Genomic DNA, 223,883 nt, shown 5'->3' on the forward strand with positions numbered 1-223,883 from the left:
CCCTCCCTGAGGTACGCCATGCCCGCATACTACGTCCTGGCCACGTCCGAGGCGTCCACCAACCTCGCAAGGTACGTCGGCATGAGGTACGGCAGGCAGGACGGAGACCTGTCCCTGAAGTTCGACGACTGCTTCTCCGGCGTGCGTTCCAAATACTTCGGCGACGAGGCGAAGAGGAGGATCCTCTTAGGTACGTTCACCAGGATGGCCGGGTACAGCGACAGGTACTACTCCAAGGCCAGGCAGGTCAGGCAGGTCGTCATAGACGACTACAAGAGGGTTCTGAAGGACCACGACGCGGTCCTCGCGCCCACCATGCCGTTCACAGCCCCCAGGTTCGACGACATCTCGAAGATGTCCGCACTCGACAGCTACAAGGCGGACTATCTGACGGTCCCCGCCAACATAGCGGGAACCCCCCACATGTCGGTCCCCTGCGGATACGGATCCGACGGCATGCCCATAGGCATGCAGTTCGTCGCCGACCACTGGGACGAGGACGTCCTCTTCTCCATGGCCGAGGCCTGGGAGAGGGAGTTCGATATCAGGAGACCGGAGGTGGCCCAATGAAGATAGGTCTGGAGATACACGTTCAGCTGCCGACCAAGACGAAGATGTTCTGCTCCTGCCCGGCCACGGACGCCCCGGGGCCGAACACCCACGTGTGCCCCACATGCCTCGGTATGCCCGGGTCCAGGCCCGTCCTGAACAGGAAGGTGCTCGAGTACGGGATCATGCTCGCCAAGCTCCTCGGATGCAAGGTCGCCGACACGACCTGGTTCTCCAGGAAGACGTACTTCTACCCGGACATGTCGAAGAGCGTGCAGATCACGCAGTACGACAACCCCATCGGGGAGGGTGGCGTCTACTACCTCAACGGCAAGAAACCGATCAGGATCACGAGGATCCACGTGGAGGAGGACCCTGGGAAGACCAAGAGGGTCGGGGACCTGTCCTCCCTCGTGGACTACAACCGCTCGGGCATCCCCCTGGCGGAGATCGTCACTGAGCCGGACATATCCACCCCCGCCGAGGCCAGGGAGTTCCTCGGACAGCTGATCCAGGACATCAGGTGCGTCATCGACATCCCTGGCGACGGGGAGAGGAGCATCCGCTGCGACTGCAACATCTCCGTCGGCAAGGAGAGGGTCGAGGTCAAGAACGTCACCGGGCTGAAGAACGTCGAGAGGGCCCTGACCTTCGAGGTCGTCCGCCAGACGAAGATCCTCAAGGCCGGCGGGAAGATCGACAGGGAGACCAGGCGCTTCGACGAGGAGCGCGGGGTCACCATCAGCGTCAGGAAGAAGGAGTTCGAAGCCGACTACGGCTACATCGACGAGCCCGACCTCGGGGTCTACCACATCAGGGAGATGGCCGAGTCCATCAAAATCAGGGAGAGCCCTCAGAAGATGACGGTCAGGCTGTCCCAGCAGTACGGCATCGACCAGAAGATGGCCAAGCAGCTCGTCAACACGTCCGTGACCCTGGCGGAGCTGTTCGAGGAGGTCGCCGCGAAGCACGGGACCCAGAACGCCGTGAAGTGGGTTGCCGGACCCGTCAGCTCCAACTGGAAGTCCCTGGAGACCAGCGGCGCCGACGTCCACGACGTCATCGGCATCGTGGACAGGTTCACCGCGGGCGAGATCACCGACACCGAGTGCGGAATCGAGATCAAGTGCCTGATGACGGGCGAGGACCTCGAGTCCGTCAAGGGCGCGTCGGGAGACCTGGACAAGATCGTCAACGACTACCTGGACCAGAACCCCGGCATCATCGAGGACTACAGGAAGAACGACAAGGCGGCCAACAAGGCCATCGGGTTCGTCATGAAGAACTCGGGCGGGAGCTACTCCTCCGCCGAAGTCGTCGAGGCCGTAAAGAGGCTCATCGAGTCCAGGCTCTGAGAAACCAAAGGCGGCCGGGCCCGTCCCGGTCGTCATTTCTTTCCACCTCCGCATCCGAATCGGACTGCACCCTGGCGCACGTGTTTTGCCGGAATCATCCACATAATCGCATCTCTACCATACCCCCACGCGGTATCTGGCTATGATCAATCCGCAGAACACAGCGACCAGTTGGAAGCTACGTCCATCATACACGAACAACGGGTTTTTATAGAACGAATCTAGTTGTCACTATCATCCAACTGGAAGGTTGATAAAGTGAACACGAAACAGATTGCGGTCATCGCGGCCGTCATCGTCATCATCGTCGCCGCTGCGGCGGTTGCCCTCATGCCGAGGGACGGTGGCGAGAAGAAAGGTGGCCTGTACACGCTCGACGCGGACGTCGTCGAGGTCACGATGGGCGGGATCACGGCCAGCCCCAAGATCGTTGATTCCATCGAGAGCCTGTACTCCGACATCTACGGGGACCTGGTCGACGACACCCTCACCATCGAGGATGCGATGGCCGACACCGCGTTCTGGGATAAGTACTGCACGTACGAGCCCATGATCACCGACAACGGCGACGGCACGTTCACAGTGGTCTCCACTGACGGCAAGAACCCCGTCGAGATCGAGCTCGGGGTCATGGACAAGATGATCTCCACCAGCACGATCTACCTCACCACGATATACTACCTGGTCTGCATGAAGTACGGGGAGACACCGTACTCCGAGGAGGCCCTCGCCAACGAGGCCCTTGTGGCGGAGTACCAGAGGGTCGTCGCAGGCGGCACCACCCTGGACTACATCCGCACGAACACCGAGCTCAGGGACTACTTCGACGCCGACAAGTACATCGACGGAGGCGCCAACACCCTCAGCAACTACGAGACCGAGACCCTCGCCCAGAACATAAAGGACGCCGGTTCCGACGGCTCCAATGTGGTCCTCATCGCATCCGGGGGGATGCGCGCGTCCAGCGTGAACCTCCCGCTCGTCGACGAGACCGTGAGGGCGGCAGGCGGACAGGCAGGGATATTCCTGAGCGTCACCGACATCCCGGAGGCCTTCGCATCCATCGAGCTGCTCGGATACCTGTTCGGCTACGGCGACTACGTGGAGCCCATGATCCAGGATCTCCAGGAGAGGCTGTACAAGATCTACTACTCCCTGCAGAACACGGAAGAGACCCACAAGATCTACTGGGAGACCTACGACGGCACGTCGGTCAGGCTCTCCGGCATGTCCGGGGAGATCGTGGACTTCTTCGGCTGGGACGACTCCCTCGTCACCGGAGGGGAGGTCGACACCGAGACCATCCTGATGGAGAAGCCGGACATACTCATATTCTACACCAACGACCAGCGCTCCGACGATGAGAAGATGAGAGCCTGACCGTTCAACCGAGGGGGCGACCCCTCACCTTTACCAGGACAGGACGGAAATGAGCGAGATCACGGACTACGACGGGATCCAGGAGTTCAGGAGGAGGTCACGGCGCAGGGCGGCGGTGGCCATAGGAGCCACTGCGCTGTTCTTCGTCGCCGCCTTCCTGCTGTGCATGTGCCTCGGGAACTACACCATGTCCCCCAGCGAGGTCTTCAACGGGATCTTCGGCATCGGGGACGCAGGCTCGGTCCAGATAGCCCGCGACGTCCGTCTCCCCAGGGTCATATGCGCCGTGCTTGTAGGCGCCGCGCTCTCCGTGGCCGGCCTGACCATGCAGAGCCTTTTCAAGAACCCCATGGCCTCGCCGACGGTTCTGGGAATCTCCCACGGAGCGTCCTTCGGCGCCTCCATGGCCATCTCGTTCGGTATAGGTGCGGGCGTCTTCGGGACGTACAGCACGTCCGTGATGGCCTTCGTGTTCTGCTTCGTCACGATGGCTCTCGTCTACGCGATCGCCCGCACGAGGTACGGCATCTCGACCGTGACCCTGCTGCTGTCGGGGGTGGCGGTGGGAGCGTTCTTCAACGGGCTCGTCTCACTGATCCAGTACGTCGCGGACGAGGACACCCTGCAGGAGATTGTCTTCTGGACCATGGGCAGCTTCAACAAGTGCAACTGGGACTCCGTGCCCGTGGCGCTCATACCGATACTCATCGGGATCGTCATGACCGTCCTCATCAACAGGGAGCTCAACATGATCTCGGCCGGCGAGGAGCAGGCCGCCAACATGGGAGTGAACGTGCGCAACGTCCGCATCATCGCCATTGTGGCCACCTCCCTGTGCGTGGCCGGATCGGTCGCGGTGTCCGGGACCATAGGGTTCGTGGGTCTGATCATACCCCATGTGTTCAGGATGCTGGTCGGACCCAACCACAAGCTCCTGATCCCTCTCTGCATCTTCGGCGGTGCGGCGTTCCTGATGATTATGGACACCGTGGCCAAGGCCGGGTTCGAGATGTCGTTCCCGGTGGGCGTGCTCACCTCGCTCCTGGGCGCGCCCTTCTTCATATACATACTAAAAACACGCAAGAAGGAGGTGTGGGAGTAACATGGTTGAGCTGGACATAGAGGATGTGTGCTTCTCTTACCCTTCCAGGGACATCCTTAAGGACATCGAGTTCAAGGCAGAGCAGGGCGAGATCCTCGGGATCATAGGACAGAACGGCTGCGGGAAGACCACGCTGCTGAAATGCATAAACTCTACCCTCTCGCCGAAGAAGGGGATCGTGACCGTCGACGGCAAGGCCGTGGAGTCGATGACGAAGAAGGAGATAGCCCGCAGCATGGGGTTCGTCATGCAGACGACCAGCACCACGTTCCCGTTCACAGTCTACGAGACCGTCATGATGGGGCGCTACTCCCGCAAGGACGCCCTCGACTCCGAGAAGGAGGAGGACACGCGGATAGTGTACCAGGCGCTGAAGGACACCGGGACCCTGAAGTTCGCCGACCGCGACATAGACGAGCTCAGCGGGGGCGAGAGGCGCAGGGTGATGATAGCCAGGGCGCTGGTCCAGGAGCCCGACATCCTGCTGCTGGACGAACCCACGCTCCACCTCGACATCAACCACCAGTTCGACCTGATGGACCTCATCACCAAGCTCTCCAGGGAGAAGAGCATGCTCGTCGTGATCGTCACCCACGACCTCGTCCTGGCGGCGAGATACTGCGACAGGGTGATAGCGATAGAGCACGGCGAGATCGCCGCCATGGGCAGGACGAGGGACGTCCTGACCACGGACAACATGCGCAGGATATTCGACATCGAGGCGGAGGTCAACGAGGATCCGCGTGTGGGCCTGAACGTCACGATCCTGGGGAAATCCAAGACCGATCCCGAGGACTGCCGATATCGCACCGCGTCCTGAGGGCATCCTGGGTCACACCAGGAACCTCTCCACCTCCGCCGAGAGCGCATACCTGTTTTTGAGCGACGAAATCGCCGCCATGTTGTCCGAACGGGAGTGGGCGTCCAGAGCGGATTCGTCCTCCCAATGCTCTACGAGCAGCACATGTCCCGGGTCTTCCATGGATGCGAAATACTCGTATCCCAGGCAGCCTCCCTCTGCACGTACCCTCTCCAGGACACCTTCGGATACCATGTCCTCTACGAAACGACGCGCACTGTCACCGTCCCCTCTGTAGTGTACGTTGATTACCACTTTCATCGGACCACGCGACGAGATGCCGTTCCGCCCATATGATGGCTGCACTCAGTTGCCCTTCTTCGTGCCCTTGGTTCCCTTGATGTTCCTGATTCCCATAATCATGCATGACCCTCTAGATGGATGTTGGCCGGACCGCTGTACTCGTACGGTCCGGCCGTGCCGGAGCCGCCGGCACAATGTCACTGCATCCTACAACAACGCCTCCGTATTTATTTTTTAGGAATTCCTAAACAATTGTTCTCACATACATTACAAAGATTACAGTATAATGTTATTATATTTCAAAAGCATCTGGAACATGTCAACATGATTGACAGGAAATGAAGATGGATAGAACGATCAACGTCGCCGGAAGGTCAATGTACAAAGCACCTGCCGATCTGACACGTGTGACCTTGGACATCGAAGGCACCAACAGGACCTACGAAGGCGCGATAAGGGCATGTGCCGACAACGGTCGCGAGATCAAGGACAGGCTGGAATCCATCGGTCTGAGACGGGAGTCTCTTAAGACGGTATCGCAGACCGTGAAACCGCATTACAAGGAGATTTCCTACAGAGACGTCGACGGTGACAAGACATACAAAAGGGTCAAGGACGGTTTCGAGTTCAGCAACGTGCTGAGGTTCGAGTTCCCAAACGATAACGAGATCCTAGCAAAGGCGATGGGGTCGATGATGGCTGCGACATGCCAACCGGACGTACGCATTTCGTTCCTCAACAGCGATCCCGTGCGCTGCAGGGAAGCGGCGATAGCCGATGCCGCCAAGGATGCCAGACGCAAAGCGGAGATCCTCGCGGAGGCGATGGGATGCAGGTTGGGACCTCTGATGGACGTGTCATATGGCACCCAGATGAGCCGTGACCGCTACGAGAACGACGGTTTCGCCCTGTGCTGCGCCTCTGCCACAGAGGACCTGGACCTCGATATCGACCCGGAGGACGTCACGTTCAACGAGACCGTCGATGCTGTATGGGGGATAGTGGACTGAGAACGATGGAAATGGAAGGGGGTGACCCCTTCCGGTTTCGGATCACTCCTCTGACAGGTCCTCGACATCGCTGAAGTCGATGTCGCCCGCCAGGGAGATGATCTGGAGCTCCTCGAGCTTGGAGTCGTCGACCTTCTCAGGGGAGCCGTCCAGCAGGGACACGGCCCTCTTGTTCTTGGGGAATGCGATGACCTCCCTGATGGTGTCCTTGTTCAGGAGGATGGCGCAGAGCCTGTCGACTCCGATGGCGATTCCACCGTGCGGAGGAGCACCGTAGCTGAGGGCCTCCACGAAGAATCCGAAGTTCTCCTCGATCCTCTCGTCGTCCAGACCGAGCTTGTGGAACACCGCCTTCTGGAGGTCGGCGTTGTGGATACGAAGGGATCCCGAACCCAGCTCGTTGCCGTTCAGGCACAGGTCGAAGCATGCTCCTCCGACATACTCGTCATCGAGGTCGTTCTGGGGCAGGACGAACGGGTGGTGGAACGCGTCGTACTTACCGGAGACGGGGTCGATCTCGAACATGGGGCACTCGTCCATCCAGAAGAACTGGAACTGGTTCTCGGGGATCAGTCCGAGGTCCTCGGCGATCTTCTTCCTGACGAAACCTCCGCCCTCGTAGGTGGCCTTCCAGGGTCCGGCGATGAGGAACAGCACGTCGCCCTCCTCGGCGTTCATGGTGGTCTTGATGTTCTCGAGGATCTCGGGTGTGAAGTACTTCGTGATGTTGGACTCGAGCTTGCCGTTCTCGACCCACATCCATGTAAGTCCTCCGAGACCGACCTTCTTGGCGTAGTGGATGTACCTGTCCCTGTCGTTCCTTCCGATCTTGTCCCCGGCGATGTCCTTCTTCAGGTTCATTCCGGCGACGATGCCTCCCTCGGCGATGACGTTCTGGAAGATCTTGTAGGGAGCATCCCTCACGACGTCGGTCAGCTTGACGTACTCGAGACCGTACCTCATGTCGGGCTTGTCGGATCCGAACCTCTCCATGGCGTCGCGGTAGGCGATGTGGGGGAACGGGATCTTCAGCTCCTCGTTGTAGAGGCCCTTCCAGATGTAGGACATCATGCCCTCGATCATGTCCTGGATGTCCTTCATGTCCACGAACGACATCTCCATGTCCAGCTGGGTGAACTCGGGCTGCCTGTCCTTCCTTGAGTCCTCGTCGCGGAAGCACCTGGCCACCTGGTAGTAGCGGTCCATGCTGGCGACCATGAGCATCTGCTTGAACAGCTGAGGGGACTGGGGCAGGGCGTAGAACGTACCGGGGTGGACCCTGGACGGAACGATGTAGTCCCTGGCTCCCTCGGGTGTGGACCTTCCGAGCATGGGCGTCTCGATCTCGAGGAACCCGTTCTGCTCCAGATACTGCCTGGCGAGGTGGACGAGCTTGCTCCTGAAGACCATGGACTGGATCATCTCGGTCCTCCTGAGGTCCAGGTACCTGTATTTCATCCTGATGTCCTCGTCGGGGAGGACGCCCTCCTTCTGGTCTCCGAGCTCGAACGGAGGCAGAGCGGACCTGTTCAGGAGCTCGGCGTCCGTGATGAGGACCTCGATCTCGCCGGTGGGGTTCCTGGCGTCCTCGGTGCCCTCGACCCTCTTCCTGACGATTCCGTTGATCTGCACGCAGGACTCGCGGGTGAACGTCTTCATGACCGCATCCAGCTTCGCGGCGTCGGCCCCCTGGGGGAGGTCCTCTGGGTCGAAGACGACCTGTGTAATGCCGTATCTGTCCGCGAGGTCGATGAACGCGACTCCGCCGTGGTCCCTGGAAAATCTGACCCAACCCTGGAGGCATACCTCCTTCCCGAGGTCGGAGGACCTCAGCTCACCGCAGGTGTTTGTTCTTCTCATGGAAGTTCCTCTCTAATGAGGTTGCGATTATGCGTTCCCTATATAAGGGGTGCGCACGCACGGGCGCGATGCGCGACGGCATGACTCGAACCCAGGGGGCCCGTTGAACTTCCGAACGATCCGTACGAACGTGAACGTCCTCGGAGCCGGAATCGGATGTCGCACTCCTTGTGCCAGACGGATGCAGGAGGCGCCATGCGGGGCCAGTCCGTCGACGGAGAATCATCAGAGGACGAGCCTTAGAAGACGTTCGTCTGATCGGGATGCGGACCGATCGGACCTGGGTGCCTGCTGAAGACAGCGGCATGGGCGGTTCCTGCCCAGGCACACTGCCCCGAAGACAGGGGGGGTTCATATGCGTCCGGAGCACAGAGCCACAGGTGCCAGAGCACCCATCGGCAGCGACCCTCATCTCTCGCCGAGGATCGGCGGGATGTAGGAGAACGGATCCTTCTTGATGTTCAGGATCACCGACGTGTTGGTCTTGTGGACATCGGGTATCTTGTTGATCTCCTTCACGACGTCGGAGAACTCGTCCCTGTCGAGGCAGGCGATCCACGCCACGCAGTCGCTTTCCCCGGTCACGTCGAAAACCGAGATGACCTGCGGGATCTTTATGATCTCGTCCTGTACCGTCGTCACGTTGTCCGCGTAGATGCTGACCAGGCCCATGTACTCGAAGCCCAGCCTCATGTAGTCCACACTGGCACGGTACCCCTGGATGACGCCCTTGGCCTCCAGGTTCTTCACCCTCTGGATGAGTGTGGTGGGGTGGACGTCCAACTGCTTCGCGAGCTGCCTGTAGGAGCCCTGACTGGACCTGCAAAGAAGTTCGATTATACGTTTGTCCAGTTCGTCGTAGTCGGAGAGCGACATTTGAATCCCTTTCCCTACAAATTCCTAAAGACATTTATTAAGGTTCTGAATAACTGGAGGGGTCGGACGATACCATGACGGACGAGATATTCAGACACGACGGATATGTCTTCGAGTTCGAGGCCAACGTCGTCTCCGTTAACGGGGACGAGGTCATCCTGGACAGCACTGCGTTCTACCCCGGGGGAGGGGGGCAGGTCTGCGACACCGGAGCCATTCGCGGAATACCCGTCACGGGGGCATTCTACAACAAGAACGGGGACATCGTCCACAGAGCGCCCGGGAACGACCTGCAGCCCGGCGAGAGGGTGTGGTGTAGCGTCGACTGGGACAGGCGCTACGGCCTGATGCAGGGGCACACGGGGGAGCACCTCCTGTTCTGCTCCCTGAAGAGGCAGTGCCCTGACCTGACCATAACGAAGATCATGATCTCCCCCGAGAGCAAGTACGTCATCGTGAACCACGACCTGACCTGGGAGCAGATAAGGGACGCCCAGAGGTTCGCCAACCAGGCCATCGTCGACAACCTCGCCGTGACCAAGAGCATCATGGACAGGGACGACCCGGACCTGGAGAAGGTCAGGATCAAACTCGACAGGATTCCCGAGGATGAGGAGATCTCCGTCGTCGCTATCGGCGACATAGACCTGTCCGCTTGCAGCGGGGTGCACGTGATGGAGACCTCCGAGCTGGAGATGCTCATCGTCGACAGGAAGGTCTCCGCCGGCAAGGACGGCATCGCGATCCACTTCAAGGTCGGACAGGAGGCCAAGGACGCCGCCGCGGACCTGGCCAACATCGCACTGGAGATCGTCGACGGAATCGGATGCAAGACGGAGGACTCTGTCAGGGCTGTGGCCAACATGAGGCACGACCTGGACCTGGAGGGGAGGCTGCTGCGCAGGGCCGCCAAGGAGCTCGCGGCGTCCATCGTGCCGGAGGACGTCTGCGGCACGAAGGTGCTCTGCGCCGTGCTCCCGGGCACCGACCGCGCGGTCCTGACCGACGCCGCGGAATCGGTCAAATCCGATGGAGGCGTGGCGCTCATCGTGGGCGTCACCGACACCTTGGCGGTCATCATGGCCTCCGGAAACCCCGCGGTAGACTGCAGGAAGCTGCTCCCGGAGGTGCTCAGGCAGTTCAACGGAAGGGGAGGAGGCAAGCCAGACTTCGCACAGGGAGGGGTGACCGACCCGGCTCTGGCAGACGAGGTCCTAAAGGCCATGAGGTCCGCGGTGGAGAAATCGCTTTCTTCAAGTAGTTAAAGGGGGATGGCGAGGATATGCCTGGAATGAGGATGAACGACCGTCAGATGAAACAGGCCATGAAGAAGATGGGCATCAAACAGAGCTCCATCGACAACGTGACCGAGGTCATCATCAGGACGAACGAGAAGGAGATCGTCATCAGGAACGCCGAGGTGATCTGCGTCGAGATGGGAGGCTCCAAGAGCTACCAGGTCTCGGGAATCGAAGAGGAGCGCATGCTCGGATCGGCACCCGAGGGGGAGGCCAAGGTCTCGTTCCCCCAGGAGGACGTCGAGCTCGTCATGTCCCAGACCGGATGCGACGCTCAGAAGGCTGTGGCGGCCCTGGAGGCCGTGGACGGACAGCCCGCAGAGGCGATCATCAAGATAATGTCGGAGTGATCGAGATGTGTCTAGCAGTTCCCGGAAAGATTGTCAGCATCGAGGGCGACATGGGCGATGTGGACTTCGGCGGGGTCACCAGGAAGGCGAACCTCTCCATGGTCGACGCCAACGTCGGCGACTGGGCCGTCGTCCACGCGGGATTCGCGATCCAGATCATGGACGAGGAGGACGCCCAGGAGACCCTCAGGCTCTGGAACGAGGTCCTCGACAGCGACGTCGTCACATATAACTGATCCGACCGGGCCCCGAGGGGCCCGGCCTTCTTATCCCATCACTTCTTCTTCTGGATCTTCCCATCCTTCTTCTGCCTGACCACGGTTGTCCCCTGGTTGGCCGCGACCTGCTTGGCGTAGGCCTCCGCCTCAGCCTTGGTCTTGAACTTCTTGAGGGCCTTCTGGGCGTTGGCCTTCTTCACCTGCCAGCCCCCGTCCGGATGCGGCGACACGAAGTATGCTCCGTTCTTCTGCTTCACCGCCTGCTCGTCCATGGATTCCTCGGATTTCGCGGTCTCCCCTTCTGTCTTCTTCTTGAGAATCGGCATGTGTATCCCGGTTTCGTATCGTCCTGGCCGATTTATAATTGGGTCGCCGAAGCGACTCTGACCGCGCTTGATCGTATGGCTTTGGTTCCTCTGGGAACGATATCCCTGTGACGACGGAATCGTGTGTATAGAAAGTATTATATACTATTCGGTTATCCCATGTTTCGGTATGACGGCCAAAGCGGCGGGGTCACACCCGGTCCCATTCCGAACCCGGCAGTAAAGTCCGCCCGCGTATCTGTCTGTACTGTAGTGCGCAAGCCTACGGGAACTCAGACACGCTGTCAACCACTTTTCCTCTCCTATCTTGTGGCCGAGAGGCCGTTCTCCATTCCGCTCAATCATAATATACATTAACCCTCATGCTCCAACGATGATACTGATCAAACTTGGCGGGAGCGTCATCACCGACAAGTCCCAGTTCAAGAAGTTCGACCGCGAGCAGGCGTCCAGGCTGTGCGGCGAGATCGCCGAGTCGGGCAAGGACGTCATCGTCGTCCACGGTGCCGGGTCCTTCGGCCATGTCCTGGCTAAGAAGTACTCCATACAGAACGGCCTGGTCGACGAGGGGCAGATACCCGCCGCAGCCCAGGTTCACCACGACGCCATGGAGCTGGGCCTCCTGATGACCCAGACGCTCATCGACAGCGGCATCCCCGCGGCATCCGTCGCACCCGGGAGCTGCTTCGTCATGGACGACGGCAGGATCGTACCCGACAACCTGGAGGCCATCAGAGCCCTTCAGGACATGGGCATCATGCCGGTGACGTTCGGCGATGTGGTCATGGACCGCTCGAAGGGGTTCGGCATAGTCTCCGGCGACCAGATGATGGAGGTCATGGCCGACCTGTACAAGCCGGAACGCGTCGTGTTCGTCTCGGACATAGACGGACTCTACACCGCCAACCCCAAGACGGACCCTGACGCGGAGCTCATCCCCGAGTTCGACGCCGGGACACTAGACCGCATCTCCTCCGAGTCCGACGTCGACGACGTCACCGGCGGAGTGCGCAACAAGATGGAGGCAATGCTCCGCATGTGCGACGGGGACAGGGACTGCGTCCTCGTCAACGGCACCGTCCCCGGAAGGCTTCTCTCCCTGCTCAGGGGCGAGAAGGTCACCTGCACGGTCGCCAGGATGTGATTTTCATGACACAGATCAGAGAGAGGAAGGCGGACCACATCGACATCTGCGTGAACGAAAGGACCGCCCCCGGATACTGCTACTGGGACGACGTGAGGTTCGTCCACAACGCGCTCCCCGAGATAGACGCCGACGACATCGACACCACGTGCTGGCTGTTCGGCAAGAAGCTGGAGTTCCCGCTCATCGTGACCGCCATCACCGGCGGGTTCAAGGGCGCCGAGAAGATCAACTCGAACATCGCGGAGGCCTGCGCAGAACTCGGCATCGGCATGGGTGTCGGGAGCGAGAGGGCGGGGGTCACGGGCACCTGCCCCGAGAGCTACTCCGTCATCAAGGAGTTCGACGTCCCCCTGGTCATAGGCAACGTGGGGGCGCCGCAGCTGGTCCCGCAGAAGAGCAAGGACCTGTTCAGCGCCGAGATGGTCGGACAGGCCAAGGACCTCATCGACGCCGATGTGGTCGCCATACACCTGAACTACCTCCAGGAGGTCGTGCAGCCCGAAGGCGACACCAACGCCAAAGGCGTCCGCGATGCCATAAGGTCCCTGGCCAGGGAGTACCCCATAATGGTCAAGGAGACCGGCGCCGGGATCTCCCGCGACGTCGCCGACAGGCTGAAGGGCATAGGGATCCTGGGGATGGACATCGCGGGGATGGGCGGGACGAGCTTCTCGGCCGTGGAGCTGTACAGGGCCATGAAGGTCGAGGACGACGTCAGGACCAGCATGGGCGAGACGTTCTTCGATTGGGGGATCCCCTCCCCGGTCTCGCTGCACGAGTGCCGCGGCTGCGGACTCCCGCTGATCGCATCCGGCGGGATCCTCGACGGCATTCATGTGGCGGCATCCGTCGCGATGGGCGCAACCTGCGCCGGCGTCGCGAACGCCGTGCTCAGGGAGGCCACCGAGTCCGCCCAGGCGGTCATCGACAAACTCACGATTATCAAGGAGGAGCTGAGGGCGGCGATGCTCCTCACCGGGTCCGCGGACCTGGCAGCCCTCTCCAAGGCAAGACACGTGGTCCTAGGTGAGACCAGACAATGGATTGATGCACTATGATAGACGCCAAAGAGTACCTGAAGAAGATGTCCGCCGAACTCGACGGACCGATCAAGAGCTACATCGGAGACGAGGAGCCCAAGAAGCTCATGGACGCCTCCAAGCAGTACCCGTACGCCGGAGGGAAGAGGATGCGCCCGGCGATGGCCGTCGCGTGCTGCGGCGCCGTCGGAGGCGACAAAAGCAAAGCGGTCCCCCTCGCGGTCGCCGTGGAGTACATCCACAACTTCACCCTGATACACGACGACCTCATGGACGGTGACGAGGTCCGCAGGGGCATGCCCACAATCCACGTCGGATACGGCGCCCCCACAGCCATCCTGGCCGGAGACGCCCTGTTCGCCAAGGCGTTCCAGATCATCTGCGACCTCGATGTCCCCGCCGAGAGGATGAGGGACGCCCTGAGGTACATCAGCCAGGCGGTCTGGGACCTCGCCCGCGGACAGCAGATGGACGTCAACAACGAGGGGCAGCTGGTCACGGAGGAGGTCTACCTCGAGACCATCAGGCTGAAGACCAGCGTCCTCTTCGCGGCCGCGGCGGCCGGAGGCGCGATCGTCGGAGGCGCAGACGAGAAGACCGTCAGGGCAATCAACGAGTACGCCATCGAGCTTGGGCTCGGGTTCCAGATGTTCGACGACTACCTCGGAGTCGCCGGTGACCCCGCCAAGACCGGGAAGTCCGTGGGCAACGACATCCGCAAGGGCAAGTGCACATGCATGGTCATCCACGCCCTGAACAACATCAAGGACCCCGAGGAGCTCGAGGAGTTCAAGTCCGTCCTCGGAAACCTTGAGGCGACAGACGAGCAGTGCGTCCGCGCCAAGGACATCATGGAGAGGGCCGGGTCCATCGAGTACGGCCTCAACCTCGCCAGGCAGAAGGTGGACATCGCGAAGTCCAAGATCGCCTTCCTCCCCGACACCGAGGAGAAGGAGTTCATGCTCGCGCTGGCAGACTACTCCATAAACAGAGAGGTCTGAGGGCCTCGAACCCCCGGGCCGATACAATGGCCCGGGATCCCATTCTTCATCGTACGACGGATGCGGGACGTCTGACCTCAGACATCCTCTATGCCCGTCTCGGTGATCCTGTACTGGGCCTTCCTTCCCTCCGGAAGGCTCCTGTGCTTCATTATGACCGCCTCGCGCCTGCCGTCGAAACGCTTGTCCAACCTGATGATCGTCTTGGCGTTGTGATGCAGGGCGTGTCCTCCGAGGAACTCGACGCCGCCTGTGTTCAGGTTCGAGTACACCTGCGACGTCACCAGTATCGCGATCTCGTGCTGGCGCGCGGTGTTGAGAAGGACCTCCGTCTGCCTGATGAACTCGTTCCTCGTGCGGGAATCATCGTGATTGAGACGGTAGAACATCGTGAGAGAGTCGATCACCACGAGCGATATCGATCCGGCCGCGGCGAGCTTCTCGATCTTGTCTATGCGGTCGGACTGCTCCTCGAAGCTGTGGACCTGGAAAATCAGGAGGTTCTTGATGTTCTCCTCCTGGCCTACGAACACCTGGCTCAGCCTGTCGGATGATAGGCCCTCGGTGTCTATGTACGCGACCTTCTCACCCTTGGACGCTATGTTGCGGGCGATCTGGAGACAGACGTTGGTCTTCCCTGCACCTGCCTCCCCGTAAAGCAGCGTAACGCTGCCGGTCTCTATCCCGCCGCCCAGAAGACGGTCGAACTGGGAGCAACCCAGCGGTATCCTGTCCACGATGGGTTAAACGCGCGGGGCGATAAATCAGTTCGCGTGGAACGGGCATTCGTCACCCTTGCACTGGGGATTCATGGAAGAGAAGCCGCAGACCGGGTCCCCCACGGGGATGTCCACACCGAGTGTCTCCCCGATGTAGGCGGATGCCGCGATGAGTGCCGCATACGAATCCCTCTTGCAGCACCTCGGACCTCCCAGGGATCCGATGGCCTCCAGGCACCTGGACGTCATGATGTTGCATCTTCCCCACGACTCTCCCGACAGCGGGGTGGAACCGGTGATTATGCTGTACGCCATCCCGCAGCTCACCGCGGCGCCGCAGTTGCCCCACAGACCGCAGACTCCTCCCGGCAGCTGCCTCCCGCGCCCTGCCATCTCTTCGAGAGCGGACTCCAGGTCGATGTCCCCTCCGCAGTTGCGGTACGTTGTGAGAAGTGCGGAGCCGACAGCCACATGGTGCTCCGGACCGTGCATGTGCATCCCGGGAAGACGCATCAGACGGGTCACCAGCTCAACCGGGTCCCTCGACTCGGATGCAAGGCAGACCTCGGGGATCATGGACAGCCCGTCGGAGTGGCAGGAGTCGCATACGAAATGGCCGTTCACGCACTCCGTGTTACTCATGAAACTCCCTCCGCAGACGGAGCATTCCATGCTCCTGCGCTTCTCATGATACTCCAGGGGAGCACCGCATATCACACAACCGGAAACGAACCCCGACATGACAACCGCATGAAGGGGGTTTGGGAAATAGTTTTCATTGGAGCGCCTCAGCGCTCCTCGTCCTTGGAGTCCTTGCCCTTGACGGGCTCGACGTCGTCGAGACTGTAGTCGACACCCTCCTGGTACTGCTCGCCCTTGTAGGCGTACATCGGCAGGGCCATCAGAGCCATGGCGATGTACCCTATCACAATCAGGGCGACCGCCACGACGGCTATGATCGCGACTATGGTCACCAGCGACTCCAGCACTCCCGGCTGCATCAGGGCGTACGCTATCGCCGCGACGATGACGATGATCATCAGGACGATGACCGCTATCCCCACCGCGGACTTCCCGGTCCCGGCTTTCCTCTGATTAGTTACCTGTGGCTTGTCCATAATGATCACCTCAGCTGCTCTGCTGCGGCAGATACGGGATGAGGGACTCTGCCAGGTCCCCGAGGGTCATGGACTGGATGACGATCTTCCCCGGCCCGGTCAGCGTGGTCACGAACAGACCTTCGCCACTGAACAGGGCAGTCTTGATCCCTCCGACTGCGGAGATGTCGTAGGAAACCGTGTCCTCCCATGCCACGGCGTTGGCGGTGGAGACCTTGTACTGCTCACCCGGCGCCAGGTCGACCACGTTAAGGTCCCCGCAGGCGTGGATGAACGCACGTCCGGTGCCGGAGAGCCTCTGGAGGATCAGTCCCTCCCCTCCGAACATCATGGAGCCCAGCCTCTTCTGCAGAGCCATGTCGAGGTTCACCGTGATCTCGGAACCGAGGTACCCGGTCTTCTGGACGATCCAGGATCCGAGCCCCACATCGATGTCCAGGACCTTCCCCGGCGCCTTCCCGGCGAGACCCACAGTGCCCACTCCGCCCTGAGGGGCGTACCTCAGGAGGAACAGTGAAGCACCGGACAGGGAGCGCTTGAGGCCCGCCATGAGGCCGCCCTCCATCTTCGACTCCATCCTCATGTTCCCGCTCATGTATGCCATCGCGCCGGCCACGGAGTTGAACTCCTCGCCCGGCTGCAGCTCGACGTTGACGAACTGCAGGTTGTCTCCTGTGATGGTGTACTTCATCGTAAAACCCAGATGCACATCGCGCTCTGACGATTTAACCGATTCCCACCGGGAACCACACGTATCTATACTGGACGGGGGATTCTCGGACCATGTCCCATGACGGTTCCGAATGCGCGCAGGGCGCCGAAGCGGTGATCACCGAGACCGAGTACCTCGGTCGCGACGCCGTCGTCAAGTACAGGCCCCCGAAGACCTACAGGCTCCCAGAGCTGGACGCCCACATCAGATCTTCCCGCACAAGGAACGAGGCACGCATCATGCACGAGGCGAGGGACGCCGGCGTCAGGACCCCCTGCGTCTACGACATAGACCTGAAGCAGTGCTCCATCACCATGGAGCGCATCCGCGGGGAGATGGTCAAGGACCACCTGGACACGCACCCGGAGGATGCCGAGAGGGTCTGCAGGATGGTGGGTGAGTGCATCGCGAAGCTCCACACCGCCCACATATGCCACGGGGACCTGACGACGTCCAACATGATCCTGACAGATGACGGGCACATCTGCCTCATCGACCTGTCCATGGGCTGCACCAGGGCGGAGACGGAGGACATCGGCGTGGACCTGAGGCTCCTCGAGAGGGCCTTCACATCCGCACATATCGACCTTATGCCGGCCTACGACGCCATGATGGAGACATACTACTCGATCGTCCCAGAGCCCAAGGCGATCATGAGGAAGGTCGAGGACATCAAGAACAGGGGGAGATACACATGAAGCTGAAGGTCATCACATCGAATCCGGGCAAGGTCGCGGAGTACCAGAAGGAGCTCTCCGGTTACGGGATCGAGATGGAGCATGTCAGGCTCCCCTACGACGAGGTCCAGACGTCGGACCTGGAGGAGGTCGTGAACAAGGGCATGGACGCGATCATCGCCAAGGGCGTCAGAGACTTCATCATCGACGACTCCGGGCTGTTCGTGGACGCCCTGAAGGGATTCCCCGGCGTATGGTCCGCCTACGCCCAGAAGACGATCGGGAACCCCGGGATCCTGAGGCTCATGGAGGGCGTCGCGGACAGGGGCGCCGAGTTCAGGTGCTGCATCGGATGCGACGTGAACGGCGAGAGGATCGTCGTCACCGGCAGATGCAGAGGCGTCATCACCGAGAGCGAGCAGGGCGACGGAGGGTTCGGATTCGACCCCGTGTTCTCCCATGACGGCGTGAGGACGTTCGCCGAGATACCCATGGACGAGAAGAACTCGGTCTCGCACAGGGGGAACGCGGTGAGACTCCTCATCGATGCACTGAAGTCGAAGGGCCTGATCTGACCGCGTCGAACGACTGCGACGCGTCGGTCCTGAACACCGATGAGGGGATGTCCGACAGAAACATCGATGCCGTAGAGGATTCTGAAGAAGGAAGGGTATTTGGGAAAGGCGTTTCACAGGATGCTCGCGAAGGGCTCGTTGATGAACAGGATGCAGATTCCCAGAGCGAGCATCAGGAACAGCAGGTAGTTCCCGAGCATCGACTTCATCTCGAGCATGTCGACCCTGAACTTCAGGGCTCCGAGGATCTTTGTGAGCAGAGCGCACACGACGAACGATATGATCGTGGCGAGCCACCACCAGCCGGTGTGGTTGCAGATGACCGCACCGACGATTCCCACGATGATGGCGAGGACCGCGATGACCATGAAGACCTTCGTCATGTAGATGTCCTTGAGGATGAACTCCCTCTCGTTGAACTCGGTCGGGGTGAACTCGTACTCCTCCTGGGGCTCCTCCACCAACCGTCTCTTCTTCTTTGCCATCGGAACCGCATCCTGATACCACTTAAAAAGGTTGCTCCGGAATGTCTCCGGACTCTCATTCCTCCATGAACTCCTTCCTGGAGTACTTCAGAGCCTCGACCACGGGCAACGGCTCGCCGAGCAGGAACGTCTCGAGGGCGCCTCCTCCGGTGCTCACGTAGGAGAACCTGTCGGCCAGGTCGAACCTCTCCGCGGCCCCTCCGGTGTGTCCGCCTCCGATGACGGACTGGCCCCCGCTGTCGACCATGGCGGTCATGATGATCCTGGTTCCGATCTCGAAGCCGTCCTTCTCGATCATGCCGGCGGGACCGGACATGAAGCATGTCTTGGACGAGGCGACGACCTTGCGGAACTTCTCCGCGGAAGCGTCCCCTATGTCGAGCGCCGGCTCGGCGGTGGGCATGTCCCCGATGTTGACGGAGACCCTCTGGCCGTCCCTCTCGACAGCGACGTCCACCGGCAGAAGGACCCTCTGGCCGTACTTGGCCAGGATGTCCTTGGCCGCCTGGAGGTTCTCCGGGGTGAGCTCCTCGGACAGCACCTTCATGCTGGCCTCTCCGATGTCGACGCCCCTGGCGTACAGGTACGCGTTGCCCGCCAGACCGACCAGGATGACGGTGTCGGCCATGCCGTTGCCGAGGACGCGGTCGATCATCTCGGACGCGTCGCCGAACTTGGCCCCTCCGAGGATGAACACGCAGGGCCTGCGGGGGTTCCCGAAGATGGCGTTGAGCGCGAACAGCTCCTTGGCCATGAGCCTGCCTGATGCGGACGGGACCTTGAGGGGGAACCCGACCAGGGAGCACTGCGACCTGTGCGCCGCTCCGAAGGCGTCGCAGACGTAGTAGTCCACCAGCGGGGCGAGCCTCTCGACGATCTCGCCCTCCGCCTGCTTGAACATGTCGCCCTTTGCGGTCTCGCTGTCAAGCGACCTGACGTTGCCCAGCAGGAGAACCTCTCCCGATCCGAGGGATCCGATCGCGTCGACGGCACTGTCGCCGATGACGTCGTCGACGTACCTCACGGGCATGCCCAGATGCTTGGACAGATGCTCCGCGTGCTGCTCGAGCGGGATGAAGTCCCAGCTCCCCTTGCGGCTCTGATGGGCGAGGATGACGACCTTGGCCCTCTTCCCGACGAGCTCCCTGATGGTGGGAACCACCCTCCTGATCCTGGCGTCGTTGACGATCTGCAGGGTCTTCTTGTCCAGGGGGCAGTTGATGTCCACTCTCAGGAGGACCGTCTTGTCCCTGAAGTTGAAGTCCTCGAGGGTGTTGAAGTCCTTGGCCATCGGACCGCCTCACTCCTTGTTGGGGATCCCGAGGGCGTCGTTCGTCTTCCTGACGGATGCGGCGGGGTCCTGCTCCATCTTGCACATGGACCTGATGCAGTCGATGTTCTCGGGGATGACGTCGGACTCCTGGTGGACCGCCTGGTAGTAGTACAGCGTGTTGCCGACGACCTTGATCCCGTCCTCCCAGACGACGATCTCGTACATGTCGGAGCGGTCACGGCCGATGTCCCTGGCCATCTCCATGATCTGGGCCGTCGTCTTGATGCCGTCCTTGCTGCTGACAAGCCTGACACGGGGCGCCTTCCTGAGCACGTCGATGACGTCGGCCGTGGTGACCTCGGATCCGAGCTCGGCGACGACCGTGTGCACGTGCATGAGCGTGGTGGACGCCTTGACCGCCATCGTGCTGATGTCGAGCCAGGGCATGATGCTCTGGACGTCGGGGCCGTGGTGCGTGGGCAGCTTGACGGAGGGCTCGAGTCCGTTGATGGGCCCGTTCTTGCTGTCGCCGGGATCGGCGGCACGGCGGACGATGGTGACGAAGGCCTTCTTGACCTTGAACTCCCTGTCGATGGGGTTAAGGGTCCTCAGCAGTCCGGTCGTGTTGCAGGAGACGACGCGGGAGAGCTGCGCCCCCCAGGACTCCGAGTAGTTGGCGGTCGAGTTGAAGGAGATGCCTGTGAGACTGTGGTCCTCCCCTCCCTGGAATATGGCCTTGACGCCGGCGGCCTTGTACTGGTCCCTGTACATCTCGCCGACGTTCCCGGGAGTGCAGTCGACGACGATGTCGACCTTCCCGTACATGTCCTTCAGGGTTCCGGCTATGGGGACTCCTGCGGCGTTGAACGCCTCGACGCTCTCGTCGGGGACGTATATGTCGTATCCCTTGGCCAGTGCGGCCTGGGCCTCGAAGTTCGGTCTCGTCTTGGTGACTCCGACGAGCTCCATGTCGTCCTGTTTGGCGACCGCGGACGCCACTCTCTTTCCGATGGTCCCGTATCCGTTGACTGCAACCCTGACTTTTGCCATGTTGTCTACCTGGTGGAACGGATTGCCTGCGCTTCTTTAATATTTATGGCGCGGGGGCTGGGACCGAAGACGTTGGATGCCGCAAGGTTCGGTTTGACTCCATAACGGAGGTTTAATATTGTGGGACGATGATGGGATTGCGATTCAAGTGTCACATAATTGTAACGGAATCGGTGCGTGAACATGGACAGTATGCTCATCGTTTACGCTTGTATCATTGTTGTATTGGTGGTCTGCTCGGCGTTCTTCTCGCTGACCGAGACCGCGTTCACCGGTGCGAACCGTGTGAGGCTGAAGAAGCTCGCCAACGACGGCGACAGGAAGGCCGCGAAGGCCCTGGACATGCTCGAGGACTACGACAAGTTCCTCACGACGAACCTGATCGGGGTCAATGTCGTCAACATCGCGTCCAGCACCATCGCGACGGTCATGTTCGTCGCGATATTCGCCGACCTGGGGAGCATAGTGAACATCGTCGTGATGACCCTCGTCTCACTGACGTTCTGCGAGATCATCCCCAAGTCCGTCGCCAAGAAGAACCCCGTGAAGTGGTGCATCAAGACGGTCAACGTCTTCGCGGTCCTCATCAAGATCCTCTCCCCCGTCTCCTGGCTGTTCACCAAGCTGACCAAGGCCATCGGGGAGACCGACGACGAGACCATGAGCGACGAGGAGCTCGAGGTCCTCATCGACGAGTGCGAGGAGGGCGGATCCCTGGACACCGACGCCAGCGAGCTGATCAAGTCCGCCATAAGGTTCGACGACATAGAGGTCGGGACCCTCTGCGTCCCCAGGATGGACGTCACGGCGGTCAGCCAGGACGCGTCCGCCAAGGAGCTCTCCGACATCCTGGCCGAGTCCGGTTTCTCCAGGATCCCCGTTTACAGGGGCACGATCGACGACATCGTCGGGGTGGTCTACTCCAAGGACTACTTCACCAGGGCCCACAAGGGCCTCCCGTGCGACATCGCCTCGATCATGAAGCCCGTCAAGTACGTGCCTGAGAGCATGACGGCGTCCGACCTGCTCAGCGACTTCCAGAAGACCAAGGTCCACATGGCCGTGGTCCTGGACTCCTACGGCGGCACCATCGGCATCATCACCATGGAGGACGTCCTCGAGGCGCTCGTCGGCGAGATATGGGACGAGAGTGACGAGGTCTCGGAGGACATCGTCACCAACGTGGACGGCTCCCTGACGGTCAAGGGGTCCACCGACGTGTACGACATCATGGACGCCATCGGCAGGGACTTCGACCTCCAGGGCTACGAGGAGCACACCGTCAACGGGCTCCTGATGCACATCCTGGGCCGCACCCCCGTCGGAGGCGACGAGGTCAACACCGACGACGTCTCCATCAGGGTCGTCAGCATGGACGGCCGCAGGGCGAAGGAGTGCAGGGTCATAGACCACCGCGCCCCTCCCGCCTGACGGCACCCCCGGCCGAAGGGCCGGGCCCCAAACACCCTTCCACCACTTACATCCCTTCATATCGCGGCCGTCTGGGTCAATTCTTTTATGGTGTACGGAGTTCCACCGTCAGAGGTTTCGACATGAGAGGGACCAAGGCACTGCTGAGCATGCTTGAGAAGAAGGGCGTCGACACCGTCTTCGGATATCCCGGGGGCAGCGTCATATCCGTCTACGACGAGCTTGTGGACTCGTCCATCAGGCACGTGCTAGTAAGGCACGAGCAGTGCGCCGCCCACATGGCCGACGGGTACGCCCGCGCCAAGAACCAGCCGGGCGTCTGCATCGCCACCAGCGGACCGGGCGCCACCAACCTCGTCACCGGGATCGCCACCGCGTACGCGGACTCGTCCCCGATCATCGCCCTCACGGGGCAGGTCGCCGCCGGGTCTCTGGGACAGGGCGCGTTCCAGGAGGTCGACGCGTACAGCCTGCTCATGCCGATCACCAAGCACAGCTACAGGGTCCTGGACGTCAACAGGCTCCCCCATGCGGTGAGCGAGGCCTGGGAGATATGCCAGATGGGAAGGAAGGGGCCGGTCCACATCGACCTGCCCATCGACCAGATGAACGCGGACATAGACGAGTCGCTCCTCGACGGGAGGTTCGGCGTCAAGCCGCTGACGGAGGACCTGTCCGGACTGCACGAGGCCGTCCAGTGGATCCGCGAGTCCCAGCGCCCCCTGATCCTCGTGGGCGGAGGCGCGATCGACGCCTCCGAGGAGGTCATGGAGCTCGCCCGCATCATGAGAGCGCCGGTCGTCAGCACCCTCATGGGAATGGGCGTCGTCCCGTCGTCCTACGATCTCAACATGGGGCCGCTGGGCCTCCACGGCAGGCTGTCCGCGCTGGAGATGTCCACCGAGGCCGACCTCATCATATCCGTGGGCAGCAGGTTCTCCGACAGGACGTACAGCCCCCACGACCGCATGAGGGACCCGCTGGGAAGGGTCATCCACATCGACATCGACGCCACGGAGTTCAGCAAGCACAGGCATCAGTGCGTCAACCTGCAGGCGGATGCCAGGAAGGCGCTGAGGTCACTCATATGCGCCATGGGTTCGACGCCTGTCCAGCGGCCGGGATGGACGGAGCGCGCCCTGCAGGTCAAGGCGAGCCACGTCCGCGACGACGACAGGGACTGCGTCCCCATAGCCCCCCAGAGGGTCATGCGCGAGATCAACAGGCTGATCGACGACGATGTGATCATCACCACCGACGTGGGCCAGAACCAGATGTGGGCCATGCACTACCTGGACATCGAGCACCCCAGACAGTTCCTCACCTCCGGGACGTTCGGGACCATGGGGTTCGGACTGCCGGCGGCGATAGGCGCCAAGGCTGCCCTGCCGGAGAAGAAGGTCATGACGGTCACCGGCGACGGAGGGCTCCAGATGGTCATCCAGGAGCTCGCCACCTCGGTCGCGGAGGACCTGCCCGTCACGGTCGTCCTCCTGAACAACGGCTGCCTGGGCATGATAAAGCAGATGCAGAAGTACTACTGGAACGGCCGCTACTCCGCCATGGAGCTCGGGGACGACCCGGACTTCGTCACGGTCGCGAAGGGATTCAGGTGCAACGGCATCCGCGTGGAGAGGCCGGAGGAGATCGGCGACGCGCTGAAACAGGCGATGGAGTCCGACGTCACCACGATCGTCGAGATCATGGTGGATCCAGAGGCGGACATCCTCCCCATGCTGCCCATGAATCCGAACATACCCATCATCAAGGGCGACTGCCGGTTCTGATGCGAGGGGGCACACCCCCTCGCGATTCGTTTAATTAAAATGGCGGGATACGAGCCTCGAAGGCATGCACATGAAAGGCACGAAGGCACTGGTAACAATGCTCGAGAGGAAGGGCGTCGACACGCTCTTCGGATACCCCGGCGGAAGCGTCATCCCCATCTACGATGAGCTATACGACGCGAACCTGAGGCACATCCTCGTAAGGCACGAGCAGTGCGCCGCGCACATGGCGGACGGATACGCCAGGGCCTCCGGAAGACCCGGGGTGTGCCTGGCGACCAGCGGCCCCGGGGCCACCAACCTGGTCACCGGCGTCGCCACGGCATTCGCCGACTCCGTCCCGATGCTGGCGTTCACCGGCCAGGTGGGGACAGGCTCCCTCGGCCTGGGCGCCTTCCAGGAGGTCGACGCGTACAGCGTCATGATGCCCATCACCAAGCACAACTTCAGGGTCCTGGACGTGAACAGGCTCCCCCATGCGGTGAGCGAGGCCTGGGAGATATGCCAGACCGGACGCCCCGGCCCGGTCCACATCGACCTGCCCGTGGACCAGATGAACTCCCAGGTGGATGAGTCCGTCCTCGACGAGGAGTACGGCATCAAGCCCCTGTGCGAGGACCTCTCCGGATTCGAGGAGGCAGTCCAGTGGATCAGGGCCGCGAACCGCCCGATAATCCTTGTCGGTGGCGGCGCCGTGAACGCGTACAGGGAGGTCATGGAGCTCTCGGAACTCCTACAGGCTCCGGTGGACACGACCCTCATGAGCATGGGCGTGGTCCCGTCCACGTACGACCTCTGCATGGGCCCGCTGGGGATGCACGGCAGGATGTCGGCCCTCCACGCCATGAACGAGGCCGACCTGATCATATCCGTGGGCAGCAGGTTCTCCGACAGGACGTACAGCCAGAAGAGCCGCATGAGGAGCCCGGACGGCAGGGTCGTCCACATAGACCTGGACGCCACGGAGTTCGGCAAGCACAGGCACCCCGCGGTGAACCTCCAGTGCGACTCCGCCAAGGCGGTGCGCATGCTCATCGAGGCGCTGAGGCCCTCGTACACCCCCAGCATGGACTGGGCGGACAGGGCCAGACTGTTCAAGAAGCACTGTGCCTGTGACCCGGACTTCGGGTGCACGCCCATCGTCCCCCAGAAGGTCATGCACGAGATCAACAGGTTCATCGGAGACGACACCATCGTCACCACCGACGTGGGCCAGAACCAGATGTGGGCCATGCACTTCCTCGACATCGAGAAGCCGCGCAGGTTCCTTTCCTCGGGCACGTTCGGAACCATGGGCTACGGACTGCCGGCGGCGATCGGGGCCAAGGCCGCGAAGCCGGACATGGACGTCATGGCGATCACGGGCGACGGCGGACTGCAGATGGTCATGCAGGAGCTGGCGACATCCCTCGCCGAGGACCTGCCCGTCACCGTGGTGCTCCTGAACAACGGGACCCTGGGCATGGTCAGGCAGTGGCAGAAGCTGTTCTGGAACGAGCGCTACTCCGCCACCACCCTGAGGTGCGACCCGGACTTCGTGAAGCTGGCCGAATCCTTCGGCGCCAAGGGCATCAGGGTCGAGAGGCCCGGCGAGATCGCCGACGCGCTGAAGGAGGCCCGCGACTGCGGAAGGACCTGCATCGTCGACATCACCGTGGACCCGGACGAGCACGTGCTCCCCATGATACCCGCCGACCCCAAGGAGGACATCGTCATGGGCCGTTGCGGGTTCAGGATCTGAGCACGGGGGCGGACCACGCCCCCGCAAACAATCTTTCATCACCATTATATCGTTCCCCGATGTTCGCCGACGCATGGACCTCGAACAGAGCGTGCTGGAAAGGATAGTACCCTCCCCCGACGTCGTCGCCTCCATCCAGGAGCGCGCGGACCGCCTGAAGAGCATCGTGGAGGAGTACATCGCATCCCACGGCATCGAGGTCGAGGCCAGGTTCGCCGGGTCCTTCTCCAAGGGGACGTTCCTGTCCGATCCGGACCTGGACCTGTTCCTGATGTTCCCGGACACGGTGTCCGAGCAGGAGATGAGGCTCATCGGCCTGCAGGCCGGGGAGGACATACTCCACGGGACCCGCATGTTCTCCGACCATCCGTACACCAGGGGGAACTTCGAGGGGCTGGACGTGGACATGGTGCCGTGCTTCAGGATCGACAGCACGGCCCACCTCAAGAGCGCGGTCGACCGCACGCCGTTCCACACGGAGTTCATCAACTCGCACCTGGACGACGGCGGCAGGGACCAGGTCCGTCTGCTGAAGAAATTCATGAAGGGGATAGGGACCTATGGCGCGGAACAGGACTCCAGGGGGTTCTCGGGATACCTGTGCGAGCTCCTCGTCGTGAGGTTCGGATCGTTCCGCGGCGTGCTGGAGGCGGCATCCCACTGGAGGGACGGGACCGTCATCTCCGTCAAGGGCAGCGGACCTGAGATCGTGGCGCCGCTGGTCGTCTACGACCCCGTGGACCCGAAGAGGAACGTGGCATCCGCGGTACACCTGGACACCCTGTCCCTGCTCATCGTGGCCGCCAGGGCGTACCTCTCCGAGCCGAGATTGGAGTTCTTCTTCCCCAACCGCAGAGCTCCCATGACCGCCGGAGCGCTTCGCGACACCGTCGCCGGACACGGCAGCAGACTCGTCTCCGCGACGTTCGACAGGCCCGACGCCATAGAGGACAACCTCCACTCCCAGCTCTGGAAGACGCAGACCGCCTTCGCGAAGAAGCTTGACGACTTCGGCTTCGGGGTGATCCGCGCGGTGCACAGGATGGACGGGGACGGGATGACAGTGGTGTTCGAGATCGAGCGCGACGTCCTTCCGAAGACGTTCAGGCACGAGGGTCCGCCCGCATGGGTGAACTCCGACTCGTTCATGGCCAAGTGGAGGGGCAGTCCCTTCGGCGACCCGTTCATAGAGGACGGAAGGTGGAGGGTCGTGTCAGAGCGCCAGTACACCGTCGCCGCCGACATGCTCAGGAACGAGGCGCCGATGGCCGGGATAGGGAAGGAACTGGACCTCGGCACAATGCATGTGATGGATCACGAGGGGACCCTCTCGGGGATCGACCCGCTGCTCCTGACGGAGCTGCTGGACCCCAAGATGCCCTGGGAGGTCTGAGGTCCTTCCGAACCCATCAAAAAGAACTTTAACTCCCGGAGGATACGCCTCCTCCAGTGGGCCTGTGGGTTAGCTTGGTATACTTGCGGCTTTGGGAGCCGTTGACCCCGGTTCAAATCCGGGCTGGCCCACCATCTACTTTATCCGATGTGTTTTTGGATTCCTGCGGATGGATGTACGTTCCGATGCTTCGAATCCAGACCGACTACACAGTACCCTTCCATCGGTCAGGAGCATTCGGGATGGAACAACACTCTGCATCATGTTCCAAGACTCTTTGCATGTTTTTCGGACCCATACGGAAAGTGCCAGACATCCGATGCGATGCCTGGATGTTCGGCCATCTCCCCCTGCAACGCTCTTAAAATCGACCTGGAATCGGTCCAATATGAGCGCATCCGAAACCGAGATAATGGACACCATCGAGAGATCCGTGGCGGAACTGGACCTGGCCCTCGGGAGGAGGGTGTCGGCGACCGTGATCTCAGGTCGCACCATCCCGCCCCGGCGCGGGGTCAGGACACAGGAGAGCCCCCAGTTCCTCACCTCCAGAGCGCTCGTGGTCCCGATGGCCCGCACTCTTGGATATAGCGACATTACCCTGTCATACGGGATGCTCGAGCGCGCCCCCGGACTGGTCATCTCGATAACCGCGGCAAACCATCCTCTCAGAGAGGCCTCCGAGAACCTCGTCAGGACAATGAAGTCCGAGGGAGCGGCCCTCGGCATGGCCACGGACGGGATCAGATGGATCATGGCCGAGAGGTACGGCAGATGGCCCAAGGTCGTGTGCATGTCCGACCTCAGGCCGTACTACCTGGAGGCCCTGGACCGTGACAGGTTCAGGACCGCCGTCCAGGAGGACAGGCGCAACCTTCGCCTGTTCTCCAGCCTCTTCTCCAAGAGGACTCAGGACGAGGGCTGTCCGCAGGGCGGGTCGTCCGGGGACCCGACGGCGATGTCAGCCACCACCGAGGAGTAAAGACGGAACCCTCCCGCGAGATGGCTGCACTCGTATCCGCTCTGGGACAGCATCCTCGCCGCGATGTAGCTGCGGAGGGCGCTGTGACATATCAGGCGGATGCTCCTGTCCCTGGGGATCTCCGCCATCCTCTCCCTCATCTCGTCCACCGGTATGTTCACGGAGCCCTCTATGTGCCCACGGGCGAACTCCTCGGGGGTGCGGACGTCCACGAACAGGTTGGACGGGTCCTCCCTAAGCGAGGAGACGTCGTCCCAGAAGAACTGCCTGACCCTGCCTGACACCACGTTGTCTATCACGAATCCCGCCATGTTCACGGGATCCTTCGCGGACGAGTACGGGGGAGCGTATGCCAGATCGAGCTCCTCCAGGAGCCTGTAGTCCCCTCCCGCGCGTATCGCGGTGGCGATGACGTCGATCCTCTTGTCGGTCCCCTCGTAGCCGACGATCTGCGCTCCCAGGATCCTCCCGGTGCCCCTCTCGAACAGCGTCTTCACGGACATGTTCCGGGCTCCTGGATAGTAGGTAGCATGGGATGCTGAGTAGGTGTAGACCTTGTCGTAGTCGATGCCTGCGGCCTTCGCGGTCTTCTCGTTGAGTCCCGTAGTGGCGACGGTCATGTCGAACACCTTAATCACCGACGAACCCTGGGAACCCCTGTACTCGCTGGGAATCCCGCAGATGTTGTCCGCCGCTATCCTGCCCTGCCTGTTCGCGGGCCCGGCGAGCGAGATGACAGCGTCCGTCCCGGAGACGAACTCCCTGACCTGCACCGCATCTCCGACGGCGTAGATGCTCGGGTCGGAGGTGCGCATGTGCGTGTCCGTGACGACAGCCCCCTTGATACCTGTCTCCAGGCCGGCGTCTGACGCCAGATGGGACTCCGGCACCACGCCCAGGGCGACCACGGCCATGTCCGCGTCCAGCGTGCGCCCGCTCCTCAGGTTCACCCTCAGGGGGCCGTCGGTGACGAACCCTGTGACCGCCTCGGACAGCAGGAGCCTGATCCCGTTGGCCCTGAGGCAGTGGTGCACGTCGGCGGCCATGTCCCTGTCCAGTGGCGGCAGGACGTGGTCGGGGCGCTGGACGAGCGTGACCTCCACGCCCATCCCGGCGAGGTTCTCGGCGACCTCCAGACCTATGTATCCTCCTCCGGCCACCACCGCGCTGCGCGGTCTGTTGGCGATGACGAAGTCGCGCATGGCCAGCGTGTCCTCCACCGTGCGCATGGTCATCACCCTCGGATCGTCCGTCCCCGACATATCCGGCATCAGGGGCTTCGCACCGGGAGACAGGATCAGGACATCGTACGGCTCATCGTACTCGGAGCCGTCGTCCAGCCTCCTGACCCTGACCGTCTTGGAATCCCTGTCGATAGACAGGGCCTCGTTGCGGACCCTGACGTCGATGCCGAAGCGCCTCCGGAACGACTCCGGGGTCTGCAGGGTCAGCTTGCCCCTCTCGGTGATCACCCCTCCGACGTAGTACGGGAGTCCGCAGTTGGCGTAAGACACGTACCCTGTGCGCTCCAGGATCACGATCTCCGCATCCTCGTCCAGCCTCCTGAGCCTCGCGGCCGCGGATGCCCCGCCGGCCACCCCACCGATGATCAGAACCTTCATGTGAATCGGAGAAGTAAACGCCGATAAGATATTTTAACACTGTGAATTGTCTGTTTCCGACCACAGTCTGGCACATCTGACCGCACGGTTCCAGCCGTTGATGTGCTCCTGCCGCTCTGCCTCGTCCATCTGCGGCACGAACCTCCTGTCCAGGGACCAGTTATCCCTGAGATCGTCCTCGCCGTCCCAGAAGCCGACCGTCAGCCCGGCCATGTACGCAGCGCCGAGCGCGGTGGACTCTATGCAACGGGGGCGCTCTACCTCCATGCCTGTGATGTCCGCGAGGAACTGGCACAGGAAGTTGTTCGCGCTCGCACCGCCGTCGACCTTCACTGAGTGGATACGGGTCCCGGAATCGGCCTCCATCGCCCTTATGACGTCGTTGGCCTGGAAGGCTATCGACTCCAGCGATGCACGGGCGATGTGGCAGCGGTTGGTGCCCCTGGTCAGACCCATGATGATCCCCCTGGCGTTCTGGTCCCAGTGCGGCGCACCGAGGCCGACGAACGCAGGGACCACGTAGCATCCGCAGGTGTCCTCGACGCTCTCGGCCATCCTCTCGGTCTCGGCGGACTCCTCGACGATCTGGAGCTCGTCCCTCAGCCATTGCACTGCCGCACCCGCGATGTATATGGATCCTTCTAGCGCGTACTCCGTGGCTCCCCCTGTGTTCCAGGCGACGGTCGTCAGGAGGCCCCTGCTCGTGATCCTGGGATCCCCGCCGATGTTCATCAGCAGGAACCCGCCTGTGCCGAAGGTTATCTTCACATCGCCGCGGTCGAAGCAGGTCTGACCGAAAAGAGCCGCCTGCTGGTCCCCGAGGGCCGAGGCTATCGGCACCGACACCCCGATGACGGAGGGATCGGTGATGCCGAACACATGTCCCGGCGGGCACGACGTCGGCAGCATGGCCTCCGGGATCCCGAGGATCTCCAGGAGTTCGAAGTCCCATGCGAGGTCGGTTATGTTGAACATCATCGTGCGGGCCGCGTTGGAATAGTCGGTCGCATGGACCTTTCCCCCGGTGAGGCACCACATCAGCCACGACTCCACGGTCCCGAAGAGGACGTCGCCACTCTCCGCCCCGTCCCGGGCGCCTGGCACGTTCTCGAGGATCCATCTCAACTTGGTCCCGGAGAAGTAGGCATCCACCTGGAGTCCCGTCTTGGACAGGACGGTCTCCCCGAGACCGCGGTCCCTGAGCTCCTGGCAGAAGGCGTGGGTCCTGCGGTCCTGCCATACGATCGCGTTGCACAGAGGCTCCCCCGTGCGCGCATCCCAGACGACGGTGGTCTCCCTCTGGTTGGTTATGCCCATGGCGACGCACTCGCCGGGATCTATGCCCGGCCTAGACAGGCAGTCGCGTATGACGCCCACGCAGGAATCCCTGATCTCGGCCGGGTCGTGCTCCACCATCCCCAGACCCGGGTAGATCTGCCTCAGAGCCCTCTGGGACACCGCGAGGACCTCTCCCCGACGGCCGAACAGCATGCAGCGGACGCTCGTTGTCCCGGCGTCCAGGGCGAGGACGAATCCGGTCATGCGATCATCCGCGGTAGATGTCGTCCAGGCTGAGAAGGAGGACGTTCACGCTCCCCTTGGCGTAGTCGGTCAGGTCGCTGTCGAAACCCGCCCCGGAGAACATGACGAACATCTTGTTCGACCCCTCGATCTTCCTGGAGCGGTCCATCAGCTCGTCCAGGTCCTTCCTGGAGAAGGGCGCTCCGTGGAGCCTGCACCTGGCGGTCATGATCCTCCTGACGTCGTTCGCGTTGACGGACGCCACGAAGTCGATTATGGAGTCGCTGGTGTCGTCCTTCTTGCGGAGCTTCCCTATGAAGGAGTACTCGTACGTGTGGGTCACGTAGTCCATGCACACGGACTTGAACCCGCGCTCCACGTAGGCGTCGATGTCGTCCCTGGCAAGCTCGAACGAGTCCGTGGGGGACTCGAACTCCACATGATGGGTGTACCTGTAGACGACCTCGTAGAAGAAGCGTATGATGTTGCTGCCGATCGTGTACACCGCCCTGCGGGACATCCCGGAAGACACCTCCTTCTGGACGAGCCCCTTGTGCTCCATGTCCTCCAGCATCTTCGAGCAGTACGACGCGCTTATGTCGGCCCTGTCGGCGATGTCCCTCACGTTCTGAGCTCCCGACGCCATGGCAGACAGCACCTTGACGCAGGCGGAGCTGACCTCCGTCTCCGCGGCCACGAGACCCTCCGCCTCCAGCGAGTAGACGGACATGTGGTCGAAGAACTGGTCGCGGATCACCTCCTCTGGCTTCCCCACGAACAGCCTCTGGTACGCGGGCGTCCCCCCGACGATGCTGTACGCGGTCAGATGCTCCAGCGGCGTGTAGTCGGGATGGAAGCCCTTGCACTCCAGATACGTCATGGGCTTCAGGTCCAGGGTGTAGTAGAACCTGCCGAAGATGGAGCTGTCGTTGTCGCAGACCATGAGCATCATCTTGGTTCCCGGCAACTCGCGGTTCATGAAGGTGCGGAGGTACGAGTTGAACTCCGGGAAGTTGTAGACCAGGTCGCTGTAGCGGTCGATGATGACCACGACCCTCCTCTTCCCGCAGAGGCTCTTCAGAGCCGGGAAGAGGTCCATGATGTCCTCGAAGTGGACGTCCCTGCCTGCGAACCTCGAGATGTTGCGGCACATCTCCTCGATGTTGTCCGACTTCAGGCCCGGCACGCCGGTCAAATACACGTGCGGTTTGTCCGCGCAGAACGCGCGCAACAGCGTGGTCTTCCCCAGATGGCGGCGACCGCATATGGCGCACGCTACAGGCACCTTCTCATACACACCCTCCAGGTACTTCAGCTCCTCAGAGCGACCCACGCATCCATCCATAGTCCCGTATTCCATTGGAACATAATTAAAGAACACGTTTTGGACCTCGGACCTTCACCCGGAGACAGGGCTGGCATGCCTCTCGGACATCGGGTCGGAATCCTTCGGATACGAACGAAACTTCGTCGATGTCTGAATGATATCTGAAGTTTCATTTATATACCACGACCTTCGGGAAATCAGGTGTCGGCTCATGAATGATATCCTGTTCATGATGGTCGTACCGTTCATCGCGGCATGCCTACTCCTGGTCGTCAGGAACGACAGGGCCAGGGCGGCGATTGCCGAGGTCGCGGCGGCGATCATCATCCTGTCATCGGTCTGGGTGGCGTACAGCTACTTGGGTGAGCCCCAGACGTTCGGGTTCCACAGCGAGACGATAGGCACCCTCATGTTCGTCGTCGAGGTCATCCTGGGACTCGTCATAATCTATCTGGGAATAAAGCACAAGAAATACGCGGCATCGGCCCTGGGACTGGTGCAGCTCTGCATGTCATTGTACTTCGAGTTCGCCCTGAAGGAGGGCATCGAGGTCGAGAAAGCACTGTACATAGACGACCTGTCCATCATAATGGTGCTGATCATCGGAATAATCGGCAGCCTGATCTGCGTATATGCGGTCGGCTACATGAGGGACTTCCAGGAGCACCACAAGGACGAGAAGGACCGCAGGCCGTGGTTCTTCTTCCTGCTGTACACTTTCCTTAGCGCGATGTACGGCATCGTCCTGTCCAATGACCTCGTCTGGATGTTCTTCTTCTGGGAGATCACCACACTGTGCTCCTTCGCCCTCATCGGCTACACGAAGACGGAGGAGGCGGTCAACAACTCGTTCAGACAGCTGATATTCAACCTCGTGGGCGGGATCTGTTTCCTCGCGGCCCTCATGGTGCTCGCGTCCGAGTACGGTTACCTCGACATGGAGTCACTCCTCGCCGGCGACAGCGGCGAGCAGTGGCTGCTCCTGGTCGTTGGCCTGCTCTGCGTGGCAGGGATGGTCAAGGCGGCCCAGATGCCCGTGCACACGTGGCTCCTCGGCGCCATGGTCGCGCCCACCCCCACATCCGCTCTCCTGCACTCGTCCACCATGGTCAAGGCGGGAGTGTTCATGGTCCTGAAGCTCTCCCCGCTGATGATGACCGACGGCGATCCCAACCTGGTCGGCTACATGGTGATGTCCGTCGGAGGCCTCACGTTCCTCCTGGCGTCCATGGCGGCGATCTCGCAGTCCAATGCCAAGAGGGTCCTCGCGTACTCCACCATCGCCAACCTCGGTCTGATCGTGGCGTGCGCCGGTGTCGGAACGCCCGAGGCGGTCTGGGCCGGAATCATGCTGATGGTGTTCCACGCGATAACCAAGTCCATGATGTTCCTCTGCGTCGGTACGGCCGAGCACCACATAGGCAGCAGGGACATAGAGGACATGGACGGACTGTTCGTCAGGATGCCGAAGCTGGCCATCATGATGATGATCGGAATCGCCGGCATGTTCCTCGCCCCGTTCGGTATGCTCATATCCAAGTGGGCGGCGATGACGTCATTCGTCGACAGCGAGTACATCGTCCTCATCGCCTGCATCGTGTTCGGAAGCGCGGTCACATCGTTCTACTGGACCAAGTGGCTGGGCAAGCTCGCGTGCACCGCATCCAATGCGGAGAACTGCGAGGAGACCGTCCGCAAGCAGGAGTGGTTCGTGCTCGGATGCCTCGCCATCCTCACCATCGCGGTCTGTGTCCTCTATCCGGTCATGTCATCGGAGGCCATCGTTCCCTACCTCGAGGGTGTGTTCGATGTCGGATCCGGCGCACTGGTGCCGCTGCTGGAGTCCAACAACATGTACATCGTCATCCTCATGGTCATCGTGCTCGTCCTCCTGCCCCTGCCCTTCTTCGGCAGGACCAAGAAGAAGATCGTGCCCAACTACATGGCAGGAGTGGGGATCGACGACCAGTCCTACGTCGGATCGATGGGGGCGACGGTCGATGTCAGCCTCAGGAACTGGTACATGAACCCCTGGTTCGGCGAGAGCCGTGTCGGGAGGATAGGCGAGGTCGTGACGGCGGTTGTCATCGTCATCGTCATTCTCGCCATCATCGGAGGTGTTTCCATATGAGTGACTGGATTTGGATCGTTGCGGGGATCTTGTTCATCGTCATCGGACCCCTCATAGGATGCATCCTCGCGGGAATAGACAGGAAGATCGCCGCCAGGATGCAGAGCCGCAAGGGGCCGCCTGTGCTCCAGCCGTGGTACGATGTGAAGAAGTTCCTCGCCAAGGAGCAGGTCACGCCCAACAAGGTGCAGGACTTCTACGTCATGGTGTTCCTGCTGTTCACGATAGTCACTGGAGTCCTGTTCTTCACCGGGCAGGACCTGCTGCTGATCATCTTCACCCTGACGCTGTCCGAAACTTTCCTGGTCCTGGCCGCGTACTCCTCGGGTTCCGTCTACGCCCAGATCGGGGCACAGAGGGAGCTGTACGTCGCCATGGCCTACGAGCCGATCATCCTGCTGATGGCCATCTGCTACTACCTGGAGACGGGCAGCTTCAATGTGGCTGACATCGCGGAGAGCGGGTCGATGGCGTTCGTCCCGCTGCTCGGTGTGTTCCTGGCGTTCCTGTTCGGACTGACGATGAAGCTCAGGAAGTCCCCGTTCGACCTCAGCCTCTCCCACCACGCCCACCAGGACATCGTGAGGGGAATGGCGACCGAGTTCAGCGGAAGGACCTACGCGTCCCTCGAGATCGCCCACTGGTACGAGTCGATCATGCTCCTGGGCATGATGGCCCTGTTCTTCGCGGACGGCACATGGGTCGGAGCGGTTGTCGGAATAATCATCGCCCTGCTGGCATGGATCCTGGAGACCTGGATAGACAACGGTTTCGCCAGGATGAAGTGGCAGACCGCACTGAAGAGCGGATGGGTGATCGGACTGATACTCGGAGTCGGCAACGTGGCCGTGCTCCTTCTGATATGAGGCGATCTGTATGTCTGGAACAACGAAATCACCATGGATAATGCACTACGACGCCTCGAGCTGCAACGGATGCGACATCGAGGTGCTCGCCTGCCTCACCCCCGTCTACGACGTGGAGAGGTTCGGCGTGATCAACACCGGCGATCCCAAGCAGGCGGACATATTCCTGATCACGGGTGCCGTGAACGACCAGAACAAGGAGGTCGTGAAACAGCTCTACGACCAGATGCCCGAGCCCAAGGTCGTCGTCGCGGTCGGCATCTGCGCCTGCTCCGGCGGGATCTTCAGGGACTGCTACAACATAATCGGAGGGGTCGACAAGATCATCCCGGTGGATGTCTACGTCCCCGGGTGCGCCGCCAGGCCCGAAGCGATCATAGACGGGGTCGTCAAGGGACTCGACGTCCTCGAGAAGAAACGCCTTAAGCTCCGCGAGAAGGAGGGGAAGAAATGACCGAAGAAACCAAACAGACGTTCGAGACGGTCTCCCCCGAGGACATCCCGGGGATGGCTGAGAATCTGAAGTCCGAGGGATACAGACTGGTGCAGCTCTGCGGAGTGACCAAGGAGGGCCACACGGAGATCCTGTACAGCTTCGACAAGGATTTCGCCATCAGGAACCTGAAGGTTGCCGTCCCGTTCGGACAGACCGTTGGAAGCATCACGCCCTGGTACTGGGCCGCGTTCGTATACGAGAACGAGGTCCACGACCTCTTCGACGTCGAGTTCACCGACAGCAAGCTGGACTACAAGGGCAACTTCTTCCGCATGAGCTGCAAGGCTCCGTGGAAGGGGCCCGAGGCCGCACCGAAGGAGGGATCCTGATGGGAAAGAGAACGATCGTCCCGTTCGGCCCTCAGCACCCCGCACTCCCCGAACCGGTCCACCTGGACCTGGAGCTCGAGGATGAGACCGTCGTGCGCGCCATCCCCTCGATAGGGTACGTGCACCGCGGACTCGAGAAGCTGGCTGAGAAGAGGGACTACAACGACATGATCTACGTCATGGAGAGGGTCTGCGGGATCTGCAGCTTCGGCCACGGCTGGGGCTACGCCGGAGCCGTGGAGGGCCTGATGAGCGTCCAGATCCCGGACAGGGCCGAATGCCTGAGGATCATGTTCCATGAGCTGTCCAGGGTCCACAGCCATCTGCTGTGGCTGGGACTCCTGGCCGACGGACTCGGGTTCGACAGCCTGTTCATGCACTGCTGGAGAATCAGGGAGAGGGTCCTGGACGTCTTCGAGGCAATCACCGGCGGAAGGGTGGTCATGTCCTTCTGCAAGGTCGGCGGGGTCAGGAAGGACCTCACACCGGAGATGCTCAAGATGGTCAAGGACACCTGCGACATGATCGAGGACGAGATGAGGAAAACCGGCCTGGTGTTCATGAAGGACACATCAGTCAGGAACAGGCTGTGTGGAACCGGCGTCCTGAGCCGCGAGGACATCATAGACCTGAGCGCCGTCGGTCCCGTCGCCAGAGGATCCGGCGTCAACAACGACGTCAGGTCCGCCAACCCCATGTACAGGGACCTGGGATTCTCCCCTGTCCTGTACGACGACGGCGACTGCTGGTCCAGGTGCATGGTCAGGGTGGACGAGATCATGCAGTCCCTCGACATGATCAGGAACGCTGTCAGAGACCTGCCCGACGGCGATGTGTCCGTTCCCGTCAAGGGCAACGCGCCCGTGGGAGACTATGTCTTCCGCGTGGAGCAGCCCCGCGGGGAGGGATTCTACTACGTGCAGGGCAACGGATCCAAGTTCCTGAGCCGTGCGAGGGTCAGAACACCCACGAACATCAACATCCCCGCCATGACGAGGATGCTGCAGGGATGCAACCTCCAGGACGTGTCCATGCTGGTCATCACCATAGATCCCTGCATCAGCTGCACGGAGCGCTGATAGCATGGCCGTGATGAAGTTCGGCGGCAGGCTGATCCGCAACCTGTTCTCCAAGCCGGAGACCAGGTTGTACCCGTCGGTTCCCAGGGAGTATCCCGAGAGGAGCAGGGGGCACATCGAGTTCGACCCCTCCAACTGCATAACGTGCAACATCTGCGGGAAGAAGTGCCCCACCGATGCGATCAAGGTCGATAAGGGGGCCAGGACACTGACGATAGACAGGATGAGCTGCATACAGTGCGGTTACTGCGTCGAGTCCTGTCCGAAGAAGTGCCTGAGCATCCTTCCGGGATACACGGCCCCCAGTGCCGAGAAGGTCATCGAGACGTTCCCAATCCCGGAGAAACCGAAGGAAGAAAACCAGTGAACAAACAGGGGGTCCGCGAGGACCTCCTTTCCACACTATATCTTGGTCCATGCGATTTGGTTCCAAACCACGAGTTTTGTCCGCAAACCCTCAGAACTCTGCTTCATTTTAGAATAGGTGTATTTTCAATAGAGATTGTTATCACTATAGGTGTAACGTTCATTGATAAAATTTTTAAAATAGGTGTTGTTATTTAACAACTAAATATCATGGCGGCATTCAGAAGGAAGATATACACAAAAATGCTGGATTGGAAAGACAGATACAGCAACAAATATGCGCTACTCATCGAAGGCGCTCGTCGCGTCGGTAAAACAACGATAGTCGAGGAGTTTGCAAAAAAAGAGTATGAGAGCTACCTCCTGATTGACTTCACCACAGCCACTGATGAGACCAAACAGTGGTTCAAAGACTATTCAGACGACCTTGACACCCTGTTCCGCCAGCTTCAATTCAGATACAGCACAGCGTTGAAAAAAGGAAAGAGCGTCGTCATATTCGATGAGGTACAGGCATTCCCACCCGCCAGACAGCTCATCAAGCACCTTGTCAAGGATGGACGTTACAGCTACATTGAGACAGGTTCTCTCATATCGTTTAAACAGAACGTAGAAGGAATCCTCATCCCATCTGAAGAGATGCGCATACAGATGCATCCGTTGGACTTTGAAGAATTCCTGTGGGCTCAGGGAGACGTCACGACGGTAGACCTCCTTAGAGAATCGTTCATGTCCCTCACTCCTCTGGGGAACTCGGTACACAAACATCTGATGAGGAAGTACACCACGTACATGTTGGTCGGAGGCATGCCTCAGGCGGTAGAGGCGTTCGTTGAAAGCAACAATTTCGATGAAGTCGAAACCGTGAAAAGGACGATCATTGACCTGTACAGGGATGATACTGTCAAATTCAAATCGGACAAAGGCTCTAAAGCAAGACGCATTTTGGACCGTATACCCGCACTTCTGTCCAAGCATGACAAACGCTTCTCACCATCGCAATTGAAAAAGGGCTCCAGAACCCGCGAATACTTCGACTCAGTGGTATGGCTCGGAGAATCAAAGATGGTGAACGTCTGCCATGACGTGTCCGATCCAGGACCGGCCATGGGACTGAGCATCAATGATCACTCCTTCAAGCTGTACATGCTTGATACGGGGCTTCTGATCTCTGCATCATTTCTGTCTAACGTAGACACCTACTCAGAACTCTACGACATGATGTTGAGAGGAAAGCTGAATGTCAACAAAGGGATGCTGCTGGAAAACATGGTTGCACAGGAACTCGTGGCAAAGAACTACGAACTTCTATTCTGCAGATTCCTGGTGGAGGAGACAAACAACCCACAGGAGGTAGATTTCCTTCTTGTGAAGGATGGCAAAGTCCTGCCGGTAGAGGTCAAATCTGGGGCAAGCTCGACAAGCCACATATCCCTGGACAGATTCCTCACCAAATACAAGTCTGTCGCAGACCATGCCTATGTGATTCACACCAAAGACCTCCGTGTCGACGGGAACATCACATATCTACCAGCATACATGACCATGTTCATCTAATTATTAGGTATTCCTAAACTATAAATACTCAGTTTAGGTTATCCTAAATTATGTCGAACGTAGCAGTCGTCTATTGGAGCGACACCGGGAACACCGAAGCCATGGCCAAATTCGTGGCCGAGGGAATCCAGTCGGCCGGTGGCAGTGCAGAGATCATCACCGCGGACAACTTCGGACCCGACAGGGTGTCCGCCTACGACGCGATAGCGTTCGGGTGCCCCGCTATGGGCGACGAGATCCTCGAGGAGGACATCTTCGAACCCATGTTCACAGCTGTGGAGGGACTGCTCTTCGGCAAGAAGGTCGGGATCTTCGGATCCTATGACTGGGGCGACGGACAGTGGATGAGGGACTGGGCGGACAGATGCAGGGCCGCCGGCGCGGACCTCGCGAACGACGGCGTCATCGCCAACCTCTATCCGAACGATACGGAAGCCGAGGACTGCAGAAAGCTCGGAGCCATGATGTGCTCATGACACTAGACATTCGCCAGCTGGCGAGAGGAAAGGGGATGTCGGCGGACTACGACATGCCCGAGGATGGGAAGAACGAGGAACTGAGGGAGGTGGACATAAGGAGACTGTGAAACAAGCAAGCCGATACTCACATCACTCGCACCCGGCCACAATCATTGCCGTTACCTAGTATCACCCGGCCGGGTGCAACACCTGATGTCCCCCAAACCTCATCTGAAGTAGATCTCCGGACGCCTTTTGTCCAGGAAGTACACATCCTTCATAGACACGTACCCCTCCGCCCTGATTACCTCCAGCGGCTCCGGATCGAGATCCGCGGTCACGATGCACTCGCCGGAGAAGTCCTCCGCGAGCTTGTTGCCCCTGGCGTCGTAGATGATGGCTCCTCCACCCAGTTCCGTGCCGGACCCCGTGGGGCCGTATCCGTTGCACGCCCCCACATAGACCGTGTTGTCGTAGGCCCTCGCGGGCAGGATCCTGTCCCATGACGACCTCCTGCGCTCGCCTCCGAGATTGGACGCGAAGGGCATGAGGATTATGTCCGCTCCCTTCAGCGCGTATGTGCATGAGATCTCCGGAAAATGCGCCTCCCAGCAGATCTGCACTCCCAGAACCGCCTTCGACGTGCGGATGACATCGAGTCTGTCTCCCGAGACCATGACTCCTGCCTCCCTCTCTCCGAGATGGGTCTTGCGGTACACGCCCAGGACCCTTCCGCCCTCGACGACCGCCTGAGCTATGCTGGGCCCATGGTCCACGAACCCGAAGCAGATGCAGACGCCTGACTCACGGGATTTGTCCACCACCGCTCCGACCGCGGGGGAATCGATAGACATGACCGCATCGGCGCTGCCTGGCATGGAGTATCCGGATAGGCAGAGTTCCGGGAAGCAGACGATGTCGGCACCCCCGGACACGGCGGAGTCGCATAGTGCCAACATCCTCGAGAGGTTGCCCTCGGCATCCCCAAGGGCCGAGTTCATCGACACCATGGAGAGGCGCACAGGCTCCATCATACCGCCCCTATGCTCCTGGCGGGGACACCGACGTATGTCTCCCCGGCCGGAACGTCCTTCGTCACCACCGCGCCGGCGCCGATGATGGCGCCTTCACCGATGGTGACTCCTGGGAGGACTATTGCGCCGGCACCGATCCAGACGTCATCCCCTATCACGATCTTCTCGGCACGTGTGACTATGTTCCGCCTCATATCCGGAGAGAACTTGTGACTCGGGGTTACTATGCAGACCTTTGGACCTATCAGGACATGGTCCCCGATGACGACCTCGGCGCTGTCCAGGATGACGCAGTCGAAGTTGATCAGGACGCCCCTGCCGAAGGTTATGTTCCTGCCGACGTCGCACCTGAACGTCGGATACACGGCGACATCGTCCAGCTCCTGCCCGAACAGCTCCTCCAGTATCTCCTTCCTCCTGTCGGAGGGGGTCTGGGGGGTGTTGAACATCTCGCACAAGGTGTGAGCCCTGTTCACGGCCTCCATGAAGACACCGATGTCCTCGTCGGTCTTGCTCGTGACCATGCCGCGACGGCTGCGTTCCAGAAAATCCATGAGGATGTGAAAGGGGTTTGGATAGAAAATGGGAAGGGTCACCCCTCCCGGTTTCCGTGGGGATCACTCCTCACCGCTCTCGATCTTGTGCTTGACCGCCTCGAACTCGGGATCCTCCTCCGGCTTCTGGGCCTTGAAGAAGATTCCGACGATCACGAGGATCAGGATAATGCATCCTCCGGCGAGGAAGGAGAAGTCGACACTGTTGCTGAACGCCGACAGGATCTGCGGCGCGTACTGGGGATACGAGACGATGGCCTCGAGGACACCAGTGTCGTGGGGGATGCTGTTGAAGACCTCCTCGGGAAGGTAGTCGGGAACGAAGTTCATCAGCTCCCCACTGATGCGTCCGTTGATGATCATGGTGAAGATCGCGGTACCCATGGTCGTTCCGATCGACCTGATGAGGTTGACGGACGATGTCGTCATTCCCATCTCGGTGGGCTTGGAGCTGTTCTGGACTGCGGACATCACGACGGACATCATGCATCCCAGACCGAGTCCGAGGATGAAGGTTCCGATGAGGTATCTGGTCATGTACAGCTCCTGGAGGTAGTCCGCGTTACCGGCCATCTGCAGGACCATGTCGGGATCGACGGTCATGCCCGAGAGGTAGAACAGTCCCAGGAAGCACAGTATGGGTCCGACGATGAGCCAGGGCTTGTACCCGGTCCTCTCGACGAGGGCTCCGGAGGAGATGGATGTGATCATCATTCCGGCGACCATGGCCAGGGACCATATTCCGGCTTCGAGCGTGGTCAGTCCGAAGACACCCACTGCGAGCATGTTCGTGAACATCATGGCGCCTATCATTCCGATTCCGAAGATCGCCATGAAGATGGCCGCCATGATGACTGTCTTGTTGTGTATCAGATGGGGTGCGAGGATGGGGTCGATGGCCTTGTGCTCGACCTTCACGAACACGACGACGAGGACGATGGCGATGATGACCATAGCGGCCGTCTCGATGCTCGCCCACTCGAACTCCTTTCCTCCGAACTCGATCAGGAGCAGGACGTCCAGGAGCAGCAGCGAGAGGAAGGCGATTCCCTTGACGTCGATGTGCTTCTCACCGTCGTTGACAGGTGTGGGGAACTTCTTGATGGTGAGGATGAACGCGATGAGCGCGAGAGGGATGTTGATGTAGAAGCACCAGTGCCAGCTTATGGCACCCTCGATGTACCCTCCGATGAGGGGTCCGATTCCGCTTCCGACACCGAATATGGCACCGAGAATACCCTGCATCCTGGCCCTCTCACGGGGGGAGTACAGGTCCGCGACGGCAGCCGTGGCGACGGGGATCAGGATACCTCCGCCGACTCCCTGGACGGCACGGCAGACGATGAACATCTCCATGTTGGAGGACAGACCGGCGCACACAGAACCGACAGCGAAGAGCCCGAGACCGATGAGGAACAGGGGCTTCCTACCGTAGATATCAGAAAGCTTTCCCGCGATGGGGATCATGATCGTCTCGCAGAGGAGGTACGCCGTGGTCATCCAGGCATACAGGCTGAGACCGCCCAGGTCCTCCGCCAGTTTGGTTCCGATGGTACCGACGATCGTACCGTCGAAACACGCCCCGAGCATGGCTACGCACAGACCAATCATGATGGTGTTGCGCACCTTCGGGTCGATGTTCTTGTATGTGATTTGTTCGGCTGCTATAGGAATCCCTCCCAGGATTCTTGACAGAAATACCCTTGAGCAAGATGTTGTATAAGTACGTTTTGAATTGTGAAATCAACTAAAATGATGATGCACGTCCGTACAATGGGTTTGATTTTCACGGTTTTTTGTGAAATGTATATAATTGGTTTGAAAACAAGACGATGTTTGTCCTGTTTGTAAAAATAGTTGTATTGTCAACTACAGTCCTTATCCCTTGGTCAGACTCTCCATTATGCGGTCCGCCCTGTCGTCGAGCTTCCTCATGATCTCGGCGAGAACCTCCTTCTCCTCGTCCGTCAGAACGTCGAACAGGTTCCTGTCCAGGAGTTCGAACATCATGCGGCTCATCGCGAATATGTCACGGCCCTGGTCGGTGAGATGGAGACTGTGGAGCTTCCCGGAGCTGTCGTTGTACACCAGGCCGAGGTCTATGAGGTCATGGACCATCGTGGAGATGTACGACTTGTCGTACGGGACCTCGTCGATGAGCTCCTTCTGTGACAGTCCGTCCCTCTTCCCTATATGGAAGATGAGGATGAGGTATGGGGGTTTGATGCGTGTGTCCCTCAGGTACTTGTCCGCATAGCCCTTCATGCACAGGTTCATCTTCTTCGGGAAGGACACGACCAGACGGATCGCGTCGTCCCCTCTGTCATCCGTATCCATTCGAGATCACCTCAGATAGTGTATATTCCGAAATAGTCGAGAAGGCCCGTCACCAGTATGATGGCCATGAACAGCGGGCAGACGACCATGATGAGTGCGTTGTAGATGGGCTTCAGCCTGAACCGTCCGGACGACTCGATCTCCTCCGTCACGAACTTCGTCTTGACGAAGTAACCGATGATGATGCAGGTCACTATCGCCGCTATCGGCATCAGCACGGAGTTCGTGATGAAGTCGAAGAACTCCAGGAACGTCATGCCCAAGATGGTGATGCCGCTGAGCGGGCCGAATCCCAGACAGGACAGTATCCCAAGACCGAGTATGAGCACCAGACATGCGATGCAGGCCATGGAACGCCGCCACTTCCATCTGTCCCTGAAGATGGAGACTGCCGTCTCGGACAGCGATATCGAAGACGTCCATGCGGCGAACATCGCCAACAGGAAGAAGACGGCGCCGACGATGTGCCCTGCGGGCATGGTCTCGAACACGAGGGGCATGGTCTCGAACATCAGACCGAACCCGTCCCCCATCCCGGGGCCTATGAACACGACGACCGCGGGGACGATCATCAGACCGGAGAGGAACGCCACGCAGGTGTCCATCAGGCATATCGTGTAAGCCGACTTCTCGATGTCCACGTTCTTCCTCATGTACGAACCGTATGTGATCATTATTCCCATCGCCAGAGACAGGGAATAGAACAGCTGCCCCATCGCACCGAGGACAGTCTTCATGGAGAAGTCGTCGAAGTTGGGGACGATGTAATACGAGAGCCCCTCGGTGATGCCATCAACCGTCAGCATGTACAGGCAGATCCCCACGAGGAGCACCAGCAGCCCGGGGAGGAGGATCTTGCTCATCCTCTCCACGCCCTTCTGAACCCCGAAGGCGACGACCGCCACGGTCAGGACCGCGTAGATCGCGAACCACGTGACGGGGCTGTCGAAGACCCCGGTCATGGATGCGGACATGAAATCGCCGAAGAATGACCCGTTGGCCAGTTCTGATCCCATCCCCGCCATGTACTCCACGAAGTACTTGGTGACCCATCCGCCGATGACGCAGTAATAGGGGACGATGATCAGCGGGATGATGGCGATTATCCATCCGACGACCTTGTACTTCTCGCCGAGATCCAGGAAGGCGTCGATGCAGGACTTTCCGGTACGACGACCGATTGCGATCTCGGTGATCATCAGAGCGACGCCGAAGGTCACCACGAGGATGATGTACGTTACAAGGAAGGCACCGCCTCCGTAGTGTTCGGCAAGATACGGGAAGCGCCACAGGTTCCCGAGACCAACCGCCGACCCGGCGGCAGCCAGGATGAAACCCAGCCTCCCCGAGAAGCTGCCGCGCGATGCAGCATGCTCCATATCTCCGTCCAAGTGTTGGAGATTATAATAATTTCGGCTCTTCGAAGGAACGGCGACAGGCCTGGGAGATGGGATTCGACCGCATCAGATGGTGTAGATGCCCATGCCTCCGAGCACTCCCACGACGAGGATTATCACTAGGATCACAGGGCACACGTACTTGATCATGTACGGATAGATCGTCTTGATCCTGAACTCGCATCCAGACGACTCCACCTCGTCGATGACGTACCTGGACTTCACGACGTATCCGATCAGGATGCACGTTATCAGCGCGACTATCGGCATCATCACGGAGTTGGTGATGAAATCGAAGAACTCGAGGAAGCTCATACCGAACGGCGCCACGGCGCTGAGCGGTCCGAATCCCAGGCACGACAGCAGCCCCAGGATCAGTATCCCTATGGACACTATCACGCATGCACGGAAGCGGGTCATGTGCCAATGGTCCCTGAGGACGGACACCACCGCCTCCATGAGGGCGATGGACGACGTGAGTGCGGCGAACATGGCGAGCAGGAAGAACGCGATTCCCACGACCTCCCCTCCCGGCATGGTGCCGAAAACCTGAGGCATGGTGGTGAAGAGGAGCCCGAAGCCGCTTGTCATGTCGGTGCTCCCGGAGAACAGGACGAATGCGGGGACGATCATGAGACCGGACAGGAACGCCACCGTGGTGTCTGTGAGGGCCACGGTGTAGGCGGACTTCTCTATGTTGTCCTGCTTGCGCATGTACGACCCGTAGGCGATGGTTATGCCCATGGCGATGGACAGGGAATAGAACAGCTGGCTGACCGCTCCCGCGAGAGTGGAGAAGGACAGCTTGTCGAAGTCGGGGACGAGGTAGTACTTCAGCCCCTCGGAGATCCCGTCGATGGTCAACATGTACACGCAGATGGCGATCAGCAGGACGAAGAGGGCGGGCATGAGGATCTTGCTCATCCTCTCGATGCCCTTCTCCACGCCGAACACGACGACCACGATGGTCAGGAACGCGTAGATCAGGAACCAGGGGAGCGGGCTGTCGAAGACCCCTCCGAGGTCCATGGAGATGAACTGGTCGAAGAATCCGGCTCCGGCGAGGTCCGACCCGGCACCGACGGCGTAGTCGGCGAAGTACTTGGTGACCCATCCGCCGATGACGCAGTAGTACGGGACTATGATCATCGGCACCAGCATGGCGATCCACCCGATGATCGGGTACTTGTCGCAGAGGTCCATGAGGGCGTCGAAACAGGACTTGCCGGTGCGCCTGCCTATGGCCAGCTCGGTGATGACCATGACCACGCCGAACGTTACCACTAGTATGAGGTAGACTAGGAGGAATATCCCTCCGCCGTACTGTTCGGCCAGATATGGGAAGCGCCACAGGTTCCCGAGTCCTACGGCGGCTCCGGCAGTGGCCAGGATAAAACCCAGCCTGCCCGAGAACCCGCCACGCTTTTCGACGGTCTCCATCGCGGTCACGACGACTCATGCGATATTTGATGTTTTGCGACACGGAGGAGACTGTCCAGCGTTCCGGGCCTTGACTGTACAAGCATCTACGCGTCGGCGGATGCCGTAAACAAGGTATAAATCGGATGTCAGAGTACGCACCCACAGGTGTGAAAACCATGCAGCTTTATCACGATAAAGATGCGGACCTGAAAGTCCTCGACGGCAAGAAAGTCGCCGTCCTGGGATACGGGTCCCAGGGAAGGGCCCAGGCTCTGTGCTTCAACGACTCCGGGATCGATGTGACGATCGGAGTCAGGAAGGACGGAAAGTCCTGGAACAAGGCCAAGGAGGACGGCCTCAAGGTCGCGGAGTTCGCTGACGCCGTCAAGGACGCAGATGTCGTCATGATGCTCCTGCCTGACGAGGTCCAGCCCGACATCTACAAGGAGTACGTCGAGCCCAACTTGAAGAAGGGCGCCGCACTCGAGTTCGCACACGGCTTCGCCATCACCTACAAGCTGATCCAGCCCCCGGCGGATGTCGACGTTATCATGATGGCGCCCAAGGCCCCCGGAGACATGGAGAGGCTCGTCTTCACCGAGGGATTCGGAGTCCCCGCCCTCATATGCATCCACCAGGATGTCACCGGCAACGCCAAGAAGATCGCCCTTGCACTCGCGAAGGGACTCGGATCCACCCGCGCCGGAGTCTTCGAGACCACCTTCGACAACGAGACGTACACCGACCTCTTCGGAGAGCAGTCCGTCCTCTGCGGAGGACTCACGGCCCTGATCAGGCAGGGATTCAAGACCCTGACTGATGCGGGATATCCTCCCGAGATGGCCTACTTCGAGGTCCTCCACGAGACCAAGCTCATCGACGACCTCATCATCAAGGGCGGCTTCGAGCTCATGTGGAACGTCGTCTCCAACACCGCCGAGTACGGCGGAATGACCAGGAGGGACAGGGTCATCACCGAGCAGTCCGCCGAGGGCATGAAATCCATCCTCGAGGAGATCGAGAACGGCAAGTTCAAGGACGAGTGGAGGGCCGAGTGGGCCGCAGGACTCGTCAACCTCAAGAAGATGGAAGAGGACGAGAAGAAGCTGCAGCTCGAGATCACCGGAAAGGAGATCCGCCAGCTCTTCGAGAGGAAGAACTGAAACCCTACAGGCCAGGTGGCGAGATGAGCAGGATGATCGTCAGGACGAGAAACGGGGACTTCCTCGGGGACCTGGACGGGTCGGACATCTCAAACGCCATCTGGCTCTCACTCCCGCTCAGCATGGACATCAACATGCTGGGCGGGATGATCTACTGCGAATGCCCCCTCTACGCGATCCAGCCCAAGGAGGGGCGCACCACGCAGCTCGAGGTCGGGGACATCGCCTACTGGCCCGGCCCCGGCGCGTTCTGCATTTTCTACGGGCCGACCCCTCTGAGCGGCGAGGATGGGAAGCCGGTCGCACCCTACCCGGTCATCAAGATCGGCAGGATGGTCGGCGACTGCTCCGGACTGGAAGCCGCCGGTGACAGGCAGAAGCTCACACTGGTCCCGCCCTACTGATTTATTGATGCATCATCGTGCTCGGCTCCGTCTGGATGCAGACTGATGTGTACCGGATCCTCGGCCCTTCTTAACCAGAGGTCTCCCGTCGGCATCCAGGAGGGGTGTTAGCCCACCCCCGTTGCCGCTCCAGAGCCAGAGATAGCACACTCCCGTCTCCCTGTCCCTCAGGACCATCCTTATCCCGGCATCCGCCAGGGCACCGCCCTCACGGTGGATGACCTCGAACCTGTCCTCGGTCATGTCACCGCCTCAGGCATGCCTGATCCCCGCGTTCTCGGAGATCTCCGAGCTCACGGTGCACAGGTCGTCGAGGGACAGCTCGGAGATGTCACCGTGACCGGACGCCCTCAGGAACGCCCTGAGCTCGTCCGCCAGGGCGCGGAGGTAGTTGCCGACGCGCACGGCTCCTGCCTCCTGGTCCAGCCTGGACTCCAGCTCGGGATCCTGCGTGGCTATCCCCATGGGGCACTTCCCGGTGTTGCATGCCCTGTACCTCTGGCATCCCAGCGCCATGAGCGGGGCGGACGCCATGGCGACGGCGTCGGCGCCCATCGCGAGGGCCTTGATGCAGTCCCCGCTTGTGCGGAACCCGCCGGTGATGACCAGCTCCTGCCCCATGCCGTGCTCGTCCATATACCTCCTGGCCCTGGACAGGGCGTAGACGGTGGGCACGGATGTGGCATCCTTGAGGAACTTCGGGGACGAGCCGGTAGCGCCTCCCCTGCCGTCTATCGTGATGAAGTCGCATCCGGATTGGGATATGAACTCGAGGTCCTCCTCGATGCGGCCCGCCGCGATCTTCACGCCTATGGGAAGCCCGCCGGACCTGCTGCGGAGCATGTCGACCATCGCCTTCAGGTCCTCCGGGGTGTCGATGCCGGGGAACTTCGACGGACTGAGTATGTCCTCGCCACGGCGCTTGCCCCTCATCGTGGCTATGACCTCCGTGACCTTCTCCCCGGGCAGATGACCGCCCATCCCGGGCTTGGTGCCCTGGCCGATCTTGATCTCGATCGCGTCGCAGTGCTCCAGCGTCATGTCGTTGAAGCTGTACTGGTTGGGGATGTACTCGAAGATGTACCTGTGCGCGGCGATCATCTCGTCCCACAGGGCGCCCCCCTCCCCGCTGCACATGGCGGTCCCTGCTATCGCGCTACCTTTGGACAGGGCGACCTTCGCCCTCCCCGACAACGCTCCGAAGCTCATGTGACTGATGTAAACTGGCATCTCGAGCTCCATCGGCCTCTTCGATCCCTTGCCTATGACAGTGCGGATGGAGACCTCCTCCCATTTGTCCTTGGGTGCCCTGGCGAGCTGGGCGCCCAGGAACAGGATGTCGTCGAAATTCGGAACCGGGATCGTGGTGTCCATCGCACTGTCGATGCTCCTCCCTGTGAGAGCCATCTCATGGATGTCGTCCATGACTCCGCCGTCGTGTCTCTTCAGGTTCTGGGGAACGTCGATTCCGCCCTCCGGGACAGGTTCCGACGGTTTCTCGGGAGTCTCAGGAACCGGGGATCCCCCGTCATCGTCCATGAGCACGAAAGCGGATTTGGGGGAATGGCAGAGAGGGCACACCCAGTCATCGGGCAGGTCCTCGAACCTCACACCCTCATCCTCTTCATCGTAAATCTCGCCGCAAACGGAGCATCTGTAGCGTGCCATAGTGCACATATCGGGACACGGCGTTATAACGGTCTGGGTCGTCCTCACGGACCCAACGCAGTTATGGGTACGACATATACACCATCTTCACGCTGGTACGCGTACGATGACATGCCTACCAACACGCACAGGAACGATGGTGGCCTGCGACTGCTGCTCCTGAACCTCTCGCTGAGATTCAGCAACTTCTCGGATGCCTCATCCACCTGGTTCATCCCGAGTTTGATTTCGAATGCTCCCCAACGACCATCACCCAGCTCTACAACCGCATCCATCTCGTTACCAGCACTGTCCCTATAGTGCTTCACGGTGCCACCATGGGTCGCGGCGTATACCGCCAGATCCCGTTCGCACATCCCTTCGAAAAGAAAACCGTAGGTGTTCAGATCATTGAGAAGACCATCCACAGAGGCGTTCATCGATGCGGCAGACAGAGATGGATCCGTAAGATGCCGCTTTGGACTTTTACCCACCCTGTATGATGACCTCAGCCCTGGATTGAAGGCATACTGGTACTCTGTGAGGAACATGCGATCCAGAATCCCCAGATAGTCAGCCACGGTATCCGGATCCATTTTATCGTCATCGTATTCCTCAATGTCTTTCAATATGGTCCTGTTTGAGACAACGGTGCTTTCGTTACGTCCTAGAGAGGTGATGACTCTTCTCACCCTCTCTGCATCGCGCTTTTTCCCGTCTATCTTGACGAAATCCTCATCGCGAATCGACTGAAGGTAGTTCCTACTCAGGATTGTTACCTTGTCAATATCCACTCCTATGGATTGTGGCCAACCTCCACGGAGGGTCAAATAAATGAGTTTGCGCAATGTGACGTCGTCTATTGTCCTTGTCTTCATTTTGCTCTCGAAAAGATCGGATACAGACACGGCCCCGGACGAGTCACCGGATTCGAATAGAGACATCGTACGCATGCGCACCGTTGCTATACGCCCCGCACCACTGTGCATTATTCCTTTGCGTACAGGAGTCGATGATCCTGTTAACACAAATGCCCCCTTAAGACTGTCAGAGGATACGGTCGTACGAACTGCGTCCCAGACCTTGGGCACATCCTGCCACTCATCGATCATGCGGGGCCTTGCTCCGTTGAGCGCTTCATACACATCGACCTCGGCCAGTTTTTTGTTGGCGAAATCGTTCTTGGAATCGGACAGATCGATAACACTCTCGGAGTGATTCAGCCCCGTCCATGTTTTTCCGCACCACTTCGGCCCCTCTATGCATACTGCCCCCATCGTTTCAAGTGTAAGGGAGATGTTCCTATCCACGAGTCTCGCACGGTACCCGTTCTTGGTCAGAACCATGATATGATGACAATTTGATAATTTATTATGTTTTCGATTCCGTGGTTTTCAAAGGTTTCATTCCGTGGTTTTCAAAGGTTTCATTCCGTGGTTTTCAAAGGTTTCATTCCGTGGTTTTCAAAGGTTTCATTCCGTGGTTTTCAAAAATGATAAAAGGTTTGGAACGGGGCCGGTCAGTTTCCGACCAGCTCCGTCCTGGAGAAACTCATGGTCGGTACAGTGACGACACCCATCTGACAGAGGTCGTTGCCTATCAGCTCCACGTTCCTGACCGCCTCCAGCATGTTGCCCATCAGGAGGGCGTTGTTGATCGTGTCCACGATCTCCCCGTTCCTGATGATGTAGCCGCATCTGACGTTCAGTCCGAACCTGCCCGTCATCTCGTCGGCCTCCGGCCACGCGAACCTCTCGACGAAGATTCCACGGTCCGTCTGCTCGATTATCTGCTCAGGTGTGTACCTGCCGGGCTTCGCGGTGACGTTCAGAGCCTTGATGACGGGGGTGCGCTCGTACGCGCCCTGGGCCTCTACGCTAGATCTGCGCATCCCGTTGCCGGTGCTGTCCCCGCAGAACGAGTCCCTGAGGAACGACCTGAGTACGCCGTCCTCGATGACGACCCTCCTCTCCGTCGGTGTCCCCTCGTCGTCGAACACGCAAGACAGCGGCGCGGATACCGTCGGGTCGTCCACGACCGTGAACTGCTCCGAGGCCACCTGCTGTCCGAGGGAGTCCTTCCACATGCTCCTGCCGTACTTCACGTTCTCCCCGTTGACCGCCGCGACGACGGACGAGTTCATCATGTCGCCCAGCTGACCGGGCGGCAGTATCATGCTCAGCCTCTCGGAGCCCCTGAACTCGTGGCTGGCCGCGGCATTGTTGGCCTGGCGGGCGAGGGATTCGCCGATGGCGGGCAGGTCGATGTCGAGGTGCGTCCCGTGGAACGTCTCCATCCCCTCGCCGGGATGCTCCTTCGTAGTCATGGATGTGAAGTGTCCGTAGACGAGCGTGCTCCTGTGTGCGCAGTCCACCCCGTTGCCATTCATGACCCTGCAGTCGTTGGTCGAGACCCTGATCTGCGCCCTCGGGATGTTGACGGGACAGCTGTCGATGAGCAACTTGGCCATCTCCCTGAGGTCGTCGGGAGTCACGTCCTCGACCTTCCTGTCCCACACGTCCGGAAGGGCGATCCTCGCCTGCCCGGGCTGGGCGTACCCTTTGAACTCGGTGCTCTCCGGGGAGTACCTGAGGACGGACTCGGCCATCGACATGCACTCGCGGACCGACTGCTCGCCGTTGAGGGTGACTGATGCCTTCCCCTGCCTGCCTCCGTCCGCAACGCGGACCATCAGGCCCGCGTCGAGCTTGGTCTCGATGTTGCTGATCTTGGAATCGTCGATGTAAACCGTGTTTATGACGGCCTCGGAGACGTATACCTCCGACTGCCCGTACCCCCTGGCGGCCTCCATCGCCTTCTCCGCGTAGTATCCGATGTCGCTCACTGTCCTCCCCCCACGATCATCCTGGCGCGCATGTACGGGCCTCCCGACGAGACCCTGACCCAGTCCTCGATTCCCTTGCCGCACATCCCGCCGTCCAGGACTACCTCCTTCGACAGGGCGTCCGCCGAGGACAGGATGTCCACGGACCTGCCGGTGAGGGTGAACGACTGAAGGGGCTTGACGATCTCACCGTTCCTGATGAGGAAGCCCCTGAGGCACTTGGCCTCGAAGCATCCGCCCACGGGGTCCTCCATTCCGTTGACCATCTTGTCGCACAGGATCCCGTCCCTGGTGTCGGCGATGATCTCGTCGCGGTCCCACTCGCCGGGTCCGAAGTAGGTGTTGGTCATCCTGACCCAGACCCTCTTCCCGTAGTTCTCCGCCCTGCCGTTCCCGGTGGGCCTGACACCCAGTTGGGATGCTGTCTCCAGACTGTGCATGTACCCCTGGTATACACCGTGGTCGATTATGGTGGTGCATGACGACGGGGTCCCCTCGTCGTCGAACGGGACCGATCCGTGGGCTCCACGCACCGTGCCGTTGTCGTACATGGAGATTATGTCCGATGCGACCTTCCTTCCCACCGCGCCCGTGAGGAAGGACCTCCTCTTGGTGATCTCGTCGCCCTCCGACGCGTGGCCCATGGCCTCATGTGCCAGCAGACCGGAGACCATGGGGTCGGATATGACAGTCAGATTGCCCGACGGGGCCCTGTCTGCCTTGAGAGTCTCGATTGCCTCCCTCGCCGTGACCCTTCCGAGCTCCTCCAGATCGGCGTCCCTCACGACCTCGTACCCGAGCGTGCTGTCGGGCCCGTCGTAGTAGCGCTCCATCCTCTGGCCGTCCGCCGCGACAGACATGGCCCTGCACAGTGTGCGGACCTCCTCCCAGCTCAGGTCAGAACCGGCGGAGTTCACCAGCGCGTTGGTCTTGACCTCCTCGGAGTAGGAGCCGACGCGGTTGATGATGCGGTCATCGACGGCCTGGGCCCTGTCCAGGTCCTGGGCGGCGGCGATCTTCTCCGACAGGTCCACAGAATCGGGATGGATGCGTACGTCCGCCCTCCTGTGCTCCCTGACCGTGGCGGGCTCCAGCATCAGGTCCGATTTCCTCTCCCCCGATGCGTTCCGGACCGCCTGCTCCGCGGCCCTCATCACATCCTCGCGGTCGAATGACGTGGCGGTGCCGTAGCCCCACCTCCCGCCGGCCCATGCCCTGAGACACACCCCTCCGGTGCTCTTCTGAACCAGCTGGCGGATGTCCCCGTTCATCGAGCTCACTCCGGTGACCCTCACCGTCTGGGACCTCGCGTCCGAGAACTCCGCGCCGAGGTCCTGCATCCTGTCCACCGCCTTGTGCAGGATGTCCTGGGCCTGCTCGGCCTTCATGATGACCGCCTGCATCATACCACCGTGAAGGAGTGGTCGAAGGAGGTCAGGACCTCGCACCCGTCCTCGGTTATGAGACAGGTGTCCTCGATCCTGATTCCGCCCACGCCGGGTATGTAGATGCCGGGCTCCGCGGAGACCACGTTGCCCGCGCGGAGGATCTGATCCGACTTGGAGTAGATGGAGATGTCCTGATGGACGTCCATGCCTATGCCGTGGCCGAACGTATGGATGAACTTCCCCTTGAACTCGGACTCGTCGATGATCCTCCTGGCTGCGATGTCGGCCACGCTGGCGCTGGCACCGTCGCGGTACTCCGCGATGCCCGCCCTCTGCGCCTCCAGGACGACCTCGTAGGCCCTCTCCAGGATCTCGGGGGGCTTCCCGAAGAAGACGGTGCGCGTCATGTCGGAGCAGTAGCGGTCGTACTTCGTTCCGAAATCGAACAGCGCCGTGTCACCCTTCCTGAGCCTGTAGTCGCAGGGCATGTGATGGGGCTGTGAGGAGTATGCTCCGAATGCCGCGATGGTGTCGAACGCGTTGCCCGTCCCGCCGAGCTCCCTCATGCGCGCGTCCATCCTGGCCGCGACCTCCTTCTCGGAGACGCCCTCCGACAGCATGTCCGGGATCTCCCCCGCTACGACGGAGGATATCCTGCAGGCCTCCCTGGTCGCTGCTATCTCCTTCTCGTCCTTGACGGAGACCGTCGCGGAGATGGCCTTGCCGGCGTTGACCACCTCTATGCCCTCGGCGACCTTCTTCACATACTCCACCGCGGCATAGGTGGCTGAGTTGACGTTGAACCCGACCTTCGTGCAGCCCTTCAGCGCGTCCCTGATGAACGCCTCGCGCTCGGCACGGTCGTGGTAGACGCAAATGTTCCCGGCCCCCTCGCGGGCGCCCTCCTCCTCCAGGATGCTCACCAGGACGTCCATGGAACCGTCGGACTTCACGATGGCGAAAGACCCCTCGAAGGTGCCGGAGTTCTGCTCCGTGAGGTACCAGAACGTGGAATCGAGGAACGGCTCGCCGTCGTTGGCTATGACTACGGCGTCCATACCCTCTGCATTGGAAATGAGCCTCTCGGCCCTTGTTTTAGGCATGCCTGTGTATCATACAGATTCTATTTTGGGTTTTGTCTCGCAAGAGATGGAAAGTCGGGAGGAGGGGTTGCCCCCGCCCCCTCAGATACCGATCCACTCGTTCCTGACGATCCTCTTCAGGGCTGAGATCGCGGACATCGCGGCGAGATAGGACGTCTTGGGATTGTCCGGGGACGGCACGTTGTAGGTGTGGCAGGTCATCTGCCCGAACTCGCCCTTGACCCTGAGCTCGTGGGAGTTGCTGTGTATGGACGGGTCCACGACGATCGTTACCTTCGTCTTGTCGAATCCCACCCCCAGGAGGGATACGGTGGCTGCGACGTTGATGTTCTTGGGGAACAGCTTGACCGCGTCCCTGGCGGTGCCCGAGAACACGGTCGTGGGTTCCGTGAGCGTGTCGACGTCGATCCCGTGGTCCTCAATCCAGTCGACGCCCTCCAGGCTCTTGGGTCCCTTGGTGGTAATCAGCTCCACCTCGTCCAGCTCGCCCACGGCGGACGAGCGGAGGCCGTCGGTACCGCAGACCGCTCCGGACGGGATGAAGATCTTGGCCTCGGACTGGATGGCCTTCTCCTTCACCATCTCCCTGAACTCGTCGTCCACCAGGGCTCCGACGGACATGATCATTATGTCCACGCCTCTGGCGACCACCTTGGGGACGATGGCCGTGGCGGCCTTCTGGGAGGCGGCCTCTATGACCAGGTCGGTGTGGTAGAGCTCCTCCTCCACATCGTTGATGACGATGGCCTTGTTCAGGGCCTCCGCGAGTTTCTCCGCCCTGGGATGGTCCTCGTCCATGAGGTAGATCCTCTTGACCTCTGCCATCTCGTCGGCGGCCTTCGCGAGCTTGGATCCGATGGATCCGCACCCCACTATTGTTATGCGCATGAAGGGGCGTACCAAAATCCGCTGTATATTAGACTTGGTGACAATTCTGATGGAAAATTCCTGTTTTTCTACGTATTCCGCAATTATTCTGCGTTAATCGTAGAAAGGCGGGTGAGACCCGCCTGTGTTTGACCTCAGTCCCTCCCGAGCATCGCATCCATGTCGGCGTCGACGTCCGAGATCGGATGGATGTCGTAGTTGTCCACCAGGACCTTCAGCACACCCGGGGATACGAACGCCGGCAGGGAGGGGCCGAGGTAGATGCCCCTCACACCGAGGTACAGTAGGGTCAGCAGGATGCAGACGGCCTTCTGCTCGTACCAGGAGAGCACCATGGAGAGCGGCAGGTCGTTGACACCGCACCCGAACGCGTCGGCAAGGGCCAGAGCGACTTTGATGGCGCCATAGGCGTCGTTGCACTGCCCCATGTCCAGGAGCCTGGGTATGCCGCCGATGTCCCCGAGGTCCAGGTCGTTGAAGCGGAACTTGCCGCATGCGAGCATGAGCACCACGGAGTCCGAGGGCGTCTTCTCCACGAACTCCCTGAAGTAGCTCCTCCCGGGCTTCGCCCCGTCGCATCCGCCCACCAGGAAGAAGTGGCTGATGGCGCCGGACCTGACGCCTTCCACGATGGCCTCCGCGTTGGACAGGACGGCCTCCCTCCCGAATCCCGTGGTGTACTCCACTGTGCCGGCACGGTCCTCCGAGAACCCTCCGAGGGACAACGCCCTGTCGATCAGCGGAGTGAAGTCCCCGTCGTCTATGTGGACCGTCCCGGGGTAGCGGACGGGGCCCGAGGTGAAAACATTGCCCTTGTAGCCGTCCTTCGGAGGCATGAGGCAGTTGGTCGTGAAGAGCACGGGAACGTCGATCCCGTCGAACTCGGACCTCTGGTTCTGCCAGGCGGTGCCGTAATGCCCTTTGAGATGGCCGAACTTGGACAGCTAGGGGTAGGCATGGGCCGGCAGCATCTCACCGTGTGTGTAGATGGAGATCCCCTTGCCCTCGGTCTGCTCGAGGAGGGCCTTCAGGTCCCCGAGGTCGTGGCCCGTGACTATGATCGCCGGACCCTTCCCGATGTCGGTGGAGACCTTCACGGGCGACGGCACACCGAACGCCTCGCGGTTGGCCTCGTCCAGCATCTCCATGCATCTCAGGTTGGACTTCCCGACCTCCAGGACCATAGCCAGAAGCTCGTCCGACCCCGCGTCGGACCCGACGGCCCTCAGCCCACGGTACATCGTGTCGACGACCTCTCCGTCCGTCCTGCCCAGGACCGCCGCGTGGTATGCGTATGCCGCCATACCGCGTATCCCGAACAGGATCAGCGACTTCAGCGAACGGACGTCCTCCTGCGCATTCCAGACGGATCCCATGTCGTACGCGGGAACTCCGCCCGAGAGGGCGACGATCTCTGAGATCTGGTCTCTGATGTCTTCGGCGTCGAAGTCGACATTGGTCAATGTGGCGAACAGCGCCTTCATGACGGCGAAGTCGGCATCCCCGCCGAGCCCTTCGAGAGCCGGCGACGACGCGAGTCCCACGAGAGCGCCCGTGAGCTCGTCCTGGAGCGCCGCGACCTCGCTGGTCTTGCCGCAGACTCCGCTCCTCCCCTTGCAGCCGGCGCCTCCCGCCGTCTGCTCGCACTGGAAACAGAACATAGGTATCTCGGATTCCATGAGTTCAACTCCACGAATCATCGTGTGCTTCCTCATCTGAATGTTATAAATATAATCAAAACGTTGTTTTTACAACTGATATCATGAGAGGCAGGAGTCAGATCCTCAGGAACACGGGGCTGTTCGAGGGAATAGAGGACGGTGAGATGGAGACCATGCTGAAGTGCCTCGGCGCGTTCACCCGCAGATACGCCAAGGACGAGTTCCTATTCCGTCGCGGGGACCGCACAGAATGCCTCGGCGTGGTACTCGCAGGGAACGTGAGAGTCGTACGCGAGGACTGGTGGGGGAACAGGACGGTTCTCGGCGATGTAGGCGCGGGGATGCCGATCTGCACCGAGTACGCCTGCACCTCCGACCCTCTGGACGTCAGCATCGTCGCGAGCGAGCCCACAGAGGTCATGTTCCTCGATGTGGGAAGGGCGGCGAACGTCTGCAACTCCTCGTGCGAGTTCCACAACCGCCTGGTCAAGAACCTGATGAGGAACCTCGCCGGGACGTCCATGGTGATGAACCGCCGCCTGGACCAGCTGGCTAAGAGGTCCACCAGGGAGAAGATCTGCGCATTCCTATCGGATCAGGCTAGAGCGGCCGGATCCAGCGACTTCATGATCGGCATGAACCGCCAGGAGATGGCCGACTACCTGGGTGTCGACAGGAGCGCCATGTCCACCGAACTGGGGAAGATGCAGCGCGAGGGCATCATAGAGTTCCAGAAGAACCACTTCGTGCTGAAATGATCACCTGGAACCATCCCATTCGGCCATGAACTCGTCCAGGAACCCGACCATGTACTCATGGCGGGCAGTGGCCATGCGCTTCGCCGCCCCGGTGTTAATGGAATCCTTAAGCAGGAGCAGCTTCTCGTAGAAGTGGTTGACCGTGGTGCCCCTGTTGGCATGGTACTGCTCCGCGTCCATACCCGTCCTGGGCTCCTCGCCCGGAACGTGCATGGCGCGTCCGCGGCTGCCCCCGTAGGCGAACGCCCTGGCGATGCCGATCGCCCCGATGGCGTCCATCCTGTCCGCGTCCTGGACTATCCTGCCCTCGAGTGTGTCGGGGACGACGGAATCGGTGCCCCTGAACGAGATCTGCGAGATGATGCGGATGACCTCGTCCTGCGTCTCCGCCGGGATCCCCTCGGATTCCATGAAGCGGCGGGCGTTGGCGTAACCGTTGTCGCCGAACAGCTTCCTGTCGTCGGCGTCGTGCAGTAGCGCGGCCAGCCTCACGACGCCCATGTCGCCTCCCTCCTCACGGCAGATCGCCACCGCCATGTCATGCACGCGAATGGTGTGCCAGATGTCGTGGCCGCCGCTGTCGCCCTCGAAGAGGGACTCCAGGAAGCCGCGTGCGTTCGCGAATACGGACTCGTCCATGCACCCTCATGTGTGTCCCTGACTTCAACCCGCCCCTGCGGCATTGGTCGCATTCATAAGCGGGAACGCCTTAACCGTGCCCATGGAACGCTACGTCCTCGTGGACCACACGGCAGACATGATGGTCAGGGCATTCGGAGAGACCCTGGAGGAATGCTTCGCCAACGCCGGCTACGCCCTCTTCGACCAGACGGTGGACCTCTCCGGCATCGGGACATCCGAGGAGACGGACATCAGGGTCAGCGGCATCGACGACGAGGACCGCCTGTACTCGTTCCTGTCCGAGCTCCTCTTCATAGAGGACTGCGACAACCTGATCCTGAAGGAGTTCGACGTGCGCTTCGAGGGCGACGACGTGGTCTGCCACGCCAGGGGCGAGACCCTGGACAGGACCCGCCACAGGGTCAGGTCGGAGGTGAAGGCTGTGACCTACCACATGATGGAGATCGACCGCGACACGCCGTCGGTCACCGTCCTGTTCGACGTCCGATGACGCACAATTCAATTATTATAGAGGACATTCCGCGGGACATGCTCAGACTAGGCTGGTTCTCCACCGGAAGGGGCCCCGGATCCCGCAATCTCCTGAAAGCCGTCATGGACAAGAAGGAGCAGGGCGAGCTCGACATCGAGATCTCGTTCGTGTTCTGCAACTGGGACAACGACGAGGAGGACAACCCCAAGAGGGAGCAGAGGCAGATCTTCTTCGACATGGTGAAAGGCTACGGCATCCCGCTGGTGACCCTCTCCTGGAAGAGATTCATGCCGGAGCTCTGGAAGGAGGACCAGACCGCCTGGAGGAACGAGTACGGGAAGGAGCTCAGGAGGCTCACCGGCCAGTACCCGTTCGACCTTGGGATACTCGCTGGATACATGCTCTGGATGGACGACGAGACCTGCAGGGAGTACGACATGCTGAACCTGCATCCCGCGCTCCCGGACGGGCCCAAGGGCACTTGGCAGGAGGTCATATGGCAGCTCATCTCCGAGGACGCGGAGAGGCAGGGCGCCATGATGCACATATGCACCGAGGAATGGGACCGCGGAGCCGCCATCACCTACTGCGGCTTCCCCATCAGGGGCGGGGACTACGACGCCCTCTGGGACAGGATGCACGCGAAGCTTGGAGCCAGCACGCTCGACCAGATCAAGACCGAGGAGGGCCAGGACGAGCCGCTGTTCAAGAGGATCAGGGAGGACGGCGCGAAGCGCGAGCTCCCCCTGATAGTCGCGACCATCGGCGCCTTCGCCGACGGCAGGGTCAGGATCGAGGACAAGAATCTGTACGCCGGCGACAGGAGGCTGGACGGTCCCTACGACCTGTCGGAGCAGGTCGACGCCGCGCTGGAGTGATCGCATGCCAGGAGAGTTCGATCCCGCGGAGGAGCTGGGCCTGTTCCCGGACAGGATATTCGTCTGCAACTGCCGCGGATTCATCACCAAGAACAACTACCTGCGGGACCTCTGCGCCAGGTTCATCCGCAACGGGGCCCACTTCTTCGACGTGCTGGTCAGATACGACGAGCTCACCGCCTACGTCCTGGGCAGGGAGGAGGCCACAGCGGGCAACTTCGTCAAGTGGGTCGTCCCGTTCCTCAAGGCAAACGGGGCCACGGACCATCTCATCGACAGGTTCGGCATGGAGGACATGCAGCTCATGCCCGGCGCGACCATGGCAGTCCGCTACATCGCCAGCCAGATGCCTTCTTTCATCAACACGTCCCTCTACGAGCACGGCATGATGAGGGTGTCCGAGCAGCTCGACACGCCCCTCTGCGAGTCGTTCTGCACAAAGATGGAGGTCGACAACGTCCAGTTCAGCAGGGCGGAGTCCAGGAAGCTGAGGGAGATGGCGGAGACCATATCCGCGCTGAGGATCCCCAAGGTCGAATACGAGCTCAACGTCCCCATGGAGGTCGACGCCGCGGACGTCAAGATAATCAGGACCATGGACGACATCATCCAGGAGCAGATCCCGGGGCTCAACGCCATGAGCCTCATGGAGTCGGTGGTCCCCGTGACATCTCACAAGAAGGCGTACCAGCTGCTCGACATCAGGCGTCAGACCAACATCGACCTGGACAGCACCTTCTACATCGGCAGCGACAACACCGACTTCCAGTCCCTCGACCTGGTCAGGGACGCCGGAGGCGTGTCCGTCGCGTTCAACGGAACAGACTTCGCGGTCAGGGGCAGCACCATCGCGATCCTCTCCAAGGACTCCACCGTCGGGGCGGTGTTCGCCGAGCAGTTCTTCAACCGCGGCATCGAGGCCGTCCTGGACCTGGCCCGCAACTGGGACAGGAAGTACCTGAAGGAGGCCGAGTTCCCGGACAGGAACCTGGTCGACGCCATGCTGGCCGCGCACCCGAGGAAGCTCCCCGAAGTGTACATCGTCGACAGGAAGAACGTGGACGAGATCGCCGCGAAGAGCGCCGAGTACAGGAAAAAGACCCTCGGAGCCTGATGACGCACCAGACCGGCAGTAGTTGTCAAAATGGTTTGTTCCGCTAAAGTCTCGAGATTGATCGTTCTAAAGATTCGACCCCTTCGGGAGCCGTCACGTTCCTGAAGGAAATGATTGAAGATTGGAAGAAACCATGGTGCTCTGGTCGGGATTCGAACCCGAGTGTCGGCCTCGAAAGGGCCGAATGATTGGCCGCTACACTACCAGAGCGTAGACAGAGCCATCGCGACCTTGTTTATAAGCGTATTGCCGGGGGAAGCGGTCGCGGACATGAGTTGGACGCGGCTGCAGTACGAAAAGCTCCACGGCGAAAGCTTTTTAATGTGTTGCCTTTAATAGCGCTTTATTATCGGAGTGATATAAATGGCCGACAACGAACCGCTGGAGAGCCCGGATGAGGACGTAACACGTGTACGTCTTCCCAATATCAAGGAAGGTGAGATGTTCGGGATAGCGGATCAGCTTCTCGGTGCATCCAAGATAAAGGTCATGTGCGAGGACGGAGTCTCCCGCGTGGGACGCATCCCCGGCAAGATCAAGAAGAGGATGTGGATAAGGGAGGGTGACCTCCTGATCATCTCCGTCTGGGACTTCCAGCCCGACAAATGCGACGTCAGGTTCAGGTACACGAAGACCCAGGCAGTCAACCTCAGCAAGAGGGGCAAGGTCCCGAAGAACCTTGACATATTCTGAGAGGGGAGCACCACATGACCTCCTACGAGGAGGCGTACGCATACCTCGAGAGGCATGTGGACGCCCTCAAAACCAACCGCACCGGCGACGAGCGTCAGACCGATGCGGAGGTCTTCGACAAGAAGACCCTTCTCACAATCTACGACATGATGACCTCCGGGTACATCGACCTCGTCCACTACCCCGTGTCCACCGGCAAGGAGGGCAACGTGTTCTACGTCACGGACGAGGACGGCGAGGGCTTCGCCCTCAAGATCTTCCGCACATCCACCTCCACCTTCAAGAGGGTCTCCAAGTACGTGGAGGGCGACCCCAGGTTCAGGGGGGTCACCGGGAACAGGTGGAAGATGATCTACGCCTGGGTCAACAAGGAGTTCAAGAACCTCGCCAGGTACGCCGACGCCGGGATCCCGGTGCCGGAGCCGATCACGTTCGCCCAGAACTGCCTGCTTATGGAGTTCATCGGCGACGAGACGGGGCCCTGCCCCCAGCTGAGGGACGTGGTCCTGGAGGACCCGACCGACACCTACGACGAGGTGATCTCGTTCATCATCGACGGGTGGCAGGAGGCGCACCTCGTCCACGGGGACCTGAGCGAGTACAACATCCTGATGCAGGACGGGCAGCCGATAATGATCGACGTCGGCCAGGCCATGACCACGGACCACTACAACGCCAGGGAGCTGCTGGAGAGGGACATCAGGAACATCAACGCGTTCTTCAGGAAGAGGGGCGCGGACGTCATCGACGACAAAGTGGTCTTCGACGAGACCGTCAACGGGACGGACGACGACGAGGACGAAGAGGAGGAAGAGGAATGAGATCCATTAGGATACCCGCAGACAGGGTGGGTACGCTCATCGGAAAGGGCGGGGAGACGAAGAAGACCCTCCAGGAGATTTCCGGAATCAAGCTCGATATCGACACCGAGGAGGGCGAGGTCCTGATTCACGACGACGTGGAGCTCGAGGATCCCGTCATGGCACTGAAGATCCAGGACGTCATCAAAGCCGTCGGGAGGGGGTTCAACCCCGAGAAGGCCATGAGACTGTTCGACGACGACGAGTACCTGGAGGTCGTCGACCTGAAGGAGTTCGTCGGCGAGAGGAGCAACCAGATCACCAGGATAAGAGGCAGGCTCATCGGCAAGGACGGTAAGACCCGCAGGATCATCGAGGACCTCACCGGGTGCGACATGATGATCTACGGGAACACGGTCTCGCTGATCGGCAACTCGATCAGCCTCCCCGTCGCGAAGCACGCCGTCGAGCTGATCCTGCAGGGGAGCGAGCACGCCACCGTGTACCACTACCTGGAGAGCCAGCGCCCCAGGCTCAGGATCGCCGAGATGGGATTCGACCTTTGAGGTGACGGCATGGAGGAGTGGATCTACGAGAACCGCGACAGCGCGAGGGCCCTGGCGGAGATGGGTCTGTGCGACCACTGCCTCGGACGCATGTTCGGGAAGATAGGCACCGGCACCACCAACGTCAACAGGGGTCTAGACATCCGCGAGGCCCTGGCCGAGGAGGGCGTCGAGGCCCCGGCGGCCGAGTTCTGCCCCCTCTGCGAGAACGTGTTCGAGCTGCTGGACAGGTTCGCCGACGCCGCCGTGGAGGCGATGGACGGCATCGAGTCCGACAACTTCCTCATCGGCACCAGGGTGGAGCCTGAGATAGTCCAGAGGGAGAAGGAGCTGTGGGAGAGGTACGGCCTGGAGCAGGCGGAGCCCATCAAGGCCGAGCTCAACCGCGAGATCGGGAAGCTCGCCCTGCCTAGGATGCACCGCCCGGTGGAGTTCAAGAACCCCCAGGTCGTCGCCCTGGTGGACACGCGCTTCGCGGACGTCTCCGTGGACATCGCGCCGGTGTTCATCGCCGGACGCTACAACAAGTTCAGCCGCGAGATCCCCCAGACCATCTGGCCGTGCAGGGTGTGCCACGGAAAGGGATGCGACCACTGCCACGGCAAGGGGAAGATGTACGAGACGTCCGTGCAGGAGATCATAGGCGACGTCGCCCTGGAGATGACCGGCGGCAAGGAGCACTTCTTCCATGGCATGGGCAGGGAGGACATCGACGCCCGCATGCTGGGTGACGGAAGGCCCTTCGTGCTGGAGATCAGCAGCCCCAGGACCAGGCACATCGACCTCGACGAGCTCAAGAGGAGGTCGGACAACGAGCTGGCGGCGTTCAACGACCTGCACTACGTACAGCGCGAGGCGGTGGAGAGGTACAAGGAGGCCGCGGCGGACAAGGTTTACCGCGTGCATGTGCTCGCAGAGGGTAAAGTTAATAAAGAGGCAGTAATTGAGGTTGCCTTATCGTTCAAGAACGCCAATATAGATCAGAGGACTCCACGCCGTGTCGAGCACAGAAGGGCCGACCTGGTGAGGAAGAGGATGATCCATTGGGTCGAGGCGGACGCGATAACAGACGACTCATTCGATCTCGAACTGGAGACCGATTCGGGGACGTATGTGAAGGAATTCGTGTCCGGAGACGACGGACGCAGCACCCCGAGCTTCTCGGAGAGACTCGGCGTGCAGTGCAGGGTCGAGACCCTCGACGTGTTGGCGATCAACTATCACGAACCATGAGGGATTGAAATGCAGAGATCCAGAGGAGCAAGGACGAAGACCCGCAACGTCCTGAAGAAGAAGGTAAGGGCACGCGGCCTTTCACCCATCACCAAAGGCCTTCAGACATTCGAGGCCGGAGAGAAGGTCAACATCATCATCGACCCCAGCATCCACAAGGGGATGCCGTTCTCCAGGTTCCACGGACTGACCGGTGTCATCATCGGCCCCAGGGGAAGCGCCTACGAGGTCAGCGTCAAGGACGGCAACAAGACCAAGATCGTCGTCGCCCGCCCCGAGCACCTTGTCAAGAACGTCAACTGAAACGGGTGAATGGACATGTCTGAGCAGTACGTCACACTGGCCCAAGTGAGGGAACTCCTCGAAGCTGAGGCTGAGATCAGGGGATACGACAACCTCCTCCAGTCGCAGAAGGCCGCACTGGACCATGCCCAGACGGTCTGCAGCATCTCCCTCGAACAGGCCAACGCCATCATCGACGAGGTCAAGCAGATCGACATCGTCAGCGATGCCGTTGCCCTGAAAATCGCGGACCTCCTCCCGAGATATCCGGAGGACGTCCGCGCTATCTTTTCCAAAGAGAGGGTCACACTCGAGCCTCAGCAGATCCAGCAGATAATCGACATCGTAGAGAAGCACATCTGAAGGGAGGGATCCCCTTGGAAGACTACGCATACATTCTAGATTATCTGCCACAGGGCGCCACCGGAGGAGGTTTCTCCAGGAGGGAGCCCGTCTGCTACGCCATCGGAGACGAGGAGTTCAAGCTTTTCGAGCTCGTCCCGAAGGCGGGGGTCCAGGTGGACATCGGAGTGAGGACCTACATCGGCAAGGACTCCGCGGAGGTCAAGCGCGACATCATCGACCATGTCAAGAGGCGCATCAACTACAACGACCTCACCAACAACGCGCAGGCCGAACTGGAGTACGCCATCAGCGACATCGTCGTCGCGAAGCAGAGCCGCTTCATCAGGTTCTTCAACGAGGCCGAGGGCATCAGCATGCGCAAGCACATGCTCGAGGAGCTCCCCGGACTCGGAAAGAAGTCCATGACCGCCATCCTCGACGAGAGGAAGAAGGGCAACTTCAAGGACTTCGCCGACCTGGCCGAGAGGACGGGAGTCAAGAACCCCGAGAAGCTCATCGTCGCGCGCATCATGCTTGAGATCTCTGATCCCGAGAGGAAGCGCTACCTCTTCGTGTCGAGATGACCGATACTGGCAGGCTGATAGCCGAGACAGGCATCGTCCCGAAGAAGAGCAAGGGACAGAACTTCCTCATAGACGGCAGGGTGGCCGACAGGCACATAGCATACGCCGGGATCCGCGAGGGCGACCGCGTCCTCGAGGTCGGACCCGGACTCGGAATCCTCACCGAGAGGATGGCGGACCTGCCCTGCGAGCTGACCTGCATAGAGCTGGACGACATCTTGGCGGAATACATCTCCCAGACGTTCGGCGACAGGCTGAGGCTCATCCACGGTGACGCCGTGAAGGTCGACTTCCCCGAGTTCGACGTGTTTGTGAGCAACCTCCCGTACAGCGTCTCGACCCCCATAATATTCAAGCTCCTGGACCACAGGTTCAGGACCGCCGTCGTGATGGTGCAGAAGGAGTTCGCCGACCGCATGGTAGCCGATGTCGGGAGCCCCGACTACTCCAGGCTCACGGTCAACCTGTTCTACCGTGCCGACTGCGAGGTCATGGAGACCGTCCCCGCATCCAGGTTCAACCCCCGTCCGAAGGTGGACTCGGCCCTGGTGAGGATCACCCCCCGCAAGGCACCCTTCGACGTCATCGACGAGAGGCTCTTCTTCAAGGTCACGGAGATCACCTTCAACCACCGCAGGAAGAAGATCGGCACATCCCTGAAGGCCGCCGGCCTCCTGAGACCGGAGTGGGACGTGCCCTACCTCGACGAGAGGGTGGAGAACCTGCGTCCCGCGGAGATCGCGGAGATCGCCGACGCCATACACACGGCCAGATTGTAAGCCCCCGAACCATCGTCCGGACGCCCTTGGTTAGATTGAAATACAATATCTTGTATAATCGCGAAATATCATGAAACACGACCACATAGTCAGGCGTATGCTGGTCTTCGCGATGGGCCTGCTAGTGATCTCCCTCAGCATAGGGTTCATCACCAAAGCGTCCCTCGGCACCCCGCCCATCTCGTCCATCCCGTACAGCCTGTCTCTGATATTCCCATCCCTGACGCTGGGTAACTTCACCATCGTCTACAGCCTGCTGCTCGTCTTCCTGCAGCTGGTCATCCTGGGAAAGCAGGCAGACAAGATCAACCTCGGACTCCAGGTCATCATCTCGTTCATTTTCGGATACTTCATAGACCTCGGGCTGATGGTCCTCGGCGACTTCTCGCCGAATGTCTACTGGGAGAGGATCGTGTGCGTCCTCATAGGATGCTGCGGACTGGCGTTCGGCGTGTACCTGCAAATCATCGCTGACTTCACCATGGTCCCCGGAGACGGATTCGCCTACGCCCTGTCGGTCAAGATAAAGAGGAAGCCCTACAGGGTCGTGCGTGTGGCGTCCGATGTGACGATGATCGTCATCGCCGCCATCCTGGGGTTCGTCGCCATGGGCAACACAGGCGGCGTCCGCGAGGGGACCGTCATATGCGCGCTCCTGATCGGCACGATAGCCGGAGTGTACTTCAGCAAGCTCGGATGGCTCACGACCAAGCTCATCCCGCAGCAGGCAGAGAAGCAGAAGACCACGATCGATGGGACGGATGGTGCCGATGCAAGTCACTGATGACAGCTACCGCATAATCGTCCGGCAGTTCCAGAGAGTCGGACGCCTGATGATGCAGGGAAGGGACAGAGACCTCGAGGACCTTGGACTCACCTCCATCCAGGCGGACGCCCTCCTGTTCTTCGACAGGTACCCGAACAGCCAGATCAACGGGTTGCGCGACCACCTGGACGTGAGCCATCAGGCGGCCTGCGGGCTCGTGGACCGCATGAGGACCAAGGGCCTCCTTGACGTCGAGGTGTCCGGAGAGGATGCCAGGGCCAGGACGGTGTCCCTCTCGAAGGTCGGCCGCAGGGTCTGCGACGACCTCAAGAGGAGAGGATCATCTGCGGGTCACGCGGCGTTCGACTGCCTCACTGCCGAAGAGATCGAGCGCCTGTCCGAGACACTGGACAAGATAGAGGCGCACATGAGGAAGGGAGCGGAGAAGGATGGACTTTGACGAATTCAGATCGTACATGGCCAGCGGGAGGCCGACGGGGGAGAACCCCGAGATGTTCCCGATGCTGAACGACCTCAACGACAGGGCCCGCAGGATAATGGGGGATCTCAACACGGGATACCATCCGATGGACGAGATCCGCACCCTGTTCTCGAAGCTCATAGACCAGGAGGTGGACCCTCTCTTCAGGCTGTTCCCCCCGTTCTACACCGACTGCGGGATCAACACAAGGGTCGGAAGGAACGTCTTCATCAACTCCGGATGCTGCTTCCAGGACCAGGGCGGCATAGAGATCGGGGACGACGTGCTCATCGGACACATGGTCGTGCTCGCCACACTGAACCACGAAATGGAGCCGTCCAGGCGCTCGAGCATAGTCTCGGCACCGATAAGGATAGGCAACAGAGTCTGGATCGGATCACATTCGACGATTCTGCCAGGGGTGACCGTGGGCGACGGTGCGGTGGTCGCGGCCGGGGCGGTCGTGACGAAGGACGTCCCTCCGAACACCGTGGTGGCCGGGGTCCCTGCGAAGGTCGTCAAGACCATCGTTCCCGAACCGTGAACGGATTATATCCCAGAAGCCGATATGGCCCTCCGATTACATGCAGATTGGTATAGTAGGCAAGCCGAACGTCGGCAAATCCACGTTCTTCGGCGCGGCGACGATGGCGCCGGTCGAGATAGCCAACTACCCCTTCACAACCATCGAGCCCAACAAGGGCGTCGCCTATGTCCGCACCCCCTGCCCCTGCAGGGAGCTCGGCGTCACCTGCACGCCCCACAACTCCCTCTGCGTCGACGGGACCAGGATGGTGCCCGTCGAGCTCCTGGACGTCGCGGGACTCGTTCCCGACGCGTGGGAGGGCAAGGGACTGGGCAACAAGTTCCTGGACGACCTGAGACAGGCGGACGCGCTGATCAACGTCGTCGACGTCAGCGGCTCCACCGACATCGAGGGGAACCCCGTGGACGTGGGCTCCCACGACCCCACGGAGGACATCCTGTTCCTCAGGAGGGAGATCGAGTGCTGGATGAGGGAGATCATCAAGAACGGGTTCTCCAAGATCGCCAGACAGGCCAGGATGCAGGGGAGCAAACCCGAGATGATCCTCGCAGAGAGGCTCCAGGGCCTGAAGGTAACAGAGGCGCAGATAAAGGAGGCCCTCAGGGCTGCCCCCCTTCCCGAGGACCCCACGAAATGGGATGACGACATACTCCTGCAGCTCTGCGCCGAGATCAGGAAGCAGTCCAAACCCATGATCGCCGCGATGAACAAGGCGGACATCGCTCCCGAAGGCAACATCCAGAAGGTCGAGGCGATCAACGACATCTGCGTGGCGACGATGGCCGAGACCGAGCTGGCACTGAAGAAGGCCGCCGCGGCAGGACTCATCGACTACACCCCCGGCGACGAGACGTTCACGATCAGGGACGGGGCCAAGGTCAACGACGGCCAGAGGAAGGCCCTCGAGTACATGGCCGAGAAGATGAAGGCGAACGGAGGCACCGGGATCCAGAAATGCATAGAGGAGGCGGCGTTCAAGATGCTGGACCTCATCACCGTGTACCCCGTCGAGGACGAGAACAAGTTCACGGACCACTTCGGAAGGGTGCTTCCCGATGCCTTCCTGGTCCCGCGCGGCTCGACCGCCAGGGACCTCGCCTACAGGATCCACACGGACCTCGGGGAGAAGTTCATCCGCGCGGTCAACGCCAAGACCAAGCGCACCGTCGGAGCCGACTACGAGCTCCAGGACGGGGACGTTATAAGGATAGTCGCGAACAAGTGATCCGACATGGGCACCTGGGACGTCAGACTGATCAGCGCCTCCTACGTCATGGAGGGGGACGAGCCGGTCGTGGAGCTCTACGGCAAGACGCGCGGCAAGGAATCCATCACCATCCTGGTCCACGGCTTCAGACCGTACCTGTTCGCCGTGAACCCGACCGAGGCCCTGGAGAGGCAGCTCTCCGAGGACCAGGAGGTCGTGGGGACCGAGAAGGACACGCTGCTGTACCGTGCGACCGAGACGCCTGTCCTCAAGGTCACACTCAGGAGCCCCTGGAAGGTCTCGGAATACCGCAACAGGTTCAGGAGGATGGGGTTCGACACCCTGGCCGCGGACATTCCCCTTAACCACCGCTTCTTCTACGACACCGACATGGGGTCCTGCATCCGCGTCACCGGGGAAGCCGTGGGAAGCGACAGGTGCACGGACCTGACGGTGGACATGGAGTCGTTCGAGAACATCGACTCATTCGACCCCGGACTGAGGATACTGTCCTTCGACATCGAGAATAGCGTGGAGCACGAGTTCCTCTACTGCATATGCGCCGTTGTCGGAGAGGACGGCGAGATCCGCAGATGCGAGCCCATCCACGGGACGGAGAGGGACATCATCACCGGTTTCTCGGACCTGATCCGCAGCGTGGACCCAGACGTCATCACAGGCTACAACATCGACAACTACGATATCAGAAAGATCCAGGAAAGGGCCAAGGCCAACAAGATGAAGGACGCCCTCCCCTGGGGCCGCGACGGAGGACAGCCCAGGGTAGTAAGCGAGAGGTTCTGGAGGGTCAAGGGGAGGCTCATCTGCGACGCCTGGTGGGCTGTGAGGAAGGAGCTCCGTCCCAAGCAGGAGACGCTGAACGCCGTGTCGATGCAGCTCCTCGGGGAGACGAAGATGGATGTCGACCCCCGGCACATGGACTCCGAGTGGAGCGAGAACAAGCAGAAGGTGCTGGAGTACTGCACCAAGGACGCGGAGCTGGCGCTGAGGATCCTCCTGGAGGTCGGAACGCTGAGGAAGGGCATGGACCTCGCCACGGTCTCGAAGCTCACCGTCGAGGACGTCCTCACATCCGGGTCCTCCCAGCTGGCCGACTCCCTGCTGATACGCGCCGCGGACCGCGGCAAGATCGCCGTCCCCAACATGGGACGCGCCGGCGCCTCCGACCAGATCGAGGGCGGTTACGTGCACGACATGGTGCCCGGGCTCTACCACTGGGTCTGCGTCCTCGACTTCAAGTCGATGTACCCGTCGCTGATCATCGCCAAGAACATCTGCTTCACTACCCTGTCCCCGGACGGGGAGATCGTCGCACCGTCCGGCGCCAGGTTCATGTCCAAGGAGAGGCGCGTGGGACTGCTCCCGACCATCCTCACCAACCTGATGGACCAGAGGGACAGCATAAAGAGGCTCATGAAGAACGCCTCGGACGCCCATGAGCACCAGTACCTGGACGGCCTCCAGGCGGCGGTCAAGGTTCTGATGAACACGTTCTACGGGGTGTTCGCCTCATCCTTCTACAGGTTCACAGACAAGAGCATCGGCGCGGCGATAACGTCGTTCGCCAGGGCCAACGTCAAGAGCATCATCAGCGAGATAGAGTCCGAGGGCATCCATGCGATCTACTCGGACACCGACTCCGTGTTCATGCAGTCGCCCGCCCACGACCTGGAGGGGTCCGTGGAGTTCGGCACCAGGATGGCTGACAAGTACTCCCGCGACGGAGGGACGCTGGAGTTCGAGAAGATCCTCGAGCCCATGTTCACACACGGGATGAAGAAGAGGTACGTCGGGAGGATCGTGTGGCCGGAGGCGCAGGACGAGCTCCTGGTCAGGGGATACGAGATACGCCGCTCCGACTCGTTCGACCTCCAGAGCAGACTGCTCACGGACCTTTTCGACAAGATCCTGGACGAGAAGAACGACGAGGCCCTGGCCCTCGTCAGGTCCACGGTGCAGGAGGTCCTGACCGGGAAGGTCGACCCGTCGGAGCTGGTGATATCCCGCACATGCAAGGGACTGGACGCGTACGAGAACCCCGACAGGATGGCCAACGTGCAGGCCGCGAAGAAACTCATCGAGATGGGATACGAGTTCATCCCCGGGATGAAGGTGTCATGGATCGTCACGGACGGCAACTCCGCACCCCAGAAGGTGGAGCCGTACATCAGCGGGGTCCCCTTCACCGCGAAGCCTGACTACAGGTACTACGCCGAGCGCCTCGCCCAGATGGCTTCGAGGATCACCGAGGTCTTCGGATGGACCGAGAAGGATCTGATGCTCGGAAGCCAGCAGGCGACGCTGTTCAGCGGGGCCTTCAAGACTTCCGACGAGGGGCCGAAGAGGACGGAGGCCCCGGACAAGCCCAAGCCCAAGCCGAAACCCAAAGTCAGGAGCCTGGACGAGTTCTTCTGACATCCATCATCGGATGCAGCGTCACACCCATCATGCGGAGCGTCTCGTCGGCCATCTCCCCGTGGGAATCGGCCATCCCGCGGTCGAACCACAGGCCGAACCATCCCATTATCCCGCCCAGATGGTACTCCCTCCTGTAGAGGGACGCGACGTCGTCGGGATCTGCCGGGAAATAGTTCCTGAGGACGGGCAGCATCATCGGCGTCAGCCCTCTGGAGTGGAGCGCCAGCAGCACCTCCCCCTCGGAGTCGAACGTCTCGAACATCGTACGGATGTACGACTCCACGGACCCCCACCCATCGGTCGGAGGCCGCACAGACTCGCGGAACTCCTCCATGACGGACCTGTAGATGTACGACACGACGTCCTCCACCGATCCGAACCGACGGTAGAACGAAGTGCGGTTGACGCCAGCCTCGCGTGTGACGTCCGTGACCGTGATCGAGTCCGGACCCCTGTCGTGAAGGAGACGGACGAGGGCCGATGCCAGTGCATCGGACATGTCGTCCCTTCTGAACCGAGACACTTCCATGATATCTGTATCACACATGCGGCCCGACACGATAAGGTTTAATCCCTGACGGTCGGGGTCCGAATCGCATGGAAGGATTCAGACCGATCAGACGCACAGACAGGGACCTGGGAGAGGGTGCAGCCATGGACATACTTGACAAGGGATACTGCGGGACGCTATGCGTCATGGGAGCTGACGGATACCCTTACGGTGTGCCGATGAACTACTGCCTCGCCGGGGACGAGATCCTGTTCCACTGCTCGTCACAGGAGGGGCACCTCCTGGAGTCAGTGGGCGACGGCTGCAGGGCGTGCTTCACCGTCTCCGAACGCCTTGAGGGCGTGAGGTCCAGGAGCGCAATCGCATTCGGTGACGTCAGAACCGACGAGACCAGACTGGCGGAAGCACTGGAGGGGATCATCGACAAGTACGTCCCAGAGCAGGGGCGTGAGGACGCCAGGATGGGGATACCCCATGCATCCGGAAGGGCGGTCGCCCTGGTCATGAGGATCGCGCATGTGAGCGCGAAGATCGTGGACAAACCGGCGGGAAGATGATGGTCCGCGCTTCATCTGGAGCTGGCTTTAAATAAAGATTCCGAAATCGGGGCGAACAGGCATCCCATGTCGGCAAAACAGTGGCTCCCGTTGATCGCCCTCGTCATCTGCGTGTTCATCGTCAACATGTCCGAGTTCGTCCCCATCGGACTCCTCACGGACATAGCCACCGACTTCGGCACGAGCGAATCCACCGCCGGCCTCCTCATATCGATCTACGCCTGGGCTGTGGCCATCCTGTCCCTGCCGATAATGCTGGTCCTCAGGAAGATGGAGTTCCGCAGGATGCTCCTCATGTGCATCGCCCTATTCGTGGTGTTCCAGATCATGTCCGGGATATCGAGCAGCTACTGGATGCTCATGGTGTCCCGTATAGGGGTCGCGGTCGCACACTCCATATTCTGGTCCATCGCCACTCCGATGGCCGTGCGCATAGTGCCGGCCCACATGCAAAAGCTTGCCATAAGCGCGGTCGCCACGGGGACGTCCGTCGCCATGATCGTCGGTCTCCCCCTGGGCAGGATCATCGGACTGGCCCTCGGATGGAGGATGACCTTCGTTGTCATCGCCGTCGTCTCCATCGTGGCCCTCATCCTCCTCGTGTTCGTGTTCCCGAAGCTGGACAACCCCGGGACGTTCACCCTCAGAAAGCTCCCGGACCTGTTCCGCAACAGGGTCCTGGTAGGGATCTACATCATGCTGGCCATCTACGTCACCGGCTACTACACGGGCTACAGCTACATCGAGCCGTTCATGTACCAGATCGCAGGGATGTCCGACACGATGGTCACGGTTGTCCTCACGGTGTTCGGACTCGCCGGCATCGTCGGGAGCGTCCTCTTCACCAAGTTCTACGACCGGACCAGGTTCAGGTTCATGATCGCGGCCTTGCTGGGAGCCGCCGTATGCCTGCTGCTCCTGAGACCTTCGGTCGTCTCTCTGGCCACGGTCCTGCTGGTCTGCGCCCTTTGGGGGCTGTTCGCCACCTCGTTCAACGTCACGTTCCAGAACGAGACCCTCCGTGCGTCGCCCTCCGACGCCACCGCAATCTCCATGTCCCTGTTCTCCGGGATCTTCAACGTGGGCATAGCGATGGGTTCCATCATCGGTGGATGGGTCACCGACGGGCCCGGCGTCGGAGACATAGGATACATCGGAGCCGCGTTCGTCATCGTCGCCTGCATCATCACCGCGCTCTACGTCATCCCGAGGATGAGGGAGCGCGAGAGCCCGAGGCACCAGATATGAGCACGGCCGGAACAGGATTTAAATAGATGTCTCCCGTGCACCGAATTGTGCTCCGCTTAGGAGCACGAACGGAAATGTGCCCTCACGGGTGAATCCGTAAAGGTGATACAAATGAGCGAAGAGACTCAGGAGACACGCCCGGTCAACGGGAAGAGCATGTACAGCTACATCGCCGACGCTTGGAACGTCCCCTCCAAATCCTACGTGAAGGACCTCAACTACGAGCGCAGGATCCAGTGGAGGAAGGAGGAGAACTTCTGCCGCATCGAGAGGCCCACCCGCCTCGACAGGGCAAGGGCTCTCGGATACAAGGCCAAGCAGGGCTACGTCGTCGTAAGGGCGAGGGTCAGGAAGGGATCCTTCCAGAAGAGGGCCATCGTCACCGGTAGGAGGGCCAAGAGGAAGGGAATCAACCAGATCACAGTCGGTAAGTCCCTCCAGAGGATGGCCGAGGAGAGGACCGCCAAGAGGTACCCCAACCTCGAGGTCCTGAACTCCTACTGGGTCGGAGCCGACGGACAGCAGGAGTGGTACGAGGTCATCCTCGTCGACCCCGCGCACCCCGTCATCAAGGCCGACCCCAAGATCAACTGGATCTGCGACGAGACTCACAAGAACCGTGTCTACCGCGGTAAGACCTCCGCCGGACAGAAGGGACGTGGAATGAGGCACACCGGAAAGGGTGCCGAGAAGGCCAGGCCTTCCGTCAGGGCGAACCAGAGAAGGATCAAGTGAGATTCCTGTCATGAAAACCCCTTACCCGTCCTTCGGGGCGGGACCCTTTTTCAAGATCAGTCCTTCAGACATCCTATCGGCACGATGTGCACACCATGTCCTTCGCGATGATCCACCTAATACTTCATCAGGTCCTAGATCTCCGGCACGGTCTGTCACTCATCGATCAGACGAGGATTCTCCTTAAGAAAAAAGTGGAATTGGATGCTATGACGACCTGGATGGCCTGTATCTGAGATCTTCCCCTGATGTGGTAGGCGCTCCTGCAATGCTCCTCCGATGTGCGTGTCTTTCCGCACCACCTGGACCATCTATGCCTATGGCGATCCCTAAGCTCTCTTCTAGACACCTGTCGATTATGCGTGGCCTGCATTCCTACACCATTGTGCTGGATAGCAGTGAACCATTGCAATTTTTGGCAGATTCCGACATCAACTCTTGGAAAGCTCCGATGTAAATTGTTGGCAAATTCCAATGTGAATTCTTGGAAGATTCCGCTGTTGGTTCGAAAAGGTCAGAGCCCTGCCCTGATCGTCTCTGCGAGCCCTGAAACCTCGTCGTCCGTCATTCCTATGGTAGGGAAGTAGACAGGGACGTCGTACGCGGTCACATCCACGGACTCCAGCGAACCGATGTCCGTTCCGAGGACGACCCCGAGGGCCTGGGGGTTCCAGTCGCCCGTCTTGAGCAGTGGGTCGTACCTGCGGAGATTCGCTATAAGAACCTCGTCTCCGTGGGCGATGACCCTGCATCCGCGCTTCATCATCAGCCACGCGGCGACCATGCCACGCTCGTCTCCCACCTCTGCCACGACCTTCCCCTGGCTGCCGACCGGCAGGCCGGCATGGCACCTTATGTACTCTCCGAACACGAAGGCCCTGTTCTCGCGGACCTCCACGTAGAAGACCACGTCGGGATCGGTGAGGTCGACCCTCACGCCCTTGTCCTCGTTGGCCAGGAATATCGCGGAGCCGGCCTCCCTGCCGACGTCCATGCTCGTGTACCCCTGGGAGCCCTCCCTGCGGGCCTTGACGGCGAAGCTCTGGCCGGCCGAGATCCTAGAACGGGAGTACTCGGCTGCCTTCGCGCATATGTCCTCCATCCTTGAGGAGGCGCACTCCTCCGCGACGGATATTGATCCGACACCGAACACGCGGCGGAGCGAGGAGACGGCGGCGCCGATGTCCGACGCCTCGACGTAGTACCTCGCACCGCTCTTGGTGATGAACGCCTCGACGCCGTCCTCCATGAGCATGGACAGCATGTTGTCCTTCAGCTGGTTCTCGAACCTTCTGCGTACCGGGGCGCTCTTCAGGCCTATCTCCGAATATCTCACTAAGAGGATGGACACGGCCACTCCATATGCTCGGCGGTTAAAAGGGTGATGGGTCCTCAGAGGGACGCCACGACCACCACCAGGTACAGGATCGATATGACCGCAAGGGCGTAGATTATCGGACTGACCTCCTTCCAGCGTCCCGCACCGAGCATGCAGACGCTGTAGAATATGATGCCGAACACAATCCCGTCCGTGATCGAGTACGTGAGGATCATCATGATTATGGTCCCCAGGACCGCCACGGCGACCGGCCAGTCGTCCCACTTGACGCCCCTCAGCTGGGTGATCATCGCGGCCCCCACGATCAGCATCGCGCCCACGGTGCAGCTGTAGTCGATGACCTGGAACACCGGTCCGATGAAGAGCGCGCAAGCGAACAGGACCGCGACCACCAGCGGAGCCAGACCTGTCCTGGCGCCCGCCTCGATACCCACGGTCGACTCCGCGAAGGATCCCGTCGGGGTCGCGCCCACGACACCGCTGATGACGGATGTCGCAGAATCGGCGAGCAGCGCCCTCTCGCACTGGACGTTGCCGTCCTTGTCCAGGATACCCGCCCTCTCCCCGGTGGCCATCAGGGTCCCGGTGCTGTCGAAGAACTGCACGAACGTCAGCGATATGACGACCATGAGGAACTCGACGCTCAGGAGATTGGACGAGATGCCGTCCACGAACGCACCCACATCGGGCATCGACGGCATGGACACGAGGGAGTCCGGGATGGCGATTATGCCGAAGACCATGCCGACCACGGCTGTGACGATCATACCGAAGAATATCGCGCCGGTGACCTTCCTGGCGTACAGGAACAGCGTCAGGATGATGCACAGGAGCGAGAGCATGACCGCGGGGTCGGCGAAGTCCCCCAGCGCCACCAGGGTGGAGTCGGAGTTGGCGATCAGGCCCGCGTTCTGCAATCCGATGAACACGATGAAGCATCCGATTCCGGCGGTGATTCCGTACCTGAGGCTGGGAGGAATCTGGTCGAGTACCCTCTTCCTTACACCGCTCACCGCGATGAGGAAGAACACGATCCCCGAGATGAGGACGGCCACGAGGGCCTCCTGCCACGTGTAGTGGAGGCCTATCACTATCGTGTAGGTGAAGAACGCGTTCACACCCATCAGCGGTGCCTGAGCGACAGGATACCTGGCGTACAGGGCCATCAGGAGGGTTCCGATTATCGCCATCACGATGGTGGCGGTGTAGCATGCGGAGAGGTCCATCCCGGCGTCCGCCATCATCGACGAGTTGACCACGATGATGTACGCCATGGAGAGGAAGATCAGCACACCGCCCTTGACCTCCGTCCTGATGTCGGAGCCGCGGCTGGTGATCTCGAAGAAACGGTCGAGTGTGGCGGACAGTGCCATGAGAACGCATAGCGCGGCCGACCTCTAAAAACGGTTCTCCGACAGCCCTTTATCCGACTTACAGATACGGTTGCTCATGGAACCCCTCATCCTGGCAGGCCTCATCGTCCTAGGACTCTGCTCCGGAATCTTCGGTGCGCTTTTCGGCCTGGGCGGAGGGGTCATCTTCGTACCCGTACTGATGCTGGTATTCGGCCTGGAGCCCACCGAGGCCGTCGCCATCAGCCTCATCGGGATAATCGCCGGATCGGTCGGAGCATCGACGGTGCTGGTTGACAGGGGGCTGTCCAACGTGCGTCTGGGACTGCTTCTGGAGATAACCACCTGCGTGGGGGCGATAGCGGGAGCGATAATCGCCACCTACCTCGACTCCTGGATCCTGATGGTCCTGTTCTCCGTCATCATCATCTACAGCGGCATCCGCATGATAGTCAACCCCGAGAGGACCGTCGAGCCCTCGTCCGGAGAGGACACCCCGCTGACCTTCATGTACAGGGACGAGTCCGTCGGCGAGGATGTCCGCTACGAGGTCCAGAACGTGGGCAGCGGCATGGGGCTGTGCACCATAGCGGGCGCCCTGTCGTCGATGACCGGAGTCGGGGGCGGGGCTGTGAAGGTCCCCCTGATGAACATCCACATGCACGTCCCGATGAAGGCCGCCAGCTCGACCAGCAGCTACATGATCGGGATCACGGCGTTCTCCGGCGCCATCACGTACTTCTTCGCCGGAGAGGTCATACTCGCCTACGCCGCATGCGTCGCCATAGGCGCATTCGCCGGATCGCTGATCGGGGCGCGCTACGCCAGGAAGATCCCGGCGAGGCATCTCAGGAAGTACTTCTCGATCGTGCTCTTCGCCATGGCGATACTGGTCCTTCTCCAGGCCGGAGGGATACTGTGAACCTCGACCTGAACAAGTCCACCGCGCTCATGCTGCGCATCGGCATAGTCGCCGGCATGGTGCTGATGATCGCCGGTCTCGTGCTCGACCTCGTCAGCGGCGGGGAATGGCTGCTGTACCTGGGGATACTCGTCCTGATAGTCTCGCCGTTCCTGGGCGTCATAGTGTCGTTCGTCGTCCTGATACTAGAGAGGGACTGGAAATGGGCGGGGGTGGCCGCGATGCTGTTCGTTGTGACCGCCATAGGCATCGTCATAAGCCTGAACTGACGGAACCTCAGTCTTATCAACGGATGAGCAGATGTCAACACGGTCTGCCCATGAACAGCTACACCCTCGTGGACGAGAACAACTGGAGAAGGAGAGAGCACTGCGCCCTGTTCAGGCACTATGTGGAGCCCTCGTACTGCATGACGGTCGATCTCGACATAACCAACTTCCTCAGGACGGTCCGCGAGGAGGGGTACTCGTTCACGATGTCGTTCATCTGGGTTGTGTCCAAGTGCGCCAACGAGATCGAGGAGTTCCGCTACCGCTTCCTGAGCGAGCGCGTCGTGCTCTTCGACAGGATCGACACATACTTCGCATACATGGACGAGGACGACGACCTGTTCAAAATGGTGACGGTGCCGTTCAGGGACTCCATGAGGGATTATGTCCAGGAGGCCACCCGCATCGCGAAGAGCCAGAGGGCCTATTTCCCGGCACCTCCAGGTTTGGACGTGTTCACGTTCTCCCCCATCCCATGGGTGTCGTATAGCCACATCTCCCACACGAACCCAGGCCACAGGAACAACGTGACGCCTATGTTCGACTGGGGGAAGTACACCGAGAGGGACGGACGCATGATGATGCCGTTCTCGGTGCAGGTGCATCACTCGTTCGTGGACGGCGTGCATGTCGGAAGACTCATTGAGAACATCCAGAGCTTCATGGACGAGTATTGAACGAATGCCAGAAATGGTAAGTGGTGCAAGGGAAGGGATTTGAACCCTCGAACTCCTACGAGAATAGGCCCTGAACCTATCTCCTTTGGCCAGGCTCGGATACCCTTGCATTGAGCCTGAACGCTGGGATAACATCCTTGTATATAGCAGTTACGAATCGAAGGAGGGACCTTCGGGTCACTCCTTCATGATCTTCATCCATCCACCGGATTCGTAGATGGCGAGCTTCCTCTTGGCGAGAACGGCCTCGAACTCATCCCAGGTGATGACATCGAGCCTGTCGTTCTTGCCCTTGGTGAACTGGACACCATCGGTCCCCTTGACCTTTCCGGGCTTCAGTCCCTTGTTCTTGGCAATAGCCTGCGCCTTCTTGATGTCGATGCGTTCCATTGCTATGATAAACGCCTCCTTTCGGCGACGAATATCAAATTCTTAACTATTTAAATATTCTTTAAATATTAGACGATTTTTGACGAATTTACACCGTTTTTGTGCATTTCGAAAGACCCAGACTTCCGGTACCCGAGACGGATGTCGCATCCAATGCGACGGACCAAAATAAATATGAACGAACGCAGGATAGAGCAGGGCATGCCTCAGGCCGAAAGGATTCTTCTGAGGTCCTCTCCTTCGGAGGACACAAGTCCGGAGATGGGCCTTCTGCTGGGACACGCCCTCGCCATGGACCACCGCAAGGTCGTCGTCGGAAGGGACCTGATGAGGAGCAGCTCCATGATGAAGGAGGCCCTCGTAGCCGGCCTGATGTCCTCTGGCGCCGACGTCATAGACGTCGGCATCGTCACCGGCCCCGCTCTGGCTATGGCGGCGTCCAAGGGCGACTGCGCCGTCTATGTCACGGAGTACCGCGGATACGGGATGATCAGCGGGTACCTCCTCGTCAACACCAACGGAAGCCTGTTCAGAAGGGAGCAGATCAGGCACCTGGACAAATTCTTCATGGACCCTCCGGAGCTCCCCGAATCCGGCAGTCTGGGTCATGTGTTCAGATACCTTGACGCCGTGAACGTTTACAACTCCAGGGTGAGGTCGCTTCATCCCGACAGGGCGGAATGCACGATCGTCCTGGACTGCAACTGCGGTCCGGTCGCCGAATCGGCTCCGCAGATCCTCAACGCCATGGGCGCCGACGTACTGAGCATGAACGCCCAGAGGGATCTGGACTACAGGTCAGGAGAGATGGACGACCACGGGATATGCTCCGACGAGGTCCGCAGACAGGTCGAATCCAGTCCCGGCAGCATAGGCATCGCGATGAACAAGGCCGGAACGATGGCCTCCATCCTCGACGAGAAGGGGAGGGAGCTGACCCCCGAACAGGTGTTCGCGCTGACGGTCATGTTCCTCAGGCCGAAGAGCATCGCCGTCCCGATAGACACCACCATGCTGGTCGATGACGCCTTCCACGGAAGGCTGGACGGAGGCGAGGACCCCGACACCGACCTCTCCGACGGGGAGACCGGACTCGTCAGGACGACCATCGGCGCGGCTGCGGTTTGCGAGGCGGTGGCATCGGGCGCTGAGCTCGGGTTCTACGACGGCGGGATAATGTACGGGAACCTCAGCATGATGCCCGACGGGATACAGACCGCCGCCGTCATCGCCGGCATGGCCGGGAACAACAGCATAAACCAGATTGTCGACGGCTTCCCCGAATACCTCCGTAACAGCACGGCGATCGACTGCCCCTGCTCCGCCGAGGCCTTCGCACGCGAGATGGAGGCGCGCATCCAGGACGTGGAGGGCACGCGCACCGTTCGCGGAGACGCGTGGCGCGTGGACATGGAGGGCGGATGGTACCTCATCCGCCTCGCAAGGTGCCCCGACCTGTCGGTGGAGATCATCGCGGAATCCAGGGACAAGGCGTACCTCATCGGACTCATGGAGATCGCGGGGGACCTCGTCGGCGAGTGCGTCAGATCTCAGTAAATTATCTCGAGCTCCACCGGCTCGCCCTTGGAGTTGTATGCCCTCCAGCTCCTCCTGTCGTAGGGCTGGCACGTTATGAAGTGGATGCCCCCGGTGTTGCTGAAGAACTCCTTATCCGCGTCCGACGGCTCGTTGGAGTACCCCGGATGCGAGTGGGCGGAACCGGCTATGCTGTAGTCGATCGGCTCCATCCACTGGTTGAGGAAGCTGTGGGTGTCACCGTAAACCGTCCCGGGGAGAAGGATCATCTCCGTGATGACGCCGTCGATCTGCCTCGTCATGCAGAGGAACTCGTCCGGGTACGTGGACCGGGCGGCCTCGTTGAAGCCGTCGATGAAGTCCACGTCCACTCCGCGTATGCGGTCGCTCATAGTGTGTTCACCAGCTTCTCCCTGACCCTCGAGTAGAAGTCCGTGTCGAAACGGATGAAGCGGGCCTTCTTGTCGGACAGCATGAACTCCACCTTGGAGCAGCCGTCCATCTCGTACTCCTCCTGTCCGTCGAGGACTATGAGGCAGCCCTTGTCCATGACGTTCTCCACGGTGACCTTGGAAGTCGCCGGGATCACGAACGGGCGGGAGTTGAACTTGTACGCGGCCATAGGGACCACCATCAGCGCCTTCACCTTGGGGTCCATGTAGGGGGCCCCCAGGCTCATCGCGTAGCATGTGGATCCTGTGGGGGTGGATATGATTATCCCGTCGGACCTGAGCTCTGACGCCAGCACGTCGTCGACGTATACCTTGAAGTGCCTGATCTTCGCGACCGAGTCGGTGTGCACCACGGCCTCGTTCACCGAATCGAAGAGGTACTCCCCGTTGTACCAGCAGCTGAGCTTGAACCTGGTCTCCACGATGTAGTCCTCCCTCAGGAGACGGTCGATGCCCTCCTTGATGTGGTCGTGATCGATCTCCGCCAGGAAGCCTACGCTGCCTCCGTTGACGCCTATGACCTTGGCGTCCGTGTGCTGCAGCGCCCTCAGCAGGGTCCCGTCCCCGCCGACCACGATCACCGTATCGACGTCCATCTTGTCCAGCGGTATTCCGGGTATGCCCATGACCTCCGCGATGGCGGAGTCGACGAAGTACGTGCTGTCGCCCAGGGCGTCGATGACCTCCTGCGTGTACTTCACCGCGTTCCTCACATGGACGTTCGTGTAGACCCCGTACCTGTGGACCTCCCTGGAGTCCCTGTGCTTCACGATGAGGTTGTACACCCTCTTGTCTCCGATCGCCAGGAAGTTGGACCTGTGCTCGAGGTCGAAGGGCATGTCGAGGACGTTGTCCTCGAGGTCGTAGACCTCGCCCCCGGCCTCCCTGAGGATGATCGTGCTGGCGGCTATGTCCACCACCCTGATCGCCCTGGTGTACTTCTCGGACTTCATCAGGAACCCGTCCGCCTCTCCCTCCGCCACGATGGCCATCTCGAGGGAGGCGCAGCCCAGGGAACGGGAGGACTTCACGCGCTTGGCGACGGCGAACGCGTCCGGATGGGCGCCGTTGCCCATGTAGATCATGATAAAGAGGTCGTCTATGTCGGCCTCCCTGACCCTTATCGGGCAGCCGTTCTTGAACGCCCCCTTGCCCCTCTCCGCGGTGTAGACGTCACCGGTGATCGGGTTCCTCAGGTACCCCAGGCGTATGTCGGACAGGGCGGACCTGCCTACCGCGAGTGAGATCGTGTAGTAGGGTATCCCGGCGATGGCGTTGGAGGTGCCGTCGATCGGGTCCATGACGAGCGTCTCCTCTGCGCCGTTGTCGACATAGCCGATCTCCTCGCTGAGTATGTTCAGTGGGATGTGGTTCTGCTGGATGTACATCAGCGCCGCGTTCTCGGCCACCTTGTCGATCTGGGAGGTGGGGGTACCGTCCGCGCCCATGCAGACCTCCTCGCCCCTGCATCTGGAGTCCGGGATTCTCTCGATCTCCGCCTGCACGGCGTCGGCTATCTGGGAAAGGGTTTCCATCGTGATCATGAACCCGTGGATGTGCTCCCTCCTTTTATAGGCGGTGGACATTGGCTCAATTGTTATGGAGGCGTTGGGTTTCACTTCAGGCAGGGTGCTCACCGAGAGGGGGCGCCTGTACACCGAATCGTCCTGTCCGGGCAAGAGGGTCTACGGCGAGAGGCTCGTCCGCCACGACGGGAAGGAGCTCAGGGAGTGGGATCCCCGCAGGAGCAAGCTGGGGGCGTACCTCTCCGTCGGAGGGGCCGCGTTCCCGTTCACCACGGAGAGCAGGGTCCTCTACCTGGGGGCATCCAGCGGCACGACCGCGTCTCATGTCGCGGACATCTGCAGCAATGGGAAGGTGTACTGCGTCGAGTTCGCACAGAGGATGTTCAGGGACCTCGTGAAGACCTGCGAGGACAGGCCGCAGATGATCCCCATCCTCGGGGACGCGACCAGGCCCGACGAGTACGCGGTCTTCGCTGACGCGGTCGACGTGGTCTATCAGGACGTGGCGCAGAAGAGACAGGCCGACATCATATGCGACAACATGGACGCGTTCGGCGCCAGGTACGGGATGGTCGCGGTCAAGGCCCGCTCCGAGGACGTGACGTCCGCTCCCGAGAGGATATTCCAGGAGACCGAGGCCCGCATACGCGAGAGGGGCTTCCGCATCATCGACGCCCGCTCGCTCGAGCCCTATGAGAAGGCACACGAGATGATAGTCTTCGAGAGGCAGTGACATGAGGACAGCGTACGCCGTGGCGTTCTCCGGAGACCGCTTCCTGATGGTCTGGCACAAGCGCCGCAACGGGTGGGAGATGCCCGGCGGCCACGTCGAGGAGGGAGAGACCTCCGCACAGGCCGCTGCCCGCGAGTTCGTGGAGGAGTCGGGATACGAGATCGAGGTCCTGGAGACCAGGGACATCGGGTACTGCGACGTCTGCGCAGCCATCCTCGGGAGGAGGGTGAGGGAGGACTGCGAAATGGAGTCACGCCTGTTCTCGGAGATCCCCAACCAGCTCTCGTTCGACCGCGAGGAGTACGAGTTCACCATACCCTGGGCCAGGGATGTCGTTCGGCGCCACCTCTCAGGCGACGATGATCTTAGGCTCGGCTGACCTTCTGTAGAACCAGGCCGTGGCCTCCGCGATCACGAGGATCGCCAGGATGCCCACGGCGACCGGCATCACGACGAAGCTCCATGACGGGGAGGACATCATGGTGACGATGACCGTCGCTCCGCCCGGGGGATGGAACGTGTCCGTCACGACCATGACGACGACGGCCAGTGCGACTCCCAGGGCGACGGAGTACCATGTGCACCCAAGGAAGATGTAGAGGGCCACCCCGATGATGACGGATATCACGTGTCCGAAGAACACGTTCCTGGGGCGCGATGTGACGGTCCCGGGGGTACCGAAGAGGATCGCCGTGCTCGCTCCGAAGGATGCGATCAGCAGCGTGTATCCGAGGTCGAACGCCAGATAGCACACGACGGCGACGGCGCAGAACCCCCCGGCTGCGAAGAACAGGGTCTTGCGGTAATCCACGCCCTCGGCGAGGATGTGCTTCATGAAACTGTTGCGGATGTCGCCGCCTCCTTCCGACGTTTCTGCTCACCGGATATCAATCCTCCCATGGCGGTTATCAACATGCCGTTGTTTCTACAACGTCCTCCTTATAAAGGCGGGAATACCACCATTTAAATACTGCATCCGCATCGCAAGCATCAGCCTCGCCGCCTAGGATATGATTCGGAGGATCAGACTATGGCAAGAATGCACACAAGAAGGAAGGGCAAATCCTGCTCGAAACGCCCCATGATTTCCGAGAATCCCGCATGGGTTCCTCTCAACGCCACCGAGATCGAGGACCTCATCGTGAAGCTCGCGAAGGACGGAATGATCTCCGCCAGGATCGGACTTGTTCTCAGGGACCAGTACGGTGTCCCCAACGTCAAGCTCGCCACCGGCAAGACCATCACCCAGATCATGGAGGAGAAGGGAGTCGCAGGATCCCTCCCCGAGGACCTGGCCAACCTCATGAGGCGCGCCATCGACCTGAACGTCCACCTCAGGGACAACAGGGGAGATGTCTCCAACAAGAGGGGTCTCAACATGATCGAGGCAAAGATCAGGAGGCTCGAGCGCTACTACAAGAGGAACGGCGTCCTTCCCGCAGACTGGAAGTACAGTCTCAGCAACGCGGAACTCATGCTCAAGTGAGTCCCATGGAGGACAAGGTACCTTCCAAACTCCTTACCACTCTTTCTAAAGCCGCGGACATGGTCCGCGGCCATGACTTCATCCAGGTGTTCTCCCACTACGACGCCGACGGCGTCTCCTCTGCGGCCATCCTCGCGAAGACTCTGCTGAGGGCCGGGAAGGAGTTCCGTGTGACGCTTTTCACCACGCTGAACGACTACAACATGGATGTCATCCGCAACACAAAGGCGGACTGCATAATCATCTCGGACCTCGGCGCATCCTACATCGACCAGCTCGACGAGATGGACCGCGACATCGTGGTGCTCGACCACCACACCATCATCTCTGAGGCGAAGAGGGTCTGCTACGCCAACCCGCACCTGTACGGGATCGACGGCATGACCTCCGGATGCGGCGCCACGATGTGCCTCCTCTTCTCGGTCACCATGGACGAGAGGAACTGGGACCTCGTGCAGATTGCGTTCGCTGGCATCGCCGGCGACAGGCAGCACATCAACGGCCTCTCCGGCCTGAACACGTACCTCCTCGAGGAGGGCACGAAGAGGGGCTACATCGAGAGGATGCAGGGATCGCTCATCCCCGCAGGCGACCTGCAGACCGAGCTGTTCCTCGTCACGGACCCATACATCCGCGGCGTGAGCGGCAGCGTGGAGGGCGTGGCCAAGCTGATGTCCGATGCCGGGATCCCCAACGGGAAGACCTTCATGGACCTGACCGAGGAGGAGCGCAGGAAGCTCTCGTCGCTCATAGCGATAAAACTGACCGAGCAGGGGGTACAGCTCTCCTCGATGAACGAGATCGCCAGGGACAGGTACTACCTCACCGGCATGAAGATGGACGCCGAGTACCTCTCCGCGATCCTGAACAACTGCGGCCGCTCCGGGATCGGGGGCGTCGGCATCGCAGCTGGCATGGGCGACGAGAGGTGCATAAACGAGGGCGCCAAGCAGAACCAGGAGTCCGCCAGGCTCGTCGTCGAGAGCATGGTCGAGCTGGACAGGAGGGGCCTCACCCAGATGGAGCACATCCAGTGGTTCGACTCCACCGACTCCGGGTTCACAGGCATGCTCTGTGGCATCGCCATGCAGTCCATCGGCGACCACAGCAAGCCCGCCATCGGCATGAACAAGTCCAACGACCCCGTCAACCTTTCTTCCAGGGGCATGTGGTGCCAGCTGGACCGCGGGGTGGACCTCGCCAAGGCCATGAGGGAGGCCTGCGCATCCGTTGGAGGACAGGGCGGCGGACACAAGATCGCCGCCGGAGGGTCGGTCCCACTCGACAAAGTGGACGAGTTCCTTCAGAACCTCGACAGGATAATCGGCGAGCAGATCAGCTCCGCCATGTGACCTCGACCTCGTCGGTCCTGAACCTCTGACGGACGGCAGTCTCCGACACGTCCATCCTCACACCGGAGTTGTACATCTCGGCACCGAGCCATGCGATCATGGCCCCGTTGTCCATGCAGTATCTGCGGTCGGGCACGTACATCTCGGCACCGCGGGCATGGGCCATGTCCGCCACCATGTCCCTCAGGCGGTTGTTCTGGGCGACACCTCCCCCCAGGAGGACCTCGTCCTTGCCTATGTGGGCCATCGCCCTCTCGGTGACCTCGGTGAGCATGGCGAAAGCCGTCTCCTGGACCGACAGGGCTATGTCCTCCAGCGGGACACCCTTCTTCTGCAGGGCGACGGCGGCTGTCATCAGACCGGAGAAGGCGACATCCATGCCCTTGACGGAGTACGGCAGCTCGTAGTACCTGTCACCCTCCTTGGCCAGCTTCTCGAATATCGGCCCGGCGTAGAATCCCATGCCAAGCTCCCTCCCGAGCTTGTCAAGCATGTTTCCGACACCGATGTCCTGCGTCTCCCCGAATATCCTGTAGCGGCCCTCTGCGAAGGCGATGACCTGGGTGTTCCCGCCCGAGGCGTACAGGAGCGCGGGATCGTCGCATCCGCACTGGGCGCGACCGATCTCCACATGGGCGACGCAGTGGTTCACGCCGACAATCGGGACACCGAGGGAACAGGCGAGGGCCCTTGCGGCGGTTCCGGCCACGCGGAGGCACGGTCCGAGACCCGGACCCATGGAGAAGGATACGAGACCGACGTCGGACAGGCTTATGCCTGCCTTCTCGACGGCGTTCCTGATTATCGTGGAGACCACATCCGAGTGGTGATTGGCCGCCTCTCTGGGGTGCAGCCCGCCCTCCTTGGGACGGAACATGTCCAGCTCGTTCGCAAGGACGTTGCATTCGTCATCGACGATCCCCACGCCGAGCGTGTGGGCGGTCCCCTCGATCCCCAGAGTAATCATGAGGGTCCCGACACCTTCTCAATATTTGAAGTCGCGTAAAACGCCTCCTTTTATGGACAAATATATAACATACTCGGAACTCGTAGGAACTAAGTGTGCATTTGATGGGGTTATCGGCGTTTAGATGCTCATTCATCCAGTATTTTCCTACATAGACCTCGTCTACGCTCCGTAATATCCTGATGGTCGAGCCAAAAGATATAAGAATAGGAAGGATATCATGCCCTATGCTGGGCTCGTGGTCTAGGGGTTATGACGTCGCCTTGACATGGCGGAGGTCGCCGGTTCAAATCCGGCCGGGCCCACCAGCTTTCTCTCATTTTATCGCGACTCCGATTGGCTTTTCGATGTCGCGTAGGATTTGATATAATGATTGATTTTGCGAGCATTATCGGGACCATCAACACGTACGTGTGGTATGTAGCGTTCGTGTTCCTCGTCGGTCTCGGTATCTATTTCATGATCAGGCTGAAAGGCCTTCCGATCCTGAAGATCCACAGGACGTCCAAGCTCGCCCTGTCCGGAACGAAGGAGGGGAAGCACAGCCACACAGTATCGTCGTTCGAAGCGTTCTGCATCGGTCTCGGAGCCCGTGTCGGTGTAGGTAACATCGCCGGAGTGGCAAGCGCCATCGTCGTCGGAGGTCCCGGAGCAGTCTTCTGGATGTGGATCTTCGCGATCATCGGATCGGCCAGCAGTTTCATGGAGTCGACTCTCTCCCAGCTCTTCAAGGAGAAGAAGTCCGACGGCCAGTACCACAGCGGCCCCGCATACTACGCCCTCAAGGGACTCGGCAACCGCAAACTCGCCGTCCTCCTCGCGTTCCTGATCATCATCACATTCGGTATCGGATTCGTCGGTGTCCAGGCCACCAACTCGGCCACAGCCCTCGACAGCGCGTTCAGCAGTTACCTGGGCCTCGAGAACGGAACGGTCATCTTCGGAGCCATCATCGCCCTCGCCGCCGCCGCGATCATCTTCGGAGGCGTCAAGAGGATCGCCAAGTTCTCCACCAAGATCGTCCCCATCATGGCCCTGGCCTGGTTCGTGTTCTGCATCATTGTCATCTGCTGCAACATCGACGGAGTCGTCCACGCCGTGGAGATGATCTTCACCAACGCGTTCGGAATCCAGTCCGTCGGAGGAGGAGCGCTCGGAGCCGTCATGATGATGGGTCTGAAGCGCGGAGTGTTCTCCAACGAGGCCGGCCTCGGTTCCATCGCCAACATCGCTGGAACCGCCGACGTCAAGCACCCCATCAAGCAGGGAATGATCCAGTCCTTCGGAACCATCGTCGACACCCTCGTCGTCTGTTCCTTCACCGCCTTCGTCATCCTGTCCTCCGGAACGTACGATGTCATCATCAACACGTTCAACGGCGGAGTCACCGACGTCGGTAACGCTACACTCGTCCAGAACATCGCCGAAGCGACGTTCATGGGAGAGGCCGGACCGATCATCATCTCGATCTTCCTGCTGGTCTTCGCGTTCACCAGTCTCATCGGATACTACACCATGAGCGAGTCCAACATTAGGTTCATCAAGGACAGCAAGGGCTTCGTCTTCGCCGTCCGTATCCTGGTCATCGCCGTTGCGTTCCTGTCCTGCGTCATCAGCACCGGACAGATGGAGACCATCTGCGACACCTTCATGGCCGCCATGGGTGCGGTGAACATGATCGTGGTGTTCCTGCTGAGCAAGTTCGTCTTCCGCGCCTACGAGGACTGGAAGAAGCAGGAGGATGAGGGAGTCGAGGACCCAGTGTTCCACCGCTCCATCGTCCAGGACATCGCGGACGAGAAGAAGTCCATAATCACCGAGTGGGAGTGATTCAAAACGCCGGGGGACCTCCCCGGCTTCTAAAACGTTTTATTTTTATCCCTTCTTGATCGGAAAGGTCACAATATCAGAGCTATGTTCTCGGAGATGACGGCATCGTCATGGGCCTTGTAGCCGAGGATGAACTCGATCTCGTCGCTGTGCTTGCCCTTGATCATCTTGAGGTCGGTGGAGTCGTAGTCGATTATGCCTTTGGCCACAGTCACGCCGTTGCAGACGATCTCGACAACATCGCCCTTGTTGAACCGGCCCTCCACATCCCTGATCCCGACCGGGAGCAGGGACCTGTGGCCCAGGACCGCCTTCTGGGCTCCCTCGTCGATGATGACCCTGCCGGAGGGGTGGGCGGACTTTATCCAGCGCCTCTTCTTGGAGATTCCTTTGTTGGCGACGAAGATCGTCCCGATGTCGTCCCCTGTGGAGGCGCGGTATATGACCTGATCCTCCTTGCTGAGGGCGATTATCATGCTGCATGCGGCGTCATGGCATATCTGGGCCGCGTTGAGCTTGGTCTTCATCCCTCCGGTGCCCACACCGGAGACGGAGTCACCGGCCATGTGGCGGACGTCGTCGATGCTGTAGACCACGGGAACGAGCTTGGCGTCGGGGTTGGATGTGGGATCGCTGTTGTAGAGCCCCGCCACATCGGACAGGATGATGAGGAGGTCGGCGTCCGTCCTGCTGGCGACGATCGCGGACAGCGTGTCGTTGTCCCCGAACTTGATCTCGCTGATGCACACGGCGTCATTCTCGTTGAAGATGGGTACGACGCCGTTCTTCAGGAGGGACTCGATGGTGTTGTTCATGTTCACGGCCTCGGTCCTGTCCGAGTAGTTGTCCAGAGTCATCAGGACCTGTCCGACGATCATTCCGTGGCGTTGGAAGCACTCGCTCCACTCCTTCATGAGGATGCCCTGCCCGACCGCCGATGCGGCCTGCCTGATCGGGATCTCGTTGGGCTTCGGCCTCACCTTCATCGCCTTCAGTCCTATCGCTATGGCGCCCGATGACACGATGAGGACCTCTATGCCCATCTCCCTGAGGCGGGCGACCTGCTCGGCCACCGAATCCATGAAGTCCCTGGAGATGGAGGTCTGGCTCCTCATGATCGAGGACGACCCGATCTTGACCACAACCCTGCCGACCTCCCCCAGGAGGTCCTTCCTGGACTCCGTCTCACTCACCCCTGTACGGATACTCCGCATCTGAGGGAGTATGCCTGAACGGCCTGCAGCCGGGCCCGACGTAGTCCTTAACGATCTGGCCGCTCCCCACGAGGACGTACTTGTAGATCATCAGGCCCTCCATGCCCACCGGCCCGCGGGCATGGATCTTGTTGGTGCTGATGCCCACCTCGGCCCCCTTGCCGTAGCGGTATCCGTCGGCGAACCTGGTGGAGGCGTTGACGAACACGTCGGCGGAATCCACCGACCTGGCGAAGGCCGCGGCCCTGTGGATGTCCTCGGTGATGATCGCGTCCGTGTGATGGGAGCCGTGCTGATTGATGAAGTCGATGGCCTCCGCGAGCGAGTCCACGACCTTGATCGATATTATGAGGTCGCCGTACTCGGTGTCCCAGTCCTCTGCCGTGGCGGGGACGGCATCGGTGAGGGCGCAGACCCTCTCGTCGCCTCTGACCTCCACACCGTTTGCCTCGTAGACCGAGACCATGCGGGGGACGAACACGTCGGCTATACGCGAGTTGACCAGGAGGGTCTCCGTGGCGTTGCACACTGCGGGGTACTGCACCTTCGAGTCCAGGGCGACCGCCTCCGCCATGTCCTGGTCTGCGAACTCGTCGACGTAGACATGGCACACGCCTGCGGCGTGACCGAGGACGGGGATCCTGGTGTTCTCCTGGATGTAGCGTACGAACTCATTGGACCCCCTTGGGATGAGCAGGTCGATGTACCTGTCGAGGTCCAGGATGACGTTGATGTCCGCCCTCGTCTCCAGGAGGACGAACGCGTCCGCAGGGACCCCGGCCGTCGAGGCGGCGTCCCTCAGGATCGTGAACAGAACGCGGATCGAGTTCGCGGCCTCCCTCCCGCCCTTGAACGCGACAGCGTTGCCAGACTTGAGACAGAGGGACATGATCTGCGGGACCACGTCGGGACGGGACTCGAATATCATCCCGAGCATCCCGATGGGACAGCGGATCTGGTACAGCGTGAGGCCGTCGTCCAGGTCGAGTGCGGACATCTGCTCTCCGACGGGATCCGCGAGGCCTATGACGTCGTTGATGCCCGCTATCATCCCGTCGATCTTGGATCCGTCGATCTTCAGCCTCTTGTACATCGACCCGGATATCTCGCCGCTGTCTAGCATCGCCTTCGCGGCCTCCAGGTCCCTGGCGTTGGCCTCCAGTATCTGCTCGCGCGACGAATCCAGAGCTTGCGCCATGGCACCCAGCGCCCTGTCCTTGACCTCCGTGGACAGCACGGACAGTTCTATCGATGCGGCTTTGGCCCTCTTGATATCCGAGACGACGTCAGACATTGTACCGGCCCGTAATCGCCGATGAAAATAATAATAGCGCGTACGCGCGAACAACCTTTTTATAGCGTGAGAAGTTGGGGAATCCTGAGCCGAGGTAGCCAAGCCCGGTATGGCGGCGGTCTCGAAAACCGCTGGAGTAATCCTCGGGAGTTCGAATCTCTCCCTCGGCGCCATTCCCATTCTCAAATCCTCAATTCATGTTAGCATGGTACCTCACGTGAGCATCCTCCCGGGCATGTGGATGACACAGACCTGCCTTGCGCGATTGCGGACCGGACTGCCTCCGGATAATGTAGTGCAGGGCGGATCGAAATCCCACATCCGGGCCCTTGTCTCTGAAACAAGATTCCGCGGCACATGAAGAACCAGCATCTACGGACATGAGCCGAAACCAGAATAGCCCTCAGTCCGATATCCGAAGCATGAACGACAGCTCGAAGTTCTGGATCGCAGTGGCGATGTCCACGGCCCTCATCCTGCTGGATGTGGCACTGATCATCGTGTCGGCGATTCCGATGTGGCTGTTCTGGGTCATCCTGATAGCCTCGATCGTCCTCGTGTTCATACCCGTGCTGTCGTTCAAGGGAACACAGGCGTCAGTGTCCAACGGGCATCTGCGCATCAAGGCCCCGTTCGTCGACCTGGACATACCCCTCTCGTCCATCCAGGCCTTGGAATGCAGGACGACGTTCGACATCGGCCTCCGCATGTACGGCTACGGGGGGATCAGCTCAGGATCGGGGGACTTCACAAACAAGGAGTTCGGTGCCTACACGTTCGCCGGCAGCAAGAAAATCCCTCTTTTCATCATAGTCCGCCACAGCGGCAAGAAGATCCTGGCGTTCAATGTCGGTGATGAGGCCAAGACCATGTCTGTCTACCGTGCCCTGTCGGAAGGGACGAACGCCGGTGGTACGGTCGTCAGCGCCGAGGAGTCCCGTAAGGCCGCCATGGGCCACAGGAGCATGAGAAACGTCATGATAGCGATCACCGCGATCTGCATAGTCGTGGTCGTCGCCATTGTAGCGGTCGTTATGGTTTCGGGACATGTCGATGTGAGAATGGACGAGGACAGCCTGGAGATCGACGCGACGATGATGCACGAGGACATCCCGTTCGATGAGATCTCTCGCATCGAACTCCGGGACGACGTCGACTACGGCATGAGGACGGGCGGCTTCGGAGGAATGGACATCAGCAGCGGTAACTTCCGCAACGATGAGTTCGGAGACTACAGACTGGCGATCCACAACGACGTGGACTTGTGCATCGTCGTCCACACGACGGACGGCGACACCGTGGTGTTCAACCTGGGGGACAGTGAATCGACGGAATCGTTCTATCAGGACTTACTCGACAGGCTGGAGACAGAACCCATTTCTACACCGGCGGCACATCCCGGAGCATGGAACCCAGGATGGAGAAGTACCAGCTGACCCGCGAGGAGATCCTCGGGGTCATCGATCGTGCCGAATGCGCCGTCGTTTGCACGAACAACGATGACGGCTATCCGTACGGAACACCCGTGAACATGGTCCGCATCGGAGAGCGCCTCTACTTCCACGGCAGATCCAGAGGGACCAGGACATCCAATATCCTCCGTGACCCCCGGTGCTCGGTCACCTTCACAGAGGAACTGGGATACGACTGCGCCGGGGACTGCGCCTGCGACACAGAGACGCTTTTCAGATCGGTCATCGTGTTCGGGAGGATGTCGGTGGTCGAGGACGAAGAGTCGAAGCGCGAGGTCCTTTCGGCTCTCACCGAGAAGCTCATCCCCGGAAGAACCGCCGACGGAATGCCCCCGGACAGGGTCGAGAGGACGGGCGTGTACGAGATCATCATCGAATCCATGACCGGCAAGTACAGGAACGCGTCCCCCGACGGGGTGTTCCACGGGATCCGCGCACGTTGTCCAAACAACGAATCCTTTTAAGTCCGGATGGGACGGTATGTATTCGATACTCATGCAGCCGAACATGCAGAAATATCCTCTTACTGAGGAACAGATGGATGCCCTGCTCGACAGGGCCAGGATGGGCGTCATCTCCACCATCGGCGAGGACGGATACCCCTATGGGACGCCGGTAAACTTCGTCGTCATGGACGGAAGGATCTTCTTCCACGGGAGGAAGGTCGGCGAGAAGGTCTCCAACCTCAAAAGGGACCCAAGATGCTGCTTCACCGTGGTGGATGAGAAGGGATTCGAGAGATGCGGCGACGGTGCCTGCGACACCACGTCCCTGTACGAGTCCGTCATCATCCGCGGGAAGGTCAGCATCATCGATGACGACGACCTGAAGATGAGGATCCTCAGGGCGACGGTGGACAAGCTCACCCCTGAGAGACGCATGGACGAGATCGACGCCAAGAAGGTCCCGCCTACGGGGATCTTCGAGATCGTTCCCGAGTCCAGGACCGGCAAGTACCACTCCGCTGAACCCGGACACAAGATCTATCAGTGAACCAAAGCAGGGCCTTCGCCCTGCCCCTTTCCATCGGCTTCGTCCGGACGGCCTGGGTTCGACCCGTCCGCATATCATTAATCGTGTAAGAGAGAATGCCGTGGGGCTCGCCCACGGCGGATGGGATGGTTTGGGAATCAGCCCGTCAGGTCGTCGATGGTCTCCTGGATCTTGTCCTTGAGACCCTTCCTTCCCTTCTTGGCCTTGGATCCTGCGGAGGAGTCGAGCTTCATGAGAAGCTCCCTCTCCTCGTCTGAGACCTTCTTCGGTACGTCCACGGACACCCTGACCATCATGTCGCCGCGTACCGACGAGTTGGTCTTGGGCAGTCCCTTGCCGGGGACCCTGAGCACGGTGCCCACGGCGGTCCCAGCCGGGATCTTGAGTGCGACCTTGTCCCCGTCGATCGCGGTGACGGTCTCCTCGCCTCCCAGCACCAGCTTGGGGTAGGATGTCGTTATGCCTGTCCAGAGGTTGGACCCGTCGCGGTCGAACACCTTGTCCTCCTTGACGTGGATGACCACGAACAGGTCGCCGGACGGGCCGCCGTTGTACCCGGCGTTTCCCTCCCCTGCGACCCTGAGGCGCATGCCCTCCTCCATCCCCTTGGGGATGTTGAGGGAGATGTGGGCGTCCTTGTTGATCCTGCCTGTACCGCGGCAGTGCGGGCACTTCTCGGCAGAGGTCTGGCCCCTGCCGCGGCACTCGGGACAGTCGCTGACGGTGACCATGTTGCCGAACATGCTCTGGCGGACGGTCTGGACCTGTCCGGTCCCGCCGCACTTGCGGCATGTCGTCACGTTCCCGTCCTTGCCTCCGGTCCCTTTGCAGGGCTCGCAGACGACTGTGTGCGGGATGTCCAGGTTGACCTTCTTGCCCTCGAGGACGTCCTTCAGCGTGATCTCGAGGTCGTACCTCAGGGATTCGCCCTGCTGGGGCGAGTTGCGGGACCTGCCGCGGCGCCCGCCGCCGAACATGGAGCCGAAGATGTCCCCGAAGATGTCGCTGATGTCGTCCGCCCTGGTGAAGTCGTCCCACGTGAAGCCGTCCTGTCCGAACTGCTGCTTGACCCCGTCGTGGCCGTACTGGTCGTACATCTTCCTCTTGTCGGGGTCTGACAGCACCTCGTACGCCTCGGACAGCTCCTTGAACTTGGCCTCGGCGACGTCCTTGGGTTCCGTGGAGACGTCGGGGTGGTACTTCTTTGCAAGGCTGCGGTAGGCCTTCTTGATCTCGTCGGGGGTGGCTGTCTTCTCCACGCCCAGGATCTCATAGTAGTCTCTCGGCATCTCCACTCACCCGTTTCACTCGTCGTCGACGATCTTGTAGTCGGCGTCGACGTAGTCGCCGTTCGCCTTCTCCTGGGATGCCTGACCGGAGGTCTGCTGGCCGCCGGCCTGCTGTCCGGCACCCTGTTGGGCCCCGGCCTGCTGCTTGGAGGCCTCCTGGTAGACCCTCTGGCTGATGGGCTCCATGGCCTTCATCAGGGCATCCATCTTCGACTTGATCTCGTCGACGTTGTCACCCTTGTTGGCGGTCTCGAGGTCGGAGATTGCGGCCTCGATCTTCATCCTCTCCTCCTGGGTGACCTTCTCGCCGAGCTCGTCGAGGGACTTCCTGACGGTGTAGCATGCGGTCTCGGCCTGGTTATGGACCTCGACCAGCTCCATCTTCTTCTTGTCCGCGTCGGCGAACTTCTCGGCCTGCTTGACCAGCTCGTCGATCTCTTCCTTGCTGAGCTTGTTGGAGGAGGCGATGGTGATCTTCTGCTCCTTTCCGGTTCCGAGGTCCTTGGCGGAGACGTTGATGATTCCGTTGGCGTCGATGTCGAAGGTGACCTCGATCTGGGGGACCCCGCGGCGTGCGGGGGGTATTCCGTCCAGGACGAATCTGCCGAGGGAGGTGTTGTCAGCCGCCATGGGCCTCTCTCCCTGGACGACGTTGATCTCCACGGAAGGCTGGTTGTCCACCGCGGTCGAGAACACCTGGCTCTTCTTGGTCGGGATGGTCGTGTTCCTCTCGATCAGCTTGGTGGCCACTCCGCCCAGGGTCTCGATTCCCAGGGACAGGGGGGTGACATCGAGCAGGAGGACGTCCTTGACCTCTCCGGACAGGACGGCTCCCTGGATGGCCGCTCCCATGGAGACGCACTCCATGGGGTCGATTCCACGCTGGATCTTGGGTCCGACGATGCTCTCGACGAAGTTCTGGACGATGGGCATCCTGGTGGGTCCTCCGACGAGGATGATCTTGTCGATCTTGTCGGGGTTCAGGTGGGCGTCGCTCATGGCCTGCTCCATGGACTGCCTGCACCTGGCGACGATGGGCTCCACGAGCTCCTCGAGCTTGGCGCGGGTGACGGTCTGGATCAGGTGCTTGGGGCCGGACGCGTCGGATGAGATGAAGGGCAGGTTGATCTCGGTCTGCATGGTGGTCGACAGCTCGATCTTGGCCTTCTCGCATGCCTCCCTCACCCTCCAGAAGGCCATGTTGTCCTTCGAGAGGTCGATTCCGGTCTCCTTCTGGAACTCGCCGATGACGTACCTGGTCAGGGCCTCGTCCATGTCGGATCCGCCGAGCTGGGTGTCTCCGGATGTGGACAGGACCTGGAAGACCCCGTCGCTGAAGTCCATGATGGTGACATCGAGGGTTCCGCCTCCGAGGTCGAAGACCATGATGGTCTGCTCGGTGTCGGATTTGTCGAGACCGTAGGCCAGGGCGGCCGCGGTGGGCTCGTTGATGATACGGACGACGTCCAGTCCCGCGATGGCACCGGCGTCCTTCGTGGCCTGCCTCTGGTTGTCGTTGAAGTAGGCGGGCACCGTGATGACCGCCTTCTCGACGGTCTCGCCGAGGTAGGACTCGGCGTCCTTCTTGATCTTCTGCAGGATGAACGCAGAGATCTGCTGGGGGGTGTACTCCTTGCCGAGGGCGGTGACCTTCTCGCTGGATCCCATCTTCCTCTTGACGTTCTTGATTGTTCCGTCGGGGTTCGTCACAGCCTGCCTCCTGGCGGGCTCTCCGACCAGGAGCTGGCCGTCCTGTGTGAAAGCTACGTAGGAGGGGAACGATTTCCCTCCGACGCTGGTCCCCTCTGCGCTGGGGATCATTGTGGGCCTTCCGCCCTCCATGACGGATGCGGCGGAGTTGCTTGTTCCAAGGTCGATACCGATTATTCTTGACATTTCTCCTCACCTTCTGTTACTGCTTTCTTCTTTGTGACTTTCACTTTAGCGTATCTCAATACCTTTCCGTTGAGCGTGTATCCCTTCTGGAAGACCTCTGCGATGAGGCCGTCCTCGTCCCCGTCCACGGTGCATAGCGCCTCGTGGTAGTCGGGGTCGAACCTCCCCTCGGCGGGGATCTCCTTGAGGCCGTTCGCCTCGAGGACCTTCATCATGTTGGTCCTGACCCCGCGGATCCCCTTCACGAACTCGGTCTCGTCGCCCGCGTGCTCCAGCGCGCGGTCCAGGTCGTCGACGACCGTCAGGAGGTCCCCGACGATGGAGGAGCAGGCGTACTTGCGGAACTCCTCGTTCTCGCGCTGCGTTCTCTTGCGGAAGTTGTCGAAGTCCGCCTGCAGCCTGCGGGCCATGTCCAGGTACTTGTCCGCCTGGGCCTTCGCGTCCGCGAGCTGCTCCTCGAGACCGACCTCCGTCTTCTCCACATCTTCAGACTTATCAGTCATTGGTAGCACCTCTTAGTCGTTCGATAACCTGTAATGAGGGGCCGGAGCCCCTCGGTTTGTTGGATTGTGTTTTCAGTCGTCCATTCCGGGAGGCATTCCGCCCTCGCCCACCTGGGGTACGGGGCTGGCCTTGGAGGCGATGACGTCGTCGATCCTGAGGATCATGACTGCGGCGTCGGTTGCGGAGTTGATGGCCTGCTTTCCGATCCTGTAGGGCTCGATGACGTTCAGGGCCTTCATATCCTCCACCTTTCCGGTGTAGGGGTTGAGACCGGCGTAGACCTTGCCCTCCTTGTGCTGCTTCCTCATCTCGATGACGATGTTGATGGGGTCGAGTCCGGCGTTCTCAGCGAGTGTGCTGGGGATGGACTCGAGGGCGGAGGCGAAGGCCTCGATGGCGATCTGCTCCCTTCCGCCGATGGTCTGGGCGTAGTCGCGGAGCTGCATGGCGATCTCCATGGCGGTGGATCCTCCGCCGGTGACCATCATGCCGTCCTCGATGGCGACCTTGACGACGGACCAGGCGTCGACCAGGGACCTCTCGACCTCGTCTGCGACGTGGTTGGTTCCTCCCCTGACGAGCACGGAGACGGTCTTGGGCTCCTTGACGCCGGTGATGAAGGTCATCTCCTCGTCCTCGATCTTCTTGAGCTCGACGGTCTCGGCGTATCCGAGGTCGGAGGGGTCGATCTCAGCGATCTTGTTGATGATGTTGGCACCGGTGGACCTTCCGAGCCTCTCCATGTCGGACTTCTTGACACGCCTGCAGGCATAGATGCCCTCTTTGGCGAAGAAGTGCTGGGCGAGGTCGTCGATTCCCTTCTGACAGAAGACGACGTTGGCTCCGGAGGCCTTGACCTTCATGACCATGTCCTTCAGCATCTTCTCCTCCTCGGCGATGAACTGGGAGAGCTGGTTGGGGTCGGTGATCTGGATCTTGGCGTCGATCTCGGTCTTCTTGACCTCGAACGGGGCGTCGATCAGGGCGATCTTGGCTCCCTCGACGAGCTTGGGCATGCTGGGCTGGACGGGCTCCTTGTCGATGATGAGTCCCTTGACGATGTAGGACTCCTCCATCTTGGCGCCGGCCTTCTTGACAGTCTGGATGTTCTTGAGGTCGACGAAGTACTTTCCGTCCTTGTCCTTGTCGACGACGGTCTTGACGGCGTCGACGACCATGTTGGAGAAGTACTCCTTGGAGTTGTTGACCTGTTTGGAGATCATCGCGGTCTGGGCGATGAGCTTCAGGAGGTCGTCGTCATCGATCGAGACCTTCATGGAGATGTTCTTGAGGACCTCCTGGGCCTTGTCGTTGGCGAGCCTGTATCCGGCAGTGATGATTGTGGGGTGGACGTTGGCGTCGATCAGGTCGGTGGCCTTCTTGAGGAGCTCGCCGGCGAGGATGACGCTGGTTGTGGTACCGTCCCCGACCTCGGCGTCCTGGGTCTTGGCGACCTCGACGAGCATCTTGGCGGCGGGGTGCTGCACGTCCATCTCTTTCAGGATTGTCACACCGTCGTTGGTGATGACGACGTCGCCGACGGAGTCGACGAGCATCTTGTCCATTCCCCTGGGGCCGAGGCTGCTCTTGACAGCGCTGGCGATGGCCATGGCGGCGGAGATGTTGTTGAACTGAGCGTCTTTGCCTTTGTCTCTCTTGGTTCCTTCCCTAAGGATGATGACAGGGGCGTTACCCATTCCCATTTTTATTCCTCCAAATGTTCCTTGATTGGAATACTGAACGGCTTTATGTTAGAACTTCTATATAAACATAACTCGTTGAGTTTCAGTGTCACCACATCTCTCCGTAAAGTATGTCAGAACAGGGATTCTATGTATCTGGCTATATCCCCTCGACCGCTCTGTGGAAGGCTCTGGGGACCTGTGTCTGGGATGGTGACCCCGCCGGGGATCGAACCCGGGTTGTCGGTTCCGAAGGCCGACAGGATATCCGCTACCCCACGGGGCCCTTTACGCTCGAACATACAGCACCGATAAAGACATTTGTATCCTGGTGGCCCGAAGCAACCCTTTAACGTGTGTGGGCGGATTCCGCCCTCATGTCAAAGGTGATTCTGAACCACGGAGCTGGAGGGGAGCTCATGCAGGAGTTCCTGTCCAAGCACATCACTAATCACTTCCCGTCCATGAACGCGGAGGTCCCGCTGGACTCCATGGACGACTCAGCCGTCGTCGACGACGTCGTGTTCACGATAGACGGCCACACTGTGAAGCCCCTGTTCTTCCCGGGCGGGGACATAGGGAAGATCTCCGTGGCCGGAACCGTCAACGACATCTCCGTCATGGGCGCGACGCCCCTGGCGCTCGCCTGCTCCGTCATAATGGAGGAGGGCCTCGACATCGACATCGTCGACAGGGTCATGGACTCCATGGGAAGGACCGCCGCCGGGTGCGGTGTCCCCATCGCCACCGGCGACACCAAGGTCGTCGAGGCGGGAGCGGTGGACCAGATGGTGATGTCCACATCCGCCATTGGGAAGCGCTCGCCGTACCTGGACTCCGACCTCGCGAAGGCGGCCGAGTACAGAAAGGTCGAGAACAGATGGTGCACCGACTCCAGCGTCAGGCCGGGGGACGCGATCATCGTCTCCGGATACATGGGGGACCACGGCATCGCCCTCCTCTCCTTCCGCGAGGGATACGGGTTCGAGAGCGAGGTCCAGAGCGACGTTGCGCCTCTGAACAAGATGATCGCCGAGGGGCTGAAGGCCGGAGGGATCGTGGCGATGAAGGACCCGACCCGCGGAGGCCTCGCCAACACCCTGAACGAGTGGTGCTCCAAGTCCCACGTAGGCATGGAGATCGACTACTCCGCCATCCCGCTGAGAGAAGGTGTCGTCAACGCGTGCGACCTCCTCGGCATAGACGCCCTGAGCATCGGCAACGAGGGCAAGTGCGTCATGGGGGTCGTCCCGGAGATGGCCGAGGAGGTCCTGAAGGCCATCAGGCGCACGCCGGAGGGCAAGGACGCCGCCATCATCGGACATGCGGTCGAAGGCACGGAGCGCGTCGTCCTCAGGACCGAGGTGGGCGGGAAGAGGATCCTCGAGGCCCCCGCCGGCGACCCGGTCCCCAGGATCTGCTGATAACATAATCCGGGGCCCGCGACGACCTGCGGCCCCGTCTTCCCACTTTTTCAGAGCTCGTCGTACTTCAGGTTCCTTCCCCTGCACTTCTCGGCGGGGTACTTCTCCGCATCTATGGCGATCTTCCTGAGCAGCTCCGAGTAGAGGTCTATGCCGTTCATCTGGGCGAACCTGAGCACGAAGTACAGGACGTCCGAGAGCTCCTCCTTGACATGGGCGGAGCGGACGGGATCGGACATTATCCCGTCTACATCGGCCTGCGACTTGAACCTGAAGATGTCCAGGAGCTCGGATGACTCCGTGACCATCCCGATGGCCAGGTCCTTCGGGTTGTGGTACTGGTCCCAGTCGCGCTCGTCGCAGAAGGAGCGGACCATGTCCTTGAGCTTGTCCACGGTGGCTGTAGAATCGTCCATGGACCCGCGATGGTGCACATTCGAGATAACCGTGTCCCCGACACGTTATATCGGTTGGCGCAGATTACGCGACGGTGAGAACCACATGAGGATAACAAGCAGCGCCATCGTCGACGGATGGATCCAGGACAGGTACGGTTGCAAGGGCGAGAGGTTCGTCAACGGCATGCCGGGCCTGTCTATCCCGTTCGAGATATCGGACGCCCCCGAGGGTGCGAAGAGCTTCGCGGTCATCTTCGACGACTACGACGCCGTCCCGGTGTGCGGTTTCGACTGGCTCCACTGGACCATCAGCGACCTCAGGAGGACGTCCGTGGCGGAGGGCGAGTCCCACAACTCCCCCGACTTCACGGAGGGCTGCAACAGCTGGCACAGCGTTGCCGGAGAGAACAGCGTCGAGCAGGCCACCGGCTACGGGGGACCCGCGCCTCCGGACAGGGAGCACAGGTACACCCTGAAGGTCTACGCGCTGGACACCGTATTGGACCTGAAGAGGGGATTCAGGCTGAACGAGCTCTACTTCGCGATGCAGGGCCATGTGCTGGCACATGCCAAGCTCGTCGGGAAGTACGCGCCCGAGTGATGGACCCGGAGACCAGGGGGCGGGTCGACCGCCTCCTCGAAACCTACTCCGTCTACTACGACGTCGAGACCTGCGAGGAGGGGGACCTTGTAGCCAAGGCGTGCTTCCACTCCCGCGGTGAGAAGTACCTCCTGACCAGGAGCGTCAACCTCTGGTCCGTTGAGGACAACGAGTACGTCTTCGTCTACGCGGGGGACCGCCTCGATCCGGACGGCCTCGAACACGCCATCAAAACGTCCAGTGAAACAGGTTTGAGTATGGTCAAACCTAACTCGGAACACCGTTCCTCTATGATAACGACCATTCTCATCTACACTTCATTAGACAAATGTTGTACGAAATCTATTAAAGGGTACAGGGAGCATCGGAACTTCGGTTTCATGCTGAAAGGCTGGATGGACCATCGTGTCGCCGCTCTGGGGATCTCCACCTCGACGGTGGTTTCCAACCGCGCGGGCAGGGATGTCGCCAGGAACCTCGAGGCTGTGGCCGGAACCAAATCCCGGTGAGACCTGTGAACGGCGCTCTGCTGCTGATAGTTTCCATAGCAATCCTGATTCTCGGCTACGCCCTGTACGGACGCTGGCTGGCAAAGAAATGGGGCATCGACCCGTCGAGGGAGACGCCCGCCCACACCGAGTGCGACGGGGTGGACTTCGTCCCCGCGAAGCCGTCGGTCCTGCTGGGCCATCACTTCTCGTCGATCGCCGGGGCCGGACCCATCACCGGGCCGATCCAGGCCGCCGTCTTCGGATGGATCCCCGTCACGCTCTGGGTCCTGATCGGTGGACTGTTCTTCGGGGCCGTCCATGACTTCGGCTCGATGTTCGCCTCCGTCAGGAACAAGGGGAGGTCCATCGGGGAGATCATCTCCGAGAGCATGGGGCCCAGGGCGAAGAAGCTGTTCATAGTCTTCGCCTACCTGACCCTCATCCTCGTCATAGCGGCGTTCGCGTCGATCGTCGCCGACACCTTCGACGGAACCACGTCCGATGCGTCCCAGAACATGACGAACGGCGTGGCGGCAGCTCAGCTGGTCATCTCAGCCCTCCTGTTCGTCCTGGCCGTGTTCCTGATGGCCGAGGGATAGAGGACCCTCAACGCCCAGAGACGGCAGAGGCTCTCGGAGGGGGCCTGACGGCTCCGCGCCGTTCATATAGGGCGCGCGCATTGCTTCTGGCGAGGTCAACAACTCATGGTAACCTTCCTGCCTTTCCCCGGACTCAGACCGAACATAAAGGCCGGCGAGCACGTCGGCGACCGCATCTCCCCGCCGTACGACGTCATCGGACCGGAATACCTGGAGGAGCTGCAGTCCCACCCGCACAACGTCACCAGGCTCACCCTCAACCCCGACGCCGACAAGAGGTATCACGGCGCCAGGAAGGAGCTGGAGCAGTGGATGGCCGACAGCGCCCTGAAACAGGACGACGACTCGTTCTACATCTACGAGCAGACCTTCGACGACAACGGCACCACCCGTGTGCGCAGGGGCATCGTCGGGATCCTGAGGACCGAGAAATACGAGGACGGCAACATCATCCCCCACGAGGAGACGTTCTCCAAGGTCAAGGCCGACCGCCTCAACCTCCTCAGGGACATGGAGTGCCATCTGGAGTCCATCTTCGGCATATACCAGGGGCTCACACCCGAGCTCAACAAGAAGATAAGGGACCACGAGTCGCTGGTGTACAGGTACGTCGACTCGGACGGCGTCGAGCACAGGTACAACAGGCTCTCCGACCCCGAGATCACGAAGGAGATCTCGGAGCAGCTGAAGGACCAGAAGATGCTCATAGCCGACGGACACCACAGGTACGAGACCGCCCTCAACTACGCTATGGAGAACCCCGACGACGAGAAGAAGCAGTTCGTCCTCGCCACCCTTGTCGCATCCGACGACGAGGGACTCGTCATCTGGCCCACCCACAGGCTCGTGACCGCGGGGGACATCTCCGAGAGGAACGCCATCAAGGGGATCTCCAAGAACCTGACCCTCACCGAGACCGACCGCGACGGAATGGTCGCCGGCCTGAAGGACCACATGATGGGACTGGCGTTCAAGTCCGGCGCGTGCTACCTGGCGGACTACGACGGAGGGGACGACCCCATGTGGACCCTCGACACATACGTCGCCCAGGAGAAGATCCTCAAGGGCGTCTACAAGTCCGACGAGGGGAAGGCCGAGGTCGCCTACGACGCCGAGCTTCCGTCGGTCCTGAAGAAGATGGACGAGAAGCAGTACGACCTGGCGATCATCCTGAACGACCCCAGTCTCGAGAAGATCTGGGACCTGTCAATGATCGGCAAGCGCATGCCCAAGAAGACCACATTCTTCTTCCCGAAGATCTGGTCCGGATTCGTCTTCTACAAGATGTTCTGAAACTTCAAAACGGGGCTCAGGCCCCGCATCCCCATAATCGAATGCCGTTCGAAACAGACGGACGCATCCGAATGCGCCACGAGACGGTTGCATCGACGGAGACGGACATCAGACGGAACGTCGACGCATGAACGATGGTGCGAAAATAAAGATGGAGCCGCCGATGGGAATCGAACCCACGACCTACGCCTTACCAAGGCGTCGCTATACCCCTTAGCCACGGCGGCAGTGTGTAGGCATGCGTAACAGCATCCTATTGATAAACCTTCCTGTCAGGCGATCGGACTTCGACACCTTCTGGCAAGGATGATGGGGACGACAGGGCCTGAGATGTATTAAATAGTACACTGATGTACGTCTTACTATATTCGTGCGACATGACCGAAGACGGAGATGCACAGACCCGTGACGGGTTCAGCGGGAAGAGGGGATTCATCCTCGCCAGCATAGGCTCCGCCGTCGGCATGGGGAACATCTGGCGCTTCCCCGCGATGGTCTCCCTCTGGGGAGGGCTGACCTTCATCATCCCCTATCTGATCTTCGTGGTCCTGATTTCCGCGACGGGGGTCATCGGGGAGTTCGCTCTTGGCCGTGCGGCCAAGGCCGGTCCCTGCGGGGCCTTCGGGATGTGCACCGAGCGTCGCTTCGGTAACAGGAAGGTCGGCGAGCGCATAGGACTGATTCCTGTGATAGGATCCCTGGCGCTGGCCATAGGGTACACATGCGTGGTCGCATGGATCATCAAGTACACGGTCATGGCGTTCGACGGCGACCTGTTCGCCATGGGGCAGGACATGGACGTCATCGCGGGCATGTTCAACGACACCGCCAGCGCCTGGGGCGCCAACATGTGGGTGGTCGTCGCCGCCGTGGCGACGCTGCTCATCATGTCCCTGGGAGTGTCCAAGGGAATCGAGAAGGCCAACAACATCCTCATGCCGCTGCTCTTCACACTGCTCATCGGGCTCGCCATCTATGTGGCGACCCTGCCGGGCGCCTCCGCCGGGTACAGCTACATCCTGACGATAGACATGGACCTGCTCGCGAACCCGCTCGTGTGGATATTCGCCTTCGGACAGGCGTTCTTCTCCCTGTCCGTGGCAGGGAACGGCAGCGTCATCTACGGCTCCTACTTCAAAAGGAACGAATCGATCCCAAGCGCCGCGTTCTACGTGGCGTTCTTCGACACCGTCTCCGCCCTGCTGGCCGCGATGGTGATCATCCCGGCGATGGCGGCCGGAGGGGCAGAGCTGAACGAGGGCGGCCCCGGACTGATGTTCGTGTACATCGTCAACGTGTTCAACGGGATGGATGGCGGCTACATCGTCGGCATCGTGTTCTTCGTCAGCGTCCTGTTCGCGGGGATGGCGTCCATCGTCAACCTTTACGAGGCGCCGGTATCGTTCCTTCAGGAGAGGTTCGGGGCAGGCCGCGTGAAGGCCACGCTGACGATGGTCGTGATCGGCGGCGCTGTCGCCCTCTGCATCCAGTCCATCGTGTCCCCCTGGATGGACGGGGTCTCGATCTACATCTGCCCGCTGGGCGCTCTTCTTGCCGCGGTGATGCTGTTCTGGGTGGCGGGCAAGGACTTCGCCGAACGTGAGGCCAGCGAAGGGGCTAAGAAGCCCATCGGAAAATGGTTCGTACCCTTGGGAAAGTACGCCTACTGCGCCCTCAGCCTCATCGCCCTCGTCGCCGGAGCCCTGCTCGGCGGAATCGGATGACGGACGGACCCCGGCCCGAGGCCGGGTAAGATGTTTCTCAGGACTGCCCCTCGAACCTGCGCTGGAGGAACTTCGGACCCTTCCAGCTCCAGTCGCCCATCAGATGCATGAGCGCGGGGACGACATATGGCACGACGACCAGCGAGTCAAGCAGGATCGCGAAGCCGAGGGCGAACCCGATCTCCTTGAGCATCACGGAACCGGACAGCAGGAGGGTCAGGAACGTCCCACCCATGATCAGTCCGCAGAGGGTGATGATCCCGCCGGACCTCATCAGGGAGTCCCGTATGGCGATGTCGTTCGACATGCCCCTGACCTTGCCCTCCCTTATGCGTGTCGTGAGCAGGATGTCGTAGTCCATGCCCAGACCGAGGCATATGACGAACAGCACGATCGGGACTATCCACACCACCTCCGCGCCCAGAGCATGGACGAAGACCAGCTGCAGAACCCCGAGCGTCCACACAACGCCCATCATGATGGTTGCCAGAGACCTGATCGGCGTGAAGTAGGAGCCGAGGACCAGCATCAGCAGGACGTATATCAGGAGGATGACCCCGACCTCGATCCAGTGGAACTCTGTGTTGACGACCCCGGATATGTCATAGAGGACGGCGGGGGTGCCGAGCACCCAGGCGTCCACCGCCCAGGGGTTCTCGGACGCAAAGGCCTCCAGCACGTCCCTTGCCTTTCCGACAGATGCCATGGACTCCTGCGACATGGGCTCGTCCGAGACCACGATCATCATCTGGACATACATCCCGTCGGACGAGACCAGACCCGCCCCGGTGTTGACCGCGTAGTCCAGAAGCGAGGAGACCGGCGCCTGCATCTCGGGCGACAGGGGGAGGGCTGTGTCCGGCGTAAGGTTCCATCCGTAGCTGCCGAAGAATGCCTCGAGGCGATCCGACACCACATCGGGGATCTGCGACAGGACGGCCCTGTTCACCATCTCCGGAGTGACCATCCCCTCGGGGTATCCGGCCTGCACCAGCGCGTCGTGCGCCATGGAGTACAGGACGGACCATGACACCGGACCCATGACGTAGCTCACGTTGCTGTCGGCCTCGGTGAAGCGGCCCTGCAGTTCGGACAGTCCCGCCAGGTACGATTGCCCTTCCGACGTCCATCTCAGGACGCCCATCCCGCCGCCGAGATCGGTCATCTCGGCTATGGGGGAATCGAGCTGCACGAGGGCGTACGTGGGCATCAGGAGCCCCCCGTCGGTGCTCTCCGTTATGGCGTCGACGCCGTTCTTCGCCTCCGAATCGGGCATCACGCTGATCATGTCGAAGGAGTCGTCCGATGTCACAGCCGTGTATCCGAGGGGAACGGTGATCAGGATGGCGACGGCCACGATGGCCTTCGCGTGGTTCACCGAGAACTTCCCGGCCCATGTGAAGTACCTGCGCCCGGCCTCGGTCAGCCTCCCGTAGAGTCCCGACCCCGAAGCCTCCATGCGCCTGTAGAACTCCATGTCCCTCGGCCAGAACACCCTGTCCCCGACGATCGATATGACCGCCGGTATCAGGGTCAGTGCCGCCAGCATGGCGAGCACTATGCCTATGGCGAGGACGATGGCCATGCTGGACACCAGGGAGTACGAGCAGAGAGCCATGACGGCGAATCCGATGATGACCGCGAGACCGGAGGTCAGGACCGACTCGCCGGCCCAGACCACGGCCTCGGAGAGGGCGTCCTCCTTGGACTTTCCGCTCCTGCGCTCCTCCCTGTACCTGGAGATGATGAAGACCGAGTAGTCGCATCCCGCACCGAGCATAGAGACGAGGACGATCACACGCGTGATGTAGAAAATGTCCATGACGCCGCCGAGGGCGAATATCAGGGACAGGACGATCCCGTACGCCGTACCGACGACCAGCGGTGGAACCGCTGCCGTCACCAGGGAGCAGAAGAACAGCCCCAGCAGCACGAAGATGAGCACTATGGAAATGGGGTCGATGACGGACATGTCCGCGTTCGCCCCCTGCAGGGTGTCGTATGCTATGGGCACAGAACCTGTGACGTACGTCCTCATGTCGGACAGTCCGGCATCGTCCATCGCGGAGGCGACCACGGACCTCAGATTCCCGACCTCGTCCATGGATGAGAGCCCTCCGCCCACGGAGAACGACACCAGGAACACACCCGAGTCGCCGTTCCCGTACGAGCCGAGGACCGTCAATCCGACCGAGTCCCCGTACCTCTCGCCCACGGCGTCGGAGAGGACGCCCGAATCGATCAGACCCGAGTCTATCCTTGAGAGCTCCCCGTCGTCTTCATACGGGATCGCCAGGACGGTGTCTGTGGTCAGACTCCCGCCGAAATGCTCCTCGACTATCGCCTGGCCCTCAGACGATTCCGAATCGAAGCCTCCCATGGAGGTCATGTCGTAGTTCAGAGCATCGCCCACCTGCGCCGCGAACGGCAGCGCCACCAGCAGTGCGACTATCCAAACCGCGATCACCGCCTTGGGGTGCCTCTGGATCAGTTTAGAGTAGTTTTCGAACACTGAATCACTCCATGAGCACGCTCAAATTTGAACTTGTATTTAAAACAATTGAACATGCTCAAGAACAGAGACGAAGGAACATCCGGTCGATGGACCCACTGAAAAAGTTTAAGACGGGACAACACATCGAAACGGACCAAGGTTGAGGACTTATGAGCGATGATGGGCTCTCCGACAAACGCCTGACGAAAAGGGCGCAGCGCACCGAGAACACCAGAAGGCGCATCCTGGACGCCTCCATCAGGCTTTTCATGGAGCAGGGGTATGAGAAGACCACCACCCGTCAGATCCTCAACGAGGTCGGCATCCTCAACGGCAGCCTCTACAACATATACAAGAGCAAGGAGGACATCTTCTCGGACATCATCATCAGCGCTCTCGACGAGGCCATAAGGCATGCGACCGACAGCCTCCCCGAGGGCACGCCGACCAGGATGAGGCTCGCATACATCTTCCACATACAGATCTACTTCGCCGCCAGGTCACAGCGCATCGCCGAACTCCTGACGATCGCCCACGAGAAGTGGGGCATCCACAAGAGGGTCGTGGACTCCCTGACCGACTGGATCAGGAGGACCGACACGGAGGGTGAGATGTACACGGACGCGTACGACTTCCCTCTGAAACTCGATGCATGCGCCGCGGTGACGGAGTCCTTCATAGAGAGGATGTCCCGCGAGCCCGGAACGGTTCGCGACAAGGACGCCATGATCCTCGTCTCCAACGTGGTCCAGGATTTGTTCGGACAGCCGAGGGAGGGGACCGAGGCGGTCATCGACGAGCTGATCGAGTCCCTGGAGGCCCGCGAGTTCGTCATATTCGACGTCCGCATCTGACGGCACTAACTTTATTTCGGAGCCCCCGCCTTCACGTGCGCATGAAGAAAGAGATGAGTTCCTTCGATGTCCGTTCCATAGTCACGGAGATGGCAGCCCTCGAAGGCGCCCACATGGACAAGATCTACCACTGGGGTGCCGGGAACGTCCTATTCAGGCTCAACGTCCAGGGCGAGGGGAAGAAGGAGCTCTTCTTCAAGGACAAGAAATGGCTGTACTGCCCAGCGGTCAAGCCCGAGACCCCGACGCTTCCGACGTCCTTCGCATCGTTCCTGAGGAAGTACATCGACAACGCCCGCGTCGGCAAGGTCAGACAGGTGGGCTTCGACCGTATCGTCGAGATGGAGCTGTCCAAGTCCGACGGGGACTACAGGCTCATCTTCGAGATGTTCGGAGGAGGCAACGTCCTGCTCGTGAAGGACGGCACCATCCTCAACTGCCTGATACAGAAGACGTGGAAGGACAGGAAGACCCGTCCCGGCGAACCCTACATCATGCCCAAGACCAGGTTCGACCCCACGGACTCCTCCGAGGAGGACTTCCTCAGGTCGTTCAGGGCATCCGACTCCGACTGCGTCAGGACCCTCGCCACATCCGTGAACCTGGGCGGCCAGTACGCCGAGGAGGTCTGCAAGCGCGTGGGGATCGACAAGTCCACCCCGGTTTCGCAGGTCGATGACGGCACCGTCTCGAGGATGTACTCCGTGATGAAGGACATCGTCGGCCACGTCGTGGCGGACCCTGAGCCGACCGCCTTCCTGAAGGACGGCCAGATCCAGGACCTGGCACCGATCGACATGATGTCCCATGAGGACCTGGACAAGCAGCGCTACGAATCCATGTCCAAGCTAATCGACGCGTTCCTGGTCCAGATCCAGGAGGACGAGGAAGAGGCGTTCGTGGACCCGAGGGTGGAGAAGCTCAACAAGAGGATCGCCAAGCAGGAGGAGACGCTCGAGGAGTACCGGGAGCAGTGCGAGGTGTACCGCAGGAAGGCCGAGGCGCTCTACACCGACTACGCCAAGGTCAGCGAGCTGCTGTCCGTCCTCTCGGAGCAATCCGCGAAGCTCACATGGGACAAGCTGAAGGAGGGGGCATCTAAGATCCCGTTCGTCACCTCGATCGATCCGTCCAAGTGCACCGTCACGGGAACGTTCGCCGGAGAGACCGTCACGCTGGACTACACGAAGAACATCGATGCCAACGCGTCCGACCTCTACCAGAGGGGGAAGGCCGTGGGCGAGAAGGCCAAGAACGCCGAGACCGCCCTGAATGAGAGCCGCGCCGAGCTGGCGAAGCTCGAGAAGGGCATAGCCAAGGTCAAGGCCGAGATGGCCGGGAAGGCCCAGCCGACCAAGCAGTTCTGGTTCGAGAGGTACAAGTGGTTCATCACCACCGGAGGCAGGCTCGTCATCGCGGGAAGGGACGCCCACACCAACGACAACGTCGTGAAGAAGCATCTGAAGGAAGGCGACCTGTACGCCCATGCGGATGTGCACGGTGCGCCGTCGGTCATCATCAAGGATGGCGCGAAGGCATCCGGAGAGGAGCTCAGAGAGGCCTGCCTGTTCGCCCTGGCGCAGTCCAAGTCGTGGATCGCCGCCCTCGCAGAGGGAACGGCCTTCTGGGCATATCCAGACCAGGTCAGCAAGACCCCCAACCCCGGCGAGTTCGTCCCCCGCGGAGCGTTCATCATCCGCGGGAAGAGGAACTACGAACACCACCTGCCCCTGGAGCTCGCGATCGGCGAGATATACTATCAGAATGCCAGGAAGGTCATGTGCGGACCCGTGTCGTGCTTCGAGAAATCGGACAGATATCTGGTGATCAAGCCCGGGAAGAAGACCGGACGCATGTCCAACGAGCTGGCGAAGCGCTTCGACGTCCCCGAGGAGGAGGTCTCCAGAATCCTTCCGCCGGGTGATGTGGAGATCGTCAGGGAGGTCTGGCCCAAGCCAGATGAGCAAGATAGGGAGTAAATCTTTAAATATTTGGAACTTGGGTTCGGCCTTTGTTTTGAACACGTTCAAAAGTATTTTTCAGGGGTCAAAAACCCCTGTTTCTGGTTGTCATATGGTAATCCTTCGGCAGTTCCAGAAGGGCCTGGATGCATTGACTTTAAATCATATGTCATAACAACCACTCGCAGTCAAAAACTGCATGTGATGCACATGACAGATGTAAAGTCAAAGATTAACATCATTGGCATCCTGGGAATCCTGGGTGCGATTTTGATGATCATCTGTGTCTTCCTCGAGTGGGGATCCATCGAGATGGCACTGATGGGAGAGTCTGGCACATACGCATTCAGCGGATGGGACCTGTACTCTGATATAGCGATTTTTAGCATACCTCTGCTTGATTTTTCCATCCCCATCTCCGAGCTGGAGCTGACCTCCTACAGCTACGTGCCGCTTGTAGCGCTTATATGTGGAATCATCGGACTCATCGCCACGATTCTTCCTGTGGCCAGCAGTGGAAGCAAGAACATCAACAGAATCTTCGGAATAATCGCTCTCATTCTGGCTATCGTATCTATCGTCCTGATGGTTTTGTATATGACGGACCTTTCCTACTCCGGAGGATATGAAGGACTCGCCACCGCAACTGTTGGAGCCTCCTACGGAGTGTATATAGGAATTGTCGGAGCAGTTCTGATGATTCTCGGTGGAATCGGGGACGTTGCAAGAAAGACAGAATAAATATCGACGATCTAGAGTGAATAACCACAAGTTCAGATCAGTTTTCTGTATTCGTTCAGGGTATACACTTAAACCATCATAAAACGGGAGGGCTTACCTCCCACCCATATTGTTTTCCGCACATTATTGATTCGATGGAACCTTATGTTCTGCATCTTCTTTAAAGGCTAATATAAAACACTAGTTGCAGCGACTTGGATAACGCAAAGTACAGTCTCGGGAGTACCTCGACATAATTGTAGAAGTCTGAGTGCCATGGTCAGATTGATAATCACGATTCTCGGCGAAATCATAGACATCGTTTAGTGCCTGCAAAGGCCAAATAGTCGAAGAATTCTGGATTTCAGAGAGAACTGAAACTCTCGAAAGTGAGCAGAGTTAAAACAAAACGTCCTTTTGAGACCGCTCCTTACAACAAATTCTGCGACAATACCGTCTAAAGAGAACGATGGTGCCCGCGCCGGGATTCGAACCCGGGTCAAAAGATCCGCAATCTCACAGGATATCCAAGCTACCCCACGCGGGCTGTTGCTGCGGAAATTGTTGGATTAAGGCGTTTATGCCTCAGGGTGAGACAGGTAGCGGGTGATGTAACCGGCGATCCTGTTCCTCATCTTCACCGATGAGACATCCGTGAGTGTGCTGACCATCTCCTTGTTGGCCTCGAAGTCCTTGCTGAAGGCCTGAGGATACTTGTTCAGGAGCTCGATAGACACTCTCTTGATGTAGGTGGGTCTTATTCTTCCCATATCATTCACCGAGTGAACCCGATTAAGGGGATGTGATATTTAAAGATTCCAGCCGAAACCATGACCGTATCCGTGCCCGCCGGGGTCGATCCCCGGCAGGGAGGTGGTTTGAGGAATCTGGGATGCACTGGTCCGGGGTCACTCGATGAGCTGCTTTATCCACTCGCGCTCCTCGTCCGACATCTCGCCGTCGACAGCGCAGACCAGCATGCACAGGAGGACGATGTCGTCCTTGAGCTCCTGGGAGACGAGTCCGAGGAGGTCGGCGATGGAATCCATTGAGTTCTTGTATCCCTCGGGCTTGTCGAGACCATTGTCGTAGAAGAATTTCTGTGCGTCGCCGTATCCGACGTCGGCCTCCATCGAGAGATCCAGGATGGGCTTGATGAGCTGGTACTCGGCCTCCGTCAGCTTCCCATCGGCGGCGACGGCGCATATGACGAAGTCCACATAGATCTGCACACCGCTGAGACCGTCGGCGGTGATCTCGGACAGGGCAGGGATGATTCTCGAGGATTTCTCCTCCATCAGGGCGTTGTACGTGTCGTCGTCCAGGCGCTCGAGCACCTCGCAGAGTATGTTGAAGCAACTCATGGTTTCCGAACCGGCACCGGTTTATAAAACAGGGTGCAGAGAAACTTCATGAGTCGTGAAACTTCCCGGCTGTGCCGATCACCGTGTCGAGGAGCGCGATCTTCCACATCGGGATGTGGCAGTACCCGCCAGGATTCCTGTCCAGATACTTCTGATGGTAGTCCTCGGCGGGCGACCAGAACGTCAACGGCCCGCGCTCCACATGGAACTCGGGATACTTCCGAGACTCTGCCTCGAGGACCCCGCGGACCGTGTCGGCGTCCTCCGGGTCGGTCCAGTAAACCCCTGTCTGGTACTGGATGCCGACGTCGTTGCCCTGCCTGCGCTCCTGTGTCGGATCGATCAGGAAGAGGAAGCAGTGCAGCAGGTCCTCCAGGGACACCTCCCCGGGATCGTATACAACCTCCACCGCCTCCCTGTAGCCGTACCTTCCGGAGCAGACCAGCATGTAGTCCGGAACGAAGTGCGGGTCCCCGTTGGCATAGCCGCACTCGGTGGACACGACACCCCTGATGCCCTCGAACGCCCTCTCCAGACCCCAGAAGCATCCGCCGGCCAGATGGATCCTCCGGGTCACTCTATCAGCTGTCTGATCCATGACTTCTCGTCTTCCGAGATGACACCGTCCACGGCGCAGACCAGCATGCACACCAGGATTATGTCGTCCTTGAGCGTGGGCGAGACCGCCCCGAGCATGTCCACGATCCCGTCCATTGTGTCCTTGTAGCCCTCCGGCTGGTCTAGTCCGTAGTCCCCGAAGTATTCGAGGGCGTCCTGGAACGAGATGTCGGCGTCCAGCATCCTGTCCAGGACCGGCTTGGCGAGAAGGAACTCCTCCTCCGTCAGAACACCGTCGGCGGCCACGGCGCAGAGAAGGAAGTCGCAGTACAGCGCGATGCAGTCCTCGGTGTCCTCGGACATGGCGCCGAAGGCGACGAGGATGTCCTGCGTCTTCTTCATCATGAGGTCCCTGTATGTCCTGGGATCGAGGTTCTCGAGCACGCTGCACAGGTCGTCGAAGTTGCCCATGGACCACCCCACTGACAGGAAGGTTATAATCTGTCGCAGGGAACGTTCGGAGATTCCGCGATCGTCTCCTCGACTTCCCGCATGTGAGCTTGCCCTCCGGGCAGGGGCCCCTGACGCAGGGCGGGCCCGCGTCCCTGAATATGACCGGGGACACCTCCATGCAGAGCTCCAGCATCCTGTCCGCCAGTTCCCTGATCTCCCACTGGGCCCTGTTGCAGCACCTGAGCGAGAAGAAGTGCAGCAGCTCGCGGGCGTTCATCGTTATCGTGATGTTGGTGGTGCAGCCGTTCGGGAGGAGGTATCTGGCATCCTCCGCCGGGATCCCCATCGACTCGAGCCTGGAGTACGCCTCCCAGATGGTCCTCATCGTGTCGTCGAACACCGCCCTGGCCTCGTCGTCGGCCTCGACCGTGTGGGGCGTGACATAGGTCGGCTCCGTCAGGGAGACGTACCTCTGGCTCTGCTGGGAGAACGATGCCACCCTGTGCCTGACGAGCTGATGGGTAAGCGCCCTCGAGACCCCCTGGACGGAGAAGGTGAACACGGCGTGCTCGATGACCGAGTGGTGGCCCATCCCCACTATCCTGGAGAGGACCCTCTCGGCGTTGATGTCCTCGGCGATCTCGTACGAGGGGCGTTCGGAATAGCATGAGTTCCCCGCCGCGGCGCATATGGCGTCGGCGTTCTGTGTGTAGGCCAGCAGCTTGACTATCATCTCTCGGCATCCCCTCTCCAGACCATCTCTCTGACCCTGTCCATGCGCTCCCTGTCCCTCAGGTCGGCGAGCCTCACCTTCCGGATGTCCGGGTCCTTCAGGAGCCTGCAGATCCCCTCGACGTGCGCGTCCCCGACCACGACGACCATGTTGCTGTAGGTCTCGGAGGCCTTGTTGATCTGCTCGGCCATGTGGACGTTCCTCTCGTCGATGAGCTTCTTCACCAGGGTCGGGTACTTCCTGCGCATCCCCTCGATGTAGCGCTCCTCGTCCTGGGCGAAGCTCGTCTGCACGCTCTCGACCTTGCGCTTGCCTCCGATGCTGTCGGATATGCCGGATATCTTGTAACGGATCTTCTCCATCGCCGACATCTCGGACCACATGTCGTTGAGGACCTGCATGGCGTTGGTGTCTATCGGGATTATGGCCGCTCCGGCCAGCCTCCCGGTGTTGACCGCAGCGAGGAACTCGCCTCCGACCTGGGTGTCGTACTCCTCGGACATCCTCTGCTGGTACCTCGCGGTCTGCCTGTAGATCGCGGACATCTGCTGCTCGCCCTGGGGCTTGGCGCCTTCGTCCTGCGCCTTCATGAGCGCGTTGTAGCGGGACATGTCCAGCTCGATGAGGACAGCGTCGGGCCAGGTGTTCTTCACGATGAACGACACAGGCTCCGCTAGATTGAAGACGTGGCCTGTGCCGATGATCGTGATCATGTTTGGGGTATTGTCGTGGGATATAAGAAATCCGACGAGCTCGAACCGGTGCCCCGTGCAATCCCAAAGTCATTATAGGCCGGGCGCGTTCGTCCTGCCGATGAACGCCATCTCCGTACGCGACCTCCGCAAGTCCTACGGCGACCTGGAGGCCGTCAGGGGGATCTCGTTCGACGTCCCCGAGGGATCCTTCTTCGCCTTCCTGGGACCGAACGGCGCGGGCAAGTCGACCACCATATCCATCATCTGCTCCCTCCTCGGATATGACTCGGGCGAGGTGGAGGTCTTCGGCAGGGACGTCTCCGACCTCTCGGTCAAAGGGGAGATCGGCGTGGTGTTCCAGGACCCGATGATGGACGGGAGGCTGACCGTGAGGGAGAACCTGACGCTGAGGGGCGGCATGTACGGCCTGTCCGGCGATGCCCTGAGGAGATCCGTCGACAGGGCGATCGATGTGTCCGACTCGTCCGAGTTCGCCGACAGGAGGTATGGCAGCCTCTCGGGCGGGCAGAGGCGCAGGGCGGACATAGCCAGGGCGCTGGTCCACTCCCCCAGGCTCCTCCTGCTGGACGAGCCGACGGCCGGCCTGGACCCCCAGACCAGGAAGCGCATATGGGACACCGTGAACGGGCTGAACAGGGACGGCGGACTCACGGTCCTGCTGACCACCCACTACATGGAGGAGGCCGCGGGGGCGGATGACATCGTGATAGTCAACCACGGGGAGATAGCGGCACACGGCACCCCCGCCATGCTCAGGGAGAGGTACTGCTCCGACAGGATGACGGTGGTCCCGAAGGACATGGCTGCAGTCACCAGGACCCTCGCCGATGCCGGCGTGGGGTTCTCGGTGCATGCGGACACCGTGGAGATACCGCTGGCCAGCACCGTCGACGCCGTGCCCTTGGTCGCGATGCTCGACGGGATGCTTGAGTCGCTCGAGGTGAGGAACGGCACCCTGGACGACGCCTTCATAAGGATCACGGGGGAGGAGATGGAATGAACGGGACCCTGTGCCTGGCCAGGAGGAACGTCCTCTGCTACTTCAGGGACAGGGGATCAGTGGTGTTCTCCCTCATGGCCGTCATCATCGTCGTGCTGCTGTACCTGCTCTTCCTGCGCAACATGCTCGTGGAATCCTATCCGGACATGGACGGGATGTCCCAGCTGATCGACGCCTGGGTCCTCGCCGGTATACTAGGCATCGTGCCAGTGACGACGTCCGCGGGGTCCCTCCAGACCATGATCGAGGACAGGGCCAACGGGAGGGTCAGGGACATCCTCGTCACCCCCATGAGCCCCGCCAGGATCGCCGCGGGGTACATACTCAGCACGTTCCTCGTCGGGCTGATCATGAGCGCATTCACCATGGTCTTGTGCGTGGCGTACCTCGCCGCCACGGGCTGTCCGATGTCCGCATCCGCGATCGCCGTGACCGCGGCCCTGCTGGTGCCCTCTTCCCTGTCCGGGTCCATAATCGTCTACTCCATAACCTCGTTCTTCCGGAGCAACGGGGCGTTCTCCGGATTCTTCGTGGTGGTCAGCGTTCTCATCGGGTTCCTGGCCGGGATATACATGCCGATGGGCACCATGCCAGAAGGGATGCAGATCGTCGGGACCCTCGTCCCGGCCAGCCACATGGCCGCCCTGTTCCGCGACTCACTCGCGGGGGAGGCCCTGAACGAAGTCTTCACCGGAGCGCCCGCGGACGTTCTGGACGGGTTCAAGACCGACATGGGGTTCGACCTCGGCCTGGGCGGGTTCGACTTCGATCCCGCGACCAGCATGGCCTACGTGCTCGCGGTGACAGCCGTGTTCTTCATCATCGCCGTCGTCGGGATCAGGAGGAGATGAGCCCTCACCTCTTTATGCGAAGTCGGAGTACGGAGTCGCATGAGGAAGTACGATCTCGTCTGCTTCGACATGGACGGCACCCTGACCAAACTCAGGAGCTCGTGGTGCTGGGTTCACCAGCACTTCGGGGTTGACAACGAACCGGCGTACCAGGCGTTCTGCAACGGCGAGATCGACGAACCGGAGTTCATGCGCAGGGACATCGCCCTCTGGAAGGGGAAGAACCCGGATGTCACCGTCGGCGACATCGCCGTCACGTTCAGAGACATGCCGCTCATAGACGGCATCCAGGAGACCGTCGCCTGCCTCAACGACTGCGGCATCAGGGCGGTGATCGTGAGCGGGGGGATCGACCTGGCTGCCGCGATGCTGACGAGGGAGTTCGGATTCGACGACTTCGTGGCCGACGAACTGTGCGCCTACGAGGACGGGCGCCTCACCGGCGAGGGGAGGATGAACGTCGACCTCAGGGACAAGGGCATCAACGTTCGCCACTTCATCGAGAAGTACGGGACCACAGCGGGGAGGACTGTGTCCATCGGGAACTCGTTCACGGACATAGGGATGTTCAAGCAATCCGGATTCTCCATCGCGTTCAACCCCACCGACCCATACACCGTCGAGGCCGCCGACGTCACCGTGGAGTCGGACAACATCGCGGACGTCCTCGACTACATACTGGTGGACGATCCGTCGCCCGGCGAATCGGCCGACAACCCGCACGGACGCATGCGCCCTGCGTCGAAGTGACTGTGGTCTGATCGTTCGAACCGGGACCAGTCCCCGCTGGATCCCATCACAGCTCCAGGTCCTCGTATCCGTGGAATTCCATCCTGGGCTTACCGCCCATCGAATCGGCGAATGCAGCCGCGAAAAAGGGATAGTGCTCCACACCTTCGCTATCCGTGTGGATGTTCCCCTGTTCCAGTTTTATGAACCTGTCGAAGTGGTACATCCGATAGCGCTCATCGGTCATCAGTTTCCGGAGATAGCTAGACCTGCGGTTCGATCCGGATTTCACCTCGATCGCGACCAGGTCTGTGCCCAGACTGGTGACGAAATCCACCTCTATGCGGTCGGTCTCACCGTTCTCGGTCTTGTTTCTCTCGAAATAGTACAGTTCCACACCGCACTTCTCCAGCATGTTGGCGACCATGTGCTCGGTGAGACTTCCTATGTTCGCATATCCGCTTCCTTCCAGAACGGACAGCCTGTCGGCATCGTCCAGCATCGACATCAGAACCCCCTGGTCAGCCATGTAGAGCCTGAACGCACGACCGGTGTTGAGGGCCAAGGGCCGGACCGGCTCGGTCAGGCTGTTGCACACTGTGACCATGCCGGAAGCGTCCAACCATGTCAGCGGATCCGCATATTCGCGCCACCCAGTGTTCTCCTTGCCCTCTATGTCCACGAATCTGAGCTTCATGTTGGAATGCTTCAGATTTCTGGGTATTGACTCCAGGCATCCCACGACGCCGGGTTTGATGTCATCCGGAACGTACTTCAGGATGTCATCGTTGTATCCAGTCCTGATGTCCTTCTGGGCCTTCAGAACTCCTTCAGACGACTGAAGGGATTGCTTGACCACTGCCGGCATCCCTCCGATGATCGTATACTGCCTGTAGTACCTGAACAGAGACTTCAACGTGGCCTCGGTGAAGGGCACTTTGTCCGAGATGTGCCTGCGTATCTCGGATGTCTGCTCCTCCGAGAAGCCCAGTGCCCACAGATACTCTTCGAAATCCATCGGATACATCCTTACGACGGTTTCGTACCCCATCGGCGACACGCGCCTCTTGCCCTCCTTGAGACGGGCATCCACTTCTTCAGAAGGATCGACATCGTTCTGGGGATTGTCTTTTTCACGAACGTACTCCCCTCTGGTGCCTTTAATCCAGGATCTCCTCCAGTATATCCCTTCATTCTCCGATCTCTTCAGCCCTGTGACACCGAGGAGAGAGCCGCTGGCTATGATGTCGCACCTGCCATCGTCCACCAACGGCTTGATTGCCGACCTCGCATCGTCGCACATCTGAATCTCATCAAGGAACAGCAGAGACCTCCCTCTCGCAGGAGTGAACTCCGGATACCTGTACCCCAACTCTTCGAAGATGCGGTCAGCCGTCAAGTCCCCCTTGAATATCTCCTTGGAATCTGGGTTCGTGGAGAAGTTGAGGGTAAGAAAGCTGTCGTACTCATTCTTCCCGAATTCGTCGATGATGTACGTCTTCCCTATCTGTCTGGCACCGGAAACTACCATTCCCTTCTTGCCTGGATCCGCCTTCCATTTGAGAAGCGTGTCCATCATCTTGCGCTTCATGAGGATGTATGAGAATCCGGATATTTGATGCCAACTATTTTTTACTAGTAAATTCTAGTAAATTTACTAGTTTTTACTGGTAAATTCTAGTAGATTTACTACTTTTTACAAGTTATACATGGATCCAGGCTATCAGAGAACACAGATGGATTATCTTGGCTCCCATGGTTTTGAACAGACCTGCTCCACGTTTCATCGGGACAGCCTTCCGCCATCATCCCATGCTCCGCGGACCAGTCCCCTGCGGGTGTCCTTCAGAAAACGATCGAGCCTGTGATCGAACAGATAAGTCCCCCTCTTGCACTGGATGTTCGCCACCCTTATCCTGACGTACAGTGGCGGAAGGAGATCGAAGTTGGCGGACACCTCGGGATCGGAGCGTATGGCGGTCATGACGTCGTCGTCGATGCTGAAGACCCTGTCAGGAATCGCCGCCCTGCCGGCGTCCGTCATGAGCCCCAAGCGCTCCAGGCGCTCGCACCTGGCGATGTTCAGCTCGGTCCAGTTGGAGCCCTTGCGGCGGGGTGTGAACCTCTGGACGGTCAGATCCCCTTCGGGCCTCCCGGTGGAGTCGATCCATCCGAAGCATAGGGCCTCCTCCACCGCATCGATGTACACGAGTTTGGAACCATCCGGATTCTTCCGGCGGTCTAGTACGAGCCAGCAGCCTCTGGAGTCGCTGTGGTGCTCGGCGAGCCACGCCCTCCAGCCCGCCCTGTCTAGAACCAGGACCGGGAGTTCACTCGTCGTAGTCGTCGTCATCGTCGTCGATGATGTAGTCCGCCTCATCGAACTCGTCATCGTCGTCGAAGTCGAGCACGTCGTACCTCTTCTTCCTGATCTTGCCGTAGATCCTGGTTATGTCCCTGGCCTCGGCGACACCGCGCCTGACCAGGCTGTGCTTGGTCTTGATGGCGTGTATCAGGCAGTCGAAGTCCTCGAACTCCAGCTGCGTTCCGACCACGAACTCGTCGTCTGGCTCGGCCTCGACCCTCAGGGAGTATGTCTTGCCGCCGTCGTTGACGGAGACCTTGACGCTGAGGATGTCGAACCTCTTGACCCACAGCTTCCTGACATCGGTCGCCAGGGCCTTCTTGACCTTCCTGTCGTTGTCCACATCGATGTGCGTGACGCACACGAGCCTTCCGTCGTCGAGCTCGAACTCGTCGTCGATCGCGATGATGTCGTTGCTCTCGATTGTGGTCTTGGTGGTCTCGGAGACCTCGCCGTCGCTGAAGACGACCGGGACCTCCAGGAGCTCGGGGATCTTTATGGTCTCGCTGGTCACGCGCCCGCAGACGTTGCATCTGAAGGTCCCCTCGAGGGTGGCCCTGCCCATCTTCCCCTTGAGGATCTGGTGCTCGGTCACGTCGTCGCAGACGGGGCACTCGTAGAATATCGTGTCAGGCATCTCCCTCTGGATCATGATATCACCTGTCGGCCATGAACGGGAAGCCGTGCCCCGGGATGACCACGTCCGCGTACTTCCTGACCCTTTTAATACTTTGCAAGGCCAGGTCCCGGTCCGAGCTTATCGCCGGAGGGACGTTCTTGCGGAAGTTGTCCTCCAGGGGAATCGTGTCGCCTGCGATGACATAGCGTCTGTCCGCCTCGACGAACACACTGCATTCCTCGGGGCAGTGACCCGGCGTGTGCACCATCGTGACGCCATCGCATACCCTGAACTCGTCCTCATCGATGACGGTGGCCCCCGGGATCTCCTCGGACGCACCGGAGTGGATGTACACCTTCGCGTTCTTGTAGAAGCGGAGGTTCTCGACGTGGTCCCTGTGCGCGTGCGTGAGGATGACCGTGTCCACATCCTTGGGGAACACCCCGATCTGCCTGAACGACGACTTCACCATCGGCTTCATGTAGTCCGTGCTCGGATCGACCACGATCAGGCGGTCCGGTGTGCGGATGAGAACGGAGGTGGAGTTCGCCTCCAGGATGTTTCCCTCTTCGTCACGCTCTAGGTTGCCCACGGCGAGGATGTCCAGCTGGATCATGCTGATGACATCCCCGCCGCAATAGATAATCTCATTCATCCGGGACGGGGACGTCGCCGATCTTCCTGGCGGGGGACCCTGCGACGATGGTGTTGGGTGGGACGTCGTGGGTGACCACGGAGTTCGCCCCCACGATGGAGTTGTCGCCGATGGTCACGCCCGGGAGCACGGTGGACGCTATCCCGATCCAGACGTTCCTGCCGATGGTGATCGGTGCGCCGTAGGTGCAGCTCCTCTTCGTCGGGTCTGCGGGATGGTTGATCGTTATCAGGTTCACCTTGGGCGCTATGAACGTGTTGTCACCGATTGTGATGCCGCAGCGGTCGAAGAACGTGCAGCACTGCTGGATGAGCACGTTCTTCCCGACCCTGAGATTCTTCCCGAAGTCCATGTAGAACGGGGGGAACAGGGTCAGGGTGTCATCGACCTCGGTTCCCGTCACGTCGGCGAACACCTGCCTGACCTCCTCCGCGCTCATGACCGACGAGTTCATCCTCTGCAGCTTGGCCATCGTGTCGTGGATCACGTCGTAGATCTTGTAGAAGTCAGGATTGTTCATGTCGACGACCTCCCCGGACCTGTCGCGCTCGAATATGTCCTTCTCTGCCATGCCTGCCTCTACGCAGGATCAGTATTTGACTTTAATCCAACTCAAAGAATAACCGACACCGTATATAGAAGAGATGACGCTCGACCGACGATGGCAGGAGAGAGCAGGGACCTGGAGAGGATGCTGGGCGACCCGAAGGGCGCGATACACTCGATGCTCCTGCCCCTGATAGTCTCGTACATGGTCGTCCAGATCAACCTGTTCGCCGACACATCATGGTGCTCGGGACTGGGTGCGGACGCCAGTTCCGCGGTGTCCACAATATCCCCGTTCTACTGGATCGTCTCGGGACTGGGCACCGGGCTGGGGATAGGTGCGGCTACGGCCATCGCCAGGTATCTGGGGAGGGGCGAGAAGCACAACGCGGACAGGCTGGCCTCCCAGACGGTTGTGCTGTCTGTGATACTGGGTGTGGCCACCACCCCGATCCTGCTCCTGATGGTGGATCCCGCCATATCGATGATGGGCGCGCAGGACGTCGCTGCGGAATGCCGCGAGTACATCCTGCCCCAGATAATCGCGGGCACGGTCGTCATCCTGGACGGGACCGTCTCGGGGGTCATAAGGTCCGAGGGCGCGGCCAAGAGATCCATGGTCATGCTCCTTGTCGCCGCCGCAGTGAACATGGTGCTGGACCCCGTGATGATCTACGGACTGGATCTCGGTCTGACCGGTGCGGGCTGGGCGACCGCCATAGCCTCAGCGTCATCAGCGGCCCTCGGTCTGTGGTGGTACCGTCGCGGCAGGCTCTACCTGACGATGTCTCTGAAGGACATGAGGCCGAACTGGGCCGACATGAAGGAGATCCTGTACGTCGGGATCCCGAGGGGGACCGAATCCATGCTCATCAGCGTGATGTCCATGGTCCAGAGGATATTCGTGATCGCCTGCGGCGGCACCTCCGCGGCCATGTTCTACAACATCCCCTGGAGGTTCGTCTCGATCAGCGAGGTCGTGTCCCAGGCCGTGGGCTCGGCGCTCATCCCCGTATGCTCCGCCGCCCTGGGGAAGAAGGACTTCGCCAAGGCAGAGACGGGATTCAGGTACTCTCTGACGCTGACGATGATCGTGATGACCGCCATAGCCGCGGTGCTCTTCGTCTTCGCCGACTGGGTCATCATACCGTTCACGTACTCGGAGAGCATGGTGGAGTTCAGACCCGAGTTCGCGCACGTCCTGAGGATCTACGCGCTCCTCATCCCGTTCATAGGGATGATCGATATAGGCTCGTCCATCCTGCAGTCCCTCCGTCTGGCACAGATCTCCATGCTCTCATCGTTCGCACGGAACGTGCTGATAGTCGTCATGCTGTTCTTCGCCAGCTCGGTGTCGCTGGACGCGATTTACTGGAGCCTGTTCGTGGCGGAGGTCGTCGGCGGACTTCTGATGCTCTGGCTGGCCAGGGAGGGCTTCAGGCACTACAGGCACGGACGTGAGAAGCCAGAGTCCGCGTGAAATCGAAATATCCGCAGGAAGATGTGGCGGCATGGAATACGACCCGTCGATCGACATCGCGGAAGACCCGGAGGTCTACCCTCCATCCGACGATAGCATCCTCCTGATTGAATCCCTGGACGTGGTCCCGAGGGAGAAGGTCCTGGAGGTCGGATGCGGCTCAGGCGTTGTGTCCATCCACTGCGCGAAGAACGGCTGCTACGTCACGGCGGTGGATGTGAACCCCAGAGCTGTCGAGCTCACCAGGAGGAACGCTGAGGCGAACGGGACGGACATCCGGGTATTGGAAAGCGACGTGTACGGGAACGTCGACGGAGTCTTCGATACGATAGTGTTCAACCTTCCCTACCTCCCGGTGGACGAGGAGGGTCTGCTGGCGAAGGCCTGGTCCGGAGGGCCGGACGGGCTGGGGCCGCTCCCGAGACTCCTGGAGGGCGCACCCGACCATCTCGTACCAGACGGAAGGGTCGTAGTAGTCGTGTCATCCCTGACGGAGCCGCGGGCATTAGAAGAGGCCCTGGAAGGTTACGAGGTACGGACGATCGGAGAGCAGCGTCTGTTCTTCGAGAGGCTGTCCGTCCTCGAGGTAAAGGGGTTCGCTCAGAGGGACTTCCCTAGCTGATAGGCCTCGTCCATGAACCTGGACGCCTGGGCGGCGTCCGCAGATCCGCATCCGACCGCGAGGACCCTCCCGCAGTCCTGCATATTGAAATAGCGGCACAGGCCGTCGTACTGGATCCTGATGGCATCCATGGTCCAGTCCTCCTTGTCGGCGGAGGCGGCGATGAGCACCGCCCTGGCGTTCCTCGTCTTCAGGTTGGCGCTGAAGCTGTAGAACCTGTCGATGACCGCCTTCAGCTGCGCGGAGAACCCGCAGAAGTGGTTGGGTGTGACGAAAACGACCATGTCCGAGGACATGATCTTGGAGCGCACGTCGGTCATGTCATCCTTCTGGATACATGGCCCCGACGCCCCGCAGGCGTTGCATGCGCGGCACATCCCCACGCTGAGACGGACGACCTCGACTACATCGACCTCGTGGCCGGCCTCCCTTGCACCGTCGATGAACCTGCTTGCGATTGTGCTGGACGCACCCTTCAGGTGCGGACTTCCCTCTATGACTGTGATCTTCATGGGTATGACCGGGAATTGAACCTTGATGTTCTATTTAAGGTTCAGACGGGGAGGCGCGATGTTAAAGTGGGGAAAAGAAACCGAAGTCACACCCTGCGATGAACATCACCCCATTCGCACATGGAATCCAGGATCGGTATCAGGGACCTGCCGGTCTCCGTGAGGGAGTACTCGACCTTCGGAGGAACCTGCGGGTACTCCTGCCTGTGGACCAGACCGTCAGCCTCCAGTTCCTTCAGGTTGGCACTGAGAGTCTTGAACGATATACCCTTGATGTAACCCTTCATCTCGTTGAAACGCACCGTTCCGAACTCCATCAGGGCGTAGAGGATGAACATCTTGTACTTCCCGTTGATGAGTGACAGGGTGTAGCTGAACCCGGTCTCATCGATGTCCGCCTCCACGATGCTGCACTGAACCATCGTCACACCACCTATCGTTATGTCATCCTGGTTCAAAAACCCCCCATACTTCATTTTGTGAAGCGCCCCTCGGACCCAGGACTTCACTTCGGGTAAGTATCTGTAGCGCTGGAAAGTACCTGAAACAGGCGAAAGTACCCGACTTATATCCTTCTGAGCGATGTAGTTCATTCAGCGACCGTGTCGCAGGAGTAATGTGAGCATGAGATCTGATATGAGCGAGTACGAGGCAGTCGAGAAGGCAGCGATGCTGTTCGTGAAGAGCGTGGGTTCTGGCGACAGCGCATCCGCCAGGGAGCTGTTCTACGACGAGGCGGTCATGTTCGGCTACCTCGACGGGAAGCTGGAGCACGGACCCATTCAGAACCTGTACGACAACATCGACACCGTGGGAGCGGACCCCGGATACAGGGCCAGGATCGACGTCCTCTGCATCGAGGAGACCGTGGCGATCGTCCGTGTATTGGAAGACAACTGGGGAGGGCGCATCGACTTCAGCGACTTCCTGCTGCTTATCAAGATGGACGGCGAGTGGAAGGGGGTGGCCAAGGTCTACAACCAGAACTCCGACACAATCAGGAGGGACTGAGATGGCGAAGAGGATTGTGGTCCTCAACGGAAGTCCCAGAAGGAATGGCAACACGTCCCGTCTCATCGAGGCGTTCAGGGAAGGGGCCGAGGGCGCTGGGAACACAGTCCAGGTGTTCTACCTCCAGGGGATGGGAATCCACGGATGTCTCGGATGCTTCGGCGGAGGCAAGGATCCGGATCACCCCTGCGTCCAAAGAGACGGCATGGATGAAATCTACCCGGCGTACAGGGAGGCTGATGTGGTTGTGCTGGCCTCACCGCTATATTACTGGAACCTGAGCGGTCAGCTCAGAACCGCGTTCGACAGGCTGTTCGCCGTGGCAGAGTGCGATCCGAACTACACCAACCCGAGGAAGGAGTGCGCCCTGCTGATGGCAGCCGAGGGCGACGACTTCAGAGAGGTGGAGAACTACTACGACAGGCTCATGGCCCACATGGGCTGGACGGACCGCGGCAAGGTGCTCTGCGGCGGGGTGATGGCTGCCGGGGACATCGAGGGTCACGATGACCTGGACGAGGCAAGGGCTCTCGGAGCATACATCTGAGGTGATGGTGTGTCAAAGGTCCTGCTGGTCAACGGAAGTCCCAAGGCAGAGGGCTGTACGTACACGGCACTGAAGGAGATCGCCGACACCCTCGCCAAAGAGGGTGTTGAGTCGGAGATATTCCATGTGAGGAGCGACACACCCGGTTGCAGAGACTGCGGATACTGCTCCAAGAAGGGCCGGTGCTCGATCAAGGACGACGTGAACGCCATCGCCGACAGGCTCGACGAGTTCGACGCCATCGTTCTGGGATCCCCGGTCTACTACGCCGGACCGTCCGGACAGGTCTGCGCGTTCGCCGACAGGCTGTTCTACAGCAACGCCGACCGCATGGCCGGGAAGCTGGGCGCGGCAGTTGTCTCGTGCAGGAGGGGAGGGGCCTCGGCCGCCTTCGACCGCCTGAACAAGTACTTCACAGTCTGCAACATGCCAGTGGTATCGTCCCAATACTGGAACCAGGTCCACGGCTTCACCCCGGACGACGTTCGCAGGGACCTGGAGGGGATGCAGACCATGCGCACACTTGCTCAGAACATGGCCTGGCTCCTGAAGTGCATCGAAGCTGGAAGGGACCGGGGCATCGACAGACCTGTATACGAACCGCACCTTTGGACCCACTTCATGATTCCTTCGGAATGAGGGCATAAAGGGGCGATGGCTTCATAACCCACCTCTTCTTCACGTTGATATCGACATCGGTCGAAATCCGACCGTGTCCAGGAGTGATTGAGATGAGCAAGGTTCTTCTGATCAACGGCAGCCCCAATGAACATGGGTGCACATACACCGCCCTGTCTGAGATGGCCTCCACCTTCGAGAAGGAGGGTATCGAAAGCGAGATCTACTGGATCGGCAAGGGAGACGTCCCCGGATGCAAGTCCTGCCGCTACTGCAAGAAGAAGGGGAGATGCGTCATAGACGACCAGGTGAACGCACTGGCAGCAAGGCTGGACGAGTTCGACGGCATCGTCATCGGCGCCCCCGTGTACTACGCCGGGCCCTCCGGACAGTCCTGTGCGTTCATGGACAGGCTGTTCTACTCCGCCGACAAGTCCAAGCTCATCAACAAGCCCGGAACGGCCATCGTTTCCTGCCGCAGGGGAGGCGCATCCTCGTCCTACGACCGCCTGCTGAAGTACTTCAGCATCACCAGCATGCCTATCGTGTCCTCCCAGTACTGGAACCAGGTCCACGGTAACACCCCGGACGAGGTCCGCCAGGACCTTGAGGGTCTGCAGACGATGCGCACACTGGCCCGCAACATGGCCTGGCTCATCAAATGCATCGACGCCGGCAAGGCCGCGGGCATCCCGCTCCCCGAGCGCGAGACACCCACTATGACGAACTTCATCAGACCCGAGTGATCGGGCCCCCGGTCGCCGCCGATACCCATGGCGCGACCGGGACACTTTTTCCCGACGGTGGGCCCCTGCATCGGACGACGCGTGCAGGTGCCGGACCGTCACTGGACCGGGACGTCCCTGGCCTCGACCTTGGGATATGGCTTCGCGGACAGCGCGAGCATGACGACGTACATGGCGACCACCAGAACCACGTAACCGGTCAGGATCGTGTAGAGGCTGTACTCCCCCGGGATCAGTCCGACCACCAGGTTGGGTATGGCCGAACCCCCGTAGGATGTGAGGTAGATCAGGGAGAACACACCCGACCTCTGTGCCTGGCTGGACCTCCCCAGGAGCTCCGTGACGCTCCCCGTGAAGGCTATCCCCTGGCACACCGCGGCCACGACGCTGAACACGACGTACATGGCGAGACTGTCGAAGACGGTCAACGAGACCAGCATCATCACCGCGCACAGCGCGAAGAGCCCGAAGCCCCATCTCTGGGCGACCCTGACGTCGAACCTCTTGGCGAAGAAGCTGCCGACGATGTTGGACAGAAGGAGGGACGTGTACACCGCCGCTGCGATGAACGTGTCATGGATGCCGAACTGCTCGGCCACCAGGGTCGAGCTGAAGGACTGCGCGAAACCGCCAAGCGCCCATGTGCCGACGAACGCCATGGATGATGCGGCGAAGAGCCTCAGCGAGTTCGGCGGCAGTGTGAACCTAGGCCTCAGCGATCTGACGAGGCCGGGCTTCCTCTGCATCGTCTCCCTGGCGAACAGCACCAGCACGATGAACACCACGACGACGACCGCCACCGCCTCGAAGTAGGACGTGGAGGAGACCGAGGTGTAGTTGATGATCCCTCCGGAGACGAAGCATCCCGTGGACAGCCCGAGGGTCGGCGCACTGCTGGTGATCATCGGACCGATCCATCTGGGCATGTCAGATGACAGGTCCACCACGTACGCCGCGATGGTGCTGGACCCCAGACCGCTGGCGATGCCCTGGATCAGTCTCCCGATCATGAGCATCTCCGGGTTGGAGAGATACGCGAACGTGATGCATCCGCAGATCGACACCAGGAGGATCATCACCGTGGCGGGACGCCTCCCCAGATGATCGGATATGCGGGGGAGGAACATGAGCGGGATGACCGTCCCGAGGAGATAGTACATGGATACCATCGAGAGGTCCCCGTGCGACAGCCCGAGCTGCTCCTGGTAAACTGAATACAAAGGTATGGGGGACCCGGATGCGAAGTAGAGCACGATGAGTGCCCCCGCCGCACCGACGAATCCGATGGCGTTTCTCGCGTTCATCTCAACCACCCCGGTCGGACGTGGTCTCGCGATCAGCCTGGCCGTCGGTCACTCGGAGATTGAAGTTGGATTTAAGTGGTATCGTCCTACCATGAAGAGAAGATATCCCGCCCGAAGGCGGGTAAGTGGGTTCGATCAGCCCAGGAGCTTCCTTATGGCGGCGGTCAGCAGCTCGTTGGCCTGCTTTCCGTCGACCTTTCCCCTGAGGGCGCCCATGACGGGCCCCATGAGCGGTCCGATGGCTCCCATGCCCTTGGACCTGACGAAATCGGCGCGCTCGTTGACGATCTGCTCTATGACCTTCGCGGCCTCGTCGGAGTCCATCGCCTCCAGACCGAGCTTGCCGATGGCGTCCTCCGCGGACGTGCCGACGGCCATCTCCCTGAGCAGCGCCGGAAGGGCCTCCTTGGCGAAGCGTCCCTCCTTCAACATGGCGAACACGCCGAGGATCGCCTCGTCCGTGAACACGCCGACATCTATCCCGTCGTGCTCCAGCTCGCCGTAGGTGTTCAGGAACATCGTGGCGGCGACTGGCGCCATGGCCCTGTCCGCGGCTATCTTCTCGAAGAGCTCGTCGTTGCTCTGCCTGACGATCTGCTTGGCCTGCTGGGCGTTGATGCCGTAGTCGTTGACGAGCCTGGCCTCGATCTGCTCGGGGAACTCGGGCATGTTGTCCCTGACATCCTGCAGTCTCTCGGCGGTGATGAGCGTTGGGGGCACATCCGTCTCGGGATACATCCTCGCGGCCCCGGGGAGCGGCCTGGAGTACTTCGTGGTGCCGTCCGGCAGCGGATCCCTGGTCTCCTCGGGAACGCCCACGAGGGCCTCGTTGGCCCTCACTACGGCCGCCTCGAGGGCGTCCGTGGCCTTCTTCTCCCTGGCTGCGCAGATGACGAAGGCGTCGTGTTCGCCGGTCATGCCGAGGAACTCCCTGAGCCTGTCCACATAGGACTGCTCTATGCCGTAGTTGGGGAGCTCGTCGGAGTGGAAGATTCCCTTCACGCCCTTGGTGCGTGCGCGCTGGGCCATCTCGGAGCCCAGCCTGAGGGTCTTGTTGTCACCGTTCATCACCCCGGCGAAGCCCGGGAGACGGACGGCGATGACCTTCCCCTTGTCGTCCAGTGCGCCCTTTATGACCTTGGACTCGCAGTCGGCGAAGATGTCCGTCACATCCACGGGCTCGAACGCGGCGGGCGGGACGCCCCTGTCGTTGAGTATGCCCTTGATTCTGATGAGCATCTTCTGCCTGTTTACCTCGTTCCTGACGTAGTCGGGAATCATCTTCAGCTCCCCGACTCCCTTGAGCTCGATGCGTGCGCCTCCGGGGATGGAGATGTTGAGGTCCTGGCGGATGGTCCCGATACCTCTCTTCACCCTCCTGGTCGCCCTGAGCAGGGTACCGAGCCTGTACGCGACCTCCATGACCTCCTCGGGCGTGCGCATGTCAGGTCCTGTGGCGACCTCGATGAGCGGGATCCCCAGACGGTCGAGCCTGTAGAGGACCTCGTCGTTCTTGGTCGTCTCGACCTTCCTGGCGGCATCCTCCTCGAGGCACACGGAGAGGATGGAGATCTTCCTGTCGCCGACGTCCACGGACCCGTCCGTGGCGATGAGGGCCGTCCTCTGGAAGCCAGAGGTGTTGGATCCGTCGACGACGATCTTCCTCATGAAATGGATCTCGTCGATGATGTTCGCGCCGAGCATCTCGGAGAACGTCAGCGCGATCTCCATCGCGTCGGGGTTCACGTCGTGGGGAGGCTCCTCGTCGAGCTCCACCAGGCACGTGGTGCCTCTGCAGCACTGGTACCTGTAGCCCGAGTGCCTCTGGAACTGCGCCAGCGCGGCCCTGTCGACCTCGCCCATCTCGCTGGTCGTGGGTCTGAGCCTCCTGAAGTAGGCGCCCTCGCCGTCGTCACAGAGATGGCTGTCGCACGAGCAGAACAGCTTCTTGGTGTCGAGCTGCTGGTGGATCTCGATACCGCACATCATCTCGTAGTCTTCACTCATCGATGGTCCTCCTGTCTGAAAGCTCGTTGGCGAGCGGGGCGCGCATGGCGGCCTTCGCCTCCTCGACGGACGCAGAGTTCGCCAGGACCCACATCAGCTTGACGTAGGCTGTCTCCGGCAGCATGTCGAAGACCGTGATGACACCGGCGTTCAGCATGTCCCTGCCGGTGTTGTACACGTTGAGGTTCGTCCTGCCGTTGAGGCACTGGCTGGTCATGACCACGACGGTGCCGTTGTCACAGGCCCTCTTGATGAGCGGGATCATGTTCTCGTTGACATGTCCCAGTCCGGAACCGGCGATGACGACGCCCTTGGACCTCATGAATATGTCCTCGAAAAGCGCGGGGTCCATGCCTGGGTAGTACTGGAGCAGGACGCAGGCCCTCTCCATGGCGGTGTTGGCCACGGCCTTTTCCGATGTGGCGGCCGGCAGTTCCGCGTTGAACGTTATCCTGCCGTCCTTGTCCAGATGAGCGACCGGCAGGGCGTTTATGCTGTGGAAGGCGTCCCTGCGGGAGGTGTGCATCTTCCTGACACGGGTCCCGAAGTGGACCGCGAACGAGTCGTCCCCGGGCGTGTCATGCATGATGACGTAGACCCCGGCCTTGCCGGACCTGCAGAACCTGGCACATGCCATCAGGTTGCTGCTGGCATCGGAGGACGGACGGTCGGAGGACCTCTGGGCCCCGACCAGGACAACGGGCTTGGGGACGTCCCCCAGCATGAATGACAGCGCGGCTGCGGTGTATCCCATGGTGTCGGTCCCATGGGGGATGATGATCCCGTCGGCCCCTTCGTTGATCTGTCTGGCGACCTCGTCGGCCAGGGCCTGCCAGTGCTCCACGTTCATGTTCTCGGAGAAAATGGAGAACAGGACCGTGGCGTCTATGTTGGCGATCTCCCTGATCTCTGGCACAGCGTTGACCATGTCGGAGGTGGAGAGCGCGGGGTGGACCGCCCCCGTCCTGTAGTCGACGTAGGATGCTATTGTCCCGCCGGTTCCGATGAGGACCAGCTTGGGGAGGCCCTTCCTGAACTCCACCTCGGACTCGGGTTTGACCCTCTCCACGGGGGCCTCGACCACCGAGATCTCCGTGGCGTCGGTGATTCTGACACCGACGTTGTACCCGGACTTCATCTTCAGAATGAGGATGTCCGGGGCGCTGAACTCGTGATGGGGCATGAGTGTCCCGACATATGTCCTGCCGTCCCTGACGACGGACAGCTTGGTTCCCTCGACCGCGCCGAGGGACTCCAATGTCTTGGAAAGTGATTCGGAGTACATGCTGTTCGATTGAAGGTATCTCCTTATCGTTTAGATTGGTTGCGCTCGCGCGCAGATAAGCCATCAAATCTAGAGTTTTCTTTGAATGAATCTGCACCAGATCTGTAGTGTCCTAGGATTGGTTCTCACCACATCTATAGTATGGTGATCACGCCTTCATTCCCGTCAGTGGTTCGAACCTCACCATCTCGTACCCGACCCTGCGGTTCAGGTCCCCGATCTCCTGCCGGCACTCGCCGAGCTCGGAGCGCATCGCCTCGGTGAGCATGCCGAAGTACCTGGCATAGAACACGGAGACCGTGTCGGAATAGGCTGTGAGGAGGGACTCCAGGTCCGTTCCCCTGAGGTACACCTTCTGACTGGTGCTCCATATGCCGTCCCCGCAGCATCTCCGGGTGAACAGCACCCTGCCGTCCCTGACGTCGATCTCCAGAGGGAGCATGTCCACGTGCACGACGTAGTTCCTGAGGTTCACGATCAACGAGGCTTCGAACCCGAGCCCGTCATGCTTGAGGGCCCTGAACTCGCGGTCGATCCCGTACCTCTTGGCGCAGACGGCGGCGTAGTTCTTGCACGAGTACATCCTGGAGAGGAAGTCGGCGAGAAGCTGGCAGATGCCCATGGTATGGGACTCGATGGTCTCGTACCGGCTCCAGTGGTCGGGCCCCATGCGCCTCGTTCCGCGGACGGCGTCGAGGAGTTCGTCGAGCTTCGTGTCCATCATGTCGTAGCAGATCGACATGCGTCTCAGTTCGGTGTATGTCTTGAAAACGGGGGAATCCTGTAGGCGCCTGAGCTCCCTGCGGGGGTCCGAGGACATGAGTATGTAATCGGTCGCGGATTTCTTAACCGACACCGAAGTAGAATACCGAATCTACATACGGGACGCATCGCACAAGGACCGAGCGTCCGTCCATCTCCGTTTATAACAACATCCCGTTGCGAGTCCCATGGATTATGACATTGTAGCGAAAGCGGCCATCGTGATCTCGATGGTCGCCGTCATCGTGGCCGCCGCCGCGATAATCATGGTGGCGACCGGGGACGATTCCGACGACAGATACAGGATCTACATCGGTATGGACGCGGACGCCACACAGAGCCAGATGGATGAGCTCGAGTCCTACATGAAGGACACGATCACCAGCGAGTACGGCACAGGATACACCATGTACTGGGCGGACGGGGCCTATGTGGACGACAACGGCGACACTGTTCAGAACCGCACCCTCGTGGTCATACTCCTCGATGTGAGCTCCGGGGACGCGGATGCTATCGCCGACGCGGCCCTCGACCAGGACGGTGTATCGTCGGTTGCCAAGGAGGCCTACCACTCCTTCTTCGACATCAGCACGAACTGAATCCGAGGGGCTTCCGCCCTTCTTTTTTATTATATTAAAGAACACGGCGTAGCACGAACAAGCTAAATAGTATGCACAGGCTTCCGCCTCCCATGCACATAGTACAGCCCGGCATGGAAATCGACGTTCTCAAGGAGAACAACAAGATCGCCCATGAGAACTACCGCCTCATGAGGAGCAAGGGAATCAAATCCGTCGACTTCATGGGATCCATCGGAGCAGGGAAGACCGCCCTCATCATCAAGCTCGCCGAGAAGCTCAGGGCCAAGGGCGTCCGCGTCTGCGCGATCGCGGGTGACGTCACCGGCGTGGACGACTACACCAGGTTCGAGAAGTCCGGACTGAACGCGGTCAACTGCAACACCGGACACGAGTGCCACCTGGACGCCAACCTCGTCAAGAAGACCCTCGCGGACATCAACCTGGACGACTACGACGTCATCTTCATCGAGAACGTCGGGAACCTGGTCTGCCCCGCCGACTTCCCCCTGGGCACCGACTACAGGGTCGTCGTCATCTCCACCACCGAGGGAGACGACATGGTGAGAAAGCACCATGACATCTTCATCCACTCGGATATCGCCGTTCTCAACAAGATCGACATCGCCGACGCCGTGGATGTGGACCCCGAGGTCATAGCCAGGGACTACAACAAGCTCATGGGCGGCACAAAGAACATCTACAAATGCAGCGTTAAGAAGGACCAGGGGCTCGACGAGATCCTCGCGGCCCTGAAGCTCTGAGGTGTGTATAACATGAAGGTCCTCGCCGTCGGCGGAGGGGGCAGAGAGCATGCGGCCGTAGAGGCCCTGTTCCGCTCCGGCTCCGAGATTTACGCTGTGATGAAGAACGCCAACCCGGGCATCATCGCCAGGTCGAAGGAGCATCTGCTGTGCGACGAGAAGGACATCGAGAGGGTCTGCGCATTCGCCAGGGAGAAGGGGGTCGAGCTCGCGTTCATCGGCCCCGAGGCACCTCTCGAGAAGGGGATCGTGGACGCCCTCGAGGCGGCTGGCATCCCCTGCGCCGCGCCAACCAAGGCGGCCGCCAGGATCGAGACCTCGAAGACTTTCATGAGGGAGCTCGTGGCGAAGCACGGCATCGCAGGCAACCTGGGATTCGCCCACTTCGACAACGCCCGTGATGCGGAGGAGTACCTGAAGGGCATCGACCACGAGATCGTGGTCAAACCCGTCGGACTCACGGGCGGGAAGGGCGTCAAGGTCCAGGGTGAGCACCTCCACTCCTTCGAGGAGACCATGGACTACGTCAACGAGATCTTCGACGAGAACATCGGCGGCGCGGGAGTCATCCTGGAGGAGAAGGCTGTCGGAGAGGAGTTCACCCAGATGGTGTTCGTCGACGGGAAGCGCATCGTGCCCCTCCCGCTGGTCCAGGACCACAAGCGCGCCTACGAAGGGGATGTCGGACCCAACACCGGGGGCATGGGCTCATACACCGACTCCGATCATCTTCTGCCGTTCATCACACAGGAGGAGAGGGAACAGTCCCTCGCAATCCTGCAGTCGATCGTCGACGCCATGGCCGAGGAGGGCTGCCCCTACAGGGGGACCATGTACGGCCAGTTCATGCTGACCGTGAAGGGCCCCAAGATCATCGAGATCAACGCCAGATTCGGTGACCCGGAAGCCATGAACGTCCTCTCCCTCATCGGGGACGACTTCGAGGACGTCTGCTACCGCATGGCCACCGGCACACTGGACAGGGACGTGGAGTTCTCCAAGAAGGCGACCGTCTGCAAGTACGTCGTACCCAGGGGCTACGGCGTGAAGTCCGAAGCAGGGCACGAGATCTCCGTCGACGAGGAGGGCGTCAGGAACGCCGGAGCCGTCGTCTACTACGCCAACGTCGACATGAAGGACGGGAAGCTCGTCACTGGAACGTCCAGGTCCCTGGGCGTCGTCGGTATCGCCGACACCCTCGAGGAGGCCGAGTCCAACTGCGAGGCTGCACTCAAGTTCGTGAAATGCGATGCCATGGCCGTCCGCCACGACATCGGCACCCGTGCGCTCGTACAGCGCAGGGTCGACCACATGAGGGAACTCCGTTCCGCATGAAGAGAATCGCTGTGCGGTTCGCCTACCTGGGCGATGGATTCTCCGGCTCGCAGATACAGCCGGAGGTCCGTACGGTGGAGGGGGAGATGAGAGCGGCCCTCCACAAGGTCTGCGGCATGGACGACGACCGTCTGGACCTCCGCATAGCCAGTCGCACGGACAGAGGCGTCAACGCCCTTGGCAACGTCGCTGTGTTCAACACAGGCATCGAGGACCCGGACACCCTGCTCAGAGCACTCAACGCCGTCTCTGACGGCATCTTCTACACCGCCTATGCCTAGGTGGACGGGGACTTCAACCCCCGTCACGCCTCGGCCCGGTCGTACAGGTACGTGATCCCGTCCGAAGGACTGGACATCGACCTCGCGCGTGAATGCGCGAAGCTTTTCATCGGCGAGCACGACTTCGTCCGGTTCTGTCGTCCGGACGGGAAGCCGACGGTCGCGACAGTGGACTCCATAGACGTCTCCGCAGAAGGGGAGACGATCGTCCTGACGTACCGCGCCAGGTTCTTCCTCTGGAACATGGTCCGTAGGACCGCGGCCGCGATAATCTCAGTGGCTTCCGGCCGCAGCAGTCTGGACGATGTCAGGTCGGCCCTTGAAGGAGAGGACATCAACTTCGGTGTCGCCAGAGCGGATGCGCTCACCCTCACGTCGGTGGAGTATGAGGGGCTGGACTTCACCCCCTCGTCAAGCAGCGTCCTCTCGGAGAGGGTTGACGAGTGCACGTTCTCCGCTGATCTCCGCAGAGGATTCTACACCGCCCTCCAGGATTAAGAGAGCCGAGACGATTACCCTCGTCATGCAGGGGTTTTCCGAGAGCATCCGCTCAGCGGCCGAGGAACTGGAAGGGATTGAGAACGAGAGGGAGACCGCCATCGCGGGCTCCCGCAGGGTCATAAGACTGAGCAAGAGGACGATCCATGCGATACACGTCGGGGAGGACTTCTCCGGACCTGCGTCGGAGATGAGGGAGGCGGTCACAGACCTCCTCCCTGCAGGATCCCGTCGGGTCGACTTCGGTCCCGTCCAGGACGCGCTCATGGAGTACTCCGAGGCGGCCATCCTGGCATCCATCGTCGCCGAGGGGCGCGTACCCTCCTTCTCCGAAATCGGGGTTCCCGCGGGACCATGGGTCCTGGGACTGGCAGATTCCGTCGGTGAGCTCAGGAGGATCGTCACGACCCGCCTGATGGACGGAGACATGGATGGCGCGAGGCGCTTCTTCGGAATCATGGAGGAGATCAGCGGGGAGATCATGATGCTCGACGTTCCCGACGCCGTCGCTCCCGTCAGAAGGAAGCAGGACATCGTCCGCGGGATCATGGACCGCACGAGGTCGGACATGACCACGGCGTCGATGATGAGAATCTGAGGAAAAACGGTTTAAGGTTGGGAGGGCGGGAGCCCTCCCGTTTATCTTATGGTTTTCAGCGCCTGGACTTCGGCTTTCCGTAGTTCTTCACAGGCTTGCGGTAGACCCACACCATGACTATGATCAGCAGGATGATGACGATCACGAGGAGCGCGATCATCCAGGTGTAATCGTTGTCACCGATGTAGAACGTGTGCCTCTCGCCGAGACCCTCGATGTCCACCATGTTTCCTCCGTCGGCGGGGAGCACGTAGAACTCGTACTGCCCGTTTCCGGAGTCGGTGATCCACTCGTAGGTGACGGTGGTGGTACCGGCCTCGTCGAGGTCAACTGTGGTGTAGCTGTCCTCGATCCTCTCGTCGTTGACGTAGAAGTAGACGCCGTATCCGTTCAGGTCCGTGTTGGTGTTGTTGGTGAGCGTCACGGAGAGCGTGATGGGCTCGACCACACGGATGGGGAACTCCTCAGTCCTGTTGAGCGTCTCCTCGTTGGTGACCTCGTCGCCGTTCTCGTCGACTGTGGTGTAGGAGACGTCGATGGTGTACTCCACGACCAGGGTGCAGCGGCCCGCAGTGTCGGGGGCGGAGACCGTGAGGGTCTGCGCCACACCGTTGTCGAGGTCGCCGGAGCTGGGGCTCACACCGTTGCTGACGGTGTCTCCCGAGGAGTCGGTGAGCTTGGCATCGTAGGAGATGGACATGTTGAAGTCCTGGTACTCGGTGCTGTCGTAGTCGTTGTTGGTGTAGATGATCTGGAAGTCGGCGTCGTCGCCGACCCCGATCACACTGGAGTCGCCGCTGATGTCGGCGTAGTCTGCGTCCACCCCCTGGACGGGGACGAGGCAGAGGGCCAGCATCGCCAGGACGGCTATGGCTGCTGTCACTGCTTTCATCTGCGTGAGAACACCCCCCTCTTGCTGGCGAACCAGAAGGTCGCCACGAGCATCAGGATGATGACCGCGATGAGGAACCAGATTCCGCCGGGGATTCCGGACCTCTCGTTGAAGACGTTGCTTCCGCTGACGGTCATGTCGTCTGTGGTGACCTGCACGTTCTCTGCGCTGAGGCTGAGGCTCTGGCTGTGTCCTCCGACGGTGACGTTGGCCGTTATGTCGGGGACGGTGGTGTCGGAGCCGGGCTCGAGGAGCATCAGCTTGACGTACAGGACGGTTGTCTGGAGTCCGTACGCATCGAAGGCCTGTCCGGGCTCGGCGATGACCGTTCCGTCGGCGCTGACGATGGTTGCGACCCATCCGGCGGGGACGTTGGGGACGTCGATGACGACCTCGTGCGTGTACACGTTGTTGTTGACGATGGTGACCGCGTACATGTACTGGTAGGCGGAGACCCTGTCGTTGGCAGCCCTGCTGTCATCGTCCGTGGCCTTGAAGATCTCGACGTCGTAGGCGCCGGAGGTGTCTCCTCCAACGGTGACGTCCAGAGTCTGGCTGTCGGATCCGTTGATGTCCTGGACGGTGACGGACATTCCGTCGGAGCCGGGTGCGACACGGCTGGCGTCGTAGGTTCCGGTGACGGTGATGAACGCGTCGGTCGTGTTGGCCGGGACGTTCAGGGTGAACGTGCGGTCGAGGGACAGCTCCGAGCCTCCGATGATGAGGAAGGTGAGGTCCCTGTCGGTGTTGTTGGTGATGAACACGTCGATGCTGACGGTGCCGTTGTTGAAGACCGCTCCTCCGATCCTGGACGTGAAGTCAGGCTCTTCGGCCTCCTCATCGACGGGTGCGTCGGTGCTGAGCACGGAGATGTTGCGGACATCCGCGGTCACGTTTCCATCCTCGTCCTCGTTCAGGGCGAGTCCGGTGAACTCTCCGGTGGCGGAGTAGTAGTGATCCTCGGAGTCGATGGTCGTGTTGACGTCGACGGACACCTCGACCGACGACACGTCGGAGGGGAGCGTGATTGTGTACGCCCCGTTGGTGACGTCGAAGTCGTGCTTGACGGTCATTCCCCTGTACTCGTAGGAGACGGTGATGGTTCCGTCCGCGACGACGCCCACGTTTCCGGTGACCTGCATCTGGTGCTGGGACGCGGTCATGTCGATGGTGTAGGATCCCTCAGTGACGTCGGTCAGGTCGAGGTATCCGTAGGCGATGTTGCTGTGTCCGTCCTCGGCGGTGTTGGTGGATGTGAGGTAGTACTCGTATCCGACCTCCATGTAGTATCCGCCGTCGTACCTGTGGTAGCTTCCGTCCTCGGTGCTGATGGACACCATGTCGCTCTCGGCGTTGGTGACCTTCACGTCGACGACTGTCTGGACGCCGTCGAGTCCGTAGAACTCGGTGGTTCCGGGGTAGAGGTAGAGGGTGCCGTCGAAGTAGTGTCCGGTGGACCCGTCGATGGTGACCGTGTAGGATCCGGGGCGGAGCTCGTATGTCTCTCCGGCGGTCAGCGTCTGCTCGCTTCCCTCGTCGTCCTCGTGGTGGAGGATCTCCATGTCGTAGGGGGCGGTGATGCTGATGGTCTTGACGTAGTTCTCCTGGTCCTCATCCTCGGCATCGTAGGTGTGGATCGTCAGCGTGTTGGTGTTGTTGCTGGTTCCGGCCGTAACGTCCCTGGTCAGTGCGGTGCAGTGGAAGCTGTCGTTGTCCAGGGTTCCCTCGGCGTTGTTGAGGGAGATGGTGGAGTCCACATCGTCCGGGATGTAGAAGTTGACGACACCGCTGGTGTTGGTCATGCTGTACAGGGTGTAGTTCTGCTCGTTGTAGGTGAACTCGATGACACCCAGCACGAAGGGCAGGTTGGCGTCCGATCCGGACATTCCGCGGTCGTACTTCAGGGTGTATCCGATCCTCCTTCCGTCGACGAGGCTGATGTCGCCGAGGTCGCTGCTGGTGCTGCTGGCGGTGCCGAAGTAGACCATGTTGCTGCCGTTGTTGGCTGCGATGGTGTAGCTGCCCTCGGGCAGGAGAGCGGAGAACCTTCCCTCGGAATCTGTGGCGATGGTGAAGTACTCGTTGTTGGAGTTGATGAACTGCACGGTTCCCTCCTCGCCGTTGTCCCCGTCCTTGAGCTGTCCGGAAAAGGTCTGTGCGTTGCTGGCCTGGAGGCTGACGCTGTCGCCGCCGGTGTAGGAGGCGTGGTAGACCTGCCCGTCGGAGATTCCGTAGACGGTGTAGAGCATGCTGTCGGTGGCCAGTCCGACGGGGACGTCGAACATGACCTGTCCGTCGAGCTCGTAGGAGACTGTGCTGAACGTTCCCGCGGAGATCGAGAGGACGGTGTCGGGGGCGTTGGAAACGGTGACGGTCTGGGCGTCGTAGACGTTCGAGATCGTGGCCGTCCTGTTGCTGCTGGAGATGTTGACGTCGTTGGTGTAGGTTGCGGAGTATCCCTGTCCCATGGAGAGGTTGTAGTATCCGGCGACAGCGGTGATGACCGCCTGTCCGTCCTTGACCTCGGCGGAGAACTGGGCGTTGTTGTCCTGGTTGGTGGCGATCACGAGCGCTCCATCGGGGACGGGGTTTCCGTAGACGTCCTCGACGGTGACGGTGATCGTCTTCGTGGTCGGGGTGACCTGGAATCCGACGTTGGATCCGGGGGCGATGGTGACTGTGCCTGTTCCGATGGAGTCTCCGGACTCGTCGTAGAGGGTGTAGGAGTAGGTTCCAGGCAGGATGGAGTCGATGGTGATCTGTCCGTCCTTGATGTTGACATCCACGTTTCCGGCGTCTCCCTCGAGTTTGAGGAGCATGTCCTCCGCGTCGTAGACGTTGTCCTCGACCATGACGGCCCCGTCCACGCTGGTGGCGGGGATCTCGTACGTCGACATCAGGGTGTTGTTCGTGTATGTCTGGAGGACGACGTCGCCGATGCTGATGGTGAGCAGATAGTCTCCGGAGGGGACCATGGCCTGGTATGCGCCGTCGATGGTCTTGGTCTCGGAGAACAGGACGTACTGTCCGAAGGTCTCGCTGTACTGGTAGACGGAGACTGTGGCTCCGGAGACGGCCTCGCCCTGGTAGGTGACCTGTCCCTCGTAGATTCCCGCGTCTGCGGGTGTGCCTGTGTACTCCAGCATGACGATGGAGGACAGGTAGTTGATGGCTCCGCCCTCGGCGGCCTGCTTGGTCATCGCCTCGTAGGCATCCATGTAGACCCATCCGTCGTCGGTGACGGTGGCGTCGGAGTCGGGGTTGTACATGAGCTGCCAGTAGACGACCTCGAACCCGGCCAGTCCGTATCCGGGGATGGCCTTGGCGGAACCCTCGGATCCGTCGCTGGATGAAAGCGCGACCAGGTAGTTGTAGGAGGCGTTGGTGCCCGTGAACCCTGCGTCGGCCGCGGAGGGCCCGATCATGGCCTTCCAGAGGAAGGTGTCGTAGATGGCGTCGGTGTAGACGGTGTATCCGTAGTACGTGTTGTAGGAGTAGAACTCGGTGGCTGCTCCGTATCCGTCGACGGCGTAGTCGCCGAAGTACGCGATGGTGGAGAAGCTGCTTCCGTCGCCGTACTGCAGGGGCAGCATGCTGGCGTCGGCCATGACGTATCCGATCTTCTCTCCGGAGACGCTGCACACGGCATCGTAGACCTGCATGATCTCGACGTCGTTCATCGAGGAGGTGATGTTGTTGATGCCCGCCAGGTAGACGGCGTTCTCGTCGGTGATGTCCGACCTGATGTTGCCGTAGGTATCGGGGTTGGCGTTGATCTCGGCGACCGCCACGGAGGGGTCGTCGATGTAGGACTTGATGTCGGCGTAGACATCGGCGTTGTCTCCGAAGCAGGAGGCGAAGTCGTCTACGTTGTTGGACATCATGATGCGGAGGATCATCGCCGCGACTGTACCGCCGGTTCCATCGGACAGGTACATGTGGGACACTGCGGAGGATCCTCCACCGAGGATGTCGGTGACGGTGTCGAAACCGCCCTGGGAGACGGCGTCGTAGGAGTAGTCGATCCATGTGGCGAGGGCGCCGTCCTTGTCCTGGTCGGCGTACTGGTCCCAGAGGTCCCCGATGGGATAGGAGTCTCCGGTCTTGATCGTGTACTGTGTGTTCCCGGAGAAGTAGTAGTCGGAATCGGAGTTGTTCGAGATACCGGCGTCCACTGCGAACGAGACGTTCGGGACGACGATCAGGAGCGCCACGATGACGACGGATGCGAAGGGGAAGGGCTTGATCATCTTCCTGAGGGCACCGGGGAATCCGGCGACCCTGATGGAGTGGGCCCACTCCCTGAGGTTGGCGGCCTCCAGCACGCGGACGATGACGACGGCGGATCCGACTGCGAAGACGGAGCCGACGACTGCGGCGTTGGCGTAGGAGGTCCATACTGCGAAGAACATCACGAACATCCAGACGGTGATGAACAGCCTGGTGGCGGAGTGGTCCCTCCTCAGGTAAACGTATGTGCTGTAGATGGCGTAGCATATGGGCAGCCACATCGTCAGCCAGCCGTAGTAGGCGGAGACGTTGGACATGGACACGTATGTGCTTGCGAGCTCGTCCATGATGGAGTTGGCGTACATGCTGTTGCCGTAGATGAGGGCCGTGAACAGGTCGGGCGCGGCGACTGCGAGCACCGCGGCGATGATCACGAACACGATGACGAGTGCGGGTACTGTGACGATCCAGGGTTTGGAGCGGATCCCCATGAACACGAGCGAGAGGACGACGGAGATGATCGCAATGAGGACGGGTCCGGAGTAGACGGCGTCCCAGAGTCCGGCGGGCATGTAGTATGCCGCGGGGATCAGTGTTCCGACGAGAATCGCGACGATGTAACCGATGAGGACGTTCTGGAAGTCCCTTCCCCTGAAGCGGTCGACGACGATCTGGATGACCATGGCGACGACCATCAGGATCACGAAGAAGCGGAATCCGTTCCAGGTGAGCGCGGACAGCGCCAGGAACACCCCGGCGAGGACGGCGTACATGAGGATGCCCTTCTTGGAGGGCTCCTCGGCATCGGCCGCCTTGACCATCCTGACCATGAACCATGTCGTGAAGGCCAGCAGGAAGGCTGCGAGTCCGTACTCGGTTCCGCTGGAGAAGACAGTGGTGCTGATGGGGAGGGCCAGGAACGCGAACACGAGGGCGGCGACGACGCCGACCCTCTTGTCGAACATCTCCCTGGCGACGAGGAACACGGGGATGCAGGTGAGCGCACCGATCACAGGGTTCAGGGCGGCGAGAGCCGCGGAAGCGGCCTCGGATGCACCCATCCCGGTGGCGGTGAGCACGGATGCGATTCCGGCTCCGAGGAAGTCCATCAGGGGCGGATAGACGTTGAGTCCTCCGACAGGGTAATTGACGGCAGAATCGGTCATCGAATAGCTGCCGTTCAGGATACTTTCAATCACATGCAGGTGATATTGCGCACTCGAACCGCCCGACAGCGCGAAACCGCCGTCGGCGGAGATACCATAAGCGAACACCGTGCGCAGCGCGAATGCCACGATCACGATGACGCAGAGCGAGAGCGCACACCAGTGGTTCTTTAACCACCCGTTACCGCTTTTTTCGCGGACGGCCCCCGTTTCTTCGGGGACGGTTGACTCTTTCCTAAATCTGCTCATTCTAAAAATCTCCATTTTAGAATGAGCGTGGATAATGGGAGCTTATATAAAAAGGACGCACACGCGTTACTTAATATTATAATAAGAGGGAGGGGAAGGGGTCGCACGGACCCCTGGGTTCACAGGACCGTGCGGATGTCCTCGGCGAACGCCTCTGCGGAGGCGCGCGGGTCCTCGGAGCCGTAAATGGCACGACCCACGATGACGTAGTCTGCACCGGCCGATATGGCGTCCGACGCCTTTCCGCCCTGGGCGCCCACACCGGGGGACAGGATCTTCAGGTCCCCGATGACCTCCCTTATTGCGGCGATCCTCTCGGGACGGGTGGCGGGAGCGATGAATCCAGAGACCCCGCACTCTACGCCGAGCCTCGCCATCTCCTCCGCGTGCAGGGCAGTGAACATCTTACCCCCGGGATGACTCATCTCGGTTACCGCGTAGATGTCCGCCCCTCCCGCGGCCTCGACGGCGGCCCTGAGAGAATCGTCGCCTGTGAATGCGTGGACGATAACGCCCGAGGCGCCCCTGGACACGGCGTTCTCCACGATGAGCCTGACCGTGTTGGGGATGTCAGCGACCTTGAAGTCGCAGACGACCTCCGAGAGCTCGGACAGCCTGGTGATCATCCCGGGGCCCTCGGACAGGACCAACGGCCAGTTGATCTTGATCGCATCTACGATTCCAGATACCGATTCGGCGACCTTCAGGGCCTTTGCCCCGTCGGTCTCGTCCAAAGCCAGGATGAGCCTGCTGTCCATCTTCATGTCTGCCGGACCTGCACCATCACTTATAAGGGTTCCAGACGATGGGGTCGCATGCTCAGGAAGATGGAGTGCGACTCGGCCTGCACCGGCAGGGTCGCGGAGGGTTGCAGACACTGCATTGACGGATCCAAGATGGTCCTGTTCGTCACAGGACTCTGCAAGTGGAACTGCTACTACTGCCCCGTCTCCCTGGAGAAGAAGGACAAGGACGTCATATACGCCAACGAGGGCAGGGTGTACACGGACGAGGAGATAGTCGCCGAGGCGGAGGCGATGGACGCCACCGGCACCGGCATAACCGGGGGCGACCCGCTCCTGGACATGGACCGCACCGTCCACATGATCCGCCTCCTGAAGGACAGGTTCGGCAAGGGTCACCACATCCACCTCTACACCGCCACCATCGACCCGGACAAGGCGCTGGCACTGCAGGATGCGGGACTGGATGAGATCCGCTTCCACCCGCCGGAATCCGTCTGGACGGACATGGGCCGGACCAGGCTGAAGGAGACCGTGGCGGCGCTGAGGATCGACGTCGGGATAGAAGTGCCAGCACTGCCCGGAAAGGAGAGGGAGCTGAACGCGCTGGTCACCTACGCGAAGGATGCCGGGGTCGACTTCGTCAACCTCAACGAGCTCGAGTTCTCGGAGAGCAACTGGGACATGATGGACACCCACGGGTACTCGGTGAGGGACGAGCTCTCCTCCGCCGTCGCCGGGTCCAGGGAGACCGCGATGGCCGTCCTGAAGGCCAACAGGAGGGCGAACGTCCACTTCTGCTCCTCCACGTTCAAGGACGGTGTCCAGCTCCGCAGAAGGCTCATACGCAGGGCCGAGCACACGGCCAAGCCCTACCAGCAGGTCACCGAGGACGGGACGATCGTCCGCGGATACCTCTATTCCGACGACCTGGCGGCCGCCGAGGATGCGCTCAGATCCTTCGGCGTCCCGGAGGACCTCTACGAGGTCCTCTCCAACAAGATCGAGGTCGCACCATGGGTGCTCGAGGACATAGCGCCATCCGTGAAGTACAGGTGCTTCCTGTCAGAGCAGTACCCGACCGCGGACGGACTCGAGGTCGAGAGGACGCCGCTCAACTGACGCGGCACGGAAATGCCGCATGTGCCAGATGCGGCGACAGAACATTTGAAGGGGCCCGATGGGCCCCTGGATTGTAACGGGTTTCCTAAGGGGTTTGTGCCCGACCGTACGAGAGGATCGTAGGGGGTCTCCGATCTCAGTCGACGCTGATGCTCTGGATCTCGTGGTGCCTGTTCACGATGTCCCTGGCAATGCGCAGGTTCTTACCGGCCTTGCCGATCGCACGGCCCTTGAGCTTGGGATCCACGGTGACCGTGGCGTGCGTGATGTTTCCGCGCTGCTCGATAACGACCTTCTGAGGATTATAGATGTGGAAGACGTTCTTCACGAACTGCTCGGGATCCTCGGAGTACTCCACGACCTGGATGTTCTTCCCGGTCTTCTCCTTGAGCTTGATTACATGCTCGCCCTTCTTCCCGACGGCGATGTTGCCCTGGCCCTTCTCGACGACGAACACGAGCTTGTCCTCGGTGTCCATGCAGTCGATGGCGTTCGCCCTGGTGATCTGCTCGAAGAGAGCGATGTACCTCAGGGTGTCCTCGGTAAGTACGATATCTGCGGACATGTTCCTCACAGCGTTAAGATGTTGGAGCTACCTTTGTCGATGATCACAAGGGCAGACACGGAGAAGGGTTTTCCGCACATCGCGCCGAGTTCCATGTTGTTTCCCTCGAACACGTGCACCTTCACGCCGATGTCCCCGCGCAGCTCTGCGCTGGGGCAGTTCCTGGAAATGACGACCATCTGCGCCTTTCCGTCCTTGACTGCCTTGGTTGTCTGGTCCACGCCGAACTCCACCTTTCCGGTGGTGATGGCGGATTTCAATGCCCTGCTGATGTCGATTTTCTCATCGCTCATTCTTCATCCCCCTTTTTCTTGGGTGTGTAAATCAGGTTTACGGCTCCGGTACCGAGTGTGACCGGCTGACCGACTATGATGTTCTCGGTGACTCCCTCGAGGTGGTCCACCTCGCCCACCATAGCTGCGTGCAGAAGGTGCGCGGCTGTGATCTCGAAAGCGGCCCTGGCGAGAACCGAGGACTTCTTTCCGGACACTCCGTGCCTTCCGATCGCCTTGACGTATCCGTCGTTGGTCATGAGGTCGGCGACAAGCATGATATGCCTGATGTCGACGTCCAGACCAGCCTCTCCGAGGGTTCCCATGGCCTCGTGGATGATGGAGTTTCTGGCCGCCTCGATTCCGAGGACGTCCGCGACCTCCAGGATGCTGTTCGTCATTACGTTGTCAGCATCCACTCCCTCGACCTTGAGCACCTCCTTGAGGTTGCTGCCCTCCGTGACGATCTTCCACGACCCCTCGGTCTTGGAGAGAACGGCACGGGTGATGTTGTCGATCCCTTTGATCTTCGCGCCCTTGATGGCGTCGAACATCGTCTGCAGCTTCTTGTAAGACGGCTCGTCGGAGTTGATGACCACATCGTATCCCTCTGTGGTGACCATCCCGCGGACCGCCTTGACCTTGTTCAGTCTGTCGACCAGTTCCTCTGTGGTGATTCCCCTGGCCTCCATCTTGCGTGCGTCGGGCTTGACTATCAGCCTCATGTTGGTGATGTCCGTCTCGACGCTCGCGATGTCAAGCAGCGTGGTCATCTCGATGTTGGACGCCACGTACTTGGCAATGTTCTCGTCCTCCGCCGCTGTGCCGGTGAGGGGAATGTTCATCGAAGGCGTGCTGGGCACGCGCCTCGCATCCACGATCTCGATCAGCCTGGGCAGACCCTGGGTAACGTTGATGTTCGCGACTCCCGCGTAGTGGAAGGTACGCATGTTCATCTGGGTACCGGGCTCTCCGATGGAGTGCGCCGCCATGACTCCCGCGGACTCGTTCTGGTCCATCAGGTGGGCGGTATACATCCTGTTGGCGGTGGTGATGAGCTTCTCGCAGATCTCGTCGCTCAGGTCGGCGTTCTCGATGCGCTTCGCGATGTCGACGATGATCTTCATGGGAAGGCGGACTTCCAGCCTCTCGGCGATCGCCTTGAGCCTGAGCTCGCCCTCGTTGTACTGGTAGAAGTTGGTGACCTCCTCCATGGGCTCCACGGGGACGACCTCCTCCACCTCTTTTTTGACCTTGGAGGATGACGCCGGCCTCTTGCCGATCTTGGCCAGGACGGACCTGGCCTCCTCCTCCATGAGTCCGAGCTCGACGAGTTCGGACTCCCCAGCGTTGCTGATGGCGCTGAGGGAGTTGTACTTCGTGAGCAGCAGCGCGGCGGTCTCCTCGCTGACGTCCCTGTTGATGAGGGCCTTCATGGTGTCCTTTCTTGCCATTATCACTCACCTCCGCCATCGAAGTCCATGTCGAGGTCGTCGTACTCCTCGCCCTCCTCGTCCTCGATGTACTCCATCTCGTCCTTCTCGAGCGAGCCGTAGTCGCCTCCGACGTCCTTGGTGTCGATGTGCAGGAGCTCGTCGGCCTGGTCACCCAGGACCTCGGCGAACAGGTCGTCGAGGTCGATCGCCTTACCCCTGACGGTCCTGGCGGGGTCGACCCCGTCCTCACCGTACTTGAACTGGACGACGGTTCCGATTGTGTTCCTGACGGTTCCGTCGGATGTCAGCTTCAGGTCCTCGAGGGCTGAGACGAGCCTCCTCTGCATGTAACCGGACCTGGAAGTCCTGACCGCGGTATCGACCAGTCCCTCTCTTCCTCCCATTGCGTGGAAGAAGAATTCGGTGGGCGACAGTCCGGACTTGTAGGAGTTGGAGCAGAATCCCCTGGCGTAGGCGCCCAGGTCCCCCTTCTCGAAGTGGGGCAGCGTCCTGTTCCAGTATCCTCTGGACAGCCTCTCTCCACGGACGGCCTGCTGACCGACGCAACCTGCCATCTGGGACAGGTTGAGCATGGATCCACGGGCACCGGCCTTGGCCATGATGACCGCGGGGTTGTTCATTCCCAGGTGCTTTCCGGCGATCTTACCGGCCTCGTCACGGGCGTTTCCGAGGACTCCCATGACGCTGACCTCCAGGGTCTCCCTGAGGGAGCGCCCGGGCATCTGCTCGAGTGTGCCGTCCTGGTACGACTCGACCAGCTCGGTCACCTTGTTGATGCACTCCTGGGTGTTGTTGTTGATCTGCAGGGCCGCCTCCTCGGGGATGTCCTCGTCACCGATTCCGGTGGAGAATCCGTGGTTCATCAGGGCACCCAGTGCGATCCTGGTGACCTGGTTGATGAACTTGGCGGCACGGTCGGAGCCGTAGTCCCTGGCGATCCTGTCGAGGATCTTACCCTTGCTGTTACCGATTCCCTTGACGTCGATGGTTCCGCAGAGCAGCTGACCGTCGCGGATCTTGACGTAGGCGTCGTACTCGCACTCCTCCTTCCTGCACTGCTTGCAGTTCTGGCAGATGTTTGCCTTGAAGGTCGTGCGGAAGTCGTCGGGCAGGACGATCGAGAAGAGCTGTTTGCCCGTCCAGTAGGGCTCGCCCTTCTCGTCGATGCAGGGCTCGGGCACCTCGATGTCCCCGAGCTTGAACAGGATGTTCATAGCCTGGAACCTGTCGAAGCGGGGGTTGTTGTGCGTGAGGAAGTACGCCCCGGTGATGTGGTCGTGGATGGCACCGATGATGGGTCCTCCGTACCTGGGGGACAGGATGTTCTCCTGCACCTGCATGAGGATCCTGGCCTCGGCACGTGCCTCGTCGGACTGCAGGACGTGCAGGTTCATCTCGTCACCGTCGAAGTCCGCGTTGTACGGGGGACAGTCGGTGAGGTTGAACCTGAAGGTGCGTCCCTCCATGATCCTGACGCGGTGCGCCATCATGGACATCCTGTGCAGCGAAGGCTGCCTGTTGAACAGGACGACGTCCCCGTCGACGAGCTGCCTCTCGACGGTGTAGTCTATGTCGATTCCCTCCGCCACGTCGGCGGCGTTCCTGTCGGTGACCCTGATCCTCCTGCCGTCGGAACGGATGACGTAGTTCACGCCGGGCAGGTAGGGCTTGTCGGGCGTGGGCGAGGGGCCGCGGGCCACCATCTCCCTGATCTTCTCGATGTTGTGCTCGTTGACGTGCACGGGGACGGTGAGCTCCCTGGCCGCGATGATGGGCACTCCGACCTCGTTGATGGACAACAGGGGGTCGGGCGAGATGACCGTACGGGCGGAGAAGTTCACACGCTTTCCGGACAGATTGGATCTGAAACGTCCCTCCTTACCCTTCAGCCTCTGGGCGAGGGTCTTGAGGGGGCGGCCGGACCTGTGCCTCGCGGGCGGGATTCCGGACGTCTGGTTGTCGAAGTACGTGGTGACGTGGTACTGGAGCAGTTCCCACAGGTCCTCGACAATCAGCTGGGGCGCTCCGGCGTCACGGTTCTCCCTGAGCCTCTGGTTGATCCTCAGGACGTCGACCAGCTTGTGGGTCAGGTCGTCCTCGGACCTGTCTCCGGAGTCGAGGGTGATGGAGGGCCTGACGGTCACGGGGGGCACGGCGAGGGCGGTGAGGACCATCCACTCGGGCCTGCATGTGGAGGGCTCGATACCCAGGGTGACGAGGTCCTCGTCGGGGATCCTCTCGAGCCTCTCGCGGACCTCCTTGGCGGTGAGCTTGTGGTTGTCCTCGATCTCGCGGAAGGTCGTGGGCTTGTCGAGCTTGATCTTGATCTGCTCGGCACCGCAGTAGGGGCAGATGCCCTTGCCGGATGCGTCCTTGGCGGTCTCCTTGGAGAAGTTCTTCACCTCGATGGTGCCTCCTCCGAGCTCCTCCATCCTCTCCATGCTCTCCCTGCGGGCCTGGATCTGGTCCTCGGAGAGCATCAGCCTGCCGCACTTGCAGCAGGTGGACTCCAGGAGCATCTTGATGTCCTTGATGAACCCGACGTGGATGACGGGCATGGCGAGGTCGATGTGTCCGAAGTGTCCGGGGCACTCGTCCACCTTGCATCCGCAGGTCTTGCAGCGCAGTCCGGGCTCGATGACTCCCATGTGGGGGTCCATGAGACCCATCTCGATGGGGTAACCCTCCTCATCGTACGTGTCCGCGGTGATGACCTTCGTCGCGGACATCTTCCTGATCTCCTCGGGGGAGACGCAGGAGAATTTGATCGATCCGATCCTCTTGGTGATACCGGGTGTTGTCATCTCAAGTCCTCCAGCTGAAGCCTCATGGCGACACCAAGCGACAGGAGCTCATCCATCAGCAGCTTGAACGCGTAGGATGTCTGGACCTTGTAGATGGTGGTGTTGTTCTTGCACACGGGGCAGTAGAGCGATCCGTGCCTGTCCATGATGGCGATGTGACCGCATTTGGGGTTTCCGCAGATCCACTGCTGGGTTCCGTCGGATTCGTCGAGCAGCCTGTCCTTGATGACCATGGCGGCGCCGTGACCGATCAGACAGTCCCTCTCCATCTCTCCGAACCTGAGACCTCCCTGCCTGGAACGTCCCTCGGTGGGCTGCCTGGTCAGGATCTGCACGGGTCCCCTGGACCTGACGTGCATCTTTCCGCTGACCATGTGGTGCAGCTTCTCGTAGAAGATGACACCGGTGTAGACGTCGGCCTGGATCATGCGTCCGGTCCTTCCGTCGTACATGACCTCCTTACCGGACCTGCAGAAGCCGTTCCTGACAAGGCCGTCGCGGATGGACTCCTCGTTCTCTCCGGAGAAGGCGGTTCCGTCGATGATGCGTCCCTCCATGGATCCGACCTTTCCGGCGATCATCTCGAGCACGTGCCCGATGGTCATACGGGAAGGGATTCCGTGGGGGTTGACGACGAGGTCGGGGGTGACTCCGTCGGCGGTGAAGGGCATGTCGCACTGGTCGACGAGCCTTCCGACGACTCCCTTCTGTCCGAACCTGGAGCAGAACTTGTCGCCCAGCTCGGGGATCCTCTCGTCCCTGACCTTGACACGGACGAGCCTGGAACCGTTCTCGGACTCGGTGATCATGACGGAATCGACGTATCCCTTCTCCCCGGGCCTGACGGTGACCGAAGTCTCCCTCCTCTTCTGGGGCGTGAGGAAGTCGGTCTCCTCCTCCAGGAACCTGGGCGGGGATGTCTTTCCGATGAGGACGTCGGATCCGTGGACCTCGCTCTCGGGGGAGATGAGTCCGTCCTCGCCGAGGGACGCGTACGCCAGGTCGGCGCGGGCGCCCATGATGTCGGGCGAGGGGATCTCGAAGTGGTCCTCCTGTCCTCCGGGGTAGCGGCGCTCCTCGGCGCGGTAGGACCTCATGAAGGTGGACCTTCCGAGTCCGCGCTGGACCGAGCTCTTGTTCATGACCAGAGCATCCTCGATGTTGTATCCGTGGTAGGAGAGGACCGCGATGCAGAAGTTCTGCCCTGCGGGCCTGTGGCTGTATCCCATGAACTGCATGGTCTGGGTCTGGACCATCGGGACCTGGGGGTACTGCATCAGGTGGCCCCTAGTGTCGGGCCTGATCCTGTAGTTGGCAGTGGGGATACCCAGTGCCTGCTTACCCATTCCGGCACCCATGGTGACACGGGGCGCAGAGTTGTGCTCAGGGTACGGGACGATACCGGACGCGACACCCAGGATGACCATGGGGTCGACCTCCATGTGGGTGTACTTGGGCTCGATCTTGCTGGGCACGGTGAAGTCCTCTCCGCACCACTTGCAGTGGAGCACGCAGTCCCCGTCCTTCCCGGGGTTCATCCAGTCGGCGTCCATGGGGGACAAGGCGTGGTTGCAGCAGGGGCACCTCTTGGGGGTGTCGTAGGCGTCCACGAGAACCAGGGCGTCCTCTTCCTCCTCTGCGTCGAGCCACTCGATGATGCCCTCGCGGAACAGGTCGTTCCATTTGACCTTGCCCTCGCGGATGCCCTCGATGTGCCTCCTCGTGATCATGAGCCTGCCGTTCTTGACGATGAGCAGGGGCCTTCTGAGACGTCCCTCGTCGCAGTTGATGATGACCTCTCCCATCTCCTCGTCGTGGCGGATGTTGATCTCGTTGGTGATGAGACCGCACCTCCTGCGCTCCCTGATCTCGTTGACCAGCTTGTCGGCGTCGGCGTGGACTCCCACGAGGTCCCCGTTCACGTAGACACGGGTTCCGCTGCCGGACTTGACGGACTCGATGTCGAGCTCCCTGAGCATCCATTTGACGTCGCTGTCGGGGAAGCCCTCGGACACGTCGATGATGAGCGCGGCGTTCTTCACCAGTCCGCAGTTCTGACCCTCGGGGGTCTCGGAGGGGCACAGCCTCCCCCACTGGGTGGGGTGCAGGTCACGTGCCTCGAAGTGGGGCTGGGACCTGGTCAGGGAAGAGGTGATCCTCCTCAGGTGGGACATAGCGGACAGGTTGGACGTCCTGTCGAGCAGCTGGGACACTCCCGCGCGTCCTCCGACCCAGTTTCCTGTGGCCAGGGCGTGGAGGAGCTTGTGTGTGAGCAGGTCGGGACGGATGGACGAGGCGATGTTCATCTCGCTCTTCTTCCTTCCCCAGTTCCTCTCCAGCTGGTACTTCAGGTCCTTCATGAGGCTGCTGAAGCTGGTCCTGAACAGGTCCTCCATGAGGTCTCCGGACAGCTTGAGCCTCTTGTTGGCGTAGTGGTCCTTGTCGTCCTCCTTCCTCTTGCCCAGGGACAGCTCCAGGACGGAACGCGCGATGCGTCCGAGGAAGATGGCCTTCTTCATGCGGTCCGCCTCGGTGTCTCCGAGGTGGGGCAGCAGGGACCTGTCGAGGATGCTCTCGACCTTCTTCGTCCTGTACTCCTTCGCCTGACCGGCGGCGAAGTTCCTCTCCAGGAACAGGATGGCATCCTCCTTTGTGTGGTAACCGTTGGGTGCGTAGGTCTTCTTGTCGAACGAGGACTCGATGTTGGCGTAGACGATGTTCGCCATGGCCTCGTCGGAGACGATGGTCTCGAAGATCTCCTCGTCGGACTCCATCCCCAGGGCCTTCATCAGGGCGATGAGCGGGATGGATCCGGAGGCGACGGGCACGGAGACCATGACCATGCCGTCCTTCTTCTTCTCTACGAGCGTGAGGGCGCGGTACCCGTCCTTCTGGGAGAACACCTTGGCGACCTCGACGGCGGCGCCGTACTTCTCGTTGTACTCGACCATGACCCTGTTGGGGGCCAGGTCCTCGAGTGTGATCAGGACCCTCTCGGTTCCTCCGATGATGAAGTATCCTCCGGGCTCCCTGGGGTCCTCCTTCTGCTTGACGAGCTCCTCGATGTACTCGGCGTCGGTGAGGGTGCGCTCGAGGTGCTTCTCGATGACCTCCCTGTTGAGGTTGCATCCCTTGGACCTGACCATCATGGGGAGGTCTCCGACGTGGACCCACTTGTCCCCCTCGGGCATCTCCTTCTCGACCCCGTCCTCGTAGACCTCGAACCTCACGTAGACCGGTGACATGTAGTTGAGGTTCCTGAGCCTGGCCTCCATGGGGGTGAGCTCGTGGCTGTATCCGTTGGCCTCCATGACCTTGGGCTCCTCGATGCGGATCGTGGGCTTGGCCTGGAGGTCGATGTTCCCGTCCTCGTCTCTCTTCCTGCCGATGTGGATCTCGATGTTCCTTCCGCCGGTCCTCTCCGGGTCCAGCTTGATGATGCCCCTCTCGGCGTCGTCCGTGGGGACCCTGATGTCGTCGACGATCCTCTGCATCCTGCTGTTGGGGTTGTCGGGTGTCGCGAGGAAGTCGTTGAAGGACGAGGTGTGGTGGTTGACGATGTCGCGCTCGGAGAAATACAGTTTGACTAGATCTCTCAATTGCTTACCCCCTAATTACGAGCCTGTACGCCACAAATTCCTCGGCGGTTTCGCTCTTCCTGACGATTTTCACCACACGGCCCTCGTCGATGGGTCCATGGATGCTCTCCAGAACTTTGATGCCCGGATCGCTTTTCCTTATCTTCGGGAGCTGGTCGGGGGTCATGCCCTTCCTCTGAAGGACCGCCTCCGCCTCCTCCTCGGACAAGAGGTGGTGCTCAGGCACGAGGACGTGCTTGAGTACGTTGAATGAGATGTTTTCTGCTGCCAAGTGATTCACCTACTTTTGCCCAGCCCGGTCAGCTGGAAATCAGTTTCCGAGAAATGCCCTGCATGCCTTCCTCATACTTGATCTGCCGTTCGATCGCTCATGAAGTCCATGGCGGGCCTGAAGGGATTCGAACCCTTGACCACCTGATTAAAAGTCAGATGCTCTACCTAGCTGAGCTACAGGCCCATGGATAGCTTTTAAGCTGTAATTGTGGTGGAAACCATCCTCATATATAATAGATTCTCTACCGTTATTACGTACGCGACCAACATCAATCAATTGTATATAGTCGGACGCCCCGCACGGATGCCGCCGTTGACGCGGTACATCAAACAACCCATAAATATTACCAAACGCTAGTCAAGGTACCAAAGCGTGAGCATATGAAGATTGCAGAGGTCAGCGAGAAGTACGGAATACCCCAGGACACACTCCGCTACTACGAGCGCGAGGGCGTCATCCCCGAGATCAAGAGGGGCAACGGCAACATCCGTGACTACACCGAGGACGACTGCAAGGAGATCGCCTTCGCCCAGTGCCTCAAATCGGCCGGCTTCACGGTCGAGGAGATCGTCGAGTACAGGAACCTCAGCAAGAGGGGCGACGAGACCATCCCCGACAGGCTCGCGCTTATGCAGCGCAAGAGAGAGGACCTGCTGCAGCAGAGGGAGGCCCTCGACAAGGCGCTCAAGCTTCTGGACCACAAGGTGTTCTGTTACGAGAGGGCCGTCGAGACCGGCGTCCTCAGCTGGGAAGACCCCAACTTCAAGCTCTGATTCCGCTTCGGCTCTTGCCTCCGGACCTCTTCCTGGCGAAGACCAGGTACCCGGTGTGGCCCAGCGTGTCGAACGACGGCCTCACGCCCCCGGGATGGACCTCGAGATAGCGCTGGATGTTCTCCAGGGCATGCACGTCCGAGTACCCCGACTCCCTGAGCGCGACGACGATCGACTCGACCTGGTTCATGTTGGGCACGTACGCGCAGAGCCTTCCGCCCGGACGGAGATTGGCATCGAGATTCGGCAGGGCGAGCCACGGGTCCGGCATGTCCATCGTGAGCACGTCCGCCTGCCAGTCCACACCGGCATCCATCTCCCTGGCGTCGCCTATGGCGTACGACCAGTACCTGTCGAGACCGACCCTCGCCACGTTCCTACCGGCGCGGTGGGCGTTCTCCTCCTTGAGCTCCAGGGTGTGGACGCGGCCCTCCGGGGCGACGGCGTGGAGCAGGGCCGTGGTGAGACCGCCGGACCCGGCGCCGACCTCGATGACCCTGTCGCCGCACTTGACGTCGCAGTGCATCAGGATCGTGGCAGCATCTTTTGCCGAGATGATCTGTGCGCCCCTCTCCAGGGACTCCATGAGCTCCAGCACGCCGGGGCGGAAGACGGTGTACTCCCTGCCGACCACGGTGAGCCTGTCCCCGTCGTCCAGGTCCCTGAACCTGCTGCCGTCTATGGCGCCGATGGACTGCGCCTTGACCATGCCGTAGGCCACCTTGACCCAGACCCTCTTACCGTTCGCGTCCTCGAGATAGACCGTCTCGCCCTCTTGGAATGCCATGTGTGTCCGAACAGGCTCTCGATTTATGTTCCTATCGTCCGGTTCCTCCCGCGGAACTGCGGGTCTTAAAAAGATTCCGAGAGATTATGATGTCATGACCAAGGGAATCCTGGGCGTAATCGCATGCCCGATGCTAGAGGACGAGCTCATCTACAGCATGTCCCACGATCCCGAGGACAAGAACGTCCTCGTGCTGGAGACACCGTACAACGGCAGCCTCAGACGCAAGCTTGACTCCAACGGCGTCCCCTACACGACCATGGACGAGTGGGAGTTCATGCACAGCGAGTCCGGACTGGACAGGAACGAGTTCAACATAGTCATCAAGATGAAGAACCTGGCACTCCACGCCGAACCGAAGGTCCTCATGGAGGACCTGGAGAACGACCTGACGATGATCCAGGGCAGGGTGGACGCCGTCGCCATGTACTACGGCATGTGCGGCAACTACGGCATGGACCTGTCGAAATGGGCTGAGGAGCATCTGTCGATCCCCGTCACAACGTTCAGGGACTGCAACGGCCGCGTCTGCGACGACTGCGTTGGCGTGGCCGTGGGGGGCCTGTTAGGATACCAGCACCTGATCAAGGACTACACCGGGGTCATGCTCCTGACCCCCGCCGTGGCGACCAACTGGGAGGACTTCCTCGGAGCCTCGGACATGGCCAAGGGGCTGGACGTCCTGGGGCCGGGGGACAAGAGGGAGCAGATGAGATGGCTCCTGGAGATGTGCGGTTACACGTCGGAGGTCATGATCGACACCGGGCTCGGCATAGTGTCCGAGGAGGAGTTCGAGAAATCTGCGAAGGACATGTCGGACAGCCTCGGCCTGAAGATACTCCGCGCCGACCCGTCCAAGTACGTGGACCACGGACCCATGAACAGGATCTACGCCGACTCCAAAGCAGACCTCGACAGGGTCGCGGGCGGCAGCTGATCTGAAAAAGGGAAACCGGCCCCGGGCGAAGTCCCGGGGCCATTCGTGTTTCTGGGATCACATCGTGTGGGCAGCGTACGCCGCCTTGTCGACGGGCTTGCCGCAGACGATGCACTTGCCGGAGTAGGGCTCGGGATGGTAGGGGAACCCGAGGATCTTGAACTCGGTCGTGTCCTCGAACTTGTGTCCGCACTCGGCGCAGCCACACCATCCGAGCCTCAGGATCTTGTCCTGGGGGATGTCCTCCATGGAGTCGATATCGGCGATCCTGGACTTCTGGACCTCCTCAGCCTTGGCGAGCATGTCGTCCGAGATGACGTCCAGGAGCATCTTCACGCCGGGGACGAGGTCCTTGGCGTCGATGGTTCCCTTCTCGCCCGTGTCCCTCCTGGCGAACGAGACCACGCCGTTCTCGATGTCACGGCCTCCGAGCTCCAGACGCAGGGGCACCCCCTTCATCTCCCACTCGTAGTACTTGTTCCCGGGGCGGGCGTCGCTGTCGTCCAGCTTCACCCTGATGCCGGCGTCGGAGAGGACCTTGGCGGTCTCCCTGGCGGCGGCCATGACGTCCACGGTGCTCTTCTTGGAGACGATCGGGATCAGCACGCACTGGTAGGGGGCGATTCCGGGCGGGAGGACCAGACCCTGGTCGTCGCCGTGCACGCCTATAAGGGCGCCGACGAGACGCTCGCTCATGCCGAAGGTGGTCTGGTGGACGTGCTTGTGCTCTCCGTTCTCGTCCTCGTACGTGATCTCGTACGGGATGGAGAAGTTGGTGCGGTAGTGATGGATCGAGCCCATCTGCAGGGTCCTGCCGTTGGGCATGGACGTGTCGATTCCGACGGTGTAGTGCGCGCCGGGGAACTTGTCCCAGTCCGTGCGGATGCACAGCATGTAGGGCAGGCAGATCTTCTTGGCGATCCTCTCGAGGATCTCGATGTCCTCCTCTATCTGGCACTGGGCGTCCTCCTCGGACACATGGCAGGTGTGGGACTCGAAGAAGTGGATCTCGCGGACCCTGATGAACGGGCGGGTCTGCTTCGTCTCGTACCTGAACGTGTTCACGATCTGGTACGTCTTCAGGGGCAGGTCCTGGTGGGACCTGATCCACAGCGCGAACATGGGGTACATCGCGGTCTCGGAGGTGGGCCTGACGACAAGCCTGACGTCGAGCTCGTTGAGCCCGGCGTGGGTGACCCAGTAGACCTCGGAGTCGAAGCCTTTGATGTGGTCCTTCTCCTTGGCGAACTGGTCCTCGGGGATCATCAGCGGGAAGCAGACCTCGTCGTGGTCGGTGGCGTCGAACTCCTGGCGGATGTAGGTGTCGATCTGCCTCATGATCTTCCAGCCGTAGGGGGTCCAGACGTTCATCCCCTTGATGGGGTACCTCTTGTCCGAGAGGTTGGCCTTCTCGACGATGTCCAGGTACCAGTCCGCGAAATCGTCCTCTTTCATGGACATCGAATCACCCCTTCCTCACGGCGTCGGCGATGATTCCGGCGACCGAGATGTGGGAGACCTCGTTCTCGAGGGTGTTGCAGCAGAGGACCGTGTCGAGGGCGCTTCCTGTCAGCCTCTCGATGGCGTTGTTCACGAACACCCCGTGGGTGCAGGCTACGGAGACGCTGACAGCCCCGGCCTCCCTGAGCGCGGAGGCGGCGGCGATGATGGTCCCTCCTGTGGAGATCATGTCGTCGACGATGAGCACCCTCTTACCTGTGCAGTCCATCTTGGCGGGCGCGATACGGACGTCGGTGCCGGACAGACGGGTCTTCTCAAGGTGGTCGTAGGGCACACCCATCCTCTCCCCGACCTCCTTGGCGCGTCCTGCGGCCCCGATGTCGGGGGAGAGGACGAGGTCGATCTTCTTGTCCCTGAAGTAGTCGGCGATGACCGGTGCCGCCTTCAGGTCGGTGTGGGGGCAGTCGAAGTTGTCCAGCACGACCTCCTTGTGGATGTCGATGGTGATGATCCTGTCGCACCCCATGTTGAGATGCCTGCACATGACCTTGGCGGACTCGGGCTCCCCGGGCTTGAACACCCTGTCCTGCCTGGCGTACCCGAAGTAGGGGACGACCAGCGTGACCGACTTCGCACCGAGCCTGCGGACCGCGTCCTGCAGGAGGAACATCTCGATGAGGTTGTCGTTGGGGTAGGTGTTCTGGACGATGACCACGTCGTCGTCGAGGGACTCCGTGTCAATCCTGGTGTAGCACTCCCCGTCGGGGAACTTTGTGGAAGCAGCCTGAATGTACGTGCAGTCCAGGATGGAGGCCATCTCCTTGGCCAGGTCCCTGGAAGACGACCCGCCTACGATTATCATGCCTGCTCGTATCGCGTCCTCATTCTTATAATCGCATGACGCGCGCCCGCGTGACCGATACATCCATTAGCATCCGTGCGCTGGCATGCCCCATGACCGAGAGGATCGACGTAGTCACCGAGGAGCGCATCGAGAAGTACCTGGACATCACGGCGAGGGCCCTGGCCAAGATCAGGATAGCCGCGCCCGAGAAGTCGTACAACCGCAGACTGGCCGACAGCTTCCTGGAGATGGCCAACTGCTACTACGCGGACGCCAAGCACTTCAGGGAGACTGGGGACATAGTGACCGCCTTCGCCGCGGTGAACTACGCCCACGCCTGGCTGGACTGCGGCGCCAGGATCGGCCTGTTCGACGTGGACGGGGACGATGTCCTGTTCACCCTCTACGAATGACGATCTCCTTCCTGCTCGATGAGCAGCGGTACGTCCTCACGTGACCTCTGCCGAACAGCGCCCAGACTTCGCCCTCGGGGGCGTCCGTGAACAGGCTGTTCCCGAGCATGCACATGCCCGCGTGGTATCCGCGGGACTTCAGGCGCTCGATGCCGCGCCTTATGGCGGGGCTCTCCAGCCCCGATTCCGAGGAGAACCCGTTAGACACCGCGAACAGGTTGTCGTAGGTCGGCTCCGCCAGAAAAGCGTCCATGGCCGTGGACGCGGCCTCGCGGATCCTTTTGAGTGCGACGGGATCCCCCAGAACGGAGTCGGTCCTGAGCTCCCCGCCGATGACGGCCAGCGTCAGGCGTTCCATCTTTATGTCCGCGCTCTCGACCCTGCCGAACGGCGGCATCCCGGCCACGGTCCTGACGGGCACATCCCCTCCCGCCACTATGGCCGCCACGTCCCCCAGTCCGCCGCCTCCGTTGACCTCCGCCGCATGGGCGGCGGCGAACGCATCGGCGCGGGACTGCCCGGTCATGTCCGCTATGCATATCGCGGTCGCCGTGGCTCCCGCGGCGCTCATACCGAATCCCTGGCTGACCGGGAGGTCGTTCCTGATGTCTATCTCGAACCCCGACCCGGGTGCGAGGATCTGCGCAACCATCCTCGTTATGTGGGCGGTCTCCACCACTCCGTCGATGCGGATGTTGACCACGGAGTCGTCCCGGGGCGTTACCGTGGCCGTGGCCCCCTTGTTGAGCCTGATGCCTATCCCGCGGGACCCTGTGCTCATGGCGTCGAACGAGTCCACGGGTTGGAAGACGCACGAAACGTGCCCTGGGCAGAAAGCGGATGTCATAGCCTCTTCACACAGTAGTCCAGAATCGCATCGGAGACCTCGGCCTTCGTCCCGGAGATGTCCACCGCGTCGTCCCTGGTGACCAGGATCGCCGCGGACGACTTCCTCCCGACGACGTCGATGTCGTTGGCCACGACGGCTGCGAGGTTGTACATCTCGAGACGGGACCTCGCCCTCTCCGCCAGGGCCGTCCTCGTGAGGCCCGACTCCGCCTTGAACCCGATCACCACGTCGCACCTGGTGCGGATCAGGGGCAGGACCTTCGGGACCGGGTCCAGGTCCAGGCCGAAGCCCTCGTCGCTGGATATCTTCCCGGTCGCGACCTCGTGGGGAGCGAAATCGGCAAGGGCGGCAGGCACCAGCACGGCGTCGTGGTCGATCTCCCTGACCATGGATACGAGGTCGGAGACGGTCTCGAACCTGCGGGTCGGGATGTAGTCGGACAGGTCCACACTGCATCCGCCCATCCACAGCTCGACATCCGCGCCCCTCTCGAACGCGCGCTTGGCCAGCTCGACGGCCATCATCCCGGTGGAGCGGTTGGTGATGATCCTCATGGAGTCGATGGGCTCCTCGCTGCGCCCTCCGATGACCAGCAGGCGCTTGCCGTGGAAGAAGTCCCTGGACAGGATCTTGAACGTCCATGCCACGACCTCGTCCTTCGAGGCCACCTTGGCCCTGACCCCGTCCCTGCGGGGCCCGATGAAGCTTATGCCCCAGGACCTGAGGCGCTCGATGTTCTCCGCGACGGCGGGATTCCTGTACATGGAATCGTGCATGGCGGGGGCGATGGCGATGGGGATCCCCGCGCCGATCGCGACAGTCGCCATCGACGTCACGGGGGTGTCGTCGATGCCGTTGGCGATCTTCGACACGGTGTTGGCGGTGGCGGGGTAGATCAGGAACAGGTCCGCCGAGCGGGCGGCCATCATCGTGATGTGCTCGGTCCTCCCGGTGAGGTCGGTGACCGGCCTGTGACCGCTGGCGAACTCCAGGGCGTCGGGAGTCACCAGCTTCTGCGCCTCCGGCGTGAGCACCGGATAGACGTCGGCCCCGTGCCTGATCAGCTCCCTGATGGTGCCGAAGCACTCCACGGCTGCGATGCTGCCTGTGATTCCCATTACGACTGTCTTTCCCCTGAGCTTGGTGCTCTTCTCGCAGTAAATCTCCTCTGAAGGATGCATCTCAAACCAACCTGTCGATAATTGCCATCACGTCCGCGAGGACGTCCTCCCGGCCTTTGGAGGCGTCTACGACATGGAAGCCGAACGTCCGGGCGAGATCGAGGTAGTTCCTCCTCACCTGCTCGAGGAACCCGAGGTTCTCGAACTTGCTGACCTCCTCCCCTCTGGAATCCACCCGACCGAGACTGTCGCGCGGGTCCATGTCCAGGAGGATGGTTGCGTCCGGCCTTCCCGTGAAATCTGAATTGATCGAGATGAGCCAGTCCCTGTCCGTCGCGTCACCGTCGAGCTTCGCCGACTGGTACGCCACCGTCGATGCGAAGTACCTGTCGCACAGCACCACCCGGCCCGAGTCCACCTCGCGGACGATGCGCTCGGTGTGGTCGTTACGGTCGGCGACGAACAGCAGGGCCTCGGTCCTCTGGGACACATGACCCGCCCCTCCGGAGCGTATGAACGCGCCGATCCCGTCGTGCGTCGGCTCCGCGGTCACCGAGACCCCGAGGCCGCGGGCCCTGAGCCTCTCAGCGACGGCGGCGCAGACCGTCGACTTGCCGACACCGTCTATCCCTTCGAAAACGACGAAGACTCCGCTCATCCGCTTCTCATATGCCGAACCGACTTATACTTGTTCGGAACGGCTCACGCCTGTCCGACTGACCTCTGCAGCAGGAGCACCACCGCATCCACGGACTCCACGTCCTTCACGTACGGCCTGCACAGTACGGCGAGCTCGCCGCGGATCCTGTCGTCGTACCTGACGTCGAGCGCCTGCAGATTCTCCCTAAGGGACCTTGCCAGGGAGCCTCCCCTACGGTCCCAGTCGGTCATGATCACAGCCTGCTTCCCGCTGTGCCAGACATGCTCCGCTGCCTTTACCGGGCCTCCTCCGCTCTGGACGCAGAAGAACTCGCCGTCGACCCCGACGTGCCTCAGCGACGCCACGTCCTTCAGCCCCTCCACCAGGATGATGTGGGTGGATGACATGGAGGACAGCTCGTCGAGGAGCTCCTGTATCGCATCGAGACGTTCGGCGTCATCCATCTACGCCGCCTCCCAGCGAGGCCATGATGGCCGACGGGTCGCCGTATACCGTCACCGTCTTCTGCCTCGACGTCTGACCCGAGGTGACCTCCGACCTGCATCCGGTCATCTCCCTGAACATCTCGGCCACCTCCCTGTTCGCGCGCCCGTCCAGCGGCGGAGCCCTGACCCTCACGTTCATCCTGCGCCTCCACTCGTCGTAGCCGTCCGGACCCGAGCGGTTGGACCTCGGGGAGACCGAGACGTCGACCTCGACGCATCCGTCGCGGACCCTGCATACGTCGGAGACCTTCATGACCACCCCATCGGCACACGCCCATATCACCATGTCGGAGGGATTATCTAGGGCACCGTTGATGGCCTGACGATGAGCCCTGCGCTGGAGCCTATGTCGTTCGACGAGCTGTCCGAGCTGTACAGGGTGGAGATGAAGAGCAGCGCCATCACCCAGGTCAGGAAGGACCTGTTCAGGGCGATGGCAAACCTGCTCACGGCCCTCCGCCTGGAGTACGACCGCCAGATGGCCCTGGACCCCGAGTCCGTCATGTGCGAGGGGGCGGAGCAGCGCAGAAAGAAGGCCGAGAGGCTCGCCAAGGACGTCGTCCACATAAGGACCCAGAAGATCTGCCAGATGGCCATCAGGGGCGCGATGGGCGGAAGGAACACCGTCGACATGCTGACGGACGAGGAGAGGGACTACTACGAGAGAGTCCTCGACCTGTCCAAGAGGCACATGTCGGAGATCGACCGCCTGCGCGGAAGAAAGAACACCGTCGCCACGCACATCGACGAGGTCCACACGGTCGAAGAGAGTCATCCGGTTACGGAGACCGCGGAACCGGCTCCCGCGGAGGCCGTGCAGAGCCCGGATGAGATCCCCTTCGACGACTCGCCGGACGACTTCCAGGACGAGCCCATCCCCGACGATTTCGACGACTTCTCCGAGATTCCCCCCGAGAGCGGGAGCGTCCACACGGACGTCCCTCCGCAGGCGGATTCTCACATTCCGGCCCCGGTCGGACACGACATGACAGCGGAGCCCCCGGCTGCGCCAGAACCCGCGGTGGAGACGGGGCCCGTCGCCGAACCTGAGCCGGTGCATCGTGCGGAGACTGCCCTCCCCCAGCCTGAGGCGGACGAGCTGAGGCCCATCCTGATAAGGGTGCTCGAGGACCTGCCGGAGTTCGCTGGACCGGACAGGGACTACAGACTGTCTAAGGAGGACCTGGTCATGCTGCCGAGGGTCCTCGCCGAGGTGCTCATCAACACCGAGAAGGCCGTTCTGATCAGGCCTACGCCCTGAGCGTCCTCGTGTCCCCGGGGAACTCCAGGCAGTCTATCTTGAGACGCCTTATGCCGGTGATGTCGGACACCGTCTCCCTCGCGAGATCCGGGATGTTGTTGGTCTTGCTGAGATGTGCCAGGAACAGCTGGCGGTTGGAATCGGTCATCGTGCGCCTGATGGCGTTGCCGCAGTCCACGTTGGACAGGTGCCCCCTGTCGCTCCCGATGAGCCTCTTGAGGCTCACGGGATACGGCCCGTCGACCAGCATCTTGTTGTCGTAGTTGGCCTCGATGACCGCGATGTCCGCCATCCTGAGGGCGGCCTCGATCTGGAACGTCAGCTTCCCGGTGTCGGTCGCCAAAAGAACGCTCTTGCCGTCGGCCTGGGTGAGGAACGCGTTCGGCTCGATGGCGTTGTGCGATGTGGGCAGGGGGGTGATGTGGAATCCCCTGAAGTCGAAGTCCCTGGCGGTGTCGAACGGCACATAGTCCACGTTGCCGAGGCTGAGCTGGGAGAAGGTGGCCGGGTTGCACATGACCGGCACGCCCAGTTTCCTCGCGGTGGCCCCTGCGCCCGACACGTGGTCGCTGTGCTCGTGCGTGAGGAGGATCGCTTTGACTGACTCCTTGTCCACGCCCTCCTGATCCATCAGCGACAGGATCCTCCTGCAGCTGACGCCGGCGTCTATCATGACGGCCTCGCCGTCACATTCAATCACGGTGCAGTTGCCATCGCTACCGCTGGCCAGAACGTGGACCTCTATCATCCGCCTGCGCCTCAGGCCTTCCTCTTGTAGAGAGCGAAGATGATGTCTCCCCTGGAGATGATGCCGACCACCACCCCCTTCTCGACGACGGGGAGGCGGTTGACCTTCATCTCGAGCATGGAGGACAGGACCTCCATGATCGTGGTGTCGGGGGTTGTCGTGAGGACCGTGCGGGTCATGATGTCGGAGACGAGCGTGTTCGAGATCTCCTCGGAGATGCTCTTGAGGATCGTGCTCTCCTCCATGCCGGAATCCATGGGGTAGTTCAGCATGACGTTTCCGGGATTGTCCTCGTCGAGCTCGTCCTGGTACTTCAGAAGCATGGCGAGAACGTCGTTCTCGCTCAGGATTCCCAGGAGGTGGTTCCTGTTATCCACTACAGGTGCCCCGGAGATGTTGTCCAGAGCGAACTTTATGACCGCTTTCTTGACGGTGTCCTCGGGCTTAAGCGTCACCACCTGGGTGGTCATCAGGTCCCTTACCTTCAACTTAGACATCGGGGAGGGTATTCCCTTGATGCGCTTATATTCGTTTGGTTGCGATGCTCGGACAGCCAGCAACCCCGGAAGGACATCTGTAGAATGCATATCATTATATATGAGCAGGTTATCAAGGGATTTTGTGGGCCTGTAGCTCAGCTAGGTAGAGCGTTCGACTCTTAATCGAACGGCCAAGGGTTCGAATCCCTTCAGGCCCGCCACTTGTTCATCTGATTTTTCCAGAACGCTTCCACGAACTTCGTCAGCATCCATTCCGTCGTTCTCATCGCATTGACATCGAAATCCTCTGCTGTCGAGGACTCCGACACCGACGTCAAGTCATCACACCGATCAGCGCCTGCAGGGCGAAGACCAGGATGAACAGTCCCGACACCACCCACATGACGCCCGACACCTCGGACCTCCGGCCGGTGACGACCTTCATCAGACAGTATGTGATGAACCCCATGGCGATCCCGTAGGAGATGTTGTAGCAGAGGGCCATGAACAGTCCCGCGAAAAACGCTGGCACCGCATCCGCCATGTCGTCCCAGTCCACGCTCTTGAAGGACGGCAGCATCAGTATCCCCACGAGGACGAGCACCGCGCCGTAGGCCGAAGGGGGGATCATGCTTATGGCGGACGCGAGGACCGCGCTGAGGGCTATGCAGACCGCCACCACCAGGCTCGTCAGGCCGGTGCGTCCGCCGGCCTCTATCCCGGCGGTGGACTCGACGACCGTCGTCGTGTTGGACGTCCCGAAAACAGCCCCCACAGATGTAGCGCACGAATCGCACAGGAGCGCACGGTCCAGTCTGGTCCTGAAGCCTGCGCTGTCCACCGAAGACAGCTCCTCCTCGGTGAAGAGCCCGCTGCGCCTCCCGGTCCCGATGAACGTCCCTATGGTGTCGAAGGTGTCCACGAGACTGAACGACAGGATGGCGACCACCGCGGACGGTATCATGCTGGCATCGGAGAACAGCGACGGGAGCCCCTCGGATGTGAATATTACCCCGAACGTGTCCGGGAGCTGCCCTACCGCCTCGACGAACGAGACCGAGTCCGAGGAGTCGGTCAGGCCGAGCGGTATGCCCACGAGCGTCGTCACTATGAGCGCGATCACTATCGCCCCGCGGACCTTCCTCACATACAGGACGATGGCCAGGACGAGGCCGAACAGGAAGAGCAGGACGGCGGGTTCGGCGAACGAGGACAGCGCAGGGGTTCCTCCCTCGAACGCGATGACCCCCACCTGAACCAGCCCGATGTAGGCGACGAACAGCCCTATCCCTCCGGATATGGCGTACTGGAGGCTGCGTGGGATGGCGGCTATGATGAGCCTGCGCACGTTGGTGACTGTTATCAGGATGTTTATGATCCCGCAGATGAACACCATGGACAGCGCCTGCTGCCATGTGAAACCCATCTGATCGCAGACCGTGACCACGAAGAACGAGCACATCCCGAGTCCGGGAGCGAGCGCGAAGGGGACGTTGGCGTACAGGGACATAACCAGCGTCCCGACCACCGATGCGATTATCGCGGCCAGGAACACTGCGCCCCACTCGATACCCGACTGGGATAGGATGTTCGGGGCGACGATGATGATGTAGGCCATCGAGAAGAACGTGGTGAGTCCCGCCGTGACCTCGCGGCCCCATGTGGTGCCGTGCGCCTCCAGCCTGAAGATGTCGCCCATGACTGTGGAATCCCCGTATACGGTTATGATTCTTCTGCGGACCGCGAGCTGATCGGACGCATCCAGCATGCGGGAGGACCGACCAAAATACTTTCATAATGGGGGCCGTTAGAAGCCTCATGACCATCGTCGTACTGCACACATCGAAGGGTGACATCAAGGTGAAGATGCACGAGGACATGCCGATCACCACCGGCAACTTCGTCAAACTCGCCAAGGAGGGCTTCTACAACGGGACCATCTTCCACAGGGTCATCGACGGATTCATGATCCAGGGCGGAGACCCCACCGGAACCGGAATGGGCGGACCCGGGTACACCATCGAGGACGAGTTCGGCAAGGGACACTCCAACATCAGGGGAACGATGTCCATGGCCAACACGGGACAGCCCCACTCCGGAGGAAGCCAGTTCTTCATCAACACCGTCAACAACACATACCTGGACAAGGAGGATCCCAGGACCCCCTACGCCCACCCCGTGTTCGGAACCGTCATCGAGGGAATGCCCGTCGTGGACGTCATCGGCCGCGTCGAGACCGACAGGAACGACAAGCCCCTCAAGGACGTGAAGATCATCAGCGTCGACGTCATCGACGAGTGATCCCGCACCCAAATCAATGGAGGGGTCCATAGGGACCCCTCCTTCTCCAAACCGATACATCGTCAGTTTATTCATACCGCCCGCCGATTCCCGCGTCACGGAGCGGATACTATGTCCAGACACGTGATGGAATGCCTCGGTATGAGCCGTGTGACCATCGAGGACGGGAAGGTCGTCGAAGTCACTGAGCCCAAAGTCAGATACTGCCCCCTGTTCGCGAAGCGCAGGGGCATGGAGGAGCTCAACAAGGAGTCGATCAGAGAGAACATCGAGTACCGCATCAACTCGTTCGGCATGTGCACCGAGAACCGCGTGACGACCATGGACAACTTCCTGAACTTCGGGATCTCGGAGACACTGTGCTCCGCCCTCAAGAACGGGAAGATCGATGCCGCGGTCATAGCGGCGGACGGGTGTGGGACGGCGGTCATCACCGATCCATCACTGGTCCAGGGCATGGGCGGCAGGATCTCCGGGATATGCGAGACCGAACCCATCCCGAAGGTGGTCGAGGCCGTAGGAAGGGAGAACATGCTGGACCCCGACACCGCCAGAATAGACATGGAGGCGGGCGTGGACAAGGCGTTCTCCATGGGATACGAGAGAGTCGCCGTCACCACGCCGTTCGTCGACTCGGCGGAGAGGATGAGGGGGAAGTACGGCGACAGGCTGATCATCATCGGGGTCCACACCACGGGGATGTCCGAGGAGGACTCCGTGAAGGCGTTCGACAACTTCGACATAATCACCGCATGCGCGTCCAAGTACCTGCGCGAGGAATGCCTGAGGAGACCGGAGACCCTCGTGGCCGGAAACAAGGTGCCCGTGTACGGGGTGACACCGATCGGCAGGGAGCTCATGCAGGACAAGCTGGACGAGTGCGGGAAGAAGGCATGGAAGCCCGGGGAGCCCACCGAGTATCCGGATCCGCTGATCTGAAACCGGTCATGGCCAGACCCGACCAAACCGGTCTAAAATTGGATTGACAGGCGGCAGAGTCGCCAAGAACAACTGATCAGTCATTGATAGCTGCAATGCGACCTGTGCAGAACGGGACTAATCACTCGCCCAGATAGGTGTCGATGGCGAGATGGGTGCCGGACCTGAGGAAGATGATCGGAACCTTCTCCCTCCTGAGCCTGCGCCTGAGCTCCTTGTCGTTGGTCAGGACGTAGCCCCCAGTCTTCTTGGCCAGTTCTATGACGGAACTGTCCCCTGTGGCCTCGGTGGGGATGATCTCGTACTTCCTCGCCAGGGACAGTGCCGCGCCGGCGAACTTATGGTCGAGATGCTTGAGCTCCCCCACCAGGGGCCCGGGGACGACGATCCTCGCCTCGCCCAGGAGTTCCCTGAGAGCGAGGTCGAGGTTCATCTTGATCTCAAAAGGCATGAGTAAGGCGTTTGTGTCGAGGACCACGGTCTGCATGGCCCTCACTCTACGATGCCGTAGCCGATGAGCCTCCACTTGTTGGAGATCCTTCTGGAGATGGCGACCCTCTGACCGGGCATGATGCACACCGGGATCTTCAGGGCGACCTCTGCGGAGTCGCTCCTGGCGCTCTTGACGACGCCTACCGTGGTGGCCGTCCCGACACTGAGCATGAGCGGCTCGTTGCTCTTGATCTCCTCGACTGAAAGCTCTGCGGACGATCCGACGACACGGTCCAGGAGCACGGTCTTCATGCTGAAGTCGTGCGCCACCTTCGGCAGCTCTCCGGGACGTCCGATGACCCTTCCCGTGAGTCCGTCGGACTTCGTCATGGCGGCGTCCAGCCCGGTCCCGATGGCGATGAGGCCTCCGGGAAGGACCTTGTCGACGCTCTTGCCTCCGGCCTCGAGCGAGGTGATCTTCGCGGTGATCCTCTCGTAGACGGTCTTGCCCGCGACCTCGGTCTTCCTTCCGGGGGCGATCTCGATCTCGTCGCCCACGTGGAGTGTTCCCTGCATGAGGGAACCGCCCAGGACACCGCCCTTGAGGTCCTCTGGCTTGGTTCCGGGGGAGTTGATGTCGAAGGAACGGGCCACGTGCATGAGCGGGGGCGCGTCGACATCCCTGACGACCTTGGAGACGATGTGCTCCTCGATGGCCTCGATGAGCATGTCGATGTTGACTCCGCGGTTGGCAGAGATGGGGATGATCGGGGCGTTCTCGGCGATGGTGCCCTTGACGAACTCCTTGATCTGCCTGTAGTTCTCGATCGCCTGCTCCCTGCTGACGATGTCGATCTTGTTCTGGACGATGATGATCTTGTCGATGCCGATGATGGACAGGGCCATCAGATGCTCCTTGGTCTGGGGCTGGGGGCACTTCTCGTTGGCCGCGACCAGCAGCAGGGCGCCGTCCATGAGGGCGGCTCCAGAGAGCATCGTCGCCATGAGGGTCTCGTGTCCGGGCGCGTCGACGAAGGACACCGCCCTGAGAAACTCCGTGTCCGCACCGCAGTTCTTGCACTTCTTGGTGGTGCCGAATGCGGCGGGCCCCTGGCATTGGGGGCATTTGTAGAATGCCACGTCCGCGTACCCGAGACGGATAGAGATGCCTCTCTTCAGTTCCTCGGAGTGACGGTCCGTCCACTCGCCGGAGAGCGCCTTGGTGAGGGTCGTCTTCCCGTGGTCGACGTGACCGATCATCCCGATGTTGATCTCGGGCTGCTGAGGTACTTTCATCAGTTCTCCGCGGGAGCCTCGCCCTCGGGCTGGGGGTTGAGGCACTCCTCGATGGACTTGGGTCCGTACTCGGCAACGGCCATGTTGATCTGGACGATCTCGGCGGAGATCGCGGATCCGCGGATGGCGACTCTCTTCCTCTGTCCGGGGTACTTCTCGTGGAATCCCTTGCTGTCGGACAGCAGGAGCTTGACCCTCTTGTTTCCGGGGAGGTCGCTCCTCATGGGGGTACCGTTGCCGTCGGAGCCGCCGGTGATCTTGAGCTTGTAACCGGGGAGGCCCACGAAAATTCCATCCACGACCTCTCCGATGTTGACACCAATCAGAGAGTTCGCGTGGTGACCAGACACTGCGACGTTGTAGGACCTTCCGGTCTTGACGTCGTTGACAATGGCTTTGAATTCTACCATTTGAACACCTGTAGGCGTCGCTATTAAAGAATGGTTTATAAACCTTTTCAGAAGAGGTCAGTTGAAGAACATCAGCATCCTGGACACGGCGATGTTGAACATGTCCGCGATGGACCTGCTCTCGTAGTCCTCGGGATGGCACTCGGCGGCGAGCCCCGTCTCACGCAGGATGGCGTCGGCGGCCTCCGATGCCGCCTCGGAGGAGTACACGGTGGCATTCGTGTTGAAATCCAGATCAAGGGACCTCGTCGTGAAGTCCGACGAGCCTATGCTGAGCGTGCTGCGGTCCGCGACCATGATGCACTTTGCCAGCGACCTGTCGGCGAAGTAGACCCTTGCGCCGGCCAGCATGAGGGGGTACGCCGCGGCCAGGGAGTTCCAGGCCTGGTACCAGCGCCTGCTCCTCCTCGGAAGGAGGATCCTGACGTCGACGCCGGACAGCACGGCCAGCTTGACGGATGCGTAGAGCTCGTCGTTGGGCATGAGGTACGGGAACGACATGTAGAGCGACTCCCTGGCACCCCCGATGATGTCCGAGTAGCACGTCATCATCGGACTGCTCTCGCGCAGATCCGGTCCGTCGGAGACGATCTGGACGTCGACACCCCCCTGCCTCGGAGGCGTGGATACCGGGCGGACCCCCAGGTCCTCCCCCGAACCGTGCAGCCAGTCCGCACGGAACCTCCGTTCCAGACGCTCGGCGGCCAGGCCCTCCAGCCTCATCGCCGCGCCGCGGCCCTCGTAGGCGATGGCGCCGTCGATCACGACGAAGGAGCGCATGTTGCGGTAGGCGGACTTCTTCATGAACGCAGAGTACAGGGGGTTGTGGAAGGTGCAGAACTTGGCCCCGGCCTTCCTCAGCTTGCCGATACCTCCCGTCCTCCCGAACCACAGGGTCGATGTCATGATCCTGACGTCCAGCCCCTGCTTCGTCTTCTCGATCAGGGACCTCATGACCTCGTCCAGGCCGTGGGGCATGCGGCGAGCCATGATGTATATGGACTCGGTGGCTGAATCGAAGTCGGCTCTCACATCGGCGAGGATCTCCGACCGCTCCCAGTAGAGCTTCACCAGATTGCCCTTCGTGCGGACATCGGCGCCGAGCTCGCGCAGGGACCTCTGCATGACGGTCTCCTCCCCCTCCTGCGGAGTGGTGTAATCGAGGAACCTTTGGTCGTCCGCGGACTTTCTCCCGAACCGCCAGCTAGCATATATCGTCGATCCGAAAAGCGCGAACAGCACTATGCCCGCGAACGGCAGGATGACGATGACCGTGATCCAGAATATCAGGGACCGCGGGTCCAGCCTCTCCGCGAAGATGAGGACGATCAAAGCCAGGACGTCCACGACGAGCAACGGCTCCCATATGGGGAGCACGAAGGTGATGTAGGCGATCACCTGGTCTGTCAGGAATGTCATGTTACTGGATCACATTCCCCAGAACGGGTCGTCCTTGCGCTTGATGACGACGGTCTCCTCCATCGCCATCTTCTCGTCATCGTTGAGCTCCAGGGTCTGGAGCTGCTTGTAACCGGACTCGATGAGATCGACGTAGAGGATGTCCTCCTCATCGATCTGCCTCCCGACGGTCACGCCCTCGATGGCCACTGCGACCTCCTCGCCCTGCTTGGCCTCCTTCAGGGCGTCCTCGCCCGTGTGGATGCTCTTGATCCTGCCGGCGTCGCGGCCGTCGGAGCCCAGGAGGTTCTCCCCAGGCCTTATCCTTCCGGCCAGCACCCTGACACCGACGATGGCGGGCTTGCTCGCGCGGAACACGCAGTTGGGGAGGATCTTGAACTTGGCTGGGAAGGAGAACTCCGACCTCTTGTCCGTGTCGGTCTTCTTCTTGCTGTCCTCCACCCACTCGATGTAGTCATCGATGAGCTGGTAGACGATCTGGTTCGTCATGACCTTCATCTCGTCGTGGTTGGCGAGCTCCGCCTCGGCGTCCTTTGACATGTTGACGTTGAATCCCAGGATGACGCAGTTCTTCTTGTCGCCGTACGCGGCCTCGACGATGTCCCTGCGGGTGATTTCGCCGACCCCGTACTTGCGGATGGGGATGTCGTGCTCCCTGGCCTCGTACGCGAGCGCCTCCAGCGACCCGATGGCATCGGCCTTGATGGTGATCCCCTTCTCCTGGGTCTCGATCTTGATGCTCGTCTCCTCCTGGAGGGCCTTGATCGCGGGGTCGTTGGGACCCTTCACGACGATGATGGGGGCTCCGGCGATGACGCCCTCGCAGTTCTGGCAGGAGATCTTGACGCCTGCGGCCGCGTGGAGCTCCTTGACGGAGTCGAACCTGTCCCTGGGGTCGCGGATCTCGTCCAACGGCTTGGGCTTGAGGATGGCCTTCACCTTGGTGACGACGGGCGCCCCGCGGGTACCCATGGCGACGGTGTCACCCTTCTTCAGCGTCCCGGAGTACAGGATCATGTCCAGGGTCTTCCCCAGTCCGCGCTCCTCCTTGATCTCGAGGATGGTCCCCTTGCCGGGGCCCTCGCCCTTCTCCAGCTGGGACTCCAGGAAGCGCTGGGCGAGTCCGATGAGGACCAGGAGCAGGTCGGGTATGCCCTCCCCCTCCTTGGCGCTGATGGGCACGAGGGCGACGGCCTTGGTGAAGTCGTCGATGCGGTCGTACCTGTCCGCGGAGATGCCCTGCTCGGCTAGCTGGGCGATGACGGTGTAGAGCTTGTCGTTGAAGGCTGCCAGGGTGTGGTCCTGCTGGACCTTCTCGGCGAGGATGAACGGCCTGCCCTCCTCGCTGATCCATCCCTGGATGGTGTCGACCTTGTTCAGGGCGATGACGAACGGGGTCTTGTACTGCCTCAGGATGCGGATCGACTCGATGGTCTGGGGCATCAGCCCCTCCCTGATGTCGATGACGAGGACCGCGATGTCCGCCAGGGAGCCTCCCCTGGCCCTGAGGGTCGTGAACGAGTGGTGGCCCGGCGTATCGATGAAGAGCAGTCCGGGGACGTCGAACTTCTTGTTGCCGATCAGCTGCTTGCAGACCTTGTAGATGTGCTCGATCGGAACCTCCGTGGCACCGATGTGCTGGGTGATCGCCCCTGCCTCGCGTGCCTGGACGGAAGTACCCCTGATGCGGTCGAGAAGCTTCGTCTTGCCGTGGTCTACATGACCAAGAACACTGACAACCGGTTGTCTAATCGCCATGTCCGCCACCTTTTCAGATAATAATAAGGGGTTTGGTATGAAAATGGTTTAGGTGCTGAATCACTCGTAGATCCACTTGTCGGCGGTCCTGTCGTAGGAGACGAGCTCCTCGGGCTTGAAGAAGATGGAGATCTCCCTCTTGGCAGACTCGACCGAATCGGATCCGTGGATGATGTTCATGCCGGTGACCATGGCGTAGTCGCCGCGGATGGTTCCGGGTGCGGACTCGGCGGGGTTGGTCTTGCCCATCATTCCCCTGCAGACGGAGACCGCGTTCTCACCCTCGAGCACCATGGCCATGACGGGGCCGGAGGTGATGTAGGAGATGAGAGAGGGGAAGAAGGGCTTGCCCTTGTGCTCCCCGTAATGGTTCTCCGCCGTCTCCTTGGAGATGACCATCATCTTCATGGCGACGATCTTGAGTCCCTTCTTCTCGAAGCGGGAGAGGATCTCGCCGCAGAGTCCGCGCTGGACTCCGTCGGGCTTGACCATGAGGTAGGTCTGCTCCATGGCCATGCTCACTCCTCCTTCTTCTCGGCTGCTTTGAGTCTGGCGGCCTTCTCGATGGCGGCCTTCTCGGTCCACTCGGTGGTCCTTGCGACCCTCTTCAGCTCGATCATGTTCTTGTAGCACTTGTTGGTGTCGAAGAACAGAATTGTGCCGTCCTTCCTGACGAACATCTTGCCTGTTCCGGGCTCGATGGATGCGCCGCAGAAGGAGCATTTCCTAGTTGTGTCCACCATGCCAATCACCTCATTCCGAGCTTCCTGGCCTCTCTGGACGTCTCCCTCAGCATGAGGATGTCCCCCATCCTGACGGGGCCCATGATGTTCCTGGTGATGATTCTACCTTTGTCGCGGCCGTCGAGCACACGGACCTTGACCTGGGTGGCCTCTCCGGTCATCCCGGTCCTTCCGATGATCTCGACAACCTCCGAGGGGATGCTGTCTGTGTCGACCATTCAGCTCACCTCAGTTCTTGAGAGCCTGGACTGCCTGGGCGATCTCGTCGCAGAGGGCCTTTCCCTTTCCGACGTCGGTGATGGCGACGGAGGCTGCGGGCTTGTCGAGTCCGATGGCCTTTCCGAGCTCGATCTTGCTGGGGACGTAGATGTAGGGCACGTTCCTCTCGTCGCAGAGAGCGGGCATGTGGGCGAGGATCTCCGGGGGCTCGACGTCGGTGGCCATGATGACGATGGCGGCAGCGCCGCGCTCGACGGTCTTGGTGACCTCGTTGGTTCCCTTCTTGATCTTTCCACCGTCCCTGGCCATCTCGGCGAGGGAGTAGGCTTTGTCGGAGAGTTCCTTGGGTGTCTCAAACTTCACAAATACAGACATTTCAATTACCTCTTTCAGACGCACCAACGCGCCTTCATCATTCATCGGCTCTTGGAGAGCATCCCGCACTATCGGGTGATTGTATTTATAATGTCCGAGGGAAGTGGACGCGACACGTCAGGATTTGCCTGCCTGCTTGTTCTCGCCGAAAGGATCCTGGATGAACCCCATCAGCTTCGGATGGAGCTGGAACGACTTCACGATGGCGCTCAGGTCGTGGTCCTTGAGGTAGAATCCCAACGCGATGGACACGCACATCGACCCGAACGTGTTGGCAAGCATGTCCCTGAGTGTGTCGAACGGGCTGTACTGCATGTTGGTGCCCGTGGTTATGTCGACGATGAACTCGAAGACCTCCCAGTACGCGCTGAACCCCATCATGATGACGGCAACGAAGATCGACATCGTCCATCCGGAGAAGTTGACCTTGCCCTGCGAGTAGGCGTGGTAGCACATCAGCGTGTAGTACACGCACAGCGAGACGACGACGGACGAGATCGTGTGCGTGACGGTGTCGTAGTAGACCAGCACGTCGTACCTCAGGAGCAGGACCCCGTACGCGTGCAGGAAGATGGCGACGGCTATCGCGATTATGAACGTCTTCGGGAGCGTGATGATGCGGGCGTGCTTGAGGGCTATCGGGACGAGACAGAACAGGCCGCAGAATATGCCCGTGTTCACCTCGTACGACATCTTGAACCCTGATGCCAGAGAGACGATGCTCATACCGAGGATTATCAGACAGGCGGCGACGCATATGGCATCGTCGAGACCCCATCCGTTGTTCGGGGGCTTTATCGGCTTGTACTCCGGGACTACGTCGTCCTTCCTCCTCTCCTTCCTCTCGGTGACGGGCTTGCGGAGCTCGGTGGACTGGGTGAACTCGCTCTTGTCGTGCCTCTTGACCGCCTTTGCCGCGATGATCGCGTAGGCCGCCGAGGCGAAGGTGGCCACGAACGGGGACACGATGAGGATCCTGTTGGAGTACCTCTCCTGACCGTGCTGGAAGTCGCCGTTGAAGACAGGCGCCCCGTCGGCGTAGAGGCTGCCGAACATGAAGAACAGATCCAGGACCGAGACGGCGAGGGAGATCATCATGGCGAACAGCACCATCCACCTCTTTGTCAGGGTCATGCCGAACGACCTGTCCATCAGGAGAGCCAGCATGAATCCGGAGACGAAGCACTGGAGAGCCTGGAACGCCGCGTTGAAGTATTCCGTGTAGGAGACGTCCAGCAAGATGTGGCTCCCGACGGGATAGACCAGATGGTCCACCAGATAGTAGATCACCACAAGAGTGGGTGCCAGCATCGACATCCACACGACGTTCCTGCTGTAGTAGTACCCGACATCCTTGTAGTAGGGCAGGAGAAGCAGCAGTATGCTAAGCAGGTCGACTACCAGCCACATCCAGTCGCTCATGAGAAGAGCCACGGCTGCCATTGCGATGGAGACGGCCAGAGAGGCTGTGACGAGCGACTTGATCTGAATCACGATGATGCCAACAAGGGGCGAGATATAACCGTTTGCTCAGAAATGGGAAAATCTAACGTAAATTCGGAAGGATTCCCGCCCCAGGAAGGGGCGGGATTTGATTGATCAGTTGACGTAGTCCAGCCAGTCCTCGTACTTGAGGTCCTTTCCGGTGGCGATGTCGTGGAACTTGGCGTGGATCTCTGTGGCGACCTTACCGATCTTGCCGTCCCCGATGGGCCTTCCGTCCAGACTGGTGACCGGTGCGATCTCCGCCGCCGTGCCGGTCATCCAGACCTCGTCTGAGGACATGAGCATGAACCTGGAGACCTCCGTCTCGAGGACCTCGTAGCCCATATCCTGGGCGATCTGGATGATGGAGCGCCTGGTGATACCGTTGAGGATGCTCTCGGCGGATGCGGGGGTGACGATCTTGCCCTGGTAGTACATGAAGATGTTCTCGCCGGTGCATTCCGCGACGTGTCCGACTGAGTTCAGCATGACGGCCTCGTTGGCCCCCTGGCTGACGGCCTCCCTCTTGGCGAGCGTGGAAGCGACATAGGATCCGTTGACCTTGGCCCCGGCCGGCCCGCAGAGGTTGTCCGGCCTCTGCCAGGAGGACGTGATCAGCTTGGCCCCTGCAGCGGCGCCGGAACCCAGGTAGTTGCCCATGTGGACGCAGGTGATCGCCATGGAGACAGGAACGCCGACGGGGTTGAGCCCGACCTCCTCTCCGCTGAGGAAGACGCAGGGCTTGACGTAGTCGACCATCTCGCCGTTGGCGCGGACGACATCCTTGATGGCGTTGCAGAGGTCGTCGAACCCGTATGTCTTTCCGTCGAAGACCAGGTCGATGCCCATCATCTTGCATCCGTCCATCATCCTCTGGACGTGGTCCTTGAGCCTGAAGATGGCCATTCCCTTGGGTGTCTGGTAGACCCTGATTCCCTCGAAGACGCCGGTTCCGTAGTTGAGGGCGTGTGCGAGGACGTGGACCTTCGCATCCTCCCAGTTGACAAGCTTGCCGTTCAGCCAGATCTTTTCAGTCTTGTCCATGAAATCACCTTGATGGCAATCGGTGAGGAGACATTCGGTCCCCTGCTAAGAAGAGTGCACGATTGTTTGGATATATACACATTTTCTGGCTCTACGTCGAATCCTGTTGTAACGCCGTTAACGGAGTCCCAACGGATCCGACATGTCGTCAGGCGTCAGCCCGACGGTTCCGCGGCGTACCGCCGGGTTCCCATGCCGGAACCCAGGATGTTCCTGGCGGCGTTGCGGTCGCGGTCCATCTCCAGACCGCAGACCGGACACCGGAACATCCGTTCCGAAAGGGGGATACCATCGCCGACGTGCCCGCAGCGCGAGCACGTGCGCGTGGTGTACGCTGGGTTGACCCTGATCAGGCGGACGTCAGTCTTCCCAGCCTTGCGCTCCGCCTTCCCGACGAGGGTCGCCCATGCGGCCTCCGTGAAACGTTTCCTTCTGACGAGCGTGCCGTCCTCCCTTGAGGCCAGCCGCCTGACGTCGATGTCCTCGACGACCACCGTGGTTTTGCCGGACACCATCCAGTCCGCCACCCTGTCCAGGTATCCGTCGCGTCTACGACGGATGCGCTCCTCGATCCGGGCGATCCTGCGCCGCTTCTTCAGCCATTTGGCGGTGCCCTCCTCGAGTTTGGATAACTGGCGCCTTAGGTGCGCGAGCTCGGCCTCGGCCTCCCTGAAGAAGTCGGGCGTCCTGATCTTGTTCCCCTTGGAGTCGGTTATCAGGTCGACCAGGCCGAGGTCGTAGCCCTCGGCCCTGACCGGCTCCCCGACGTCCATCTCCCCGCGGACGACCCTGTCGGTCTCGTAGGTGATGCAGATGTACCACCTCCCGGTGCCCCTGCGCACCGCCCTCACGGTTACCGCCCTGCCGTTCCGGGGCTTGGCCAGGTTCCTGCAGCGGACCCACAGGTCCCTGTTCAGCCGGATGCGGTTGCTCTCCATCTTCGACGACCTCGGATCGAAGCAGATGGAGCGGAACCTGGGAGGGGTCTTGATGCGGGGCACATGGAGCTCCCCGTCGGCCAGGGACCTCCTCTCGCACCTTTCGACAGCCTGCCACACCCTGCCGATGGTCTCCCTCAGGGTGTAGGAGTTCACCGATCTGAGCATGCAGTCGTCAGCCCTCATGAGCGTGAACTCCCTGTTCATCTCCATGGGGTCAGGAACATGGACTCCGTCGATCAGGCAGTGGATGCAGGCCTCGGCGAAATGGTTGTACACCCCTCTGGCGACGTCGAGCTGCCTCAGCAGCTCGCGCTCCTGGGTCCTGTTCGGGTACGCGGGGTACACCCTGGTCACGAACCATCTGTCCTCGGATCCGCCTCCCCTCCTGCCCATGTCATACCCATCGTCAAATGTGGTATAAAAGGCTCACAAGGGGGTCTCCGAATGGGCCGAATAACCATTAACGGTCATTGAACAGATGATGATCCATCTGTTCTCCCGGATCCCCCGATGATGGCATGCCGTGATTCCGATGAGTTCCGTACCCACAGGTCCGCATTCGGACTCCGATGTTCATCAACGGCGTTACAACACGAATCTGCGAAGAGGCCATTTTCTAGTGCAAATCTCAGTCGTCCATGGTCCTCAGCAGTTCATCGACGGCATCCTCGAAGGTGAACCCCTCTGAGACCTGAATGCCCCGGCACCCGAGACGCCTCCCGAACTCCATGTCCTTCTCATGGTCGCCGATCATGAAAGACCTGCGCGGGTCTATGCCGTGCTTGAGGATGGCGGCGAGACCCATGCCTATCTCGGGCTTCCTGCATGAGCAATGGTCGTCAGGCGTGTGCGGACAATAGAATATGTCGTCGATATGGCCGCCGCCCGCCTCGACGGTGCGCCTCAGCTTGTCGTGGATGCGCCCCAGCGTCTCCTCGTCGAAGAACCCGCGACCTATCCCGGACTGGTTGGTGATCATTATGACCAGGAACCCGGCGTCGTTCAGGCGCTTGATCGCGGCGGGGACGAAGTCGTACACCTCGAAAAGATCCGGGTCGCTGCAGTACGGGACGTCCTTCGCGACGGTGTCGTCCCTGTCGATGAAGACCGCTCGCTGACCGAAGAGCTCCCTCTCCACTATGCCGCACATGGTGTGGCAAGCGCAGAGATAGCCTTCCTGAATGCGGGGCGTCTCCTTGGAGGGGATGACGACCGCGATGTCGACGATCTCCCTCAGCTTGCCGCCATCGCCTGTGAAGGACATGGTGACGGCCCCGCGCTCCTTCGCGGCCTCCATGGCCAGTATTACGTTTTTGGAGTTGCCGGAGGTTGACATCCCGATGACCACATCGCCCTTCCTGCAGATCGCCTCGACCTGCCTCTTGAAGACGAGGTCGTAACTGTAGTCGTTGCCGATTGCGGTCACTGGCGCGATGTTGGACAGACACACTCCAGGAAGGGCGGGACGCTCCAGCATGTACCTGCCCGAGAACTCGGCGGCGATGTGCTGGGCGTCGGCGGAAGAACCACCGTTGCCCATGAATATCGCCTGGTTGCCGTTCCTGAACGCCTCTATGAGGGCGTCAGCTGCCCTGCGGACCTGTGCCGGATCGATCTTCGATATTGTCTCTGCGCTCCTCTGAAGCTCGGCTTTGATGGCGTCATTCATTGGGATACCTCCAAGAGATCACTCCCTCGGGCTCGAACATGTAGTCGGTCACCCTCGCACCCATCTTCTGGAGAACTTTGGCGACGCTGTACTTGCGGTCGTATCTGCATATGAAGTACATGAAACCGCCACCTCCGGCACCTGAAACCTTTCCGCCTATGGCGCCTTCGTCCATGGCCGCCTGATAGAGCGCGTCGATCTGCGGATTGGAGACCTTGTTGGAGAACTGCTTCTTATACTCCCAGGCCTCATGGAGAAGCTCCCCCGCATGGACGATGTTTCCCTTCTCGAGAGCTATGACCATCGAGGTTGCTATCTCCTTGGTCTTGTCGAGGGCCTCCTCGTTCTGCCCCTTGTTGAACTTGTCCACCTGACTCTCGATGATCGTGGCGGATTCGCGTGGATTGCCCGTGTAGCACAGGAGCGAGGAATACTGGAGTTCGTTGACGGTGTCCTCTGGGATTCTCACCCTGTTGACGTTGACCCCATGCTTGTTGAACTTCATGAAGTTGAAACCGCCGAACACGGCCGCATACTGGTCCTGTTTGCCGCCTTTGAGGCCGATCTCCTCCCTCTCGAGCTTGTACGCCAGCTGGGCCATCTCCATGCTCGTGAGCTTGATGCCCTGCCACTCGCACATTGCTGCTATGATGGAAACTATGACGGTCGATGAGCCGCCCAATCCGGACCCCGGAGGTGCCTCCGACTGCAGGAACATCCTGAATCCGTCGGTGATCTCGAAATGATTGGTGACAGCTTTTATGAGATCCATGTTGCCGTCGAGCTTCAGAGGTCCGCCGTCCAAGGGTGCCATAAATTTACCGTAGTCGGTGGAATGAACAGACATCGAGTGATCGTCTGTGGGTGTGATCGTACAGTATGCATACCTATTAATCGTCGTGTTGAAAACCGCACCGCCCTTTTTCGATGCGTAAGGCTCAACATCTGTACCTCCCCCAGCAAGACCTAATCTCAGAGGAGCCCTTGCTCTGTAGTGAATCCCATCCATTTTTACACCGACCGCATGGAAGCGGAAGCCGAAGAGCCCTGGTTTCAGAACTTTCGTTTACATTACGTAAATCGGCTGGAAGCGTTTACGAGGTTGTCATATATATTGATTTCAGCTGGAATGTCAGAATGCGGGAATCTGGCACATACAAAGGTCAAGTATGTACCGAGCCCCATAGCAGGTGTAATAGCCTCCACTGAATATGTAAACAGTAGCTCCTTCAACAGCCACAAGACTACCCACATGAGTTCCGCCCCTCACACTAACCTCTTCCTCCATGATCAGGGTTGAATCATATGTAACTCCAGATGCGATTGCCTGGGCTAGATCGGTACGCGTGGAATCCTCGTAATATCCACCGACGATTCCAATCATACCGTCACCAAACTTTGCCATAGAAAACGACCCATATCCGTCGTCTGAAACATAGCCCAACTGAATAGAATCGGCAACGTTGACAGACATTCCAAATTGCGTACTGCTGCTCCTAAGACACAAAAGCTCCCCGATGTCATTGCCCCTGACATTCGCAGAATCATATGAATCGCTGGAGTTAAAGCATCCTTCCCCATAGAAAAGATCCGCCCAACCATCCACCTCAGAAACTGTACCATCGGAATTACCGACGTACATACCCATCGTAACGCCCAACCAATAGATAGATCCGCCGGACCTAAGCCATTCTAGAACAAGGTCATCTTCGGATCCCGTGTATATTGTATGGGGCATCGCACCCGAGATAAACACCACTGCGACACCATGAGCATTAGCACTGCTCATCAACTCGCTTAGACCACGGGCATCAACCACTGTGGACCCTATGCCGCGTATCTCAAGTTCTCTGACGATGTCCTCGACACACTCGGAAGCATTGGATATCCCCTGAGTACCGTACGAATCATCGAGATAAATGTAAACTTCGTCAACAGACTCCATACGACCAGTATCAATCTCAAGAATCTGGAACCTGGCAGAACCGGATGATTCCACCTCGTACATCACGTTCCCATCCTGGTTGATAATGTCTGAACTGAAATGATACGGATTTGCGACGTAGATCATCATCTCACCCGCGACCATGACTACTACAAGTACCGCGAATATCGAAATCACGATCTTATGCCGATCCATTGGAAACCACCTTCGAATCCATTCTTCTGTTGTGGACATATGTTATAAACACGGAATATATTGCCAAAGTTTCCAACGCACCCAGAATCAAATTAATCAATGATTGATTGGACATTCCAAGAATAGTGACCGAATCCAACCATTCGATTCCATTCAGTATGAATTCTGGAGACACTATGTGCAGGAACACGTTTGCTGCAAAAAGATCGCTGAAATTGTGCATCACTATTGCATATAACGTGGGGACAATCAGCAGAGCAATCAGAGACAGTTTGTATCTCGAGTCTGAAACCAACACATGGTAAATGACGAACGGAATGATGATCATCATGTATGTAGGTGCTGGCGTCCATAGGAACACAGATGTTGCGCCCAGCATGCAATACATCATGAAACGGTCATTATTGTTGGACTTGCTGGACCTGCCCTTCTGATAGTAGTATGCAAGTAACACTTCCAGGAATATTATGACAGGCTGAAGCATAATTACAATGGTGTACCCGTTGGACGTTAGTGAATCCCAGAAAGATTCCTCACCGGCTCCAATAGAATCTACACGATTGAACACAAAGTTGAGAGAATCCCAGATTGTTCCATTTACTATGTCAGGAGTGTAAATTACAAGAAACATCACTGCCGCTCCCAGAATGGACATACTGAGAGATTTTGCAAACTTGCGTATGTCTCCAGACTCCTTCACTAGTATGTATGCCACAAATAGGAAGATGAGGTATGCTGGGAAAAACTTGGACAGCACCGCCATTGAGAATGAACATCCAGCCAACAAATAGTTGCCCTTCATAAGGAAATACACGGTAAGAAGAAGCGTTAGAACCGAGAGTCCGTCAAACATGGCATGTACACACGACGTGTAAATTGTTAACGGACATAGAAACCACAGACCGAATGCGATTGAAGCTTTCTGACGGTCCCCGGTACGCTCCATCACCATGAGATAGAGAACATAGGAGATGGCGAGATCGATCAGAGTGAACACTGCCTTGAACACAAGGCTGAACTCTACTGTGGTAACAAGATCCATGTAGTATTCCCAAGACACATCTTGAGATGGAATGAGGGAATCGGACTCGATGCCAAAGACATCTATGCCGAATAAATAATTCATCACAAAACCAATTGATGATATGAAGTAGCCCCATACTGGGGTGTAGTAATACCCTGGGAGCTCATACAAACCACTATTGGATTGTATATTTTCAATGATGTATCCCCAATACGCTATGTCATAGCTGTGAGTGAAGAGAACGGATATCAGAGAGCGTATGATGAGCCCTACGGCTGCCAGAAAAATCAAAGGGTGTACGAATACCCATTGACGGATAGTACTAGCGCCGAACCCATCCCCCATACCACTGGTATTCCAAGCGAGACATTTAATGGTTATAGGGATACACAGAGTTTTTACTCAAAATAGTTGATAGATCCATGTCAAGATTCATATCGGAAATACGGGATGGCCGATTCATGAGAATAGCGATGATGACGGACAGCTGGTTCCCCACCAGAGATGGCGTGGTCACATCCATCTGCATCATCAAGGAATCGCTCGAGGCCCTCGGACATGAGGTCTTCATCATCGCCCCCGAGCCAGAACCCGAATACAGACAGGAGGGAGTCTACTACTTCCCCGCTGTCAAGTTCAAGAGCTATGAGGGATACTATGTTCCCATCTATCCGTCGAACAAGATCGAGATTCTCAGGAAGATAAACCCGGATGTTATCCACATCCATGGTGTTGCGACGATGGCGATCCGCGCACTGATCTGCAGCCACACGCTTGGGATCCCGACGGTGATGACGTTCCATACTATGGTGGACGACGCGGCGAAGTACTACTCCCCCGTGAAGCTGCCTCCCGAGACGATGGACCGCCTCATCTGGATCTACCTCAGGCAGATACTCAAGAGGATGGACGTCGTGGTCACACCCACCAGATGCATAGGAGACGAGCTGAAGTCGCACGGAGCCACATGCAGGAACCTTCTGGCTATCCCCACTGGAGCGAAGACAGACGTCTTCCACCCAGGCATCCCATGCGACGACATCCGCGAGAGATACGGACTTGTCGGAAAAAGGGTCGTCATACATGTTGGGCGCATATCCTACGAAAAGGATCTGGACATCGTGATAAGGTCCATGAAAGATCTGGACGCCGTTCTACTGGTGGCAGGCAAGGGCCCCGCCAAGAACGACATGGAGAACCTGGTGAAGGAACTGGGCCTCGAGGACAGGGTCATCTTCGCCGGATTCGTCCCGGACGACGAGCTCCCGAAGTACTACAACGCTGCCGACATCGCCGTATCGGCGTCGAAATTCGAGACCCAGGGTCTCTCCATCCTTGAGGCAATGGCCTCAGGGAAGACCGTGGCATGCCGCAACGGTCGCGCTTTCACGGAGATAGTTCACGACGGCGTGAACGGATACCTCTTCGATGACGAGTCCGAGTGTGCTGACGCCATGCGCAGAGCGTTGGACGCCCCCGAAGATGTCCGCGAGGCATCGTACCGCACCGCTTTGGAGAACTCAAGGGAGAAATCCGTCCAGAAATACATAGAAGCATACGAGCTCGCGATCAGAACCAAGGAGGCCCGCAGGAAATGAGTCTCGGAGACTGGCTCTTCAGCCTGTTCGACGGCCTCGGGGAGCCGGGGGTGCTCCTGTGCATATTCGTCCTGTTCTTCATAGACGCCGTCATATTCCCCACTCTCCCGGAGGTGTTCTTCCTGCTGGGCCTGGATCAGAACCCGACAGTGTCTTTCGGATGCGAACTCCTGTTCGTGGCGATACTCGGCGAGCTCGCCGGAATCTTCCTGCTATACTACATCGTCAAGAAGATCAGGGTGCCGGCACGCATTTCGCGCATCGCCGAGAAATACATCAACTTCCTGGTGGTGAGCGATGAGAGGATAATCCTCGTCAACCGCATAGCCCCCATGATTCCGTTCCTCGGCGCATTCATCGCCCTCATCAAGACATGGGATCCGAGGAAATGCACGTTCTACATCGTGCTCGGATGCGTCCTGAAGTACGGAATCATAATGCTGGCAGGCAACTTCTTCTACGGCTACTTCGGAAGCGACACCGCCCAGACGGTTATGCTCGTCGCCATCGTCGCCGTCATCGTCATAAGCTTCATCGCATCATACGTCAAGAAGAGGAGAGCGGGGCTGGAATCATGAAGTTCGTAGACGTCAATCCATTCTTCTATCCGCATCACGGCGGCATCGAGACACGCATGCACGACACGGCCAGGCTCCTGGCAGCCAGGGGACACGACGTCACGGTGCTCACCGGCAGACTTCCGGACACCGCCGAGGAGGAGATGACGGAATTCGGATACAGGGTCGTCCGTCTGAAGTCCCGCTTCATCAACATATACAATCCGCCCTTCATAAGCTCCGAGGGAGTCCTGGAGGCCCTCAGGAGCATGGATGCGGATGCGGTGAACTACAACTACCGCTGGGCACCGTCCTACAACAAGGATCTCGGAAGATACGACGGCTACAAGGTGTTCACGTACCACAACATGTGGGGCGAGGGCACCGGGCTGACGGGGAAGGTCTCCGAGATCAACGACAACGGATTCCGCAAGACCCTGGAGACGTTCGACCACATCGTCTGCGTCAGCGACTACGTGAGGAACGACCTGATACGCAGAGGACTGCCTGCGGAGAGGATGACGACCATCCCCACCTGCCTGGACCTGCCTCCCGAGAAAGAGACTTCTGAGGGAGACTACATCCTGTCGCTGGGAAGGCTAGTCAAAACGAAGGGTCTCGACAGCCTGATAGAGGCCATGAAGAGCGTCGACTGCAGACTGATCATGTGCGGGAAGGGACCCGAATCCAAGAACCTGGAGAAGCAGGTCGCGAAACTGGGGCTCGGAAACAAGGTGGAGTTCCGCGGATACGTGTCTGAAGAGGAGAAGGACTCCCTGATGAGATCCTGCAGGCTCTTCGTCATGCCGTCGCTTTTCGAATCGTTCGGTCTGGCGGCACTGGAGGTCCTCGGATACGGAAGACCGCTGGTCTACGGCGACGTCAACGGCCTGCCGGACACGGTCGGGAACGGCGGTATCGCAGTGAAGCCGGGAGACCCCGGGAGCATAGCCGAGGGGATCAACAGACTTCTCGGCGACGACGCCCTGAGGACGGAGCTCGCCGGCAACGCACGCAGACAGGCTGAGAAATACACCTGGGACAGGTACATCCCGGAGTACGAGAGGGTTCTGTCCGCGGGAAAGCAATAAGACGGCCCCGAGGGCCGCGTTTTTCAAAGTGCGTTCAGCGCCTTGACGTAATGCTCGGGCTTGCTCCTCTCGATGAGCTCCTCGACCTGGTCGGAACCTCCGACGACGCCGACGTTGCCGTTGGATGTGGAGAGGAGTGCGTACGCGGACTGCCCGCTCTCGGGGATCAGCTCCGCCTCGTAGACGTCCTGGAGCTTCTGGAGCCTCCCGATGGCGGTCAGCGCGGCATCGTGGCTGATGACGGAGAGGACCATCCTGGACTTCCCCGGGAGCTCGCATTTGCCGACGACGATGGTCTCGACGTTGATCTTGTTGCGTGTGAACTCGCCCATGACCCTCTGCATGACACCGAATTCGTTCTTGACGATGAGTGAGATGACGTGCATGTTTCCCGGATTCGCAACAGGCTCGCCGTATTTGGTTCTATGGTGACATTGAGAAATCCATGAAGACAAAGGATAGCTAGCCAATGCATAGCATAGTAAGTTTTTCCTGTTCTCGGTTGAACAACTATGAGGATGACTTACTTTTTCAACCTTCCAAATCAATTGTAATTTGCGACTAATGTTAAGTTTATAATCTTATGTTCATTCAGTAGCAGATGTGGAGTAATCTGAGAGCTAAACCTAGTTCAAATAACAAACAAGAAAGAGATTCCAATTTTGAGATTCTCAGAATAGTCGCAATGATGATGATTATTCTCCATCACATCGCATTATATGGCGGATGGCCCCTAGATGTTGGTCAAACCTTTAACCTGTCTATAGACTCGTTCTTCATCCAGTTTATTCACCACTTTGGAAAGATAGGCGTCTGGATCTTTGTTCTCATAACAGGATATTACATGGTATGCTCCAAATCCCAGATTATTCCCAAATTTCTGAAACTGTTTCTACAGATATACACCACATCAGTACTCGTAGATGTGATTTTCATCGTGTTCGGAGGGGTTCCGGCCAATTCTATTCATTGGCAAAACGATCTGCTGCCAGTGTTGTCTGGAAAATGGTGGTTTGCATCCACATATCTCATAGCGCTTCCATTCTTCCCATTCGTTAACAAAATGCTCAATTCACTCGATAGGGGATCACATCTAACCCTAATTTTACTGTTGTTGATAGTATGGTTCGTAATTCCAACGTTTACACACAGTGGCATGTATGGCAGTTTCGTCATAATGTTCTTCACAATGTACACGATAGGTGCCTACATCAAATTATATCCAAAATCATTTGAAAGGAGTGTAAAAGAATACGGATTGTGGACCATAATCTCCATAACATTGCTGGCCACTCTAATAGCTCTTGCAAATCTGATTGGCCCCTTAGATGGTTTTAAACCATTTGAGACAACACTGGCATGGGGCAATGATAGCAGCATCATGGTTGTCATAATAGCAGTACTTACATTCCTTACTTTTAAACAAACTAACGTTGGCCACATACACTGGGTAAATGTGTTTGCGTCGACAATGTTTGGTGTTTATCTACTTCAAGAACACGATCAATTTAGAGCGTGGATTTTCGAATGGATGGACATAGGAAGCCACTACGGATCCCCCGATCTAATTTTGTATGTGTTTGGCTGTATGCTAGTTATACTGGTCTTGTGCGCAATTCTGGAATATGTAAGAATGCAGACTGTTGATCGCGCTACATCCAGATTAATACCGCCATTCACAAAAGCAATTCGCAAAACATTGTCGTGTTTGGTAGGAACAGATAATACAAGCCCACAGTGAGGCAAACATTGTACTTCGATACATCGGGTAAACAACTGCCGTGAGACACAATTTTATATGGGTTATTCGTGCAAAAAGCGGTTCAGATCGTATGACGGAGTCCGAAAACACAAAAATGGACATCGCAATCGGAATTTGCGCCTACAATGAGTCCCAGAACATCGAACGCTGCATCCGCTCCATATATGAGCAGGATACTCGCAACGTCAACGTGAAGGAGGTCCTGGTCGTCTCCAGCGGAAGCACGGACGGAACCGACGACATCGTACGCAGACTGATGGTCGAATACGACAACCTCACTCTCCTGCCCCAGGAAAAGCGCGAGGGCAAAAACTCCGCCATCAACTGCTACCTGGACCACAAGACCTGCGACATCGTCGCGATGTACAACGCGGACAACGTCTTCATGACGAGGGACTCCCTGTACAAACTGGTCGAACCCTTCTTCGACCCGCAGGTCGGCATGGTCGGCGGGCATCCGATCCCCACCAACGACAAGAGCACCAAGGTCGGGTTCGCCACCCACATGCTCTGGACCATGCATCACAACCTCGCCCTTATCTACCCGAAGATCGGGGAGCTGGTGGCGTTCAGGGACATAGGCACGCGCCTCCCCACGGACATGCAGTCAGACGAGGACCTTATCAGGATGCGCCTGGAGGAGGCCGGGTACAAATGTGTGTACGCGCCGGAAGCCACCATACTGAACCACGGCCCGGACACGGAGGAGGACTTCTACAAGCAGAGGCTCAGGGTGAACATCGGCGAGTGCACCATGAAGCAGATGCACGACTACGACATCCCCTCGTGGAACAAGAAGTACGTCATCAAGGCGATGATGGGCACCATCCACGATCTCGGATTCCACCCGTTCAAGATGCTCTACGCCATCAGACTGGAGCTCAGATCCAGGAAGGAGGCGGAGGAGCATGTCAAGAGGGGCGAAGACCGCATGAGCGTGTGGGAACCCATCAGGACCACGAAGAAGCTCTGATTCAGACCTTCCTTCCCTCGTCCAGAATCTCTCCGGGCCCGACCACCGTGTTGTCGGCCAGGACGGCGTTCCTCACAACAGCCCCCTCCCCCACAGAGCAGCCGTCACCCAGTATGGTGTTCTCCAGAGTGGCCCCGTCAATTGTGCAGTTCCTCATCACGAGGACACGGTCGAGTCTGGAACCGGAGACCGACGAACCTGCGAGGACGACGGAGTCCTTCAGCCCGGAACCGGCAACACTGGAACCCGCACCCATGTAGAACGGCCCCTCGATCTCCGATCCGCCGGCGTCCCAGAGGGCATCCCCGTACTCGGCGGATGCGACCGCGAGGTTTGCACCCAACAGGTCGTGGGGCCTGCCGACGTCCATCCAGATTCCGCTGATCTGGAAGCCCTGTATGCGGTGCCCCTCCGCCATGAGCATCGGGACGAGGTCCTTCGAGAAGTCGAAGAACGTTTTCTCCGGGACATAGCCCAGAACCGACCTGTTCAGGACGTAAACCCCGGCATTGATCAGATTGGAGAACACCTCCTCGGGCTTCGGCTTCTCCTTGAACTCCGTGATGCGGCCGTCTGGCTGTACCCTGGCGATGCCGAACTCGCAAGGGTTGTCGACCGGAGTGAGAGATATCGTCACCGATGCACCGGAATCGATATGCTCCCTAATCTCCGATGCGACATCCACGGATGCGAACACATCGCCGTTGGCCGCCACGAACACGTCGTCGAGACGGTCCTCCACCAGCTTCATCGCTCCGCCTGTGCCGAGCGGCTCGTCCTCGTAAGAGTAGATGATGCTGAGGCCCAGGTCCGAACCGTCGCCGATAGCCTCCCTCATCTGCTCGGACTTGTAGCCGCAGGCGAGGATGACCTCCTCTATGCCCGCCCTTGCCAGAGACCTGAGCAGATACCACAGGCACGGCCTGTCCGCCACCGGCAGGATGATCTTGGGACGGGTCTCCGTCAGAGGCAGGAGCCTCGTTCCCTTTCCACCGACCATCACGACAGCCTGTCTAACCTTGCCTTCCATAGCCTCACTTCCTCGGTCTGACCATCTTCACGACGTTGATGTCCGTCGGGACGCCCATCGCGGTGGCAACCGGAACGCACTTCGTCCTCAAAATATGAACTATGGGCACATCGAGGTTCCTGTCCGAGGTGGCCTCGAAGTTCGCCATGCCCTTGGCTATGATCAGCCCGCATGAGCGTATCTCTTCGGCGAGATCCCCGGGAACGTCGTCCCAGTCGATGCCGATGTAGAACTTCCCGGTGGACAGCAGCCTGTCGACCTCCTCATCCATACCTATGCGCAGAGCATCCTCCATTGTCACATCGTTCAGGATCGGTGCGCCGCGGACCACGCCGACGACGCGCTTGCCCATGCGACGGAGCTGTCTGATCAGGACCTTGTCGAGCTGGGACTCGCCGCAGTTATCGAACATGTAGACCACTCCGGCCACATTGTCCAGCTCCTCCCTGAGCTCGTCCGTGTCGTCGTGGCCCAGGCCCTGCGACATCATCCCGTCGAACACCGACATGAACTGATGCGGGTCATCTATCGCCGAGCCGGCACCGAAATCCATGATGTTCCCGACCACGGCGGCCATTATGGCCGCACAGAGCGGATCGTCAGACGACTCAACGGCATCCTCCAGCATCCTCTCGTAAGACGCCGCCACCTCGTCCGCCTCCTCCTTTATCCTGCGATAGGGGTCGTCCGAGCCCAGCGCGGCGTATGCACGGGAATGGACATCCGTGGCTATGACCACAGAGGGAGTGTCTGGATCCATGCCCTCGGAGAGGGCGTCGACGGCGGCCTTCACGGACTCGAACTCACGCCCGTTGCCTTCGAGACGCGACTGGAAGAGGACGCGCCTCATCAGACACGGGGCGCAATCGGCGGTGAACCTCATATGAACAGCATCCTTAGAATCAGAAGTTCCCGCGGATGACGCCGCGGGGCGTTTTTCTTAACGTGTGGGGTTTCCCCCACGTTTGGAACCGTCTCAGACGACGGTGTTGGAGACGCACTCGACGTTCTCGATTCCGGGAATGGCGCGGAGAGCGTCCTCGAGCTTTCCACCGACCTCTTCGTCAGAGTCGTCGATGAGGAATCCCGCGTTGACCTTCATGAGTCCGAAGGCGACGGGGAGGATCTTGGTCTCCAGGAGCTTGACTCCTGCGGGGAGGACTCCGGAGAGCTGGGCGATGACGTTGTCGAGGTCGACCTCTGTGCTCTCGGGCATCAGGTCGTAAGCTGCAGCGATCTGTCCCATCTCAGCACCTCACGGTCCGATGAATCCGCATTTCTTGCATTCGTAGGAAACGCCCTGGTCGCGGCACTGGTCGCACCTTCCGATCTCGTACTCACCGCAGCGGGGGCACTTGAAGAAGGTGTTTCCCTTGCCAACCAGTCTCTTTCCACAGGAAGAGCATATTTTATCGGCTGCCATACGCACGCGATTAGATTTCTTATATTTAAATAAGAACGTTAAAATTCATAGCGGTTTCGACGACGTGCGACATCGGCTGCGTTCGGCGGGATACATCTCGTAGTAGTCCACGCCGTACATCTTGGCGACGATCTTCGCGGTGACCTTTCCGAACCCCCAAAGCTGATGGAAGGTCATGATGGGGACCTTCGGGTTGAGATGGGAGACTCCCTCTGCCCTCTCGCCGAAATCGTACCTGTAGTAACGGATGTCCATGCGACGGTCGGCGTACTTGAGCAGATCCATGAGGACCTTCCAGCCACGAAGCTCGAAGTTGTCCCAGTTGTTCTGGATGATGGGGCGGAATACGTCGCAGCGTATCGCGAACAGCCCGCTCATCATGTCCTTGGTCGTCTGCTTGCGGTGAATCATGAAGAACAGCTTGCAGTAGGCCTCTACCAGCTCCGAGCCCAGGGTCCTCTTGAGCCCCATGGCCATCCTGCTGTTCCTCTGGCCGACGCACAGATCGGCGCCCTTGTCCATCTCGGCGACGATGCCTCCGAGGGCGGAGACGGGATGCTGGAAGTCGCAGTCCATGCACAGGGCATAGTCGGTGTCTGCGATCTCGAACCCCTGGAGAACGGATGCACCGAGCCCCCTCGCATCGGGATCGCGGACATAGAATGTGACCAGGGGGTCGTTGAGGGCCTCGACCTCATCCCTGCTGCGGTCGGTGGAGTTGTCATCCATGAAGAGGATCTTGAAATCAGGATACTCCGCCCTGATCGCCCTGGCTATGTTGGCGATATTCTTCTCCTCGTTGTAGGTTGGGATGACGATTGTACACGTTCCTGCCATGCGATTCCTCTATTCGCTTAACCCGCTGTAGACAGCGACTGTAGAGCACCACCGCCTTCTGGTAATTAACAGTTCGTGCAAACGGATCAACCTCAGAACAATACTGGTTTTAAACAGGAGCGTCATGGAGTCTCGGGCACTATCATGAGTATGTTCGGAACCAACGGCGTACGTGGCATCGCAAACGAATACCTTGACTGTGAGTTAGCACTGCAGATGGGCAGAGCTGTTTCCAAAGTACTCGGCAAGACCATAGCGGTGGCTACAGACACCCGCGTGTCGTCCCCTATGCTCAAAAACGCTCTCTGCGCGGGACTCATGTCCGTCGGCGCGGACGTCCTGGACCTAGGCATGATTCCGACCCCAGCATTACAGCATTACATCCGGAACAGACCAAAGGTGTCAGGCGGGGTAATGATAACTGCATCCCATAACCCCCCAGAATTCAACGGCATCAAATGTATAGCCTCAGACGGCACCGAATGTTCAAAAGAACAGGAATCAGACATAGAGAGGCTCTACAAATCGAAGATCGAATGTGTGGGGTGGAAAGACATCGGTAGCATCCTTCAGATAAACGATGCTGCTGAAGAGTATGTCGAATCTGTCGCCTCGAAGGTCGATACTGACCTAATCAGGAAATCTCAGATTGTAGCGGTAGTCGATTGTGCCAACGGCGCATCCGTCCAGACGACTCCGATGCTGCTAAGAAAGCTTGGAGTCAGAGCCATTACTTTGAACGGAGACCCCCAGGGAGAGTTCCCAGGCCATCCCAGCGAACCCACGGAAGACAACCTAGAGGAGCTAAAAAGAATGGTCGTGGCTGTAGGTGCAGACATAGGCATCGCACATGATGGGGATGCAGATAGGTGCGTTTTTGTCACCGAGAAAGGAGACTACGTCAGCGGGGATGTCTCTCTGGCGCTGTTGGCCGAGGCAATGATCCACAAAAACGGTGGCGGAAAGGTCATGATTACGGTAGCCACCTCGTCCCTTGTAAAAGACATCACCGAAAGAGCAGGAGGCGAGGTTGTATACACTGCTGTGGGATCTCCAATTGTCGCACGCACAATGGCCTCCGAAGGAGGTGTATTCGGAGGGGAAGAAAACGGAGGAGTTATTTTCGCAGATCACCAGTATTGTCGTGACGGTGCTATGGGTGCAGCCAGAATGTTGGAGTATGTAGCAAAATACGGAAGACTAGGGGATAGGATCGCGGAACTCCCATCCTACACAACTATCAAAAACGCAGTCTATTGCCCAGAAGATCTCAAGTCGAAAGTCATATCCTCGATCGAGCTGCGTCACGAGAATGGACGCATCGACAAAAGAGACGGAATCAGAATCGACTATGACGATGGCTGGGTACTAATGCGTCCATCAGGTACCGAGCCCAAGTTCAGAATATATTCCGAGTCCAGAGATTCCAAGACTGCTCGTGAACGCTCCCAAAGTTTCTGTGCGGAGTTCTCAGAAGTTCTCGAAGAGATGTCGAAGAAATAATAACATCGGCCACCACAAATATAAGCGAGAAGGGGTTAGGACTCATGACCATGAAAAAGGACGTCGACACATACTTCTCTGAACTCACAGATGCACTATCCCGCATAGACCGCGACACAATCTGTGAGATGGTCGACGCCATCTTAGAAGCATACAACAATGAAAGTGTTGTTTATGTCTGTGGAAACGGCGGTAGTGCGGCAACAGCATCACACATCGTCTGCGATTTCAATAAAGGTATTTCCATGCACCATGACAGGAAGTTCCGTTTCCTTTGTCTGAATGATAACATCGCATCCATGATGGCAATCTCGAACGACATCAGCTATGATGATGTCTTCCTAATCCAGGCAGAAGGGCGCGTAAGAGACGGAGACGTGCTAATTGCAATCTCCGGCAGCGGAAATTCTGAAAACGTGCTGAAGGTTGCTGAATACTTCAAAAACAGAGGAAATAAGGTCATCGGGCTGACAGGATACTCGGGAGGAAAGCTCAGAGAGATGGCAGACATCCCAGTTCATGTTCCGGTGAACGACATGCAGAAAGCTGAGGACGCCCATATGTCTGTGCTGCATCTGTGCGCTCAGATAATTGCCAGAGAACTGGGCCACCCTCTGTGCTGACTCAATCATGGCGAGTCTTGGCCAGTTTCTCTTTCATCTGCATGACCGGACGGACCTCTGCGGGATCGATTCCACGCTCCTCGGCCATATATACAGACATATAGTCCCCCAGAATTATGGCGCGGAACATGTTCTCAAGCGCTGACTCCCCACCGAGGCGAATCACCCTGTAGATTGCATCCGAACCTTCAAGAGTTCTGATTGCAGATTCCATCATGCTGGTTCCGTTACAGATTTCATCATCCTTTCCAACTAGGAACGTCAGAATACAGTTGTCACGATGGGTATTAGCCCACTCAATAAGACTACATACATTGAAGACTGGTGCGGAATCGCAAAACGCTACAAACTTGGAATTTTCATTAATCTGCGTTTTCCAACGGAACGCCACAGACTGCATACTGCGGTCAGAGCATATGACCGGAACCTTGCCGATGTAGTTATGTGCCAGATCCTTTGCAAGGCACTCTTCACCGAAGGCAACCTCATCCCTGTAGCGCCTGAGAGCGGGTATAATGGAACGTATCCTTTCCTCGAGATCGGGACCTCCAGCGGCCCTTATCACGGCGAGCGTGTATCCAATCATGTATCCTATTGCATGACGCGGATGCATTCCCTCTGGCAGAGGAACCGTGTAATCCCCATTGGATCTGGCGGCCTCACCAAGTTTACCCCCGGATGTCATGGCAATAGTCCTACACCCTCTTTCCTTCGCCTGCCTGTAGATCTCCAGCGCCTCCGCAGTGTTTCCGGAATAGCTGGACACGACCACCAGTGAGCGTTGCCCCACCCAGTTCGGAAGGTCGGGATACTTTACCAGATGTATGTACTTGCGTGACTCGACAAAGCAGCAATCAGACGCAAAATCTCCGCTGACTGCGGATCCTCCGAAACCACATAAAATGATGTTGTCGCAATCGAGATCGATCTCTGGTTTGAATCCCAGAGAGTTATCAAGATCGTCAACGAAATGGTATAATTGCACAGCGGTGGGAATCGAAGCCGTCATTCTGGGCCTACCTCCATACAAAATGACACTGCATCACCTAGAATAATGCCGCATAAGTTCCTCTCTGCAGAGGAACCGTTGCCTAAATTGACCACAGTCGTCTCTCTGCCATTCTCATGCAGGACCTCAATCATGCACTCGACTATAGTTGACACAAGCTCCGATGCATTCCCACCCCAGAGAACGACGATACGGAGATCGCGTGCATGCTCGTTCGAATCCGACCAACCCACCAACTCATTATGGTCAAACTCCGGGAGTTCCCCGTAAAACGACAGGTCTGTCTGCAACACCTGCTTCCACCTTTTGGAGCAGGAGTGTATGTCTGATGTACTGTAAGTCGCTACCATTTTTCCCGACAGCTGCGTCGAAAGAGAACCCACGGCCTCAGACATGGATTCGCGGAAGGAGCGAACTCCATCGAGCGAGCGTCTTAGAATGTCCTTGGCGGGAAACAGCCCCATAGACTGCACTAGCGCCGCTATTGCTCCAAGCGCATATCCCGTAGCCCCGAACTGATCACAACCACTCGGAATGGGAATGAGCGTATTGCCATCTTCCCTACAGAGGTCAGCAATGGTTCCACCACATGTTATACAGAATATGTGACAACCTCTGGACGAGAGCTCGCCATACACCTCACACATCTCTGAACTATCACCGTCAAATGACAACACGATTCCCGCGATATTGGGAGACACCCAACCAGGGACGCGATTGTCACAAATCATCGGTATGGGAACCTCCGAAGACTCCGCGGCCATGTCTACGATGACATCGCCAGCAATAGAAATTGTATCGATACCGAATATACACGCACCGTCGTACCCCTCGTTTCCACAGATGTCAGAAAACGCAAGCTCGATAAACTCGGGAATGTACCAGGATTGCTCCCTGGATGACATTTCAGATAGAGATTTGCCATCAGTGAACGAGTCTGCTTCCAAAACCATGTGACCGCCTGCGTGACTGTTCGAAGTTCTGAATTGGGGGGATTGTATCATTGTTCTTATAATGTTATGGATGCGCCCCTTAGCCCAGGATTCTGACAATCTTACGGAAGGGGCCAGGCAAACAAGTCAATACTACTTCCCTCTCATCCGAATTTAGAGCCAGCCTGTACACAAGCACTACGTGAATCGCCAACAGGATGACCCCAAGAGTACACATATACAACCAGGTCACGTGGACATTGATTATGAAATCGATTGCCGTATACAATACCACCAGAAACGCATAGGATACGAAACCATACAGCAGAGATTTGTGAAGATCGAACGTTCCCATCCCCGCTATCCTGGATATGTACCAGGGGTTGACAATACAGTTCTTTATGAACATTGTCATAGACCATGTGAAACACACCCCGATTATCCCATAGGATGTAAACTCCAGAACCGCTACTGCAACGATAACATTTAGAAGCCCGAACAGGAAGGTTATAATTCCAGGAATTTTAATCTTCAAATGGACCATCGTCAGCGGATATGCAGGCGATATCGCCCCGATCCCTATCATGACGAACATGGTTGCCCAGACCGCGTCTGACAGGAATGCATACTCCCCTCCGACCCATAGAGTGAGCACAGGGGCTGCGAAGACACAGAGAAACGCAATGGGCATGGACATCACGAGTCCCACGATTTTCACAGCCATACGGCAGACCCGGTTCATCACATCGATACGCCTCTCAGAAAACAGTTGATACAGAATCGGTGCGAAGATGGATGCCAATGTGTCGACTAGTGCCGATACAGCACTGATAAGCGTCACGACGATTCCAAAGTATCCCCCTGCCTCCGCACCGAGAATTATGTTGACTATCAGAAGAGAGGCCTGTATAAAGAGCAAATTACCCAGAGAGTTCACAAGGCCCCAGCCGCCTACTGTAGCAATCTCCCGGAAACGAACCCTATCAAAAAGACCCCGTCTGATACGTATGTCGGGGCTGACATGACAAACCATTAGATACCCAAAAATTGCAAATACAATAGCAGCAAGCAGATATGCCAGCCCAACATATTCAACAGATTTCGAAACGAATGTGAAGAATATCAGAATGAGAACGACTTGAAGCGCCACCTGGACGATCTTGACAATATTCATCAGATCGATGCGATTCATGGCGTACATAACAGTGATGAAGTTGTTCCCCCAGACACTAACAAGAACGGCTGCGAGAATAAACACGAACAGCATCTGGACAGAGAAGACCGAATTCGTGGAAATGTCAAAAATAGAGGGCGCCATCACAGATATCGCAAGTATGACTGGTATCGCACAGATTACGATGGCTGTGAATCCGAATACTGCAGTGTTAAACGTACGCTGGGCCGCCGTTTTATCCGTATGAATGTCTATCGAGAAATATCTCGATGTGCTGCTGGACATAGAGTCTGAAATCAGCGTGATGTAACTCGTTATTGAGGTCGCCACAGGTATGATCGCATAAGCCGTCACACCCAGTTCACTGAGATAATAGGGTACGAGAACCAGACCCATCACGAAGTTAATCAACATGAAAGCTACGTTGGACACGATGTTTGGGAGAACGTGCCTCGCCACCTCCCCGTCACTGGTTGTTTCCACATTGTTCATGAGTAATCCTTCTCCGGAACCTTGTCCGGGACGTGATAGGTGTGACCATATGTTCCCAGCAGAGACCCATACATCACGAACACCACTGCCTTCTGATCGTCATAAATGTTGAAGGCAATCGTCTGATCGCCAGCATCCTTGATCGAGTTTTCAAGAACGACGACCTCTGAATCGTAGCAGAGACCTGAGAAGAAGGTCTTGAGGATGTTGGAATGCGCAGTCTGGATATCGCTGGGTGGGAAATAGCCCCCAAAGATACAGATCTGCCCATCCCCAGCATAATATTTGGATATCGAAATGCTGTTGTAACCATCCTTCTCGTTTCCTATGAAAAGTGAATCTGGAACTGCACTACTGACCCCAAAATTACAGCTGTCGTAGAATATGTTCAAAGCCTCTCCCACAGCCCTATCTTCTGACGGATTTCCAGCCAGATCCCTATAATGGTCTGTGCGAATCGCACCCGAAATACCGAATAACCTGTATCCCGGGTCAGACTCCACCATTTCAGGATAAGCCATGACGGACCTCTGGTGCCCTACATACATCCCCATCGGCTCTCCAGACCAGTATACAAAACCTCCTGCAGCCAGCCATGCCTCAAACAATGACTCGTCTGCCCCGTATACAGTATCTGGAAGCACCCCTGTGAGCATCAACAACGCAGTTTCAGATGCGGTTTCGTTATACAGACTGCCGCCCATCATTTCCCTTAGACCTTCAGCGTCAATAATCGTGTAATCGTCGAATCCGTATACTTCGAACTCCGCTTCCATCTTCTCTATCCAATAGTCTAGATATGAATCCTCGATGAAAGAAGCATAGTCAAAATCACGGTAAATGTAGAGGTGCCTTGGTTCGGCGTTTGCATCCGTGAGTGTCACGAGAACTGTGTATTCTGTAGAATAGTTGGTGCTAATAGTCAGCGTGTATGTATCCCCGTCTTTTTCCAAAGTGGATTCAGAGGAATACGGATCTGATGCGTAGACCAAAACTTCGCCGATTAACAATACGGCCACCATGATGACGGCAATTGCAAAACACTCACGATGACGCACGGCCATCCTCCCCCCACTTTATGAACATGTACCCGAGGTACAGCATTACTCCCGCTATTACAACCTGGACTATTCTTCTGGAGTCATCGTAGAAGTTTCCACCGAATATATCAGTCGCAAGATTGAAGGAGAAGAGTTTGTCCAACACCCAGTCTATGGAAATCAGATCCGTGTATGCTGCCAGCGGTAGCAGGACTGACATGTTGTGCGTGAGCAGCATGTAAAACACGGAAAGCCCTGTAAACAGCAACATGATTCCCGCAACCTTTCTTGGTTCCCACTTCAAAACCATTAGCGCAATCATGAACACAATCAGCAGATAGTAACACTGCTGTGTTTCAGGCCACAGGAACACAATGATGAAGCTAATTGCTGCATATTTGATCAACCGATCCATGTCCTGCTCACCCTTGCGATAATACCTCACAGCCAACCACACCACCGCCCCGATGATCACTGGCTGTAACCACATAAACACCTGCGATTCGAAGTTTATGATTACGCTAATGATGTGATCCATACCGTTGTCGATCACGGTGCCCGCCGAATCCACCCTGCCGGTGAGGAACGTTAATGAATCCATAAATTCCCCGTTGACCAGAACCGGCATGAATATCACCAGAAACATCGACAGGAAACCGCCGGCAGTGAGCGCGAAGTAGTTCAACTTCTCCTTTACCCCCGGATGTGAGAGCAGGAAATACGCTAGGAACAGCGGGACCAGATAGAACGCAAAGGGCTTGACCATACCCGCCATCAGCATCATCGCACCACAGATGAAGGGTCTGTCCCATATCAGCATTAGAAATGCCAATGCCAAAAAGAGGACCTCAATTGTGTCGAAAATAAGGTACACTCCCGAACAGTAGATGACTAGTGGACAAAGGAACCAAATCCCGAACGCCACATTGGCACGGCGTTCACTGGAACCTAATTCAAGAACTATCCTGCGTATAACAAATGCAACTGCCAAATCAACCAGGAACAAAGTAGTTTTTATCAGCATACCGAAGGCAGGTTCGATCATGACAGATCCGTAGTAGCTCACACGGAAGCCGTCGAGAATTGTCAACTCGTCGAACTGGTTTGCAAACGAGGACCCGCCCAGCTGAGTATATATCATAGCAAGGAAGGATAATAAATAACCCCAGATCGGCGCATAGTAGTTGTCAGGCCTCTCATAGAGATCCTCTCCTGCAACTATGGTCTCAGCAATCTTCGCCCAATTCCCACAATCATAAGGAAATGTGAACAGGATTCCGACCACAAAACGGGCAATTAGCCCAAGAACTATCATCCAAAACAGAGGCGAATTCCTGAGTTTCATCAGGACGACGTATGCATCCATGATTACACCTCATTGTCCCAGAGCCCAGTCTTGCCATCCCAAATCCAATGGGTAAACGGATACAATATGGAATAATACAACATCCTTGACAAAGAGAACACCTTCATCTCTGTTGTCTTGGAATCGACCTCCTTCAGAAGCTCATGGGCGATTGAAGACCGGTACGCTTTCGAAAAATCGCGGTATTGGACAAACGCGATCTGTCTCATCACACGCTCAAGCAGACGGATGCGGAAACCATTCAAGGCCTCGGGACGCTTTTCTCCGACAAACTCCAGAGTGCGACGGGCTGTCTCCTCCATTGCTTCCGCTTCCTTGCTGCGGTTCCTAAATGAAAAAGAGCCTCCTATCTTGTAATAGACATAGAGTGGTCTGTTGTAGTATGCAACTTTCTCCGATAGTGCCAGTGTACGTATCGTCTGCTCTATGTCCTCGGCGGTGAGGTGGTCATAGAAAAACGCCTCGTCCCCCGAAAATATGGACGTTCTCTGTATGCGAGACCATGGGTAGACTGGGAATCTTGTAAAATCGGAAACCGCCTCTGCTCCTGTGAAAACCTTGATTCCGTAGTTCCGTTCCGGAACCTCTGGAACAATCCGCTTAGTTTCCTGCAGATGATTACAGAAGACCACGTCGGCACCAGTGTCTTCCATAATGCCAACCAGACTACTTAGAAAATCCGGAAGAGGGTGGTCGTCCACATCGAGAAACCACAGTATGTCTCCTTTGGCCTCTCTGATTCCGAGATTCCTTGCCCCACTAACTCTCTTCGAATCCGTCTGAATAACGGTCCTAACGGATTGTAGACTGCCAGAAAGACTATCGATCATATCCAGAGAGTTATCCGTTGTCTTTGAATCTACTACAAAAATAACCTCCATGTCCACATATTCCTGTTTCGAGAGACAGTCGATGCACTCGGGCAGAAATTTGGCCCCGTTGTATATGGGGACGACGACGGACACGGTCATTTCAACTGCCTCGATGGATATTCTATATATTAAGCAAATCGTAAAATACATCTCCGACGTGTTCTTCTGTATACAATGTCTGAGTATCTTCAGCAGACACAGCCCTCAGAGTGATTAGATGATCATATCCAAAACACCGCTCAGGATAAGTTTCTGCGGAGGAGGCAGCGACATCCCCTCGTTTTACAGAAAACACGGAGGATGTGTTCTTAGCACATCCATTGACAAATATATCTACATCTCATCAATCCACTCCTTTGACAGATGCCTGACCAAACTTAGGTATTCCTCTATGGAAGACGTTGAGAATCTGTCTGATATTAGACATCCTGTTTTCAGAGAGATGCTCTCAATGTACAACATGCCGGGTTTCGAGTTCACAAGCACATCCGACATCCCCGCAGGCACTGGATTGGGTTCATCCAGCACGTTCACTGTTGGCCTTTCGAACCTGCTACATGCTTGGAGGGGCGAACAACCGTCCAAAGAGCGTCTGGCAACCGATGCGTGCAAAATGGAAATAGAGATTCTGGGCGAGCCGATTGGGAAGCAGGATCAATACGCGGCGGCGTACGGCGGTCTGAATTTCATAGAGTTTAACGAGGACGATACCGTTGATGTTACGCCACTGTCTCTGGAAAAAGAGCAGAAGGCGCTGCTGAATAGACGCCTTATGATGCTCTATTTAGGAGGTACACGCAGTGCCTCGGAGATCCTTAAGAAACAAAGCTCCAACATCACGCAAGGACAGGCCGAGAACAACCAGTTACGCATGTGCGATATCGCTAGGAACCTGAGAACAGATTTGGAGGATGGAAGACTCGATGCCCTAGGAGAGGCCCTGGACAAAAGCTGGAGACTCAAACGCACACTGTCAGAGGGAATTACCAACCACGAGATCGACGCTGTGTACAAGACAGTAACCGAATTAGGAGCGATCGGCGGCAAGCTTCTTGGTGCAGGCGGAAGCGGATTCATGTTGTTCTATGCCGAAGAAGATGTTCAGAACAATATTCGCAAGCATGTACAGGATAGGATGTGGATGCCGTTCAAATTCGAAGAAAGTGGCTCATCTATAATATTCAATGACGAGGGAAGATGACGCGCGCCGTTATCACTGGCGGAGCAGGCTTCATAGCCAGCCACCTGGCTGATTCACTCATTTTCGAGATGAATACAGAAGTCGTCGCCATCGACCGCCTGCCATGGCGTTCCGCGACCAACATTCAACACTTGGCAAGAGAGCCCCGGTTCTCATACATAGAGTCGGACCTCTCCGCGGAAGTCCCACTCTCCGCATTCGAGGGCGCCGACATCGTTTACCATCTTGCCGCCAATTCAGACGTACGCAGAGGATGCTCGGAACCGTCAGTAGATGTCAGAGATACTTTCCTAACAACACGTTGCGTTTTGGAAGCCGTCAGATGCAAAGACATTGAACGCCTGTTTTTCTCATCTTCCTCTACAGTCTATGGGAATGTCAACGGCCTTTTGCAAGAGGACTGCCTTGCCTGCAGGCCAATCTCAAGCTATGGTGCAATGAAACTCGCATCAGAAGCCCTCACCTCATCGTATTCGAACCTATTCGGAATAGACGTCTTGGTCTTCAGACTCCCTAACGTTGTGGGATCCAGGATGACACATGGCGTCATACCAGATTTTATTTCAAAGCTGAAAAAGAACCCGAAAAAACTGGAAATTCTAGGGGACGGCAGACAACAGAAGCAGTATCTGCACGTTTCGGACCTTATTGCTGGTATACTGAGGTTTACCTCTCGCGAATATACAGGGTTGAACGTCTATAACATATCTGCGGACAGTTCCACCAATGTGGATGAAATAGCTCGGATGGTCTGCGAGGAAATGGGAGTGCCCGATGCTGAGCTGACACATACCGGAGGCAGATCGGGTTGGATAGGAGATGTCCCGAAGTTCGAGTTCGACACGTCGAAAGCGAGAGCGGCAGGATGGAGCTATACGCTCTCGTCCTCCGAGGCCGTCAGAACAGCGATAAGGGAGATCCTCTCAAACGCCTACGCTGTCGAAGAGAAGATCGTCTTCTGAAAACTTGCGTTCACGGGCCTTTCTGCCGAGTGTATAATATAGCGCCGGACTGACCCGGAATATCAAGACCTCTATGTTGAAATCAGGTTGCTTGTGAGACAGGAGTTCACGTATCTCATCACGCTTCGCCAGATCCATCGCCTTTTCCTTGGATGCACGAGTCAGGCTACGGATAACATGGCGCGCCATGTATGCGCAATATAGCCCGTAGCATTCTGGATGAGTTTTCTGCACTTCCTCCCCCAATGTGCCAGAGAGTACGACATCGCGTTCGGCTATCGAGTCATCGTTGGCACCGCCGCAAAGCGAACCTCCGTGCTGGTAGTATACATAAAGTGGCTTGTTGTAGTATGCGATTTTATCCGTGTGCAAAAAGGCGCGGACAGTTTGATCAAAATCCTCACAATAACCAGTTTTGAAATCAAGCCCGTTGTCCCTTAGATATGCCACCTCGTAGATTTTACACCATGGGCATGCGGATATGCGACCTTGTCCGACCTCATAGACGGCTTCCATCCCCGAGAAGACCTTCACATAATATTGTCCGTATTCCTTTTCCGGAAGCTCCCTGTTCTTAGAATATATGCTGTTAAAGACGGACACTTTGGCGCCAGTAGATTCCATGATTCCAATCATCTCCTCGAGAAGCGAGGGATATGGATGATCATCCACATCCAGGAACCATATGTAACGTCCGCGGGCCTCACTCAGACCTATATTACGTGCTCCACCCATGCGCCGATCGTCCTTCTGAATCACGGAACGAACAGAGCCCCATCCCTTAGCACAGGATTCAATCTCCTCTAGAGTACCGTCATTAGTCTTAGAATCAACGATAAACAACACTTCCATATCTTGGAGAGTCTGCCTCTTCAGAAACCTGATGCACCCCTCGATATACTCCGCACCATTATACACGGGAATAATAACCGAAACTTTTGGCAGCTGATCCCAACCTTGAGTTTAAAATATTGATTGGGGGCAAAGCCCCCGTTTTATTATAGTTTCACTGTTCAAACGCGGGTCCGCAGTCAGGGATGAATCCGTCCTCCATCATCTTGGCCGTGAGGTTCCTCGACCTGTTGATCATGAAGGTTGCCCTGTCGAACAGCTCCTGCCTGCTGAGCTTGAGCCTGGCGACACCCTGCTCCTGGGCCTTGAGGGCGACGGCGACGGCCTCCCTGGGGAAGACCTCTGTCTCGGACATGTTGGGGATGATGTAGTCCTCCGAGAGTCCCTTCTCCTCGGCGCACTTGGCGAGCTCGGTGGCCGCGGCGATGCACATCTCGTCCGTGATGGTCTTGGCCCTCACGTCGAGCACTCCCCTGAAGATGGCGGGGAATCCCATGGAGTTGTTGACCTGGTTGGGGAAGTCGGACCTTCCGGTCGCGAAGACCTTGCAGCCGTTCTCCTTCGCCTCCCAGGGCCAGATCTCGGGCACGGGGTTGGCGGTGGCGAAGATGACGGGGTCGTCCGCCATGAGCTTGACGTAGTCGGCGGGGATCGTCCCGGGGCCGGGCTTGGACGCGGCGATGACGATGTCGGCGCCCTCCATGGCCTCCTTGATGCCTCCGGACTTGCCTGCTCCGTTCGTCTTCTCGCAGATCTCCCACTTCTGCCTGAAGTCCTTCCTGACGTCCTCCCTGGAGAGGTTCAGGATTCCCTTGGAGTCGCACATGCACATGTTCTTGGGGCTGAATCCGGTCGCGAGGAGCAGCCTGGCTATGGCGATGGACGCTGCACCGGCTCCGATGACTGTGATGTTGGCCTCCTCGAGCTTCTTGCCCACGAGCTTCATGGCGTTGATGGCCCCGGCGACCTCGACGGTGGCGGTTCCCTGCTGGTCGTCGTGCCAGACGGGGATCTTGCAGTCCCTCCTAAGCTCGTCCAGGATGTCGAAGCACTTGGGGTTGGAGATGTCCTCGAGGTTGATTCCTCCGAAGGACGGCGCGATGAGCCTGACGGTCTCGATGATCTTGTCGGGGTCCTTGGTGTCGAGGCAGATCGGGACGCAGTCCACACCTCCGAGGTACTTGAACAGCATGGCCTTACCCTCCATGACGGGCATGGCGGCCTCGGGCCCGATGTCGCCGAGTCCCAGGACACGGGTACCGTCGGACACGACGGCGACGGTGTTCCACTTGCAGGTGTGCTCGTACACCATGTCGGGGTTGGCCGCGATGTCCTTGCAGGGCTCGGCCACTCCGGGGGAGTACCAGATGGCGAAGTCGTCGAAGGACCTGACGCAGGCCTTCGGGACGGTCTCGATCTTCCCGCCGTAGAACTTGTGCATGACCATTGCGTCCTTTCCGGGCTTCTTCGCGAGCTCGAGACGCTCCTCGACTGTCATTTCCTTCTCGTTTACCATAAATTTCACCTCAGTTTCTACGAAATTCGTAGAATTACTTCGAATTCTAAATCTCGTCATATGTCTTACATTATTTATAATGAGCGTACTGGGTGCAATTCGAATGGCGCCGGCATCGAGAAATCCACATCGTGGGCATCTTGGAGAATGCACCATGAAACAGATTGTCCAGACCCTCGGGGGCTTCCCTTTATACGATATCCACAATCAACAGGCATGGGCAGGGAGATTACCGTCCTCCTCGTGGACGGCTACATCGACGACCCGGCGGCACTCGGCGTACCGCCGTACATCTCACCTATCATCCGCGCCATCGCAGGCGCGGCTCTGGACGCCGGCGCCGACAGAGTGGAGTACGTCACGATAGACATGGTCCGCCGCGGAGCGAAGCTGCCTCAGGCTGACGTGAGCGTCATCATGTCCGGGAACACAGTCCCCGGGAAGTACCTGCGCTCCATGCCCATGTCCGTGAAGGAGCTGGAGGCGCTCTTCCCGAAGCTCTCCGGCTGGCGCCTCATCGGGGGGTCCGCCGCGGACACGGAAATCGCCGGGAGATTCGACTTCGTGATCAGGAAGGACCTGGCGGCATCCCTGTACGACGGGATGTGCGGGAAGGAGGTCGGCGAGAGGTACCGCACCCTGGACGAGTGGAACCGCTGGATGCTGCTGGGCGCGGACATCGTGAAGCAGCACCAGGACTTCCCCCAGCCGCTGATAGCCGAGGTTGAGTCCTACCGCGGGTGCCACAGATGGTCCACGGGAGGCTGCTCGTACTGCATAGAGCCGCTCAAGGGGAGGCCGCTGATGAGATCCCCCTCCGACATAATCGCCGAGGCCGAGAGACTCAGGAAGCTGGGGGTCAGGAACCTCAGGGTCGGCGGACAGACCTGCATAGTGTCATACGGCTCCGAGGACGACTCCCCAGTGCCGCGCCCCGACCCGGAGGCCGTGTCGGACCTGTTCGAAGGGCTTGACGCGCTTGAGTTCGACGTTCTGCATGTCGACAACGCCAACGCCGCCGTGATATCGACATACCCCGAGGAATCCGAGCGTGTCCTGGAGACGCTGGCACATCGCTGCACCGACGGCAACGTCCTGGCGCTGGGGATGGAGACCGCGGATCCGCGGGTCGTCATCGAGAACAACCTGAACAGCACGTCGGAGCAGGTGCTCGACGCCGTCAGGGCGATCAACAGGATCGGCGGCGGGAGAGGTCCGAACGGACTCCCCAGGCTGCTGCCGGGCATCAACATCGTGTGCGGACTGGACGGGGAGACCGCCGACACCTACAGGATGGACATGGACCTGCTCCGCGCGGTGCGCGACGAGGGGCTGATGGTCAGGCGCATCAACATACGGCAGGTGCTGCCCGTCAGGCGCGAGTTCGAGGTGCGCGTGGACCAGCGCAGGTTCAAAAGGTTCAAGGAGGAGGTCCGCTCGGACATCGACAGGGTCATGCTGGAGAGGGTCGCCCCGTACAGCACCGTCCTCAGGAACGTCTACATGGAGATCCACGACGGCAACACCACGTTCGGCAGGCAGATCGGCTCCTACCCCCTCCTGGTGGGGATCCCCTACAAGGTGGACCTGGACACGTTCCACGATGTCTTCATAACCGACTGGGGCTACCGCTCCATAACGGGCGTGACATATCCGTTCGACATCAACTCGCAGCCCATGACCGCCCTGGCATCGCTGCCGGGCATCGGGAAGAAGCGTGCGTCTCGGATCGTCATGGAGAGGCCCCTGTCTGGATTCGATGATCTTTTGAGAGTCGTCGAGGACCCGAACGTGGTGGACCGTCTGAAGGGCCTAGTCGTCTTCGGATCAGTGGAATGACTTCCTGATTTTCGATTATCTTATGGCAATTGCTATAACACAACATAGATGAAATCGATTGTTGTATAACATTTTATATCGAAGAAGACCGGAAAGGCCCCCGGAAAGCATACCAGGGTTAGTGAGCGACAGAGTTAACATGGACCACCGCATACGATGTCATGCCACGGTGATGATCGTTTTATCGTGCTGATCTCTGATGATAGACGGGCGAGCTGAGTGGCACACCCTCCAACAATCGTCGAACACCCTTCTGGAAACCCGTAAATAAAGTGTGGGAGTTCAGACATCCATGCCCGTTCTTCAGGTCGCACTCGACTTAATGCAGCTGAACAGGAGCATCGTCATCGCACACGAGGCTGTGGACGGCGGTGCCGATTGGATCGAGGCCGGCACCCCGCTGATCAAGAGCGAGGGGGCCGAGGCCGTCCGCGCGCTCAGACGCGAGTTCCCCAACAGGAAGATCATAGCCGACACCAAGACCATGGACGTCGGTTCGTTCGAGGTCGAGATCATGGCGAAGGCAGGCGCCGACATCGTCACCGTCCTCGGCCTGGCCGACGACGCGACCATCGAGGAGGCCGTCATGGCCGGGAGGAAGTACGGCGCGGAGATCATGGTGGACATGATCAACGTCCCAGACAGGGTCCAGCGCGCCAAGGAGGTCGAGAAGCTCGGAGCGGCGTACATCTGCATGCACATGGGCATCGACACACAGATGCGCGGAGAGGAGCCCCCCATAGACGTCCTCAGGAAGATCGTCGACGCCGTGTCGATACCGGTCGCCGTCGCAGGAGGCATCACCGCCGAGAACGCCGGGGAGTATGTCGAGGCCGGCGCGACAGACGTCATCGTCGGAGGAGCGATAATCAAGACCGAGGACATCAAGGGAGCCGCCGAGAATGTGAAGAAGGCCATGTCGGGGGCCAAGGTCGACACGAACCTCGCCAAGAAGTACTCGGAGGAGGACCTCTTCGAGGCGTTCTCCAGGGTCTCCACCTGCAACATTTCCGACGCCTTCCACAAGCAGGGAGTCATGTTCGGCATCCTCCCGCAGTCCCTCCAGCACAGGCAGAGGATGGTCGGCAGGGCGCTCACCGTGCAGACCACCAACGGCGACTGGGCCAAACCCGTGGAGGCCATCGACCGCGCAAAGGAGGGCGACATCCTGGTCGTCGACGTGGGCGGTGCCCCGGTCGCGGTCTGGGGCGAGCTCGCCACGTGCTCGGCGATGGTAATGGGCGTGAAGGGCATCGTCATAGACGGGGCCATCAGGGACATCGACGACATCCGCGAACTGAAGTTCCCCGCGTTCGCACGCACCGTCGCACCGTGTGCCGGCGAGCCGAAGGGCTACGGGGGCATAGGCATCGAGGTCACGGTCGGAGGACAGAGGGTCCGCACCGGGGACTGGATCGTCGGTGACGAGAGCGGCATCGTCGTCATCCCTAAGGAGGTGGCCGTCGAGGTTGCCAACCGCGCACTGGACGTCCACGAGAGGGAGAACAGGACCAGAGAGGAGATCAACAGGGGATCGACGCTCTCCAAGGTCAACGAGCTCGCCAAGTGGGAGCCCGTCAAGTGACATCGCCCTCACTCTCTGAGACATCCGATCGGAATCACATGGACGCCATCCGGCCTCGTGTATGCGTAACCAGCAGCAGTAACCACCGCGAGGAATGAGGGGGGCTTCATCTCGACGCTAACCTTGTCTCTCAGGGCGAGAAGGGTTCTCGCACCAGCATCTATCGCCTCCTGTGATCCCAGTTTGATTTCGATGGCTCCCCAGCGACCACCGAAGATGTGGACTACTGCGTCGGCCTCCAGACCGTCCTTATCCCGGTAGTGGTACACCTTCCCTCCGTTGGCTTGAGCATAGACACGCAAATCGCGTACGACCAGGGATTCGAACAGGAGGCCGAATGTGTTCAGATCATTGATCAAATCGTCCGCGTCGGCATCAAGGAAATAGGCAGCGATAGCGGGATCCGAGAGGTGACGCGTATCGCTGTTGCGGATGACGGTCTTCGAGCGGAGCTTCGGCAGCCATGCCGGCAGATCTTCCACGACATAGATCTCCTGTAGAGCTTTGAGATATCTGGAGAGCACTCTCCTGTCCATGATCTTCTGATTACCGTTGACATCCTCCAGCATCGTGGAAATGGAAACCTGGGACGCAGAATTGCGCGATAATGATCTGAGAACGCGCCTCATCTTCTCCATATCTCTCTCGGATACCTCCATGTTGCCTAGGTCTTCCTCGTCGGAGCATACGTCCGGCGACCCGATCGAGGGCATCGACACATTGGTTCTCAGAAGTGCTTCGCAGTACGCTCCAACTATCGTTCTGGCAGCCTTGTCCGAACGTCCGCATGATCTTGGCCAACCGCCTCTCACGACTATACTGGCAACATTACTGAGGTCGAGTTTGGACTCACCCCATATCTCCTGATTGTTGAACAGTTGTCTCAGGCTCACCTCCCCGGTAGAATCGCCTGATTCGTACAGACTCATCGTACGCATCACAATGGTCGAAAACCGTCCGGCGCCTATGTCGCGTATACCCTCCGTATTAGGTCTAACAGAACCTGTGAGGATGAACAACCCCGGCCCGTCACCGTGGTCCGCCTCGAACTTAACGGCATCCCAGATATTGGGGGCCATCTGCCACTCATCTATGAGACGGGGTTTCTCCCCCTCCAAAAGCTTGGCCGGCATTATCTTCGCCAGAGCAATGTTCTGAGCCGATCTCATGGAATCGTTCATGTAAACCGCACTTCTGCAGAACTGCTCTGCAGTTGTGGTTTTTCCGACCCACTTTGCACCCCTGATCTCGATGGCATCGATTGCTTCCAACTCCTCGGCAATCTGGGAATCGACTATCCTCGGCCTGTACGCACCACTGCCCATACACTTGCTATATGCTTATCGTTAGATAATGGTTGTGTACAAAATGGCGGTACTTTTCTGCACAAGATGGCGACGAAAAATTGTACAAGATGGCGATGGATTTCTGCACAAGATGGCGGAATTGGACACCGGTGGAAAACTCGGAAAAATCCCCTCCTGGCACATGCGGTGACAGAAGGGTAAGGAGGGGCCGTACGACCCCTGTTTGTGATCAGAAGTGGTGAACTCCGTTGAGCTCCTCGTCGAGCTTCTTGAGCCTCTCGATCCTGTCGGGGGTCGTGGGGTGTGTGCGGAAAATGTTGATCAGTCCGCGGGTCTGCCTCTGTCCGAACGGGTTGGTGATCCACATGTTCGCGGACGAGGGGCTGTCATAGTTGTTGGTCCTCGCGGAGCATCCGCTCTCCAGCTTGGTGAGCGCGCTTGCCAGTGCCATGGGCCTTCCCGTGAGCCTTCCTCCGGACTCGTCGGCCAGGTACTCGCGGTTCCTGGAGACTCCGAGCTGGATTAGTGCGGCTGCGATGGGCAGGGTGATGTCGGCCAGGATGGCCACCAGCAGGTTGCCTCCGTTGTTCTCGTCGTTGTTGAACATCGCGGCCCAGACGGCCATGTGCGTGACGTACGACACCAGCGATGCCATCGTCGAGGCCACGGACATCACGAGGATGTCCCTGTTCTTCACGTGGGACAGCTCGTGGGCCATGACGCCCTCGAGCTCATCGTCGTTGAGGAGGTTCAGGAGCTGCCTGGTGGCCACCACTGCGGCGTTCTTGGGGTTCCTCCCTGTGGCGAAGGCGTTGGGCATCGGCATCTCGGACACCCCGACCTCGGGCATGGGGAGCCCCGCGTTCATCGCAAGGTTCTCGACGATCCTGTAGAGCCTGGGCTCCTCGTCGTAGGTGACGATGCGGACCTTGTGCATCGCCAGGGCCATCCTCTTGGAGCCGAAGTATGAGAACAGGTTGAACGCGACGGAGATGACGAGCATCACCGCCAGTCCGTATGTCCAGTTCCCGAAGTAGCCGCCCACAAGTATTCCTATCACTACGAGCAGTGCGGTCATCGCCGCGAACATCGCGGCGGTTCTTATGCGCCAGTGCATTTGAATCACTCGAACTTGGACGATTGTGTATTTAATGGTATCATAGGGATGCTTCGACGCCCGTGGTTCATCCCTGGTAGACGGTGCCGACGTAGAACTCGTCCACGCCGTGCAGTCCGAGATGGGTCCTCAGGTTCATGATGCCGTCCCTGCCGACGCAGTGGTTCAGCCTGATTATGTTGCAGTTCCTCGACGAGAAGTCTGTGGCGTACAGCTCGGCGACCGGCTTCTTCCTCTTCTCAAGCAGGACGGCGCCTATGTACGCGTCGGGATACCTGTTGTACCTCTGGAAGACCAGGTCCATGGCCGGTGCGGGGCCGTCGATGCCGCGTCCGCTGATCACGTTGAGCCTCCTGCCCTCCACGACCAGGTACCTCTCGGCCCCGGACTCGGAGCTGTGGAACGGCGTCAGAGTGATGCCGGGGAAGACCTCCACCCAGCCGTCGTCGTTCCTTAGATTGACCTTCGCGCGGTTGTCGTCCGAGATCCCCACGCTGTTCGAGAACAGCCCCTTGGACCCTGCGTAAAGGCCCTCGGGGGCGTAGACGTCCACAGGGGACTCCCTCATGTCCAGGAGCCCGTCGAGGGCCCTGCAGTTGTCGGCGTACGCCTGGGATATCACCACGGCGTCGATGGACTCGGGGTCGATCTCCAGGTTCTCCAGGTTGTGCTTGAGGTACCTGTCCCTGAGGCCGGTGTCCATGAGCACCCTCTTCCCGTCACGCTCGACGAGCACCGAGAAACCCTTGGCGCCTATGAGCGGCGTGTCCTCCAGAGCTCCCTCGTCGTAAACACATGTGATGGTTGCGTCCATGATAATCATCTCTTGTAAAGCGAATCGGGGATGTCCCCGCATATCCTGTGGATGCTCTCCACCGGCACCTGGCCGTTCGCCAGCCATGCCCTGACCTTCTTCGGCACTGTGGTGACGGACATTATCGCGCCAGGCTTCTCCGGATCGTCGATGTAGTCTGTCTCCATCATGAACCTGTCCGTCCCCTTGGCCAGCGCCTCCCTCATGTTGGTCTTCGACGCCGGGATGGACGGCATGACGCCGTGCGTCTCCTCGTCGGTGACCCAGGGTGGGGAGGAGTGTTTGACCACGAGCCCGCGGTCGAGGCCTGCCATGTCTGCGATCTCGGCCAGGGAGCGGTCCGTGCCGGGCTCGGATTCGCAGTGGATGATGACCGGGCAGTCGTTCTCGCGGGCGATCTCCATCCCGCGGAGAAGGATCCTGTTCGACGCATCCCAGATCTCCTGGGGCACCGGGAAGTGCGGCCTGCCGATCTCGCCGATCGCCACGGCCCTCCCTTCGGCGACGTCCCTGCCCGCCGCCTCCATCCCCTCGACCATCATCTCCTCCGCCTTCTCGAGACCGTGGACCTCGGCGAGGTGGATCAGGAGCACCGGATAGGGGCCCACCGCGATGTTGATCTCCAGGTCCGTCGCCTCCCTGGCCCTGTCGGCGAGCCCGTAGGTGACCTCGTACGAGCGGGCGAAGTCGGCTCCGCATGTGATGGGGACCTCCCTGTGCGGGAGCGTCACGAGCGTCAGGCCCGTGCCTCCGGCAGCCTCGAACTCCCTCAGCGCGTCCACGTTGCGCCCCGAGGGGCTCATGTGCACATGGTTGTCGTAGACCGGTACCTGCTCTGCCATGCTTGAAAGATAACGGCTCTCCTATATTTCAGGCAAGGTCGCGGGCACGCACGTCCGGAAGCATCGACGGGACATCCGCCCCATTAAATATGAGCACGGCGACTTGAACCGCGATGGACTCCAACGCCCGCTTCCTCCTGAAGGCCTTCAGGAAATACTACCGCGTGAACACGCCGATACTGCCGGACAGGTTCACCCGCAGGGAGTTCGGGTTCATGTTCTTCGACAGGACCTACGTCCAGAGGCACATGTCATTCGGGAGCCCCCAGGAGCTGCACAGGTTCATGATGGGACAGGTCCCGTCCCACAGCTACTACTCCACGTCCTACTACCGCAAGCCGGACGCCCCGACGATGGACGAGAAGGAGTGGATGGGCGCGGAGCTGATCTTCGACCTGGACGCCGACCATCTCGAGGGTGCCGCGCAGATGACCTACGCCGAGATGCTCCTGCAGATCAGGTCCGAGATGATCAACCTCGTGGACTCCTTCCTGCTGGGGGACCTGGGGTTCTCGGAGGACCAGGTGCACATCACCTTCTCCGGCGGCAGGGGGTACCACGCCCACGTCAGGACACCGGACGTCATGGGGCTGGGGACCCACGAGAGGAGGGAGCTGGTGGACTACATCACCGGCACCGGACTGAACATAGACTGGGTCTTCCCCTACAACAGGGTCGCCACATCCAAGGTCGTGACCGGGACAGGCGTCAGGACGAACGTCGCCAAGGACCGTCTGATACCCCCTGCGGACGCAGGCGGATGGAAGCTCAGGATGAGGAACGGGCTGATGGACGTGGTGAACGACTTCTGCGACACCGACGTGAAGGCCATCAAGAGGGAGTACCCGAGCATCAAGGGCAGCGGCAACGCCACGGTGCTGAAGGCGCAGGAGGAGCTCAACAAGTCCAGGGGCGTCCTCTTCCAGAAGAACACCATGGCGATGCTCTCCAAATCCACCCAGGACATGCTCGTGAAGATCATGAAGGAGGACGTGGCGTACAGGCTGTCGGGTGAGGTCGACGAACCCGTAACGGCCGACATCAAGAGGCTCATCCGCCTGCCTGGCTCTGTGCACGGGAAGAGCGGCCTCAGGGTCACGCCCATCACGCGCTCGCAGCTCACGGACTTCGATCCCCTCCAGATGGCCGTGCCCGACGAGTACTCCGACGACCCCGTGAAGGTCACCATGCGCAGACCCGCGACCCTGGAGATGAAGGGCGAGAGCTTCACACTGGACGGCGAGACCGAGGTCCCCGAGTTCGCGGCGGTTTTCCTGATCGGCAGGAAGATGGCCGATTTCGGATACGCCTCCGAGGCCCAGAACCAGAAGAAGCTCTTCTGATTCCGGACATCTGGCACATTGGGATTCCCGTGTGTCGCTGACCCTGTGTGGAGTCCCTGTCGGCACGTCTCCCCTTATAACACGCGCGTCAGATTTCACATAAAGGTTTATTAATGGGATGGGAATCCCGCATCCAGGTAATTAAAATGAAAGCATTCCGTGTCACCGGCAACTACGCAGACCCCAGGCAGAGGCAGCCCTTCTCCATCGAGATGGCCGCCGAGGATGAAGCCGCAGTCAGGGAGAAGGCCCTGTCCACCATCGGCAGCAAGCACAAGCTGAAGAGGTGGCAGATCGACATCACGTCCGTCGAGGAGATCCCCGCGGACCAGGTCGTCAACCACGTCGTCAAGTACCAGATCGGTGAGTGAACGTGGACGACACCGAGCTCCGTCAGGCAATCGCCATGATGGAATCCTACAAGGAGAGGGTCGAGGCGCTCAGCCGCCAGGTCCAGGTCCTCCGTGTTTCCCTCGACGAGGTAACGATGGCCGCAGAGTCCCTGAAGGCCTTCAAGGACGCCAAGGAGGGCGACGAGATCCTCGTGCCCGCTGGAGCATCCACCTTCATACCCGTCAAGGTCACTGGAAACAGGAAGGTCATCGTCGGAATCGGCTCCAACATCTCCGTCGAGAAGGATGTCTCGGATTCCGTAGATTACATGGACGCAAACAGCACCGAGATCTCCGAGGCGCTGAAGAAGTCCGTGGAGGCCCTCAACGAGGCCCAGAACGCACTCACGAACATCACGACCGCGGTCCAGCAGGAATACAGCCAGAGGCAGCAGGCAGCTTCCATGCAGTGAAGGTGGCGACAATGTTCGAGTCCCTCAAGTCCAAGATGAAGAGCCTCTTCTCCAAGGCCGACAAGCACCTTGACGAGGAGAAGGTCTACAAACCGGAGGAGCCCGAACAGAAGCCCCCTACACCGGAGCCCGCACCCGAGGTCACGAGGACCGAGGAGACAACGTCCCCAGTGAAGGACATCCCTGCGGTAGAGGAACCTGTCAGGACTCCCGAACCGGAACCGACACCCGCCCCTGCTCCCGTGGAGGAGCCGAAGCTCTCCAGGAAGGAGATGCTGAAGCTCAAGAAGCAGGAGAAGAAGGAGGCCAAGAGGGCACCCGAGGCGCCCTCGTCCTCCGTGGTCTCGGACTCCGGGAAGAAGATCAAGGAGGACCCGCTCGACGAGATCCTCGACGAGCTGGAGATAATCCTGCTCGAGGCGGATGTCGCATACCCCGTCGTCGAGGAGATCAAGGCAGGGGTCCGCGAGAACCTGGTCGGCAGGAAATACGACCGCTCCTACACGCTGGAGCAGGTCGTGGAGATGTCCGTCAAGGACGCCGTGAGGGATGTCCTGAAGATCAACGAGTTCGACTTCGACGGTTGGCTCGCCGAGCAGGAGAGACCCACCGTCATCATGTTCGTCGGCATCAACGGGACCGGTAAGACCACCGCGATCGCGAAGATAGCCAAGCGTGTCCAGGACCAGGGCATGACCGTCGTCATGGCCGCTTGCGACACATTCAGGGCAGGGGCGATCGAGCAGCTCACCATTCATTCCGAGAAGCTCGGCTGCAAGATTGTCAAACAGGCCCACGACGCCGATCCCTCGGCGGTCGCATTCGACGCCATCGAGCATGCGAAGTCCAAGAAGAAGGACGTCGTCCTCATCGACACCGCCGGGAGGATGCAGACGAACAACAACCTCATCGAGGAGATGAAGAAGATAGTCCGCATCGCCAAGCCCGACCTGAAGGTGTTCGTGGGCGATTCGCTGGCCGGCAACGACGCGATAGAGCAGGCCAAGGTCTTCGACGCCGCCATCGGAGTGGATGCTGTGATCCTCACCAAGATCGACACGGACGCCAAAGGCGGCGCCGCGCTGTCCATCGCACACACTATCGGAAAACCCATAGCGTTCGTGTGCAACGGTCAGGAGTACGACGACATCATCAAGTTCAACACGGAATGGATGATCGACCGCATGTTCAACGACGACTGACCCGTCATAAACCGTTTACCGACTCCCTTTTTTCAGCCCTTCACGCACAGGTTGTAGTACAGCGTAGCGAACACCTTCGCATCGGTCATCAGGTTGGACATCTCCACATACTCGTTCGGTGCATGGAGGGTCCCTCCGCCGCACTGCCAGACGTAGGCGTCCAGACCCTTGAGCCTGAAGAAGTTGGCACATGTGCCGCCTCCGACACCCACCGCCCTCGGTACGTTCCCGGTGACTGTGCGAACGGCCTCCCTGAGGGCCGCCAATCCGGGAGAGTCCTCGGACGACGGCTTTCCGGAGACCTCCCTCTGCACTATGTCCACGGAGATTGCGGCACCTGTGCGGCTGGCATGCTCCGACGCCACATCCCTCATGAAGGAAAGCACCTCGTCGGTGTCGTAGGAGGGAAGGATGCGCATGTCCATGCAGAACTCGTCGTACCCCGGGATGGTGTTGAAGTTCTCGACCGTAGCAGGTCTCTTGGTGGGTTCGAACGTGGACACAGGGGGAAGGAACAGCTCATCCCTGTCTGAGTACCTCTCCGCCAGTCTGTCCATAAGGTCCGCCAGAAGGTACGTGGAGACACGATACGCGTTGATCCCCTGTTCCGGAGTGGAACCATGGGTGGTCTTGCCCTCCACGGAGACGCGTACCCACATCATGCTCTTCTCCGCGATCTCCACCATCGATCCGCCGGGAGACCCCCAGTCCGGGACCATTATGACGTCTTCATCCGAGAACAGACCCTGGTCGATCAGATACTGTACTCCCTTGGCGCTGCCGGTCTCCTCGTCGGCCACGAACATGACCCCCAGCGACATACCCTGCAGATCCTGGTCGATGACCGCCCTGGATGCGAACATCGCCGAGATGACGGACTGGCCGTTGTCCTCTGTGCCCCTTCCGTAGATCCTCCCGTCCCTGTAGACAGGCCCGAACGGGGGCGTGTCCCATTTCTCGGGATCTCCGGCAGGTACGACGTCCATATGCGCGATCACCCAAACGGTTCCGGCCTTCCTGCCACGCTTCGTGGCGACTATATTGCACCTCATCACCGACGGATCGGTGTCGTCGGGTGTGTCGAACCTCCGGACGGAGTCGAACCCCGTGAGCTTCCCCTGGAGATAGTCAGCCTTCCTGCCCTCACCGTCTCCGCCGTTGACCGGTGCCAGGGCGGGGATGGATATCATGCCGATCATGGTGTCCACCATGTCATCGTACGAGCTTTCGACCTTCTCAAGCGTCTCTTCCAGGGATCTCATGCCACGTGAATCCAACAGAACCTTGATACCCTTATCGATTGGATGGCGGAACATTAGCACAGCCATCATCATGGTGACGATGCCGACAAGAAAAGAACATGAAGAAAGATGACAGAAAAGTAAGTGGTTTGGAAATGGTTTGTTCTTTGACAATCACTCGTTGCGGATGATCATCGTGACCGCGTTTCCGCCACCGAGGCACAAGGTCGCCAGTCCGGTCTCCTTGTTCCTGTCCTTCATGGCGTAGAGCAGGGTCGTGAGGACACGGGCTCCGGAGCATCCGATGGGGTGTCCGAGCGCGACCGCACCTCCGTTGACGTTGAAGATCTCGTCGGGGACGTTGAGCTCCTTCTTGACCGCGCAGGATGCGCTGGCAAAGGCCTCGTTGTGCTCGAAGAGGTCTATGTCGTCGATGGTCATGCCGGCCTTCTTGAGGACGTGCTGTGTGGTGGGTATGGGCGCCTCCATGATGTACTCGGGCTTGACACCCCTCTCTCCGTAGGCGACGATGGACGCCATCGGCTTGATGCCGTGCTCCTCTGCCCACTTCCTGGATGCGATGACGAGGGACGATGCTCCGTCGCTGAGCTGGGAGGAGTTACCCGCCGTGACGATACCGTCCTTCTTGAATACGGGCTTGAGCTTCCCGAGGCTCTCCATGGTGGAGTCCTCCCTCACACCCTCGTCGGTGTCGAATATGATGTCACCCTTCTTGTTGGGGATCGTGACGGGAAGGATCTCGTTCTTGAACTTCCCGTTCTTGATGGCCGCTGCGGCCTTCTGATGGGATTCGACGGAGAGCTGGTCGGCGTCCTCCCTGGTGACGTTGAACCTCTCTGCGACGATCTCGCCGGTGAAACCCATGTGCTGGTTGTTGAAGATGTCCCAGAGTCCGTCATGGACCATGGAGTCCACCGCGGGCTGGTCGTTCATCCTGAATCCCCACCTTGCTCCGGGGAGCAGGTAGGGTGCCTGGGACATGCTCTCCATGCCTCCGACGGCGAGGACGTTGTACTCGCCCGCTTTGATGGCGTCGGAAGCGAGCATGGCCGATTTGAGTCCGGAGCCGCATACGGCGTTGACTGTGAATGAACCGATCTCCACCGGAAGCCCGGCTCCGATCGCCGCCTGCCTGGCGGGGTTCTGACCGAGTCCGGCTCCGATGACGTTGCCCATGATGCACTCCTCGATGTCAGTGGGCTGGAGTCCGGCCCTGCTGACCGCCTCCTTGACGACCATCGCACCGAGGTCCGTGGCCTTGAATCCGGAGATGGCCTTTCCGTATTTTCCTATGGGTGTCCTTACTGCGCTGAGAATTACTGCCTCATCCATGGGAATCTCCCTTCTGTCTGCGGGATTAGACGGTTTATATAAAAGAGTGTCGATTATAAGCTACGACCATTGACGAACTCAACCGGCTGGACCAGACCCATCCTCTTCAGAGGTTTGGAGAGATGCCTCCGGGCCGCGGTCGGCGGCTCGTACCATCCGGGAACGACCTGCCTTCTGACATCCTCCATCACCGGCGAGTAGGATTTGGTCTTGCACTTCTTGCACTTGAACTTCTTGCCGCTGCCCGTGGACTTCATTGTACGGGAACATATGGGGCATATGGGATTGGAGACCTTCCTGAGCTCTCTCGCCGTCGAGATGACATGCACCTTCTCCAGGTTCAGGGTACGGGGTTCGTCCCTCAGCTCCCCGACGACCTCGATTACATCCCCCGGAGACAGCCAGTCCACCATGAAGCGGAACTCCTTGGAGGGCTCGTACGCCGCACATGTCACGGTTCCGAATCTGGTGTCGAGATCGAAGAAAACATGTCCGCCCTCGATGTGCCTCGTCCTGGAGGACACCGTACCTGTCAGGATGTACGACTGGTTGGGGATCAGGACCTTCGGGTTGTGGATGATGTGGTCGTCGGTGCCCTGGTTCGTCAGGAAGACCACCCATCTGTCGAGCGGCTCGGTCCTGATGATCTTGGATGCCTCGATCAGATCCTCCTCGCTGTCACCGCGGAGACCGTACATCACAGGACACGGGGTGGATGGGACCATGGCGACCTTGCCGGTCCTGTCCTCCCAGCTGTTGAAGGTGGATGGATATCCGTGCTCGACCTCCATTATCGTCTCGGGGACGTACACCCTCTCGGTGCCCCATCTGGACTCGGGACGGTAGGAGAGGAGCTCGAAGGTGCTGTCCCTCGGCCTCCATGCCATGCCGCATGTGCATCCGACGAGTCCGCGACCTTTGCGGATCGTGTATGTGAGACCGCCGATCCTCGATATCTCCGCATCCACCTCGCCACGGTCCATGATCGTGCGGACACCCCTCCAGTAGAATGACTGGGAGGGCTTCACGCGTGAGATGAGGAGACCCGGATCCGAGTCCTCCTCGTTGTGCGCCTCGATGTGGGGGATGATCCTCCTTCTCATCTCTTCGGGATCCGGCTCGAAGGAGGTGCAGCTGTCATAGCAGTAGATGTCCCTGCCGCCGATGACGCCGATGAACCTCTTCGGTCCGGAACCTCTTCCGAACCTGAGCACCAACGCGCCGTTCCCTCTGGTCTTCCAGGGGGTGGCGGGATTCAGTCGAACGAGACGCGGATTCCCGATTAGGTCCAGGTCCGGGAACTCCCGGATGATCTCGGTTGCCAGGAACGTTGTGCAGTTCCCTTTCATCGAATCCGTGTCGTCTACTGCTACGAACATAAAAAACGAAAGTTGACTTCATTTACACATTAAAAATACTATCTTTTCACCTTCGTGAATCCGATGAACATTTCCTATATCTTCAACGGTTTTCATACATCGAGATTATATAGATACGACACGAAGAATATATTCCCGTCATCAGACATCTCACCGGAAACAGCGTAGAAACCGAGTTCGACGGGTCTTTCGTAAGAGAAGCACCTTATGTCCTCCTGATCCGGAGTATGGATATGGAATACGAATCCGTTGGTGCTCTCGCTTACATCGCTTACTATCCCTCTATAGTCATATGAAACGCTGTCAGGATCCGACAGGAGCACGAAGGAACCGATTATGAGTACCACGGACAGTCCCAAGACCGTGTATCTGCTGATTCCGACCATACCGGCCGCTGTCTTCGACTCATTATATTAAGAATAGGGGTGGAATTTTATTGACAAGCCCCCCACCCCTCCATTTCCACTGGAAACGGGAAAAGGGTATGCAGCCTGTTTTCACATGCTGCCGATAAGGGCCAGAAGTCCCATGAATGCGAGAATTCCGAGGACGCAGGCTCCGATGACCAACCAACCTTTCATTGAAGTACACTCCTGTGGTTGGATTCGGTAACTCTTTTTTGATATAAAAGGCTCCGATAAGAGCCGAACTCCTGAACGAATCCAGAAAGCGAAAAAAAAACTCCAACATGTTTTCCGATGGAGCACAAACAAAGATGATGGATATAGAAGATAAAAAATACGGAATCGGACTTAAGCCGTTCCTCCTGAACGAAAGATCTTCATGATCCGTAGA

223 protein-coding genes, 10 tRNA genes, 1 rRNA gene and 2 pseudogenes (1 of these 236 running past the window's edge) are annotated in these 223,883 nt (G+C 59.5%); 112 read left to right on the forward strand and 124 right to left on the reverse strand.

Features of this window, described 5'->3' with window-relative positions; all coding sequences use genetic code 11:
- The 5 genes from gatA to JS82_08410 form a co-directional block, all read left to right on the forward strand.
- Positions 1 to 570: the 3' end of an Asp-tRNA(Asn)/Glu-tRNA(Gln) amidotransferase subunit GatA gene (gene gatA / locus JS82_08390; GenBank protein ID QHK18121.1), read on the forward strand. Its footprint begins 759 nt before the window's first position; the window shows 570 of its 1,329 coding nt (coding positions 760-1,329); the start codon falls outside the window, past its left edge; it ends in the stop codon at positions 568 to 570.
- Positions 567 to 1,904: an Asp-tRNA(Asn)/Glu-tRNA(Gln) amidotransferase subunit GatB gene (gene gatB, locus JS82_08395; protein ID QHK18122.1), complete on the forward strand. Its 1,338-nt coding sequence runs from the start codon at positions 567 to 569 to the stop codon at positions 1,902 to 1,904. Before gatA ends, gatB begins: the two co-directional genes overlap by 4 nt.
- 258 nt (positions 1,905 to 2,162) lie before the next feature.
- Positions 2,163 to 3,284 carry a hypothetical protein gene (locus JS82_08400; GenBank protein QHK18123.1) on the forward strand — a complete coding sequence of 374 codons (1,122 nt, stop codon included), beginning with the start codon at positions 2,163 to 2,165 and terminating at the stop codon, positions 3,282 to 3,284.
- A gap of 49 nt (positions 3,285 to 3,333) precedes the next feature.
- Entirely contained in the window at positions 3,334 to 4,386 is a 1,053-nt protein-coding gene (locus tag JS82_08405; protein QHK18124.1) for an iron chelate uptake ABC transporter family permease subunit, read from the forward strand.
- A gap of 1 nt (position 4,387) precedes the next feature.
- The gene (locus JS82_08410; protein ID QHK18125.1) at positions 4,388 to 5,206 is read left to right on the forward strand and encodes an ATP-binding cassette domain-containing protein; all 819 of its coding nucleotides are present in this window, start codon (positions 4,388 to 4,390) and stop codon (positions 5,204 to 5,206) included.
- 12 nt (positions 5,207 to 5,218) lie between these two features.
- Here JS82_08410 and JS82_08415 read toward each other — a convergent pair whose 3' ends face one another.
- On the reverse strand, positions 5,219 to 5,506 hold the full coding sequence (locus JS82_08415; GenBank protein ID QHK18126.1) for an antibiotic biosynthesis monooxygenase: 288 nt from the start codon (positions 5,504 to 5,506) through the stop codon (positions 5,219 to 5,221).
- 326 nt (positions 5,507 to 5,832) lie between these two features.
- On the opposite strand from JS82_08415, the gene JS82_08420 reads away from it, so the two are divergent.
- Positions 5,833 to 6,498 (forward strand): DUF541 domain-containing protein, encoded by a 666-nt coding sequence (locus JS82_08420; protein ID QHK18127.1) that lies wholly within the window; start codon positions 5,833 to 5,835, stop codon positions 6,496 to 6,498.
- A 42-nt stretch (positions 6,499 to 6,540) separates the two neighbouring features.
- On the opposite strand, the gene aspS is transcribed toward JS82_08420, so the two are convergent.
- Both aspS and JS82_08430 read right to left on the reverse strand, forming a co-directional pair.
- Positions 6,541 to 8,358, reverse strand: coding sequence for an aspartate--tRNA ligase (aspS, locus tag JS82_08425; GenBank protein QHK18128.1), 1,818 nt, complete (start codon positions 8,356 to 8,358; stop codon positions 6,541 to 6,543).
- Positions 8,359 to 8,766: 408 nt separating this feature from the next.
- Positions 8,767 to 9,234, reverse strand: a complete 468-nt coding sequence (locus JS82_08430; protein QHK18129.1) for an AsnC family transcriptional regulator — start codon at positions 9,232 to 9,234, stop codon at positions 8,767 to 8,769.
- Between the two features lie 74 nt (positions 9,235 to 9,308).
- Between JS82_08430 and JS82_08435 the strand changes: the two genes are divergently transcribed.
- From JS82_08435 to hypC, 3 genes are read left to right on the forward strand one after another with little or no spacing between them, the layout of a single operon-like run.
- On the forward strand, positions 9,309 to 10,499 hold the full coding sequence (locus tag JS82_08435) for an alanyl-tRNA editing protein (GenBank protein ID QHK18130.1): 1,191 nt from the start codon (positions 9,309 to 9,311) through the stop codon (positions 10,497 to 10,499).
- 17 nt (positions 10,500 to 10,516) lie between these two features.
- A complete protein-coding gene (locus tag JS82_08440) occupies positions 10,517 to 10,882 on the forward strand; it encodes a Nascent polypeptide-associated complex protein (protein ID QHK18131.1) in 366 nt (121 codons plus the stop codon).
- 5 nt (positions 10,883 to 10,887) lie between these two features.
- A complete protein-coding gene (gene hypC, locus JS82_08445) occupies positions 10,888 to 11,118 on the forward strand; it encodes a HypC/HybG/HupF family hydrogenase formation chaperone (GenBank protein ID QHK18132.1) in 231 nt (76 codons plus the stop codon).
- A 38-nt stretch (positions 11,119 to 11,156) separates the two neighbouring features.
- Here hypC and JS82_08450 read toward each other — a convergent pair whose 3' ends face one another.
- Complete coding sequence (locus tag JS82_08450; GenBank protein ID QHK18437.1) at positions 11,157 to 11,372, reverse strand: DUF2188 domain-containing protein; 216 nt, start codon at positions 11,370 to 11,372, stop codon at positions 11,157 to 11,159.
- 222 nt (positions 11,373 to 11,594) lie between these two features.
- Here JS82_08450 and rrf point away from each other — a divergent pair.
- The 4 genes from rrf (at position 11,595) to JS82_08470 (ending at position 14,614) form a co-directional block, all read left to right on the forward strand.
- Positions 11,595 to 11,716, forward strand: a 5S ribosomal RNA gene (gene rrf / locus JS82_08455).
- An 83-nt stretch (positions 11,717 to 11,799) separates the two neighbouring features.
- Positions 11,800 to 12,570, forward strand: coding sequence for a kinase (locus JS82_08460; GenBank protein QHK18133.1), 771 nt, complete (start codon positions 11,800 to 11,802; stop codon positions 12,568 to 12,570).
- A gap of 5 nt (positions 12,571 to 12,575) precedes the next feature.
- Complete coding sequence (locus JS82_08465) at positions 12,576 to 13,631, forward strand: type 2 isopentenyl-diphosphate Delta-isomerase (GenBank protein QHK18134.1); 1,056 nt, start codon at positions 12,576 to 12,578, stop codon at positions 13,629 to 13,631.
- Positions 13,631 to 14,614, forward strand: a complete 984-nt coding sequence (locus tag JS82_08470) for a polyprenyl synthetase family protein (GenBank protein ID QHK18438.1) — start codon at positions 13,631 to 13,633, stop codon at positions 14,612 to 14,614. Before JS82_08465 ends, JS82_08470 begins: the two co-directional genes overlap by 1 nt.
- Before the next feature lie 77 nt (positions 14,615 to 14,691).
- Here JS82_08470 and radB read toward each other — a convergent pair whose 3' ends face one another.
- From radB to JS82_08490, 4 genes are read right to left on the reverse strand one after another with little or no spacing between them, the layout of a single operon-like run.
- On the reverse strand, positions 14,692 to 15,351 hold the full coding sequence (gene radB, locus JS82_08475; GenBank protein QHK18135.1) for a DNA repair and recombination protein RadB: 660 nt from the start codon (positions 15,349 to 15,351) through the stop codon (positions 14,692 to 14,694).
- 27 nt (positions 15,352 to 15,378) lie between these two features.
- Positions 15,379 to 16,074 carry an SAM-dependent methyltransferase gene (locus JS82_08480; protein ID QHK18136.1) on the reverse strand — a complete coding sequence of 232 codons (696 nt, stop codon included), beginning with the start codon at positions 16,072 to 16,074 and terminating at the stop codon, positions 15,379 to 15,381.
- Between the two features lie 47 nt (positions 16,075 to 16,121).
- Positions 16,122 to 16,451 carry a hypothetical protein gene (locus JS82_08485; GenBank protein QHK18137.1) on the reverse strand — a complete coding sequence of 110 codons (330 nt, stop codon included), beginning with the start codon at positions 16,449 to 16,451 and terminating at the stop codon, positions 16,122 to 16,124.
- 10 nt (positions 16,452 to 16,461) lie between these two features.
- The gene (locus JS82_08490; protein QHK18138.1) at positions 16,462 to 17,142 is read right to left on the reverse strand and encodes a TIGR00266 family protein; all 681 of its coding nucleotides are present in this window, start codon (positions 17,140 to 17,142) and stop codon (positions 16,462 to 16,464) included.
- 92 nt (positions 17,143 to 17,234) lie between these two features.
- Between JS82_08490 and JS82_08495 the strand changes: the two genes are divergently transcribed.
- Together JS82_08495 and rdgB are read left to right on the forward strand one after the other, a co-directional pair.
- The gene (locus JS82_08495; GenBank protein ID QHK18139.1) at positions 17,235 to 17,861 is read left to right on the forward strand and encodes a Kae1-associated serine/threonine protein kinase; all 627 of its coding nucleotides are present in this window, start codon (positions 17,235 to 17,237) and stop codon (positions 17,859 to 17,861) included.
- On the forward strand, positions 17,858 to 18,415 hold the full coding sequence (rdgB, locus tag JS82_08500; GenBank protein ID QHK18140.1) for an RdgB/HAM1 family non-canonical purine NTP pyrophosphatase: 558 nt from the start codon (positions 17,858 to 17,860) through the stop codon (positions 18,413 to 18,415). The genes JS82_08495 and rdgB overlap by 4 nt, the downstream gene beginning before the upstream one ends.
- Before the next feature lie 113 nt (positions 18,416 to 18,528).
- Here the strand turns inward: rdgB and JS82_08505 are convergent, their stop codons facing one another.
- Genes JS82_08505 through JS82_08515 form a run of 3 tightly spaced genes read right to left on the reverse strand, consistent with a single transcriptional unit; the run spans position 18,529 to position 21,223 of the window.
- Positions 18,529 to 18,900: a hypothetical protein gene (locus JS82_08505; protein QHK18141.1), complete on the reverse strand. Its 372-nt coding sequence runs from the start codon at positions 18,898 to 18,900 to the stop codon at positions 18,529 to 18,531.
- A gap of 55 nt (positions 18,901 to 18,955) precedes the next feature.
- Positions 18,956 to 20,191: a phosphoglycerate kinase gene (pgk, locus tag JS82_08510; GenBank protein QHK18142.1), complete on the reverse strand. Its 1,236-nt coding sequence runs from the start codon at positions 20,189 to 20,191 to the stop codon at positions 18,956 to 18,958.
- A 9-nt stretch (positions 20,192 to 20,200) separates the two neighbouring features.
- Complete coding sequence (locus JS82_08515; protein ID QHK18143.1) at positions 20,201 to 21,223, reverse strand: type II glyceraldehyde-3-phosphate dehydrogenase; 1,023 nt, start codon at positions 21,221 to 21,223, stop codon at positions 20,201 to 20,203.
- Positions 21,224 to 21,406: 183 nt separating this feature from the next.
- On the opposite strand from JS82_08515, the gene JS82_08520 reads away from it, so the two are divergent.
- From JS82_08520 to JS82_08545, 6 genes are all read left to right on the forward strand, one after another.
- Positions 21,407 to 22,654, forward strand: a complete 1,248-nt coding sequence (locus tag JS82_08520; GenBank protein QHK18144.1) for a DUF21 domain-containing protein — start codon at positions 21,407 to 21,409, stop codon at positions 22,652 to 22,654.
- A gap of 122 nt (positions 22,655 to 22,776) precedes the next feature.
- Positions 22,777 to 24,441, forward strand: a complete 1,665-nt coding sequence (gene ilvB / locus JS82_08525; protein QHK18145.1) for a biosynthetic-type acetolactate synthase large subunit — start codon at positions 22,777 to 22,779, stop codon at positions 24,439 to 24,441.
- A gap of 70 nt (positions 24,442 to 24,511) precedes the next feature.
- The gene (gene ilvB / locus JS82_08530; protein QHK18439.1) at positions 24,512 to 26,182 is read left to right on the forward strand and encodes a biosynthetic-type acetolactate synthase large subunit; all 1,671 of its coding nucleotides are present in this window, start codon (positions 24,512 to 24,514) and stop codon (positions 26,180 to 26,182) included.
- A 73-nt stretch (positions 26,183 to 26,255) separates the two neighbouring features.
- Positions 26,256 to 27,575, forward strand: a complete 1,320-nt coding sequence (cca, locus tag JS82_08535) for a CCA tRNA nucleotidyltransferase (protein QHK18146.1) — start codon at positions 26,256 to 26,258, stop codon at positions 27,573 to 27,575.
- Between the two features lie 58 nt (positions 27,576 to 27,633).
- Positions 27,634 to 27,709 (forward strand) — tRNA-Pro (locus JS82_08540).
- A 254-nt stretch (positions 27,710 to 27,963) separates the two neighbouring features.
- A complete protein-coding gene (locus JS82_08545) occupies positions 27,964 to 28,557 on the forward strand; it encodes a hypothetical protein (GenBank protein ID QHK18147.1) in 594 nt (197 codons plus the stop codon).
- On the opposite strand, the gene JS82_08550 is transcribed toward JS82_08545, so the two are convergent.
- From JS82_08550 to JS82_08560, 3 genes are read right to left on the reverse strand one after another with little or no spacing between them, the layout of a single operon-like run.
- Complete coding sequence (locus tag JS82_08550; GenBank protein ID QHK18148.1) at positions 28,485 to 30,179, reverse strand: FAD-dependent oxidoreductase; 1,695 nt, start codon at positions 30,177 to 30,179, stop codon at positions 28,485 to 28,487. The two genes, JS82_08545 and JS82_08550, sit on opposite strands and share 73 nt — an antisense overlap.
- Before the next feature lie 33 nt (positions 30,180 to 30,212).
- On the reverse strand, positions 30,213 to 31,721 hold the full coding sequence (gene glpK, locus JS82_08555; GenBank protein ID QHK18149.1) for a glycerol kinase GlpK: 1,509 nt from the start codon (positions 31,719 to 31,721) through the stop codon (positions 30,213 to 30,215).
- A gap of 4 nt (positions 31,722 to 31,725) precedes the next feature.
- Positions 31,726 to 33,045, reverse strand: a complete 1,320-nt coding sequence (locus JS82_08560) for a hypothetical protein (GenBank protein ID QHK18150.1) — start codon at positions 33,043 to 33,045, stop codon at positions 31,726 to 31,728.
- Positions 33,046 to 33,259: 214 nt separating this feature from the next.
- Between JS82_08560 and JS82_08565 the strand changes: the two genes are divergently transcribed.
- From JS82_08565 to JS82_08600, 8 genes are all read left to right on the forward strand, one after another.
- Entirely contained in the window at positions 33,260 to 35,158 is a 1,899-nt protein-coding gene (locus JS82_08565) for an NADH-quinone oxidoreductase subunit L (GenBank protein QHK18440.1), read from the forward strand.
- Positions 35,155 to 36,024, forward strand: a complete 870-nt coding sequence (locus JS82_08570; protein ID QHK18151.1) for an NADH-quinone oxidoreductase subunit H — start codon at positions 35,155 to 35,157, stop codon at positions 36,022 to 36,024. Before JS82_08565 ends, JS82_08570 begins: the two co-directional genes overlap by 4 nt.
- Before the next feature lie 10 nt (positions 36,025 to 36,034).
- On the forward strand, positions 36,035 to 36,478 hold the full coding sequence (gene nuoB, locus JS82_08575) for an NADH-quinone oxidoreductase subunit NuoB (protein QHK18152.1): 444 nt from the start codon (positions 36,035 to 36,037) through the stop codon (positions 36,476 to 36,478).
- Positions 36,475 to 36,849, forward strand: coding sequence for an NADH-quinone oxidoreductase subunit C (locus JS82_08580; protein QHK18153.1), 375 nt, complete (start codon positions 36,475 to 36,477; stop codon positions 36,847 to 36,849). Before nuoB ends, JS82_08580 begins: the two co-directional genes overlap by 4 nt.
- Positions 36,849 to 37,928 (forward strand): NADH-quinone oxidoreductase subunit D, encoded by a 1,080-nt coding sequence (locus tag JS82_08585; GenBank protein QHK18154.1) that lies wholly within the window; start codon positions 36,849 to 36,851, stop codon positions 37,926 to 37,928. Before JS82_08580 ends, JS82_08585 begins: the two co-directional genes overlap by 1 nt.
- 4 nt (positions 37,929 to 37,932) lie before the next feature.
- Positions 37,933 to 38,295 carry a 4Fe-4S dicluster domain-containing protein gene (locus JS82_08590; protein ID QHK18155.1) on the forward strand — a complete coding sequence of 121 codons (363 nt, stop codon included), beginning with the start codon at positions 37,933 to 37,935 and terminating at the stop codon, positions 38,293 to 38,295.
- Between the two features lie 209 nt (positions 38,296 to 38,504).
- Entirely contained in the window at positions 38,505 to 39,851 is a 1,347-nt protein-coding gene (locus JS82_08595; GenBank protein ID QHK18156.1) for an AAA family ATPase, read from the forward strand.
- Between the two features lie 50 nt (positions 39,852 to 39,901).
- Positions 39,902 to 40,327, forward strand: a complete 426-nt coding sequence (locus JS82_08600) for a flavodoxin (protein ID QHK18157.1) — start codon at positions 39,902 to 39,904, stop codon at positions 40,325 to 40,327.
- 209 nt (positions 40,328 to 40,536) lie between these two features.
- On the opposite strand, the gene JS82_08605 is transcribed toward JS82_08600, so the two are convergent.
- The 6 genes from JS82_08605 to JS82_08630 all read right to left on the reverse strand — a co-directional run bounded on the left by JS82_08605 (position 40,537) and on the right by JS82_08630 (position 47,071).
- Positions 40,537 to 41,340: a hypothetical protein gene (locus JS82_08605; GenBank protein QHK18158.1), complete on the reverse strand. Its 804-nt coding sequence runs from the start codon at positions 41,338 to 41,340 to the stop codon at positions 40,537 to 40,539.
- Positions 41,340 to 41,897, reverse strand: coding sequence for a sugar O-acetyltransferase (locus JS82_08610; GenBank protein ID QHK18159.1), 558 nt, complete (start codon positions 41,895 to 41,897; stop codon positions 41,340 to 41,342). Before JS82_08610 ends, JS82_08605 begins: the two co-directional genes overlap by 1 nt.
- 63 nt (positions 41,898 to 41,960) lie before the next feature.
- A complete protein-coding gene (locus JS82_08615; protein QHK18160.1) occupies positions 41,961 to 43,508 on the reverse strand; it encodes an MFS transporter in 1,548 nt (515 codons plus the stop codon).
- A 267-nt stretch (positions 43,509 to 43,775) separates the two neighbouring features.
- Positions 43,776 to 44,234 carry a MarR family transcriptional regulator gene (locus JS82_08620; protein ID QHK18161.1) on the reverse strand — a complete coding sequence of 153 codons (459 nt, stop codon included), beginning with the start codon at positions 44,232 to 44,234 and terminating at the stop codon, positions 43,776 to 43,778.
- Between the two features lie 11 nt (positions 44,235 to 44,245).
- Positions 44,246 to 45,613, reverse strand: a complete 1,368-nt coding sequence (locus JS82_08625) for a sodium-dependent transporter (protein QHK18162.1) — start codon at positions 45,611 to 45,613, stop codon at positions 44,246 to 44,248.
- 84 nt (positions 45,614 to 45,697) lie between these two features.
- A complete protein-coding gene (locus JS82_08630; GenBank protein QHK18163.1) occupies positions 45,698 to 47,071 on the reverse strand; it encodes a sodium-dependent transporter in 1,374 nt (457 codons plus the stop codon).
- A gap of 158 nt (positions 47,072 to 47,229) precedes the next feature.
- Here JS82_08630 and ilvC point away from each other — a divergent pair, with 158 nt between their 5' ends.
- Positions 47,230 to 48,216: a ketol-acid reductoisomerase gene (ilvC, locus tag JS82_08635; GenBank protein ID QHK18164.1), complete on the forward strand. Its 987-nt coding sequence runs from the start codon at positions 47,230 to 47,232 to the stop codon at positions 48,214 to 48,216.
- 23 nt (positions 48,217 to 48,239) lie between these two features.
- Complete coding sequence (locus JS82_08640; protein QHK18165.1) at positions 48,240 to 48,620, forward strand: AfsR family transcriptional regulator; 381 nt, start codon at positions 48,240 to 48,242, stop codon at positions 48,618 to 48,620.
- A gap of 12 nt (positions 48,621 to 48,632) precedes the next feature.
- On the opposite strand, the gene JS82_08645 is transcribed toward JS82_08640, so the two are convergent.
- From JS82_08645 to hcp, 8 genes and pseudogenes are all read right to left on the reverse strand, one after another.
- Positions 48,633 to 48,863, reverse strand: a complete 231-nt coding sequence (locus JS82_08645) for a hypothetical protein (protein QHK18166.1) — start codon at positions 48,861 to 48,863, stop codon at positions 48,633 to 48,635.
- A gap of 9 nt (positions 48,864 to 48,872) precedes the next feature.
- Entirely contained in the window at positions 48,873 to 50,288 is a 1,416-nt protein-coding gene (locus JS82_08650; protein QHK18167.1) for an FMN-binding glutamate synthase family protein, read from the reverse strand.
- A gap of 44 nt (positions 50,289 to 50,332) precedes the next feature.
- Entirely contained in the window at positions 50,333 to 51,613 is a 1,281-nt protein-coding gene (locus JS82_08655; protein QHK18168.1) for a DUF4143 domain-containing protein, read from the reverse strand.
- A 173-nt stretch (positions 51,614 to 51,786) separates the two neighbouring features.
- Positions 51,787 to 53,112, reverse strand: a complete 1,326-nt coding sequence (locus JS82_08660) for a hypothetical protein (protein ID QHK18169.1) — start codon at positions 53,110 to 53,112, stop codon at positions 51,787 to 51,789.
- Complete coding sequence (locus JS82_08665; GenBank protein QHK18170.1) at positions 53,109 to 54,500, reverse strand: hypothetical protein; 1,392 nt, start codon at positions 54,498 to 54,500, stop codon at positions 53,109 to 53,111. The genes JS82_08660 and JS82_08665 overlap by 4 nt, the downstream gene beginning before the upstream one ends.
- Positions 54,501 to 54,514: 14 nt before the next feature.
- A complete protein-coding gene (locus tag JS82_08670) occupies positions 54,515 to 55,558 on the reverse strand; it encodes a M24 family metallopeptidase (protein QHK18441.1) in 1,044 nt (347 codons plus the stop codon).
- Between the two features lie 126 nt (positions 55,559 to 55,684).
- The gene (locus tag JS82_08675; protein QHK18171.1) at positions 55,685 to 56,491 is read right to left on the reverse strand and encodes an aspartate dehydrogenase; all 807 of its coding nucleotides are present in this window, start codon (positions 56,489 to 56,491) and stop codon (positions 55,685 to 55,687) included.
- Between the two features lie 134 nt (positions 56,492 to 56,625).
- Positions 56,626 to 58,152 (reverse strand): annotated as a pseudogene (gene hcp / locus JS82_08680) (hydroxylamine reductase).
- Between the two features lie 101 nt (positions 58,153 to 58,253).
- Here hcp and JS82_08685 point away from each other — a divergent pair.
- Positions 58,254 to 58,910 (forward strand): cyclic nucleotide-binding domain-containing protein, encoded by a 657-nt coding sequence (locus JS82_08685; GenBank protein ID QHK18172.1) that lies wholly within the window; start codon positions 58,254 to 58,256, stop codon positions 58,908 to 58,910.
- Here JS82_08685 and JS82_08690 read toward each other — a convergent pair whose 3' ends face one another.
- A complete protein-coding gene (locus tag JS82_08690) occupies positions 58,911 to 59,549 on the reverse strand; it encodes an HD domain-containing protein (GenBank protein QHK18173.1) in 639 nt (212 codons plus the stop codon).
- Between the two features lie 82 nt (positions 59,550 to 59,631).
- Here JS82_08690 and JS82_08695 point away from each other — a divergent pair, with 82 nt between their 5' ends.
- The 3 genes from JS82_08695 to JS82_08705 are packed head-to-tail and all read left to right on the forward strand — an operon-like array spanning position 59,632 to position 62,016.
- Positions 59,632 to 60,042: an archease gene (locus JS82_08695; protein QHK18174.1), complete on the forward strand. Its 411-nt coding sequence runs from the start codon at positions 59,632 to 59,634 to the stop codon at positions 60,040 to 60,042.
- Positions 60,043 to 60,080: 38 nt separating this feature from the next.
- On the forward strand, positions 60,081 to 60,902 hold the full coding sequence (locus JS82_08700) for a phosphoribosylglycinamide formyltransferase (GenBank protein ID QHK18175.1): 822 nt from the start codon (positions 60,081 to 60,083) through the stop codon (positions 60,900 to 60,902).
- 4 nt (positions 60,903 to 60,906) lie between these two features.
- Positions 60,907 to 62,016 carry a hypothetical protein gene (locus JS82_08705; GenBank protein QHK18176.1) on the forward strand — a complete coding sequence of 370 codons (1,110 nt, stop codon included), beginning with the start codon at positions 60,907 to 60,909 and terminating at the stop codon, positions 62,014 to 62,016.
- Between the two features lie 134 nt (positions 62,017 to 62,150).
- Here the strand turns inward: JS82_08705 and JS82_08710 are convergent.
- Positions 62,151 to 62,226 (reverse strand) — tRNA-Glu (locus JS82_08710).
- Positions 62,227 to 62,379: 153 nt separating this feature from the next.
- On the opposite strand from JS82_08710, the gene eif1A reads away from it, so the two are divergent.
- The 13 genes from eif1A (at position 62,380) to JS82_08775 (ending at position 72,735) form a co-directional block, all read left to right on the forward strand.
- Positions 62,380 to 62,709, forward strand: coding sequence for a translation initiation factor eIF-1A (gene eif1A, locus JS82_08715; GenBank protein QHK18177.1), 330 nt, complete (start codon positions 62,380 to 62,382; stop codon positions 62,707 to 62,709).
- 14 nt (positions 62,710 to 62,723) lie between these two features.
- Positions 62,724 to 63,530, forward strand: a complete 807-nt coding sequence (locus JS82_08720) for a serine protein kinase RIO (GenBank protein ID QHK18178.1) — start codon at positions 62,724 to 62,726, stop codon at positions 63,528 to 63,530.
- Positions 63,527 to 64,075, forward strand: coding sequence for an RNA-processing protein (locus tag JS82_08725; protein ID QHK18179.1), 549 nt, complete (start codon positions 63,527 to 63,529; stop codon positions 64,073 to 64,075). Before JS82_08720 ends, JS82_08725 begins: the two co-directional genes overlap by 4 nt.
- Positions 64,076 to 64,084: 9 nt before the next feature.
- Positions 64,085 to 65,308, forward strand: coding sequence for a tRNA pseudouridine(54/55) synthase Pus10 (locus tag JS82_08730; protein ID QHK18180.1), 1,224 nt, complete (start codon positions 64,085 to 64,087; stop codon positions 65,306 to 65,308).
- Positions 65,309 to 65,317: 9 nt separating this feature from the next.
- The gene (locus tag JS82_08735) at positions 65,318 to 65,611 is read left to right on the forward strand and encodes a 50S ribosomal protein L21e (protein QHK18181.1); all 294 of its coding nucleotides are present in this window, start codon (positions 65,318 to 65,320) and stop codon (positions 65,609 to 65,611) included.
- Between the two features lie 15 nt (positions 65,612 to 65,626).
- Positions 65,627 to 65,953 (forward strand): RNA polymerase, encoded by a 327-nt coding sequence (locus JS82_08740; GenBank protein ID QHK18182.1) that lies wholly within the window; start codon positions 65,627 to 65,629, stop codon positions 65,951 to 65,953.
- Between the two features lie 14 nt (positions 65,954 to 65,967).
- Positions 65,968 to 66,519, forward strand: coding sequence for a DUF655 domain-containing protein (locus JS82_08745; GenBank protein ID QHK18183.1), 552 nt, complete (start codon positions 65,968 to 65,970; stop codon positions 66,517 to 66,519).
- On the forward strand, positions 66,516 to 67,298 hold the full coding sequence (gene rsmA, locus JS82_08750; protein QHK18184.1) for a ribosomal RNA small subunit methyltransferase A: 783 nt from the start codon (positions 66,516 to 66,518) through the stop codon (positions 67,296 to 67,298). The genes JS82_08745 and rsmA overlap by 4 nt, the downstream gene beginning before the upstream one ends.
- A 70-nt stretch (positions 67,299 to 67,368) precedes the next feature.
- Complete coding sequence (locus tag JS82_08755) at positions 67,369 to 68,082, forward strand: YitT family protein (protein ID QHK18185.1); 714 nt, start codon at positions 67,369 to 67,371, stop codon at positions 68,080 to 68,082.
- Positions 68,069 to 68,524, forward strand: coding sequence for a MarR family transcriptional regulator (locus JS82_08760; protein QHK18186.1), 456 nt, complete (start codon positions 68,069 to 68,071; stop codon positions 68,522 to 68,524). The genes JS82_08755 and JS82_08760 overlap by 14 nt, the downstream gene beginning before the upstream one ends.
- On the forward strand, positions 68,514 to 69,089 hold the full coding sequence (locus tag JS82_08765; GenBank protein QHK18187.1) for a sugar O-acetyltransferase: 576 nt from the start codon (positions 68,514 to 68,516) through the stop codon (positions 69,087 to 69,089). The genes JS82_08760 and JS82_08765 overlap by 11 nt, the downstream gene beginning before the upstream one ends.
- Before the next feature lie 40 nt (positions 69,090 to 69,129).
- Positions 69,130 to 70,317: a redox-regulated ATPase YchF gene (gene ychF, locus JS82_08770; GenBank protein ID QHK18188.1), complete on the forward strand. Its 1,188-nt coding sequence runs from the start codon at positions 69,130 to 69,132 to the stop codon at positions 70,315 to 70,317.
- 6 nt (positions 70,318 to 70,323) lie between these two features.
- The gene (locus tag JS82_08775; protein QHK18189.1) at positions 70,324 to 72,735 is read left to right on the forward strand and encodes a DNA polymerase II; all 2,412 of its coding nucleotides are present in this window, start codon (positions 70,324 to 70,326) and stop codon (positions 72,733 to 72,735) included.
- Here JS82_08775 and JS82_08780 read toward each other — a convergent pair.
- Positions 72,710 to 73,237, reverse strand: coding sequence for a TetR family transcriptional regulator (locus JS82_08780; protein ID QHK18190.1), 528 nt, complete (start codon positions 73,235 to 73,237; stop codon positions 72,710 to 72,712). The genes JS82_08775 and JS82_08780 overlap by 26 nt on opposite strands.
- Positions 73,238 to 73,335: 98 nt before the next feature.
- Between JS82_08780 and JS82_08785 the strand changes: the two genes are divergently transcribed.
- The 3 genes from JS82_08785 to JS82_08795 all read left to right on the forward strand — a co-directional run bounded on the left by JS82_08785 (position 73,336) and on the right by JS82_08795 (position 75,789).
- Positions 73,336 to 73,806 carry a hypothetical protein gene (locus JS82_08785; GenBank protein QHK18191.1) on the forward strand — a complete coding sequence of 157 codons (471 nt, stop codon included), beginning with the start codon at positions 73,336 to 73,338 and terminating at the stop codon, positions 73,804 to 73,806.
- A 66-nt stretch (positions 73,807 to 73,872) separates the two neighbouring features.
- On the forward strand, positions 73,873 to 75,054 hold the full coding sequence (locus tag JS82_08790; protein QHK18192.1) for a sugar transporter: 1,182 nt from the start codon (positions 73,873 to 73,875) through the stop codon (positions 75,052 to 75,054).
- A gap of 111 nt (positions 75,055 to 75,165) precedes the next feature.
- Positions 75,166 to 75,789 carry a 50S ribosomal protein L15e gene (locus JS82_08795; protein ID QHK18193.1) on the forward strand — a complete coding sequence of 208 codons (624 nt, stop codon included), beginning with the start codon at positions 75,166 to 75,168 and terminating at the stop codon, positions 75,787 to 75,789.
- Between the two features lie 514 nt (positions 75,790 to 76,303).
- On the opposite strand, the gene JS82_08800 is transcribed toward JS82_08795, so the two are convergent.
- Positions 76,304 to 77,140 carry a hypothetical protein gene (locus tag JS82_08800; protein QHK18194.1) on the reverse strand — a complete coding sequence of 279 codons (837 nt, stop codon included), beginning with the start codon at positions 77,138 to 77,140 and terminating at the stop codon, positions 76,304 to 76,306.
- Between the two features lie 41 nt (positions 77,141 to 77,181).
- A complete protein-coding gene (locus JS82_08805; GenBank protein ID QHK18195.1) occupies positions 77,182 to 78,501 on the reverse strand; it encodes an NCS2 family permease in 1,320 nt (439 codons plus the stop codon).
- A 76-nt stretch (positions 78,502 to 78,577) separates the two neighbouring features.
- Between JS82_08805 and JS82_08810 the strand changes: the two genes are divergently transcribed.
- Genes JS82_08810 through JS82_08820 form a run of 3 tightly spaced genes read left to right on the forward strand, consistent with a single transcriptional unit; the run spans position 78,578 to position 80,348 of the window.
- Positions 78,578 to 79,402, forward strand: a complete 825-nt coding sequence (locus tag JS82_08810) for a TSUP family transporter (protein ID QHK18196.1) — start codon at positions 78,578 to 78,580, stop codon at positions 79,400 to 79,402.
- Positions 79,399 to 79,671: a DUF1634 domain-containing protein gene (locus JS82_08815; GenBank protein ID QHK18197.1), complete on the forward strand. Its 273-nt coding sequence runs from the start codon at positions 79,399 to 79,401 to the stop codon at positions 79,669 to 79,671. The genes JS82_08810 and JS82_08815 overlap by 4 nt, the downstream gene beginning before the upstream one ends.
- A 50-nt stretch (positions 79,672 to 79,721) precedes the next feature.
- Entirely contained in the window at positions 79,722 to 80,348 is a 627-nt protein-coding gene (locus JS82_08820; GenBank protein ID QHK18442.1) for a chloramphenicol acetyltransferase, read from the forward strand.
- 21 nt (positions 80,349 to 80,369) lie between these two features.
- Here the strand turns inward: JS82_08820 and JS82_08825 are convergent.
- Positions 80,370 to 80,457: transfer RNA gene (locus JS82_08825), tRNA-Leu, on the reverse strand.
- A gap of 68 nt (positions 80,458 to 80,525) precedes the next feature.
- A complete protein-coding gene (locus tag JS82_08830; protein ID QHK18198.1) occupies positions 80,526 to 80,738 on the reverse strand; it encodes a hypothetical protein in 213 nt (70 codons plus the stop codon).
- A gap of 201 nt (positions 80,739 to 80,939) precedes the next feature.
- Between JS82_08830 and JS82_08835 the strand changes: the two genes are divergently transcribed.
- Positions 80,940 to 82,295: a hypothetical protein gene (locus tag JS82_08835; protein ID QHK18199.1), complete on the forward strand. Its 1,356-nt coding sequence runs from the start codon at positions 80,940 to 80,942 to the stop codon at positions 82,293 to 82,295.
- Here JS82_08835 and JS82_08840 read toward each other — a convergent pair.
- On the reverse strand, positions 82,289 to 82,666 hold the full coding sequence (locus JS82_08840; protein QHK18200.1) for a hypothetical protein: 378 nt from the start codon (positions 82,664 to 82,666) through the stop codon (positions 82,289 to 82,291). The two genes, JS82_08835 and JS82_08840, sit on opposite strands and share 7 nt — an antisense overlap.
- Positions 82,663 to 84,261, reverse strand: a complete 1,599-nt coding sequence (locus tag JS82_08845; protein QHK18443.1) for a sugar kinase — start codon at positions 84,259 to 84,261, stop codon at positions 82,663 to 82,665. Before JS82_08845 ends, JS82_08840 begins: the two co-directional genes overlap by 4 nt.
- A gap of 64 nt (positions 84,262 to 84,325) precedes the next feature.
- On the opposite strand from JS82_08845, the gene JS82_08850 reads away from it, so the two are divergent.
- Positions 84,326 to 84,985 carry a fibrillarin-like rRNA/tRNA 2'-O-methyltransferase gene (locus JS82_08850; GenBank protein ID QHK18201.1) on the forward strand — a complete coding sequence of 220 codons (660 nt, stop codon included), beginning with the start codon at positions 84,326 to 84,328 and terminating at the stop codon, positions 84,983 to 84,985.
- A gap of 1 nt (position 84,986) precedes the next feature.
- Positions 84,987 to 85,364 carry an NUDIX domain-containing protein gene (locus JS82_08855; protein ID QHK18202.1) on the forward strand — a complete coding sequence of 126 codons (378 nt, stop codon included), beginning with the start codon at positions 84,987 to 84,989 and terminating at the stop codon, positions 85,362 to 85,364.
- Here the strand turns inward: JS82_08855 and JS82_08860 are convergent.
- Entirely contained in the window at positions 85,335 to 85,820 is a 486-nt protein-coding gene (locus JS82_08860) for an HPP family protein (GenBank protein QHK18203.1), read from the reverse strand. The genes JS82_08855 and JS82_08860 overlap by 30 nt on opposite strands.
- 195 nt (positions 85,821 to 86,015) lie before the next feature.
- Between JS82_08860 and JS82_08865 the strand changes: the two genes are divergently transcribed.
- Both JS82_08865 and JS82_08870 read left to right on the forward strand, forming a co-directional pair.
- Positions 86,016 to 86,471, forward strand: a complete 456-nt coding sequence (locus tag JS82_08865; protein ID QHK18204.1) for a 30S ribosomal protein S15 — start codon at positions 86,016 to 86,018, stop codon at positions 86,469 to 86,471.
- 5 nt (positions 86,472 to 86,476) lie between these two features.
- On the forward strand, positions 86,477 to 87,823 hold the full coding sequence (locus tag JS82_08870) for a single-stranded-DNA-specific exonuclease (protein QHK18205.1): 1,347 nt from the start codon (positions 86,477 to 86,479) through the stop codon (positions 87,821 to 87,823).
- On the opposite strand, the gene JS82_08875 is transcribed toward JS82_08870, so the two are convergent.
- Positions 87,807 to 88,790, reverse strand: coding sequence for a bifunctional N(6)-L-threonylcarbamoyladenine synthase/serine/threonine protein kinase (locus JS82_08875; protein ID QHK18206.1), 984 nt, complete (start codon positions 88,788 to 88,790; stop codon positions 87,807 to 87,809). The genes JS82_08870 and JS82_08875 overlap by 17 nt on opposite strands.
- Before the next feature lie 232 nt (positions 88,791 to 89,022).
- Between JS82_08875 and JS82_08880 the strand changes: the two genes are divergently transcribed.
- Positions 89,023 to 89,098: transfer RNA gene (locus tag JS82_08880), tRNA-Val, on the forward strand.
- Between the two features lie 61 nt (positions 89,099 to 89,159).
- Entirely contained in the window at positions 89,160 to 90,620 is a 1,461-nt protein-coding gene (locus tag JS82_08885; protein ID QHK18207.1) for an amino acid carrier protein, read from the forward strand.
- 68 nt (positions 90,621 to 90,688) lie between these two features.
- On the opposite strand, the gene proB is transcribed toward JS82_08885, so the two are convergent.
- Both proB and JS82_08895 read right to left on the reverse strand, forming a co-directional pair.
- Complete coding sequence (proB, locus tag JS82_08890; GenBank protein QHK18208.1) at positions 90,689 to 91,834, reverse strand: glutamate 5-kinase; 1,146 nt, start codon at positions 91,832 to 91,834, stop codon at positions 90,689 to 90,691.
- Entirely contained in the window at positions 91,806 to 93,128 is a 1,323-nt protein-coding gene (locus JS82_08895; protein QHK18209.1) for a glutamate-5-semialdehyde dehydrogenase, read from the reverse strand. The genes proB and JS82_08895 overlap by 29 nt, the downstream gene beginning before the upstream one ends.
- Before the next feature lie 88 nt (positions 93,129 to 93,216).
- Between JS82_08895 and JS82_08900 the strand changes: the two genes are divergently transcribed.
- The 4 genes from JS82_08900 (at position 93,217) to JS82_08915 (ending at position 95,593) form a co-directional block, all read left to right on the forward strand.
- Positions 93,217 to 93,301, forward strand: a tRNA-Ser gene (locus JS82_08900).
- A 249-nt stretch (positions 93,302 to 93,550) separates the two neighbouring features.
- Positions 93,551 to 94,564, forward strand: a complete 1,014-nt coding sequence (locus JS82_08905; GenBank protein ID QHK18210.1) for a hypothetical protein — start codon at positions 93,551 to 93,553, stop codon at positions 94,562 to 94,564.
- Positions 94,534 to 95,064, forward strand: a complete 531-nt coding sequence (locus tag JS82_08910) for a hypothetical protein (protein QHK18211.1) — start codon at positions 94,534 to 94,536, stop codon at positions 95,062 to 95,064. The genes JS82_08905 and JS82_08910 overlap by 31 nt, the downstream gene beginning before the upstream one ends.
- 73 nt (positions 95,065 to 95,137) lie before the next feature.
- Positions 95,138 to 95,593, forward strand: coding sequence for a pyridoxamine 5'-phosphate oxidase family protein (locus JS82_08915; GenBank protein QHK18212.1), 456 nt, complete (start codon positions 95,138 to 95,140; stop codon positions 95,591 to 95,593).
- A gap of 137 nt (positions 95,594 to 95,730) precedes the next feature.
- On the opposite strand, the gene dnaJ is transcribed toward JS82_08915, so the two are convergent.
- From dnaJ to JS82_08940, 5 genes are all read right to left on the reverse strand, one after another.
- Positions 95,731 to 96,882 (reverse strand): molecular chaperone DnaJ, encoded by a 1,152-nt coding sequence (dnaJ, locus tag JS82_08920; protein QHK18213.1) that lies wholly within the window; start codon positions 96,880 to 96,882, stop codon positions 95,731 to 95,733.
- Positions 96,883 to 96,897: 15 nt separating this feature from the next.
- Positions 96,898 to 98,778 carry a molecular chaperone DnaK gene (gene dnaK, locus JS82_08925; protein QHK18214.1) on the reverse strand — a complete coding sequence of 627 codons (1,881 nt, stop codon included), beginning with the start codon at positions 98,776 to 98,778 and terminating at the stop codon, positions 96,898 to 96,900.
- Positions 98,766 to 99,281: a nucleotide exchange factor GrpE gene (grpE, locus tag JS82_08930; GenBank protein QHK18215.1), complete on the reverse strand. Its 516-nt coding sequence runs from the start codon at positions 99,279 to 99,281 to the stop codon at positions 98,766 to 98,768. Before grpE ends, dnaK begins: the two co-directional genes overlap by 13 nt.
- A 72-nt stretch (positions 99,282 to 99,353) precedes the next feature.
- Positions 99,354 to 100,985 carry a thermosome subunit gene (locus tag JS82_08935; protein QHK18216.1) on the reverse strand — a complete coding sequence of 544 codons (1,632 nt, stop codon included), beginning with the start codon at positions 100,983 to 100,985 and terminating at the stop codon, positions 99,354 to 99,356.
- A 190-nt stretch (positions 100,986 to 101,175) separates the two neighbouring features.
- Positions 101,176 to 101,250: transfer RNA gene (locus JS82_08940), tRNA-Arg, on the reverse strand.
- A 91-nt stretch (positions 101,251 to 101,341) separates the two neighbouring features.
- Between JS82_08940 and hypE the strand changes: the two genes are divergently transcribed.
- The gene (hypE, locus tag JS82_08945; GenBank protein QHK18217.1) at positions 101,342 to 102,388 is read left to right on the forward strand and encodes a hydrogenase expression/formation protein HypE; all 1,047 of its coding nucleotides are present in this window, start codon (positions 101,342 to 101,344) and stop codon (positions 102,386 to 102,388) included.
- Positions 102,389 to 102,438: 50 nt separating this feature from the next.
- Here the strand turns inward: hypE and JS82_08950 are convergent, their stop codons facing one another.
- Positions 102,439 to 102,804: a nucleotide pyrophosphohydrolase gene (locus JS82_08950; GenBank protein QHK18218.1), complete on the reverse strand. Its 366-nt coding sequence runs from the start codon at positions 102,802 to 102,804 to the stop codon at positions 102,439 to 102,441.
- Positions 102,805 to 102,889: 85 nt separating this feature from the next.
- Here JS82_08950 and JS82_08955 point away from each other — a divergent pair, with 85 nt between their 5' ends.
- From JS82_08955 to JS82_08970, 4 genes are all read left to right on the forward strand, one after another.
- Positions 102,890 to 103,387: a YbhB/YbcL family Raf kinase inhibitor-like protein gene (locus tag JS82_08955; protein ID QHK18219.1), complete on the forward strand. Its 498-nt coding sequence runs from the start codon at positions 102,890 to 102,892 to the stop codon at positions 103,385 to 103,387.
- Positions 103,384 to 103,896 carry a hypothetical protein gene (locus JS82_08960; GenBank protein ID QHK18220.1) on the forward strand — a complete coding sequence of 171 codons (513 nt, stop codon included), beginning with the start codon at positions 103,384 to 103,386 and terminating at the stop codon, positions 103,894 to 103,896. The genes JS82_08955 and JS82_08960 overlap by 4 nt, the downstream gene beginning before the upstream one ends.
- A gap of 5 nt (positions 103,897 to 103,901) precedes the next feature.
- On the forward strand, positions 103,902 to 104,477 hold the full coding sequence (locus JS82_08965; GenBank protein ID QHK18221.1) for a hypothetical protein: 576 nt from the start codon (positions 103,902 to 103,904) through the stop codon (positions 104,475 to 104,477).
- A 105-nt stretch (positions 104,478 to 104,582) separates the two neighbouring features.
- On the forward strand, positions 104,583 to 105,770 hold the full coding sequence (locus tag JS82_08970; GenBank protein ID QHK18222.1) for a DUF1015 family protein: 1,188 nt from the start codon (positions 104,583 to 104,585) through the stop codon (positions 105,768 to 105,770).
- A 152-nt stretch (positions 105,771 to 105,922) separates the two neighbouring features.
- Here JS82_08970 and JS82_08975 read toward each other — a convergent pair.
- A tRNA-Thr gene (locus JS82_08975) sits at positions 105,923 to 105,997 on the reverse strand.
- Between the two features lie 150 nt (positions 105,998 to 106,147).
- Here JS82_08975 and JS82_08980 point away from each other — a divergent pair.
- Positions 106,148 to 107,494: a sodium-dependent transporter gene (locus JS82_08980; protein ID QHK18223.1), complete on the forward strand. Its 1,347-nt coding sequence runs from the start codon at positions 106,148 to 106,150 to the stop codon at positions 107,492 to 107,494.
- A gap of 37 nt (positions 107,495 to 107,531) precedes the next feature.
- On the opposite strand, the gene JS82_08985 is transcribed toward JS82_08980, so the two are convergent.
- Positions 107,532 to 110,006, reverse strand: coding sequence for an MMPL family transporter (locus tag JS82_08985; GenBank protein QHK18224.1), 2,475 nt, complete (start codon positions 110,004 to 110,006; stop codon positions 107,532 to 107,534).
- Between the two features lie 152 nt (positions 110,007 to 110,158).
- Here JS82_08985 and JS82_08990 point away from each other — a divergent pair, with 152 nt between their 5' ends.
- The 3 genes from JS82_08990 to JS82_09000 all read left to right on the forward strand — a co-directional run bounded on the left by JS82_08990 (position 110,159) and on the right by JS82_09000 (position 113,544).
- Positions 110,159 to 110,842: a TetR family transcriptional regulator gene (locus JS82_08990; protein ID QHK18225.1), complete on the forward strand. Its 684-nt coding sequence runs from the start codon at positions 110,159 to 110,161 to the stop codon at positions 110,840 to 110,842.
- Between the two features lie 41 nt (positions 110,843 to 110,883).
- Positions 110,884 to 112,821: a DUF814 domain-containing protein gene (locus JS82_08995; GenBank protein ID QHK18226.1), complete on the forward strand. Its 1,938-nt coding sequence runs from the start codon at positions 110,884 to 110,886 to the stop codon at positions 112,819 to 112,821.
- Positions 112,822 to 113,013: 192 nt separating this feature from the next.
- Entirely contained in the window at positions 113,014 to 113,544 is a 531-nt protein-coding gene (locus JS82_09000; GenBank protein ID QHK18227.1) for a hypothetical protein, read from the forward strand.
- A 449-nt stretch (positions 113,545 to 113,993) separates the two neighbouring features.
- Here JS82_09000 and JS82_09005 read toward each other — a convergent pair.
- The 5 genes from JS82_09005 to JS82_09025 all read right to left on the reverse strand — a co-directional run bounded on the left by JS82_09005 (position 113,994) and on the right by JS82_09025 (position 117,344).
- Positions 113,994 to 114,070 (reverse strand) — tRNA-Arg (locus JS82_09005).
- 31 nt (positions 114,071 to 114,101) lie between these two features.
- Entirely contained in the window at positions 114,102 to 114,293 is a 192-nt protein-coding gene (locus JS82_09010; protein ID QHK18228.1) for a 30S ribosomal protein S17e, read from the reverse strand.
- Positions 114,294 to 114,431: 138 nt separating this feature from the next.
- Positions 114,432 to 114,887, reverse strand: coding sequence for a TerB family tellurite resistance protein (locus JS82_09015; GenBank protein ID QHK18229.1), 456 nt, complete (start codon positions 114,885 to 114,887; stop codon positions 114,432 to 114,434).
- Positions 114,888 to 114,933: 46 nt separating this feature from the next.
- Positions 114,934 to 116,631: an FAD-dependent thymidylate synthase gene (locus JS82_09020; protein ID QHK18230.1), complete on the reverse strand. Its 1,698-nt coding sequence runs from the start codon at positions 116,629 to 116,631 to the stop codon at positions 114,934 to 114,936.
- Positions 116,628 to 117,344 (reverse strand): conjugal transfer protein TraB, encoded by a 717-nt coding sequence (locus JS82_09025; GenBank protein ID QHK18231.1) that lies wholly within the window; start codon positions 117,342 to 117,344, stop codon positions 116,628 to 116,630. The genes JS82_09020 and JS82_09025 overlap by 4 nt, the downstream gene beginning before the upstream one ends.
- Positions 117,345 to 117,444: 100 nt before the next feature.
- Between JS82_09025 and JS82_09030 the strand changes: the two genes are divergently transcribed.
- From JS82_09030 to JS82_09040, 3 genes are read left to right on the forward strand one after another with little or no spacing between them, the layout of a single operon-like run.
- Positions 117,445 to 118,347, forward strand: coding sequence for an ATP-binding cassette domain-containing protein (locus tag JS82_09030; protein ID QHK18232.1), 903 nt, complete (start codon positions 117,445 to 117,447; stop codon positions 118,345 to 118,347).
- A complete protein-coding gene (locus tag JS82_09035) occupies positions 118,344 to 119,198 on the forward strand; it encodes an ABC transporter permease (protein QHK18233.1) in 855 nt (284 codons plus the stop codon). Before JS82_09030 ends, JS82_09035 begins: the two co-directional genes overlap by 4 nt.
- A 39-nt stretch (positions 119,199 to 119,237) precedes the next feature.
- Positions 119,238 to 119,948, forward strand: a complete 711-nt coding sequence (locus JS82_09040; GenBank protein ID QHK18234.1) for an HAD-IB family phosphatase — start codon at positions 119,238 to 119,240, stop codon at positions 119,946 to 119,948.
- Between the two features lie 46 nt (positions 119,949 to 119,994).
- Here JS82_09040 and JS82_09045 read toward each other — a convergent pair whose 3' ends face one another.
- The 5 genes from JS82_09045 to JS82_09065 form a co-directional block, all read right to left on the reverse strand.
- Positions 119,995 to 121,518: an AAA family ATPase gene (locus JS82_09045; protein ID QHK18235.1), complete on the reverse strand. Its 1,524-nt coding sequence runs from the start codon at positions 121,516 to 121,518 to the stop codon at positions 119,995 to 119,997.
- 192 nt (positions 121,519 to 121,710) lie between these two features.
- Complete coding sequence (locus JS82_09050) at positions 121,711 to 122,280, reverse strand: thymidylate synthase (GenBank protein QHK18236.1); 570 nt, start codon at positions 122,278 to 122,280, stop codon at positions 121,711 to 121,713.
- Positions 122,258 to 122,944, reverse strand: coding sequence for a hypothetical protein (locus JS82_09055; GenBank protein QHK18237.1), 687 nt, complete (start codon positions 122,942 to 122,944; stop codon positions 122,258 to 122,260). Before JS82_09055 ends, JS82_09050 begins: the two co-directional genes overlap by 23 nt.
- A 4-nt stretch (positions 122,945 to 122,948) precedes the next feature.
- A complete protein-coding gene (locus JS82_09060) occupies positions 122,949 to 123,527 on the reverse strand; it encodes an MBL fold metallo-hydrolase (protein QHK18238.1) in 579 nt (192 codons plus the stop codon).
- Positions 123,528 to 123,558: 31 nt separating this feature from the next.
- The gene (locus tag JS82_09065) at positions 123,559 to 124,137 is read right to left on the reverse strand and encodes a sugar O-acetyltransferase (protein ID QHK18239.1); all 579 of its coding nucleotides are present in this window, start codon (positions 124,135 to 124,137) and stop codon (positions 123,559 to 123,561) included.
- Positions 124,138 to 124,227: 90 nt separating this feature from the next.
- Between JS82_09065 and JS82_09070 the strand changes: the two genes are divergently transcribed.
- Positions 124,228 to 125,592 carry an MATE family efflux transporter gene (locus JS82_09070; GenBank protein ID QHK18240.1) on the forward strand — a complete coding sequence of 455 codons (1,365 nt, stop codon included), beginning with the start codon at positions 124,228 to 124,230 and terminating at the stop codon, positions 125,590 to 125,592.
- Between the two features lie 31 nt (positions 125,593 to 125,623).
- Positions 125,624 to 126,214 carry a methyltransferase gene (locus JS82_09075; GenBank protein QHK18241.1) on the forward strand — a complete coding sequence of 197 codons (591 nt, stop codon included), beginning with the start codon at positions 125,624 to 125,626 and terminating at the stop codon, positions 126,212 to 126,214.
- Here JS82_09075 and JS82_09080 read toward each other — a convergent pair.
- Positions 126,193 to 126,726 (reverse strand): flavodoxin family protein, encoded by a 534-nt coding sequence (locus JS82_09080; GenBank protein QHK18242.1) that lies wholly within the window; start codon positions 126,724 to 126,726, stop codon positions 126,193 to 126,195. The genes JS82_09075 and JS82_09080 overlap by 22 nt on opposite strands.
- An 86-nt stretch (positions 126,727 to 126,812) precedes the next feature.
- Positions 126,813 to 127,148 (reverse strand): transcriptional regulator, encoded by a 336-nt coding sequence (locus tag JS82_09085; protein ID QHK18243.1) that lies wholly within the window; start codon positions 127,146 to 127,148, stop codon positions 126,813 to 126,815.
- A 202-nt stretch (positions 127,149 to 127,350) separates the two neighbouring features.
- Between JS82_09085 and JS82_09090 the strand changes: the two genes are divergently transcribed.
- The 4 genes from JS82_09090 to JS82_09105 all read left to right on the forward strand — a co-directional run bounded on the left by JS82_09090 (position 127,351) and on the right by JS82_09105 (position 129,648).
- Positions 127,351 to 127,737 carry a hypothetical protein gene (locus JS82_09090; protein ID QHK18244.1) on the forward strand — a complete coding sequence of 129 codons (387 nt, stop codon included), beginning with the start codon at positions 127,351 to 127,353 and terminating at the stop codon, positions 127,735 to 127,737.
- Between the two features lies 1 nt (position 127,738).
- Positions 127,739 to 128,284: a flavodoxin family protein gene (locus JS82_09095; GenBank protein ID QHK18245.1), complete on the forward strand. Its 546-nt coding sequence runs from the start codon at positions 127,739 to 127,741 to the stop codon at positions 128,282 to 128,284.
- A 9-nt stretch (positions 128,285 to 128,293) separates the two neighbouring features.
- Positions 128,294 to 128,923, forward strand: coding sequence for a flavodoxin family protein (locus tag JS82_09100; protein ID QHK18246.1), 630 nt, complete (start codon positions 128,294 to 128,296; stop codon positions 128,921 to 128,923).
- 92 nt (positions 128,924 to 129,015) lie between these two features.
- Positions 129,016 to 129,648: a flavodoxin family protein gene (locus JS82_09105; GenBank protein QHK18247.1), complete on the forward strand. Its 633-nt coding sequence runs from the start codon at positions 129,016 to 129,018 to the stop codon at positions 129,646 to 129,648.
- A gap of 98 nt (positions 129,649 to 129,746) precedes the next feature.
- Here the strand turns inward: JS82_09105 and JS82_09110 are convergent, their stop codons facing one another.
- The 4 genes from JS82_09110 to JS82_09125 all read right to left on the reverse strand — a co-directional run bounded on the left by JS82_09110 (position 129,747) and on the right by JS82_09125 (position 135,064).
- Entirely contained in the window at positions 129,747 to 130,952 is a 1,206-nt protein-coding gene (locus tag JS82_09110; protein ID QHK18248.1) for an MFS transporter, read from the reverse strand.
- A gap of 135 nt (positions 130,953 to 131,087) precedes the next feature.
- The gene (gene gatE, locus JS82_09115; GenBank protein QHK18249.1) at positions 131,088 to 132,959 is read right to left on the reverse strand and encodes a Glu-tRNA(Gln) amidotransferase subunit GatE; all 1,872 of its coding nucleotides are present in this window, start codon (positions 132,957 to 132,959) and stop codon (positions 131,088 to 131,090) included.
- Positions 132,952 to 134,244, reverse strand: coding sequence for a Glu-tRNA(Gln) amidotransferase subunit GatD (gene gatD / locus JS82_09120; GenBank protein ID QHK18250.1), 1,293 nt, complete (start codon positions 134,242 to 134,244; stop codon positions 132,952 to 132,954). Before gatD ends, gatE begins: the two co-directional genes overlap by 8 nt.
- Before the next feature lie 148 nt (positions 134,245 to 134,392).
- Complete coding sequence (locus JS82_09125; GenBank protein QHK18251.1) at positions 134,393 to 135,064, reverse strand: hypothetical protein; 672 nt, start codon at positions 135,062 to 135,064, stop codon at positions 134,393 to 134,395.
- A 130-nt stretch (positions 135,065 to 135,194) separates the two neighbouring features.
- Here JS82_09125 and JS82_09130 point away from each other — a divergent pair, with 130 nt between their 5' ends.
- From JS82_09130 to JS82_09155, 6 genes are all read left to right on the forward strand, one after another.
- The gene (locus tag JS82_09130) at positions 135,195 to 135,605 is read left to right on the forward strand and encodes a DUF3574 domain-containing protein (protein QHK18252.1); all 411 of its coding nucleotides are present in this window, start codon (positions 135,195 to 135,197) and stop codon (positions 135,603 to 135,605) included.
- A gap of 92 nt (positions 135,606 to 135,697) precedes the next feature.
- Positions 135,698 to 136,348 carry a hydrogenase nickel incorporation protein HypB gene (gene hypB / locus JS82_09135; GenBank protein ID QHK18253.1) on the forward strand — a complete coding sequence of 217 codons (651 nt, stop codon included), beginning with the start codon at positions 135,698 to 135,700 and terminating at the stop codon, positions 136,346 to 136,348.
- A 12-nt stretch (positions 136,349 to 136,360) separates the two neighbouring features.
- Positions 136,361 to 137,683 (forward strand): phosphoribosylamine--glycine ligase, encoded by a 1,323-nt coding sequence (purD, locus tag JS82_09140; GenBank protein ID QHK18254.1) that lies wholly within the window; start codon positions 136,361 to 136,363, stop codon positions 137,681 to 137,683.
- Entirely contained in the window at positions 137,680 to 137,964 is a 285-nt protein-coding gene (locus tag JS82_09145) for a hypothetical protein (protein QHK18255.1), read from the forward strand. The genes purD and JS82_09145 overlap by 4 nt, the downstream gene beginning before the upstream one ends.
- Positions 137,965 to 138,462, forward strand: coding sequence for a hypothetical protein (locus JS82_09150; protein QHK18256.1), 498 nt, complete (start codon positions 137,965 to 137,967; stop codon positions 138,460 to 138,462). It abuts the gene before it with no gap.
- A 25-nt stretch (positions 138,463 to 138,487) separates the two neighbouring features.
- Entirely contained in the window at positions 138,488 to 139,060 is a 573-nt protein-coding gene (locus JS82_09155) for an RNA-binding protein (GenBank protein QHK18257.1), read from the forward strand.
- Positions 139,061 to 139,115: 55 nt separating this feature from the next.
- Here JS82_09155 and JS82_09160 read toward each other — a convergent pair whose 3' ends face one another.
- The 3 genes from JS82_09160 to pyrF form a co-directional block, all read right to left on the reverse strand.
- On the reverse strand, positions 139,116 to 139,952 hold the full coding sequence (locus JS82_09160) for a hypothetical protein (GenBank protein ID QHK18258.1): 837 nt from the start codon (positions 139,950 to 139,952) through the stop codon (positions 139,116 to 139,118).
- Positions 139,949 to 145,348, reverse strand: a complete 5,400-nt coding sequence (locus JS82_09165; GenBank protein QHK18259.1) for a hypothetical protein — start codon at positions 145,346 to 145,348, stop codon at positions 139,949 to 139,951. The genes JS82_09160 and JS82_09165 overlap by 4 nt, the downstream gene beginning before the upstream one ends.
- Positions 145,349 to 145,716: 368 nt before the next feature.
- The gene (pyrF, locus tag JS82_09170) at positions 145,717 to 146,361 is read right to left on the reverse strand and encodes an orotidine-5'-phosphate decarboxylase (protein ID QHK18260.1); all 645 of its coding nucleotides are present in this window, start codon (positions 146,359 to 146,361) and stop codon (positions 145,717 to 145,719) included.
- A 51-nt stretch (positions 146,362 to 146,412) separates the two neighbouring features.
- Here pyrF and JS82_09175 point away from each other — a divergent pair, with 51 nt between their 5' ends.
- Positions 146,413 to 147,462, forward strand: coding sequence for a radical SAM protein (locus JS82_09175; GenBank protein QHK18261.1), 1,050 nt, complete (start codon positions 146,413 to 146,415; stop codon positions 147,460 to 147,462).
- Positions 147,463 to 147,598: 136 nt separating this feature from the next.
- Here JS82_09175 and JS82_09180 read toward each other — a convergent pair whose 3' ends face one another.
- The 7 genes from JS82_09180 to JS82_09210 form a co-directional block, all read right to left on the reverse strand.
- Positions 147,599 to 148,027 carry a NusA-like transcription termination signal-binding factor gene (locus JS82_09180; protein ID QHK18262.1) on the reverse strand — a complete coding sequence of 143 codons (429 nt, stop codon included), beginning with the start codon at positions 148,025 to 148,027 and terminating at the stop codon, positions 147,599 to 147,601.
- A 5-nt stretch (positions 148,028 to 148,032) separates the two neighbouring features.
- Positions 148,033 to 148,320, reverse strand: coding sequence for a 50S ribosomal protein L30e (locus JS82_09185; protein QHK18263.1), 288 nt, complete (start codon positions 148,318 to 148,320; stop codon positions 148,033 to 148,035).
- Entirely contained in the window at positions 148,317 to 149,753 is a 1,437-nt protein-coding gene (gene rpoA2 / locus JS82_09190; GenBank protein QHK18264.1) for a DNA-directed RNA polymerase subunit A'', read from the reverse strand. The genes JS82_09185 and rpoA2 overlap by 4 nt, the downstream gene beginning before the upstream one ends.
- Positions 149,754 to 149,755: 2 nt before the next feature.
- Positions 149,756 to 152,560 carry a DNA-directed RNA polymerase subunit A' gene (locus JS82_09195; GenBank protein QHK18265.1) on the reverse strand — a complete coding sequence of 935 codons (2,805 nt, stop codon included), beginning with the start codon at positions 152,558 to 152,560 and terminating at the stop codon, positions 149,756 to 149,758.
- On the reverse strand, positions 152,557 to 156,159 hold the full coding sequence (locus tag JS82_09200) for a DNA-directed RNA polymerase subunit B (GenBank protein QHK18266.1): 3,603 nt from the start codon (positions 156,157 to 156,159) through the stop codon (positions 152,557 to 152,559). The genes JS82_09195 and JS82_09200 overlap by 4 nt, the downstream gene beginning before the upstream one ends.
- 4 nt (positions 156,160 to 156,163) lie before the next feature.
- Positions 156,164 to 156,430, reverse strand: coding sequence for a DNA-directed RNA polymerase subunit H (locus tag JS82_09205; protein QHK18267.1), 267 nt, complete (start codon positions 156,428 to 156,430; stop codon positions 156,164 to 156,166).
- 109 nt (positions 156,431 to 156,539) lie between these two features.
- Positions 156,540 to 156,616: transfer RNA gene (locus tag JS82_09210), tRNA-Lys, on the reverse strand.
- Positions 156,617 to 156,813: 197 nt separating this feature from the next.
- Between JS82_09210 and JS82_09215 the strand changes: the two genes are divergently transcribed.
- Positions 156,814 to 157,206, forward strand: coding sequence for a MerR family transcriptional regulator (locus JS82_09215; GenBank protein ID QHK18268.1), 393 nt, complete (start codon positions 156,814 to 156,816; stop codon positions 157,204 to 157,206).
- On the opposite strand, the gene JS82_09220 is transcribed toward JS82_09215, so the two are convergent.
- Positions 157,196 to 157,993: a methyltransferase domain-containing protein gene (locus tag JS82_09220; protein ID QHK18269.1), complete on the reverse strand. Its 798-nt coding sequence runs from the start codon at positions 157,991 to 157,993 to the stop codon at positions 157,196 to 157,198. The genes JS82_09215 and JS82_09220 overlap by 11 nt on opposite strands.
- 94 nt (positions 157,994 to 158,087) lie before the next feature.
- On the opposite strand from JS82_09220, the gene JS82_09225 reads away from it, so the two are divergent.
- Positions 158,088 to 158,930 (forward strand): DUF1638 domain-containing protein, encoded by an 843-nt coding sequence (locus tag JS82_09225; GenBank protein ID QHK18270.1) that lies wholly within the window; start codon positions 158,088 to 158,090, stop codon positions 158,928 to 158,930.
- 57 nt (positions 158,931 to 158,987) lie between these two features.
- On the opposite strand, the gene JS82_09230 is transcribed toward JS82_09225, so the two are convergent.
- Both JS82_09230 and JS82_09235 read right to left on the reverse strand, forming a co-directional pair.
- Positions 158,988 to 160,391, reverse strand: coding sequence for a proline--tRNA ligase (locus JS82_09230; GenBank protein ID QHK18271.1), 1,404 nt, complete (start codon positions 160,389 to 160,391; stop codon positions 158,988 to 158,990).
- 4 nt (positions 160,392 to 160,395) lie between these two features.
- Positions 160,396 to 161,253: a ribose-phosphate diphosphokinase gene (locus tag JS82_09235; GenBank protein QHK18272.1), complete on the reverse strand. Its 858-nt coding sequence runs from the start codon at positions 161,251 to 161,253 to the stop codon at positions 160,396 to 160,398.
- 92 nt (positions 161,254 to 161,345) lie between these two features.
- Here JS82_09235 and JS82_09240 point away from each other — a divergent pair, with 92 nt between their 5' ends.
- Positions 161,346 to 161,648, forward strand: coding sequence for a DUF357 domain-containing protein (locus tag JS82_09240; GenBank protein QHK18444.1), 303 nt, complete (start codon positions 161,346 to 161,348; stop codon positions 161,646 to 161,648).
- Here JS82_09240 and JS82_09245 read toward each other — a convergent pair.
- Genes JS82_09245 through JS82_09265 form a run of 5 tightly spaced genes read right to left on the reverse strand, consistent with a single transcriptional unit; the run spans position 161,632 to position 165,018 of the window.
- Positions 161,632 to 162,495: a pantothenate kinase gene (locus tag JS82_09245; protein ID QHK18273.1), complete on the reverse strand. Its 864-nt coding sequence runs from the start codon at positions 162,493 to 162,495 to the stop codon at positions 161,632 to 161,634. The two genes, JS82_09240 and JS82_09245, sit on opposite strands and share 17 nt — an antisense overlap.
- Positions 162,492 to 163,679 carry a bifunctional phosphopantothenoylcysteine decarboxylase/phosphopantothenate--cysteine ligase CoaBC gene (coaBC, locus tag JS82_09250; GenBank protein QHK18274.1) on the reverse strand — a complete coding sequence of 396 codons (1,188 nt, stop codon included), beginning with the start codon at positions 163,677 to 163,679 and terminating at the stop codon, positions 162,492 to 162,494. Before coaBC ends, JS82_09245 begins: the two co-directional genes overlap by 4 nt.
- Before the next feature lies 1 nt (position 163,680).
- A complete protein-coding gene (gene tmk, locus JS82_09255) occupies positions 163,681 to 164,277 on the reverse strand; it encodes a dTMP kinase (GenBank protein QHK18275.1) in 597 nt (198 codons plus the stop codon).
- A gap of 44 nt (positions 164,278 to 164,321) precedes the next feature.
- A complete protein-coding gene (locus JS82_09260) occupies positions 164,322 to 164,723 on the reverse strand; it encodes a Toprim subdomain protein (protein QHK18276.1) in 402 nt (133 codons plus the stop codon).
- A complete protein-coding gene (locus tag JS82_09265) occupies positions 164,716 to 165,018 on the reverse strand; it encodes a YggU family protein (GenBank protein ID QHK18277.1) in 303 nt (100 codons plus the stop codon). Before JS82_09265 ends, JS82_09260 begins: the two co-directional genes overlap by 8 nt.
- A 72-nt stretch (positions 165,019 to 165,090) precedes the next feature.
- Between JS82_09265 and JS82_09270 the strand changes: the two genes are divergently transcribed.
- The gene (locus JS82_09270; protein ID QHK18278.1) at positions 165,091 to 166,026 is read left to right on the forward strand and encodes a hypothetical protein; all 936 of its coding nucleotides are present in this window, start codon (positions 165,091 to 165,093) and stop codon (positions 166,024 to 166,026) included.
- Here JS82_09270 and JS82_09275 read toward each other — a convergent pair.
- Complete coding sequence (locus tag JS82_09275) at positions 166,016 to 166,774, reverse strand: MBL fold metallo-hydrolase (GenBank protein QHK18279.1); 759 nt, start codon at positions 166,772 to 166,774, stop codon at positions 166,016 to 166,018. The two genes, JS82_09270 and JS82_09275, sit on opposite strands and share 11 nt — an antisense overlap.
- Positions 166,775 to 166,785: 11 nt before the next feature.
- Complete coding sequence (locus tag JS82_09280) at positions 166,786 to 167,244, reverse strand: CBS domain-containing protein (protein ID QHK18445.1); 459 nt, start codon at positions 167,242 to 167,244, stop codon at positions 166,786 to 166,788.
- 153 nt (positions 167,245 to 167,397) lie between these two features.
- On the opposite strand from JS82_09280, the gene JS82_09285 reads away from it, so the two are divergent.
- Positions 167,398 to 167,474, forward strand: a tRNA-Lys gene (locus tag JS82_09285).
- Between the two features lie 113 nt (positions 167,475 to 167,587).
- On the opposite strand, the gene JS82_09290 is transcribed toward JS82_09285, so the two are convergent.
- Positions 167,588 to 168,952, reverse strand: a complete 1,365-nt coding sequence (locus tag JS82_09290) for an NCS2 family permease (GenBank protein QHK18446.1) — start codon at positions 168,950 to 168,952, stop codon at positions 167,588 to 167,590.
- Between the two features lie 119 nt (positions 168,953 to 169,071).
- Here JS82_09290 and JS82_09295 point away from each other — a divergent pair, with 119 nt between their 5' ends.
- Together JS82_09295 and JS82_09300 are read left to right on the forward strand one after the other, a co-directional pair.
- The gene (locus JS82_09295) at positions 169,072 to 169,554 is read left to right on the forward strand and encodes a peptidylprolyl isomerase (GenBank protein QHK18280.1); all 483 of its coding nucleotides are present in this window, start codon (positions 169,072 to 169,074) and stop codon (positions 169,552 to 169,554) included.
- Between the two features lie 111 nt (positions 169,555 to 169,665).
- Positions 169,666 to 170,493, forward strand: coding sequence for a DUF2099 family protein (locus JS82_09300; GenBank protein QHK18281.1), 828 nt, complete (start codon positions 169,666 to 169,668; stop codon positions 170,491 to 170,493).
- 121 nt (positions 170,494 to 170,614) lie between these two features.
- Here the strand turns inward: JS82_09300 and JS82_09305 are convergent, their stop codons facing one another.
- From JS82_09305 to JS82_09380, 16 genes and pseudogenes are all read right to left on the reverse strand, one after another.
- Complete coding sequence (locus JS82_09305) at positions 170,615 to 170,980, reverse strand: twitching motility protein PilT (protein ID QHK18282.1); 366 nt, start codon at positions 170,978 to 170,980, stop codon at positions 170,615 to 170,617.
- Positions 170,981 to 170,985: 5 nt separating this feature from the next.
- The gene (locus JS82_09310; protein QHK18283.1) at positions 170,986 to 172,221 is read right to left on the reverse strand and encodes a translation initiation factor IF-2 subunit gamma; all 1,236 of its coding nucleotides are present in this window, start codon (positions 172,219 to 172,221) and stop codon (positions 170,986 to 170,988) included.
- A complete protein-coding gene (locus JS82_09315) occupies positions 172,221 to 172,631 on the reverse strand; it encodes a 30S ribosomal protein S6e (GenBank protein ID QHK18284.1) in 411 nt (136 codons plus the stop codon). Before JS82_09315 ends, JS82_09310 begins: the two co-directional genes overlap by 1 nt.
- A gap of 57 nt (positions 172,632 to 172,688) precedes the next feature.
- Entirely contained in the window at positions 172,689 to 174,050 is a 1,362-nt protein-coding gene (locus JS82_09320) for a hypothetical protein (protein QHK18285.1), read from the reverse strand.
- Between the two features lie 9 nt (positions 174,051 to 174,059).
- Complete coding sequence (gene infB / locus JS82_09325; GenBank protein ID QHK18286.1) at positions 174,060 to 175,808, reverse strand: translation initiation factor IF-2; 1,749 nt, start codon at positions 175,806 to 175,808, stop codon at positions 174,060 to 174,062.
- Positions 175,809 to 175,868: 60 nt separating this feature from the next.
- Positions 175,869 to 176,318: a nucleoside-diphosphate kinase gene (locus JS82_09330; GenBank protein QHK18447.1), complete on the reverse strand. Its 450-nt coding sequence runs from the start codon at positions 176,316 to 176,318 to the stop codon at positions 175,869 to 175,871.
- Between the two features lie 8 nt (positions 176,319 to 176,326).
- Positions 176,327 to 176,551, reverse strand: coding sequence for a 50S ribosomal protein L24e (locus tag JS82_09335; protein QHK18287.1), 225 nt, complete (start codon positions 176,549 to 176,551; stop codon positions 176,327 to 176,329).
- A gap of 5 nt (positions 176,552 to 176,556) precedes the next feature.
- Positions 176,557 to 176,769 (reverse strand): 30S ribosomal protein S28e, encoded by a 213-nt coding sequence (locus JS82_09340; protein ID QHK18288.1) that lies wholly within the window; start codon positions 176,767 to 176,769, stop codon positions 176,557 to 176,559.
- 10 nt (positions 176,770 to 176,779) lie between these two features.
- Positions 176,780 to 177,145, reverse strand: coding sequence for a 50S ribosomal protein L7ae (locus tag JS82_09345; protein ID QHK18289.1), 366 nt, complete (start codon positions 177,143 to 177,145; stop codon positions 176,780 to 176,782).
- A 117-nt stretch (positions 177,146 to 177,262) separates the two neighbouring features.
- A complete protein-coding gene (locus JS82_09350; protein ID QHK18290.1) occupies positions 177,263 to 178,639 on the reverse strand; it encodes a hypothetical protein in 1,377 nt (458 codons plus the stop codon).
- Between the two features lie 105 nt (positions 178,640 to 178,744).
- Positions 178,745 to 179,674 carry a branched-chain amino acid transaminase gene (locus JS82_09355; protein QHK18291.1) on the reverse strand — a complete coding sequence of 310 codons (930 nt, stop codon included), beginning with the start codon at positions 179,672 to 179,674 and terminating at the stop codon, positions 178,745 to 178,747.
- Between the two features lie 155 nt (positions 179,675 to 179,829).
- On the reverse strand, positions 179,830 to 181,008 hold the full coding sequence (locus JS82_09360) for a transposase (protein ID QHK18292.1): 1,179 nt from the start codon (positions 181,006 to 181,008) through the stop codon (positions 179,830 to 179,832).
- A 730-nt stretch (positions 181,009 to 181,738) separates the two neighbouring features.
- Positions 181,739 to 182,284, reverse strand: a pseudogene (locus tag JS82_09365) (SIS domain-containing protein).
- The gene (locus tag JS82_09370; GenBank protein QHK18293.1) at positions 182,277 to 183,293 is read right to left on the reverse strand and encodes a kinase; all 1,017 of its coding nucleotides are present in this window, start codon (positions 183,291 to 183,293) and stop codon (positions 182,277 to 182,279) included. The pseudogene JS82_09365 and the gene JS82_09370 overlap by 8 nt, the downstream one beginning before the upstream one ends.
- A 123-nt stretch (positions 183,294 to 183,416) precedes the next feature.
- Entirely contained in the window at positions 183,417 to 184,355 is a 939-nt protein-coding gene (locus tag JS82_09375; GenBank protein ID QHK18294.1) for a hypothetical protein, read from the reverse strand.
- A gap of 55 nt (positions 184,356 to 184,410) precedes the next feature.
- A complete protein-coding gene (locus tag JS82_09380) occupies positions 184,411 to 185,793 on the reverse strand; it encodes a hypothetical protein (GenBank protein QHK18295.1) in 1,383 nt (460 codons plus the stop codon).
- A 128-nt stretch (positions 185,794 to 185,921) separates the two neighbouring features.
- Between JS82_09380 and JS82_09385 the strand changes: the two genes are divergently transcribed.
- The 3 genes from JS82_09385 to JS82_09395 are packed head-to-tail and all read left to right on the forward strand — an operon-like array spanning position 185,922 to position 188,694.
- On the forward strand, positions 185,922 to 187,046 hold the full coding sequence (locus JS82_09385) for a glycosyltransferase (GenBank protein ID QHK18448.1): 1,125 nt from the start codon (positions 185,922 to 185,924) through the stop codon (positions 187,044 to 187,046).
- Entirely contained in the window at positions 187,043 to 187,624 is a 582-nt protein-coding gene (locus JS82_09390; protein ID QHK18296.1) for a hypothetical protein, read from the forward strand. Before JS82_09385 ends, JS82_09390 begins: the two co-directional genes overlap by 4 nt.
- Positions 187,621 to 188,694 carry a glycosyltransferase gene (locus tag JS82_09395; GenBank protein QHK18297.1) on the forward strand — a complete coding sequence of 358 codons (1,074 nt, stop codon included), beginning with the start codon at positions 187,621 to 187,623 and terminating at the stop codon, positions 188,692 to 188,694. Before JS82_09390 ends, JS82_09395 begins: the two co-directional genes overlap by 4 nt.
- Before the next feature lie 23 nt (positions 188,695 to 188,717).
- On the opposite strand, the gene JS82_09400 is transcribed toward JS82_09395, so the two are convergent.
- Positions 188,718 to 189,080: an acetolactate synthase gene (locus JS82_09400; GenBank protein ID QHK18298.1), complete on the reverse strand. Its 363-nt coding sequence runs from the start codon at positions 189,078 to 189,080 to the stop codon at positions 188,718 to 188,720.
- Between the two features lie 215 nt (positions 189,081 to 189,295).
- Here JS82_09400 and JS82_09405 point away from each other — a divergent pair, with 215 nt between their 5' ends.
- Both JS82_09405 and JS82_09410 read left to right on the forward strand, forming a co-directional pair.
- Positions 189,296 to 190,435 carry an acyltransferase family protein gene (locus tag JS82_09405; GenBank protein ID QHK18299.1) on the forward strand — a complete coding sequence of 380 codons (1,140 nt, stop codon included), beginning with the start codon at positions 189,296 to 189,298 and terminating at the stop codon, positions 190,433 to 190,435.
- 91 nt (positions 190,436 to 190,526) lie between these two features.
- Positions 190,527 to 191,429 carry a glycosyltransferase gene (locus JS82_09410; protein QHK18300.1) on the forward strand — a complete coding sequence of 301 codons (903 nt, stop codon included), beginning with the start codon at positions 190,527 to 190,529 and terminating at the stop codon, positions 191,427 to 191,429.
- Between the two features lies 1 nt (position 191,430).
- Here JS82_09410 and JS82_09415 read toward each other — a convergent pair whose 3' ends face one another.
- From JS82_09415 to JS82_09435, 5 genes are all read right to left on the reverse strand, one after another.
- Positions 191,431 to 192,459: an NTP transferase domain-containing protein gene (locus JS82_09415; GenBank protein QHK18301.1), complete on the reverse strand. Its 1,029-nt coding sequence runs from the start codon at positions 192,457 to 192,459 to the stop codon at positions 191,431 to 191,433.
- Between the two features lie 4 nt (positions 192,460 to 192,463).
- A complete protein-coding gene (locus tag JS82_09420; GenBank protein QHK18302.1) occupies positions 192,464 to 193,342 on the reverse strand; it encodes a DUF89 family protein in 879 nt (292 codons plus the stop codon).
- Positions 193,343 to 193,435: 93 nt separating this feature from the next.
- The gene (locus tag JS82_09425; GenBank protein QHK18303.1) at positions 193,436 to 193,705 is read right to left on the reverse strand and encodes a translation elongation factor EF-1beta; all 270 of its coding nucleotides are present in this window, start codon (positions 193,703 to 193,705) and stop codon (positions 193,436 to 193,438) included.
- Positions 193,706 to 193,714: 9 nt separating this feature from the next.
- Positions 193,715 to 193,882 carry a DUF1610 domain-containing protein gene (locus JS82_09430; protein QHK18304.1) on the reverse strand — a complete coding sequence of 56 codons (168 nt, stop codon included), beginning with the start codon at positions 193,880 to 193,882 and terminating at the stop codon, positions 193,715 to 193,717.
- Between the two features lie 45 nt (positions 193,883 to 193,927).
- On the reverse strand, positions 193,928 to 194,719 hold the full coding sequence (locus tag JS82_09435; GenBank protein QHK18305.1) for a glycosyltransferase: 792 nt from the start codon (positions 194,717 to 194,719) through the stop codon (positions 193,928 to 193,930).
- Between the two features lie 141 nt (positions 194,720 to 194,860).
- On the opposite strand from JS82_09435, the gene glmM reads away from it, so the two are divergent.
- Together glmM and JS82_09445 are read left to right on the forward strand one after the other, a co-directional pair.
- Entirely contained in the window at positions 194,861 to 196,222 is a 1,362-nt protein-coding gene (gene glmM / locus JS82_09440) for a phosphoglucosamine mutase (GenBank protein ID QHK18449.1), read from the forward strand.
- A gap of 44 nt (positions 196,223 to 196,266) precedes the next feature.
- Positions 196,267 to 196,845, forward strand: a complete 579-nt coding sequence (locus JS82_09445) for an SIS domain-containing protein (GenBank protein QHK18306.1) — start codon at positions 196,267 to 196,269, stop codon at positions 196,843 to 196,845.
- Between the two features lies 1 nt (position 196,846).
- Here the strand turns inward: JS82_09445 and JS82_09450 are convergent, their stop codons facing one another.
- From JS82_09450 to JS82_09475, 6 genes are all read right to left on the reverse strand, one after another.
- Complete coding sequence (locus JS82_09450) at positions 196,847 to 197,854, reverse strand: SIS domain-containing protein (GenBank protein ID QHK18307.1); 1,008 nt, start codon at positions 197,852 to 197,854, stop codon at positions 196,847 to 196,849.
- Positions 197,851 to 198,807, reverse strand: coding sequence for a hypothetical protein (locus tag JS82_09455; protein QHK18308.1), 957 nt, complete (start codon positions 198,805 to 198,807; stop codon positions 197,851 to 197,853). The genes JS82_09450 and JS82_09455 overlap by 4 nt, the downstream gene beginning before the upstream one ends.
- A 79-nt stretch (positions 198,808 to 198,886) precedes the next feature.
- A complete protein-coding gene (locus JS82_09460; GenBank protein QHK18309.1) occupies positions 198,887 to 200,452 on the reverse strand; it encodes an oligosaccharide flippase family protein in 1,566 nt (521 codons plus the stop codon).
- Complete coding sequence (locus tag JS82_09465; protein QHK18310.1) at positions 200,449 to 201,474, reverse strand: hypothetical protein; 1,026 nt, start codon at positions 201,472 to 201,474, stop codon at positions 200,449 to 200,451. Before JS82_09465 ends, JS82_09460 begins: the two co-directional genes overlap by 4 nt.
- 22 nt (positions 201,475 to 201,496) lie before the next feature.
- Complete coding sequence (locus tag JS82_09470; GenBank protein QHK18311.1) at positions 201,497 to 202,858, reverse strand: hypothetical protein; 1,362 nt, start codon at positions 202,856 to 202,858, stop codon at positions 201,497 to 201,499.
- Positions 202,859 to 202,860: 2 nt separating this feature from the next.
- The gene (locus JS82_09475; GenBank protein QHK18312.1) at positions 202,861 to 203,829 is read right to left on the reverse strand and encodes a glycosyltransferase; all 969 of its coding nucleotides are present in this window, start codon (positions 203,827 to 203,829) and stop codon (positions 202,861 to 202,863) included.
- Positions 203,830 to 203,947: 118 nt separating this feature from the next.
- On the opposite strand from JS82_09475, the gene JS82_09480 reads away from it, so the two are divergent.
- The gene (locus JS82_09480; protein QHK18313.1) at positions 203,948 to 204,931 is read left to right on the forward strand and encodes a GHMP kinase; all 984 of its coding nucleotides are present in this window, start codon (positions 203,948 to 203,950) and stop codon (positions 204,929 to 204,931) included.
- Positions 204,928 to 205,893 carry an NAD-dependent epimerase/dehydratase family protein gene (locus JS82_09485; GenBank protein ID QHK18314.1) on the forward strand — a complete coding sequence of 322 codons (966 nt, stop codon included), beginning with the start codon at positions 204,928 to 204,930 and terminating at the stop codon, positions 205,891 to 205,893. The genes JS82_09480 and JS82_09485 overlap by 4 nt, the downstream gene beginning before the upstream one ends.
- On the opposite strand, the gene JS82_09490 is transcribed toward JS82_09485, so the two are convergent.
- Both JS82_09490 and JS82_09495 read right to left on the reverse strand, forming a co-directional pair.
- Positions 205,855 to 206,811: a glycosyltransferase gene (locus JS82_09490; protein QHK18315.1), complete on the reverse strand. Its 957-nt coding sequence runs from the start codon at positions 206,809 to 206,811 to the stop codon at positions 205,855 to 205,857. The two genes, JS82_09485 and JS82_09490, sit on opposite strands and share 39 nt — an antisense overlap.
- An 88-nt stretch (positions 206,812 to 206,899) precedes the next feature.
- The gene (locus JS82_09495) at positions 206,900 to 208,261 is read right to left on the reverse strand and encodes a malate dehydrogenase (GenBank protein ID QHK18316.1); all 1,362 of its coding nucleotides are present in this window, start codon (positions 208,259 to 208,261) and stop codon (positions 206,900 to 206,902) included.
- Positions 208,262 to 208,477: 216 nt separating this feature from the next.
- On the opposite strand from JS82_09495, the gene JS82_09500 reads away from it, so the two are divergent.
- Positions 208,478 to 210,100, forward strand: coding sequence for a radical SAM protein (locus JS82_09500; protein QHK18317.1), 1,623 nt, complete (start codon positions 208,478 to 208,480; stop codon positions 210,098 to 210,100).
- Positions 210,101 to 210,392: 292 nt separating this feature from the next.
- A complete protein-coding gene (locus JS82_09505; GenBank protein QHK18318.1) occupies positions 210,393 to 211,685 on the forward strand; it encodes a bifunctional hexulose-6-phosphate synthase/ribonuclease regulator in 1,293 nt (430 codons plus the stop codon).
- 8 nt (positions 211,686 to 211,693) lie between these two features.
- Here the strand turns inward: JS82_09505 and JS82_09510 are convergent, their stop codons facing one another.
- From JS82_09510 to JS82_09525, 4 genes are all read right to left on the reverse strand, one after another.
- Complete coding sequence (locus tag JS82_09510; GenBank protein ID QHK18319.1) at positions 211,694 to 213,010, reverse strand: DUF4143 domain-containing protein; 1,317 nt, start codon at positions 213,008 to 213,010, stop codon at positions 211,694 to 211,696.
- Between the two features lie 211 nt (positions 213,011 to 213,221).
- A complete protein-coding gene (locus tag JS82_09515; protein QHK18450.1) occupies positions 213,222 to 214,082 on the reverse strand; it encodes a M48 family metalloprotease in 861 nt (286 codons plus the stop codon).
- A gap of 94 nt (positions 214,083 to 214,176) precedes the next feature.
- Complete coding sequence (locus JS82_09520; GenBank protein ID QHK18320.1) at positions 214,177 to 214,923, reverse strand: MBL fold metallo-hydrolase; 747 nt, start codon at positions 214,921 to 214,923, stop codon at positions 214,177 to 214,179.
- Between the two features lie 5 nt (positions 214,924 to 214,928).
- Complete coding sequence (locus JS82_09525; GenBank protein QHK18321.1) at positions 214,929 to 215,765, reverse strand: metal-dependent hydrolase; 837 nt, start codon at positions 215,763 to 215,765, stop codon at positions 214,929 to 214,931.
- Between the two features lie 113 nt (positions 215,766 to 215,878).
- On the opposite strand from JS82_09525, the gene priS reads away from it, so the two are divergent.
- The 4 genes from priS to ftsY all read left to right on the forward strand — a co-directional run bounded on the left by priS (position 215,879) and on the right by ftsY (position 219,115).
- Positions 215,879 to 217,108, forward strand: coding sequence for a DNA primase catalytic subunit PriS (priS, locus tag JS82_09530; GenBank protein QHK18322.1), 1,230 nt, complete (start codon positions 215,879 to 215,881; stop codon positions 217,106 to 217,108).
- Positions 217,109 to 217,254: 146 nt separating this feature from the next.
- Complete coding sequence (locus JS82_09535) at positions 217,255 to 217,479, forward strand: 50S ribosomal protein L18a (GenBank protein QHK18323.1); 225 nt, start codon at positions 217,255 to 217,257, stop codon at positions 217,477 to 217,479.
- Positions 217,480 to 217,481: 2 nt separating this feature from the next.
- Positions 217,482 to 217,913, forward strand: a complete 432-nt coding sequence (gene pfdA / locus JS82_09540) for a prefoldin subunit alpha (GenBank protein ID QHK18324.1) — start codon at positions 217,482 to 217,484, stop codon at positions 217,911 to 217,913.
- A gap of 11 nt (positions 217,914 to 217,924) precedes the next feature.
- Positions 217,925 to 219,115, forward strand: a complete 1,191-nt coding sequence (ftsY, locus tag JS82_09545) for a signal recognition particle-docking protein FtsY (GenBank protein ID QHK18325.1) — start codon at positions 217,925 to 217,927, stop codon at positions 219,113 to 219,115.
- 32 nt (positions 219,116 to 219,147) lie between these two features.
- On the opposite strand, the gene JS82_09550 is transcribed toward ftsY, so the two are convergent.
- The 4 genes from JS82_09550 to JS82_09565 form a co-directional block, all read right to left on the reverse strand.
- The gene (locus JS82_09550; protein QHK18326.1) at positions 219,148 to 220,377 is read right to left on the reverse strand and encodes a M20 family metallo-hydrolase; all 1,230 of its coding nucleotides are present in this window, start codon (positions 220,375 to 220,377) and stop codon (positions 219,148 to 219,150) included.
- A 153-nt stretch (positions 220,378 to 220,530) separates the two neighbouring features.
- Positions 220,531 to 221,709: an acetyl-CoA C-acyltransferase gene (locus JS82_09555; protein QHK18327.1), complete on the reverse strand. Its 1,179-nt coding sequence runs from the start codon at positions 221,707 to 221,709 to the stop codon at positions 220,531 to 220,533.
- Between the two features lie 53 nt (positions 221,710 to 221,762).
- Complete coding sequence (locus JS82_09560; GenBank protein ID QHK18328.1) at positions 221,763 to 223,088, reverse strand: DUF1743 domain-containing protein; 1,326 nt, start codon at positions 223,086 to 223,088, stop codon at positions 221,763 to 221,765.
- 92 nt (positions 223,089 to 223,180) lie between these two features.
- Complete coding sequence (locus tag JS82_09565; protein QHK18329.1) at positions 223,181 to 223,474, reverse strand: hypothetical protein; 294 nt, start codon at positions 223,472 to 223,474, stop codon at positions 223,181 to 223,183.
- Positions 223,475 to 223,883 lie beyond the last annotated feature (409 nt).

This window comes from Methanomassiliicoccaceae archaeon DOK (genome assembly GCA_009911715.1).
In the GTDB taxonomy this organism is placed as follows: Archaea; Thermoplasmatota; Thermoplasmata; order Methanomassiliicoccales; family Methanomethylophilaceae; genus Methanoprimaticola.

Bases quoted from the DNA above. Each gene is read 5' to 3' on its own strand.
- JS82_09400 (QHK18298.1), bottom strand. From the start codon at position 189,080: ATGCACGTCATCTCACTCATCGTCAAGAACGAATTCGGTGTCATGCAG.
- JS82_08420 (QHK18127.1), top strand. From the start codon at position 5,833: ATGGATAGAACGATCAACGTCGCCGGAAGGTCAATGTACAAAGCACCT.
- JS82_09355 (QHK18291.1), bottom strand. From the start codon at position 179,674: ATGGACAAGACTGAAAAGATCTGGCTGAACGGCAAGCTTGTCAACTGG.
- aspS (QHK18128.1), bottom strand. From the start codon at position 8,358: ATGAGAAGAACAAACACCTGCGGTGAGCTGAGGTCCTCCGACCTCGGG.
- JS82_09405 (QHK18299.1), top strand. From the start codon at position 189,296: ATGTGGAGTAATCTGAGAGCTAAACCTAGTTCAAATAACAAACAAGAA.
- JS82_09080 (QHK18242.1), bottom strand. From the start codon at position 126,726: ATGAAGATCACAGTCATAGAGGGAAGTCCGCACCTGAAGGGTGCGTCC.
- JS82_08785 (QHK18191.1), top strand. From the start codon at position 73,336: ATGGAAGGATTCAGACCGATCAGACGCACAGACAGGGACCTGGGAGAG.
- JS82_08820 (QHK18442.1), top strand. From the start codon at position 79,722: ATGAACAGCTACACCCTCGTGGACGAGAACAACTGGAGAAGGAGAGAG.
- JS82_09195 (QHK18265.1), bottom strand. From the start codon at position 152,560: ATGACAACACCCGGTATCACCAAGAGGATCGGATCGATCAAATTCTCC.
- JS82_09455 (QHK18308.1), bottom strand. From the start codon at position 198,807: ATGGTTTTGGAAGCAGACTCGTTCACTGATGGCAAATCTCTATCTGAA.
- JS82_08735 (QHK18181.1), top strand. From the start codon at position 65,318: ATGCAGAGATCCAGAGGAGCAAGGACGAAGACCCGCAACGTCCTGAAG.
- JS82_09265 (QHK18277.1), bottom strand. From the start codon at position 165,018: ATGAAGGTCTCCGACGTATGCAGGGTCCGCGACGGATGCGTCGAGGTC.
- proB (QHK18208.1), bottom strand. From the start codon at position 91,834: ATGCGGAGTATCCGTACAGGGGTGAGTGAGACGGAGTCCAGGAAGGAC.
- JS82_08415 (QHK18126.1), bottom strand. From the start codon at position 5,506: ATGAAAGTGGTAATCAACGTACACTACAGAGGGGACGGTGACAGTGCG.
- glpK (QHK18149.1), bottom strand. From the start codon at position 31,721: ATGACCGGATTCGTCCTCGCCCTGGACGCCGGGACAACGAGCGTCCGC.
- JS82_08720 (QHK18178.1), top strand. From the start codon at position 62,724: ATGACCTCCTACGAGGAGGCGTACGCATACCTCGAGAGGCATGTGGAC.
- JS82_08405 (QHK18124.1), top strand. From the start codon at position 3,334: ATGAGCGAGATCACGGACTACGACGGGATCCAGGAGTTCAGGAGGAGG.
- JS82_09460 (QHK18309.1), bottom strand. From the start codon at position 200,452: ATGAACAATGTGGAAACAACCAGTGACGGGGAGGTGGCGAGGCACGTT.
- JS82_09090 (QHK18244.1), top strand. From the start codon at position 127,351: ATGAGATCTGATATGAGCGAGTACGAGGCAGTCGAGAAGGCAGCGATG.
- grpE (QHK18215.1), bottom strand. From the start codon at position 99,281: ATGACTGATAAGTCTGAAGATGTGGAGAAGACGGAGGTCGGTCTCGAG.
- JS82_08685 (QHK18172.1), top strand. From the start codon at position 58,254: ATGAGAGGCAGGAGTCAGATCCTCAGGAACACGGGGCTGTTCGAGGGA.
- JS82_09330 (QHK18447.1), bottom strand. From the start codon at position 176,318: ATGGAGCAGACCTACCTCATGGTCAAGCCCGACGGAGTCCAGCGCGGA.
- JS82_09175 (QHK18261.1), top strand. From the start codon at position 146,413: ATGCTCAGGAAGATGGAGTGCGACTCGGCCTGCACCGGCAGGGTCGCG.
- ilvB (QHK18439.1), top strand. From the start codon at position 24,512: ATGAAAGGCACGAAGGCACTGGTAACAATGCTCGAGAGGAAGGGCGTC.
- JS82_08665 (QHK18170.1), bottom strand. From the start codon at position 54,500: ATGAAGGCCGAGCAGGCCCAGGACATCCTGCACAAGGCGGTGGACAGG.
- JS82_08410 (QHK18125.1), top strand. From the start codon at position 4,388: ATGGTTGAGCTGGACATAGAGGATGTGTGCTTCTCTTACCCTTCCAGG.
- JS82_08980 (QHK18223.1), top strand. From the start codon at position 106,148: ATGACCGAAGACGGAGATGCACAGACCCGTGACGGGTTCAGCGGGAAG.
- JS82_09305 (QHK18282.1), bottom strand. From the start codon at position 170,980: ATGCAGACCGTGGTCCTCGACACAAACGCCTTACTCATGCCTTTTGAG.
- JS82_08730 (QHK18180.1), top strand. From the start codon at position 64,085: ATGGAGGAGTGGATCTACGAGAACCGCGACAGCGCGAGGGCCCTGGCG.
- JS82_09290 (QHK18446.1), bottom strand. From the start codon at position 168,952: ATGGGCGACATCTTCAGGCTGGAGGCGCACGGCACCACATGGGGCCGC.
- JS82_09260 (QHK18276.1), bottom strand. From the start codon at position 164,723: ATGGATGACGCCGAACGTCTCGATGCGATACAGGAGCTCCTCGACGAG.
- JS82_08995 (QHK18226.1), top strand. From the start codon at position 110,884: ATGAAGAAAGAGATGAGTTCCTTCGATGTCCGTTCCATAGTCACGGAG.
- pgk (QHK18142.1), bottom strand. From the start codon at position 20,191: ATGGCCAAGGACTTCAACACCCTCGAGGACTTCAACTTCAGGGACAAG.
- JS82_09030 (QHK18232.1), top strand. From the start codon at position 117,445: ATGAACGCCATCTCCGTACGCGACCTCCGCAAGTCCTACGGCGACCTG.
- rdgB (QHK18140.1), top strand. From the start codon at position 17,858: ATGAAGCTGAAGGTCATCACATCGAATCCGGGCAAGGTCGCGGAGTAC.
- JS82_09500 (QHK18317.1), top strand. From the start codon at position 208,478: ATGGGCAGGGAGATTACCGTCCTCCTCGTGGACGGCTACATCGACGAC.
- JS82_09515 (QHK18450.1), bottom strand. From the start codon at position 214,082: ATGTTCGCGGCGATGACCGCACTGCTCGTAGTGATAGGAATACTTGTG.
- JS82_08755 (QHK18185.1), top strand. From the start codon at position 67,369: ATGAAACACGACCACATAGTCAGGCGTATGCTGGTCTTCGCGATGGGC.
- JS82_08690 (QHK18173.1), bottom strand. From the start codon at position 59,549: ATGGACGAGTCCGTATTCGCGAACGCACGCGGCTTCCTGGAGTCCCTC.
- JS82_09520 (QHK18320.1), bottom strand. From the start codon at position 214,923: ATGGACGCAACCATCACATGTGTTTACGACGAGGGAGCTCTGGAGGAC.
- JS82_08590 (QHK18155.1), top strand. From the start codon at position 37,933: ATGGCCGTGATGAAGTTCGGCGGCAGGCTGATCCGCAACCTGTTCTCC.
- JS82_08570 (QHK18151.1), top strand. From the start codon at position 35,155: ATGAGTGACTGGATTTGGATCGTTGCGGGGATCTTGTTCATCGTCATC.
- JS82_08515 (QHK18143.1), bottom strand. From the start codon at position 21,223: ATGGCAAAAGTCAGGGTTGCAGTCAACGGATACGGGACCATCGGAAAG.
- ilvB (QHK18145.1), top strand. From the start codon at position 22,777: ATGAGAGGGACCAAGGCACTGCTGAGCATGCTTGAGAAGAAGGGCGTC.
- JS82_09560 (QHK18328.1), bottom strand. From the start codon at position 223,088: ATGTTCGTAGCAGTAGACGACACGGATTCGATGAAAGGGAACTGCACA.
- JS82_08935 (QHK18216.1), bottom strand. From the start codon at position 100,985: ATGGGAATGGGTAACGCCCCTGTCATCATCCTTAGGGAAGGAACCAAG.
- JS82_09480 (QHK18313.1), top strand. From the start codon at position 203,948: ATGATCATATCCAAAACACCGCTCAGGATAAGTTTCTGCGGAGGAGGC.
- JS82_08695 (QHK18174.1), top strand. From the start codon at position 59,632: ATGGAACGCTACGTCCTCGTGGACCACACGGCAGACATGATGGTCAGG.
- JS82_09565 (QHK18329.1), bottom strand. From the start codon at position 223,474: ATGGTCGGAATCAGCAGATACACGGTCTTGGGACTGTCCGTGGTACTC.
- JS82_09075 (QHK18241.1), top strand. From the start codon at position 125,624: ATGGAATACGACCCGTCGATCGACATCGCGGAAGACCCGGAGGTCTAC.
- JS82_09085 (QHK18243.1), bottom strand. From the start codon at position 127,148: ATGGTTCAGTGCAGCATCGTGGAGGCGGACATCGATGAGACCGGGTTC.
- JS82_08865 (QHK18204.1), top strand. From the start codon at position 86,016: ATGGCAAGAATGCACACAAGAAGGAAGGGCAAATCCTGCTCGAAACGC.
- JS82_09425 (QHK18303.1), bottom strand. From the start codon at position 193,705: ATGGGACAGATCGCTGCAGCTTACGACCTGATGCCCGAGAGCACAGAG.
- JS82_08850 (QHK18201.1), top strand. From the start codon at position 84,326: ATGGAGGCGTTGGGTTTCACTTCAGGCAGGGTGCTCACCGAGAGGGGG.
- JS82_09220 (QHK18269.1), bottom strand. From the start codon at position 157,993: ATGGCATTCCAAGAGGGCGAGACGGTCTATCTCGAGGACGCGAACGGT.
- JS82_08950 (QHK18218.1), bottom strand. From the start codon at position 102,804: ATGGACGATTCTACAGCCACCGTGGACAAGCTCAAGGACATGGTCCGC.
- JS82_09295 (QHK18280.1), top strand. From the start codon at position 169,072: ATGACCATCGTCGTACTGCACACATCGAAGGGTGACATCAAGGTGAAG.
- JS82_08440 (QHK18131.1), top strand. From the start codon at position 10,517: ATGCCTGGAATGAGGATGAACGACCGTCAGATGAAACAGGCCATGAAG.
- JS82_08625 (QHK18162.1), bottom strand. From the start codon at position 45,613: ATGGAGCATGCTGCATCGCGCGGCAGCTTCTCGGGGAGGCTGGGTTTC.
- JS82_08465 (QHK18134.1), top strand. From the start codon at position 12,576: ATGACACAGATCAGAGAGAGGAAGGCGGACCACATCGACATCTGCGTG.
- JS82_09430 (QHK18304.1), bottom strand. From the start codon at position 193,882: ATGGCAGCCGATAAAATATGCTCTTCCTGTGGAAAGAGACTGGTTGGC.
- JS82_08775 (QHK18189.1), top strand. From the start codon at position 70,324: ATGGGCACCTGGGACGTCAGACTGATCAGCGCCTCCTACGTCATGGAG.
- JS82_09160 (QHK18258.1), bottom strand. From the start codon at position 139,952: ATGAAAGCAGTGACAGCAGCCATAGCCGTCCTGGCGATGCTGGCCCTC.
- JS82_09300 (QHK18281.1), top strand. From the start codon at position 169,666: ATGTCCAGACACGTGATGGAATGCCTCGGTATGAGCCGTGTGACCATC.
- JS82_08910 (QHK18211.1), top strand. From the start codon at position 94,534: ATGGAACCCAGGATGGAGAAGTACCAGCTGACCCGCGAGGAGATCCTC.
- JS82_09070 (QHK18240.1), top strand. From the start codon at position 124,228: ATGGCAGGAGAGAGCAGGGACCTGGAGAGGATGCTGGGCGACCCGAAG.
- JS82_08430 (QHK18129.1), bottom strand. From the start codon at position 9,234: ATGTCGCTCTCCGACTACGACGAACTGGACAAACGTATAATCGAACTT.
- JS82_09315 (QHK18284.1), bottom strand. From the start codon at position 172,631: ATGGTAGAATTCAAAGCCATTGTCAACGACGTCAAGACCGGAAGGTCC.
- JS82_09375 (QHK18294.1), bottom strand. From the start codon at position 184,355: ATGATCTACGTCGCAAATCCGTATCATTTCAGTTCAGACATTATCAAC.
- JS82_09470 (QHK18311.1), bottom strand. From the start codon at position 202,858: ATGGATGCATACGTCGTCCTGATGAAACTCAGGAATTCGCCTCTGTTT.
- JS82_09390 (QHK18296.1), top strand. From the start codon at position 187,043: ATGAGTCTCGGAGACTGGCTCTTCAGCCTGTTCGACGGCCTCGGGGAG.
- JS82_08485 (QHK18137.1), bottom strand. From the start codon at position 16,451: ATGGACAAGCCACAGGTAACTAATCAGAGGAAAGCCGGGACCGGGAAG.
- JS82_08830 (QHK18198.1), bottom strand. From the start codon at position 80,738: ATGGAACGCATCGACATCAAGAAGGCGCAGGCTATTGCCAAGAACAAG.
- JS82_08620 (QHK18161.1), bottom strand. From the start codon at position 44,234: ATGGATACGGATGACAGAGGGGACGACGCGATCCGTCTGGTCGTGTCC.
- JS82_08490 (QHK18138.1), bottom strand. From the start codon at position 17,142: ATGAAGTACACCATCACAGGAGACAACCTGCAGTTCGTCAACGTCGAG.
- JS82_08600 (QHK18157.1), top strand. From the start codon at position 39,902: ATGTCGAACGTAGCAGTCGTCTATTGGAGCGACACCGGGAACACCGAA.
- JS82_09060 (QHK18238.1), bottom strand. From the start codon at position 123,527: ATGATCCAGCTGGACATCCTCGCCGTGGGCAACCTAGAGCGTGACGAA.
- JS82_08705 (QHK18176.1), top strand. From the start codon at position 60,907: ATGCCAGGAGAGTTCGATCCCGCGGAGGAGCTGGGCCTGTTCCCGGAC.
- JS82_09475 (QHK18312.1), bottom strand. From the start codon at position 203,829: ATGACCGTGTCCGTCGTCGTCCCCATATACAACGGGGCCAAATTTCTG.
- JS82_08655 (QHK18168.1), bottom strand. From the start codon at position 51,613: ATGGTTCTGACCAAGAACGGGTACCGTGCGAGACTCGTGGATAGGAAC.
- JS82_08565 (QHK18440.1), top strand. From the start codon at position 33,260: ATGGTCGTACCGTTCATCGCGGCATGCCTACTCCTGGTCGTCAGGAAC.
- rpoA2 (QHK18264.1), bottom strand. From the start codon at position 149,753: ATGGCAAGAAAGGACACCATGAAGGCCCTCATCAACAGGGACGTCAGC.
- JS82_09035 (QHK18233.1), top strand. From the start codon at position 118,344: ATGAACGGGACCCTGTGCCTGGCCAGGAGGAACGTCCTCTGCTACTTC.
- JS82_08675 (QHK18171.1), bottom strand. From the start codon at position 56,491: ATGCGCATAACAATAGTGGGGTGCGGATCCATCGGATCCAAGCTCGCG.
- pyrF (QHK18260.1), bottom strand. From the start codon at position 146,361: ATGAAGATGGACAGCAGGCTCATCCTGGCTTTGGACGAGACCGACGGG.
- JS82_08840 (QHK18200.1), bottom strand. From the start codon at position 82,666: ATGAGCGACCGCATACGCGGAGTGGACGTGGACTTCATCGACGGCTTC.
- JS82_08955 (QHK18219.1), top strand. From the start codon at position 102,890: ATGAGGATAACAAGCAGCGCCATCGTCGACGGATGGATCCAGGACAGG.
- JS82_08615 (QHK18160.1), bottom strand. From the start codon at position 43,508: ATGATTGGTCTGTGCGTAGCCATGCTCGGGGCGTGTTTCGACGGTACG.
- JS82_09230 (QHK18271.1), bottom strand. From the start codon at position 160,391: ATGTCCATGAAAGAGGACGATTTCGCGGACTGGTACCTGGACATCGTC.
- JS82_09105 (QHK18247.1), top strand. From the start codon at position 129,016: ATGAGCAAGGTTCTTCTGATCAACGGCAGCCCCAATGAACATGGGTGC.
- JS82_08585 (QHK18154.1), top strand. From the start codon at position 36,849: ATGGGAAAGAGAACGATCGTCCCGTTCGGCCCTCAGCACCCCGCACTC.
- JS82_09410 (QHK18300.1), top strand. From the start codon at position 190,527: ATGACGGAGTCCGAAAACACAAAAATGGACATCGCAATCGGAATTTGC.
- JS82_09010 (QHK18228.1), bottom strand. From the start codon at position 114,293: ATGGGAAGAATAAGACCCACCTACATCAAGAGAGTGTCTATCGAGCTC.
- JS82_09485 (QHK18314.1), top strand. From the start codon at position 204,928: ATGACGCGCGCCGTTATCACTGGCGGAGCAGGCTTCATAGCCAGCCAC.
- JS82_08450 (QHK18437.1), bottom strand. From the start codon at position 11,372: ATGGACGAGCAGGCGGTGAAGCAGAAGAACGGAGCATACTTCGTGTCG.
- JS82_09345 (QHK18289.1), bottom strand. From the start codon at position 177,145: ATGTCTGTATTTGTGAAGTTTGAGACACCCAAGGAACTCTCCGACAAA.
- JS82_09045 (QHK18235.1), bottom strand. From the start codon at position 121,518: ATGAAGCGCAAGATGATGGACACGCTTCTCAAATGGAAGGCGGATCCA.
- JS82_09445 (QHK18306.1), top strand. From the start codon at position 196,267: ATGACCATGAAAAAGGACGTCGACACATACTTCTCTGAACTCACAGAT.
- JS82_09215 (QHK18268.1), top strand. From the start codon at position 156,814: ATGAAGATTGCAGAGGTCAGCGAGAAGTACGGAATACCCCAGGACACA.
- JS82_08480 (QHK18136.1), bottom strand. From the start codon at position 16,074: ATGTCGGGGTTCGTTTCCGGTTGTGTGATATGCGGTGCTCCCCTGGAG.
- JS82_09155 (QHK18257.1), top strand. From the start codon at position 138,488: ATGCAGGGGTTTTCCGAGAGCATCCGCTCAGCGGCCGAGGAACTGGAA.
- dnaK (QHK18214.1), bottom strand. From the start codon at position 98,778: ATGTCAAGAATAATCGGTATCGACCTTGGAACAAGCAACTCCGCCGCA.
- JS82_09050 (QHK18236.1), bottom strand. From the start codon at position 122,280: ATGACGACGACTACGACGAGTGAACTCCCGGTCCTGGTTCTAGACAGG.
- JS82_08990 (QHK18225.1), top strand. From the start codon at position 110,159: ATGAGCGATGATGGGCTCTCCGACAAACGCCTGACGAAAAGGGCGCAG.
- JS82_09020 (QHK18230.1), bottom strand. From the start codon at position 116,631: ATGATAGTCAAGCTGCTGGCCTACACACAGAACGCCGACGCCATATGC.
- JS82_09495 (QHK18316.1), bottom strand. From the start codon at position 208,261: ATGGTAAACGAGAAGGAAATGACAGTCGAGGAGCGTCTCGAGCTCGCG.
- JS82_09165 (QHK18259.1), bottom strand. From the start codon at position 145,348: ATGACCGATTCTGCCGTCAATTACCCTGTCGGAGGACTCAACGTCTAT.
- JS82_09435 (QHK18305.1), bottom strand. From the start codon at position 194,719: ATGGCAGGAACGTGTACAATCGTCATCCCAACCTACAACGAGGAGAAG.
- JS82_08875 (QHK18206.1), bottom strand. From the start codon at position 88,790: ATGATTACTCTGGGGATCGAGGGGACCGCCCACACGCTCGGCGTGGGG.
- JS82_08520 (QHK18144.1), top strand. From the start codon at position 21,407: ATGGACAGTATGCTCATCGTTTACGCTTGTATCATTGTTGTATTGGTG.
- JS82_08740 (QHK18182.1), top strand. From the start codon at position 65,627: ATGTCTGAGCAGTACGTCACACTGGCCCAAGTGAGGGAACTCCTCGAA.
- JS82_09310 (QHK18283.1), bottom strand. From the start codon at position 172,221: ATGAAAGTACCTCAGCAGCCCGAGATCAACATCGGGATGATCGGTCAC.
- JS82_09055 (QHK18237.1), bottom strand. From the start codon at position 122,944: ATGATCCAGAGGGAGATGCCTGACACGATATTCTACGAGTGCCCCGTC.
- JS82_08845 (QHK18443.1), bottom strand. From the start codon at position 84,261: ATGGAAACCCTTTCCCAGATAGCCGACGCCGTGCAGGCGGAGATCGAG.
- JS82_08550 (QHK18148.1), bottom strand. From the start codon at position 30,179: ATGAAGGTTCTGATCATCGGTGGGGTGGCCGGCGGGGCATCCGCGGCC.
- JS82_09335 (QHK18287.1), bottom strand. From the start codon at position 176,551: ATGGTGGACACAACTAGGAAATGCTCCTTCTGCGGCGCATCCATCGAG.
- JS82_08645 (QHK18166.1), bottom strand. From the start codon at position 48,863: ATGACCGAGGACAGGTTCGAGGTCATCCACCGTGAGGGCGGTGCCCTG.
- JS82_09015 (QHK18229.1), bottom strand. From the start codon at position 114,887: ATGAGTTGCTTCAACATACTCTGCGAGGTGCTCGAGCGCCTGGACGAC.
- JS82_08505 (QHK18141.1), bottom strand. From the start codon at position 18,900: ATGGCAAAGAAGAAGAGACGGTTGGTGGAGGAGCCCCAGGAGGAGTAC.
- gatE (QHK18249.1), bottom strand. From the start codon at position 132,959: ATGAGTGAAGACTACGAGATGATGTGCGGTATCGAGATCCACCAGCAG.
- JS82_09550 (QHK18326.1), bottom strand. From the start codon at position 220,377: ATGAGATCCCTGGAAGAGACGCTTGAGAAGGTCGAAAGCTCGTACGAT.
- JS82_08435 (QHK18130.1), top strand. From the start codon at position 9,309: ATGACGGACGAGATATTCAGACACGACGGATATGTCTTCGAGTTCGAG.
- JS82_08560 (QHK18150.1), bottom strand. From the start codon at position 33,045: ATGGATGGATGCGTGGGTCGCTCTGAGGAGCTGAAGTACCTGGAGGGT.
- JS82_08795 (QHK18193.1), top strand. From the start codon at position 75,166: ATGAGCGAAGAGACTCAGGAGACACGCCCGGTCAACGGGAAGAGCATG.
- JS82_09275 (QHK18279.1), bottom strand. From the start codon at position 166,774: ATGATAGAGGTCCACGTTCTGGCCAGCGGTAGCGATGGCAACTGCACC.
- JS82_08915 (QHK18212.1), top strand. From the start codon at position 95,138: ATGGATGCCCTGCTCGACAGGGCCAGGATGGGCGTCATCTCCACCATC.
- JS82_09380 (QHK18295.1), bottom strand. From the start codon at position 185,793: ATGGGGGATGGGTTCGGCGCTAGTACTATCCGTCAATGGGTATTCGTA.
- JS82_08765 (QHK18187.1), top strand. From the start codon at position 68,514: ATGGACTTTGACGAATTCAGATCGTACATGGCCAGCGGGAGGCCGACG.
- JS82_09245 (QHK18273.1), bottom strand. From the start codon at position 162,495: ATGACATCCGCTTTCTGCCCAGGGCACGTTTCGTGCGTCTTCCAACCC.
- cca (QHK18146.1), top strand. From the start codon at position 26,256: ATGGACCTCGAACAGAGCGTGCTGGAAAGGATAGTACCCTCCCCCGAC.
- JS82_08670 (QHK18441.1), bottom strand. From the start codon at position 55,558: ATGGACGCCGTAGTCATAGCCAACGACGGCGAGCCGTTCCTCGATTCC.
- JS82_09535 (QHK18323.1), top strand. From the start codon at position 217,255: ATGAAAGCATTCCGTGTCACCGGCAACTACGCAGACCCCAGGCAGAGG.
- JS82_09555 (QHK18327.1), bottom strand. From the start codon at position 221,709: ATGGATGAGGCAGTAATTCTCAGCGCAGTAAGGACACCCATAGGAAAA.
- JS82_09240 (QHK18444.1), top strand. From the start codon at position 161,346: ATGACCGAGAGGATCGACGTAGTCACCGAGGAGCGCATCGAGAAGTAC.
- JS82_09525 (QHK18321.1), bottom strand. From the start codon at position 215,765: ATGGCAGAGCAGGTACCGGTCTACGACAACCATGTGCACATGAGCCCC.
- JS82_09040 (QHK18234.1), top strand. From the start codon at position 119,238: ATGAGGAAGTACGATCTCGTCTGCTTCGACATGGACGGCACCCTGACC.
- hypB (QHK18253.1), top strand. From the start codon at position 135,698: ATGCACATAGTACAGCCCGGCATGGAAATCGACGTTCTCAAGGAGAAC.
- JS82_08700 (QHK18175.1), top strand. From the start codon at position 60,081: ATGCTCAGACTAGGCTGGTTCTCCACCGGAAGGGGCCCCGGATCCCGC.
- JS82_09385 (QHK18448.1), top strand. From the start codon at position 185,922: ATGATGACGGACAGCTGGTTCCCCACCAGAGATGGCGTGGTCACATCC.
- JS82_08835 (QHK18199.1), top strand. From the start codon at position 80,940: ATGCCTCAGGCCGAAAGGATTCTTCTGAGGTCCTCTCCTTCGGAGGAC.
- hypC (QHK18132.1), top strand. From the start codon at position 10,888: ATGTGTCTAGCAGTTCCCGGAAAGATTGTCAGCATCGAGGGCGACATG.
- JS82_09110 (QHK18248.1), bottom strand. From the start codon at position 130,952: ATGAACGCGAGAAACGCCATCGGATTCGTCGGTGCGGCGGGGGCACTC.
- JS82_09450 (QHK18307.1), bottom strand. From the start codon at position 197,854: ATGACGGCTTCGATTCCCACCGCTGTGCAATTATACCATTTCGTTGAC.
- JS82_09235 (QHK18272.1), bottom strand. From the start codon at position 161,253: ATGATAATCGTAGGCGGGTCGTCTTCCAGGGACCTGGCCAAGGAGATG.
- ychF (QHK18188.1), top strand. From the start codon at position 69,130: ATGCAGATTGGTATAGTAGGCAAGCCGAACGTCGGCAAATCCACGTTC.
- JS82_09395 (QHK18297.1), top strand. From the start codon at position 187,621: ATGAAGTTCGTAGACGTCAATCCATTCTTCTATCCGCATCACGGCGGC.
- rsmA (QHK18184.1), top strand. From the start codon at position 66,516: ATGACCGATACTGGCAGGCTGATAGCCGAGACAGGCATCGTCCCGAAG.
- JS82_08725 (QHK18179.1), top strand. From the start codon at position 63,527: ATGAGATCCATTAGGATACCCGCAGACAGGGTGGGTACGCTCATCGGA.
- JS82_09505 (QHK18318.1), top strand. From the start codon at position 210,393: ATGCCCGTTCTTCAGGTCGCACTCGACTTAATGCAGCTGAACAGGAGC.
- JS82_09180 (QHK18262.1), bottom strand. From the start codon at position 148,027: ATGTCCGCAGATATCGTACTTACCGAGGACACCCTGAGGTACATCGCT.
- JS82_08885 (QHK18207.1), top strand. From the start codon at position 89,160: ATGATTGATTTTGCGAGCATTATCGGGACCATCAACACGTACGTGTGG.
- JS82_08860 (QHK18203.1), bottom strand. From the start codon at position 85,820: ATGAAGCACATCCTCGCCGAGGGCGTGGATTACCGCAAGACCCTGTTC.
- JS82_09510 (QHK18319.1), bottom strand. From the start codon at position 213,010: ATGGGCAGTGGTGCGTACAGGCCGAGGATAGTCGATTCCCAGATTGCC.
- JS82_08630 (QHK18163.1), bottom strand. From the start codon at position 47,071: ATGGAGACCGTCGAAAAGCGTGGCGGGTTCTCGGGCAGGCTGGGTTTT.
- priS (QHK18322.1), top strand. From the start codon at position 215,879: ATGGACTCCAACGCCCGCTTCCTCCTGAAGGCCTTCAGGAAATACTAC.
- JS82_08580 (QHK18153.1), top strand. From the start codon at position 36,475: ATGACCGAAGAAACCAAACAGACGTTCGAGACGGTCTCCCCCGAGGAC.
- JS82_08610 (QHK18159.1), bottom strand. From the start codon at position 41,897: ATGGATTTTCTGGAACGCAGCCGTCGCGGCATGGTCACGAGCAAGACC.
- JS82_09280 (QHK18445.1), bottom strand. From the start codon at position 167,244: ATGACCACCCAGGTGGTGACGCTTAAGCCCGAGGACACCGTCAAGAAA.
- JS82_08790 (QHK18192.1), top strand. From the start codon at position 73,873: ATGTCGGCAAAACAGTGGCTCCCGTTGATCGCCCTCGTCATCTGCGTG.
- JS82_09225 (QHK18270.1), top strand. From the start codon at position 158,088: ATGACCAAGGGAATCCTGGGCGTAATCGCATGCCCGATGCTAGAGGAC.
- dnaJ (QHK18213.1), bottom strand. From the start codon at position 96,882: ATGCCGAGAGACTACTATGAGATCCTGGGCGTGGAGAAGACAGCCACC.
- ilvC (QHK18164.1), top strand. From the start codon at position 47,230: ATGCAGCTTTATCACGATAAAGATGCGGACCTGAAAGTCCTCGACGGC.
- JS82_08780 (QHK18190.1), bottom strand. From the start codon at position 73,237: ATGTCCGATGCACTGGCATCGGCCCTCGTCCGTCTCCTTCACGACAGG.
- JS82_08640 (QHK18165.1), top strand. From the start codon at position 48,240: ATGAGCAGGATGATCGTCAGGACGAGAAACGGGGACTTCCTCGGGGAC.
- JS82_09320 (QHK18285.1), bottom strand. From the start codon at position 174,050: ATGACATTCCTGACAGACCAGGTGATCGCCTACATCACCTTCGTGCTC.
- JS82_08895 (QHK18209.1), bottom strand. From the start codon at position 93,128: ATGTCTGACGTCGTCTCGGATATCAAGAGGGCCAAAGCCGCATCGATA.
- JS82_09125 (QHK18251.1), bottom strand. From the start codon at position 135,064: ATGTCCTCGGACCCCCGCAGGGAGCTCAGGCGCCTACAGGATTCCCCC.
- JS82_09130 (QHK18252.1), top strand. From the start codon at position 135,195: ATGGATTATGACATTGTAGCGAAAGCGGCCATCGTGATCTCGATGGTC.
- gatB (QHK18122.1), top strand. From the start codon at position 567: ATGAAGATAGGTCTGGAGATACACGTTCAGCTGCCGACCAAGACGAAG.
- JS82_08870 (QHK18205.1), top strand. From the start codon at position 86,477: ATGGAGGACAAGGTACCTTCCAAACTCCTTACCACTCTTTCTAAAGCC.
- JS82_09465 (QHK18310.1), bottom strand. From the start codon at position 201,474: ATGGTGGCCGTATTGTTAATCGGCGAAGTTTTGGTCTACGCATCAGAT.
- JS82_09145 (QHK18255.1), top strand. From the start codon at position 137,680: ATGAAGAGAATCGCTGTGCGGTTCGCCTACCTGGGCGATGGATTCTCC.
- coaBC (QHK18274.1), bottom strand. From the start codon at position 163,679: ATGCATCCTTCAGAGGAGATTTACTGCGAGAAGAGCACCAAGCTCAGG.
- JS82_08805 (QHK18195.1), bottom strand. From the start codon at position 78,501: ATGGCACTGTCCGCCACACTCGACCGTTTCTTCGAGATCACCAGCCGC.
- nuoB (QHK18152.1), top strand. From the start codon at position 36,035: ATGTCTGGAACAACGAAATCACCATGGATAATGCACTACGACGCCTCG.
- JS82_09360 (QHK18292.1), bottom strand. From the start codon at position 181,008: ATGGGCAGGAGGGGAGGCGGATCCGAGGACAGATGGTTCGTGACCAGG.
- JS82_09025 (QHK18231.1), bottom strand. From the start codon at position 117,344: ATGATCACGATCATCGGCACAGGCCACGTCTTCAATCTAGCGGAGCCT.
- purD (QHK18254.1), top strand. From the start codon at position 136,361: ATGAAGGTCCTCGCCGTCGGCGGAGGGGGCAGAGAGCATGCGGCCGTA.
- hypE (QHK18217.1), top strand. From the start codon at position 101,342: ATGTCAAAGGTGATTCTGAACCACGGAGCTGGAGGGGAGCTCATGCAG.
- JS82_09340 (QHK18288.1), bottom strand. From the start codon at position 176,769: ATGGTCGACACAGACAGCATCCCCTCGGAGGTTGTCGAGATCATCGGA.
- tmk (QHK18275.1), bottom strand. From the start codon at position 164,277: ATGAGCGGAGTCTTCGTCGTTTTCGAAGGGATAGACGGTGTCGGCAAG.
- JS82_08855 (QHK18202.1), top strand. From the start codon at position 84,987: ATGAGGACAGCGTACGCCGTGGCGTTCTCCGGAGACCGCTTCCTGATG.
- JS82_09185 (QHK18263.1), bottom strand. From the start codon at position 148,320: ATGAGCGATGAGAAAATCGACATCAGCAGGGCATTGAAATCCGCCATC.
- JS82_08810 (QHK18196.1), top strand. From the start codon at position 78,578: ATGGAACCCCTCATCCTGGCAGGCCTCATCGTCCTAGGACTCTGCTCC.
- gatD (QHK18250.1), bottom strand. From the start codon at position 134,244: ATGTACTCCGAATCACTTTCCAAGACATTGGAGTCCCTCGGCGCGGTC.
- JS82_08595 (QHK18156.1), top strand. From the start codon at position 38,505: ATGGCGGCATTCAGAAGGAAGATATACACAAAAATGCTGGATTGGAAA.
- infB (QHK18286.1), bottom strand. From the start codon at position 175,808: ATGGCGATTAGACAACCGGTTGTCAGTGTTCTTGGTCATGTAGACCAC.
- ftsY (QHK18325.1), top strand. From the start codon at position 217,925: ATGTTCGAGTCCCTCAAGTCCAAGATGAAGAGCCTCTTCTCCAAGGCC.
- JS82_09370 (QHK18293.1), bottom strand. From the start codon at position 183,293: ATGGATGGGATTCACTACAGAGCAAGGGCTCCTCTGAGATTAGGTCTT.
- JS82_09415 (QHK18301.1), bottom strand. From the start codon at position 192,459: ATGGAAGGCAAGGTTAGACAGGCTGTCGTGATGGTCGGTGGAAAGGGA.
- JS82_08650 (QHK18167.1), bottom strand. From the start codon at position 50,288: ATGGCACGCTACAGATGCTCCGTTTGCGGCGAGATTTACGATGAAGAG.
- JS82_08970 (QHK18222.1), top strand. From the start codon at position 104,583: ATGGTAACCTTCCTGCCTTTCCCCGGACTCAGACCGAACATAAAGGCC.
- JS82_09000 (QHK18227.1), top strand. From the start codon at position 113,014: ATGACAGATGTAAAGTCAAAGATTAACATCATTGGCATCCTGGGAATC.
- JS82_08495 (QHK18139.1), top strand. From the start codon at position 17,235: ATGTCCCATGACGGTTCCGAATGCGCGCAGGGCGCCGAAGCGGTGATC.
- JS82_08545 (QHK18147.1), top strand. From the start codon at position 27,964: ATGAGCGCATCCGAAACCGAGATAATGGACACCATCGAGAGATCCGTG.
- JS82_09065 (QHK18239.1), bottom strand. From the start codon at position 124,137: ATGGCAGAGAAGGACATATTCGAGCGCGACAGGTCCGGGGAGGTCGTC.
- JS82_09420 (QHK18302.1), bottom strand. From the start codon at position 193,342: ATGAGGTTCACCGCCGATTGCGCCCCGTGTCTGATGAGGCGCGTCCTC.
- JS82_08605 (QHK18158.1), bottom strand. From the start codon at position 41,340: ATGGAGCCTGTGCGCCTCTCCATGGTGTCGATGAACTCGGCCCTTGGG.
- JS82_09095 (QHK18245.1), top strand. From the start codon at position 127,739: ATGGCGAAGAGGATTGTGGTCCTCAACGGAAGTCCCAGAAGGAATGGC.
- eif1A (QHK18177.1), top strand. From the start codon at position 62,380: ATGGCCGACAACGAACCGCTGGAGAGCCCGGATGAGGACGTAACACGT.
- JS82_08760 (QHK18186.1), top strand. From the start codon at position 68,069: ATGCAAGTCACTGATGACAGCTACCGCATAATCGTCCGGCAGTTCCAG.
- JS82_09270 (QHK18278.1), top strand. From the start codon at position 165,091: ATGAGCCCTGCGCTGGAGCCTATGTCGTTCGACGAGCTGTCCGAGCTG.
- JS82_08460 (QHK18133.1), top strand. From the start codon at position 11,800: ATGATACTGATCAAACTTGGCGGGAGCGTCATCACCGACAAGTCCCAG.
- JS82_08905 (QHK18210.1), top strand. From the start codon at position 93,551: ATGAACGACAGCTCGAAGTTCTGGATCGCAGTGGCGATGTCCACGGCC.